This window comes from Pseudoalteromonas sp. bablab_jr011 (genome assembly GCF_016464045.1).
Classification (GTDB): Bacteria; Pseudomonadota; Gammaproteobacteria; order Enterobacterales; family Alteromonadaceae; genus Pseudoalteromonas; species Pseudoalteromonas lipolytica.
The window spans coordinates 1-166,120 of record NZ_JACDWU010000097.1; the positions used below are offsets into that span (position 1 = coordinate 1).

At 42.7% G+C, this 166,120-nt stretch carries 149 protein-coding genes, 1 tRNA gene, 1 pseudogene and 1 riboswitch; of the genes and pseudogenes, 54 read left to right on the plus strand and 97 right to left on the minus strand.

From position 1 onward, the window contains the following. Positions 1-527: 527 nt before the first annotated feature. Together pyrE and rph are read right to left on the minus strand one after the other, a co-directional pair. Positions 528-1,172 carry an orotate phosphoribosyltransferase gene (pyrE, locus tag JIG41_RS03625; RefSeq protein WP_036973002.1) on the minus strand — a complete coding sequence of 215 codons (645 nt, stop codon included), beginning with the start codon at positions 1,170-1,172 and terminating at the stop codon, positions 528-530. Positions 1,173-1,195: 23 nt separating this feature from the next. After that, complete coding sequence (gene rph, locus JIG41_RS03630; RefSeq protein WP_036973003.1) at positions 1,196-1,909, minus strand: ribonuclease PH; 714 nt, start codon at positions 1,907-1,909, stop codon at positions 1,196-1,198. Between the two features lie 180 nt (positions 1,910-2,089). Here rph and JIG41_RS03635 point away from each other — a divergent pair, with 180 nt between their 5' ends. Next, positions 2,090-2,950, plus strand: a complete 861-nt coding sequence (locus tag JIG41_RS03635) for a YicC/YloC family endoribonuclease (RefSeq protein WP_036973004.1) — start codon at positions 2,090-2,092, stop codon at positions 2,948-2,950. A 106-nt stretch (positions 2,951-3,056) separates the two neighbouring features. Here the strand turns inward: JIG41_RS03635 and JIG41_RS03640 are convergent, their stop codons facing one another. The 7 genes from JIG41_RS03640 to JIG41_RS03670 all read right to left on the minus strand — a co-directional run bounded on the left by JIG41_RS03640 (position 3,057) and on the right by JIG41_RS03670 (position 14,710). Continuing rightward, entirely contained in the window at positions 3,057-5,522 is a 2,466-nt protein-coding gene (locus JIG41_RS03640) for a S8 family serine peptidase (RefSeq protein WP_199524269.1), read from the minus strand. A 99-nt stretch (positions 5,523-5,621) separates the two neighbouring features. Continuing rightward, positions 5,622-6,260, minus strand: a complete 639-nt coding sequence (locus JIG41_RS03645; RefSeq protein WP_036973006.1) for a response regulator transcription factor — start codon at positions 6,258-6,260, stop codon at positions 5,622-5,624. A gap of 1 nt (position 6,261) precedes the next feature. Next, the gene (locus tag JIG41_RS03650) at positions 6,262-6,978 is read right to left on the minus strand and encodes a sensor histidine kinase (RefSeq protein ID WP_036973007.1); all 717 of its coding nucleotides are present in this window, start codon (positions 6,976-6,978) and stop codon (positions 6,262-6,264) included. Beyond that, positions 6,971-10,297, minus strand: coding sequence for a serine/threonine-protein kinase (locus JIG41_RS03655; protein ID WP_199524270.1), 3,327 nt, complete (start codon positions 10,295-10,297; stop codon positions 6,971-6,973). The genes JIG41_RS03650 and JIG41_RS03655 overlap by 8 nt, the downstream gene beginning before the upstream one ends. Before the next feature lie 19 nt (positions 10,298-10,316). Beyond that, a complete protein-coding gene (locus JIG41_RS03660; protein ID WP_051501919.1) occupies positions 10,317-11,213 on the minus strand; it encodes an FHA domain-containing protein in 897 nt (298 codons plus the stop codon). A 29-nt stretch (positions 11,214-11,242) separates the two neighbouring features. Continuing rightward, on the minus strand, positions 11,243-12,079 hold the full coding sequence (locus tag JIG41_RS03665) for a DUF6689 family protein (RefSeq protein WP_199524271.1): 837 nt from the start codon (positions 12,077-12,079) through the stop codon (positions 11,243-11,245). A gap of 165 nt (positions 12,080-12,244) precedes the next feature. Further along, positions 12,245-14,710 carry a S8 family serine peptidase gene (locus JIG41_RS03670; protein ID WP_199524272.1) on the minus strand — a complete coding sequence of 822 codons (2,466 nt, stop codon included), beginning with the start codon at positions 14,708-14,710 and terminating at the stop codon, positions 12,245-12,247. A 269-nt stretch (positions 14,711-14,979) separates the two neighbouring features. Here JIG41_RS03670 and JIG41_RS03675 point away from each other — a divergent pair, with 269 nt between their 5' ends. After that, positions 14,980-15,561, plus strand: coding sequence for a hemerythrin domain-containing protein (locus JIG41_RS03675; RefSeq protein WP_199524273.1), 582 nt, complete (start codon positions 14,980-14,982; stop codon positions 15,559-15,561). Positions 15,562-15,594: 33 nt separating this feature from the next. Here the strand turns inward: JIG41_RS03675 and nrdD are convergent, their stop codons facing one another. Next, positions 15,595-17,394, minus strand: coding sequence for an anaerobic ribonucleoside-triphosphate reductase (gene nrdD / locus JIG41_RS03680; RefSeq protein ID WP_065978359.1), 1,800 nt, complete (start codon positions 17,392-17,394; stop codon positions 15,595-15,597). Positions 17,395-17,399: 5 nt separating this feature from the next. Continuing rightward, complete coding sequence (nrdG, locus tag JIG41_RS03685; protein ID WP_065978358.1) at positions 17,400-17,852, minus strand: anaerobic ribonucleoside-triphosphate reductase activating protein; 453 nt, start codon at positions 17,850-17,852, stop codon at positions 17,400-17,402. A 255-nt stretch (positions 17,853-18,107) separates the two neighbouring features. Here nrdG and mog point away from each other — a divergent pair, with 255 nt between their 5' ends. After that, entirely contained in the window at positions 18,108-18,635 is a 528-nt protein-coding gene (gene mog / locus JIG41_RS03690; protein ID WP_036973017.1) for a molybdopterin adenylyltransferase, read from the plus strand. 84 nt (positions 18,636-18,719) lie between these two features. Here mog and JIG41_RS03695 read toward each other — a convergent pair whose 3' ends face one another. Next, complete coding sequence (locus tag JIG41_RS03695) at positions 18,720-20,192, minus strand: NarK family nitrate/nitrite MFS transporter (protein ID WP_065978357.1); 1,473 nt, start codon at positions 20,190-20,192, stop codon at positions 18,720-18,722. A gap of 331 nt (positions 20,193-20,523) precedes the next feature. Beyond that, entirely contained in the window at positions 20,524-21,714 is a 1,191-nt protein-coding gene (locus JIG41_RS03700) for an alginate export family protein (protein WP_199524274.1), read from the minus strand. 183 nt (positions 21,715-21,897) lie between these two features. Between JIG41_RS03700 and JIG41_RS03705 the strand changes: the two genes are divergently transcribed. Next, positions 21,898-22,641, plus strand: a complete 744-nt coding sequence (locus JIG41_RS03705) for a molybdopterin-synthase adenylyltransferase MoeB (RefSeq protein ID WP_036973025.1) — start codon at positions 21,898-21,900, stop codon at positions 22,639-22,641. Positions 22,642-22,657: 16 nt separating this feature from the next. On the opposite strand, the gene JIG41_RS03710 is transcribed toward JIG41_RS03705, so the two are convergent. The 3 genes from JIG41_RS03710 to JIG41_RS03720 form a co-directional block, all read right to left on the minus strand. Next, a complete protein-coding gene (locus tag JIG41_RS03710) occupies positions 22,658-23,101 on the minus strand; it encodes a putative zinc-binding protein (RefSeq protein ID WP_199524275.1) in 444 nt (147 codons plus the stop codon). 147 nt (positions 23,102-23,248) lie between these two features. Then, a complete protein-coding gene (locus JIG41_RS03715; RefSeq protein WP_196857407.1) occupies positions 23,249-24,451 on the minus strand; it encodes an NnrS family protein in 1,203 nt (400 codons plus the stop codon). Continuing rightward, complete coding sequence (locus JIG41_RS03720; protein ID WP_065978355.1) at positions 24,448-25,716, minus strand: nitrate/nitrite transporter; 1,269 nt, start codon at positions 25,714-25,716, stop codon at positions 24,448-24,450. The genes JIG41_RS03715 and JIG41_RS03720 overlap by 4 nt, the downstream gene beginning before the upstream one ends. Positions 25,717-26,037: 321 nt before the next feature. Here JIG41_RS03720 and JIG41_RS03725 point away from each other — a divergent pair, with 321 nt between their 5' ends. Further along, positions 26,038-27,756 carry a bifunctional protein-serine/threonine kinase/phosphatase gene (locus JIG41_RS03725; protein WP_036973029.1) on the plus strand — a complete coding sequence of 573 codons (1,719 nt, stop codon included), beginning with the start codon at positions 26,038-26,040 and terminating at the stop codon, positions 27,754-27,756. Here the strand turns inward: JIG41_RS03725 and JIG41_RS03730 are convergent. Beyond that, positions 27,753-28,622, minus strand: a complete 870-nt coding sequence (locus tag JIG41_RS03730; RefSeq protein ID WP_036973032.1) for a U32 family peptidase — start codon at positions 28,620-28,622, stop codon at positions 27,753-27,755. The two genes, JIG41_RS03725 and JIG41_RS03730, sit on opposite strands and share 4 nt — an antisense overlap. Positions 28,623-28,630: 8 nt before the next feature. Beyond that, a complete protein-coding gene (locus JIG41_RS03735; RefSeq protein WP_199524276.1) occupies positions 28,631-29,623 on the minus strand; it encodes a peptidase U32 family protein in 993 nt (330 codons plus the stop codon). 80 nt (positions 29,624-29,703) lie between these two features. On the opposite strand from JIG41_RS03735, the gene JIG41_RS03740 reads away from it, so the two are divergent. After that, positions 29,704-30,222, plus strand: coding sequence for an SCP2 domain-containing protein (locus tag JIG41_RS03740; protein ID WP_036973036.1), 519 nt, complete (start codon positions 29,704-29,706; stop codon positions 30,220-30,222). A 134-nt stretch (positions 30,223-30,356) separates the two neighbouring features. On the opposite strand, the gene JIG41_RS03745 is transcribed toward JIG41_RS03740, so the two are convergent. Together JIG41_RS03745 and JIG41_RS03750 are read right to left on the minus strand one after the other, a co-directional pair. Continuing rightward, positions 30,357-30,728, minus strand: coding sequence for a hypothetical protein (locus tag JIG41_RS03745; RefSeq protein WP_036973038.1), 372 nt, complete (start codon positions 30,726-30,728; stop codon positions 30,357-30,359). 69 nt (positions 30,729-30,797) lie between these two features. After that, the gene (locus tag JIG41_RS03750; protein ID WP_065978353.1) at positions 30,798-32,411 is read right to left on the minus strand and encodes an MFS transporter; all 1,614 of its coding nucleotides are present in this window, start codon (positions 32,409-32,411) and stop codon (positions 30,798-30,800) included. Between the two features lie 278 nt (positions 32,412-32,689). Here JIG41_RS03750 and narL point away from each other — a divergent pair, with 278 nt between their 5' ends. From narL to JIG41_RS03765, 3 genes are read left to right on the plus strand one after another with little or no spacing between them, the layout of a single operon-like run. Continuing rightward, positions 32,690-33,343 carry a two-component system response regulator NarL gene (narL, locus tag JIG41_RS03755; protein ID WP_036973040.1) on the plus strand — a complete coding sequence of 218 codons (654 nt, stop codon included), beginning with the start codon at positions 32,690-32,692 and terminating at the stop codon, positions 33,341-33,343. A 2-nt stretch (positions 33,344-33,345) separates the two neighbouring features. Next, positions 33,346-34,602, plus strand: coding sequence for a gephyrin-like molybdotransferase Glp (glp, locus tag JIG41_RS03760; protein WP_199524277.1), 1,257 nt, complete (start codon positions 33,346-33,348; stop codon positions 34,600-34,602). Positions 34,603-34,617: 15 nt separating this feature from the next. Beyond that, on the plus strand, positions 34,618-34,902 hold the full coding sequence (locus JIG41_RS03765; protein ID WP_036973042.1) for a hypothetical protein: 285 nt from the start codon (positions 34,618-34,620) through the stop codon (positions 34,900-34,902). Here the strand turns inward: JIG41_RS03765 and JIG41_RS03770 are convergent. From JIG41_RS03770 to JIG41_RS03815, 10 genes are all read right to left on the minus strand, one after another. Next, complete coding sequence (locus tag JIG41_RS03770) at positions 34,899-36,074, minus strand: ATP-binding cassette domain-containing protein (RefSeq protein ID WP_199524278.1); 1,176 nt, start codon at positions 36,072-36,074, stop codon at positions 34,899-34,901. The two genes, JIG41_RS03765 and JIG41_RS03770, sit on opposite strands and share 4 nt — an antisense overlap. A 14-nt stretch (positions 36,075-36,088) precedes the next feature. Next, positions 36,089-36,781 carry a molybdate ABC transporter permease subunit gene (modB, locus tag JIG41_RS03775; RefSeq protein ID WP_036973043.1) on the minus strand — a complete coding sequence of 231 codons (693 nt, stop codon included), beginning with the start codon at positions 36,779-36,781 and terminating at the stop codon, positions 36,089-36,091. Positions 36,782-36,785: 4 nt separating this feature from the next. Further along, positions 36,786-37,538: a molybdate ABC transporter substrate-binding protein gene (gene modA, locus JIG41_RS03780; protein WP_075593990.1), complete on the minus strand. Its 753-nt coding sequence runs from the start codon at positions 37,536-37,538 to the stop codon at positions 36,786-36,788. Positions 37,539-37,548: 10 nt separating this feature from the next. Continuing rightward, the gene (locus JIG41_RS03785; protein ID WP_065978350.1) at positions 37,549-37,998 is read right to left on the minus strand and encodes a molybdenum cofactor biosynthesis protein MoaE; all 450 of its coding nucleotides are present in this window, start codon (positions 37,996-37,998) and stop codon (positions 37,549-37,551) included. Between the two features lie 2 nt (positions 37,999-38,000). Further along, entirely contained in the window at positions 38,001-38,246 is a 246-nt protein-coding gene (moaD, locus tag JIG41_RS03790; RefSeq protein WP_065978349.1) for a molybdopterin converting factor subunit 1, read from the minus strand. A 15-nt stretch (positions 38,247-38,261) separates the two neighbouring features. After that, positions 38,262-38,732 (minus strand): cyclic pyranopterin monophosphate synthase MoaC, encoded by a 471-nt coding sequence (moaC, locus tag JIG41_RS03795; RefSeq protein WP_065978348.1) that lies wholly within the window; start codon positions 38,730-38,732, stop codon positions 38,262-38,264. After that, positions 38,732-39,283: a molybdenum cofactor biosynthesis protein B gene (gene moaB, locus JIG41_RS03800; RefSeq protein ID WP_036973048.1), complete on the minus strand. Its 552-nt coding sequence runs from the start codon at positions 39,281-39,283 to the stop codon at positions 38,732-38,734. Before moaB ends, moaC begins: the two co-directional genes overlap by 1 nt. Then, positions 39,271-39,843: a molybdenum cofactor guanylyltransferase gene (locus tag JIG41_RS03805; protein WP_199524279.1), complete on the minus strand. Its 573-nt coding sequence runs from the start codon at positions 39,841-39,843 to the stop codon at positions 39,271-39,273. Before JIG41_RS03805 ends, moaB begins: the two co-directional genes overlap by 13 nt. A 1-nt stretch (position 39,844) precedes the next feature. Beyond that, positions 39,845-40,816: a GTP 3',8-cyclase MoaA gene (gene moaA / locus JIG41_RS03810; RefSeq protein WP_036973049.1), complete on the minus strand. Its 972-nt coding sequence runs from the start codon at positions 40,814-40,816 to the stop codon at positions 39,845-39,847. Beyond that, a riboswitch (molybdenum cofactor riboswitch) is annotated at positions 40,804-40,935 on the minus strand. Its footprint overlaps the gene before it by 13 nt. A gap of 123 nt (positions 40,936-41,058) precedes the next feature. After that, the gene (locus JIG41_RS03815; protein WP_083422916.1) at positions 41,059-42,882 is read right to left on the minus strand and encodes a histidine kinase; all 1,824 of its coding nucleotides are present in this window, start codon (positions 42,880-42,882) and stop codon (positions 41,059-41,061) included. A 267-nt stretch (positions 42,883-43,149) separates the two neighbouring features. Here JIG41_RS03815 and JIG41_RS03820 point away from each other — a divergent pair, with 267 nt between their 5' ends. From JIG41_RS03820 to JIG41_RS03870, 11 genes are all read left to right on the plus strand, one after another. Then, a complete protein-coding gene (locus JIG41_RS03820) occupies positions 43,150-46,875 on the plus strand; it encodes a nitrate reductase subunit alpha (RefSeq protein ID WP_199524280.1) in 3,726 nt (1,241 codons plus the stop codon). A gap of 14 nt (positions 46,876-46,889) precedes the next feature. After that, positions 46,890-48,425: a nitrate reductase subunit beta gene (narH, locus tag JIG41_RS03825; RefSeq protein WP_036973051.1), complete on the plus strand. Its 1,536-nt coding sequence runs from the start codon at positions 46,890-46,892 to the stop codon at positions 48,423-48,425. Between the two features lie 3 nt (positions 48,426-48,428). Continuing rightward, positions 48,429-49,142: a nitrate reductase molybdenum cofactor assembly chaperone gene (narJ, locus tag JIG41_RS03830; RefSeq protein ID WP_036973052.1), complete on the plus strand. Its 714-nt coding sequence runs from the start codon at positions 48,429-48,431 to the stop codon at positions 49,140-49,142. Positions 49,143-49,152: 10 nt separating this feature from the next. Then, positions 49,153-49,836 (plus strand): respiratory nitrate reductase subunit gamma, encoded by a 684-nt coding sequence (gene narI / locus JIG41_RS03835; protein WP_036973053.1) that lies wholly within the window; start codon positions 49,153-49,155, stop codon positions 49,834-49,836. Between the two features lie 45 nt (positions 49,837-49,881). Further along, on the plus strand, positions 49,882-50,658 hold the full coding sequence (locus tag JIG41_RS03840) for a peptidylprolyl isomerase (protein ID WP_199524281.1): 777 nt from the start codon (positions 49,882-49,884) through the stop codon (positions 50,656-50,658). Positions 50,659-50,673: 15 nt separating this feature from the next. Further along, a complete protein-coding gene (locus tag JIG41_RS03845) occupies positions 50,674-50,814 on the plus strand; it encodes a hypothetical protein (protein ID WP_155950865.1) in 141 nt (46 codons plus the stop codon). 112 nt (positions 50,815-50,926) lie between these two features. Next, positions 50,927-51,547: a guanylate kinase gene (gene gmk / locus JIG41_RS03850; RefSeq protein ID WP_036973055.1), complete on the plus strand. Its 621-nt coding sequence runs from the start codon at positions 50,927-50,929 to the stop codon at positions 51,545-51,547. A gap of 110 nt (positions 51,548-51,657) precedes the next feature. Then, complete coding sequence (rpoZ, locus tag JIG41_RS03855; protein WP_036973056.1) at positions 51,658-51,933, plus strand: DNA-directed RNA polymerase subunit omega; 276 nt, start codon at positions 51,658-51,660, stop codon at positions 51,931-51,933. Between the two features lie 130 nt (positions 51,934-52,063). Beyond that, a complete protein-coding gene (spoT, locus tag JIG41_RS03860) occupies positions 52,064-54,169 on the plus strand; it encodes a bifunctional GTP diphosphokinase/guanosine-3',5'-bis pyrophosphate 3'-pyrophosphohydrolase (RefSeq protein ID WP_199524282.1) in 2,106 nt (701 codons plus the stop codon). 11 nt (positions 54,170-54,180) lie between these two features. Beyond that, on the plus strand, positions 54,181-54,573 hold the full coding sequence (locus JIG41_RS03865; protein ID WP_036973059.1) for a RidA family protein: 393 nt from the start codon (positions 54,181-54,183) through the stop codon (positions 54,571-54,573). A 157-nt stretch (positions 54,574-54,730) separates the two neighbouring features. Then, positions 54,731-56,335, plus strand: a complete 1,605-nt coding sequence (locus tag JIG41_RS03870; protein WP_074989360.1) for a DUF342 domain-containing protein — start codon at positions 54,731-54,733, stop codon at positions 56,333-56,335. Positions 56,336-56,383: 48 nt separating this feature from the next. Here JIG41_RS03870 and asnA read toward each other — a convergent pair whose 3' ends face one another. After that, a complete protein-coding gene (gene asnA, locus JIG41_RS03875; protein WP_074989359.1) occupies positions 56,384-57,379 on the minus strand; it encodes an aspartate--ammonia ligase in 996 nt (331 codons plus the stop codon). A 187-nt stretch (positions 57,380-57,566) separates the two neighbouring features. Here asnA and asnC point away from each other — a divergent pair, with 187 nt between their 5' ends. From asnC to recG, 3 genes are read left to right on the plus strand one after another with little or no spacing between them, the layout of a single operon-like run. Further along, on the plus strand, positions 57,567-58,025 hold the full coding sequence (asnC, locus tag JIG41_RS03880; protein WP_074989358.1) for a transcriptional regulator AsnC: 459 nt from the start codon (positions 57,567-57,569) through the stop codon (positions 58,023-58,025). 54 nt (positions 58,026-58,079) lie between these two features. Further along, entirely contained in the window at positions 58,080-58,796 is a 717-nt protein-coding gene (trmH, locus tag JIG41_RS03885) for a tRNA (guanosine(18)-2'-O)-methyltransferase TrmH (protein ID WP_074989357.1), read from the plus strand. A gap of 38 nt (positions 58,797-58,834) precedes the next feature. Beyond that, positions 58,835-60,916, plus strand: coding sequence for an ATP-dependent DNA helicase RecG (recG, locus tag JIG41_RS03890; protein WP_074989356.1), 2,082 nt, complete (start codon positions 58,835-58,837; stop codon positions 60,914-60,916). A gap of 54 nt (positions 60,917-60,970) precedes the next feature. Here recG and JIG41_RS03895 read toward each other — a convergent pair whose 3' ends face one another. Together JIG41_RS03895 and JIG41_RS03900 are read right to left on the minus strand one after the other, a co-directional pair. Then, positions 60,971-61,903 carry a porin gene (locus JIG41_RS03895; protein WP_074989355.1) on the minus strand — a complete coding sequence of 311 codons (933 nt, stop codon included), beginning with the start codon at positions 61,901-61,903 and terminating at the stop codon, positions 60,971-60,973. Between the two features lie 196 nt (positions 61,904-62,099). Then, on the minus strand, positions 62,100-62,954 hold the full coding sequence (locus JIG41_RS03900; RefSeq protein WP_036973070.1) for a LysR family transcriptional regulator: 855 nt from the start codon (positions 62,952-62,954) through the stop codon (positions 62,100-62,102). Positions 62,955-63,044: 90 nt separating this feature from the next. Between JIG41_RS03900 and JIG41_RS03905 the strand changes: the two genes are divergently transcribed. Beyond that, positions 63,045-63,419 carry a DUF413 domain-containing protein gene (locus tag JIG41_RS03905; RefSeq protein WP_036973071.1) on the plus strand — a complete coding sequence of 125 codons (375 nt, stop codon included), beginning with the start codon at positions 63,045-63,047 and terminating at the stop codon, positions 63,417-63,419. A 79-nt stretch (positions 63,420-63,498) separates the two neighbouring features. Continuing rightward, positions 63,499-64,734, plus strand: a complete 1,236-nt coding sequence (locus JIG41_RS03910) for a diguanylate cyclase (RefSeq protein WP_036973072.1) — start codon at positions 63,499-63,501, stop codon at positions 64,732-64,734. A gap of 2 nt (positions 64,735-64,736) precedes the next feature. On the opposite strand, the gene rarD is transcribed toward JIG41_RS03910, so the two are convergent. Further along, complete coding sequence (gene rarD, locus JIG41_RS03915) at positions 64,737-65,660, minus strand: EamA family transporter RarD (protein WP_036973073.1); 924 nt, start codon at positions 65,658-65,660, stop codon at positions 64,737-64,739. A gap of 389 nt (positions 65,661-66,049) precedes the next feature. Here rarD and recQ point away from each other — a divergent pair, with 389 nt between their 5' ends. The 4 genes and pseudogenes from recQ to JIG41_RS03935 all read left to right on the plus strand — a co-directional run bounded on the left by recQ (position 66,050) and on the right by JIG41_RS03935 (position 70,585). After that, entirely contained in the window at positions 66,050-67,873 is a 1,824-nt protein-coding gene (recQ, locus tag JIG41_RS03920) for a DNA helicase RecQ (RefSeq protein WP_036973074.1), read from the plus strand. A gap of 7 nt (positions 67,874-67,880) precedes the next feature. Then, the gene (locus tag JIG41_RS03925) at positions 67,881-68,177 is read left to right on the plus strand and encodes a DUF3630 family protein (RefSeq protein ID WP_036973075.1); all 297 of its coding nucleotides are present in this window, start codon (positions 67,881-67,883) and stop codon (positions 68,175-68,177) included. Between the two features lie 109 nt (positions 68,178-68,286). Then, a pseudogene (locus JIG41_RS03930) lies at positions 68,287-69,960 on the plus strand (BamA/TamA family outer membrane protein). A gap of 64 nt (positions 69,961-70,024) precedes the next feature. Beyond that, positions 70,025-70,585 (plus strand): mechanosensitive ion channel domain-containing protein, encoded by a 561-nt coding sequence (locus tag JIG41_RS03935; RefSeq protein ID WP_036973077.1) that lies wholly within the window; start codon positions 70,025-70,027, stop codon positions 70,583-70,585. A 45-nt stretch (positions 70,586-70,630) separates the two neighbouring features. Here the strand turns inward: JIG41_RS03935 and JIG41_RS03940 are convergent, their stop codons facing one another. The 3 genes from JIG41_RS03940 to JIG41_RS03950 are packed head-to-tail and all read right to left on the minus strand — an operon-like array spanning position 70,631 to position 73,103. Then, positions 70,631-71,689 carry a succinylglutamate desuccinylase/aspartoacylase family protein gene (locus JIG41_RS03940; protein WP_036973078.1) on the minus strand — a complete coding sequence of 353 codons (1,059 nt, stop codon included), beginning with the start codon at positions 71,687-71,689 and terminating at the stop codon, positions 70,631-70,633. Between the two features lie 33 nt (positions 71,690-71,722). Then, positions 71,723-72,628, minus strand: a complete 906-nt coding sequence (gene rimK, locus JIG41_RS03945; protein ID WP_036973079.1) for a 30S ribosomal protein S6--L-glutamate ligase — start codon at positions 72,626-72,628, stop codon at positions 71,723-71,725. A 52-nt stretch (positions 72,629-72,680) separates the two neighbouring features. Next, positions 72,681-73,103, minus strand: a complete 423-nt coding sequence (locus JIG41_RS03950; protein WP_036973081.1) for an ATP-dependent zinc protease — start codon at positions 73,101-73,103, stop codon at positions 72,681-72,683. A 160-nt stretch (positions 73,104-73,263) separates the two neighbouring features. Here JIG41_RS03950 and zntB point away from each other — a divergent pair, with 160 nt between their 5' ends. After that, positions 73,264-74,235: a zinc transporter ZntB gene (zntB, locus tag JIG41_RS03955; protein ID WP_036973083.1), complete on the plus strand. Its 972-nt coding sequence runs from the start codon at positions 73,264-73,266 to the stop codon at positions 74,233-74,235. Positions 74,236-74,242: 7 nt separating this feature from the next. Here the strand turns inward: zntB and JIG41_RS03960 are convergent, their stop codons facing one another. Beyond that, the gene (locus JIG41_RS03960) at positions 74,243-74,464 is read right to left on the minus strand and encodes a Rho-binding antiterminator (RefSeq protein WP_199524283.1); all 222 of its coding nucleotides are present in this window, start codon (positions 74,462-74,464) and stop codon (positions 74,243-74,245) included. Positions 74,465-74,528: 64 nt separating this feature from the next. Next, positions 74,529-74,603, minus strand: a tRNA-Arg gene (locus JIG41_RS03965). Between the two features lie 199 nt (positions 74,604-74,802). Between JIG41_RS03965 and JIG41_RS03970 the strand changes: the two genes are divergently transcribed. Then, on the plus strand, positions 74,803-74,985 hold the full coding sequence (locus JIG41_RS03970) for a hypothetical protein (protein ID WP_036973088.1): 183 nt from the start codon (positions 74,803-74,805) through the stop codon (positions 74,983-74,985). Here JIG41_RS03970 and JIG41_RS03975 read toward each other — a convergent pair. The 3 genes from JIG41_RS03975 to JIG41_RS03985 are packed head-to-tail and all read right to left on the minus strand — an operon-like array spanning position 74,982 to position 76,693. Next, entirely contained in the window at positions 74,982-75,788 is an 807-nt protein-coding gene (locus tag JIG41_RS03975) for a phosphotransferase family protein (RefSeq protein WP_065978322.1), read from the minus strand. The two genes, JIG41_RS03970 and JIG41_RS03975, sit on opposite strands and share 4 nt — an antisense overlap. Continuing rightward, positions 75,789-76,412, minus strand: coding sequence for a nicotinamide riboside transporter PnuC (gene pnuC / locus JIG41_RS03980; protein WP_036973092.1), 624 nt, complete (start codon positions 76,410-76,412; stop codon positions 75,789-75,791). Positions 76,413-76,435: 23 nt separating this feature from the next. Beyond that, positions 76,436-76,693, minus strand: a complete 258-nt coding sequence (locus JIG41_RS03985) for a YkoF family thiamine/hydroxymethylpyrimidine-binding protein (RefSeq protein ID WP_036973093.1) — start codon at positions 76,691-76,693, stop codon at positions 76,436-76,438. 114 nt (positions 76,694-76,807) lie between these two features. Here JIG41_RS03985 and JIG41_RS03990 point away from each other — a divergent pair, with 114 nt between their 5' ends. Continuing rightward, positions 76,808-77,047 carry a DUF2960 domain-containing protein gene (locus JIG41_RS03990; RefSeq protein ID WP_036973096.1) on the plus strand — a complete coding sequence of 80 codons (240 nt, stop codon included), beginning with the start codon at positions 76,808-76,810 and terminating at the stop codon, positions 77,045-77,047. A gap of 9 nt (positions 77,048-77,056) precedes the next feature. Here the strand turns inward: JIG41_RS03990 and alr are convergent, their stop codons facing one another. From alr to radC, 17 genes are all read right to left on the minus strand, one after another. After that, complete coding sequence (alr, locus tag JIG41_RS03995) at positions 77,057-78,136, minus strand: alanine racemase (protein WP_199524284.1); 1,080 nt, start codon at positions 78,134-78,136, stop codon at positions 77,057-77,059. After that, positions 78,136-79,515 (minus strand): replicative DNA helicase, encoded by a 1,380-nt coding sequence (gene dnaB / locus JIG41_RS04000; protein ID WP_036973100.1) that lies wholly within the window; start codon positions 79,513-79,515, stop codon positions 78,136-78,138. Before dnaB ends, alr begins: the two co-directional genes overlap by 1 nt. Before the next feature lie 159 nt (positions 79,516-79,674). After that, positions 79,675-80,616, minus strand: a complete 942-nt coding sequence (locus tag JIG41_RS04005) for a DUF4097 family beta strand repeat-containing protein (protein WP_199524285.1) — start codon at positions 80,614-80,616, stop codon at positions 79,675-79,677. Between the two features lie 11 nt (positions 80,617-80,627). Beyond that, positions 80,628-81,116, minus strand: coding sequence for a hypothetical protein (locus JIG41_RS04010; RefSeq protein WP_083202712.1), 489 nt, complete (start codon positions 81,114-81,116; stop codon positions 80,628-80,630). Continuing rightward, a complete protein-coding gene (locus JIG41_RS04015; protein WP_036973104.1) occupies positions 81,103-81,654 on the minus strand; it encodes an RNA polymerase sigma factor in 552 nt (183 codons plus the stop codon). The genes JIG41_RS04010 and JIG41_RS04015 overlap by 14 nt, the downstream gene beginning before the upstream one ends. A 125-nt stretch (positions 81,655-81,779) precedes the next feature. Beyond that, positions 81,780-83,525: a pilus assembly PilX N-terminal domain-containing protein gene (locus JIG41_RS04020; RefSeq protein WP_199524286.1), complete on the minus strand. Its 1,746-nt coding sequence runs from the start codon at positions 83,523-83,525 to the stop codon at positions 81,780-81,782. Beyond that, positions 83,509-84,033, minus strand: coding sequence for a prepilin-type N-terminal cleavage/methylation domain-containing protein (locus JIG41_RS04025; protein ID WP_199524287.1), 525 nt, complete (start codon positions 84,031-84,033; stop codon positions 83,509-83,511). The genes JIG41_RS04020 and JIG41_RS04025 overlap by 17 nt, the downstream gene beginning before the upstream one ends. Further along, a complete protein-coding gene (locus tag JIG41_RS04030; RefSeq protein WP_036973106.1) occupies positions 84,033-84,431 on the minus strand; it encodes a prepilin-type N-terminal cleavage/methylation domain-containing protein in 399 nt (132 codons plus the stop codon). The genes JIG41_RS04025 and JIG41_RS04030 overlap by 1 nt, the downstream gene beginning before the upstream one ends. After that, on the minus strand, positions 84,428-84,880 hold the full coding sequence (locus JIG41_RS04035) for a GspH/FimT family pseudopilin (RefSeq protein ID WP_036973108.1): 453 nt from the start codon (positions 84,878-84,880) through the stop codon (positions 84,428-84,430). Before JIG41_RS04035 ends, JIG41_RS04030 begins: the two co-directional genes overlap by 4 nt. A 5-nt stretch (positions 84,881-84,885) precedes the next feature. After that, positions 84,886-85,308, minus strand: coding sequence for a type IV pilin protein (locus tag JIG41_RS04040; RefSeq protein WP_075593964.1), 423 nt, complete (start codon positions 85,306-85,308; stop codon positions 84,886-84,888). Positions 85,309-85,625: 317 nt separating this feature from the next. Then, positions 85,626-86,078, minus strand: a complete 453-nt coding sequence (gene rplI, locus JIG41_RS04045) for a 50S ribosomal protein L9 (RefSeq protein ID WP_036973111.1) — start codon at positions 86,076-86,078, stop codon at positions 85,626-85,628. A gap of 35 nt (positions 86,079-86,113) precedes the next feature. After that, positions 86,114-86,341: a 30S ribosomal protein S18 gene (rpsR, locus tag JIG41_RS04050; protein WP_002962753.1), complete on the minus strand. Its 228-nt coding sequence runs from the start codon at positions 86,339-86,341 to the stop codon at positions 86,114-86,116. Between the two features lie 12 nt (positions 86,342-86,353). Then, positions 86,354-86,656 (minus strand): primosomal replication protein N, encoded by a 303-nt coding sequence (priB, locus tag JIG41_RS04055; protein WP_036973732.1) that lies wholly within the window; start codon positions 86,654-86,656, stop codon positions 86,354-86,356. Between the two features lie 67 nt (positions 86,657-86,723). Continuing rightward, complete coding sequence (gene rpsF / locus JIG41_RS04060; protein WP_036973113.1) at positions 86,724-87,065, minus strand: 30S ribosomal protein S6; 342 nt, start codon at positions 87,063-87,065, stop codon at positions 86,724-86,726. A gap of 244 nt (positions 87,066-87,309) precedes the next feature. Beyond that, entirely contained in the window at positions 87,310-87,465 is a 156-nt protein-coding gene (gene rpmG / locus JIG41_RS04065) for a 50S ribosomal protein L33 (protein WP_022946036.1), read from the minus strand. 11 nt (positions 87,466-87,476) lie between these two features. After that, positions 87,477-87,713: a 50S ribosomal protein L28 gene (gene rpmB / locus JIG41_RS04070; protein WP_036973115.1), complete on the minus strand. Its 237-nt coding sequence runs from the start codon at positions 87,711-87,713 to the stop codon at positions 87,477-87,479. 274 nt (positions 87,714-87,987) lie between these two features. Continuing rightward, the gene (gene radC, locus JIG41_RS04075) at positions 87,988-88,662 is read right to left on the minus strand and encodes a RadC family protein (RefSeq protein WP_036973117.1); all 675 of its coding nucleotides are present in this window, start codon (positions 88,660-88,662) and stop codon (positions 87,988-87,990) included. 143 nt (positions 88,663-88,805) lie between these two features. On the opposite strand from radC, the gene coaBC reads away from it, so the two are divergent. The 5 genes from coaBC to JIG41_RS04100 all read left to right on the plus strand — a co-directional run bounded on the left by coaBC (position 88,806) and on the right by JIG41_RS04100 (position 97,957). Further along, a complete protein-coding gene (gene coaBC, locus JIG41_RS04080; protein WP_036973118.1) occupies positions 88,806-89,999 on the plus strand; it encodes a bifunctional phosphopantothenoylcysteine decarboxylase/phosphopantothenate--cysteine ligase CoaBC in 1,194 nt (397 codons plus the stop codon). Positions 90,000-90,111: 112 nt separating this feature from the next. Further along, on the plus strand, positions 90,112-90,699 hold the full coding sequence (gene slmA, locus JIG41_RS04085; RefSeq protein WP_036973120.1) for a nucleoid occlusion factor SlmA: 588 nt from the start codon (positions 90,112-90,114) through the stop codon (positions 90,697-90,699). 216 nt (positions 90,700-90,915) lie between these two features. Continuing rightward, positions 90,916-93,678 carry a S9 family peptidase gene (locus tag JIG41_RS04090; RefSeq protein ID WP_199524288.1) on the plus strand — a complete coding sequence of 921 codons (2,763 nt, stop codon included), beginning with the start codon at positions 90,916-90,918 and terminating at the stop codon, positions 93,676-93,678. Between the two features lie 187 nt (positions 93,679-93,865). Beyond that, positions 93,866-96,079 (plus strand): catalase/peroxidase HPI, encoded by a 2,214-nt coding sequence (gene katG / locus JIG41_RS04095; RefSeq protein WP_036973125.1) that lies wholly within the window; start codon positions 93,866-93,868, stop codon positions 96,077-96,079. A 177-nt stretch (positions 96,080-96,256) separates the two neighbouring features. Further along, positions 96,257-97,957, plus strand: coding sequence for a diguanylate cyclase (locus JIG41_RS04100; protein ID WP_199524289.1), 1,701 nt, complete (start codon positions 96,257-96,259; stop codon positions 97,955-97,957). 143 nt (positions 97,958-98,100) lie between these two features. Here the strand turns inward: JIG41_RS04100 and JIG41_RS04105 are convergent, their stop codons facing one another. Beyond that, a complete protein-coding gene (locus JIG41_RS04105) occupies positions 98,101-99,285 on the minus strand; it encodes an NAD(P)/FAD-dependent oxidoreductase (RefSeq protein ID WP_036973136.1) in 1,185 nt (394 codons plus the stop codon). A 322-nt stretch (positions 99,286-99,607) separates the two neighbouring features. Between JIG41_RS04105 and JIG41_RS04110 the strand changes: the two genes are divergently transcribed. Then, the gene (locus tag JIG41_RS04110; protein ID WP_065978316.1) at positions 99,608-101,734 is read left to right on the plus strand and encodes a S8 family peptidase; all 2,127 of its coding nucleotides are present in this window, start codon (positions 99,608-99,610) and stop codon (positions 101,732-101,734) included. A gap of 61 nt (positions 101,735-101,795) precedes the next feature. Here the strand turns inward: JIG41_RS04110 and JIG41_RS04115 are convergent, their stop codons facing one another. From JIG41_RS04115 to prlC, 5 genes are all read right to left on the minus strand, one after another. After that, on the minus strand, positions 101,796-102,269 hold the full coding sequence (locus tag JIG41_RS04115; protein WP_036973141.1) for a peroxiredoxin: 474 nt from the start codon (positions 102,267-102,269) through the stop codon (positions 101,796-101,798). 120 nt (positions 102,270-102,389) lie between these two features. Continuing rightward, positions 102,390-104,315, minus strand: a complete 1,926-nt coding sequence (locus JIG41_RS04120) for a methyl-accepting chemotaxis protein (protein WP_036973142.1) — start codon at positions 104,313-104,315, stop codon at positions 102,390-102,392. Positions 104,316-104,431: 116 nt separating this feature from the next. Next, positions 104,432-105,187 carry a class I SAM-dependent methyltransferase gene (locus JIG41_RS04125; RefSeq protein WP_036973144.1) on the minus strand — a complete coding sequence of 252 codons (756 nt, stop codon included), beginning with the start codon at positions 105,185-105,187 and terminating at the stop codon, positions 104,432-104,434. Between the two features lie 104 nt (positions 105,188-105,291). Further along, positions 105,292-106,470: a two-component system response regulator gene (locus JIG41_RS04130; RefSeq protein ID WP_036973146.1), complete on the minus strand. Its 1,179-nt coding sequence runs from the start codon at positions 106,468-106,470 to the stop codon at positions 105,292-105,294. Between the two features lie 107 nt (positions 106,471-106,577). Continuing rightward, entirely contained in the window at positions 106,578-108,629 is a 2,052-nt protein-coding gene (gene prlC / locus JIG41_RS04135; RefSeq protein ID WP_036973149.1) for an oligopeptidase A, read from the minus strand. A gap of 151 nt (positions 108,630-108,780) precedes the next feature. On the opposite strand from prlC, the gene gorA reads away from it, so the two are divergent. Next, positions 108,781-110,142 (plus strand): glutathione-disulfide reductase, encoded by a 1,362-nt coding sequence (gene gorA, locus JIG41_RS04140; RefSeq protein ID WP_036973152.1) that lies wholly within the window; start codon positions 108,781-108,783, stop codon positions 110,140-110,142. Between the two features lie 178 nt (positions 110,143-110,320). Continuing rightward, complete coding sequence (locus JIG41_RS04145) at positions 110,321-111,055, plus strand: glutaredoxin family protein (RefSeq protein WP_036973154.1); 735 nt, start codon at positions 110,321-110,323, stop codon at positions 111,053-111,055. 72 nt (positions 111,056-111,127) lie between these two features. Here JIG41_RS04145 and JIG41_RS04150 read toward each other — a convergent pair whose 3' ends face one another. The 10 genes from JIG41_RS04150 to JIG41_RS04195 all read right to left on the minus strand — a co-directional run bounded on the left by JIG41_RS04150 (position 111,128) and on the right by JIG41_RS04195 (position 124,209). Then, complete coding sequence (locus JIG41_RS04150; protein WP_051501928.1) at positions 111,128-111,376, minus strand: hypothetical protein; 249 nt, start codon at positions 111,374-111,376, stop codon at positions 111,128-111,130. Positions 111,377-111,535: 159 nt separating this feature from the next. Next, entirely contained in the window at positions 111,536-112,975 is a 1,440-nt protein-coding gene (gene tldD, locus JIG41_RS04155; protein ID WP_199524290.1) for a metalloprotease TldD, read from the minus strand. Then, positions 112,972-113,802 carry a carbon-nitrogen hydrolase family protein gene (locus tag JIG41_RS04160; protein WP_199524291.1) on the minus strand — a complete coding sequence of 277 codons (831 nt, stop codon included), beginning with the start codon at positions 113,800-113,802 and terminating at the stop codon, positions 112,972-112,974. The genes tldD and JIG41_RS04160 overlap by 4 nt, the downstream gene beginning before the upstream one ends. Then, entirely contained in the window at positions 113,792-117,652 is a 3,861-nt protein-coding gene (locus JIG41_RS04165; RefSeq protein WP_199524292.1) for a YhdP family protein, read from the minus strand. Before JIG41_RS04165 ends, JIG41_RS04160 begins: the two co-directional genes overlap by 11 nt. Then, positions 117,652-119,124 carry a ribonuclease G gene (gene rng / locus JIG41_RS04170; RefSeq protein ID WP_036973165.1) on the minus strand — a complete coding sequence of 491 codons (1,473 nt, stop codon included), beginning with the start codon at positions 119,122-119,124 and terminating at the stop codon, positions 117,652-117,654. Before rng ends, JIG41_RS04165 begins: the two co-directional genes overlap by 1 nt. A gap of 1 nt (position 119,125) precedes the next feature. Beyond that, positions 119,126-119,695, minus strand: a complete 570-nt coding sequence (locus JIG41_RS04175; RefSeq protein ID WP_199524293.1) for a nucleoside triphosphate pyrophosphatase — start codon at positions 119,693-119,695, stop codon at positions 119,126-119,128. Beyond that, positions 119,695-120,174: a rod shape-determining protein MreD gene (mreD, locus tag JIG41_RS04180; RefSeq protein WP_036973169.1), complete on the minus strand. Its 480-nt coding sequence runs from the start codon at positions 120,172-120,174 to the stop codon at positions 119,695-119,697. The genes JIG41_RS04175 and mreD overlap by 1 nt, the downstream gene beginning before the upstream one ends. Next, the gene (gene mreC / locus JIG41_RS04185) at positions 120,167-121,009 is read right to left on the minus strand and encodes a rod shape-determining protein MreC (protein WP_174403892.1); all 843 of its coding nucleotides are present in this window, start codon (positions 121,007-121,009) and stop codon (positions 120,167-120,169) included. Before mreC ends, mreD begins: the two co-directional genes overlap by 8 nt. Beyond that, positions 121,009-122,052 carry a rod shape-determining protein gene (locus JIG41_RS04190; RefSeq protein ID WP_036973172.1) on the minus strand — a complete coding sequence of 348 codons (1,044 nt, stop codon included), beginning with the start codon at positions 122,050-122,052 and terminating at the stop codon, positions 121,009-121,011. The genes mreC and JIG41_RS04190 overlap by 1 nt, the downstream gene beginning before the upstream one ends. A 132-nt stretch (positions 122,053-122,184) precedes the next feature. Continuing rightward, the gene (locus JIG41_RS04195) at positions 122,185-124,209 is read right to left on the minus strand and encodes a formylglycine-generating enzyme family protein (protein WP_199524294.1); all 2,025 of its coding nucleotides are present in this window, start codon (positions 124,207-124,209) and stop codon (positions 122,185-122,187) included. Between the two features lie 236 nt (positions 124,210-124,445). Here JIG41_RS04195 and JIG41_RS04200 point away from each other — a divergent pair, with 236 nt between their 5' ends. After that, positions 124,446-125,342: a 1-aminocyclopropane-1-carboxylate deaminase/D-cysteine desulfhydrase gene (locus JIG41_RS04200; protein WP_199524295.1), complete on the plus strand. Its 897-nt coding sequence runs from the start codon at positions 124,446-124,448 to the stop codon at positions 125,340-125,342. Here the strand turns inward: JIG41_RS04200 and JIG41_RS04205 are convergent, their stop codons facing one another. From JIG41_RS04205 to JIG41_RS04215, 3 genes are all read right to left on the minus strand, one after another. Beyond that, on the minus strand, positions 125,343-127,040 hold the full coding sequence (locus tag JIG41_RS04205; RefSeq protein ID WP_083202710.1) for an EAL domain-containing protein: 1,698 nt from the start codon (positions 127,038-127,040) through the stop codon (positions 125,343-125,345). It lies immediately after the preceding gene. A gap of 323 nt (positions 127,041-127,363) precedes the next feature. Then, positions 127,364-128,056, minus strand: coding sequence for a single-stranded DNA-binding protein (gene ssb, locus JIG41_RS04210; protein ID WP_065978307.1), 693 nt, complete (start codon positions 128,054-128,056; stop codon positions 127,364-127,366). A 19-nt stretch (positions 128,057-128,075) separates the two neighbouring features. Continuing rightward, entirely contained in the window at positions 128,076-129,443 is a 1,368-nt protein-coding gene (locus tag JIG41_RS04215) for an MFS transporter (protein ID WP_199524296.1), read from the minus strand. 163 nt (positions 129,444-129,606) lie between these two features. Between JIG41_RS04215 and uvrA the strand changes: the two genes are divergently transcribed. Together uvrA and JIG41_RS04225 are read left to right on the plus strand one after the other, a co-directional pair. Further along, positions 129,607-132,426 carry an excinuclease ABC subunit UvrA gene (gene uvrA / locus JIG41_RS04220; RefSeq protein ID WP_074989346.1) on the plus strand — a complete coding sequence of 940 codons (2,820 nt, stop codon included), beginning with the start codon at positions 129,607-129,609 and terminating at the stop codon, positions 132,424-132,426. Between the two features lie 12 nt (positions 132,427-132,438). Next, on the plus strand, positions 132,439-133,515 hold the full coding sequence (locus JIG41_RS04225) for a hypothetical protein (RefSeq protein ID WP_065978304.1): 1,077 nt from the start codon (positions 132,439-132,441) through the stop codon (positions 133,513-133,515). A 483-nt stretch (positions 133,516-133,998) separates the two neighbouring features. Here JIG41_RS04225 and trpS read toward each other — a convergent pair whose 3' ends face one another. The 3 genes from trpS to rpe are packed head-to-tail and all read right to left on the minus strand — an operon-like array spanning position 133,999 to position 136,400. Beyond that, positions 133,999-135,003 (minus strand): tryptophan--tRNA ligase, encoded by a 1,005-nt coding sequence (gene trpS, locus JIG41_RS04230; protein WP_036973183.1) that lies wholly within the window; start codon positions 135,001-135,003, stop codon positions 133,999-134,001. A gap of 48 nt (positions 135,004-135,051) precedes the next feature. Next, on the minus strand, positions 135,052-135,717 hold the full coding sequence (locus JIG41_RS04235) for an HAD-IA family hydrolase (RefSeq protein ID WP_065978303.1): 666 nt from the start codon (positions 135,715-135,717) through the stop codon (positions 135,052-135,054). Next, a complete protein-coding gene (gene rpe, locus JIG41_RS04240) occupies positions 135,714-136,400 on the minus strand; it encodes a ribulose-phosphate 3-epimerase (protein ID WP_199524297.1) in 687 nt (228 codons plus the stop codon). The genes JIG41_RS04235 and rpe overlap by 4 nt, the downstream gene beginning before the upstream one ends. Before the next feature lie 327 nt (positions 136,401-136,727). Here rpe and JIG41_RS04245 point away from each other — a divergent pair, with 327 nt between their 5' ends. After that, complete coding sequence (locus JIG41_RS04245) at positions 136,728-137,024, plus strand: hypothetical protein (RefSeq protein ID WP_199524298.1); 297 nt, start codon at positions 136,728-136,730, stop codon at positions 137,022-137,024. A 5-nt stretch (positions 137,025-137,029) separates the two neighbouring features. Next, positions 137,030-137,215, plus strand: coding sequence for a DUF2970 domain-containing protein (locus JIG41_RS04250; RefSeq protein ID WP_074989343.1), 186 nt, complete (start codon positions 137,030-137,032; stop codon positions 137,213-137,215). Here the strand turns inward: JIG41_RS04250 and JIG41_RS04255 are convergent. The 9 genes from JIG41_RS04255 to JIG41_RS04295 form a co-directional block, all read right to left on the minus strand. Then, a complete protein-coding gene (locus tag JIG41_RS04255; RefSeq protein ID WP_036973188.1) occupies positions 137,187-138,029 on the minus strand; it encodes a Dam family site-specific DNA-(adenine-N6)-methyltransferase in 843 nt (280 codons plus the stop codon). The two genes, JIG41_RS04250 and JIG41_RS04255, sit on opposite strands and share 29 nt — an antisense overlap. Positions 138,030-138,082: 53 nt before the next feature. After that, complete coding sequence (locus JIG41_RS04260) at positions 138,083-139,477, minus strand: AAA family ATPase (protein WP_036973190.1); 1,395 nt, start codon at positions 139,475-139,477, stop codon at positions 138,083-138,085. Next, a complete protein-coding gene (gene aroB, locus JIG41_RS04265; RefSeq protein WP_036973191.1) occupies positions 139,477-140,547 on the minus strand; it encodes a 3-dehydroquinate synthase in 1,071 nt (356 codons plus the stop codon). The genes JIG41_RS04260 and aroB overlap by 1 nt, the downstream gene beginning before the upstream one ends. A gap of 27 nt (positions 140,548-140,574) precedes the next feature. Beyond that, a complete protein-coding gene (gene aroK, locus JIG41_RS04270) occupies positions 140,575-141,093 on the minus strand; it encodes a shikimate kinase AroK (protein ID WP_036973192.1) in 519 nt (172 codons plus the stop codon). Positions 141,094-141,272: 179 nt separating this feature from the next. Continuing rightward, positions 141,273-143,354, minus strand: a complete 2,082-nt coding sequence (locus JIG41_RS04275; RefSeq protein ID WP_036973193.1) for a type IV pilus secretin PilQ — start codon at positions 143,352-143,354, stop codon at positions 141,273-141,275. Continuing rightward, positions 143,341-143,877: a pilus assembly protein PilP gene (locus tag JIG41_RS04280; RefSeq protein WP_036973194.1), complete on the minus strand. Its 537-nt coding sequence runs from the start codon at positions 143,875-143,877 to the stop codon at positions 143,341-143,343. Before JIG41_RS04280 ends, JIG41_RS04275 begins: the two co-directional genes overlap by 14 nt. After that, a complete protein-coding gene (locus tag JIG41_RS04285) occupies positions 143,874-144,479 on the minus strand; it encodes a type 4a pilus biogenesis protein PilO (protein WP_036973195.1) in 606 nt (201 codons plus the stop codon). Before JIG41_RS04285 ends, JIG41_RS04280 begins: the two co-directional genes overlap by 4 nt. Then, entirely contained in the window at positions 144,469-145,041 is a 573-nt protein-coding gene (locus tag JIG41_RS04290; protein ID WP_036973196.1) for a PilN domain-containing protein, read from the minus strand. Before JIG41_RS04290 ends, JIG41_RS04285 begins: the two co-directional genes overlap by 11 nt. Beyond that, positions 145,029-146,108 carry a pilus assembly protein PilM gene (locus JIG41_RS04295; protein WP_036973197.1) on the minus strand — a complete coding sequence of 360 codons (1,080 nt, stop codon included), beginning with the start codon at positions 146,106-146,108 and terminating at the stop codon, positions 145,029-145,031. The genes JIG41_RS04290 and JIG41_RS04295 overlap by 13 nt, the downstream gene beginning before the upstream one ends. Before the next feature lie 132 nt (positions 146,109-146,240). Here JIG41_RS04295 and JIG41_RS04300 point away from each other — a divergent pair, with 132 nt between their 5' ends. Further along, a complete protein-coding gene (locus JIG41_RS04300; protein ID WP_199524299.1) occupies positions 146,241-148,751 on the plus strand; it encodes a penicillin-binding protein 1A in 2,511 nt (836 codons plus the stop codon). An 87-nt stretch (positions 148,752-148,838) separates the two neighbouring features. Here JIG41_RS04300 and metL read toward each other — a convergent pair whose 3' ends face one another. Both metL and metB read right to left on the minus strand, forming a co-directional pair. Next, complete coding sequence (gene metL, locus JIG41_RS04305) at positions 148,839-151,184, minus strand: bifunctional aspartate kinase/homoserine dehydrogenase II (protein ID WP_199524300.1); 2,346 nt, start codon at positions 151,182-151,184, stop codon at positions 148,839-148,841. Positions 151,185-151,188: 4 nt separating this feature from the next. Then, entirely contained in the window at positions 151,189-152,454 is a 1,266-nt protein-coding gene (gene metB, locus JIG41_RS04310; protein ID WP_199524301.1) for a cystathionine gamma-synthase, read from the minus strand. 223 nt (positions 152,455-152,677) lie between these two features. On the opposite strand from metB, the gene metJ reads away from it, so the two are divergent. Then, positions 152,678-152,998, plus strand: coding sequence for a met regulon transcriptional regulator MetJ (metJ, locus tag JIG41_RS04315; RefSeq protein ID WP_036973203.1), 321 nt, complete (start codon positions 152,678-152,680; stop codon positions 152,996-152,998). 122 nt (positions 152,999-153,120) lie between these two features. Here metJ and JIG41_RS04320 read toward each other — a convergent pair whose 3' ends face one another. Both JIG41_RS04320 and rpmE read right to left on the minus strand, forming a co-directional pair. Next, positions 153,121-154,362 carry a malic enzyme-like NAD(P)-binding protein gene (locus JIG41_RS04320; protein WP_065978294.1) on the minus strand — a complete coding sequence of 414 codons (1,242 nt, stop codon included), beginning with the start codon at positions 154,360-154,362 and terminating at the stop codon, positions 153,121-153,123. A gap of 524 nt (positions 154,363-154,886) precedes the next feature. Beyond that, entirely contained in the window at positions 154,887-155,102 is a 216-nt protein-coding gene (rpmE, locus tag JIG41_RS04325) for a 50S ribosomal protein L31 (protein ID WP_036973208.1), read from the minus strand. 245 nt (positions 155,103-155,347) lie between these two features. Here rpmE and priA point away from each other — a divergent pair, with 245 nt between their 5' ends. The 5 genes from priA to JIG41_RS04350 all read left to right on the plus strand — a co-directional run bounded on the left by priA (position 155,348) and on the right by JIG41_RS04350 (position 160,469). Then, positions 155,348-157,528, plus strand: coding sequence for a primosomal protein N' (priA, locus tag JIG41_RS04330; protein WP_199524302.1), 2,181 nt, complete (start codon positions 155,348-155,350; stop codon positions 157,526-157,528). Between the two features lie 17 nt (positions 157,529-157,545). Continuing rightward, positions 157,546-158,076: an SPOR domain-containing protein gene (locus JIG41_RS04335; protein ID WP_065978292.1), complete on the plus strand. Its 531-nt coding sequence runs from the start codon at positions 157,546-157,548 to the stop codon at positions 158,074-158,076. An 80-nt stretch (positions 158,077-158,156) separates the two neighbouring features. Next, a complete protein-coding gene (gene hslV, locus JIG41_RS04340) occupies positions 158,157-158,675 on the plus strand; it encodes an ATP-dependent protease subunit HslV (protein WP_008115012.1) in 519 nt (172 codons plus the stop codon). A gap of 11 nt (positions 158,676-158,686) precedes the next feature. Next, on the plus strand, positions 158,687-160,015 hold the full coding sequence (gene hslU / locus JIG41_RS04345) for an HslU--HslV peptidase ATPase subunit (RefSeq protein ID WP_065978291.1): 1,329 nt from the start codon (positions 158,687-158,689) through the stop codon (positions 160,013-160,015). A gap of 79 nt (positions 160,016-160,094) precedes the next feature. Continuing rightward, a complete protein-coding gene (locus JIG41_RS04350) occupies positions 160,095-160,469 on the plus strand; it encodes a gamma-butyrobetaine hydroxylase-like domain-containing protein (RefSeq protein ID WP_036973216.1) in 375 nt (124 codons plus the stop codon). Between the two features lie 68 nt (positions 160,470-160,537). On the opposite strand, the gene JIG41_RS04355 is transcribed toward JIG41_RS04350, so the two are convergent. The 3 genes from JIG41_RS04355 to JIG41_RS04365 all read right to left on the minus strand — a co-directional run bounded on the left by JIG41_RS04355 (position 160,538) and on the right by JIG41_RS04365 (position 164,106). Further along, complete coding sequence (locus JIG41_RS04355) at positions 160,538-162,418, minus strand: methyl-accepting chemotaxis protein (RefSeq protein WP_199524303.1); 1,881 nt, start codon at positions 162,416-162,418, stop codon at positions 160,538-160,540. A gap of 105 nt (positions 162,419-162,523) precedes the next feature. Further along, the gene (locus tag JIG41_RS04360) at positions 162,524-163,573 is read right to left on the minus strand and encodes an MJ1255/VC2487 family glycosyltransferase (RefSeq protein ID WP_036973219.1); all 1,050 of its coding nucleotides are present in this window, start codon (positions 163,571-163,573) and stop codon (positions 162,524-162,526) included. After that, entirely contained in the window at positions 163,570-164,106 is a 537-nt protein-coding gene (locus tag JIG41_RS04365; RefSeq protein ID WP_065978289.1) for a phosphatase PAP2 family protein, read from the minus strand. Before JIG41_RS04365 ends, JIG41_RS04360 begins: the two co-directional genes overlap by 4 nt. 241 nt (positions 164,107-164,347) lie before the next feature. On the opposite strand from JIG41_RS04365, the gene rraA reads away from it, so the two are divergent. After that, positions 164,348-164,848 carry a ribonuclease E activity regulator RraA gene (gene rraA / locus JIG41_RS04370; protein ID WP_036973221.1) on the plus strand — a complete coding sequence of 167 codons (501 nt, stop codon included), beginning with the start codon at positions 164,348-164,350 and terminating at the stop codon, positions 164,846-164,848. Between the two features lie 5 nt (positions 164,849-164,853). Next, complete coding sequence (locus tag JIG41_RS04375) at positions 164,854-165,903, plus strand: formimidoylglutamase (RefSeq protein WP_199524304.1); 1,050 nt, start codon at positions 164,854-164,856, stop codon at positions 165,901-165,903. Positions 165,904-166,120: the final 217 nt, after the last annotated feature.

Below are 166,120 nucleotides of genomic sequence, written 5' to 3' on the forward strand. Positions count from 1 at the left end.
CCGTTGGTCACTCACTTTCCATTAAAGGAAAAAACATTGAGACTCTAAATTTGTTTGCGTTACTACCTAAGTAGCTTCGCTGTTAGAACTCAATCTGTACGAGTGCCCACACAGATGATTGCTTTATATTGTTAAAGAACGTTGTGATTAAAGCGTTTCACTTTAACTCGCTAGGGCTGCGTATATTACGCTTCCCTATTTTTTTTGTCAACACTTAATTTTGAGAAAATTTAATTTTTCGAAACTAAGTTTTACTTAACACTCCGAGTTGCTCTTGCCTCGCTAAGCGTTGCAGTCTGCCGTCTCAGTGGGGTCGCATTATAGGGAGATGGAATTTTTTCGCAAGCACTTTTTTCTAAAAACTTTAAAAAAAAGGGCTTTTTCACCAATTCTTATCTAAACAGCACAAAAGTGAAACTTTATTAACGCTTAAATAACCTTTTTCCTTGTTTAAGGCCCACTAAATCAAAACAAAAAGCCCAGCTAATGTAGCTGGGCTTTTTAAAATTGATTAATCAATTAACTAATTATGCAATGCCGTATTGGTCACGATACGCTTTAACCGCGGCTAAATGCTCATCCATTGTGCCTTTTGCTTCTAGGTAACTAATTAAGTCTGCTAGTTTCACAATAGAGATAACTTTTGTTCCAAAGTCACGTTCAACTTCTTGAATCGCAGAAAGCTCAGCTTTGCCTTTTTCTTGACGGTCTAGAGCAATAAGCACACCACTTAAATCTGCACCATTATCTGCAATGATTTCCATTGATTCACGAATGGCTGTGCCAGCGGTGATCACGTCATCAACTAACATGATTTTACCTTTAAGCTCAGAACCGACTAATGTGCCCCCTTCACCGTGTGCTTTTTTCTCTTTACGATTAAAGCAATAAGGTACATCTTTATCGTGGTGATCCGCTAATGCAACCGCGGTAGTTGTTGCAATTGGAATACCTTTATAGGCTGGACCAAATAAAACATCGTATTCGATGCCTGCATCTTCCAGTGCCGCAGCATAAAAACGTCCCAAGCGAGCAAGATCACGACCGGTATTAAACAAACCTGCATTAAAGAAGTAAGGGCTAGTACGGCCTGACTTTAAAGTAAACTCACCAAATTTAAGCACCTGCTTTTCAAGTGCGAATTCAATAAACTCTTTTTGATAATCTTTCATTACTAAATTAACCTACTTCTAAATTATGCTAAAGCTTGCTTTTGAGCATCGATAATTTCACGGATAGAATGCTTAGCCAGTGAAAGTAGCTCATCTAATTCATCAAACGAGAAAGGTTCACCCTCGGCAGTCCCTTGGATTTCGATGATTTTGCCGGTTTCAGTCAAAATAACATTCATATCGGTTTCTGCTTCAGAGTCTTCTAGGTATTCAAGGTCTGTAATTGGTTGACCTTTATATACACCCACAGAAATAGCTGCAATCATATGTTTAAGTGGATTAGAGTTGATCATGCCTTTGCTGCGCATGTACGTCAGCGCATCAACAAGCGCAACACATGCGCCGCTGATTGATGCAGTACGAGTTCCGCCATCAGCTTGAATTACGTCACAATCAATTGTAATGGTGTTTTCGCCTAACGCTTTTAAATCAACCGCAGCACGTAATGCGCGTGCGATTAAGCGTTGAATTTCCATTGTACGACCGCCTTGCTTCCCGCGAGCTGCTTCGCGACCATTACGGGTATGTGTTGAACGTGGCAACATACCGTATTCAGCCGTAACCCAACCTTTACCTTGGCCTTTCATAAAGCGTGGTACACCTGCTTCAACAGTTGCAGTACACAATACTTTCGTATTTCCGAACTCTACTAATACTGAACCTTCAGCATGCATAGTGTAATTACGTGTAAATGTAACCGGTCTAATTTGGTTAGGTGTTCTTTCGCTTGGACGCATTAACGATCCCCTTAAATCTGAATTTGCCACATTATAAGTATATATACGTGTAGATGCCATGTTGATTTACATAATTAAATGAATGTGAAATATGCAACTGAAAAAATTTCCGCTAGAGGTTAAAGGCTGATACGGTATAATCAACCAAATTTGTAAATAAATAACACTAGGAAATCATCCATGATCCACAGCATGACAGCTTATGCGCGTCGCGAAATTAAAGGCGAATGGGGCACTGGCACTTGGGAAATTCGTTCAGTTAACCAACGTTACCTTGAAACTTTTATCCGCGCACCAGAGCAATTTCGTGGGATGGAACCTGTTATCCGTGAACGTTTACGCAAACACCTACAGCGCGGAAAAGTAGAAGTTTTCCTAAAATTTGCAGCAAACCCAGCACATGTTGGTGAGCTGACAATTAATGAATCTCTGGCTGAGCAGCTTATTAAAAGCGCGCAATGGGTGCAGCAACAAAGCAATGGCGACATCAACCCTGTTGATATTTTACGTTGGCCAGGTGTGATGGAAGCTGAAGAGTTAGACATGGATAGTGTGAATACTGCACTGATCGCAGGCTTTGATGAAGTAATCGAAGACTTTAAACAAGCACGAGGCGATGAAGGCGCTAACCTTCACGAAATGATTGCAACCCGTTTAGATGCAATTTTAGAGCAAGTAGTCATTGTTGAGAGCCACTTACCAGAAATAGCTAAATGGCAACGCGACAAACTAAATCAAAAACTAGAAGAGTTAAAAACGGATATCGACGAATCACGTCTTGAGCAAGAACTTATTTACCTTGCTCAAAAACAAGATGTGGCCGAAGAACTAGACCGCTTAAAATCGCATGTTAAAGAAACTAAAAAAATCTTAACGAAAGGTGGCGCTTGCGGTCGTCGTTTAGACTTTATGATGCAAGAGTTTAACCGCGAAGCGAATACGCTTGCGTCTAAGTCAATTAACAGCGACATCACAAACGCAGCTGTCGAACTTAAAGTGTTAATTGAACAAATGCGCGAACAGATCCAGAATATTGAATAACTCTGTTGTTATTTTAAAACAAAAAAGACCCAGCTGTTGCTGGGTCTTTTGTTTTAAAAACCACTCTACAGGGGGATAAAGTGGTATTAGCATCGGTGAAGGGAGGCTAATTATTGTAAAAACGTGTTGCAGCTACAGCGTAGTCAGCACGCGTTACCGATTCATCACCATTGAAGTGTACGGTTACTTTTGGCTCTAAGTCGAAGCGGCCTTGGTGTACATCAAAATACGCATTCAAAATGCCAAGGTCTAGCGCCAGCTGTACATACCCTTTTAGGTGGTCAGGAATGGTATGTTGATCTTCCAGTGTATATCGCTCATCGTTGTAAACCACTGTAATATCACCGCTAAATGTAGCTGCTGTTTCTTGCAGTGCTAATGATTGCACGAGCGAGTAAGCAAGTTCACTTCGGCTCACCTGCTCTGTTGGTAAAAACATCGTTGTATCAGTCAACATTACAGGCGCTTGATCTTGTGCTGTATTACGAAGCGCAGCCCCTTTTTGTGTTACTGCATTAATTGCTGCGCTATACGAGGCATCAACATCGGTATAGCTTACTTGTGTCGCTTTGTTTGATTGTCTCACTCCTGCGCCGAGTGTTAAAAAGTCGGCTAATTCTTGGCGAAGTAAAAAGTCATCGGGTTTAAATCCATTCTCTGTTGCATCGACTAACTGCTCACTCACTGCCATTTCAATAAACGCTTTTGCAGGGTGATCAGCGGCTACATCATCAAGTCCAGTGTAACCATCTGTTTTAACTATTTTTACTTTAACAGGAATCGAGCCTGGCACAGCATAACCATTGGTTACACCGAGGGGGTCAACATCTACCCCAGACAAACCGCCAATACCACTGGCTTTTAGCACCCATTCGCCGGCTTCTGCAGGGGCTGTTACAGCAATATTTTGGCCCAGTACTGGCAACGCAATACTCGAGCCATAACGTTTACCCGAAGGACTGGTGAGTGACAACCCTACGGTGTTGTCAGAAACATTGGCACTCACCATCAACATTGACGCATCTGGGCTAACATTAATAAGGGTGCCTGAATTATCACCCACGGGGCTAAAATCAACGGTGTCATTGTACTCAGCCTGCACTGATGTTTGCGCTTGAGCATTAAAGTTACGGTTAAGTTTAGTCGTGGTACCAAACGTGCGTTGTTGATCAACGACTGACTGTACTGCGGCATAAGCATTTGCATAACCTGCCCCAACTTCCCAATCTTCAAGTCCGGGCATATTTGTCGCGGTTTCTTGCAAAATGGTTTTCACTTCACGCCATGTCAGGTTTGGGTTCGCCTCTAACATCAGCGCGACAATACCTGAAATATGTGGTGCAGCCATTGAGGTGCCGCTCATTGATGTGTAATACGGCACATGATTAATATCCATAATTTCACTGTCATCAGCTAGACTCAAGGTGCTCAAGCTTGAAAGTGAAGCTCTTGCTGAAATAACATCAACACCTGGCGCCGTAATTGTTGGTCTATCTTGCCATTCGAGCTGTTCACCATTAATGCTAACAACCCCACCTTTACCTTTCACACCGCGAGAACTAAAGCTGGCCAAATTACCGGTTTTATCACCGGCTGCCACAGTAATAACCCAAGGTGCTTTTTTGAAGTTGCCTGTAATAGTACCTTCACCGCTTCCTGAGTTACCCGCTGAGAAAACAACAATTACCCCATTGTCTGCCAACTTTTTGGTTGCGATATTTGTTGGATCATCTGGGTTAAAATCTGTGCCTGTGTCGCTTGTATTACCAAACGAGTTTGAAATAACACGAATGTTATAATCGAATTGATGCGTTAAAGCGTAATCAAAACCACCCAGTGTATCTAGAATAAATAAGCCCGCACCCGACCCATAACCGATAATTTTTGCACCCGGCGCGACCCCTTGATACTTACCACTCGACATTGCACCATTACCACCAATAATACCCGCTACATGTGAACCATGACCGCCCGCAATATCAGTGTTATCAACGTCTTCTTGGTAAGTAATGGGTAATACACTCGACAACGAGTTTAAGTTTGTTTGCGCAAGCACGTTTTGTACTACGTGGTTAGGGTATTTGATGTCGCCATGCGTTCCATCCACCCCTGAATCATTAACGACAACACCAATGCCGCGACCAGAATACGGCATGCCTTTATGTCGTAAAGAGCTATCGGCACGTAATCGGTCAACACCAGTAATTTGAGTTGAACCATCATTTTCTAGTGATAGTGGCGCGTTGTACCAAATTGAACGAACTTTGTCTGATGCGTAGATAGCCTCGATTTGAGCTTTAGTTGCCGTAATACCGACCATAGGCAGGCTTTTTAAACTCACACCGCCTAACACACCTGCCGACTGAATGATGCTCATCAGTTCAGAGTCGACCGCTTTATTACCTTCAAACGTAACAATAACTTCGAACACATCTTGTTCTGTTGCTTGGGTCAGTAACTGACTAATTTCTGGCCCCAAAGATTTAGCTGATAAATTCAGTGACATTAAGCTTAGTCCTGCGCCAACAAGACCCGCGAGTAGTTTTTGTGATTTTAATTGAGTGTTAAGCATGAGAGTAAACCTTAATTTGTTTTGACTCTCTCAGCATGGCAAACACGCAGGCTTTTAAAAATGGGGGAAAACCCCTAGAGCAAGAAGGTTAAAACACCTTTATATGAGTAAATTATATTTTGCAGCGTAACGGACCAGTTCAGCCGCATTGGCGACTTGTAACTTATCAAGCACTTTACCACGATGATTTTCAGCCGTTTTTACACTGATATCTAATGAGCGAGCAATGTCTTTGGTGGTTTTACCTTCGATAATAAGATGAAAAACTTCACGCTCACGACTGGTTAAATTACGATAAGGGTCATCCCAGGTTTCAGCCGGTTTTAATGACATGGTTGCTAATACACTGGCAGCGTATTGGCTAAAATAGGTTTTCCCTTGAGCAAGTGCTTTTACGGCATCAATAAGCTCATCACTGGCGCTGTCTTTTAACAAGTAACCAGATGCACCAGCCCGCACCATATGTATTACGTATTCTTGCTCTTCATGCATGGTTAACACCAGTACTTTAGCTTCTGGTAACTGCTCATGAAGTCGTTTAACCGCTTCCATGCCGTTTAATTCTGGCATGCTAATATCAATAACAATCACCATTGGCTTTAATTCAAGTGCTTTTTGTACGGCAGATAAACCATCTGCCGCTTCAGCAAGTACTCGAATATCAGGGTCATTGCTCAGTAAACTCACCAGACCTTGGCGCAAAATAGTGTGGTCATCAGCAATCAGTACGCTAATCATATTAATTATTTCCTGTTACTAGCACTTTAATTTCGCAGCCCTGCTGTGGCGCAGTCGTGACCGTTAGCTGACCACCGTATGCCATAACTCGGTCTCGCATTGCCCCTAAGCCAAAGCCTGTCGTTAGATCATCAGGTTGTAGTTCCATACCTTGACCATTATCTTTTACTTTGACCATTAACATGCTTTTTGTTGCTATCACATTAATGGTAATTAGGCTTGCCTTTGCATGTTTAATGGCGTTGGTCAGCGCTTCTTGTACCACTCTAAATACCAAGGTTTGTATATCACTGGCTAGGTTATTATCAACTTGGTGATGTAAGTTAATAGTAAACGCCTGCTGTTCAGACATCACTCTTACCAACCACTCAAGTGCAGGCACAAGGCCTAAATCGTCTAATATGCGCGGTCGCATAAGCCGTGATATAACCCGAGTATCTGATAATGCTTGGCGAGCTAATTCAATACTCTCATTGAGAGCATGGCTGGGAGCTTCATTTTTTGCTTGCTGTAATTGATTTATTAAAGCGGTGAGTAGCTGCCCAACCCCATCATGCAGCTCTTGTGCTATTTGCTTTCGCTCATTCTCTTGCACCTGCCAAACACGCTTTGCTAAACCACGCATTTGCTCATTAGAGTTTGAAAGTTGCTGCGAAATTTGCTGCTGCTTTTGGTTAAGCTCTGCCACCAGCGAGGTGATATCCTTATCATTATTCATAACCAGCCAAGTCCTGTAACGAATCATCAAGTTGAAAATAACTTTGATAGTTTAAAAATTCAGCCTTTCTGTCTTTAGGAAGATTGGCCAATAAAGTGTTTAACTCTGAATTAAGCTTTGCTTTTAAGCTACTGGGTGCTTGCTCATTGTGATAAGCAAACTGCACTCTTAATCGATCAAATTGAAAACTCCGCCAGTACCCTCCCATCTTACGAAGCAGAATATCAGCCTGTTTTAGCGTTGCCTGAAAATCAGGCCATTGCTGTTGCATAAACTGCTGTACAGCAAGCAGCTCTAAATACTCAAGATAGGCGTATTGATATAAGGTAAAATCAACATTACCCAGCGCCGCTAAATGAGCACTAATATCTTGCTGTTGACGCAGTGCTTCACGAGCCGCATAAATGAGCTTGGCAATATAAATAGCGCCCTGGCTATAATCTTTGCTCATGGGCTCACTCATTTGTTGTTGAGTGATCATCTCACCCGTTATGAGCTCACTGTAAAATGCAAGTCGGCTAACATACTCACGGTTGCCCTTATCGGCGATATCTTGTTTTAAGCTCGCGATTGTTGACGCTGCGCCGGTGATATCACCTAATTGATACGACCAATCAACAAGCCACAAGCCAAATTCACTCATCGCGCGAATATCTTGCAATGACTTTGCTTGCTCATAAATGGCGCTTAACTCAGTGATGCTATTTGCAAAATTTCCTTGTAAAAAGGTCAATTTAGATAAGTAACTACGCGATACCCATTGCTCAAAGGTGCTATTGAGTTGTTTAGCATCTGCCAGTGTATTATTGAAAAGATGGTACGCGTTTCGCCAATTTCCCTGTGCTAATTCAATTTGCCCTAAATTCTGCCTTACATGGATGATACCCAAGGGGTATTGAATACCTTGATACAGTTGCTCAGCCTGACGCCAATAAACCAACGCATGCTTTTTATTTAACAGCATAAAATACATAAAACCGATGTTATTCATACTCTCGGCTTGCAGCATTTGGTTGCCAAGCGTCATGCGTATGTCGAGGCCTTGCTGATAATATTCAAGTGCTTTTTGATACAAAGCCTGCTCTTCTTCAAGCACCCCTAACTCGTTAAAGGTATGCGATAGTCCTTCTTGATCGCCTAGTTGCTCGTACAATGAAATGCTCTGTTGTAAATAGCGTTCTGCTTCTGTGTACTGTGCTTTAGCAAGGTGCAATGAAGACAGGTTACCCATGGTGGTTGCCATTCCAGCAATGTCGTCAATGTTTTCGCGGATAGCGAGTGCTTGACGGTAGTAATCAAAGGCTAAATCAATCTCCCCGAGTTGATTGTAAACAACACCAAACGCATTCAGCGCTTCGCCTTCTTGATACACATTTTTCGATTTTTTGGCAGTTACTAAGGCTTTAACAAAATACTCATCAACCGCTTTTTGATACTGCCCTTGTAAAAATGCAGCTCGGCCAAGCATAAACCATGCATCGGGATGGTAAGGGTCAAGGTTAACGACCTCAAGCAACAGCGCTTCCATTTTTTGATGTTGCTCTGTCAGAAAATAAAACTCTGCAAGGGCTATTTTTAATTCCACATCATAAGGAAATGCCTTTACAAGGGCTGCATAGTCAGCTTGAGCTTGCTCTGCTTTACCGGCGAGATCATTAAGCCTCGCACTGGCAAATTTTGCTGTGTAGGTTTTATCTTCAGCAAACTTAAGGGCCTGATTGTAAGCATTCTCAGCATCGAAAAATTGCTGGGTGGCAAGCAATAATTCACCTTGCAGTAACCACCCTAGCCCTGAATTTGGGTGCTTGGTTAAAAACTGCGATAACGATGTTTGCGCTTTTTCAAACTCACCTTTTTGCAGGAACGACTTCACAATAAACAACTCACCTGCTGGTTGAGGGTCAACTTGTAATGCCTTCACTTCAGTTGATAATTGCAATTGCTGTGAAAAACGCTCGGTAAAACTCGACACGCTTTGTTGCCAATTAGCTTGATTAAAATCGCTCGTTAAGAGTGTATTTTGCTGTAATGTGTGTCCTTCAAGCTGATAAACATTAAATTTAATATCGCGTTGCTCTGAGCCACTTGGGTATAGTTGCGGAGCAATCAGGTAGCTTACATTTAATAAGTCAGCCACCAGCGCTAGCTTTTGCTCATCTAACGGCATTGTAATTCCAAGTTGAGAGAGCAACTGACTTAGCCTGCCTTGCTCTACTACTCGTAAATGACCTAATTCATGCAGTTGATAGTTAATATATTCAGCAAGCCCTTGTGCAACGCTATCGTCACTACTTTGTAAAGGTAAAACAGCCACTGCATAGTATTCTTTCTCAGGCTGTTGGGGAGTATCGGGTGGCATGCTTAAAAACACCGCAGCCATAATAAATAAGCCTATAACCACCACGACAGCCATCAACATAGAGTGTTTTTTAATGTTGTGCGGTTTTTCTTTAATTTGTTTTAAAAATGCCGTTTGTGCCTCAGTGGCATTTTTAAAACGTGCGTTAACTTGAGAATGAATAAGTTTGTTGATAAATGGCGCAATAAAAGCCAGTTGTTTATGCTTTACGCGACATTTTGCTTTATTAAGCTGCTTTGCCGTTAATACCTCATCAAGGCTTTGTCCAGCAAAGGGAAGTTCACCACAACACAGCTGATACAACACCACGCCAACCGCATATAAATCAGTAGTCGAATTTACAGCCCCAAACTGCAAATACTCTGGAGGGGCATAATGAACCGTCCCCACAATATCGCCCACATCTGCGCTGCCTTCTAACACCGATAAACCAAAGTCTGAAATATACAGTCGTCCCTTTTTATCGAGCATAATATTGGCGGGTTTAATATCTCGGTGAACAACATTGGCTTGCTCCACAAAAACCAATGCCTCTAATAACTGGCTTACAAATGTAATAAGCTCTTCACGACTCTGAAAAGTCAGGCTAGCCTCTTCTAGCGATTGGCCATCAATCCAATCCATCGTTATAAAATGTAGATTTTGCCAATGATAATATTCATGAACGCGTAAAATAGTCGGGTGGCTTAATTGACGTAAATGCAGTAATTCTTGTTTGAACTTTGCAATCGCATCTGATTGCTGACTAATTGATTGATTAAGTACTTTAATGGCAATGTGTGTATCAAGCTGTTTGTCGTAGGCGCGGTAAACACACCCATACTGACCTTGACCACACATGGCTTCAATCTCAAAACGGCCAAGTAAACATTCGCCAGGCTTAAGATAAGTCGGTGAGCTAATTACCTGAGTTTCATGCAATTCATCACTGCTATTTTTAGAAACGTCGTTATTGCTCATATCACCTATTTAACAGGGGTTAATGACATAAATTAAATAAAGTATAGCCAGTATTTTCGTTAACGTGCTTATCTGTAACCACTTTTTGTAAGTTATCAATAGATTGTTGCAACAGTAAGGCTTGCACTGCGGCCTCAATTTGAAGTCCCATGCTGTGGAAAATTTCGATGTCTAAATCAGTCAGTACTTTTCCCGCTAATTGGCTGTCGGTATACACAACCCCAACAACTCGACCGTCAAATAGTAACGGGATACACGCGAGCGAGGATATTTTTTTCAACTGAATACTGTCGCGGTGTTTGAGTAAGTCATGTACCGACACATCCATAGCCACCACGGGTTCTGCTTTTTCAAAGCAACGAGAGATTGCACCAACACTGCCTTCAAAGCGTTTCAATTTAAAATCACCCGTTTTGAAACCTTGTGCGATACATACTTGTAATGAATCTAATTGTTCGCCTAATAGCAACACACCACGCTGCGTGCCTGTTAACGTAATTAGGTTATGTAATTGGGCAATTAAGCTTTCTTTTAAATAGTCTGTATTAGAAGACGGTGAGGCTAACTTACTTTGTGTTAATCGCCAGGTGTTATGCTCATTAATAGCCGCTATTTGCGACATTGACTTGGCTTCAAACAAGCAATCTAAATCACCAATCGAAATGATTGCATCATCAGCAAGGGTTGAGTGAGTGACAACGGCACCGTTTACTTTCGTGCCGTTTAAACTTCGTTGATCATTAAGTTGCCATGCATCATTACTGTGCGACACACGAGCATGCTGACGTGACACCGTTGGGTGTTCCAAAATTAACTGACACTCTTTCGCACGTCCTATGAGGTATCCACTCTGTTCGTATAAATAGCTTTCCATCGCAGGCTGATCAGTATAACAAACCGTAATTCTAGCGGGCATACACAACTACTCTACAAACCTTATTATTCTTAATTGGCAAGTCTCAAACTAAAGCGTAACGTATTTGCATAAGCTATCAGCTCACCCATCACGTTATCGACATCTCGGCTTGAGCGCCACACATCTGGAATTGCTTGGCCTCGATTAGCTTTCACATTATTAATAAACTGGCTAACTTTGCTACTCGCTGAGCTGTAATCAAGTGTCATGATTGCTTGATTAATATCGGCGACGTCTTGCAATAGTGTTGAATAAACAACACTGTCAATCTGGCTAGAAAAAGCATTTAACGCCGTTTGTAAGTCGTTAAACTTTGTATTGATCACAACGGTTGCAGGGCGTAAATCAGCGACAATTATAAACTGTGAAAAGCGGCCTGTTGAACCGCGAGCACGGTAACTCCCCGCCCCCATTGTTGTGGTAATATCTTTAAACTCACCACCCAAAGGTGCTTTAAAAAAGCGTAGCGGCGTACCCGCTGTGTACTCTAAATTGTGCGTATGAATGTCAACACTCGCGACTCCCGAAAACGAAAAACCGCCACTGGCATCAGGCTCAATAGTAATCATCATTGGAAAAAGCGCTTGCAAAGAAATATTGCTACTGTTTGGTAGTCGCTGCAAAAGATTAAGCGACGTGATATCAATAATTTCGGCTGTAATACCTATATTATCAGCGGTAAGGCCTACTGCATTTTCAAATTCAAGGGTGATATCTGCTGAAATATTTGCAGGGAGGTTAATCACGGCCTCAACAGTATTACCTTGAACATTGACACTGACTAATTCTGTGCTGTGTGATACGGGGCTTGAAAGCATCATTATTAAAGCAAATGCAATGATGTAAAACGTCTTGAACTGGCTCATATTCTCAACTCTCTCGTGACGACGGCAAGCCGAAGTGACACGTTTATTTAACAAACCACAACATTAAACTTACTTTCGACTGGGGTATTTCGCAAGTTTTTAATGAAAAATAACGAATAAAAACCAACCATTTTTCAGGTTGGTTTTTATTCATCAAGGACTTAACTATCTTAAATATTGATTGAACACTCGACCAATAATCACCGCGTAATCACCCCGGCTTACTACGGTGTTTGGTTCAAAGTAAGCAACAAGCGTCGGTGTTAAATCATAGCGACCCTGTTCAAGCTCAAAACGGACACCTAACAGCGACATATCAACAGCCAATTGCACATACCCTTTTAATTCGCTAGGTATCGCATTGCTATCACGAAGCGGGATTTGTTCGCCGTTGTAAGCAACCGTGATATCGCCCGTGTGATTGCCAGCCTGCGATTGTAAGCCAAGTGCTTGCACTAATGAGTACGCTAAATCGGTTTTGCTAACTGTGCCCGTCGGATTAAATGACTGACCCGATACTGACATTACTGGATTTTGCCCTTGTTTACGGTCTTTTAACGCTGAGCCTACTGACGTAACGGCATCGACAAACGCTTCGCTACCAGACATAACATCCACAAAGGCCGGTTTTTGTGTCGCCAGAATGTCACGTTGTTGTCTGATTGCCATTCCCATCACAAGATACTGAGCAAGCTCTGCACGTGATAGGTTTACATCAGGTCGGTAGTAGCCATCATCGTGACCATCAACGAGTCGTTCACTAACCGCAAACTCAATCGCTTTTCGAGCTGGGTGAACAAAAATATCATTAAGCCCTTGGTATCCACCTGACTTCAAAATACTAATTTCACCACTAATAAACTCAGGTAAGCCAGGGCCATTTGTGACACCTGTAGGATCGGCTTCTACACCTGATAACGAGGTCAAACCAAACGCAGATAACTTCCACTCTCCGGCTTGTGCTGGCGCTGAAACACGCATTGAAGTATCAAGTACTGGCAGAGTTAAGTTGCCAAAATAAACCGTGCCATCGGGTGCTTCAAGTTTGAGTTTAGTGGTGTTCGCCAGCACATCTGCAGCCACATTGATAAACGCAGCATCACTGCCAACAGTAAAGGTAAATTCTTCTGGTTCACCCACTGGTGAATAGAACACTTCAAATGGGGTGGGTGAGCTGTCATCCAGAATAATGGCATTCGCATTAAAGTCGTTTAAGTTATTTACTGTGACACTATTTTCAGCGTTATATCCCAATGCGCCTGCTACAGCGGCATACGCATTGACATAACCAGCGCCCACTTCCCATGCTTGATAGCCCGGCATGTTTGTCGCTGTTTCTTGCATAATTTGTTTAATTTGCAGCGGTGTTAAGTCGGGGTTTGCTTCCAGCATCAGCGCAGCCACACCCGCAACATGGGGGGTGGCCATTGACGTGCCTGAAATCATTGTGTAATAAGGTAAGTATTCAGCTTCCATTGCGTCAATGTCATCTGCACCGCCGTTCGATACGATGTTCGTTTTTGCGCGTGTCGAAATAATATCCACTCCCGGTGCGACTATTGTTATTTCATTTTTATACTGCCACTCACTGCCGTCTGGCATAGTAAAGGTGCCTTGTTCACCACTTTTACCCCGTGATGAAAAATCAATTAAATCACCTTGCTTGGTGCCTGCCCCCACCGACATTCCCCATGGAATTTGTGCATATGGGTTGTGAGTATCTTCGCCTGAACCTGAATTACCCGCAGCAAACACTGATAACATACCCAACTTGTAAGCTTTGTAAGATGCCAATGAAATAGGATCATGGCTTTCGAACTTACCACTGCTTCCCCATGAGTTACTCATGATACGAATCGGCGAGTTAAAATCCCAAATATGGGTAATGGCATAGTCATAACCGCCGAGTGCATCCAAAATAGAGATACCTGCGCCAGAACCATAACCAATTAAATCAGCACCCGGTGCTGCACCTTGGTACTTACCATCAGAATGACTTCCCCAACCAGCCACAGTGCCCGCACAGTGTGTGCCATGACCTACATTTAAATCGGTGTTAAGTTGGCCTTCAATCCACACACCACTTGCACCAGTAATTGAAATAGCACTGGCATGAGTAATCCCTTGCACGTTTTCAATGACTTTAGCGCCATACTCTAAATCAGCGAGTGACGCATCAATACCAGAATCATTAACAAGAACGGTGACGCCTTTACCTGTGAACGTCATCCCATTATTAGCCGTGAATTCGTCTGATTGAAGCTTTTCGACCCCCGTAATTTCTCGCGCTTCTAGGTTGTAATAAGTTAAAGGTCTATTTGCAAAAATAGAGCGAACCCCTTCCATTGCTGCTAACTTTTTAATTTGTGTAGGTGATGCAACAACACCAATCATTGGTAATGACTTAAATTGCACACTTTGTGTGATACCTAGATTAATTAACTTACTTATTTGTGTGGCTTTAAGTGCTTCCATTTGCTCGTAACTTACAACCACCATCGCTTTGTCTGTGAGCGACATAGTTTTAAGCTGTTGCTCTAATTGAGAGCCTATCACTGCGGCTGCCGCTGCGTTTAAACTGAATCCTGCAAGCGTTAAACCAACCGCCATATTTTTCATTAATAGTTTCATCTGACACCTACCTTGCGTGAATTGACGCCTAAAATGGTTAATGTTTTATTTACATTTCTAATTAAATAGCCGAATGAAGTTGGCAGCTATCAGGATCAATCCCTACATGGCATGAGGGAAATCACCTATTAGGTAAGGTATTAAATGAATTTTTACGGGCACTACCTAGTAAAGGTTAAGCGTTTTCTATCCCCTTTGAGGAATATCTTTCGTCCTATGTTTCAACTAGATTGATTAAACCATTCGTCATTTAAAAGTAAGGATTGAGAATGTCTGCTCGTACAGAAACATCAAATGATATAGCGAGCGAAAGCGCTAATGCTATTGACCTTGTCAATGAAGATAACTCAACCACCAAGCAACACACTCATATTGGACAAGCTATTTCAGGCAATAACATAAACTGGGAGGCGCAATTGCCCATTAAGCTCATTGCGCATATCATCGATAATTTTCATGAAAAGCACAGAATGCAATTTCAACAATTGATCCAATTAACCAAAGCAGTGAAATTAAAAAATACTGATCATGCTGACTACCCTCATCATCTGGAATCTCATTTATCGCAAATGAAATATGAACTTGAAGAACATATGATGAAAGAAGAGGCCATTTTATTCCCAATGATCATGAAAGGTTATTATCCATCGGGTCCTATTAGTGTGATGGAAGCAGAGCACTTAGAGCACGAGAAGGCACTCGAAAAATTAACCACACTCACCAATAAGTTTACTCCTCCGCACGATGCCGATGAAGACTGGCAGCGTCTTTATGCCAAAATACATGAGCTCTACAACGATTTAAACGAGCACATTCATTTAGAAAATAATATTCTTTTTATGCAAGGTTAAGGCAAAAGGGGCAATAGACGCCCCTTTACATTGTTAGGCTAACGCTGATTGTTGTACTTTTGTGCATTGGTAATGTCGCAATTTGTGCTCTTTGCGTCGGCCATGACTAAATGACGACACTCTTTTTAAGTAGCCAATCACGCGTGTGCCATAATCAATATCTGTTGAACCACACTGTGAGCATGATTGCCTTGAGCGCTTATCGATATACTCACAGTGATTACAAATGGTGATCCTCACATTAATGCAAAAATAATTGCACCCCGTTCGCGCTGCCACATTAAATAACTGCATATATTGCTCAGTGTCTAAATGCTCTTCTAAATTCAAATGCAGTGCTGAGCCACCATCTAAAAACTCTGTCATCGATTTACCATGCAATATAAACTTATCAAGGTGATTTAGTGTTGTGTCTTCTACTAAATAGAAATAACTGTTGTAGCATTCTCTTGGCGTGAAGTAGCCATCTTCGCTATCCCATTTGGCATTTTTTATCCCTAAATTTTCAGCAGGAACAAACTCAGTGTTAAATAAAAAGCCGGTCTCTTTTGTTGCTAAGCGATTCTCTTTATAAATCACTTCTAACTGACTTTTCACCCATTCTTTATACGCATCATTAACCCCCACTTGAATACCTAAATACTCTGCGGCTTCAACCATGCCATTAATACCAATGGTTAAAAATTGCTTGTTAAAGGAAATAAACCCTGCGTCGTACACCGGTAGCATGCCCGCTTGCTGGTACTCTTCCATTAAGGTGCGATACGCGATTTGATAAGCATGTATTTTTCTTATTTCTGTTGCTAGGTCTCTGCCATCTTGCACCAATCGATTCATATTGAGTGTAATAACATTGATAGAGCCCGTCGAAACGCCCCCCGCGCCTAAACTATACGAAAAACTATGATCGCTAATTTCATTACGAAGTCGACAGCATGAGGCTAATGAATCAGCATCGGTTGATTGATAAACAAAAAATGAGCCGCCTTGACTTAAGTTTTCGGCACACATCAATGCAAATTCTTTATCTTTAGGTTCATTGTCTTCTACTAGCATGGCAGCGGTGACAACAGGGAATGTTAAAACAGCTTTGTTTCGCTCTTGGTTAAACCAATTTAAAAACATGCTTTGCAGTGCCTTTAAAGACGACCAATCGGGAGCCGTCATATCAGGAAACACAAAATGACCAAACATAGCCTCAAAGTATGCACTATCGTACAACGAGATATTCCAAAATACGCTTTGATAACCTCGTGCAGCAGCGGGTTGATTTAAAGCGTACACGACGTGCTGTAAGTGATTTTCTATCTGTTTATAGTGAGTAACTAAATAATCATCGCCGTAATCCTTACGCGCAAAGTAATCAAAATACATTAAAAATTCGACCGTCGCGACAGCCCCTGCAAACTGCGCGCTAATTGCAAAAACAAGATTCACAAAACTGCCGCAGAACGATTCTAAATGCTTAGGTGCCTTAGACTCTCCCCCTAATTTGGTTAGCCCATCCAATAAAAATGGATACATGGTGATAGAAGTACAGTAAGGCTTTAAGCTCGTTTCATCATGCACATAAATTTCATGGTTCTCAATTTGTCGAAGGTACTCTTTGCCCAATGACTCGCCGAAAAGCGCGGTTATTTTATTGCTCACCTGAGTGCGATTAACGTGAATGAAAAAGTCTTTCATTATTTCTGATTCTAGCGTCGCTATATTTTTTAATGTCACATTTGCATTCGCATCCACTTTAGAACCATCGGCCGCATTCTTGGCCTGTGTATAGTTTTCGATGAAACGCATTTTTTCTTTTAATTGTTCACAATTCAGCATAGACATTTTTATTATCCTTTTAAAAATAATGAGTTAAGTACCTTACCCGAAGCAATTTCAATAAATCGTTGATTAGTTAAATGGCTCGCCAGGCCACCTAATTCAGCGACATAACGGCCCGTTTTTACATAAGTCAGCTGTGCTTTTAATTGCTCCGACACATCCTCAAGCCCGGTATACAAACACGTTGCTAAGCCTTGCTGCGTTGCTAACTTTAAAAAATAAACTAAATCACCTTCCTGCCATTCTCCGCCAAAAAACACCACACAAGTTATCAAGTGCTTATAGCGCTCAAGTAACCCTAGAAAGCGTTGCGATGTTAACCGCTCACCATGCTTTGGATCCCATGTATCAACGCTATGACACCCAGGACAGCGCAAGGGGCACCCCGTGCACACAAAGCCTAACGCAATGTGTCCAGGGACTTCTTGAAAGCACACTTGGGGTTCTAATACATTAAACATAAACCACTACATATTGTGTTTTAAATTTCAATATGATCAATATATAGTATCAACACCGTTTTAAGCCAGTTTGAAACTTGATCTAGATCAAAGCAGCTTAGTTCTGCCAAAAGAACAAAATGGGTAGCCAATCAAAACCCCCTCCTGTCAAAAATAAAACGGAGCGCCACCCAGACACCTCTACCTACTTTGGAGGAGTTACCTTTACCCATCACTTTGCTAGAGTGCGAATAAATGAATTGTAAAGAGATGAAAATGACTGCGAAAATTGGAATTTTGACTGTTAGTGATCGCGCAAGCCGAGGCCAGTACGATGACTTATCGGGACCCGCTATCACCGATACATTAAATGACTATTTAAGTTCGCCATGGCAGGCATGCTATCGATTAGTCGAAGACGAGCAACATTTAATTGAAGCGGCATTATGCGAGCTTGCCGATCAAGAACAATGCGCTTTAATCATTACCACAGGTGGAACGGGTCCCGCCAAACGAGACATAACCCCCGAAGCCACAGAAGCGGTGTGTGACAAAATGATGCCAGGATTTGGTGAGTTAATGCGTACTGAAAGCTTAAAATACGTGCCAACGGCTATACTCTCTCGACAAACAGCGGGGATAAGAGACCGCTCATTAATAATTAACTTACCGGGCAAACCCAAAGCGATTCGTCAATGTCTTGATGCCGTATTTCCTGCGGTGCCTTATTGTATTGATTTACTTGAAGGGCCTTACTTAGAATGTGATGAATCTGTGGTTCAAGTATTTAGACCTAAGTCATAAATAGGTTTGTCATAACGTTAAAACATCCCCTTAGTTAATAACGAAAAAAGCCAGCTTAAGCTGGCTTTTCTATCGTATTAAGATTTATTTGTGTGATACATCAATCAGTTCAACAGTCCCGTCTTCGCGTACTTCAGCAATTTGACCTCGCGGTTCATCCATAAAGAACAAAGTAACAAAGCCAATCATTGCCGTACCGGCGATAACATAAAAGAAAGTTGCATAATCGACGAACGATAACACAGTTAAAAATGTAACAGCCCCAACGTTACCATATGCCCCTGTCATCCCTGCAATTTGCCCTGTTAAGCGACGTTTAATTAATGGCACGACGGCAAACACAGCACCTTCACCTGATTGAACAAAGAAAGAACACGCCATGGCTGTTGCAACTGCTAACCATAATGGCCACTGCGAATTAACCATGCCCATTAACAGATAACCTGCGGCTAAACCGGCGGTTAAAATAAGTAACGTTGTACGGCGACCAAACTTATCTGAAATAAACCCACCTGCTGGGCGTGACATTAAGTTCATAAATGCATACGCACCGGCCACCATCCCTGCCATAACAGGGTCAAGCGAGAAGGTCTCAGCAAAAAACAGCGGCAGCATTGACACCACAGCAAGCTCAGAACCAAAATTTGTAAAATACAAAATATCCAGCACAGCTACTTGCTTAAAGCTATAGCGATGTAACTCAGGTACTTCTTGCTCAAATACCGTTTTATTTACGTTCCACACTTTTTTAACTTCAAACAAGTACAGCAGCACTAACCCACCATAAATAAGATGTACGACATTTGCTTCAATCATCCCAACACCATTGGGTGAGAGTTTCCAAGCCAGTAATGCCATTGCTGCATACATAGGGATTTTCATGATTAGGAGTAAGAAAAAATCGCCTTTAGAAGTGACTTCCATCGCCCCTAAATTTTTAGGACGAAAGTACGTCGAGCCTTTAGGTGTATTGGTTACATTAAAATAATAAATAAAACCATAAACAAAGCTCATTACACCCGTAATACCAATTGCATAACGCCAACCATCATCGCCGCCAAAAATTAATGCCAACGTAGGCAGTGAAAAAGCCGCAGCAGCGGAACCAAAGTTACCCCAGCCACCATACACACCTTCTGCGGTGCCTAATTCGTGATGAGGGAACCACTCAGACACCATGCGGATACCAATAACAAAGCCTGCGCCGATAAACCCAAGTAAAAAACGAGCAATGGCAGCTTGCAAAAAACTATCAGCAAAAGCAAACATTAAACAAGGTACTGCGCTGACAATCAGCAAACATGAATAGACTAACCTTGGCCCATATTTATCGGTTAGCATGCCAATAATAACGCGGGCAGGAATGGTCAAAGCCACGTTCAAGATCAGTAGTGTTTTTACTTGCTCTGTACTTAATCCCAAGGTGGTTTTTACAGCCTGTAGTAACGGTGCAAAATTAAACCACACAAAAAAGGTGATAAAGAATGCAAGCCAACTAAGATGTAAGATTTTCATTTTTCCTTGAAAGGAAAAAAGGTTAAATTTTTCACTCGCCATTGTCGTCTCCAAACGGTTTTATTAATTTGATTCTGAGCCGACTTACTAAAAAAGAATTGATGTAAATCAAGGAATAAAGGTAACCGCCGTGCAGTCAAAAACACCTCTACCCCCTATGAATAGGCGCACTGTAAAGCAATGCCTTTATTAACTGCGCTTACTACCTACTAAGGTGTATTAACACTCCCTATCACTCTATGAGGGAGATAAAAGGAGATATTGGAGGAATAACAATGAGGTTTTGGGATATCACACAGAAAAAAGCCTCCGAAGAGGCTCATAATTGCAGGGAACTGAAACTAATCTAGCTGCTAAAAAGCATGCTAAGCGGTTAAAACTTATGAGTGAGCATCAACCATACCTTATCGGTATCCGTGGCATAATCATCAGCGTTGTACATGGCATATTTAAACAGCACATTACAGTTGCTTGAAAGTGCATATGCAGCCGTTAAATCAAGCTCTTGGCCATAATCGATGCTGTGTGCATCACTATCAAAAAAGTGATAAGTCGCGCTCAGCTTTATATCTGCCAACTGCCCATTAACGCCAAAGTATAAATCAGCAAGTCCATTACCTGGGGTCGCTAAAAACTTATCTGCAAAACCTTGGAACTTATGCCCTGTTGCCAGTGGTGTACTAAAACCTATGTTGTTATCTGAGCCTAACAGCTCATAGCCAACTTTCCAGCCAAGCTTACTCACTTTGCCCTTTAGCTCCGCTAATATATAGTCAGCATCAAACGAATTGGGGTTATCGGCATAATCTTGCTGAGTTGCATAACTAACCGTATAACTCAATGAATCGGATAATTGGCCTGTTGCGCGTACACCCATTGTTTGTGTTGAGCTGGCTAAAGCAGCATCAAAGTCATAAAGATAGGCAAACACACTGACATTAAATTGCTTATTAACTTGGTATGCAGCATTGGCAAAGTGTAATTTACCGTGCAAATCGCTTTTATTGCTGTCTTCACCAAAAATACGATTCACATTAAACACATAGCTGTAGTCGAACTTTAATGACTCTGATGGTTTATAAACGACTCTGTAACCATCAAAAGTTTGTTCATTCTGGCGCCATGCAACACCCCCGACAAATCGTTGGTCATCAAGGTTGATACGTTGTCTACCCGCAACAACGTGCAACTCTTTATTTTTGAATTGTAAGCTTGCTTGATTAAGCTCAGTACCTTTAGGGTCAGCAACAACGGGGTGATCCGTATGACCATTAACCGTACTGTTATAATTGTCATTACCAATCTCGGTAACATTATCAAACTCGAGAAGTGCTGAAACGCCTTTGAGTGTCGCCGTTGTATAATTAATACGCGTGAGTAATGTTGATGCATGTGCTTGTTCAGCGATCCCCGATTGATCGACATTTTCATATCGATAACGCAACATGCCATGCACTTCACCATTCGCCAACATGTTATGAATGCCATTATCTTCAGTTGCACTCACTTGCGTACTCAAAGCAAATGTAACTAACGCTGTTAGAACTGAGAGCTGTGTTTTCATATCACTACCTTGCTATGTTTTTAAGTTATGCACAGATTACGGCTATGCATAACTATGAAAATTGATTTAAATCAATTTTTTCATAGCGTTACCTAATATGACTCACTGCACCTCCAAAGAGGTATAACAACACTGCCCTATTTAATGTAGGCTTATAGACGCGTTCTAAAGAAGGAAAATTGCATGTTATTAGAGAGTGCCAACACCCTGCGTTATTGCCGTCATATTCTGCTTCCTCAGGTTCAAGAAGAAGGGCAAGAAGCCATTATGGCAAGCCACGTACTCGTTGTCGGAGCTGGAGGACTGGGTAGTGCAGTACTCCCTTACCTTGTTGCGGCAGGTGTCGGAAAAATTACTTTATTTGATCATGACACAGTGGATATAACTAACCTACAACGACAAATATTACACACCGAAAACAGTGTGGGTCAGTTAAAAGTTGAATCAGCTAAACAGCAATTAACAGCACTCAATAGCCAAGTAGAGATGACAACCTATGCTTCTGAGTTTACGACACACCATGAGCCAGAGTTAATCAGCGCTGATGTTGTCGTTGACTGCAGTGATAATCTCGCAACACGCTTACTGCTTAATCGCCTGTGTTGGACACATAAAACGCCCCTAATTTCAGGTTCTGCAATTCGTATGGAAGGGCAACTCATTCACTTTCCAATGCGTGACGGCGATCCCTGTTATGCCTGCGTTGCTCGGCTATTTAAAGAACCCTCATTAAGCTGTATGGAAGCTGGGGTCCTTGCCCCAGTAGTTGGCACTTTAGGTTCATTGCAAGCCACAGAGGCGCTTAAAAGCCTGCTATCTATGCCCCCTAAAACAGTGTCAATGCTGTTATATGATGCAGAGCACCTGACATTTAAAGAGTTTATTATTCCAAAACAACCCCACTGCGAGGTGTGTGCAGAGCGTTAAAGTTACATTGCTAACCTTAACGCTCTGCACACGGAAACATCGCGATCACTTTGCTTCCTGCGGCTTCCTTTTGATTCACTCTATGTTGCTTTGGTAGGACAGACGCGAGTTGATACTGCACCGTTTTTGTCACTTGCAAACAGGCCGCTAGCGAAGGTTTGCCCACGCCATTGTTTATTTTCTGAAGCTGCTTGGTCATATCAAAATGATAAAATGTATTAATAGATAACTTTTCGAGACTTAACTTCGCACAGTTAAGCCCACAGCCATCAAAAACAATAATAGCAGGAGAAGATGCTAACTTTTGCCAATGCATAGCAGAACCTGCTGATAATGCCGTAATGGAGACTTTTTCAACTTTCCCCTGCATAATTAAACTTTGTGATAAGTCTTCAGCCAGCTCTGCACCATAACTACAGCCAGAGCACGTTAACAATATTGGTAAAGATTGCTCCTTCATGCTTTCCACTCTTTTTACTGATACGTAAATATCAGCTTAGTAAGCGTACAAAAATTCAGCTTGATCTACATCAAGAGGAATGAAGTCCACACTAATTCAAAAGAGGTAGCTACTTTACCTAAACAACCATATTGACGTATAGAAACGTTAGCCTGCGCGGCCATCTGCTCTTGGTTGTGTTAACACCGGAAAATACACTAAGCAGAATAAACCATAAGCCATACACCATGTAATCACAGATAAAGAAATAAAATACAGGCTCAATTGTGAATTTATCAACACACCAAATACGCGTAATAAGGCCGCAATTAATACCGCACCAAATGCAAAAATAATGGCGTGCTTAACCACTAATTTTCTTCCAGTGTGGCCTAAGCTAACACGCGCCATCATGCTTAAAATCATATTGCCCATAGCCCCCACAGTCAGTGCATGGAAAGCGGTCGAAATTGACAATAAATCAGTGAAATAAGACATCCCCATTAATATAATTCCCACAGGAATAAACCAATAAGCCAAATGCAAACTCCACAGCAGTGGAACCGCTAAGGTTTTAAAGAACGGCCATCGCGCCGCACGAAGACAATGAAATACAGCACATATAATTAGCATGCCGCCAATGAGCTCATTGCTCAGGTAATAAACTGCACCAGTAAAAAACAACACAAAAATAAACCAGGTACTGCCAAGCGCTGCAATCTCTAACCAAGGTTTACCGTCGACCTTCTTTGTCGCAGTTGCATTTGCAGTGAAAAAGGGAATTACACGCCCGCCTAATACACTCATTAATAACGTAATTAGCCAAATAGCAGACATATAACCATGCTGATACAACTCAGGCATCCCCAGTGTCACGCCTAAGTGCATTAATAAATTGGCAGCACTGAGTAATAAAATAATCGGCACAAAAAAGAGGTTTCGCATTTGCCCTTTAACAATGATTGGTTTTGCTAACCAATAACCCGCTAAGGGCAAAAACACCATATCAATACCAAATACTAACCAGTGCGGCAAAGCGGGCACCACCATGGCAACTCGCGCGATTAACCATGCAAGAGTTAACAGCAGCAGCTTTCGACCATGAATAGAGCGTAAACCTGTCCAGTTTTGTACCGCGGTTAATAAAAAGCCGATAACAATAGCGCACACAAAACCAAACAGCATTTCATGGCTATGCCAAAACAAAGCCCCTCCATAAGGAGAAAAAGACCAGTGACCATTGAGTACTAATCCCCACACAACCAAAGCAATACAGCTAAATAGGCCCCCACACAAAAACAGCGGACGAAATGCGAGCTGAAATAAGGCAACGTCACTTTTGGTTTGTTGTTCATCGGATATTTGCATCATAAACTATCATCTTCTAAAAAATTATAACTCGCAGCTTCATTCAATCTTCGTTGATAGCGCTCAGCACGCACCGCGAAATACATCAGCATCATACAGACAGCTAACACCGCGTAAAGCAACATAAAAGAGGCACTGTAAAAGCCAAATAAATCAACCACCGCACCAAACATTATCGGCAATGTGAATCCTCCCAAGGCCCCAATGGCAGCAATAAAACCGCCTACCTTGCCCATTTCTAACGGGTAGTTTTCATGGATAACTTTAAACACACTGGCACGCCCAAAACCTTGCGCTAAGCCAATCACAAATAATAAGCCGGTAAACACCCACACATTCACCGACACAGATAAATTCACATCTTGCTTAATACCATGAATGGTCATTGTTGTGGGCGGGTAGCTTAAGAAAAACAAACACACTAAACACACCCAAAACACGCTCCAGTTAACACTACGACCGCCATACTTATCGGCAAACCACCCACCAAGAGCCCGTATCACCGACGACGTTGCAACAAAAAACAATGTAAAGGCCATCGCTTGTTTAATTGATAATTGGTAGGCCTGCATATAGTAATATGGCAGCCAAAGCAGTAAGGCCAAAAAAGAACCAAACACAAAATAATAATAGAGTCCTAATCGCCAAACTTGCGTATTTTTCAGTAACAGTGTCCAGGTTTGCGGTTTACTATTAATAACATGAGCGTTATCTGGCTGGCTGGGGGCAAACACACCATACAGCACCGCAACAAATAACAAACCAAACGCATACACAGGCCCAACCCACTGCCAACCATAGCGCTCCATTAACCAAGGCGCTAACACGAGTGTAATAGCGGCACCGGCATTACCCACGCCAAAAATCCCCATCGCGGTTCCTTGTTGACTGCGTTGATAAAAATCACACACATAACGGATACCGAGGGTAAATGAGCTACCACTGAGACCAATCCATAAACCGAGAAAAAGTAGTTGAGAATAGCTTGTCGTTATATACAAGCATGCAAGGGCGGGCACACACACTAACATTTGCACAACAAAGAGCACTTTTGCCGAATAGCGGTCAGCCAATTCGCCAGCGGGGATCCGAGACAATGCACCTGTGAACATCGGGGCTGCAAGTAAGCCACCTAACTCAGTGACCGTTAATTGCCATTGCGATGATAAAGGCAATACTATCGCCGCATACAATGTCCATACGGAAAAGTTAGCCGCAAAAGCTAAGGTAGCAAATAATAACGCACGTTTAGCGCGAGACTCTGACATGCGATGCTCCAATTAAAAACGGTCGATGAACACGTCATCTATAAATCATTAACCCATTCTACCTAAAGCACGCGCTTTTTATGAGGCTCTACCCACAATGCCACAACTTAAAAATATCAACAGACAAAAACGACGAATAAAATAAAAAGCACATAAAAATCAAAACATTAAAAACAACAACAATTACCCCAAAAGAGGTAGTTAAGCTTATTTGATAATAAACAGACCCGAAAAACTGACCGTTTATTGATCTGTACAGGTTGAATACTCCCCCCGTTTTCTTGCACTATTTTGATATTATTTCAAAGCTAACTACACATTATGCAAAGCACTCAGGTTGATGCAGGATTTCATACCTCACGCGGAATAAAAGAAATCAACGAAGATTGCGCAGGTCTTTTTATTCCAAAAGATGAGTACCTCAGCAATATTAAAGGTGCCGCATTTTGTGTTGCCGACGGTGTCAGCTCAGCAGAAGCAGGTAAAGAAGCGAGCGAAACAGCCGTTGAACGCTTTCTTAGTGAATACTTTAAAACCCCCGATACATGGTCTGTTAGTCGCAGTGGCGAACAAGTATTATCGGCAATCAATTTACGTCTTTTTCGCAAAAGCCATGCATTTTCACAAGAAAATAAAGGCTACTTATCAACCTTAAGCTGCCTGATTTTAAAAGGAAATCATGGTCATATTTTTCATGTGGGTGATAGTCGAATTTATCGCTTTAGAAATGGAAACTTAAAGCAACTCACAGCCGATCACACCACCAATTTAGGGCAAGGAAAATCGTTTTTATCGCGTGCCATTGGCATGGATAACAACTTACACATTGATTACAGCAGCAATGAATTACAACAAGGTGACATTTACTTATTAAGCTCTGACGGGGTGCATGATTTTCTCCCGACCGATATCTTAATAGATAACTTATTGAGTTATCAGCCAGCCTCTAAAATAGCAGAGCAACTGTGTATAGAAGCCAAAAAGCATGGCAGTGATGACAACATCAGTTGTGTCGTTTTAAAAATAAAAGAACTGGCATATCAAAATGAAGCTGAATATAGCGCTGAGCTCACAAAATTGCCTTTTCCACCGCCGCTTAAAGCAGGTATGAAATTAGATGGTTATCTTGTCATTGAAGAGCTGTTTGCCTCATCACGTAGTCAACTTTATTTAGTGGAAGATGAGCTTACAAAAAAGCGTTACGCAATGAAAACGCCTTCAGCCAACTTTGACGACGACACACATTACATCGACCGCTTTATTAAAGAGCAATGGATTGGCAGCCGAATTGACTCCCCTTATGTCGTAAAAATTTATCAACATTCACGGCCAAGAAGTGCCCTGTATTATTTAATGGAATGGCTCGATGGCACCAGCCTCGACAACTGGTTAGCTGAGCATCAGCCCCTAAAACCTAAACGAGCAATCGCCATCGTTAAACACATTGCAGCGGCCTTAAATGCTTTTCATAGTAATGATGCGATTCACCAAGATCTCAAACCTGGCAATGTGATGGTATTAGAAAATGATGAAATCAAACTGGTTGATTTTGGTTCCGTGTTTGTTGCTGGAGTTGCGGAGCTTTATCAGCCAATAGAACATCAAGGGGCCCTTGGCACGGCCAGCTATTCAGACCCTAATTATTTGCTGGGCAAAAATGCTGCCGTGCAAGGTGATGTGTATAGCCTCGCGACTATTTGCTATGAATTATTTACTCACCATTTACCCTATGGCGAAAAAGTTGAGCAATGCACAAGCATGGCAGACTACGACAAACTGCGTTATCACAGTGCCATTAAACATAACCCCGTTATTCCAATTTGGTTTGATAAAGCACTGCAAAAAGGGGTTAGTTTTGATTTAACAGAGCGCTATCAAACCGTGGATGCACTCATGCATGACTTAACCGTCCCTAATCCTGAATTTTTAAAACCGGATCCTGAACCGAAGGAAGCCAGCAGTTTATTATTTTGGAAAATGGTAAGTGGTTTTTGGTTTATCACACTGGCTCTCATATTGTATTTATTTAGCCAGCACTAAGACTGGCAATGCATACCCGCAATGTGATGCCAAAAGCCATTAATATGTTCATCCGGTCGCTTAGAGTCGGTGCCCAAAGCAAACGACTCAATCCATTGTAAGTCGTCCATATCGTGCATACTTAGCCGCGCGATATCCGCACTGCTATTAAGTGCATGGCGGTCTTCACACAAGTTATACACTTGCCCAGACATTGTTTGAATGCCATTTAAGGTAAACACCTTTTTACCGTCTTGGCTGTGGGTCATTAATCCCGAAGGGTGCTTTTGACAAATGAGCTCACATTGATCTTTAGCTAAGTCATAATGGCGAGCCGTGAAGCATCGCGCACTGTAAGCCAAAGGCAACAAGCCATAACTAAACACTTCAAATTGCATCGGTAAATCTGTCAAACCCGCGTATTCGTGTTTTAAAGCCACCAGCCAATCTCTCGACAATTCAACAGGCATAACCCAGCGCACAGCTCCCATTTGAGCAAACTTTGCTAGCGTATAACCGTTATAAACATTAATTGCGGGGCCAATCACAAATGGTAATCCCAAGCTATGTAATTGCTGCACGGCGGCAAGATCATTCGCCTCTATTAAATACGCGCTTTGACGACACACACGTTTTAACTCTTGAAGTTGAGCCCCCGACTCCAACAAGGCTAAGCTAGACAGCACCACTTCTTTTCCTGCTTGCTCTAGCATTTTAGCCCACTCAAGGTAATCATTTAGGCGACTTAAACGCCGCTTTCCACAGACGGTTTCGCCTAAATAAACAATATCGGCTGTCGACTGCGCTACCCGCTCATAAAATTGTTCGAGCAACTCCTTTTGCCACAAAAACAACATGGGCCCTACCGCAACTTTTAACTGTGTCATTGTTACTCCTATTTCCACTTGCGATGATACGCACCTAAGGTGGTTTGCTGCCCCTCAGATAAACTGTCCAGCGTCGTTTGCCAATGCGTTTCAACACTGAAGTCAGTCACATTTTGCTTTGCATGGTCAATAGCCTGTCGCCAAACGCGTGTAACTTGCTCAACATAGGCAGGGCTGCGCTGTCGGCCTTCAATTTTAACGGCCGCAATATTCATGGCTAATAACTCAGGTAACAGAGAAAGTGTATTTAAGCTCGTTGGCTCTTCTAAGGCATGGTAGGTTTCGTTATTAACAACAAAACGCCCTTTACATAACGTTGGATAACCGGCTTGCTCATCGTCAGTGAACTGATCAATCAATACATCATTCAAGCGTGATTGCATTAGAGCGCCCTGTTGTTGCCAACGAACAAACTTGGCCGGCGAACAGGCACCTGTTGTATTAGGTGATTCGCCTGTTAAATATGAAGATAAATAACAACGCCCTTCGGCCATAATACATAAACTACCAAAGGCAAAAAGCTCAAGTTCGATGTCGGTGGTGGTTGCCAATTGCCTGACCTGTTGCAAACTTAATACCCTAGGCAATACCACTCGCTTCACACCAAACTGCTTATAAAAATCAATTGCGAGTGCATTTGTCACCGATGCCTGCACACTGACATGCATTTCTTGGTGCGGATAATTATTCGCAATAAAATCAAGCGCAGCAATATCAGCAACAATCAGGGCATCTACCCCCACTGCAATCGCTTCATCAATGGCATGCTTCCATCTTGTAAAATGATTGGGGTGAGCAAAGGTGTTAATAGCAACATGCAATTTTCTTTTATGCTGCTGACAATAGTCTGCCGCTTCAACGAGTTGCCGCTCATTCAAGTTAAGGCCCGCAAAGTGACGCGCATTGGTATCATTGTTTAAGCCAACGTAAACCGCATCAGCGCCTTGCGCAATTGCCCTTTTTAACGAGGGTAAGTTTCCTGCTGGGCAAAGTAACTCCATACCCACTCCTGATTATTTAAACTAAGAAATAAATTATCAATAATGGTAAGCCAGCAAACCTAATAAGGTAATCTACTAATATGATTAGTCTCACTGATATTATGAAGCATAAAACTCCGCCATTTTTTACCCCGAAATGGCTAACTGCTATTACTCATCTCACGCCAACCGCAGGCATAAGTTGGCTGATAGAACAGCGAATAAACCTCATTTTTAAAACACAGATCAACGACGGTGAGCTCGACTTTTTAATTGATAAACAGTTATGCATTGACGTCGATAACCTGCCACTCAGCTTGCTTATTTCGCTCAATGCGACCTCTAAACGGTTAACTATTTTCTCTATAAAACCGTGGTTACTCCCTAAAGAACACCTCAAATACGACGGAAAGTTAACAGGGAGTAGTGATACATTTTTAAGTTTGATGAGTGGAAAATACGACCCTGATACACTTTTTTTCTCACGTAAATTAGCAATCCAAGGCGACACAGAACTGTGCCTAACTGTTAAAAACTGGCTCGATACGCAAGACCCACAAGCAAGCTTGCCAGACTGGTTATTTAATCAGTTAACAGAGTACGTAGAGTCATTACAATAAAAAGAAGGCAGCGAGTAGCTGCCTTCTTTTTACATTTAGGAGAGTTGTGCACAGAGCACACTAACGGCCATTAATCAGTTTAATATCGACCACTTACTTTGTGCCATTATTGCCGTGCAATTTTTTATACTGACTTAACTACCGACCATTTCTACAAGGTTATCTTCTCTGTCGAGGACAACATACAACGCCGTGTTTTTACCACTTTGTACGTCTTTAATCATCGCCTTCATGCTACTTTCAATCAGGCTGACCTCTGTATTAGCACCAATACTGGTGACAAATAATAAATCCCATGCTTGGTTTATGTTATCTGCTTCGTGACAAAGCGCCGTATAGTCAGTTAACTCACTGGGCAGTTTATCAACACACATAACAGGCTCAATCACGCCTTTATTGACATCGTTAACTGAACTCTCAACATTTGCTTTTGTAAATAACAACAATAGCTTAACGGGTTCAGCTTGATGGCGAGCCATGGATAATAATTCTTGAAACTTACTCATATTCTTTTCCTGCAACAATAGAAAAAGAGCCAAAAACCGAAGTTGATGGCTCTGGACAAGTGGAGATCGTTATGGATTATAAAATTCGCCGTCTTTTCTTAAGTAGAACCACCAATTAATAATCAAACATAGCGCATAAAATACCGCAAAACCAATCAGTGCTACCTCAGGTGTTGTCGCTTTAATTTGCTGACCAAATACCATTGGAATATAAAATGCACCGTATGCAGCCACTGCCGAAGTCCAACCTAATACAGGGCCTGCTTGTTCTTTAGGAAACACCATCGCAATCGTTCTAAAGGTTGAGCCATTACCAATCCCTGTTGCTCCAAATAGCACTAAGAATAAGATGAAAAATGGCATAAAGAACTCTTCAGGTGTAGGCGACTGATAAGCCTCTTTCATGTAATAGGCCGCACCTAATGACGAGCCAATCATTACCACAGAACACACTTGTGTTACTAACGCACCACCCCATTTATCAGCAATCCACCCACCTAGTGGACGAATTAATGCCCCAATAAATGGTGCCATCCACGCATACATGAGCGCACTTGGGCCATTTGGGTTTAAGGTACTATGGGTCATCACACCATCAACCATAATGTGTTGAAAACCAAAAATAACTTTGATTGCTAACGGAAATGCTGCCGCAAAACCAATAAATGAACCAAACGTCATGGTGTAAATCGTGCTCATTACCCAGGTATGTTTATTATTAAAGATTTGATATTGCTTAGTGAGGCTTTTACCAATCGCCCCCGGTATCATCTTCAGTAAAAATACGGTAATAGCAACAACCAGCACCAGTACCAACTCTTTCGGTACCCCAAAGCCAGAACCATTTGCTGATTCAGGAAGCATCAGCCACAGACCAGCCGCCGCAGTGGCAAGACCAATCGTTAGCATCACAGAAATCATTGCAAATGCACTCAGAGGGCTGCCTAAGTTTGGTGACACTTCTGGCGTGCGAATGTTATTCATACCAAACCATGTTGCAAAGAACAGCGGTATTAAGAACAGTAGCCATAAAAAACCACCGTTTTGCAGCCAAGTTTCAGAACCGGCTGGAATTTTACCAATCAAACTTCCCGACGTGCTCACCAACGTAATTGGATCGCCGCCCAATGCACCAAACACCCCATATGTCATAAACAATGGAATCAAAATCTGCATCGTTGTCACACCAAAGTTACCTAACCCTGCATTGAGACCCAGCGCTAAACCTTGTTGTTTTTTTGGAAAGAAAAAGCTGATATTTGACATTGAAGAAGCAAAGTTACCCCCACCAATACCCGACAACAAAGCAAGTAACTGATATTGCCACAATGGTGTCGTTGGGTCTTGTAATGCCAAGCCGGTAAATAGAGCCGGAATTATGAGTAGCGATGTAGTGAAGAACAGCGTGTTTCTGCCACCACAAAAGCGAATGAAGAAACTACTGGGAATACGTAATGTAGCACCAGAAAGTCCAGCTATCGCCGTCAGCGTAAATAGCTCATCTGCGCTAAAACTAAACCCTGCATTCATCATCTGAACGGTCAAGATTCCCCAGTAAAGCCAAACAGCGAAGCCACAAAGTAAACTTGGGATCGAAATCCATAAATTCCTTTGCGCAATTTTTTTACCTTGGGAATTCCAGAAAGCTTCATTTTCCGGTTCCCACTTGTCTAGTTCAGCCATATGCTGCTCCATTTCGTTCTAATTGAACTTACTATGCGCACATAAAATCAACTCAACAATTCACATTGATGGGTAAGCCACACACAGCATAAACAGCAAACAACTACCACTTAGTGGGTATATTTAAGCGTAAGCAATTGTTTATCATTAAATAATATAAGAAAGCTTAAGGTTATTAGGAGTAATAGGGAGGCTTTTTGGTGAATACTTTATTGATCCACGTTAAGATATTTTTAAACCGCCAGTCTTTCAGGCTAAAGCCAACAAAGAGTTAAAGTATGAATGCACTAACCAGCTCAATTTTATTAGTTGATGATCACCCATTGCTACGCAAAGGCCTACAACAGTTAATCGATTTAGAAGACGAACTCGTCGTCATCGGTGAGGCAGCAACAGGCAAAGAAGGGCTACAGTTAGCTATAGAGCACGATCCCGATCTCATTATTCTTGACCTTAATATGCAAGGAATGGATGGCTTAGAAACCCTTAAAGCCATGCGTGCCAGTGATGTTACATCGCGTATTATTATGCTAACGGTTTCTGATAACGATGAAGACGTGCTCACTGCAATCAGCTATGGCGCAGATGGTTACTTACTAAAAGACATGGATCCTGAAGAAATTCTCGAAAAAATAAAACAAGCGGCACTGGGTAAAATGGTGCTGAGTGAAAAGCTCACAGGGGTACTCGCCCAAGCTATCCGCAAACCTGATGTATCGCAAAAAGCGAACATCCTCAATTCACTCACTAGCCGTGAATTTGAAATCCTCAAGTTAATTGCGAAAGGGTTATCAAACAAGTTAATCGCACGAGAATTAGATATTTCTGATGGCACCGTTAAAGTGCACGTAAAACACCTGCTGAAAAAGCTAAACCTGCGCTCACGTGTTGAAGCTGCCGTGTGGATAATCAATCAGCAAAAAGGGGCTTAATAATGAATCAGTTTTCGAGTGAGCAGCCCCTGCTCTCTTTTCAACACGCTAGCGAAGCACTTTTATCAGACACGCCGTTATTAGTTAAAACAGAGACACTGCCTTTATCGGCTGCTCATCGTCGTATTCTTGCTGCACCGATTATCGCCGACATTAATGTGCCTAACGCAGATAACTCAGGAATGGATGGTTTTGCATTTCGTTTTAGTGACTTAAATGAACACACACATTTAAATATTATTGGCACTGCTTATGCCGGGCATCCATTCAACGGCGAATGGCAATCAGGTTGCTGCATACGCATCATGACAGGCGCACATATTCCGGCTGGTTTTGATACGGTGATTATGCAAGAACATGTCACGGTCTCCACTGAACAAACAATCACTTTAAACACTAAGCCTTGCTTTGCACAAAATGTACGTAAACAAGGTGAAGATATCAGTATCGGCAGCCAATTATTTGCATCAGGGCAACGCTTAACAGCCACAGATATCGGTATGCTTGCCTCGCTTGGTATTGCCTCTGTGAGCGTTTATAAGCCACTTAAAGTGGGGGTTATTTCTACGGGCGATGAACTTTTTGAACCCGGCACGCCACTTTCACAAGGTGGAATTTACGATACTAACCGTTACACGATTCAGGCTATTTTAACTAATTTAGGCTTTGCGGTGCAGGATTTTGGCATCATTGCTGACGACCCTGACGCGCTAAAGTTGGCTTTTGAAGAAGCACTTTCAAATACCGATGTCATTATTACCTCGGGTGGTGTGTCGGTTGGTGATGCTGATCACACAAAAACAGTGCTCACAGAGCTTGGCCAAATGCAGTTTTGGAAAGTAGCAATAAAGCCAGGTAAACCATTCGCATACGGTCATTTTAAGCATTTAACACAAGACGGCCACAACAAGCGATTTATGGGATTACCGGGCAACCCGGTTTCAAGTGTTGTGACATTGCATCAACTCGCGATACCTGCGCTTCGTAAAATGGCTGGTGAAACAGTGCGTACACAGCCTCCCCTTAAGTTACCTTTAGCGTGTGATATTAGTAAAAAACAAGGTCGCGCTGAATTTATTCGTGCATCATTAGTTGTCGATAACACAGGAACCTATGTTGAGCCTTTAAAAGGACAAGGTTCTGGCATGCTCAGTACTTTTGCAAAAAGCCAAGGTTATTTATTGCTTGATGCTGAAAAAACTCAGTGGCAAAGTGGCGACTTAGTGCCCTTTATTCCTTTTGATTGTGCATTAAATTAGAAGCAAAGCAGTCAAATGCAAACACGTAAACCTGACCGCGTCACCGCCATGCAGCAATTAATCGAGCAGGTAAAAGTAGAACTTCCCTTATACGAACCTGATACCTTTTTTTGTGGCACCGATAACTCGTGTATCGGCTGCCCTAAAAAGCTAATGGAGTTGGTTGATACCGAACTATGCTACTGGGAACACCAGCTGCAAATAGGCACAATCCCTAATTTTGACGATATTTCTCGATTCGCGAAGCTCTGCAAAAATGTAAAACGCGGTTTAGTAAGAAATAACTTAGTCGATAGTTAACCGTGTAATGCGTCCGCTTTACCTATTAAAAACCACGTTTCATCTAATTTAGGCTGTAATTGATTAAATGATAAGCGCGTGATCCACACATGCAATGATGCGGGTTTATGCACACCGTCTTGTTCGCTGTTAGCGAGCTTTACTTTCACCAACATACCTTGCTCTTTTCCCATATTAACGGGGTAAAACGCCGTGATACGCACTTTTAATTGGTTCACAAAACTACTCTCTGGTAGTGCTATTTTTGATAAACCCAGACGATTTGCTTTCAGTATTAATGGCTGCAAACGCCCTATTTGATGCTCTGAATTATACGCAGCAAAGCAGCGCTGCCCGCCAACGTGATACTCCGTTAAGCCCAGCGCAGGAAAGTGAGCATGAACCTGTCCGTAAAACATAGAGGTAAATTGACTTCCCTGTATGTTCTCACTCGATTGGCTCTCTAGTAACTGCTGCTGATAACGCTCAACACCTTCATCCACAGGGAACATTTGCCACTGTGTACTATTGTTTATCGTATGCTGCAATAAGCAGCTATCAGCTAAAGCTAATACATCATCCAGTTGGTGGCATGCTAACAAAGCAGCACCTTGCACTTTACAAAGATAGTCTTTTATAACCCCTATACAGGCTTGCTTATTAAGTTGATCGAGACCGGTAAGCACTTCATCTAATAATAATAAAGGCGCTCCTTTTATCATCGCAAGCAAAAGCGCAACGCGCTGGCGCTGTCCACCACTTAATTGGTGAGCCCGATACACTAGTTTGTCGGTCAGCCCTAAGGGGTCTATTGCCCAACTTATATCAAATGGCTGCGCTTGTTGCTTAGCAACCAACTTTAATAAAGCGGCAATGCTTAGGTGGTCAAATAACAAAGGAGACTGTGTTACGTAAGCGATGCGGCGCTTATGTGCTGGCATACCTAACTGCTGCTGCCCTGTTACTTTTAACCCGCCAGAAGCAGGAGCAACACCCGCAATTGCATTAAACAAACTGCTTTTACCTGTACCACTTGGGGCTAATAACACCGTTATTTGCAAGGTCTTAAGCTGACAATCAAGTTGCTGAGTAACAGGCTCTGAACAATTAAGTTCAATATGCGCAACCACAGGCTTAGACGTACACTGTGGGTCTGAAATACCCATGCTGCTGTCGCTATTTAATGCCATCATCTGTTTAAACCTATTCAAAGCAAGCTGGTTGGTGTACTTACACGCTGCGTTTGTCTTTGCCACCATTGACATGCAAACACAACGGCAAATGAGAACACGAGCATCAGCCCTGCAAGCATATTTGCAGCCTGAAGATTAAAACTCTCAACATGATCAAATAACGCCAGTGACACAACTTGAGTTTCTCCTGGAATATTACCGCCAATCATTAAAATAACACCAAACTCACCCACCGTATGGGCAAAGCTTAAAGTCGCAGCGGTATAAATAGCCGGTTTAATCATGGGGAGTACTAACCATAAAAACTGCTTCCATGGCTTAAAGCCCAATAAGGCAGCACTGCTGTATAAGTTATCAGGCAATTGTTCAAATGCACTTTGTAAGGGCCGAAAAGTAAAAGGTAAGCTGTAGATCATCGACGCCACTAAAATCCCCGAGAAGCTAAAGACTAACTGTATACCCAAGGTATTTTGCAGCCATAAACCGATACCTTGTTGCGGCGAAAATAACACTAAAAAGTAATACCCTAATACCGTAGGAGGCAAAACTAAAGGCAAGGTAATTAAGGTTTCGAGGAAGGGTTTTATGGCCCGTTTACTTCGCGCAAGCCAATATGCGCAGGGAATCGTTATTACTAACAACGCCAGCGTACTTAACGCAGCAAGTTTTAACGTAATAAAGATGGCTTGCAAGTCTCCCTCGCTCATAGTATTACCTATAGCCCATTGATTTTATTAACTGTTGTGCCTGTTCAGTTTGAACAAAATGATAAAACTGACGCGCAAACACTGAGTCTTTTACTAATAAAACATGCTGCTCAATTGGCTGATACCACTCACTGGGAATGGCGATAGCCGTGCCATTATGTGGTTGTTGCAGTAGGCTTTTTGCAATTAAGCCTAACTCTGCATTTTGGCTTTCAACATATTGAAAAGCATGCAAAATAGATCCTCCCGTTACTGTTTTTTTCGGCTTGGTTTGTAAATGGGCCAATACCTCAACCGCAGCCTGTCCATAAGGTGCATAACGTGGATTCGCAATAGCTAAAGTAATATGGGGCAAACGTGTCATAACGCCTTCCAAACTGTCATAGCCCTCAGACGAATAAAACACCAATTCGCCAAGCGCATACACTGTGCTTTCAATGCCAAAACCATCGGTTTTTAGTTGTGTAGGCAATATTGCATCGGCTGAAAAAAATACGTCATAAGGGGCTCCATAACGAAGCTGTGTTGCGAGTGTGCCTGATGAGCCAGTCACCACTTTAACCTGTATATCGGTTTTAACCTGTGCTTTGAATACTGGCAGCAACTGATCCATTACAGCGACAAAGTTAGCCGAGCAAGCAATCGTTAGCGAAGAGGATGTGTCTTTATCATTAGCGCTTGCAGGCGAAACACAGCACAATAAAACCAGCACAGTCGCTATCGTGTATGTGGTTAGTTTATTTGTTAGCCACTGCATTGTTTCAACCCTACAGCCACTGGGCAGCCGCTATTTGATCTTTATGATTGGCACTCACCCAACGAGTCTGCTCTCCTTCAACGTGCTCTTTTTTCCAAAATGGCGCACGCGCTTTAAGTAAATCAATTAAATACTGTGCCGCTTCAAATGCAGCTTCGCGGTGGACACTCGACACTGCCACCAGCACAATTTGATCTGTTAAGCTTAATTTACCAACGCGGTGAATTAAGGTTACCTTTTCCAAAGGCCATAATGACAACGCTTGCTGCTCTAACTGGGTAAGGTATTTCTCTGTCATCGCCGGATAATGCTCTAGATATAAACTATCAACTTGGTGGCCTTGATTAATGTCGCGAACACGGCCTACAAACATAACCACGGCGCCCGACACCGAGTCGTCAGCTAACATGGATTGATACTCTTCGTTCATATCGAAATCATGTTCTTGTACACGGATCATCACTAACCTCCAGTGACAGGTGGAAACATAGCAACCTCATCGCCAGTGCCGACCGCAGCATTATCATCAACCAAAATTTGGTTTACGGCCACTAACACATCTTTATCGAGTAACCAGGTGTGCCAACGCTCATCTCGTTCAGCCAATGTTTGGCGTAACTGCCTAACCGACATACCTTGTGCATCTAGTTGCACCGAGTCACAGCCTAAACGTTCACGTAACTGTGCAAAAAAAAGTACCTTATTCATTCATACTCCCCTTAATTAGCCAATATAGGTGCCGCGTCTGCCACCACTTTTATAGGTAACTCGCATGTTCTGTACTGTCATACCTTGGTCAACCGCTTTACACATATCGATAATAGTGAGTGCTGCAATCGATACCGCAGCTAACGCTTCCATTTCAACCCCGGTTTGCCCAACTAACTTGCAATAACTGTGAATATCAACCGCACTGCCTTGGTTGTTAATAGAAAACTCAACCGCCACCTTACTTAACGCCAACGGATGGCAAAGGGGGATCAAATCAGCTGTTTTTTTTGCTGCTTGAATTCCTGCAATACGTGCGACAGCTAATACATCGCCTTTGTCTAACTGATTTTGCTCAATAAGAGCGAGCGTTTCTGGCTGCATCACGACCGTTGCGCATGCACGCGCTTCTCGCACTGTTGCTGATTTATCTGCAACATCAACCATGCTTGCTTGACCACTTTTATCTATGTGGGTTAACTGCATTAATTCATCTCCCGAGAGTGGCATTGTTCAACACGATGTGATTTAAGCTCTGCTACAAAATTACATGGCCCACACCGCGAATCGAGTTGCTGACATAAAATCTCATCCCAGGCGGTAGCACACGCATTTGGGCTACCCGGCATAGCAACAACAAGGGTTCTATTCGAAAGCCCTGCTAACGCTCTGGATTGCAGTGATGAGGTGCCAATTTGCGAACAAGACAAATGCCTGAATAACTCACCAAAACCGCTCACAGACACATCAAATAACACATCGATTGCCGAAGGCGTAATATCATCTGGTGTCAGTCCAGTGCCACCAGAAATCAGTACCACGTCAATATCGTCACTGGCTATCCATGTAGCGACTTCCGCGCGTACTTTATAAATATTGGCTTTATGTAATTGTCGATTAAGCACATGATGCCCACTGTCTATGACTTTTTGCTGCAACAAATCACCCGCAGTATCTTGCTCAGGGCCTCGACTATTACTCACTGTTAAAATCGCTATGTTTAATGGTACAAAGCGGTTGCTTTTTACTCGCGCCATGCGTAATCCTTTTGATCAACCAAACAACGAGCCTGTGCCCATTGTTGTGGTGTATTAACGTTATATAGTTCACGACCCTCGCCATTTGACTCAAACAATTCAATGACGGCCGCTCCAAGCTCTTCAAGTAAACCACTGACAGAGCGCTGCCCATGCTCTAAACGTTGCTGAGCAATTAAACTCACGCGTTCAAGCCGATTGAGGTAACAAGGCAATACACTGTGTGCAAAGTAACAGGCACAATCTCGTCTGCGCCCTTGGTTGATAAGGGTGCGTAAACTTGTTTTAGATAGCAGCGGCATATCAATAGGAATAACAAGCGCATCATCATACTCAGCGTGATTCAAACAGGCATGAATACCTGCAACAGGTCCTTGCTGTACAAATTTATCAACGATAAAACCGCTGCTATTTCGACTCACAATGACCTCATCGCAGCCCGCGTCTTTAAGGCAAGCAATCGCGCGTGTTAATTGCGTTTGACCATTAATTTCAAGTAAAGCCTTATCTTGCCCCATGCGGCGAGAAAGCCCTCCAGCCAGAACAATACCCACTAACATACTAACCCCCTAACATAGCCAGTTGTTTGGTCAGCCCTGTTCGTCCCATTTGTAATTGATGGCCTTGCCATTTATGTTGAACACTGCTTAAAAGGTGAGTGGCTAAGCCTCTAACATCTTGATTATCTAACCAAGGCGTTAAGTCATCATTTGCTTCACCAAATAAACACAAATGCAATTTGCCTTCAGCAGAGACGCGTAAGCGGTTGCAGCTTGCACAAAATGCCTTGCTGTAAGGCATGATCAAGCCAATTTGACCCGCATAGTGAGGGTGAAAAAACTCTTCGGCTGGGCCCGCATCCACCGCTTTGGGAGCTGCTCGCCAACCCGACTGTAAAAGCTGCTGTTTAAGTTGCTGACCTTGTACATGTTGGGCATTGAAATAAGCCCGGTTATCACCGGTTTGCATCAGTTCAATGAAACGAAATGTGACAGGCTTATCTTTAATATAATCAAGAAATTGCTGTAATTGGTTGGCATTGTATTGCTTGAGTAAGACCGCGTTTAATTTAACTTTTTTAACACCCAGCTCTAAGGCTTTATCAACACAGCTAAGTACTTCATGTAATGAGTCACTGCCGGTGATTTGCGAAAATGTATAAGGATTCAAGCTATCGGCGCTCAGGTTTAGGTTTGTTAAACCACTGGCCACTAAACGAGGAAGTTTTTCAAGTAAGCGATAGCCATTGGTTGTCATTGCAACGGTATCAATACCTTGGGTTTCACTGCATGCTGCGACGATATCGGCAAGATCTTTGCGCAAAGTGGGTTCGCCGCCGGTTAAGCGTATTTTTTTAGTTCCCGCCATCGCAAAGGCGTTTACCAAGGTGCTAATTTTATCAACACTGAGGGTTTTCGGACGAGCATCACACACGTAGCCATCCGGTAAGCAGTAATTACATTTAAAATTACAGACTTCCGTTACTGACAAGCGTAAGTAATTATATTTTCTATCAAAATTATCTTGCAACATCACAGCCTTTCCAAGTCGGGAGGCAAACAAATTTCTTTATTTACCCGGTGGTCACCCACGGTACATTAACCATGCTAAAAACTAGTTTAGGTCGATGTACTTCAGCATCTTGGATACAGCTTAGAGAGTTTGCATTTGCATCACCATACAAAAGAATGGGCAGACAAACTACCCACAAATAAGTAATTTACAGCAACAAGCCCATTATCAATCATGCGCTTATACATTATAAAATCTTTAAATCACTGATACAGATCTTTACCGCCGACAGGCAAAAACGTTAGTTTTACTTGTGTCCCCTGCTCTTCTCGAGGTAATACCACTAACTCACCATTAAGGTGTTTGGCTCGCTCTTGCATAATAGCCATGCCGTAATGGTTTAATTTCTCCGCATTGTGGCTAATCCCTACACCATCATCACTAATAGCAAGCTCTAATTGACCATCATCAAGTTGCTTTAAGGTGATCCACGCATTGTTCGCCTGTGAATGGTGCACGGTGTTTTGGCTTGCCTCTCGTGCAATTTGTAAGATATGAATTTCTTCCATTGGTGATAAAGGCACTTGCTTAACGGCAAACTCTAAATGAAACGAAATGCTGCTTTGCGAGGCTAACTGATCAATGGTTTTATTCAGCGATGCCTCTAACCCCTCTTCCACCATTTTTAAACGAAAAGTGGTTAATAGTTCACGTAATTGCCGATATGCAGAATCTAACCCCATTTTAAGCTCATCAATAATCGGCTGCTGCATATCATATTGCTGCTTATTCTGCGTTTTCGACAAGCGCGTCACTTGAATCTTCAAATACGATAATGCTTGTGCTAAAGAGTCATGTAACTCACGCGCAATCACCGTACGCTCATGGAGTAACGCAATACGACGGTCTTGATTATGCTGCTCGTCAAGGTTAAGCGACAAGGCAACCTGGTCGGTCACCGACTGAACAAGCTGTAACTGCCAAGAATCTTCGGCAAAGCATTTGCCCCCACGTACAACAATCACACCGTAATGGTTATCCCCATACACTAATGGAAAGCGTGTTACGGTGCTGTCATCAATTGATACAAATGCAGCGCTCCCAATACAGTTATCACAACTTTGAGCGCGGCATGCTCCCTTGTCATCGTGTGTCGGTTTTATTTGTACATACGGCTGGTCGCCACCCGATGTCATTAAGCATAACTCAATGTCATTAACGCCAATGAGTTGCGACAACTCATCAAACGTTTGCTGTAAGTCATGCTTTTTTTCTCTGGTTTCCAGTAGCAAACGGGCTGTTTTAAACAAAAACGCAAGGGTCTGATTATTTAACTCAAGCTTTTCAGTTTGCTGCTTTACGCGTAATTCAAGTTGGCCATACATTGATGCTATCGCCTCGCAGGTATGATTCAATGTGGCTCCCATTAACGCCAGTTCATCATCGCCCTGTAAATCAACATGATGCGTAAAATTTCCTTTCCCGATAGCGTAGGCAGCGTGAGTCAGTTCAGCCAAAGGCTTTTCAACCCTTAAACTGATTAAATGCAAGGTAAACATGCCCACCAATAAGGTAATAAACAACGCGCCAACTTGAATAGTGCGCAGTAATCTAATTTTGCTTTCAGCATCTATTTGCACCGCATAAACAAATGCATCAGCATTTTGAGCGAGTGTTTTTACATAGAGATTAAATTGAGCCTTATCTTCTATCGGTAGGTTAAGCAGTGCGGGCTTTAGGAATGATTGCCAATGAACAATGGTTTGCTGCCACAACACATTTAACTGTTCATCATTTTGTAGCTTCTGAAAAATGGGGTTTCTTAGTTTTTCTTCAAATATTGCAATGCGTTTATCTATTTCCTGTTTGTTTCCTTCAAGGCCGTACATTCCCAGCTGATACGACTCCATTCTTAGCGAGCCACTCAAATTAATTGCGCGAGCATCTAAGTCGGCTAATTCTGTGATCCAATACGATGCAAACAAGGTCGTAATGGCCAGACTAATAATCCCGACCAATGACCCTTTGATATACACCATGACCGAGCCATTAAATCGATTTTTTAGTTCATTTAACCGAATACCCACAATAATTACCCACCTTTTCTATGTTACGAAACCATAACGCTTGTATGTTATCAACACCAGTATTTTCACCCTAACAGCCCCACATTTACACTACCTCTTTGTAGGTATTCTCATAATATTCATGACCTTACCCCCCATTGAGATATTGATCCTCATCAAGTTACTGTAGCGGTGAAACACTATATTTGATTTGCAATGTAGCTTTCTGCCGCTTCAAGGTGCCTAGTGATTGAGCGCTAAAGTTGAGCAGGATAGGAGAATAAGTAAATGAGCCATTTGTTGAATAAAATGCGCTTTTTCAAGACTAACAAGCAAAGCTTTGCGGGTAGTCACGGTGTAACAACTGATGAAAATCGCGATTGGGAAGACGGCTATCGTCGTCGCTGGCAGCATGACAAAATTGTACGCTCTACACATGGTGTAAACTGTACAGGTTCATGCAGTTGGAAAATTTATGTAAAAGATGGGCTAGTTACCTGGGAAACTCAGCAAACAGACTACCCTCGTACACGTCCTGACTTACCAAATCATGAACCTCGTGGTTGTCCTCGTGGAGCAAGCTACTCGTGGTATATTTACAGTGCCAACCGCTTAAAATACCCTAAAGTTCGTCAAGCATTATTAAAACTGTGGCGCGAAGCTAAGCAAGTACATAGTGATCCAGTTAAAGCATGGGAATCGATTGTTACTGACCCTGCTAAAACGAAAAGCTACAAGTCAAAACGTGGTTTAGGTGGCTTGATCCGTGCTAAATGGGATGAAGTGAACGAGATCATCGCGGCTTCTAATGTTTACACCGCAAAAACGTACGGCCCCGACCGTATCATGGGATTCTCACCTATTCCTGCAATGAGCATGGTTAGCTACGCGGCTGGTTCGCGTTATTTATCACTGATTGGTGGTAACTGCTTAAGCTTCTATGACTGGTATTGTGATTTACCACCTGCATCGCCACAAATTTGGGGGGAACAAACAGACGTTCCAGAATCAGCTGATTGGTATAACTCAAATTATATCATTGCTTGGGGCTCAAATGTTCCACAAACACGTACTCCTGATGCTCACTTCTTTACTGAAGTACGCTACAAAGGCACCAAAACGGTTGTTATTACTTCTGACTACTCTGAGTGCTCTAAATTATCAGATATTTGGTTGTCGCCAAAACAAGGTACCGATGCCGCTCTGGCAATGGCCTTTGGACATGTAATTCTAAAAGAATTCCACATTGAAAAACCAAGTAGTTATTTTACCGACTACGTTCGCCGCTACACCGATATGCCTATGCTTGTCGTGCTGGATAAGACCGACCAAGGCTACACACAAGGTGCCTTCTTACGTGCAGCAGACTTGGCTGATAACTTAGGCCAAGACAACAACCCGAAATGGAAAACCATTGGCCTTGATGAAACAAGCAATGAACTTGTTTCACCAACAGGGGCTATTGGCTATCGTTGGGGTGAAAAAGGCAAGTGGAATATTGAGCAACGTGAAGGAACAAACGGCAGCGATATCAAGTTAGCGCTCAGCTTAAAAGATCACTCAGATAAAGTTGAATCAGTATTATTCCCTTACTTTGGTGGCCAAACACATGAACTTGGTTACTTCCAACATACTGAACATGACGATATTCAAGTTCGTAAAGTCCCTGTTAAAACAATTACACTCAAAGATGGTAGCGAAGCACTCGTTGCCACCGTATTTGACTTAATGGTTGCGCATTATGGCGTTGACAACGGCTTGGACGACCCTGCGGTTGCAAAATCATATGAAGACAATGTGCCGTATACACCGGCATGGCAAGAAAAAATCACCGGTGTTAACGCGGCTCACGTAATCCAAGTAGCGCGTGAGTTTGCCGATAACGCAGACAAAACTCGTGGCCGCAGCATGGTCATCGTGGGTGCTGGACTTAACCACTGGTATAACATGGATATGAACTACCGTGGCTTAATCAACATGCTGATGATGTGTGGCTGTGTGGGTCAATCAGGTGGTGGCTGGGCTCACTATGTAGGCCAAGAAAAGTTACGTCCACAATGTGGCTGGTTACCGCTTGCGTTTGGTTTGGATTGGCAACGTCCACCGCGTCAAATGAACGGGACGTCTTTCTTCTATAACCATTCTGATCAATGGCGTTATGAAAAACTTGAAATGACCGAAGTGCTGTCTCCTTTAGCAAATAAAGAGAACTGGACGGGCTCAATCATTGACTACAATACACGTGCAGAACGCATGGGCTGGTTACCTTCTGCCCCTCAACTAGGCATGAACCCACTGCAACTGTGTAAAGATGCAGAAAAAGCAGGACTATCAGCTAAAGATTATGCAGTGCAACAACTTAAATCAGGTGATTTAGACTTTGCATGTGAAGACCCTGATAACCCTAAAAACTTCCCGCGTAACATGTTTATTTGGCGCTCTAATTTACTGGGTTCATCGGGTAAAGGTCACGAATACATGCTGCGTCATTTCCTCGGTACTAAGCATGGCTTGCAAGGTAAAGATCTTGGCGAAAGCGGAGATAAAAAACCTGAAGACGTTGTCTGGCATGATGATGCACCTGAGGGCAAAGTTGATTTATGGGTCACACTTGATTTCCGTATGTCAACGACCTGTTTGTATTCCGATATCGTGTTACCAACCGCAACTTGGTACGAAAAAGATGATATGAATACATCCGACATGCACCCATTCATTCACCCACTTTCAAAAGCGGTTGATCCAGTGTGGGAATCACGTTCGGATTGGGATATTTTCAAAGGCATTGCGAAAAAATTCTCTGACTTATGTGAAGGTCACTTAGGCGTTGAGAAAGATTTAGTAACATCGCCACTCATGCACGACACGCCAAGCGAGTTAGCCCAACCAGACGGCATTAGTATGTGGTGGAAAGGCGAATGCGATCTGATCCCTGGTGTCACAGCACCCAATATGATTGAAGTTGAGCGTGACTACCCTAATACCTACAACCGCTTTACCTCTCTTGGGCCACTGCTCGAGAAACTCGGTAATGGGGGTAAAGGTATTAATTGGAATACAGACCAAGAAGTGAAGTTTTTAGGTGAGTTGAATTACACGCACACCAGCGAAGGCCCACAAAAAGGTCGTCCAAAAATAGACACCGCTATTGATGCAGCTGAAGTCATTTTAAGTCTTGCTCCTGAAACCAATGGTCATGTTGCTGTTAAAGCGTGGCAAGCATTGGGTGAGTTCACGGGTCGCGACCATACACACTTAGCAACCCCTAAAGAAGATGAAAAAATTCGCTTCAGAGATATTCAAGCACAACCACGTAAAATCATCAGCTCGCCAACATGGTCAGGGCTTGAAGATGAGCATGTGTCTTACAACGCAGGCTATACCAATGTGCATGAACTGATCCCTTGGCGTACCGTTACCGGCCGTCAACAATTTTACCAAGATCACCAATGGATGCGTGATTTCGGTGAAACCATGGTGTCGTACAAACCACCTGTAAACTTAAAAACAACTCAACCATTATTAGATAAAAAACCTAATGGTAACAAAGAGTTAGTTTTAAACTGGATTACACCACACCAAAAATGGGGTATTCACTCAACCTACTCAGACAACCTACTTATGCTGACATTAAGCCGTGGTGGTCCGATTGTTTGGATCAGTGAAACGGATGCCACAGAAGGGGGTATTAAAGATAACGATTGGATCGAAATCTTCAATGTTAATGGTGCCATTGCAGCACGTGCCGTCGTATCACAGCGTGTACCACAAGGTATGAGCATGATGTACCACGCACAAGAGCGCATTGTAAACACACCAGGCTCTGAGATATCAGGAACTCGAGGCGGTATTCATAACTCAGTTACCCGCGCCATCATGAAACCAACCCATATGATTGGGGGTTATGCACAGCAATCATACGGCTTTAACTACTACGGTACTGTGGGCTGTAATCGTGATGAGTTTGTAATTGTCCGTAAGATGGACAAGGTTGATTGGCTAGATAACGAGTAACCGAGGATAAAATTATGAAAGTACGTGCACAAATTGGCATGGTCCTAAATTTAGATAAATGCATCGGTTGCCATACCTGTTCAATCACTTGTAAGAATGTATGGACTAGCCGAGAAGGTGTTGAATACGCTTGGTTTAACAACGTAGAGACCAAACCGGGTATTGGTTATCCGAAAGAATGGGAAAACCAGAGCAAATGGAATGGTGGCTGGAAACGCAACAGTAAAGGCGTATTAGAGCCCAAACAAGGTAATAAACGCCGTTTATTAGCTAATATTTTTGCTAATCCAGATTTGCCCGAAATTGATGATTACTACGAGCCGTTTGATTTTGATTATCAACATCTGCATAACGCACCTGATAGCAAGCACCAACCGGTTGCTCGCCCTCGCTCGTTAATTACGGGTCAGCGTATGGAGAAAATCAACTGGGGACCTAACTGGGAAGAGATTCTCGGGACTGAATTCTCAGAGCGTAAAAAAGATAAAAACTTTGACGACGTAGTACAAAAAGACATTTACGGGCAATTTGAAAAAACCTTCATGATGTATTTGCCACGCCTGTGTGAGCACTGCATCAATCCAGCCTGTGTTGCTAGCTGCCCTTCTGGTGCGATTTATAAACGTGAAGAAGATGGCATTGTCTTAATTGACCAAGACAAATGCCGTGGCTGGCGGATGTGTGTATCAGGTTGTCCGTATAAGAAAATTTACTACAACTGGAAATCGGGTAAATCAGAGAAATGTATTTTCTGTTTCCCTCGAATCGAAGCAGGTCAACCCACCGTGTGTGCTGAAACCTGTGTAGGTCGAATTCGTTACTTAGGCGTCTTACTTTATGATGCAGACCGCATAGAAGAAGTTGCAAGTGTACCGAATGAGCAAGACTTATACCCTGCACAGCTTAGTATGTTCTTAGATCCGAACGATCCTGAGGTCATTGAAGCAGCACGCAAAGAAGGGATCCCTGAAAATTGGTTAGAGTCAGCACGCCAATCTCCTGTCTATAAAATGGCAATGGACTGGAAAGTAGCACTGCCTCTGCACCCTGAATACAGAACCTTGCCAATGGTTTGGTATATTCCACCCTTGTCGCCGATTCAATCAGCGACAGAGGCTGGTCATGTTGGCATGAATGGCGTTATTCCTGACTTGAAGTCATTACGTATCCCCATGCGCTACCTTGCTAACTTACTTACCGCAGGTGATGAGAAGCCCGTTGTACGAGCACTTGAACGCATGATTGCTATGCGCGCTTTCAAACGTTCGCAACAAGTCGATGGCGTTGAAGATCTCGAAGTACTTCAGCAAGTTGGACTAAGCGCTGACCAAGTTGAGCAAATGTATCGTTATATGGCGATTGCCAATTACGAAGACCGCTTTGTGATACCCACCAGTCATAAATCGTATGCTGAAGATGCCTACGATATGAAAAATGGCTGTGGTTTCAGCTTTGGTAATGGCTGTAGTGATGGTAACAACGGCGTAAATTTATTTGGTGCCAAAAAAGCCACCGTGAAACAAATTATCCCCGTTGAGATCAAGGAGTAAGTTATGCAAGTTTTAAGTGTATTTTCTCATTTACTTGATTACCCGACTGCTGAGCTTGTAGAAGCGAAAGATGAGCTAATTAGCACACTTAAGCAAAGTTCACTAACAGAGCAAAATCAACGTGCTGTCTGTGATTTTATCACCACACAATGCGAAAAAGACATACTCGACTGGCAAGCCGAGTATGACGGATTGTTTGAACGTGGACGCGCGCTTGGTCTGTGGCTTTTTGAACATGTTCACGGCGAAAGCCGTGACCGTGGTCAAGCTATGGTCGACTTAGTAGAGCAATATAAACAGGCAGGTTTAGAGTTAAGTCAAAATGAACTACCTGACTACATTCCCCTGTTTTTAGAGTTCTTAGCAACCCAAGGTGAGGAGAATGCTCAGTCTTGGTTAGTTGAAGTTGATCATATTTTTGGTCTGCTATTGTGCCGACTCGAAAAACGAGAGAGTAACTACTCATTACTGTTTTTAAGCTTGCTAGAGCTTGCACAGAGTGACCTAGACCTCGAGGTATTACGCAAGCAAATCAACGGTGAAAAGCGCGACGATACGAAACAAGCAATTGACAAAGAATGGGAAGAAGAAGCCATTACTTTTGGTGCACAAGATGCAACTAACTGCCCAAGTTCAGTCAATCGCCCTGACGAAACTCAGCGCAAAGATCAATATGTTCCAGTTAGCTGGACTGACTTTAATCAAGAAGCCAGTTAAGGAGTTCATCATGAGTTATTTAAACACCTTTTTCTTTGGGATTTACCCCTATATCGCCTTAGCCGTGTTTGTTATTGGCTCGGTAATACGTTACGACCGAGAGCAGTACACATGGAAAACAGGCTCAAGCCAACTACTTGAAAGCAAAAAACTCAAGCAAGGCAGCCGCGCATTTCATATTGGTATCATTATGGTATTGCTCGGCCACTTTGTAGGCTTACTCACACCAGCAGAAGTATGGCATGTGTTTGGTATTGAAGCGGGTCACAAGCAACTGATTGCCATGACGTTAGGCGGTGTGTTTGGTTTGATTTGTTTTTACGGTCTAACCATTTTAATCAAACGCCGCTTATATGAACCGCGCATTAGAGCCACCAGCAGTAATATGGATATTGCAATTTTACTGCTGTTATACGTGCAGTTAATTTTAGGTTTATTGTCAATTTTTGTCTCAGCAGGTCATTTAGATGGTGCAGAAATGCTACTCCTAATGAGCTGGGCACAAAACATTGTGACCTTTGATTTAACCGAAGCAACCGCAGCAATTGCACAAGTACATTGGATTTATAAGCTACATGTTGCACTAGGTATGACGTTATTTGTGGTATTCCCATTTAGTCGCTTAGTTCATATTGCCAGCGTACCGGTACAATATTTAGGCCGAAACTACCAAGTGGTTCGTAGCAAATCTTAACCTATCATGCCCTGTTTCGACAGGGCATTCCCCCTCGAGGTCGATATGATTAACGTTAATCAACACACTATTAGCGAAACACAAATTCTTAATGAAATGCAGTATCACCCAGCCGACGATCATCGCGCTGCGATGGTAGAGGCGGCACAGAGTTTGATCATTGGCGAATTGTTACAACAACGCGCACAAGCGCTAAATATCAATCTAGATACGCACGCTTCAGACACCGACGAGCAACGCCAAAATAAATTGCTCGAAAAACTTATCGCTGCAGAAGTGCAACTGCCCCGTGCCAGCGCGACTGAGTGCGAACATTATTATCAACAAAACAAACCCAAGTTCACCACACCTCCGCTTATTGCAGCAAAACATATTTTACTTGCAGCACCGAGTAGTGATGAAAAAGCGCGTAGTCATGCGCTGAACCAAGCCGAAAACCTGCTTAACGCACTCTCGCAAGGCGCTTCTTTTAGTGAGCTTGCACAGCAATATTCAAAATGTGATTCGGCTCAGTTAGGAGGCCAACTTGGTCAAATAACAAAAGGGCAAACTGTCAGCGAGTTTGAACGTCAAGTATTCAGTGCTGATGTTGGCTTAATTGCTCACCCTATTGAAACCCGTTTTGGTTATCACCTTGTTTATGTTGATCATAAAGAGCCTGCGCTGCAACTGCCTTTTGAAGCCGTGGAGTCACGTATTGAGGACTACCTGAATAAAAAAGTAGAGCGCAAAGCCATCGCGCAATATATCCAATTATTAATTGCTGACGCCGATATTGAAGGCTTCGACTTTAATGTCAGCAGCAGTCCGCTTGTACAATAAAATAAAGGAAAACACATGAGTTGTTGTGGAGCCTGTGGTGGGCAAGAGAATACAAAACCAACCGATCAAGACAATACGCCGAGTGAGCAAGCTTTGGCGGATACCGCAAAGCACAAAGATGAGGGGCAAGCAGTCCCTGACAATGAAGACGAGTAATCTCACTGAAACTTGAGCACAACACGTCAAATAAAGTACACTGTAGAATACAGTAAAGGCTTGTTGGAGTATTCGCTCCTACAAGCCTATTTATTTTCAATAGAGACAGATCATGGCGCAAACTCGCGGAAATTTATTTATCTTATCGGCCCCTTCAGGCGCAGGTAAATCAAGCTTAATTAGTGCATTACTAAACAAACACAGCGATATGAAAGTATCGGTTTCACACACAACTCGTTCACCTCGCCCAGGCGAAGAAAACGGTGTGCATTATCATTTTGTGTCGGTTGAGGAATTTAAAGCACTGATTGAAAAGAATGATTTCTTTGAATGGGCGCAAGTGTTCGATAATTACTACGGCACTTCAAAGCAAGCAATTGAGACTCAGCTTGCAGCAGGCATTGATGTATTTTTAGATATTGACTGGCAAGGTGCACAGCAAATTCGTAAATTAGTCGAAGATGTTGAAACCATTTTTATTTTGCCCCCCTCAAAAGAAGAGCTTGAGTCACGCTTAACGAACCGCGGCCAAGATTCGAGTGAGGTTATTGCAGGAAGAATGGCCAAAGCCCAGTCTGAAACCTCTCATTACAATGAATATGATTACGTTGTAGTAAATGACGACTTTGATACCGCCTTGGCTGAAATCGAAACAATTGTTATGGCAAAACGTTTATCACTCAAGAGCCAAGCACAGCGCCATCAAACGCTTTTAGATAATTTATTAAAGTAAGACACGCGTTAATTAACGAATAGAGATAAAAATTAACCACTAGCTATTGGCGAATCTGACTTGGTGCAGTAAACTACGCCTTTGCTTAAGAATTTATTTGGAGTGCTAAGATGGCTCGCGTAACTGTTGAAGATGCAGTAGATGCAATTGGTAATCGTTTTGACTTAATTTTAGTTGCGGCTCGTCGTGCCCGCCAAATCGCGGTAGGTGGAAAAGATCCACTTGTTGACGCAGAAAATGACAAGCCGACAGTCATTGCTTTACGTGAAATTGAGAAAGGGTTAGTAAATAGCTCATCAATGGACTTAATTGATCGTGAAGAACAACAACACCAAGAAGCAGCAGAAATGGCTGCAGTGGCTGCTATCGTAGGTGGCAACCAATAATCAAGCTCCCCGCTTTGATTTCGCTAAACGGCTAGTATTTCAGCACTAGCCGTTGGCAAGCCCTTCTTTTCATCGTATATTCTATTCATACCGTTACCGATTTACTTCATTTGCGCATTGGAGTGTGACTTTGTATCTTTTTGAAGGTCTAAAAAAGAAAATATCCGAATATTTGTCTCCCGCCGATATCGAGCTGGTGCAAAAAGCTTACGTGGTTGCTCGTGAAGCCCACGAGGGTCAAACACGTTCAAGTGGCGAGCCCTACATTACTCACCCTGTCGAAGTGACACAAATTCTTGCTGGCATGCATCTCGATCACGAAACTTTAATGGCAGCATTAATGCATGACGTGATTGAAGACACCGACTTTAGCCAACAAGATTTAGCTGAGATTTTTGGCGACACAGTTGCCGAATTAGTTGAAGGCGTTAGTAAACTCGATAAGCTGAGCTTTAAAGACAAAAAAGAATTCCAAGCGGAAAACTACCGTAAAATGATCATGGCAATGACACAAGACATTCGCGTGATCTTAATTAAGCTGGCAGACAGAACGCACAATATGCGCACACTCGGCGCACTTCGTCCCGACAAGCGTCGTCGTATTGCCCGCGAAACACTCGAAATTTATGCGCCAATTGCAAATCGTTTAGGTATTCACGACATTAAAAATGAGCTGGAAGATTTAGGCTTTCAGGCACTCTATCCTATGCGTCATCGTGCTTTGAAATCTGAAGTGATCAAAGCCCGCGGTAATCGAAAAGAAGTCATCAGTAACATTAAAAGTGAAATCGAAGCACGCCTTGAAGAGGCTGGTATCGACGCCACGATTTCTGGGCGTGAGAAACACCTCTACAGCATCTATAAAAAAATGCTGAACAAAGAGCTCTCTTTTAACGAAGTCATGGATATTTACGCGTTTCGCATCAATGTAGATAACATGGATACCTGTTATCGCGTTTTAGGTGTTGCGCACAACTTGTATAAGCCAATTGAAACGCGCTTTAAAGATTACATTGCGGTGCCAAAAACCAATGGTTATCAATCATTGCATACATCATTGGTGGGCCCACATGGCATTCCGGTCGAAATTCAAATTCGTACCCACGATATGGATCATATGGCCGACAAAGGGGTTGCCGCTCATTGGATGTATAAAAAAGCCGGTGATAGCGCAGGTCACACCGCACAACAGCGTGCACGCCAATGGATGCAAAGCTTACTTGAGCTACAACAAAGTGCTGGGTCATCGTTTGAGTTCGTTGAAAACGTTAAAACCGAGCTATTCCCTGAAGAGATTTATGTTTTCACGCCAGATGGTCGTATTGTTGAACTGCCCATGGGGGCAACCGCCGTTGACTTTGCCTATGCAGTGCATACCGATGTAGGTAATACCTGCGTGGGGGCGCGTGTAAACCGCAAACCGCATCCACTGAGTAAAGCGCTTGATACAGGTCAAACCGTCGAAGTTATTACCAGTTCTGGCGCACACCCTAATGCCACGTGGCTCAACTTTGTGGTAACAGGTAAAGCCCGCTTAGGGATTCGTAACTGCCTTAAAAGCCAACAGCACGAAGAAGCCTTGTTACTAGGGCGTCGCTTACTCGACTCAGCCCTTGGTGAGCAAAAACTGGATGACATTCCAGATGAAAATATTCGCCGCGTGCTTCAAGAACATGAACTGAATACCGTATTAGAGCTGTTGGTCGAAATAGGCTCTGGTAACTTAATGAGCGTCTTAATTGCCAAGCGCCTAATGCAAGTAGAAGCCGACGACCTTAATGCGCTTGCCAGAAAAGCCAAAGCGACCATTATCGGCACCGAAGGTATGCTCGTTAATTACTCTAAGTGCTGCCGTCCCGTTCCTGGAGATGCCATCACCGCTCATATCAGCCAAGGTAAAGGCTTAACGGTTCACCGCCAAGAATGTAAGAATATTCGCGGCTGGGAGAATGAACGTTCGAAATACTTGGTTGTAAAATGGGACGATAATCCCGAGAAAGAATACATTGCCGCCCTTCGTATTGAAATTATCAATCATCAAGGGGCACTTGCTAAGCTCACCAATGTCATCGCCTCAACCCAAGCAAACATTGTCGAGATAGCCACCGACGAAAAAGAAAGTAATCTATACATGATAGACTTAGGCATTACCGTGAAGAACCGTGTTCACGTTGCCAATATTATGCGTCGCATTCGTGTGATGCCAGATGTACAAAAAGTCTACCGTAAAAAGTAACAAGGATAATCATGAACAAATCTTTTATTTCTACTGACAATGCACCCGCAGCAATCGGCACATACAGCCAGGCTGTTAAAGTAGGTACCGCTGTTTACTTATCAGGTCAAATTCCTCTTGTACCAGAAACAATGGACGTTATTTCTGAAGACTTTACAGAGCAAACACATCAAGTATTTAAAAACCTAACGGCTGTTTGCCAAGCCGCGGGTGGTCAAATTCAAGACATGGTTAAAGTCAATATTTTCCTGACTGACCTATCAAACTTTGCAATTGTTAATGAAGTGATGAGCCAGTACTTTAAACAACCTTATCCAGCTCGCGCTGCAATTGGCGTGCGTGCACTACCTAAAGGCGTGCAAGTTGAAATTGACGGTATTATGGAATTACCTTCAACGAACTAATACACACAGTGCCAGCAACCCCCTTGTTGGCACTTTTTTAGACAAAGTTACTATTTTCCTCAGCCGAAGTTCTTGACTCACAAACCATTCTCTAGCAATCTGTGTAGTAATAATAATTAGAAACCTTTAACTATTGTAGTACAAAAGGATCCCCCACGTGTTTAAGCTGGCTCACAATGGAAACGTCTTATTAGATGTTCACGAACACTCACCACCCAGTGCTGCGTTTATTATCGAAGCATTAGAAAAGTCATCCTTCTGTGAATGCAGAGTGGATCATGATGCGATCAATAACTTTTTTAAAAATAAATCTACTGAACGTATGCTCGTTGTAGCTTCAAAGCATGATGCAAGCCTTGAGGTATCGTTAAGTGATGACAAAATGCTGGCCACTGGTGAGTTGACTATCGCTGAAGGCGGCAAAGCCCTAACCCTTGAAAACGCGAAAAAAGAACTCATTAAAGCCGGCGTAGCACGGGGTTATAAACAAGCATTTTTAGAACAGTTATTGCAAAAACAGTTTGAGCTACCCGCAGGCACTAAAACCAAAGGCGTATTAGCAAAAGGCCGCTTGCCCATTGATGGCCAGCCCTCAAAACTAGTGCCGCAAGTAGAAACGTTAAAAGACCGTTTAAAACAGCCCAAACTACGTGAAGATGGCACCGCCGACATGCGTGACTTTGGTAAGTTAGCCAGCGTAGAGCCGGGTGTACTGCTTATAAAACAAGTGCCTGCCACTCCCGGTAAAGAAGGGTTTACTGTCACCGGTGATGTGCTACCAGCTAAAGCTGGTGAGAGCCATGCCTTAGTTGCAGGTGAAGGCACTGAGATTTCAAAAAACAATCCGCTGGAGCTGATTTCAGTGATCGCAGGGGTGCCTGTTGATATTGCCAATGGCATGCGTGTAGATGACATTTTTACGATTGCTGATGTTAACGTTAAAAGTGGCCATGTTGATTTTGAAGGCAGTGTCATCGTAACCCATAACGTTGAACCCGGCATGCGCATAAATGCGAAAGGCGACATTACCGTCATGGGAACCGTTGAGTCAGGTCACTTAACTGCGGCAGGCGATATCACCATAAAACAAGGTGTAATAGGCCACCAGCTCGATGATAAAAGCTTATCTTGTCATATTGTTTGCCAAGGCGACATTCATCTATCTCATGGTCAATACAGCTACCTTGAAGGGAATAACATTATCATTGACCGCCAATCAAGCCATTGTGTGATGAAAGCCGCTAAGTTGCTGCAGTTAGGCAAAGAAGACAACCCTCAAGGTAAGTTATTTGGGGGCACTATTTTAGATGCACAAATGGTGATAGCAGGTGAAATTGGCAATGAATCAGGTGCCAAAATGGTTATTAACCTCGCGGCCTCTGGCGCCCAAGTCACCGCACAAACCGATCAGTGTTTAAAAGACCTAGCACAAACCGACTCACAGCTAGATAACTTGCAAAAAGCCATTGAAAAAGCCGACCAAGTCAAAGACGCTGAAAAGAAAAAGCTGTTATTGGCTAAGATAGGCGCTACACAAATGCATTACTGTGAACAAGCAGAGCAACTCGAGAAAAAGCTCTCAAACTTAGAGCTTCATTTACATGAACTGCTTGAAGGCGCACAACTCGTCGTTAATAAAACATTGCACTCGGGAGTTGAGATCCATATTTTCGATAAAGTGTTACTCACTAACCGCCAATACCCACCTTGTAAAGTCAAACTCGAAGAAAGCAAAATTGAAGTAGAGTTTAAAACAAGTTAAAAAAAAGAGGCTTAAAGCCTCTTTTTACTAGGGTCATTAATCTTTAAACTAAAGAATTCCTTCAACTTGCTGCTTTAACTGCTCAGGCCACACGCCGACCTGCACTTGCCCGATATGGTGCTTTTGTAATAGCAGCATCGCTAAACGAGACTGACCAATACCACCACCAATCGTTTGCGGGAACTTTTTCGCTAATAACGCTTTATGCCAATCAAATTCAAGACGCACTTGGTCGCCCGTAATCGCCAGTTGTGTAGCCAATGCATCAGGACTTACACGAATTCCCATCGACGAAATTTCAAACGCATCTTCAAGTACTGGGTTCCACACTAGAATATCGCCATTTAAACCAGCAAACTTGCTGCAGGTTTGCGTCGACCAATCGTCGTAATCTGGCGCACGCACATCATGAATTTTACCATCTGCAAGCGCTCCCCCAATACCAATTAAAAATACCGCGCCGTATTCCTGCGCAATCGCTTTTTCACGCTGTTTCGCAGTGAAATCAGGGTACATTTGGCGTAATTGTTCACTGTGAACAAAGGTAATTTTTTCAGGTAAAAATGGGGGGATATCAAACTCACTGGCAACATAACGTTCAGTCGCTTTTATCGCTTGATAAAGTAACGTCACTGTTTCTTTAAGTTTATCTAAGGTACGTTCAGTGCTTTCGCAAATCACTTTTTCCCAGTCCCATTGGTCAACATACACTGAATGAATCGGGCTTAATGACTCTTCGTCTGGGCGTAATGCTTTCATGTGAGTATAAAGCCCTTCACCGACAGAGAAATCATACTCGGCGAGCGTTTTACGCTTCCATTTAGCGAGTGAATGCACCACTTCAAACTGGCTACCAGGAATCGTTTTCACCGCCACCGATACAGCATTTTCAGTTCCACTCAAGTTATCTTGAATGCCATCACCTACTTTTGCCAAGATAGGGGCTTGCACCTCAACTAAGCCAAGTTGTTGCTCTAATTGACTCGAAAAAAACTGTTTTACTTTACTAATTTGCTGCTGTTGCTGCAGGTAGTGTGAACTCATAATAATTGGCCTCATTCCCAGTTATTGTTACTTGCTTATAGAGAACTAAAATCTCTTCGTTAAAACAATCCTCAACCAAATGAAGATTATTTTCAATAACCCGCAACAAAAAGAACTTAACATTGCAATTATCGTAAAAATAATGCTATAAATTTTAGATAATCAATAATTACAACTCGGTTAATTCATGGAAAATTATCAAATCGATAATCTCGATAAAAACATCCTCAACGCATTAATGGAAAATGCACGCACCCCATACGCAGAATTAGCCAAACGCTTTGCCGTCAGTGCCGGCACTATTCATGTTCGCGTCGAAAAAATGAAACAAGCCGGTATTATCACCGGCACCCAAGTGAGAATTAATGCAAAGCAACTCGGTTACGATGTCTGCTGTTTTATTGGTATTAATCTCAATAATGCCCGTGATTACCCAGACACCTTGCTGCACCTAAAAGAGCTAGAAGAAGTGGTTGAGGCCTACTACACCACGGGTAACTACAGTATATTTATCAAAGTAATGGCGCGCTCTATTGACCACTTACAGGATGTGTTGATCAATAAAATTCAAGCCATAGAGGCCATTCAATCAACTGAAACGCTTATTTCGTTACAAAACCCAATAAGTAGAGCGGTAGTGCCCTAGCCTTATACTGGGTATAATCAGCGCCAATTAGAATCCGTCAACGAGCACACAACTATGGATACAACTCGCTTTGAGCGTGTAAAACAGGTGTTAGAACGCCGCCAAACGGACCTAACGGTTTGTTTAGAAGAAGTACACAAGCATCATAATTTATCAGCCATTGCCCGTACCGCTGACGCAACAGGCTGTCATCATGTGCACGCAGTGTGGCCTGACAATCAAAAATGGCTAACCAATAACACCTCTGGTGGCAGCAAAAATTGGTTAGAAACGCACTTGCATCGCACCATAGACGACGCCGTAGCGATGATGCGAGCCCATAATCCAGAAGTGCAAATTTTAGCAACTAACCTCAGTGACGATGCGGTCGACTTTCGCGAAATTGATTACACCAAACCAACGGCTGTGATTGTAGGCCAAGAGCGTGATGGAATTTCGCCTCGCGCACTTGAGCATGCTGATAAACACATCATTATTCCAATGCAAGGGATGGTGCAATCGCTCAATGTATCCGTTGCAGCCGCATTAATTTTGTTTGAAGCACAGCGCCAACGCGAAGAAGCCGGTCTGTATGAACGTAATATGTTAGATGACAGCATAAAACACCGTATTTTATTTGAGGGATGCCACCCTATTATTGCAAAGCAATGCCGCGAAAAAGAACTGCCTTACCCCGCGCTTGATGAAAGTGGAGAAATAGTCGCTGATGATGACTTTTGGCAGATTTTAAAACATACGCAATCGCTTGAAGCCACTAACGACTCACAGTAAACTGAAAAAAGTTTACTAATTAATAATTTGAGTCTCCATTGAGTCATTGTAGCTTAGCGTTATACCCGATAACTGAATTAAAAGGCGTTGGCCCCAAAATGGCCGAGCGCCTTGCTAAGCTTGGGATTCATACAGTGCAAGATATGCTGTTTCATTTACCGCACCGCTATGAAGACCGTACTCGCATTCACCCCATTTGTGAATTACAGCCACACAGCCATGTGAGTGTCGAGGCCACAATTGAAACCAGCCAAATTACATTTGGCAAAAGACGCATGCTGGTTTGCCAAGTTAACGATGGCACAGGTCGTTTAACGCTGCGTTTTTTTAATTTTAGTGCGGCACAAAAAAATGCGCTCAGCGCTGGTAAAATTATTCGCTGTTTTGGTGAAATACGCCGTGGTCGGGTTGGGTTTGAAATGACCCACCCTGAATACAGTTTGTCAGACACACCATCAGAACAACCGACGAACACCACCCTAACACCCGTTTACCCTGTTACTGAAGGCCTTAAGCAGCTATCTATCCGCGCTTTAAGCGACCAAGCCTTAGCTTTACTTGCTAAATATCCCGTTGAAGAATTACTGCCAGAACAATTTCAACCCACTGGCATGCGCTTAAGTGAAGCACTTTTGACCTTGCATCGCCCGCAAAACGATGTCGATTTAACGGCGCTTGAGCAAGGCTTTCACCCTGCTCAGCAACGATTAGTATTTGAAGAGCTGCTCGCACAAAATTTAAGCTTGTTGAAGCTACGCCAAAAAGGCCAAAGTGTAAAAGCTATTGCATTAAAGCCTCATAACCCGCTAGAGACAGAGTTTTTGTCGACACTGGCATTTAGTCCTACCACGGCACAAAGCCGAGTTGTGGCTGAGATCAAGGGCGATCTTCAACACCCTTTCCCAATGATGCGCCTTGTTCAAGGTGATGTAGGCTCAGGAAAAACCCTTGTTGCCGCACTCAGTGCGCTAACAGCAATTAGCGAAGGCTACCAAGTTGCCTTAATGGCTCCGACCGAAATTCTTTCTGAGCAGCATGGTATCAACTTTAGCCAATGGTTTAACAACTTGGGCATTGAAGTCGCATGGCTTGGAGGCAAAAGTAAAGGAAAAGAGCGCACCGCCACACTTGAAAAAATAGCCTCGGGTGAGGCGCAAATGATTGTTGGCACTCATGCGCTGTTCCAAGAGCAGGTCGAATTTAATAACCTTGTCTTAATCATTATTGATGAGCAACATCGCTTTGGTGTGCACCAACGATTATCACTGCGTGAAAAAGGGCGTTTTGGCGACTGTTATCCCCACCAACTGGTTATGACAGCCACACCTATCCCACGCACGTTGGCTATGACCGCGTATGCAGACTTAGAAACCTCTGTAATTGATGAATTACCGCCAGGTCGAACGCCTATCACAACCGTTGCCATTCCAGATACTCGCCGTGAGGAAATCATTCAACGAGTCAGAACAGCCTGCACAGCACAAGGCCGTCAAGTGTATTGGGTTTGTACGCTTATTGACGAGTCTGAGGTATTGCAGTGCCAAGCAGCAGAGGACAGCGCAGCACAATTAAAAGAAGCCCTGCCCGAGCTAAATGTCGGCTTAGTACATGGCCGAATGAAAGCCGCTGAAAAGCAAGCGATTATGAGTGAGTTTAAAGCGGGTAATATTCATGTTTTAGTCGCGACAACGGTGATTGAAGTGGGTGTTGATGTGCCGAATGCCAGCCTGATTATCATTGAAAACCCCGAACGCTTAGGACTTGCGCAATTACATCAATTAAGAGGCCGTGTTGGTCGAGGGGCGATAGCATCGCACTGTGTTCTTCTTTATCACGCGCCTTTATCTGCAACAGCACAAAAACGCTTAGGTGTATTACGCGAAAGTAATGACGGCTTTGTTATTGCCGAAAGAGACCTTGAAATCCGTGGTCCAGGTGAAGTGCTCGGCACCAAGCAAACCGGTTTAGCCGAATTTAAAATCGCCGACCTTAATCGCGACAAACAGACGCTGGCCCATGTCAGACCTATTGCCTTTAAAATGTTAACCGACTACCCAGAGCAATCAAACAAGCTAATTACACGTTGGTTAGCAGGCAAATCAGATTACGCGCTCGCATAAAAAAGCCCCGCATCAATGCAGGGCTTAAAATAAGGGAGTTATCCGTGTGAACGGTTAGAATTTGTATTCAATACCAACGCCTAGGTAATCTTGATCCACTTGGTTGTCCATATCAAATGTTGAGTAGAAACCAAATACTTTGGTGTTTTTGCTAAGCGTGTGATCAACACCAGCAGAGATAGCCGTTTTCTTATCGCCTTCATCAAAATCAATCACTTGGTATTGAACTTTGAACGTGTTGCTATTCATTTTATACGCCGCATTCACCAAGTAACCATCCGCTTCTGCGCTGCCATCCACTTTCTCTTGTGTTTGGTACATAGCACCTAGTTTAAAGTTGCCGACTTTACCTTGTACGGTTGCACGTACAATATCGTAGCCTTTCACTTCACTATCTGCTGCAACAGAGGCATACAGTTTGCTGTCTTTTAATTGAGCGTCACCGTAAGTAACTGCAAGTGAATAACCGTTATCTGCATCAACATCATCTTCTGCAATATAGGTTGCAAGCACTTTAAAGCCACTGAAATCGTTAGATGCGTAAGAAATCGTATTACCTAAACGGTTTTCACCTTTAAATACATTTTTAATATCGCCTTCAAGGTCATTGAATAAATCAATTTTGCCTTGAGATAGCTTCATTGCTGTGTCGTTACGACCAATCACAACCTGACCAAAGCCACCTTTAACACCTACGTATTGGTTACGTGCAGTGATGTTGTCATCATTGTCGCCTTTTGAATCAGCGTCAGATACGTCAACACCAAACTCTAGTTTATAAACAGCTTCTAAGCCTTCAGTTATTTTTTCAGAGCCTTTCAGGCCAAAACGTGAGTTATTGCTTTTGATTTCAGTGAAAGACCCTTCACCATCGTCAGATGATTGAACAGTCACGTTTGCTTTACCATACACATCAACATCCGCTAATGCTGAAAAAGATAAACCACCAAATAAAGCTAAGAATAAGCTAGACTTTGCAAATTTCATGTCGTTTCCTCAATAATCGCAACAAAAACACGTGCTCGTGTTTCAATGCGGGCAGTTTGCCAGCGAAAAATGACAGAAAAATGACAATTGAAATAAAATCGTAAATTTACCTTCATGAAATGTAATTATTTCTGAAATAAAAACGTAACTTACTACTGCAAAATAAAATTTTATTTAAAGCATCGTTTAAAATTTTTTAAGCTTTAATTTTTAATTCAGTCAATAAAGTCACCAATTTCTCTAATAGTGGCGTTTGTTCATTATCTCTGTGGTAGGCAACAAACACATCTCGCGAGGTATGCGCCACATCTTCAACATGATATAGCTCACCCGCTTTAAGCTGCTCCTCGACTAATAACTGAGGAATAAAGGCACTACCGCCACACTTCAAAATTAAGTCTAAGGCAATACGCCCGGTGCTGGTTCTAAAATAAGGAGGAGCGTGACCATTAAACTCACGAGCATGCCATAACGAAAACGAGGTGCCCCAGTCTACATACACATACTGGTTATCAAAAAAGTTCTCACTGTTTGCTGTTTCGTATGCACTCACCGGAATGATCGGCAATTCACAAATACGCTCAACAATTAACTCATCTACTTTAGGGGGATCGAACAGCACGGCTAAATCGAGTGTGCGCTCAAGTAATAAACGCGTGCTCTCTTGCTGCGCCTTCACTTCAGCAACCAATGAAACTCCCGGCATTGCCGAGACAATATTCGTGATCCCAAACTGTAAAAAAGCATCCCAAATATTCGGAGTGCCTGCTAAACTAATTTGCTTATGCATATTATCAGCAAGTGCCACATCGACTTTAGCCCTTTGCATGCCGGTGATAATCATTTGTGCGTGAGGTAAGAGTCGTTCACCCGGCGCTGTTAGCTGTATATTATTACGCTGACGAATAAATAAATTAACGCCTAAACCTTGCTCTAATTGACGGATCCGAAAACTCACAGCAGACTGGGTAATGTACAGGTTTTCAGCTGCCTTACCAAAGTGACGTGTGCGCACCACTTCAACAAAGGTCTTTAATAAATCGATATCCATTTTTTACCCTTACGATAAAAATAACTTGTTTAATAAAATCGACAACTTGATCCATACTCCTGCAAGAAAATAGGGTATGAGGATACAGCCATGAGCAATGACATTTCATCACTTCGTCAGGCATTCGTAAGCCAACGTCAATTTTATGATGATCAAAACTTCCCACGCGGTTTTGGTCGTAGTGGTCACTTCACTTTGCTAGAAGCCGACATTCTCGAACAGCATGGTGTTGTACTAAAGGGTTTATACAACAAAACCCTAGAACCACAAAATGAATTTCAAACTCAATTTGTGCAAGTAGTCACAGGTAACCTAGAAGCAACCAACCCAATTGAGCGCGCTTGGATAAAATACCTAAAACAAACTACCTGCAAAACTAAGTTTCATACTTTGTTCGGTCGTTCTCGTATCGCGAGCCCGACACCACAAAGCGTTGATTATTATTCTGAGTCGGATAGTTTGTAAGCAAGTTGCTTTTTTAACTTTTTAGAGTTACAACATGTAATAACTTACGCTACGCGATAAAGTTATTACAAGGTAAAACGTGACCAGAAAAATATTAATCATTGAAGATGCACCTACTATTGCGCGAGTGCAAAAGCATATCGCGCATAAAGTAGGGTTTGAAGCAGACATCGCAACATCGTTAGCTGAAGCTAAACAACTTATTGCTGAAAATAACTATTTTTGCGCCGTTGTTGATTTTATCCTTCCAGATGCACCCAACGGTGAAGCCATCCCCTGCAGCGTCGATGCCGACATTCCTACCATCGTTATGACCGGCAATTTAGACGAAAAAACCCGAAACACGGTCGAAAAGCATCCTATCATTGATTACATCACCAAAGAAAATAAACAAGCCTATCAATACTTAGAAAAACAACTGACTCGCCTACCGCGTAATGAACAAATATTGGTTTTAGTGGTTGATGACTCCCCCGCAACTCGCCGTCACATTTGTAATCTACTCGCACGACATAAGTACCAAGTTATTGAAGCGGTAGATGGCGTAGATGCACTGCGAGTCTTAGCAGAAAACCCCTCAATCTCTGTGATCATTACTGATAACGAAATGCCTAATATGAATGGCGATCAGCTCTGTGTCGAAATTCGTCGCCTGTATAACAATGACGAAAAAGCCATAATTGGTATTTCAGCACAAGATACCTTGCATTTATCAACGCGTTTTTTAAAGTCTGGCGCTGACGATTATTTAAGTAAGCCCTTTAATAACGAAGAGTTTTATTGTCGCTTAAGCCAAAACGTCGACATGTTAGAAAATATTAAAACGATTCGCTTACAAGCGAATACCGACTACCTAACATCATTGCCTAACCGCCGCTATTTCTTTGGCGAGGCGAGTCAGCATTTAAAAGCGGCACACGCGGCAAAAAAATCGGTCTCACTCGGCATGATTGATATCGATTACTTTAAATCAATTAACGACAAGTACGGTCATGACTCAGGTGATGATGTACTCAAATGCCTGTCACGGTGCCTACTTAAGTACTTTAAAGATAATTTAGTCGGACGCTTAGGCGGAGAAGAGTTTGCTGTCTTTTTTGCTGATAATGATCCGCAACAAGCACAGCAACGATTAGAAAAATTTCGCCATTTCATCGAAAAACACAGCGCGGAATTTAGTCGTGACAACATTACATTTACGCTATCTATCGGATTTCATAATGGGCCTGTTTACAGCATTGATGAACTGATAAAACAGGCCGATTTAAAACTCTATCAAGCCAAAGAGACTGGCCGTAACAAGTTAGTGAGCTGATATTAAATAGGTTTAGTCACTGCTTTTAATGATGCTTTACGCTGCTTACGGCTTTGACGGTACGAATCCCAACTGAACAAAGCCAGCGCGCTCCATATACACGCAAACGTTATCACCCTTTCAGCATCAAATACTTCGCCATAAAATGCCACTGCAAGCACAAACATTAAACTTGGACCAATATACTGAAAAAAGCCCAATGTACTGTACTGCAAACGTTTAGCAGCGCCTGTAAAACACAGCAAAGGCAACGTGGTCACCACACCTGCACTAATAAGTAACAGATTGATATGCCAATCATTGGCAGTAAAATCAGAACTGGCTGTGGGCACCATTAACCACCAGTAAACCAGAGCAACAGGCAGTAAAATTAACGCTTCAAGTAATAACCCTGGCAGCGATTCGATAGGCAGCTTTTTACGCAGTAAGCCATAGATAGCGAACGAGCCTGCCAAAGAAAAAGCCACGATTGGAAAAGAGCCAAAGCTGAGCAATTGTAATAATACACCGCATAATGCAAGGCCAACGGCTACGCCTTGCCATTTACGCAGTCGCTCACCTAAAAACAGCATACCTAACAACACATTTAAAAGTGGGTTTATGTAATAACCCAAACTCGCATCGAGCATGTGGTTATTGTTTACCGCCCAAATAAACAAGCCCCAGTTAAAGCCAAGCAAACTGGCCGTTACCACCAGCATTAGGAGCAACTTAGGCTGACCTAATACAACGCGAATGCGCTGCCATTGATGGCGTGCAGCAATAATGATCAACAAAAATAACACCGACCAAATAACACGGTGCATCAAGATTTCAAAGGCAGATATATTCTGTAAAAGTTTAAAATAAATGGGTGCTAAGCCCCACATAAAAAACGCTAAACATGCGAAAATTACCCCTTTTCGCTGTTCAAGATTGGTAGGCATAAGTCAGGCTTTATAGATTAAAAACACTATTTTACGCCGCCTATTTACTGGCGCAACTAAAACGCGGCAAATAAACCCATGTATACCCAAACCACCTCAAGATGCGAGTTTCAGTTGGAATTAAAAGCGATTTAGGCAAGACATTGATTGCAAGTAATAGTGGTTCTATTGTTAAAATCAATAACGCAGTATAAATCGCTTTTAAACCAACCCTTTGGGCGCTCTACAGGCACTTACTCTCATCGTTGTTACTTCTTAAAAGGGACTGCCATTGTTGCAAAGTAACGCCTTGATATTAAGCACCTGTGAAACGCTGAATTCTGCATATTGAGGTCGTTTAGGTATATTGCTACAGACATCATCCAAAAAAAACACTAAAATGCTCGGCGATGAATACCAATACCGCAATGACTAACACCCCCGTTCGATCACCACAAGCCGTACTCAAACAAGTGTTTGGTTACAAGGATTTTCGTGATGGTCAAGAAGCGATTATAGCCGCAGCGCTTGACGGACAAGACTCGCTCGTCTTGTTACCAACAGGTGGGGGAAAATCACTTTGCTATCAAGTACCCGCCTTGATCCTTGATGGTGTCACTGTCGTCATTTCGCCGCTTATTTCATTAATGCAAGACCAAGTTGCACAACTCAAAGCACTGGGCGTTCAGGCCGCTTATATTAACAACAGTCTGCCATTCGAAGAGCAGCAAGCGGTGTACCAGCAACTGCATTACGGGCAAATAAAACTGTTGTACGTTGCACCTGAAAAAGTCTTACAACACGAATTTTTAGAGCGCCTTAGTCACCTAAAACTCGCTCTGTTTGCTATTGATGAAGCACACTGTGTCTCGCATTGGGGCCATGATTTTAGGCCTCACTATTGTCGGCTTAATGAGCTAAAACAGCGCTTTATGCATGTTCCGATGATGGCATTAACTGCCACAGCCGATAAAGCGACACGTTACGATATTATTGAGCAGCTACAGCTTAATCAGCCTTACGTACACACAGGCAGCTTTGATAGGCCCAATATTCGTTACACCATCGAAGAAAAATTCAAACCCATGGTGCAGCTGCTGCGTTATTTAAAAGAGCAGCAAAACCAAAGTGGAATAATTTACTGCACCAGCCGTAAACGTGTTGATGATGTTGCCGAAAAACTCGCTGATGCAGGCTTTAATGCCGCGGCTTATCATGCGGGGATGAGTAACGAACAACGACAATTTGTGCAGTCAGGTTTTGCCCGTGACGATATTCAAATTGTAGTAGCAACGGTTGCCTTTGGTATGGGAATTAATAAACCTAATGTACGCTTTGTTGTGCATTACGATATTCCTAAAAGTGTTGAAGCTTACTACCAAGAAACAGGCCGTGCTGGTCGTGATGGCTTAGCCGCTGAAGCGATAATGTATTTTGATCCGGCCGACATAGGACGCGTTCGTCGCTTTTTTGAAGATATCGAAGATGAGCAACGCCGCCGAGTAGAAGAGCAACGCTTTAATGCGATGGCCAGCTTTGCTGAAGCCCAAACATGTCGCAGACAAATCCTGCTCAACTATTTTAGCGAGTACAAACGTGAAACCTGTGGCAACTGCGATATTTGCTTAAATCCACCGACAAGCTTTGACGGCACGTTGGTCGCGCAACAAGCACTCTCGTGCGTATATCGTGCAGAGCAGCGTTTTGGTATTGGTTATATTGTTGAATTGCTGCGCGGGGCAAATACCAGCCGTATCCGCGATAATAATCACCACCAGCTGAGCACTTACGGTATAGGCAAAGATCACAGTGTGGAGTTTTGGCTAAGCATTTTAAGGCAGCTTATTCACCAAGGCTTATTAAGCCAAGATATAACTCAGGGCTCTTCACTGCGCTTAACCGAAGCAGCTCGTGCAGTACTTAAAAGTGAATACGCCCTGCAATTAGCCGAGCCACGCTTACAAGCCAAACACGTTTATCAAGATAAACTCGCGCAATTTAATTACGACAAAAAGCTGTTTGCTAGATTACGAGCTCTGCGTAAGGAGTTGGCTGATGCGGATGACGTTCCTCCGTATGTCGTTTTCAATGATAAAACGCTGGCTGAAATGGCACAGCTCATGCCGACCAATGATAGCGAATTTTTAAAAGTATCAGGCGTGGGGTTTACGAAGCTAAACAAGTACGGTTCTCCTTTTTTAAACACCATTCGCGACTACCTCGCCGCCCACTAGGATTACAATGACTAACCTTATTTATGACGCCGAGTATGAAATAATTGTCATTAACTCACGCGACCTGCCTAACGATGAAGATTTTGAACTGTGGGCTACCCTCTTTTTGCACGCCCCCGCAATTAAAATTGCAGACTTTGATGCCGGTGCCGATCGTCATCAGTTAAGGTTTCACTTTACAGATCATAGTTTTAATCTAAACTTTGAACATTATAGCGAAAGTGTTTGGATAAACGCTGAAGGCGTTGAAGCGGCGAGTGTTTTGCCAAAACTTCATCAGTATTTAGTCATGCAGTTACAATAATAAGCTAGACTTTTTCTCACGCTTAGTATGTAGTAGTTGCATAGCAAATAAACAACTAAGGGTGTAAATGGGATTTAAGCAGTCGCACTTTGTTGCTCAGATTTTACCAATGGTGTTACTTAGCGTAACATCGCATGCCTATGCAGAGCAGGTACTCGCTGACAATAATAACTACTGTCACAACCAACGCACTCTTAAAACGCAAGACAACAACTTACGTCGCCAGCTCGATACTGACAATCCCCTCCCCGAAGCCGGCGATAACCGCAAAATCACTTCCATTAAGCTTGAACAGCTCAATGTGTTCAATACCGCACTTGAAGAAGAAAACAACGCGTTATTTCGCTTTGCGAATCGTGCTCATATGACAACCGAACCCGAAGTGATTCACAGTGTACTGCTGTTTTCAGAAGGGGATATTTATCAACCTCGTAAGTTACTAGAATCAGAACGACTCTTGCGTAAACAAGGTTATTTATACGATGCACGCATTCATGCTGAACTTGATTGCGACGGCAACGTGAATGTTAAAGTCGTTACGCGTGACTTGTGGACTTTGCTGCCCGAAATTAGCTTTAGTCGCAGCGGCGGTGAAAACGAATCAAGTATAGGCTTTCGTGAATCAAACTTTTTAGGCTGGGGTAAACGGGTGTCTTTCTCGCGTACGCACGATGCAGACCGCACCGGGTATTTATTTGTATACGATGACCCTAATATCTTTTCGAGTCGCTACCGTGGTCGACTCGAATATTCAGATAACGATGATGGTAAACGCCATTACATCGATGTTAGTTACCCATTCTACTCAATTGATACTCCTTACAGTTACGGTGCAACTAGTTACTCAGACCAGCGCCGTGAGCCACTCTATTATCGCGGCGAAGTTGTCAGTGAGTTCGAGCAAAAAACCACCCTCAATCGCGCTTACTTTGGACATTCAAGTCAACTTGCCCGAAGCTGGACACAACGAATCAGTTTAGGAATAGAAAACCGTGAAGACACCTTTAAAGCCATTGCTGCCACCCAGTTACCTATCGCAGATGATCGCAGCCTAAGTTACCCGTTCATCAGTGCGCAATGGTTCGAAGACCATTATGTAAAAGTAAGAAATTTCGACAGTATTTATCGTACTGAAGACCTAAATCTTGGCTGGAATATTCAAGCATTACTGGGTTATTCAAGTAAAGATTTTAGCGATGATGCCAGCCGGACTATTTATTCTTTGTCTCTGTCAAAAGCCCATTACAGCGGAGATAATCAGCTATGGCGCTTTAAAGCTGATATAGATGGTTATTGGAACGAAGAATAAGACGATGTCGAAAATCTCATAACCAGTAGCCAAGTACAATACTATTTGAATACCAGTTTACAACAAAGCTGGTATGCCAAAGTGCGCCTGCAATATGCCAAAAACCTAACAGCCGATAAACAACTCACCCTTGGCGGCGAAAATGGTTTACGTGGCTACCCGCTTGATTATCAAATTGGCGATCGTAGCTTTTTAGTAAGTCTCGAAAAACGCTATTATTGGGAATATGACTTACTGCAACTATTTAAAGTCGGTGGCGCGGCTTTTTACGACATCGGCCGCGCTTGGTATAACGACAAAGATAACGGCACGAATGGTAATGTACTGCAAAATATCGGTGTTGGCTTACGGTTAGCACCCAGTCGAGCAAATGCCGGAACAGTCATTCACCTCGATATTGCTGCGCCTATCAACAAAAAGGACAGCGACATTGATTCTGTGCAATGGCTTGTCACCGTTAAAAATACTTTCTAAGATAGTGTTATTCGGTTAGTAAAGAGCTAAAATCTCGACGCTTAACATTAATGTAGGATCCCCCTTGGACTTCGAAACACTCTTTAACGAGCAATACCATTTAATCGTGACGATTATCGCGATTTTACTTTACCCATTACTAAGAAAAACCACAAAGAAACTGCTGTTAAAAGCCATCAAAGGTAAAGCAGACCCTCATCGTGTTTATCGTGCAGAACTGCTACTAAACATTATTCTCGCCATTGTAATGCTGTGCCTAGTGTTAGTATTTTGGGGCATTGAGCTGCGCGGTTTATTAGTTTTAGGTTCATCACTATTTGCTATGTTAGGTGTCGCCCTATTCGCAGCGTGGTCGTTATTGAGTAATTTAACCGCCTTTTTATTAATGTTCATTCAAAACGACTGTCGTGTGGGCTATTGGATACGTGTCATCGATGGCGCAAACTTTTTAGAGGGACGTATCATTGAAATGGGTTTGATGAACGTGGTGCTTGAGCATGTCGATGGTCACAAGGTTATTTACCCCAATAATATTTTTGTTACTCGCCCAGTAATGGTACTCAATAAAGCCCCTACTCCGAGTAAAACGCAATCAACAAAGCGTATTCTGGGACCCAAAAAATAAAGCCGCAAATGCGGCTTTTATTTTATGTATTGACGATGTCAGCAACTAATTATTGAGTTCAGCCGTTTTAAGCTCGTCTTCAATATCGCTTATTTCGTCAATAAAGGTTTCTAGCTGTTGCTCTACCAAGCTATTCGCATGCGCAAAGTAAGCAAGATGGAATACCGCATCGCCCTCATTTACAAGCGGCATGGTTTGCTGGCCAATTACAATGCCACTTCGTGGCGCTAATAGCTCAAGCTCAGCATCACCAAGTGGACTGCTGATATAAGCGAGCACTTGCCCTTTCATGACGCGCTCACCAAGGGATACTTGCGCACGGACAATACCATCAACCTCTGCACGCACCCAACTTGTTGAACTTGCAATCACTGGCTCTGGGAGTTTTTTCGCCCGCTTACCACGCACCATTTTTAAATGACGCATAACATAATCAACGCCTTGCACACCGGCTGCAATCGCAATGGGGTCGAATCGCAGCGCTTCACCCGCTTCGTAGGTTATCACTGGAATACCTAAATTAGCCGCTTCACTGCGTAAAGAGCCATTGCGTAATGAGGCGTCTATCACCGCTGGTGTACCAAATGCTTTTGCCATAGCCGCGGTATCAGGATCACTTAAGTTAGCCCTAATTTGCGGTAAGTTAGTACGATGAATCGCACCAGTGTGCAAATCAATAATGTGCGTACAGTGCATTGCCACCTGCGAGAAAAAGGCATTCGCCATTCGCCCAGCTAATGACCCCCGTGTTGAACCAGGAAAACTGCGATTCATATCACGACGGTCAGGTAAATAACGCGACTTATGGATAAAGCCAAATACATTCACTATTGGCACCGCTATAATTGTGCCGCGTAATTGTTCAGGCTCAATTTTTGCGAGCAATTGCCTTACAACCTCAACACCATTGAGCTCATCACCATGAATTGCCGCGCATACCATTAACACAGGCCCTTGCTGGACCCCATTAACGACTTCAATTGGAATATTAAGTGGTGAGTGGGTATAAAGCTTTGCTGCTTCAATCGAAAACGTTTTACGTTCACCCACACCAACCGTATCACCTAAAATTGAAAACGGAGTATTTTTCTTAACCTTTGCCACGCACTTTTCCTTTTACTAGAGCGCTTGTAAATCTTAGCCTTTACCACGTGTTGCAGTTCTTTTCGTTGCTGCATTTTTTTCAATAAAATCAACAATCATGCCTGCAATATCTTTACCCGTAGCGACTTCGATACCTTCAAGACCCGGCGATGAGTTAACTTCCATCACTAATGGTCCTCGTGCTGAGCGAAGTAAATCAACGCCCGCTACGTTTAAGCCCATTGCTTTTGCTGCAGCAACGGCTGTTTTTCTTTCTTCAGGGGTAATGCGAACCAATGTCGCACTGCCGCCACGGTGTAAGTTAGAGCGGAACTCACCTTCTTGTGCTTGACGCTTCATCGCTGCGATTACTTTATCGCCCAAAACGAAACAGCGAATATCTGCACCGCCCGCTTCCTTGATGTACTCTTGCACCATGATGTTCGCTTTTAAGCCCATGAAAGCTTCGATTACACTTTCTGCAGCTTTGCGCGTTTCGGCTAACACAACACCAATGCCTTGTGTACCCTCTAGTAACTTAATAACCACCGGTGTACCGCCAACCATACTTAGTAAGTCTTTAACATCATCAGGCTTGCTTGCAAACCCTGTGACAGGCATGCCTACACCTTTACGCGATAATAGCTGTAATGAACGTAATTTATCGCGAGAGCGTGAAATAGCCACTGATTCATTTACAGGGAACACGCCCATCATTTCAAATTGACGTAATACTGCACACCCATAGAAAGTCACTGACGAGCCAATACGCGGAACAATAGCATCAAAATCTTTTAAATTTTCGCCGCGGTAATGAATTTCTGGTTGATCAGAATTAATGTTCATATAACAACGCAATGCATCAATCACTTTTACTTCATGACCACGTTGCTCAGCTGCTTCAATTAAGCGACGTGTTGAATATAAGTTTTGGTTGCGAGATAAAATACCAAGTTTCATAGTTAAAACCTTTACTGACAAACTCACACACTGAGCGTGCTATGAGCGCCTTTTATAATAAATGAGATAAAGCCGGATCGACGACTATGCGATTTTCCATTGCTGTACGCCCTAACAACATTCTAAACTTCATTGTTGAACGGTTACTTAAAGTCACTCTAACGGGCCAGCTTTGGCTTCCTGCGACTAACGTTGTTTCTATAAAGTAACGAAGCTCTCTTTGACCACTTGAACTGGTCACATACTTACGCTCCATCACTTTTGCACGACAGTGGACCACAGTATCCACATCATCCTGCAGAGGCTGGGTTGTGAATTTCACCCAGTTTTCGCCATTTTCTGAAAACTCTTCAATATCAAAAGCATGAATACACGATGTACGCGCCCCCGTGTCCACTTTTGCTTTGATTTTATCAATTCCTAAATCAGGAAGGCTTAGCCATTCGCGCCAGCCAACGATAATTTTTGCACTCATTAATGTGCCCTCTATAAAAAAGTGTCTTATACGCTACAGAGCTAGAAACACCAACAAAATATATTCATCTCATCGATAAATCGATTTCATTAATATAGTCTTGACTATACTAATGTATATACTCAACTATATCGCACTATTTGTAAAATGAGAGTTCAATATGATCAATGGGTTACTTCATGTCTTAATTTTAGACGAGCAAGGCGGTGCACGTGCTATTGACAATAGTACCGAGCTGGAGAATTGGCAACCCGAACATGGAAAACTTTGGGTTCATATGGATTACAGCCAAGCTGACGCTGTAAAGTGGCTTGCTGACAGTAATTTCCTGACTGACTATGAATTAGCATCCCTGATTGCGGATGAGACGCGTCCACGCCTAACAAAAGTAACCAACGGTTCGATGCTCTTTTTACGTGGCGTTAATTTAAATCCCGCACAAAGCCCAGAAGACATGGTGTCTTTGCGCTTATTTATAAACGAAAACGTTATTATCACAACCCGCAAACGCCGTTTACTCTCAGTGCAAGATGTTGTTGCAACATTTGATGACGGTAACGGTCCATGTTCAATTTCAGAGCTTGTGTGTCAATTAGCGCAAAATCTTACATCGCGTATGCAAGGGGTCATTGATAGCCTTGATGACACGTTGGATATATTTGAAGACGAAATTGATGAGCCAAGCAAAGGTTTTGATAACCAAGCTTTAGCACAAATGCGCCGTCAGACCATCGCCCTAAAACGCTATTTAAGGCCACAAAAAGAGGCCCTTATTACGTTGTTAAACAACAAATACAAGTGGTTAGATGAAGACGACAAAGCCCGTTTAAACGAAACAACCAATATGTTGATTCGCTTTTTAGAAGAGCTAGACAGCTCAATTGAACGTGCACAAATTATTCAACAGACTATTGCTAACCAAGTGTCTGAACAACTTAATCAGCGTATGTATGTGATGTCGGTCGTTGCAGCATTGTTTTTACCATTAGGCTTCTTAACGGGCTTACTTGGTGTCAATGTGGGCGGCATTCCGGGCACGGAAAGTCCGTATGCATTTAGCCTATTTTTAATCTTCTTAGTGGTCCTTACCGTTGGTATTGGTATCTACTTTAAGAATAAAAAGTGGTTATAAGCCTACCTTAGCGTGGCTCAACAGATTTGATTAAATCAAGGCGAACGCCGTGTTCGCCTTTTTTTGTGCTCAAAATTAAGTGCTCACCTTCAGGACTTATAATCTGTAAGTTAATCGCTTTGCCATTTACTTGCTCGCCTGAGTGCAATGTAATCTGTAAGTCTATTGAGTGCATACACCACAATTCGAATTGGTCGTAATCACCACATGCAATGGGTTGATAAGTCATGTTTTAAAATCATGAAGATAAAAAGGATATAAACAGTGTAGAAAATAACAAAAGAAGGAGCAAATGGCGCTCTCGGCAGGGATCGAACCTGCAACTCAGCCTCCGGAGGGCCACGTGATATCCATTTCACCACGAGAGCACATTTGTCGTTGTCAGTACCAACTCGCGATATCAGCATGACAACCCGGCAATGATAATGGCATCTTGCTATAAATGCTAGCATTGAACACTTTACATGCTTATAAATTCAGCAATTTTCATTAAAACACTTCACATTAAGGCAGAACCACGGTATTAACGTATACTTATAAAATTAATAACAAGGTGGGAATTTGATCATGAGTTTAATGTCAACAGAGCAAGTTGCAGAATTTTTAGGTGTAAAAGTAGAACGCGTGAAACGACTTGCTCGCGAACATTTACTGATCTCGAAATCACAAGATGACAAAGGTGAGCCTTTGTTCGAACACGATGATGTAAAAAAATACAAAGAGCTTGCCGAGCGAATTGGTGGCCTTTAGCGTTTTTGCTGTTTAATGAAGTGGTGAAGCTGCACAAGCAGTGGCGCCACTTTATCCATTGCCCCTCTTTGCTCGTACCAACAAATACACAATAATAAAAATAGCCCCTGAAATGCCGCCAGCTTGTTGAGCGAAAGGGTAAATTCGTGGTGGGCTGATACAAGTGTTCGGTATTGTTCAAGCAAAGCTTGCTGTTGTTCAGTATTCAGCTGAAAACTGACTACTAAGGCTGCCAAATCAAAATAAACATCATTACTTTTGGCATATTCGAAGTCAATTAAAAACATACCGCTATTATTCACAATGATATTTTCTTTAACCAAATCATTATGGCAAAAGCCCATATCTTTTGGTGCATTAGCAATATAAGCGAGTGACTCTTCTATTAATGTAAGATGCTGTTGGTAGCGAGTGGTGTGTTGATAACAATTAATTTCATAAGCGATGTCCATTGGCTCTGTGAGCAAGGGATACAGGTGCAGATTGACTAAATCTGGCAGTAAACTGTCACAAAAATCGCCGCTGGCAATACGACCTTCAACATAATCGAAAATAGCCGTGTCTGTGGCTTGTTCTAGCCAAAGAGGCGCTGGGCAGCAACTTTGTTTAGCAAAATGTGTTTGAGCAGCCAAGCCTAGTGCAGGCCAATGGTCGCGATAATGTTTTACCAAATAGCTATTGGTCGCTGTTTTTACTAAGTAATTATCGTTACTTAACCCTTCAACCAATGGACTGATTGACGTAATCGTTAACGCGGGATCAAAACGCGAAAATAGCGCGTTTATTTGTTGTTCTGTTTTCATTTAAAGTTGAGCTAATGGCTTAGCTTGATGTTGCTCATACTCTTCATACCAGGTTTTAAACCCCCACGCTGCCATAATGGTATAAAACACAAACAGCACCAAGGTCGGGTAATACCCTTTTTCAAAGTACAAATACATGGAAGCCGCATCTATAACAATCCAGTATAGCCAATTTTCAAGAACTTTTTTGGCGACAAGGTAGGTTGTAACCACAGCAAAACAGGTGGTAAAGCTGTCTAAATATGCAAAATCTGCATGCGTGTAATTGGTCATGATGAAACCAATCACCACCGAGGCTAATGAGGTAGTAAATAAGATCACGACATGCTTTTTTAATGACCACGAAACAATCGGCAACCGGTCTTTATGGTTTAAACCTCGTCGCCAAATTACCCACCCATACACAGCCATGTACATGTAGTATAAGTTAAGCAGCGACTCCATCAATAGTGCGCCATTCCAGTACATTACGGTGTAAATAAAGGTGCTTGCAAACGCGGCAGGCCAACACCATAAGCTCTCTTTAATCGCGAGCAACAAGTACGCCATCGACAACGCCACTGCAATATATTCCCAGTGCGACATTGCCGTAAAGCCAGAGAAAGTTTCGGTTAAAAATTCCATATCACGCCGTCGTTATCGATTACTTAATCATCGCTTGGCGACAAATCACCGTGTAAAAATTTACAAACAAAAATTGCTTTACCAAACTCTTCATAAGAGCGCTTAATTTCAGTGTTAAGTACAGACATGACTAAGTCGTAATCACCAAAAATCTGTGTAGATAGCGTATTAGTAATCACTTTAAGGCCATCATAGCTGTTTACGCGGTCAATAAAGCCTTTAATAAATGGAATGTAATCTTGATGAAGTGGGTATTTACTAATCTCTACAGAAAGTTTCATTTTAAGCTACCGAGTTTTTTAACAGTGTCGCATTGTAACCCGCTTATAGCGACAAGTCATGGCTAAGGCTCGTATTTAGTGTAAAATCAGCCCTATAAATTAAGAGGAGTCATTATGGCACGCCGCATTACATACACATTTAAAAACCAACCTCGCGAAATCAACTTTTCTAAAGACAAGTACCGCGACATGTACCACGCCATTGCGGCAGCTGAGGGAATTGACTTAAGCAATTATTTAAAGATGGAACAACAAATAGAAATGACCTCAAAAGGCTCTGCGGCAGTGCGTAATTTTCGTGATCAAGAGTTTGCAAAAATGGGCTTTAGCGACATCTATTTTATTAAAGAGTAACGTGCTTCGTTACTCTTGATACTCATAGCTGACTCGCGGAGTAATATTACACAGTAGCTCGTAAGGTATGGTACTAGCACACTGCGCTATTTCTTCGACAGGCAGCTCTGGGCCCCACATGATTACTTCGTCACCCACTTGAATATTGTCGCCATTATCGCCAATATCAACTGTTATCATATCCATCGCGACGGTGCCGACAATACCATAGCGTTGTGATTTAATGATCACCGGTGTGCCTTGTCGTGCATGGCGAGGATAGCCATCACCATATCCCATCGCGACAACCGCAAGCTTGGTTGGCTTATCACTGCACCAACGGCCTCCGTAACCAACACACTGCTGCGCATCAACATCGCGAATCGCAATAACGCGTGTTGTTAAACGCATCACTGGCGCTAAACCGTGTTCTTTACCCACGCCATTTAGCATCGGCGAGACACCATAAAGCATTAACCCTGGGCGAACCCAATCACCATGCCCATGCGGCCATGCTAAAATACCCGCTGAGTTTGCTAAACAGTGCTGCTGAGCTTTGCCATCCGTTAATGAATCAAATAACGCTATTTGCTGGGTGGTTTTCTCATCGTTTACATCATCAGCACACGAAAAATGCGTCATTAATTTAATATCATCACGTGCATTGTCACTTGCTTTTAAACGATGATAAAACGATTCAAATTGTGATGGTGCAATCCCTAAACGGTGCATCCCTGTATTAATTTTTAACCAACACGCTATCGGTGCATCCAACGTGGCACTTTCAAGTGCAGCCAATTGATTTTCATCATGAATAATGGTCTGAAAGTTATTCGCTAGCAAAATAGGTAAATCGTCTTGATGAAAAAAGCCTTCAAGTAAAACGATTGGTTTTGTTAAACCTCCCGCCCGCAGCGCTAATGCTTCATCAATACGTGCCACTGCAAATGCATCAGCGGCACTTAGGTGCTGGGCAATTTTAACCAAACCGTGGCCATATGCATTGGCCTTTAACACCGCCATCACCTTGCAATCGGGCGCAAAGTGCTTCACTTGCGCTAAGTTATTAGCCAGTGCTTTTAGATTAATTTCGGCGATGGCTAAGCGCATTAATATTCGTCATCCATAGCTGGGCCCGCGTAGTTATCAAAACGTGAGAATTGACCTTGGAACGTAAGACGCACTTTACCGATAGGCCCATTACGTTGCTTACCGATTATGATTTCAGCGACCCCTTTCTCGGCACTGTCTTCGTTATACACTTCATCACGATAAATAAACATGATTAAGTCGGCATCCTGCTCGATTGAGCCTGATTCACGTAAGTCAGAGTTGATTGGCCGTTTATCAGCACGTTGCTCTAGCGTACGGTTAAGCTGCGACAGGGCAATTACAGGGCATTGTAGCTCTTTGGCAAGGGCTTTTAATGAACGCGAGATTTCGGCAATCTCTAAGGTACGGTTATCAGATAAGCTCGGAACGCGCATTAGCTGCAAGTAGTCGACCATGATCATACTAATACCGCCATGATCACGTGCGATACGACGTGCACGCGAACGTACATCGGTCGGTGTAAGGCCCGATGCATCGTCAACATACATCTTCCCTTTTTCCATCAATAAGCCCATGGTTGAAGAGAGGCGAGCCCAATCATCATCATCTAATTGGCCTGTACGTACTTTAGTTTGGTTAATACGACCGAGTGAGGCAAGCATCCTCATCATAATTTGTTCTGACGGCATCTCTAGTGAGTAGATAAGCACGGGTTTGTCTTGCGTCATTGCCGCATGTTCAGCTAAGTTCATCGCAAACGTGGTTTTACCCATTGATGGACGTGCAGCAACAATAATCAGATCTGAAGGCTGCATACCCGCGGTCATTTTATCTAGATCGGCATACCCTGTACTTACACCCGTTACACCATCTTGTGGCGATTGATATAATTCTTCAATCTTATCAACCGTTTTTTCTAGAATGCTGTGTAAGCTTTGTGGACCTTCGGTACTTTTAGTACGTTGCTCTGCAATTTTGAATACTTTACTTTCTGCAAAATCGAGCAAATCATGGCTTGTGCGTCCTTCTGGACTAAAGCCCGCTTCGGCGATTTCGTTTGCAACACCAATCATTTCACGAATAACGGCACGTTCACGAACGATATTTGCGTATGCGTCGATGTTGGCAGCACTGGGAGTATTTTTTGCGATTTCAGCAAGGTAAGCAAAGCCACCCACATTGCTCAGCTGATTATTTTTTTCTAAGCTTTCAGAAATGGTGATCAAATCAATCGGGTCGCCTGCTTCTGCAAGACTCACCATCGCTTCAAAAATCAACTTATGTGTGCGGGTATAAAAATCCTGCGAGACAACCAACTCAGCAACACGGTCAAACGCTTGATTATCAAGCATTAAACCACCTAAAACAGATTGCTCAGCTTCAATTGAATGGGGAGGAACTTTTAACGTATCGACTTGCTTATCTGGTTTAGCCATATCTTCACAAAACTTAAATTGAATGGCTCTATTCTATCGACTTGCAAAGGCTGTGCAAATAGAAAAGCGGGAAATCTTCCCGCTTTATTGTAATTAAGCTAAACCTTGGTAACTAGACATATTACTCAGTGCTTAGATTAATGACGCTCACCTTAGTGATTATTTTTGTTTGCGCAGTTCTATGCGACCACTAATGGTATCCATTTCAATATCAGCGTTCCCGCCATTGACACTAAACTCAAGATCACTCGATGGCCCATACTTCGCTTTTATTGCTTTATCATCACTTAGCTCATTAACAATTTTGCCGTTTGCATGTGCTTCTATTTCAAACTGGGCTGATACGTCAGCTGGGAAGTAAAACTCTGCATCTCCACTAACAGATTCAAAGCGCACATTTGCACCGGTGAGTAATTTATTAATATGCACTTCGGCTTCGCCGTTCACCGTATTGATACGTAGTTTTTTAATTGCATCAAATGCAAAGTCGATATTACCGTTTACATTTTCAAGGCGCACATCTTCGGCTTTGGTTTTTGACTTGATATCGCCATTTACTGCTGTAAAACGCAGCGTACCTTGTGAGTTTTTATCATTAATTTCACCATTCACCGTTTCAAAACGAATATCACCGTTTAGGTCAATCGCATTGACATCACCATTTACCGTTTCAAAACTCATGTTACCGCTAATATCCTGCACCGTTATATCACCGTTCACAGTATCAATGTCGGCGCCTGCTGCCAGCTCTTTGGCACTGACGGTCACATTCACCCCAGCAAATTCGAGCTCACTGCTTTTTGGCATATAAATCGTTAAACGTGAACCGTCGCCTTTGTTCCAGCCACTTATGTTACGTGGCATTTTGACAATAAACTCGACGCGGCTTCCTTCCACATCTAAACGATAACCGTCGGCTTTATTATCTAATTCACCTTCGATTTTTAACACCGGTTTATCCCACCCTTCAATACGCACATCACCACGTTGGTTTTCAATAAAAATGCGCTTATTCGCAGGTATATCAACCTGTTCATTGATTGTTTGTCCTGCCATTGCCATCAGTGGCAGTAATCCTAATGTTAATGCGAGTAGTTTCATGGTTATCACTCCTAAATCGTTTGCCACTTAGGTGCATGCACCTTATTAATTAAATCAAGTTGTTGCTGATAAACCTGCGACAGCATTTGTAATAACGCAGGATTTTCAGGTTCATTTTCCAGTGCTTGCTTAATGGCACTCTCTGCTTCTTCTAATTCTTTAAGCTGCTGCTGCCAATTGTCGGTAAGTGCAGGTTGATTCTGATATTGCACCAACAAGCCCTGTTTTTGCTTCGTAAAATAATCACTCATGGCTATCATCGTATTCGGCTCGGTCTGAGCAACAAACAATTGCACGCTAAGCAGTGCCGCAACACAGCATGCAGCAACGGCTGCAAGCTTATTCCACGTAAAACGTGACTGTTCAGCTTGTTGCTCTGTAGGGTGAGCAATTGCACGCTCAATACCCGGCCATAAGTTTTTATCTGGGCCGATATCTTGCTTAGGTTGATTAAGCGAGTCATTTAAAAACTGTTCAAAATCTGGCTTACTCATTTTCATACCACTCTTTTAATAACTGCCTTGCACGGTGAAACTGCGATTTACTTGAACCAACGGCCATATCAAGCATGCTGGCTATTTCTTCATGGCGATAGCCTTCAATTGCATGGAGTACAAACACCATACGCGCTCGTTCGGGCAATCTGAGTACTAATTTATCAAGGCCATTTAAACCCTGACAGTCCGCTGCACTTTGTTCATCCATGCCACTTTGCTCAAAGCTCACGACTTTCTGTAACCAGTTTTTATGTTTACGAATATAGCTAATCGCAATATTACTCGTCACGCTGTGTAACCAGGTCGTAAACTGTGAGCGCCCATCAAAATTGGCGATTTTGTGCCACAACTGTACAAACACTTCTTGTGTTGCATCTTCGGCGTGCTCTTTATCTGCAATAAGTCGTAAACAAAGGCTGTAAACACGTTTCACATGCAACTCATAAAGTGCTGCATAGGCAACTTGATCGCCGCTTTTTACGCGCTCAATCAAGGTGTGCTCACTTTGCTGTGCAAACGCTTGCTCTGCATCTATCAACATCCTGGATGTTGTCCTTTATGATTATTGTTGTGAATTTAGTGTATTAGACGTAAGGAGGGATTCAAAAGGTTTAAATGAAACTAAATATTTTTTTGAGCAAGTATCACCTTGCTCGAATTAGGTCATTATTGTGCGGGGCTCGGTTCACTCTGTGGCGGTGTTTTGTAGCTCCAGCCTAAAAACACAATCCGTGCAGGGGTTGACGGTTTCCCCCCATTTTGTACTTTAAGTAGACCCGCATCATAGTGCGCCCCACTGCCGCCTGTTGAAGTGATCACCGCACCACGAACACTGCCAAATAGCTCGCCACTTCCCGACAATTTTACCGTGGTAAGCGGCGCATAAATTGCGGCATACAAGTTTGCAGCGCCACTAAATTGCACACCATTCACACCGTTAAATGACGAGTAAAACGACAGCGATGGATGCCCACTGGTCGTTAATCCTTCTTGTTCAGTGATCACTTTAGCACCGGCACCAATATTAACTTTTCCCGTTATTAATACGGTAAGACTGCTGTCTTTTTTGATCGTCAGGGTGGTATCACCCCCCATTGAAAAATCACCATCTATCAATAAGATGACATCGCCCCCTGAGACCTCCATTTTGCCATCACTGGTCATTTTCAAACCATCTAAAGCAAATACATACTCTTTAGAATGGCTCCCATGAGATTGATTTTGAATCTTCTTATCAAACAAAAATACATCAGCTAAGGTCGGCACAATAATTTGGCTGCCACCATTGCTGTGAAACCCTTGTTCAGTATTAAACTTAAATAGTTGAGTTGGCCCAACCGAAATAGAATCATACCCAGTGATACCAGCCATTATGTCAGTCATTTTTTCGGGCAAAATTAAAGGGTCACAGTTGGTATCAGGGTTACTCGGATCGTAATCAGGTGCCGTAGGGTCGGCTACAGTGACGGGTTCAACATTCGGGTTTATATTAAATTTACTATTACTGTAATGTACGCCGTCTTGCTGGTTATTGTAGGTGTCTTTAAAGTCACCTGTACCGCCATACATGATATCGAGGGTCTCACCTTGAGTATTATCAATGTAAGTAGACCATTGCATTGTGGCATCACCATTTGCTCTTACTACACCTGAAATGCGGCCTCCTCGGTGTTTATAGTAGCCCCGGGTATACACATTTCCATCGACTCGCAGACCACTACCTGGAGAAATATACACCCCCGTATTAGAGTGAATATTACCTATAATGGGCGATGACCCGTTTAAGTAAATTACACCACTGGCTTTTACATCACCTCTAATTGGCGAGTGTCCTGAAAGCACTACATCAGAGTCACCGGCAATAGTTGATACATCACCGTCGTTCGATTTAGTTTCTTCGTAAGTACCTTGGCTTGAATCATAGCTGTCGATACTTCCACTGCCCGACAAATTAACCCCTTTACAGCCAACCATCGCATTGGTAAATACCGAGCTGCCTTTGGCACCTTGAATGCCAAAGCGTGCGACTAAATTACTCTGTGCATCGCCTTCAAAGCGCTGCCCTAGGCTGGCAATTTCAAGCTCGCCATCAGGGTTTTTAGCAAGGGTTGCACTAAAGGTAGCATCACTCGCAATAATGCCAGTACCAGACGCTAAATTCGTTTTATTAATTAAATCATCAACCGCTAATACGCCTTCACGATTCAGTGTTTGTTGTAATAGTTTAGCTTGCTCAAACACCCCTTTTTCGGCTAGCAAACGGCTGTTTAACTTTTTCTGAAAATTACCGCTCAAACGTTCTTGCACAATATTTTCACGCAGTGAGCTCAGCACCACAAGACTGGCCATGCTCGTTAAAATCAGCACTGTAATTAAGGTAAAACCATGTTGCTTATTAAACACTGCCACCATCATATGCCTTCAGTAAGATTGTGTTTGTGAGCGCAATATCGATATTTATACCATTGCCGAATTGCCCAGGTAATTGCTCTGGTTTCACACTCACCGTCACTAATTCACCCGCGATATCAAACGATAAGCTCTCGACCCCTGTTAACAAACGCTCCGCAGCCGCGCCATTCAGTGAGCACATTAAGTTATTATCGTTTAAGCTATAAACTTCAGTAACTTGCACTGCGGTAACTTGACCATCACAGGCAATGACACCAGCAGGCTGAGTGATGGTTATCATGCTTTTATCAGCACTAATAACCGGGGTTATTTGAGTTTGCTTAATGCTGCGATTAAACACTTTACTCGTGTAACGAAGCACCTCTTGTGCATTTTCGAGCTCTTTGCTCACCTGAATCGTGCCTTTAATCGCCGAGTAAGACAAACTAATCCCAGCAAGTAAAAATGCTCCCGCAGCCAGCGCCACCATTAACTCGACTAAGCTAAACCCTTTTGTATGTTTTATCATTAACACACCGCCGACAAATCAGGGAAACTCGCATTCAAACTGATCTGGTTCTCAGCATTATCAGTCATGCGTTTATCGACCCAACTAACATTAATTTGCATGTCATTATTGTATACAGCAGGCAGAGTTAGTTCGTAGTCACTAACCTGTGGAGAAAGACTCGCTCTAAAGGTCGCATCTTGAAATAAGCCGGGGTTGGTTTTTTGAATATCACAAATATGCGGCCAAAGTCGCTCTATGCTGTTTTGACCTTGAATAAGCGACACCGTGTAATGAAAACTGTTAGTAGCATACTGAAGCGATTTAAGTTGAGCAGCAGCCAACCCTAATAAAGCGATTCCGGCGATTACCACAGATATCATGACTTCTAGTAATGAAAAACCTTGCTGCTTAATCATGCACATCCTCGCTCTGAACTTTCAACTAACCAGTTTTGGCCACTTTTTAGTACACACATTACATAGTCAGTGGTGTTGCTGTGATTGTCTTTAATATCTATTTGCGCTTGCTGGTTAACCTCGCCACTGGCACTCACGGTCAAGGCTGCTAAATCAACCGTTATGCCAGATTTGGTTACACTAAATTCTTTAAGAACCGTGGCCACGCCCGCTTCATTTAGCGTTACCTGCCAGCGGTTGTTATTAACGACTAAGTTAATTTGCCGCTCACGCTTTACTGCTTCACTGCGCGCATATTTATAGACACTATTTAGTTGATTTGCGGTCGTTACAACGCGATCTTGCAAGATTTGCTGGCTAAATGACGGGAAAGCAAGACTAGCCATAATACCAATAATAACCAGTACGACCATTAATTCTATCAGTGTAAATCCGGCCTTTCGTCGCACTTCAACTACTCCCAACAATCATTCTCTGAGGCGGTGTAACTGCCATTATGTTTCACAGTGAGATCACCACAACGATCACTTGCTTGCGCCGAACCAGACTTTGGTGATGCTTTTAAACTATAACCACGGTTTTTAAAGTCACTGATTGCACCGGCGACTTTATCTGTAGGGGTGTAAGTGAAAGTATAAAAATCAGTATTTTGTGCCGTAAATGCGTTAGGGTAACCACCATTTCTTGAATAAATACGCTCAAGACTCGCGCTATATTGCAATAACTCTTGTTGTATGTCGGCACGGCGACTGCGTTGCATTTGTTCGGTATAAACAGGTAACGCTACGCTATATAAAATACCTAAAATAGCGATAACGATCAGTATTTCAACAAGTGTAAAACCACGGTGTTTTCCCGATGATGATGTCTCCTTCAACTTTCATTCCTTACAACTTTGTTATGAAACCACTATAAATGACAGCGCTGTCACTGTCAATTTAACCAATTCTAACTAACTAACCTGATTATACTAACTAAAAATAAAAAATTAAGACAAAAGACTGTTTGTGTTTAAAATAGGTAAACAAAACCCCATTTCATTAAACATTAATGCAAATAGCACAACTATTGACAGGAAAGCAAAGCAAAAAGAGTAGTTAGTTAGTAAGTAAGTAAGTAAGTAAGTAAGTAAAATTTAGATACAAAAAAGCCGCGCTTAATAAAGCACGGCTTTTTTTCTACTTAATATTGCTATTAAGCTTCAGCGATAACGATTACTTTGATAGTAGCCGTAACGTCTGAGTGTACTGCGATTGCAACGTCAAATTCGCCAGTCTCACGGATAGTACCTAGAGGTAAACGAACTTCTGATTTTGCAACTTCAACGCCAACAGCTGAAATAGCTTCAGCGATGTCGCGAGTACCGATAGAACCGAATAACTTGCCTTCGTCACCAGCTTTAGAAACTAGTGTAACTTCAGCTAATGCTTCTAACTTGTCAGCGCGAGCTTGAGCAGCAGCTAGATCTTCAGCGATCTTAGCTTCTAACTCAGCACGACGTGCTTCGAAAGTTTCGATGTTAGCTTTAGTTGCAGGAACTGCCTTACCTTGTGGGAAAAGGAAGTTACGTGCGAAGCCAGATTTAACTACAACCTGGTCACCTAGGCCACCTAGGTTTGCGATCTTGTCTAGTAGAATAACTTGCATGTCTCTACACCTTTTAAAAACTGTTAATCCGCTGCTTACTTATGTAAGTCAGTGTATGGAAGAAGGGCTAAGTAGCGAGCACGCTTGATAGCAGTTGCTAGCTGACGCTGATATTTAGCGCTAGTACCTGTGATACGGCTAGGTACGATTTTGCCACTTTCTGTAACATAGTTTCTAAGAGTAGCTAGATCTTTATAATCGATTTGTTGTACGCCTTCCGCTTTAAAGCGGCAGAACTTACGACGTCTGAAATAACGTGCCATGAGTTTAATTCCTCAAAAAATTCTTTCTATATGCTGAGCATGCAAGACCAATTGGCTTAAACCATTTCGGCCTTCGTGTCGGTTTAAAAAACCCGTCACTTGCACTTGTTGCCCAACGTGCAATTGTTGAGTCTGTTGTTGCATTGGCGTGCCACTGGCAACAACTTGAAGCCTGACATAACTATTACGGTTAAGGTCTGCTTCAACTTGCATCGATTTATGTTCAAGAACAAAAATACAATGCGGTATACCAGCAGGGCTTTGACTATATTTTGGGGTTTTACATACAACCCCAGATAACGTCAGCTGATTCATAAAAGGATTAACCGGTTGGCTCATCTTAGTGTCTCAACTGCAAGCGCCATGCTTGGACTCAAAACGATTAAGCAGCTGGTGCTTCTTTCTTCTCTTCTTTCGCAAGAGGAGATGCTTCAGTTACAGCGTCTTTAGTACGCATAACTAAGTTACGAAGCACTGCATCGTTGTAGCGGAAAGTAGTTTCTAGCTCGCTGATTACTTCAGTAGGTGCTTCAACGTTCATAAGAACATAATGAGCTTTGTGAAGCTTGTCGATTGGGTAAGCCAATTGACGACGGCCCCAGTCTTCAAGACGGTGGATAGTACCACCAGCTTCAGTGATAGAACCAGTATAACGTTCGATCATACCAGGTACTTGCTCACTCTGATCAGGGTGAACCATGAATACGATTTCGTAATGACGCATGGATATTCCTTACGGTTAATAGAGCCTTCTACCGTTTCGGCCAGTCGGTTTAAGGCAAGGAATTAAATTTAATAAGCCGAAATGAGCGCGCATTTTACGCTTAGATTGATAATTAAGCAAGATAAAACAGCAAGCCAAGTTGCAATCTTATAAATATTTGCAATAGCTTAATTTTCTAAGGTAGTTAAGCATAAAACAAAAAACCCAGCCGAGGCTGGGTTTTTGAGATTCTGAAAAACTAAAATTACTTGATTTTAGCTTCTTTGAAAATCACGTGTTTACGAGCTTTAGGATCGTATTTTTTGATTTCCATTTTTTCAGGCATGTTACGCTTGTTCTTGTCGGTAGTGTAGAAAAAACCAGTACCAGCAGTTGAAACTAAACGGATCTTATCGCGCATGATTCAGTTCCTTAAACTTTTTCGCCACGAGCACGGATTTCTGTAAGAACCGCGTCGATGCCTTTTTTATCGATAATACGCATACCTTTAGTCGTAGTGCGTAATGTTACAAAACGTTTTTCACTTTCAACCCAAAAACGGTGAGTTTGTAGGTTAGGTAGGAAACGACGTTTAGTCGCGTTTCTCGCGTGTGAACGGTGGTTACCAACCGCTGGACGCTTACCTGTAACTTGACATACTTTAGACATGTCTATATATCTCCAATAACTTCGCTCGAGCTTAATTTTCCCTTAGGCCATGTATTTGTGCCCCGGGATAAATCGAAGGGCGCTCTTTATACAGCTTATACAGGCAAAGATCAAGTAACAGATCTTATCCAATCAGCTCATGTGTAAATTTGATAGCGGCTAATTATAATGATCGAAAGCCCTTAGGGAAAGTAAAAACTGCATTTAAATTAAACTAATTTCTAAAAACAGCCTAAACTGCTCATTTTTAACACACTCTCTCGGGCATACAGCCTTATATAAGCCCTCGCTCGGCAAAAGAAACACAATTTTTACCGCCCACAATGATGTGATCCAGCACATTTATGTCAACCAACGACAGCGCTTGCTGTAATTTTTGCGTTATGAACTTATCGGCTTGACTGGGTTCTGCCACACCACTTGGGTGGTTATGAGCCAAAATAAGTGCCGCTGCATTATTTCTTAATGCGGCTTTAACCACTTCGCGAGGATAAACAGATGCGGCATTAATTGTGCCATAAAATAGCACTTCATCTTTAATCAACTGGTTTTGGCTGTCTAAGTACAGCACCATAAACACTTCTTGCTGTAACCCCCGTAGTTTAATTGTTAGGTAGTCGTACACCGACTGAGGCGAATTAAATACAGCCTCTCTATGGCATTGCTCGAGCATGTATCGCCGGCTCAGCTCTAATACGGCTTGTAATTGTACGTACTTTGCAGCACCTAGGCCCCTTTGTGCACAAAACTCATGTTCTGTGGCATTAAACAAGTTGTGCAATGTACTATTTATACGCAATAGATGCTCAGCCAACTCAACCGCGTTCATGCCTGGCACGCCAGTACGTAAAAATATCGCTAATAACTCAGCATCTGAAAGCGCTTTAGCTCCCTGTAAAAGCAGCTTCTCACGTGGTCTCTCTGCCAATGGTAAATCCGTTAATGGCATCATTTGTCCCTAAAAACATTACTTTGGTCATTAAACTGTAATATAAAATCCAGTTTTTTCCTGTCTTTAAAAAAGAAAACTTCATGCAATCGGCAAAGATTTGCTATCGTTAGCCCATATCGACAAAGGTAAAATTTCACGTAATGACAAAATCAGTTAATAAAAAAATCCTGTTAGGTATGAGTGGTGGCATTGCAGCCTATAAATGTGCAGAACTTGTTCGTCGTTTAAAAGACGCGGGCTGCGACGTTAAAGTGGTCATGACCGACTCAGCCAAACATTTTATAACACCACTGACAATGCAAGCTGTGAGTGGAGAAATTGTCTCTGATTCATTACTTGACCCTGCAGCCGAAGCAGCAATGGGACACATTGAATTTGCCAAATGGGCTGACCTGATTTTAGTCGCCCCCGCAACCAGCAATATCTTAGCGAAAATGGCGATGGGCATTGCCGATGATTTACTGACTACGTTATTGTTAGCCACACCTGCTAAAGTAGCGGTTGCTCCTGCAATGAACCAACAAATGTATGCTCACCCAGCGACTCAAGCAAACCTTAGAACTCTCAAAGATCGCGGCGTCGCAATTTGGGGACCCGGTAAAGGTGAGCAAGCCTGTGGTGATGTAGGTGCCGGAAGAATGTTAGAGCCTCATGAACTAGTGGCGCTGTGTACGCAACCAGACATTGAGCCATTATTGGCAGGTAAAACAATCACAATTACCGCTGGCCCCACGCGTGAAGCTCTCGACCCTGTGCGTTATATTTCGAATCATAGTTCAGGCAAAATGGGTTATGCCCTTGCAGAAGCAGCGCTTGCTTTAGGTGCTAAGGTCAACCTTATTTCAGGGCCCGTCGCAATTACAGCACCCGCGAATGCAAAGCTCACCAATATTGAAAGCGCTGAGCAACTTTTAACTGCGTCGATGGAACTTGCGGTGCAGTCTGATGCTTTTATTGGGTGTGCTGCTGTCGCCGATTACCGCGCAGCCGCAATTCAAGATCAAAAAATGAAAAAACAAGGTGACGAACTCACGCTCACTTTAGTCAAAAACCCTGATGTGATCGCAAACGTAGCTGGGCTTAGTAAAAACCGCCCTTACACTGTTGGCTTTGCAGCAGAAACGCAAGATGTGGCTAGCTACGCCCAAGGTAAATTAAAAAACAAAAACCTCGACATGATCTGCGCGAATGATGTGTCAAAAGAAGGTCTTGGCTTTAATTCTGATCATAATGCTTTAACACTGTTCTGGCATAATGAGCAGCTAGATTTAGCCATGGGGAGTAAAAAGGATCTCGCGATGAGCGTAATGACTGAGCTTGCCAAGCGTTTGTAAAAATGCTGGAAAGAAGCTGAATAAAACATTAACATAAGCGCCTCATTTGCACAAAAAATGGCTTGTCTGACTCTACTGAGCACAAGTAATAAATTATAAGAAAGGAATGGTCATGCCTGCGACAAAAAGAAGTAATCGCAAAGAGCAGATTCTGCAAGCACTCGCACAAATGTTAGAAACCAGCCCAGGTCAACGTATCACCACCGCAAAATTAGCGGCTGAAGTGGGCGTGTCTGAAGCTGCGTTATATCGTCATTTTCCGAGTAAAGCACGGATGTTTGAAGGCCTAATAGAATTTATTGAAGATACGCTGTTATCACGCATTAACCTCATATTAGAAAATGAGAAAGAAAGCCAAACCCGTGTTTATAATATCTTGCTGTTATTATTAGCCTTTGCTGAGAAAAACCCAGGAATTACTCGCATATTAACCGGCGATGCCCTGCAAGGTGAGCAAGAGCGTTTACGCGAACGAGTGCAAGGCTTATTCGAAAAGCTTGAAACACAATTTAAGCAAGTATTGCGTGAGCGAAAACTACGTGAAGGCAAAGCATTTCAATCAGACGAAACCACGTTAGCCAACTTCTTACTTGCCTATGTCGAAGGTAAGATGAATCAATTCGTGCGTAGCGACTTTAAAGCAAAGCCAAGCTCACAATTTGAAAAGCAATGGCCAGAATTACAAAAAATCTGGTTGTAAAACAAGCTTTATAAGCGCGATGTCATATCGCGCTTAATCCCCCACCTTTTGATTGTCCCCCATAAGCGAGTCCTCGTAGCTCATTTCTCGTAGCGCGTTTCACGTAAGTAATAACTTTAACCCACCTTAGGAAACTGGCAACTTATCGTATCTACTCGAATTGTTTATTAAAAACGCTACACTGGGGCATAAACTTAAAAACAATGAGAAAGGTAAATGAAAGCGCAATTATCACTTTTGAGCTTAGCCTTGGTGACTAGCCTAGGCAGCACACAAGTCAGTGCTAAGGAAGCCCTGCAATTTAAAGACGTATTTGATTTTAAATACGCAAAAGGCACACAACTGTCTGAAGATGGCCGTATTTTAACCTTGAGCGCAGACCCTTATCGCGGCAATGCACAAGGCCAAGTATACACGCTTAATAACAATGCCTTACTAAGCACCGTTGAACGCGGTACGCGCCCTACTATTAATAAAGCAGCAAACTGGGTCGCGTTTACACAAGTACCAACCCTACTTGAAAAAGAAACCACCAAGAAAAAAGATGAGCTAAAAAACAACCTAGTTTTAGTGAATACTAAAGGCGGTGAACAACAAACGTTTAACGATGTAAAAGATTATGCGTTATCAGATGATGGCGTATGGCTTGCTTACCGTCTTGATCAAAAAGCAGATAAAACTGAGACCAAAGACGACCAAGAAAAAGACGAAAACAGCAGCGAAATCAAGCCAGACAAAAAAGATAAACGCTTTGATTTAGTGCTTGTTAACCTTCAAGACAAAACCACTCACACTATAAATAATGTATTTAGCTATGCGATTAGCAGCACTGGCGAGCAATTATTAGTAAGCCAAAGCTTTAGTGATGGTGCCGACAACCAAATCGTATTAGTCGACTTAACAAATAGTTTTAATACCAGTGTATTAATTGATGAGCCAGGTGTGGTTGCAAACAAAATTGCATGGCAACCTAACAGCAATACCGCAGCGCTTTTAGTGGGTAATTATGTAAACGATGATACAAGACGTCGCGACCACAGCTTACAGCTTTTAGAAAACGGGGCTCTATCAACCATTAACTCTGCAGATAGCAGCTGGACTATCGGTAAAACAGCCTCACTCACATGGTCTGAAGACGGTAAGCGTCTATATTTCGAGAATCACCCAAAACTGGCTGATAAAGTAAAAGCCAAAGAGTATACAGACGAAGCCTCTTTATATGATTTCGATACAATTCGCGACCATAAAGGCTTAAATGTTTGGCACAATAAAGACGTTGAAATTAAACCTCGTGAAGAACAACAGTGGAATGAGGCTAACAAACTTCGTCACTACCAAGCGGTTTACCACGTAAACGGTAAACAGGTTGTACAATTAAGTACACCCAATATGCCCGAGGTATCACTTAACACTAATCGTGACGCGCTTTTAGGCTACTCAGACCTGCCGTATTTAGAGCGTGTTATGTATGGTGGTTTCTTTGCTGATTACTTCAGTGTTGACGTTAAAACAGGTAAACAAACACCTATCGTCAGTGACTACCCCTTTAGACCCAGCCTTGCGCCAAATGGTCAATACGCGGCATTTTTTAAAGACAGCCACGTTCAGCTAAAAGACCTAGGTAACAACAAAGTTTCGACGTTATCTAAGGCAATTAACGCTATTTTTGCCGATGATAAGCATGACTACCCATCACCTCAACCGGGTTATGGTTTTGCAGGCTGGTTAAACGACAGCAGCCAAGTACTGGTTTACAGCAAATTTGATATTTGGGCTTTTGATGTCGCAACACAAAAGGCAACGCGCTTAACACAAGGTAAAGAAACAAATACCCAATATCGTGTTATTAAACTTGATAAAGACCACGTTGGCTTTGCTAAAGACGACACATTATTACTAAGCGCAACTAACTTACAAGATAAGCAAACCGAAATCGCTAAGCTTGACTTAACAAGCAATAAAGTAAGCAAAGTACTGTCGGGTAAAAAGCGCTATGATGTGGTGAAAAAAGCTAAAAATGCCGACAAATACCTCTTTACTGCGCAAACGTACCAACAATTCCCTGATTACTACCAAGCAGATTTTAGCTTCAAAAACCCACAGCGTGTGACGAACCTAAACCCGCAAATTAGCAACTTTGCTTGGGGCGAAAAACCTGAACTTATTAGCTATAAAGGCTTTGATGGTGAAGACTTACAAGGTGTTCTAATCAAGCCGGCAGGCTACAAAAAAGGCGACAAAGTGCCCGTCGTTGTGTACTTCTATCGCTATATGAGCCAGCGCATGTATGACTTCCCGAAAATGGAGTTAAATCATCGCCCTAACTTCCCTATGTTTACTTCGAATGGTTACGCCATTTTCTTACCGGATATCCGCTTTGAAATTGGTCACCCAGGTAAATCATCGACTCAAACCATGATCAACGCGACTCAAAAGCTGATTGATTTAGGCATTGCCGATCCTAATAAAATTGGTTTACAAGGTCACTCATGGGCAGGCTACCAAAGCGCCTTTATGATCACCCAAACAGATATGTTTAAGGCGGTTGTATCGGGTGCACCTGTATCTAACATGACCAGTGCTTACAGCGGTATTCGCTTAAAATCAGGTCTTGCGCGTCAGTTCCAATACGAAACGGGGCAAAGCCGCATTGGTAAAACATTATTTGAAGCACCTGAACTTTACATCGAGAACTCACCGGTATTCTTTGCAGATAAAGTAAACACACCTATTTTAATTATGTTTGGTGACAAAGATGACGCCGTGCCCTGGCACGAAGGCGTACAGTACTATTTGGCACTGCGTCGTGCAGGTAAAGATGCTACGTTCTTACAGTATGAAGGCGAGCCACATCACTTGAAGAAATTCCCTAATCAGGTGGATTTTTCAATTCGCATGATGGAATACTTTGACCATTATCTAAAAGGTAAACCCGCCGCTGAGTGGATCAAAAACGGCGTACCCTTTATTGAAGAATAAACAATAAGCTGAATATCAGCTTATCTTCCCCCTTCCAGAGCCAGCATTGTTGCTGGCTTTGTTCTATAAAATCAATCATTCCATCTATTTTTTCGATTTTATCAATCGATTTAAACCCCAGTTTGTAAGTGGAAAGTTAACCAGAACAGCTCTATATTTCACGCAACTTCCAACTGGAGACAACACAATGTTAAAAAAATCAACCTCAGCATTTTCAAAAGTCGCTGTTGCTGTTTCATTACTCATCGCAACAAATGTACACGCCACTAACGACATCAAATCAAATCAATTTTGGTGGCCAGAGCAACTCGACTTAAGTCAACTGCGCGCACACGGCGCTGAATCAAACCCAATGGGTCCTTACTTTGACTACAAAAAAGAATTTTTAAAGTTAGACCTTAATGCAGTGAAAGCCGATATTGAAAAAGTGCTGACTGACTCTCAAGACTGGTGGCCTGCCGACTACGGTCACTATGGTCCATTCTTCATTCGTATGGCGTGGCACGCATCAGGTACTTACCGTACATTCGATGGCCGTGGTGGCGCTGGCGGTGGTCAACAACGTTTCGACCCACTAAACAGCTGGCCAGATAACGCCAACTTAGACAAAGCGCGTCGCTTACTTTGGCCTATTAAACAAAAATACGGTCGCAGCATCTCATGGGCAGATTTAATGGCGCTAACAGGTAACGTGGCACTTGAATCAATGGGTTTCAAAACCTTCGGCTATGCCGGTGGTCGTGAAGACGATTGGGAGCCAGATTACGTTTACTGGGGCCCTGAAGGCAAAATGTTAACTGACGAGCGCCGTGACAAAAAAGGCAAACTAAAAGGCCCATTAGCGGCGGTTGAAATGGGTTTAATCTATGTGAATCCAGAAGGTCCACATGGCAACCCAGACCCACTTCTTGCAGCTGATGATATTCGCTTATCGTTTGGTCGTATGGCAATGAACGATGAAGAAATCGTTGCACTTATCGCAGGTGGTCACAGTTTTGGTAAAGCACACGGTGCGAAAAAAGCGACTTGTTTAGACAAAGAACCCGCCGCAGCCGCTATCGAAGAGCAAGGTTTAGGTTGGAAAAACAAGTGCGGTAAAGGTCACTCAGAAGATACTGTTACTTCAGGTCTTGAAGGCGCATGGACCGTGACGCCAACGCAATGGTCAATCAACTACTTACAAAACTTATTTGCATTTGAGTGGGTTAAAACAAAAAGCCCAGCAGGCGCAACACAATGGATCCCAGAAAATGGTCAAGCGTCTAACCTAGTGCCAGATGCGCACATTAAAGGTAAGCGTCATGCGCCTATCATGTTCACAACTGATATCGCGTTAAAGGCAGATCCCGCGTTTCGTAAAATTTCAGAGCGTTTCTTAAACGACCCGAAAGAGTTCGAACTAGCGTTCGCTAAAGCATGGTTCAAGCTAAACCACCGTGACATGGGCCCACGCGCTCGTTACTTAGGTGACTTAGTGCCAGAAGAAGTGCTAATTTGGCAAGATTACATTCCTGAAGTTGACCACAAGCTAGTTGATAGCAAAGACATCGCGTCACTTAAAGCAAGCATTTTAGATTCGGGTTTATCTGTATCTGAACTGGTACGTGTGGCGTGGGCATCAGCAGCAAGCTACCGCGATACTGACATGCGTGGTGGTGCAAATGGGGCACGTATTCGTTTTGCTCCACAAAAAGATTGGCCAGTAAACAACCCGAAAGAAGTGGCAAATGTGCTGAGCAAGCTTGAGAAAATCCAAACTAAGTTCAATAAAAATGCAGCAGGTGGAAAAGAAATTTCACTGGCAGATATGATTGTTCTGGGTGGCGCGGCTGCTATCGAAAAAGCAGCAAGTGATGCAGGTTTTTCTATTGCAGTACCATTCAAGCCAGGTCGTATGGACGCATCGCTCGAAATGACTGACGTTGAATCGTTTGAAGTACTTGAGCCTACGGCAGACGCGTTCCGTAACTACTACAGCTCAGCATGGAAATCACCTGCTGAAATGTTAGTTGAGCGTGCTGATTTACTAAGCTTATCGGTGCCAGAAATGACAGCACTACTAGGTGGTATGCGTGCCCTTAACGCTAATACTAACCAAACACAACACGGTGTATTCACGAAAAAACCTGGCACATTAAGCAACGATTTCTTCGTTAACCTACTCGATATGTCAACGAAGTGGTCTAAGTCATCTGAAGAAGGTGTTTACGAAGGCCGTGACCGTCAGTCAGGCAAGCTTAAGTGGACAGCAACACCGGTAGACTTAATCTTTGGGTCTAACTCAGAGCTGCGCTCTATTGCTGAAGTGTATGCATCTGACGATGCTAAACAAAAGTTTGTTGACGACTTCGTTGCAGCATGGACTAAAGTAATGACGCTAGACAGATTCGACCTACGTTAATACCAATACCAACTCGCTTAATTCAGTATTATTGCGCGTTGGTATTCATTTTTCGCAACCCATTAAGCCGCTTTTACAGCGGCTTTTTTTATTTTGGATAAAATTCGCTCGACAATGCAGCTGATTACGTTAAAAATAACACTTTATTACTAAACAATTTAGCCATAGGCACCAAGGATGATCGCACGTTTATTATTACTATTTTTTATCAGTCACTCCTTCTTTGCCTTTGCACAAAATAGCCCTACCACATCCGTTGACTCTGTTATATCACTCAACAATGAACAGGTTAACTTAACACGTTTCGATATGAGTTATTTTATTGATAAAACAGGAAAAATGACACTGTCGCAAATACAAAATCAAACATTCACAGCCAGTAAAAATGAGCTCACTCTGGGCACCAATGCCAAAACAACGTGGTCAAAAATAACCGTCAAAAACAACGACAGCGATACCTTACGTTTATTTATTCACAACCCCGATGCTTACCATCTAGAAGAGGTAGGATTTTACGAAACCCACAATGGGCAACTCATTAATCAATCTGAAATTCAACTAGATACATCGGGTCCAAAAGCCAATATGTTCGGCGGCAGTGCTGTGTTTTCGTTCTATATTGCCCCACAGCAGCAAAAAACCATTTATGTAAAAAGCGTTACTTTTTCGCATCAATGGTTTGCTCTAAATATTTATAATGAAGAGCATTCAAAACGCGCCCTAGTTGGCAACGGCAACTACATTGCATTACTGGTTGGCATGATGCTAGCGCTGATGATCTATAACTTTTTCTTGTACTTATCGGCACGTAAAATAGAAAATATTGTTTACGCCCTGTATTTAATATCGGGCACGGTATGGGTGGCGCTTTCGTATGGCGTAGCTGCTAACTTTTTTGGCATTTTTAGTGCTGAAGTACTGCAACTTAATTCTAGTTTGCTCAGTATGCCCAGCTTTTTAGTAATTTTTGTGATGCTAATTTTCGAGACTAAAAAGCATTACCCAAAAGAGCATATAGCCCTGTCGCTCATTCTCGTATTACTGGTTGGCGACTTTATTTACAGTTTATTCGATGTCGTTGGCGCACTAAAACCAGCCAGCACCCTTGCCGCAATGATGATGACCGTCACCTTTGGTGTCTCTATATCACTGTGGCGAAAAGGGGATTCACTGGCCAAATATTTTTTACTTGGCCATTCACTGTTCGTTATATTCAATATGCTGGCCGTGCTTTATTACAAAGGTATCACCGACGCGAACGTGATAAACAGTCATGGCGTCGGCATAGGTATTTTACTCGAAGCATTAATGATGGCGTTTATATTGTCTTACCGTATAAAAACGCTCGAAAAAATCAAAGCACAGCAAAAAGAATTAACGCGCCTTGTCGATACCGACCCAATGACAGGCCTGTATAATCGACGCTACTTTGATAGAAAAAGTGAAGAGCTCATTGCTGCAATGGCAAGCAATCATCAAGAGTTAACGCTGATCATCGCCGATCTCGACCATTTTAAAGCCATTAACGACACTTATGGCCATGATATTGGCGATAAAGTCATTATTGAGTTTGCAAACATACTCACTACACAACAACGAAAAGACGATATAGCCTGCCGCTACGGCGGTGAAGAATTTGTACTTTTACTGCATTGCAGCCTACACGACGCCAAAGCCGTGGCCGAGCGCATCCGCGAAAAAGCAGCAAACACCCGCATCAAAAGCAATGATGCTCAAGCCGTAAAGTTTACCGTAAGCCTAGGCGTTCACAGCGTTGCCCATGCCTCAACCACAATAAAAGAAACCCTATCAATTGCCGACAAAGCCCTTTATAAAGCAAAAAACAATGGCCGAAACTGTGTTGAAGTAGCGGTGTAAGCGAGTTCACATAACGGCAATGAACAAGTTATTCACCGTAGGTCGTTTTATACAACTGCACATTTAAAGCACTTCGCACACACTAAGCCCAACTCATAAGCAAAAGCGGAATTGGCGCAAAGCAGAGCGACTAGAGTCTATCATCAACAATACTGCCCTGCTGCAAAGCCACAGCTCCAAGCGTATTGGAAGTTGTAGCCGCCTAACCAGCCTGTCACGTCGGTAACTTCGCCGATAAAGTAAAGGCCGGGTGCTTTTTTGGCTTCGAAGGTTTTTGAGCTTAACTCATCGGTGTCTACACCGCCTAGCGTGACCTCTGCAGTGCGATACCCTTCGGTGCCGTTAGGTTTTATTTGCCAGTTGTGGATGTAGTCGTGCAGCGCATCTATTTGCGTGTGGGTTAGCTGATTAACATTACAATCAGGAATAGCTTTGGTGTCGTGCAGCATCTCTACAAAACGCTTTGGCAATATCGTCGCGAGGGTATTTTTTAGCGACTTTTGGCCTTGGCTTTGACGCCACTCTTCAAGCTGCTGTTTTAAATCGATCGCTGGTAATAAATTAATATACACACTCTGCCCTGCGCGCCAAAATGAGCTAATTTGTAAAATAGCAGGTCCCGACAAACCACGGTGAGTAAAGAGTATGTTTTCTTTAAATTGTGTACCGTCTTCACTTGTTACCACACACGGAATACTGATCCCCGACAGTCCATCAAAACGATCTTTATCGTGCTGGTGCAAAGTGAATGGCACAAGCGCTGCCATTGTGGGTAAAACCGTTAAGCCAAATTGCTCAGCAATTTTGTAGCCAATGGGCGATGCACCCAGTTTTGGCATTGTTAAGCCACCCGATGCAACCACCAGCGATTCACATTGATAAGTATCTTGCTCGGTTATTACCTCGTACCCTGCATCAGTTTTTGTGACGCTAAGCACTTCGTTGCGCAAGGCTATGTTCACGCCCGCCCACTCACATTCAGTCAATAAAATATCAACAATATCTTGAGCGCTGTTGTCACAAAATAATTGACCCAGTGTTTTATGGTGATACGCCAAACCATGGCGGTCTACCAACTCAATAAAGTCGTGTTGGGTATAGCGACTTAAACACGACTTTACGAAATGAGGGTTTGTACATAAGTAATTATCTGGACTGGCATTTTCATTGGTGAAGTTACACCGTCCACCACCGCTGATTAAAATTTTACGGCCCGGCTTTTTACCCATATCAAGCACTGTAACCGCTCGGCCTCGGTAACCTGCTTGTGCTGCACACATTAAACCTGCGGCACCGGCGCCAATCACAATTACATCTACTTGGGTCATTACGCATACTCATTAAAAAATTTAGCTGATTATAACAAGTTATTTTATACGCGGTGTTAACAGAAAGGTGTTTTTACAAAAAAGATAAACCTAAAAAACGAAATAAAGCAAAAACTCTAAATAGAAAAATTAAAACTTTAGAATGAGAAAACCACCTTAAAACCCAGTTAAAAGTCAGATTTAGCCATCTATACACTTGTTTATAACTAAAATAGAGACAAACATAACAAAACGATATTTTAACTTAATTTACATTTATTTTACCTTTGTCCCCCTTCGCGAAAAACATTGCGAAGAAACTTATAACAATCTAGGGATCATTATGACAACTAACAATAACTTAAAAAAGTGCGCAATCGCACTGAGCCTCACTGCGTTGTTTGGGACGACGGCAGCGATGGCAACGCCAAACCAAATGATGTCACCGTCTATGGCGGAAACAGCCGCTAAGCTACAAGGCCAAGACGGTTTTGGTACACAATTCATCATTAAATACAAAAATAACAATGATGAAATGATGACTATGTCGGCTGCAGAACAAACGCCGATGCTAATGAATAAAAAAGCGCAGGGCTTTGTTAAAAACTTCACAAGTAAAAAAGGCCAAGTGAAAGCACAATACGTGCGTGCAATGGCAATGAGCAATCACCACGTTATGCGTGCTGATAAAAAGCTATCAGCTGAAGAAGCTCAAGAGTTTATGCAAGAAATGGTTGCAACGGGTAACGTTGAATACATCGAAATTGACCAAATGTTAAAGCCATTTGCAACGCCTAACGATCCACGTTATTCAGATCAGTGGCATTATTATGAGCAAGCTGGTGGTTTAAACCTGCCTACAGCATGGGATACAGCAACAGGGAGTGGCGTTGTGGTTGCGGTACTTGATACGGGTTACCGCCCACACATTGATTTAAATGCCAACATTTTGCCGGGTTACGACATGATCTCTAACCTATCGGTAGCAAATGACGGTGGCGGTCGCGATAGCGATGCACGTGACCCAGGTGACGCAATTAGTGCTAATGAGTGTGGTTATACACACGGCGCACAAAGCTCAAGCTGGCATGGTACGCACGTTGCGGGTACTGTCGCTGCTGTGACTAACAACGGTGAAGGTGTTGCGGGTGTTGCGTATGACGCCAAAGTTGTGCCTGTACGTGTACTTGGTAAATGTGGTGGTTTAACATCAGACATCGCCGACGGTATCATCTGGGCATCAGGTGGTTCTGTATCTGGCGTTCCTGCGAATGCAAACCCTGCTGATGTTATCAATATGAGTTTAGGTGGCAGCGGTTCATGTAGCTCTACAACACAAAGTGCTATCAACCAAGCTCGTAATAACGGCACTGTGATTGTAATTGCAGCAGGTAACGATAACGACAACTCAGCTAACTATAATCCTGGTAACTGTAATGGCGTAGTAAACGTTGCGTCAGTTGGCCGTAACGGTGGCCGTGCTTATTACTCTAACTACGGTAGTAATATTGATGTTGCTGCACCGGGCGGCGCGCAAAGCTTTGCTAACGATTCAGAAGGTGTGTTATCAACTCACAACTCAGGCTCAACTAGCCCTTCAAGCGACAGCTATCACTATTCACAAGGTACGTCGATGGCTGCCCCACACGTTGCCGGTGTCGCTGCGCTTATTAAGCAAGCGAAACCTTCTGCAACACCTGATGAAATAGAAAGCATTTTAAAATCAACAACTCGTGCTTTCCCAGCAACATGTACTAGCTGTGGTACTGGTATTGTAGATGCGGCAGCAGCGGTTGCTGCGGCGTCGGGTACTACACCTCCACCGCCAACAGGTAACGTGTTAGAAGATGGTCAAGCTCTTACGGGTCTTAGTGGTGCGGCTAGCAGCCAAACTTTCTACACAATGGAAGTTCCAGCAGGTGCTACAAACGTAACATTCACGATGAGTGGTGGTACAGGTGATGCCGACCTTTACGTTCGTGCAGGTAGCGCACCAACAACATCAACATACGATTGTCGCCCATACAAAGGGGGTAATGAAGAAGTATGTTCGATTGATAACCCAACTGCAGGCACTTATCACGTTATGCTTAACGGCTACTCTGCTTATTCAGGTGTGAGCCTAGTGGGCGATTTAACAACATCTGGTGGTACAGGTGCACCTCAAGCAGGTGGCGGCACGGTTACTGATATTTCTGCAAGTGCGGGTCAGTGGAAACACTACACACTAGAAGTACCAGCAGGCATGGCAAGCTTCACTGTCACGACATCTGGTGGCACTGGTGATGCTGACTTGTTTGTTAAATTTGGCAGCCAGCCTACAACATCAAGTTATGACTGTCGCCCGTACAAAAATGGCAATGCTGAAACATGTACATTCAGTAACCCACAAGCAGGTACGTGGCACTTAAGCTTAAATGCGTATCGCACCTTTTCAGGTGTAACACTTGATGCACAATATCAGCCTTAATGGTTGAATACTCCCGTTTCCCCTGGGACTTTTAGCCGGACTCTCGTCCGGCTTTTTGTACTTATAGCTTTTCTAAAATAGCCTCAGCACGACTTACTGCAAACTCTTTATCTTGTTCAACAAATAAGCCTGCTACCGTTTGGTTTTCTACGATCATTGCATAACGCGTCGAACGAATACCACCAAAACTCGCGGTGTCTTTATCTAAACCAAGCGCTTTAGTAAAACTGGCATCACCATCAGCTAACATACGAATGTGTTCAGCGTTGTGCGCCTCACCCCATGCCTTCATTACAAACGCGTCGTTTACCGATACGCAGTAAATAGCATCAACACCTTTCGCCATAATTTTATCGGCAAGTGCCACAAATTCAGGTAAGTGTGCATTTGAGCACGTTGGTGTGAAAGCACCTGGCACTGCAAATAAAACCACTTTTTTGCCTGCAAACAAAGACTCTGTTGAATGCGTTTGCATTCCTTCGCTCGTTAGTTCTGTTAGGCTTGCTGTTGGTAAAGTTTGGCCTTGTTCAATCATCATAATTCCTTGAAATTTTAGTATGAGTTCAGAGTATATACCCAAACGATACATTGCAGCACATGCTTCATTTTACGATACACAAAAGTGCGTGATATCTGCGAAGCCATTTTCGGCTAATTACAATCCTAAGCTACGTTTAATGGTATTCATTTGCTGTTGTAGGCGCTGTTGAATATCGCTCACAAGAACATTTGATTCGCTTACTTGGCCTTTCATGCTGAGCATTGACTGACTAAAGTTTTCGAGCAAAGCATTTTGCTGCTTTGCAAGCTCCATGGCATCAAACGCGACTTTATTGGCGTCTTGTGCATTTTCGGCAACCCCTTCTGAGTTGCGCTTTAACTCTTGGGCATTTTGCGTTTGTAACTCGGCATCACTCGCAAGCGCACTAATTTGTGTTGATACCATGGTTGAGTTTTCACTTAAGCGATTAAGCTGGCTGTTAATATCATCCAGTGAGCCTTGGGTTTGTCTTGCTAATTTACGCACTTCGTCAGCGACAACGGCAAAGCCGCGACCATGCTCTCTTGCCCGCGCCGATTCAATGGCGGCATTAAGTGCCAGTAAGTTAGTTTGTTCGGCAATATTTTTAATGACTTCGATCACGTGGCCAACATCATTTACGCCACTTAATAGTGCTTTTAAACTTGTTAAACCTTGCTCTACACGTTGCTCAGTGTGTGAGCTGGCTATGAGCATGTTGTCAGCAAACCCTAAGCTTTGCTCCATGGCATCAAATGTGTGCTTGGCATTGTCGGCCACTTGGCTATTTATACTGTTAACTTGCTCGCCGATATGCTGAATATCATTGAGTAAAGCTTGATTTTGCTCGACCTGTGTTCGGCTCGCATCAGTTTGCTGACCAATCGTGTGGAGGTGTTCGCTCATTTCTAGCATAAAGTCATTAATGACTTTAAGCATTTGCGCCCGTTCTTCGGCTTCACCGCGTTGACGCTCAATTAGCTGGTTAAAGTAATGTGCTATTTCGCCCACTTCTGTCTTGGGGTTATTACTTTGAATATTTTTTAGTTCGTTGCTTTCAATTAAAAATGCAAACCCATCACGTAATTGACGCAGTGGATTTAGCACTTGATTACGCTGTACAAAGTACACGCCAGCCGCTAACACCACTAACATGCCAATAGCAAAGCAAAACACAATAAAAACCTGTTGCTTAAGTTGCCCTTGTTGCTCTTTTAATTTTTGCTCGGCACCGAGTACCGTACTAGACAGCGCGTTTATTTGCGCACGTAATGCTTGCATGCCTGTTTGGCGTTGCTCTGCTTGCGCGATGGTCGACGCTAAGTCGCGCGGAAAGCGCTTAGGCCAGCTGCTTAGCTCTGCTTTTATGTCGCCTGCTAAGTCTTCAGCCTCTTCGCCAAAAAATAAGGCGTCTTCGTCAACCTCGCTCATGACCCCTAAATTATCAAGTTGCGCTATTTTATTGGCAAGGGTGTTAAGGTTCGCCACACTTTGATTAAGGCTGGTTTTGGTGTCTTGATCAAAACTAACAATGAGTTTGTAAGTATATAAGGCAAGGGTCGTTACTTCGCTGTAGTAATCACTTGCAAGTTGATAATACTCAAGCGCTAATGCAGTTTGTGGCTTGGCTTGTGTTGCATAACCCACTAACGATGATGCCGACCCTGCCATTTGCCTGAGTGAATTATCAAGCAGCGCCATTTCGTTACCTGAAAGTTTCCCCAGTGCTCGGTATTTACCGTTAATGTCTTTATCTAATTCGCTGAGTTGTGCCGTTAGTTGGCTTGCGAGCTCGTTTGGTAAGCTTGCTAAATGCTGTTTTTTAACATCGCTGATCAGGGTAGAGGCTTGATTTAAATGTTGGCTATCACCTTGCTCTAAATAATCATCAAGGTGGCTTTTTAAATCAATAATAATGGTGTTTTTTAGCTTGTTGTAAGCGTTATCTTGTTGCTCTAAGCCGAGTAAGGTTTGGCTTGCCCAAAACAAGGTGGCCGCCAGTAAGATACTGGCAAGAGTGAGTAAAACGGCTAATAACCGAGTAAATGATGACACGCGCATGAACTACATTCCCAAAAGTCGTTACGCGCGTAGAATATTAACCTTTTATGACAATTTGATGTAAACTATCCAAATTAACGTCAAATGTAATCACAAATTAATACTTAATAACTGCACTACACCATGGCAGCTTTTACATACACATCAAAGCGGTTTTTCTTGGTTTTGATTTGCATGCTGGGGGTTTTGTCATTTAAAAAAGGCGCGTAATCAGGTCGCTTAACAACAACCCGCTTAGTAGCTAATGGATACGCAAATTCGAGTAAATCGTCTGCATCGTTGTCCGCACCCACCAGCTCTTGGAATACACGCATTTCTTTTTTAACCAGTGCCGACTTTTCTCGATGTGGAAACATAGGATCTAAATAAACAACATCTGGTACGTTGTTACACTGAGCCAGTAATGTGTGGCTTGAGCCAAACACTAAGCTCATTTTTTCTTTCATCCATGGACCAATATCAGCATCGTTATAGGCTCGCTCTAGGCCATCGTATAATAACGCAGCAACCACAGGATGGCGCTCATGCAAAATTACATGACAACCTAACGACGCAAGCACAAAGCCATCTCGGCCAAGGCCTGCTGTTGCATCAAGCACAACGGGAGTGGCTCCTTTATTTAAGCCCACCGCTTTGGCTATCGCTTGACCTTTACCGCCACCAAACTTGCGACGATGCGCCGCCGCACCACTCACAAAATCAACATGAATAGCGCCCAGCTTCGGCTCATCCTTTTTTTTAAGGCTTAGGCCCTGATCGTCATAGTGCAATGAAAAGCCATCATTATTTTTAGCCCATTCGGCTAAACCGAAACGTTGCTCTATGGCGTCTAAATAAGGACGCATTTCTTTAAAAGGACAATGAATTACCACAATTTACTCCGTGAACCGAATGCAACGCAAGTATATACCCAAACGTATTTAAGATACATGGTTCACAGGTGTGCAAAGTAAAAGTTACGTCACTATTTAAATCGCTAAAATAGCTCGATATCTGTTTGCGAGGTGACATCTTCAGTATGGCGTGGCTCTGCAATTTTTTGCAGGTTTTCTAGTAACTCATTACGCGATTCAATAATGTGTTTAAGCTGATATTTAATAAATGCTAAATCATCATTAAGCGATGCAAATAACAACTGGGTTTGCTGTAACTGCTGAAGGTGAAAGACCACTTCATCACTGCTTGATACGTTACTTTGTTCCACTGACTTAGTTAGCTCAACTAATTGTGCGGCAAACTTTTCGACAGCCCGCTCTCGTGAGTCACTATTTTGATACATCTGTTCCGACAGCTCATTAAAAGCATTACCAATTTGCTGTGCTTGGGCTAACGCGCGCTCGTTCACTTCCATATCTTGTACTTTGGCGTTAGTCACTTCGAGAATATGCGGAAACAAATCTTTGTAACGCCCATAAAGCTGCGCATCGTCTAATGGCATGTTTTTTACTAACATCGATATTTTTGGGTAATTAACAATGGTGCGATGCCCAAAATCAACAAAGCGGTTTGCGTCACGGTGTTTTTCAAGTAGCTCTTGCTCAAGCGGACATACTCCACCTTCTGCACTGCAAAATACGCCGATATCTTGATACCAGAATGCAAGAACCACATCGAGATCCATCGGATTAAAAAACTCAAACATGTGTTCAGACAACGCTTTAATATCATGCGCATGATAACTTTGCCCTACGTAACGCATTATACGCCCCATATCGCCCGAGTCTGTCATGGCTATTTCGGCGGTGATCTGCGCACGTTCAACATCACTTTTTAACTTTTTAGAGTGCTGACGATATTGGTATAACACGCGAATACGCGCCATAAGTTCTTCAGCGTTGAACGGCTTAACAATGTAATCGGCTGCACCGGCATTGTAGCCCTTAACCCGGTCGGGCAATTCGGTTTTACCCGATAAAAACATCACCGGTGTATCTTTCGTTTGTGGGTGTGCTTTAAGTTCAGTGCATACTTCAAAACCCGTTTTGCCGGGCATTTCAATATCCAGCAAAATAATATCTGGATTATATTTAAGTGCCTGTCTTAATCCTTCTTCGCCATTTTTAGCATGGATCAATGTGCAAAAGCCCGAGAGCGACTCTTCGATGACATGATGTACGTATTTATCATCATCAATGGCTAACACCAGTTTTGACATGCTTTATTCCTGTAAATGCTTTTCTAAAAAGCATAGTACGCAAGATTGATTTTGCTAAGATTTATTAATAAAAAAAGCGCCTTACGGCGCTTTCATACAATAATAACTTAGGCTGCAATACCACTGTGTCTGAGGAGTGCATCGACTTGAGGTTCACGACCTCGGAACTTTTTAAATAATTCCATCGGCTCTTCACTGCCCCCTTTTTCTAAAATGTTCTTTAAGAAAGCGTGACCCGTTTCTTTATTAAAAATACCTTCTTCTTCAAATTTAGAGAAAGCATCTGCCGACAAAACTTCAGCCCATTTATATGAGTAATAACCGGCACTGTAACCACCGGCAAAAATATGGCTGAAACCATGCTGAAAACGGTTAAAGGCGGGGGCTTTAACAACCGCAGTTTTACTGCGAACTTCATCAAGCGTGGCTTGAATATTACAAGGTTCACCCGCTTTGTAATCATGGTGAATGGTAAAATCAAACAGCGAAAACTCTAACTGACGTAGCATTTGCATGCCCGATTGAAAGTTCTTCGCGGCCAATAGTTTATCAAGCAGTTCTTTTGGCAGCGGCTCACCCGTTTCATAGTGACCCGAGATAAAGTTAAGGGCCTCTTCTTCATAACACCAGTTTTCTAAGAACTGGCTTGGCAGCTCTACAGCATCCCATGCCACACCATTAATGCCCGCCACTGGCGCAGCATCAACTTGGGTCAACATATGATGAATACCGTGTCCAAACTCATGGAATAAAGTTGTCACTTCGTTATGAGTAAACAGCGCAGGTTTATCACCCACAGCTTTATTAAAGTTACAGACTAAGTAAGCGACAGGCGTTTGTAATTCGCCATTGGCGCGCACTTTACGCCCCATGCAATCGTCCATCCAAGCGCCACCACGTTTACGGTCACGTGCATATAAATCAAGATAAAAACGGCCGCGTAGCGTGTTACTGCTATCGTAAATCTCGAAGAAGCGCACATCAGGATGATAGCTATCAAACTCATGCACTTCTTTCACGCTAATATCAAACAAGCGGTTTACGGTGGTAAATAACCCGTTTAAGACCTTATCGGCAGGAAAGTATGGACGCAGTACTTCATCAGAAATTGCGTACTTTTCTTGCTTTAATTTTTCTGCGTAATACGCGTAATCCCATGCTGCAAGCTCGCTTACACCATGTTTTTCTTGTGCGTAGGCTGTTAATTCAGCAAGCTCTTGCTCAGCTTGAGGCTTTGACTTAGCCGCTAAATCTTCTAAAAACGAGAACACTTGCGACTCAGATTCGGCCATTTTAGTTGCTAATGACATTTCTGCGTAGCTGCTAAAACCGAGTAACTCGGCCAGTTCATGACGAAGTGCAAGCTCTTCGCTCATGATATCTGAGTTATCAAACTCACCTGCATTAGGGCCTTGGTCAGACGCACGAGTTACAAACGCAGTGTACGTTTCTTCACGTAATTTACGATTATCGGCATAGGTCATAATAGGCAAATAAGAAGGGAAATCTAAGGTGAACACCCAACCATCAAGCTCTTTGCTTTTTGCTGTATCGGCACCGAGTGCCAGTGCTGACTCAGGTAAGCCTGCTAATTCACTTTCATCTGTAATGTGTTTTTGCCAAGCGAGTGTCGCATCCATCACATTATTGCCAAACTTAGAGGCAAGCTCTGATAAGCGCGCACTAATTTCACCGTATCGTTTTTGTTGCTCAGGCTTTAAGGCAATGCCCGATAATTCAAAATCACGCAACGCATTAGTAATGGTTTTTTGCTGTGCAGTGGTGAGTGTTTTAAATTCTTCGCTGCTATGTAAAGCATTATAGGCATCGTATAAACCTTGATGCTGACCAACAAAGGTTGAGTACTCAGATAACAACGGCAAACATTGCTCATAAGCTTCGCGTAGCTCGTCGCTATTTACCACCGAATTCATGTGCGATACTGGCGAAAATAGTCGTGATAACTTGTCATCAGCCTCTTCAAGTGGAAGAACTAGGTCATTCCAAGTGTATGACTTACTTGCCAATACCTCATCAATTTTGGCACGACAGTGTGCAATCGCTTCTTTTAATGCCGGCACAACATGGGCTGGTTTAATCTTAGAAAACGGCGGAAGCCCTTCTAATCCAATAAGTGGGTTATTTTCTGCAATTGTCATTTTCGTTCTCAATTTTTATGCGAATATGGTGTTGAAGTTGGGGCGAATTGATGAAATACAAGGGGCTTAACCTCGGTCTTTATTATGCTATTATCAACTTATTAATAAATCGATTAATTAATAAAAAACTATCTGTTTTTGAGGACAAACTATGGCTCAGCATTTTGATTACATTGCAATTGGTGGTGGCAGTGGCGGTATTGCCTCTGCAAACCGTGCAGCAATGCGTGGCGCAAAAGTCGCACTTATTGAAGCAAAACACATGGGTGGCACCTGTGTGAATGTAGGTTGTGTTCCAAAGAAAGTAATGTGGCATGGCGCACAAATTGCTGAAGCAATTAATGCATACGCACCCGATTACGGCTTTGATGTCGAATTAAAAAGTTTTAGTTGGGCTAAATTAGTAGAAAGCCGCGAAGCTTACATTGGCCGTATCCACCAAGGGTATAACAAATACTTATCAAGCAATGGCGTAACGGTAATCAACGGTTTCGCGACCTTTGTTGATAACAAAACCGTTGAAGTTAACGGTGAGCTATACACCGCTGACCATATTCTGATTGCCGTGGGAGGTCGTCCAACGATTCCTAACATCCCAGGTGCTGAACTAGGTATTGATTCAAATGGCTTTTTTGAGCTAGATGCCCAACCTAAGCGTGTTGCTGTTGTGGGTGCTGGTTACATTGCTGTCGAAATCGCAGGTGTACTTCACAGCCTTGGCACTGAAACGCATTTATTTGTTCGTAAAAATAAACCATTACGTACTTTTGACCCTTACATTGTTGATACGCTTGTCGACATTATGGCGAAAGAAGGCCCGACACTTCACACTGACTGCACACCAAAAGAAGTGATTAAAGAAAGCGATGGCAGTTTAACAATTCACTTTGAAAATGGTCACAGCCAAAATGTCGATGAAGTTATTTGGGCTATTGGTCGTACACCAACAACCGATAAACTGAATATCACAGCAACCGACGTTGAGCTTAACGAAAGTGGCTACGTAAAAGTTGATGAGTATCAAAATACAACCGCTAAAAACATTTATGCCGTTGGCGACATCATCGAACACGGAATAGAGCTCACACCCGTGGCTGTAAAAGCGGGTCGTATTTTATCAGAGCGTTTATTCAATAAAGAATTGCCTGATGATTTAAAAATGGACTACGAGCTAGTACCTACAGTTGTATTCAGTCACCCACCAATCGGCACGATTGGTTTAACAGAGCAAGAAGCAATTTCGCAATATGGTGCTGAAAACGTAAAGGTTTATAAATCAAGCTTTGCAGCTATGTACACAGCAGTTACTCAACACCGCCAAGCATGTAACATGATGCTTGTGTGTGCAGGTGATAACGAAAAAGTTGTTGGCTTACACGGCATTGGCTTTACTGTTGATGAAATGATCCAAGGCTTTGCAGTCGCAATGAAGATGGGCGCAACCAAAGCAGATTTTGATGCCGTAGTGGCGATTCACCCTACCGGCTCAGAAGAGTTCGTGACGATGAGATAAACTCGCGTTGCGAGAAAATATTAAAAACCTTGCGGTGCTGCCGCAAGGTTTTTTTATGCCTTGTAGAAAGTCGGCACAAACCTTGTAGCTACGACGTTATACCAACATTTTGCCATTGTTTACTGTGTTATCGAGTAAAGATTACGCAATAAGCTTGGCATTTTTACAAGGAGGCACTGTGTCTAAGTCTGCAATTTTATATCGCATGGTGACCGATGAGCATATATGCCCATTTGGTTTAAAATCTAAAGATTTGTTAGAGCGCAATGGTTACGAGGTTGATGACCGCCACCTCACTAACCGCGAAGAAACAGATGCATTTAAAGAGCAGCATCAAGTAAAAACCACGCCACAAACCTTTATCGATAATAAGCGTATTGGGGGGTATGATGATTTACGCGACTTTTTCAATCTGCCCGAAGCGGGTCAACAAGGCACAACTTATACCCCTGTTTTAGCGATTTTTGCGGTAACCCTACTCTTAAGCTGCGGGTTTAGCTACGCCAGCGGCACAGCTTTACTGTCGATGCAAAACTTAATGCTGTTTGTTGCACTGACAATGGCGGTGCTCGCTATTCAAAAACTACAAGACCTGTACAGCTTTTCAAACTCATTCATTACTTATGATTTACTGGCAATGCGTGTTGTGCCTTATGCCTATGTTTACCCGTTTATTGAAGCCTACGTTGCCATAGGTATGGTGGCTAAGCTGCCAGCTTTAGCTGTCGCGCCATTTTCGTTGTTTATTGGTGGCATAGGTGCGGTATCGGTGTTTAAGGCCGTTTATATCGATAAGCGAGAGCTAAAATGTGCCTGTGTGGGTGGCGACAGCAATGTCCCGCTGGGCTTTATTTCTCTCAGCGAAAACTTATTTATGATAGCGGCAGGTATCTGGATGCTGAGTACACTTTAGCCGTTTATGCTAAAGCTTAAGGTGATAATTTTCAGTGGCTTAATAAGACGTTAAGCCACTGTAATGGGCGTGCTACCCGCCATTGCGTAAGTCACGCTCAAACTCAGTTTCTGTTTTAACCGGATGACAAGTCGACGTCACTGAACCTTTGCTGCTGTCATCTTCGTCTGTACTAAAAATGGTATAGCTGTAATCGGTTTCTAGTTCACCGCCTAAACACTCGTGCTCGGCATACACTTCATTTGCAGACCCCTCTCTTACTTCCTGTGATGCACAGCCGGTAAGCATGAGTAGTATTAATAAAATTGGCGTTACTTTCATATTTTCACCTTAAAATTATTATATTTACTGCGAACAGTAACGAATATAGTGGTATTGATGGTACCTATATTGATACATTTTTACTGCAAAGTGAAGTGTTATGAAATGAGGCAGGTTAAAAATTTAACCTGCCTTACTGAAGCGGGAAAAAGAGGGCGACTAAGCCGTACCACCGACCGTTAAGTTGTCAATTTTAAGGCTTGGTTGACCAACCCCTACCGGCACGCTTTGACCGTCTTTACCACATACCCCTACGCCTTTATCAAGCGCAAGGTCGTTACCTACCATCGAAATTTGCTGCATCACTTCTGGGCCGTTACCAATCAGTGTTGCGCCTTTGATAGGCTGCGTAATTTTACCGTTTTCAATTAAATACGCTTCAGAGGCGCTAAATACAAACTTCCCTGAGGTGATATCAACTTGACCACCCCCAAAGTTTGGCGCAAAGATGCCTTTTTTCACAGAGCTAATAATATCAGCTTGGCTGTGCTCGCCCCCCAGCATGTAGGTATTAGTCATACGCGGCATAGGTAAGTGAGCATACGACTCACGACGCGCATTACCTGTTGGGTTTACACCCATTAGGCGTGCATTAAGCTTATCTTGCATGTAGCCTTTTAGAATACCGTTTTCAATAAGCACGTTATACGCAGCAGGTGTGCCTTCGTCATCTACATTCAGTGAACCACGACGGTCGGCTATGGTGCCATCATCCACCACGGTACACAGCTCGGAAGCCACCTTTTGACCGACTTTACCGCTAAACGCAGAGGCACCTTTACGGTTAAAGTCACCTTCAAGACCATGACCCACGGCTTCATGCAGTAACACACCCGGCCAACCTGCCCCCAGTACCACTTCCATGCTACCTGCTGGCGCATCAATGGCTTCTAAGTTCACTTTAGCTTGGCGTACAGCTTCTTCTGCGTATTCCATCCAGCGCGGCTTACCATCAACTAACTCTTTAAAGTAGCCGTAATCTAAACGCGCACCGCCGCCTGCACCACCGCGCTCACGGCGACCATTCTTCTCAAGTAATACGGAACAATTTAAACGAATAAGCGGGCGAATATCAGTGGCAAAGGTGCCGTCGCTTGCTGCAATGAGTACCTCTTCGTACACTGCTGACATAGAGCTAATCACTTGCTCTGCGTCGGGGGCTAACTCGCGAATGTAGTTTTCAAGTTCGCGCAATAGGCTCACTTTGTCGTTATCGCTCATACTTTGAATTGGCTGATGCGGTGCATACTGCTGTTTTGCTGCTACATCGCTAAATACTTGAATCGTTTTGCTTTCGCCTGCATTAGCAATGCTTCGTGCTGCTGTTGCGGCTTTATTCAGCGCTTCAAGATTGATTGCATCTGAGTACGAAAACCCTGTCTTTTCAGCGCTTACAGCGCGCACACCCACACCACGCTCAACGTTGTATGAGCCTTCTTTTACGAGACCATCTTCTAACACCCATGATTCATGGTGGCTAGATTGAAAATACAGATCGGCATAATCCACTTGATGCTGATGAATAAAAGCGAGCGTTTTTTCTAATTCTTCTCTATTTAGCTGGCTGTCATGTAATAAATGCTGTTCAACCGTGTTCATAATAAATGCTCTCTAAATCGTTGCTGAGACTGCACAGGCATGTCTTGGCGAATTGTATTCAGTCGGTTTAAATCAAGCTCATGGCTGATAAAACCAGTGCCTGAGGCAAGCTCACTGAGCGTGTTTCCCCATGGCGAAATAATAATGCTGTGACCATATGTTTGTCGGCCATTTTCGTGCTCACCCCACTGTGCAGCGGCTACCACATAACATTGCGTTTCAATCGCTCTGGCAGCCAACAAGGTATGCCAATGAGCGGCTCCTGTTACAGTAGTAAAGGCACTGGGTACTAAGATGAGCTCAGCCCCTTGGCGCTGCATCGCAGTGAATAAACCACTAAAGCGTAGATCATAACATACTGCTAAGCCGATTTTACCAAAGGGTGAATCAACCACCACAATATCTTTGCCCGCTTCGGTGGCATCAGACTCCCGATAATTACGCGTGCCATCGGCAACATCGACATCAAATAAGTGGATCTTATTGTACTGCGCAACCACCTCACCTTGGTTATTAAATAAAAACGAGGCGGCTAAATATTTACCGTTAGGTTGTGATACCGGCACTGTCCCAGCAGCCAGCCAAATATTATGTTGTTTACATAGCGCAGCCAGTGCAGCTGTGTACTGTTCAATGTGTAATCCGAGCTGATAACTTGCTTGAGTGTGCTTGCTAAAAATTAAAAAGCTTTCGGGTAGGCATGCAAGCAGCGGACGTGTCGTGGGCAATTGCGCCAGCGTGTCTGCTAAAAAAGCCAAATTTTGCTCCGCATTCATTCCCGAGCACATTTGCACTGCTACAACCTGCGGCTGAGTATTAACTGTCATTGTTGTCGAAGCTCGCTGAGGTGGCTGCATCTTTTAATTTAAGCCTTGTTGATGACTGCGGCTGGCTTTGTGCCGCTTGCGGTAAGGTTACTTCACGGCTCTTACGATCAATTTCTTCAACAACCGGATCATTCATACTGCCTGTCACCTTAAAGTTGATTTCTGAGATCACTCTCGCAGAGTGAATTACTTTATCGATTGCAAGCGCCGCAAGGCCACTTACCGGGTTGACCATCCATGCTACGATCACTGGGATACTTGAGGTAACCTGCGGGGCAACAGCTAGATCGTAGTCTATTTCAAAGGTATTTAAGTTAGTGTGGCCTTTAATCGTTAAGTCGGCAGGCACACCATCAAGCTTGGTATCTTGAGTGTAAGCAATCCCTTTCTCTAACTGCATCGTGCCTTGCATCTTGTTATAAAAGAAGCCTTTTGAAAATACATCTCTAAAATCAAGTTTGAGCTTACGTACCAGTGAGTCGAGACTAAGCAATGAAAACACCCTAGCACCACCGTCACTCACTTCCGCTAAATGCCCTTCACCTAAACGCCAATCTAACTCGCCTGCTAGCGTAGGCACATCAAAATTATACGGCGCACCTTGCCAAGCGAGGGCAAATTTTATGTCGGCATCGGAGTCTTTTACTGTAGTAGTAATATCAAACTCATCAAATAAGTCGCCAATATCATCACTTTGTAGGTGACCGTTAAAACGCGTTGAGCCATCAGCAAATTGCCCTTTCGCTCTCAGTATATGGTCGCCTTTATCTATCACGAGCTCAGTAAATATCAAGCTATTATTATCACCACCAAACGTGGCTTTTACTTTATCAAGTTGGTACTCGGCTAGTTTGCAATCTTCACAGTTAAATTCGATGGCTGGAATACGTGTTAACCAGCTTAAGTCTTCAGGTTGTTCAACTTCGTGTGCAGACTCCGTCGCGGTGTCATTAAAGTTAACCCGTAAATAATCAGTAAATATTTGAATAGGTCTACGTGTATCGCCTGTCGGAATGAGTGCATCAGCTCTAAGCTCTTTGGCATTTAGTTTAAGCTCTAAATCGGCTTGCTTTGGTGCTAGCCTAAACTCAACATCATTAAAATCGATATTTTGAACCGCTAACTTATTAAATTGACCCGTTACATTGTTAAATGCAGGCATTACGCCAGGACCGTCTGATTTAGTCTTGGTCAAATCGATAATTTGCTCAATCAACCCAAACCATGGCACAAGCTTAGTTTCTGGTAGGTCAATCGATACCGCAAAACCATCTCGATTAAGGCCTAAATCTTTTGAACCTAAAATAAGGTGTGCGTTATTAAACTGCTTTTTGCCATTATCTAAAATAGCATTGAAAAATAGCTGTTCATTGATATTTGCAGTGATCAAATTAGAAATATGATCGCCCTGCACTACCGCTTTGATAGGCCAAGCATTGTCAGCACTTTTTGTGTAAGGTGCGGGTAATTGACTGGTTATACCCACTAAGTTACCGCTGATATCAGCGCGATAGTTGAAGTCGTTGGGTAAAAAGTTAAGGGAGACATTAATAGCAACGTCACTTTGCCCCGTTAAATAACCTTCGAGCAGACCCTGCCCTTGCTCAATTAATGGTTCTGCATCTAAGGCCAATTTAATCGCAATTTCTGCGCGGTAGTTATCAGCCACATTTTCGCTATTAAAGCTGGCTGTTAACGGCATACCTAACCAATCAGCTTTGGCATTTTTTAAATCAATTTTGTCGTTATTAAATTTAACAATGCCTGTCATATGATTAAGTGTGATGCCAGGCTGAGCAAGATAAACAGGTAAATTAGCAAGCTCAACTTCGCCGAGGGTATCAACATGGCCTGAATGTAAATCGACAAGCAAATTAATATTTGCTGTGGCTTCACCTTGCGCTTGTACTACTTCAAAAACACTTGCTAACGGTTTAGCGAGCGGTGTGGCTGCAAAAAATGACTGTAATTTATTGCCGTGGGCACGTTTATTTATCGCTACATTGAGTGTATCGGCATGCATTAAATCAGCAATACTTACGTGTACACTGTCGCCAAGTGATAAGTTTACAAGTGTGCCTGACTTGCTGTAAATATCCATGCGTTCATTTTCAAAATGCAAAATCACATTGGCATTTTCAACGCTGGGCCAACTGGGTGTGAACTGGTATTTGGCATTGTTCACATTTGCCAATACTTCGAACTGCCCTTGTTGCTCTTTAAACGGAAAACCGCTAAACGGCCCCGAAAACAACACCTGTGCTTTATCAACTTCGCCGCCTTTAATGGCGCCGTTTAGGTAGTTAACTAAGTTTTCGCTCATTACCGGTAATGGAAAATAATGCCCCGCCACGTTGGCATCAGGTGCGTACGCTTCGGCATATAAATCAAGGCGCGGCTCTGCAGTTAGGCTAAGCATCATTTCTGCTGCAACGGTTACTTCGTCATTATCAAGCCAAATGTTGTCACTGCTAATACGCCAGCCATCGTCGTAATGACGTAAATCAAGTTCAACATTTAACTGATTATAAGGAATGTCTTGGCTAAAACTGCCATTGGTTAACAAACGGTTATTTTCGCCAAATAACGTTATTCGCCCCGCTGCTTGGTTAATATTTCCCTCAACCCGAATAGCTTGCCCACCAGGGATCCCTTGTAAGGATAACCAATTGAGCTGTTCACCCTTAAACCACAACTGCCAGTTATCTTGCGCACCAAATTCAACATACGCTTCGCTTAATTGGCCATTAGGCTGTCGTTCTAAAAATGGCGCTAATACTTCAAAGTTACTCAATTGAGATAATTTTGATAACAATGCAAAGTCAAACTGCTTGAGCCAAATCTTATTTGTATCTCCAAGCTGGGCTTCAAACTGCAATGTTGGCCATTGTTTTAAATCACTTTCAAAAGCAAGTCCGGTACTTTTTAAACGCCAACCATTCTGCCAAGGGAATAAGTGAAAGCCCCCTTCATTTAAACTAATTTGATGCGCTTCTTGGTTTTGTTGCCAATTTATGTAGCTGGGTAACCATTGCACTTTTACGTCACTGATCAGTCCTTTTTCAAGGCTAAACCAGGTTTGCAAGTTCATATCGGAGTGCAATTGTTGTTTGTCTGTATTGATGTATTGTGCCAACCATTTTGAGACATCGACATTCGCAGCTTGCACATAAATATCGCCAGCCATGGTCTCAAGCGTTGAACCATTAAGTGCCATGCGGGCATCAAAGTTGCCGACAGAAATCCCCGGTAAGGCTAGGCTTCCTGAACCTTGGTGCTGTTCTGGGGTATTTTGCCACACAATATTTTCAAGAATTAACGTACGCTCTTTGCCATCATTAAGCATAAAATTAATGCTACTGTCTTGAATCGCAAAGTGGCCCGTTTCACCCAAAAACAAGCTTTCTATTAACTCTTTTTGCTCAAAACTGTCTGCTTGCTTGTTGTTGCCAAACTTAAGCATGGTTGGCAAATCAACATCGGCATGAAAACCATTGATCACAAAGTAACTTGATTTAAGTTGACGAGTTTTAATCGACTCCCACAGATTTACCTCTAGGCTGGCTTTATCTATGGTTAGTGCAATCGGTGAAGTCTGGTTGTCCTCAAAAGAAATATCTTCAAGGACTAAGGAAGGGCCTTTACCTTGCCAACTGGCTGAGATAGCACCTATTGAAAGATTTACATCGAACTGTTCATACAAAAACGCTTCAATGTCGCCTTTATAGTCATTGGCATATGGCAGGGTATACTTTAAAACAGAGACAATAACGGCCAGCAGTACGATAGTAATAGCAAAAACTTGCCATAACTTACGTAAACAAAAAAAGCAGACCGTTTTTGCCTTCATTACATCATTACCACATCAAACTGTTCTTGATTGTATAAACTCTCTGTTTGAATACTGACCTGTTTACCTATAAATAGTTCAAGCTCGGCGAGGTTATGATACTCATCGTTGATCAACGCTTCGCTTACCGAAGGCGCTGCATACACCATAAACTTATCGGCTGCGTAGGCACGGTTAACCCTGACAATTTCACGCAGAATTTCGTAGCATACCGTTTCAACGGTTTTTTGCGACCCTCGGCCTGAACACGCAGGGCACACGTCACATAAAATATGTTCTAAACTTTCGCGGGTACGCTTACGAGTCATCTCGACTAAACCTAGAGCAGATAAGCCATTGATATTGGCTTTTGCGCGGTCTTTTGCCAGTGCCGACTCAAGTGAGTGTAAAACGCGACGTTTATGCTCGTCACTTACCATATCGATAAAGTCGATAATGATAATACCACCTAAATTACGTAATCGCAGTTGTCGTGCGATTGCCGATGTTGCCTCGATGTTGGTGTTAAAAATGGTTTCTTCTAAATTGCGATGCCCAACAAATGCACCGGTATTTACATCAACGGTGGTCATTGCTTCGGTTTGGTCAATGATTAAATAACCACCTGATTTAAGCTCAACTTTACGGTGAAGGGCTTTTTGAATTTCGGTTTCGACATCAAACAAATCGAAAATAGGTCGCTCACCTGGGTAGTATTCAAGCGCCCCAGATAAGATGGGCACAAACTCTTCAGTAAATTCTTTTAACTCTTGGTATGTCAGCTTTGAGTCAACACGAATGCGCTCCATGTCTTCGCCAACATAATCACGTAGGGTACGAAACGCCAGCGTTAAGTCTTCGTGTAAGATGCTCTCTTTACTGATTTTTTTGCGTTTATTGACAATTTTTTGCCACAGTTTTTTTAAAAACTCTGCATCGTGACGCAGCTCAGCTTCTGAAGCGCCTTCAGCAGCGGTACGCACAATAAAGCTGCCATCTTCATCGCCATATTCAGCGACTATTTTTTTCAGTCTGGTACGTTCTTCTTCGGTTTCAATACGCTGACTTACGCCAACATGGGTCGCGTCAGGCATGAACACTAAATAGCGTGATGGAATTGTGATATCAGTCGTTAAGCGCGCCCCTTTGGTGCCCAAAGGATCTTTCACTACTTGCACCATAATGTATTGACCTTGGCGCACTAGTTCACGGATATCTTGCACCTTTTTAATGGGCTGCTCATCGACTCCTTCAACAATTGAAGCACTATTTACAATGTCAGATGCGTGCAAGAACGCTGCTTTCTCTAAGCCTATATCAACAAATGCGGCTTGCATTCCCGGTAATACTCGGCTGATTTTGCCTAAGTAAATATTGCCAACAATGCCTAGGTTGCCAATTCTTTCTAGCTGGATCTCTTGTAGTACGCCGTTTTCAATAAGCGCAACACGACTTTCACTCGGTGTAACGTTGATCAGTAATTCAGTGCTCATGTTACCCTCTTAAAAATTCATTTAATAACTGCTCAGTCTCATATAAAGGTAAGCCTACTACTGCAAAATAGCTACCAGAAATATGACTTACAAACCGTCCACCTTGGCCTTGAATGCCATAACCACCCGCTTTATCGTGCGGTTCACCAGAGTGCCAATAAGCGTCGATTTCATCATCGCTAAGCTGTTTAAAAGTGACATCGGTAATAACAAGGCAGCTTTTTACGTGCTGTGTATCAGCAATTGCAACGGCGGTCATAACTTGGTGAGTTCGGCCCGACAAACGTTGCATCGTTGCAACAAAGTCGGCTATATCAAGCGGTTTGCCAAGGGCTGTGTCATCAATAACCACAACCGTATCACTGCCTAACACGGGCCTGTCGGTATAGCCCATTGCAACGCCTGATTGTGCTTTGAGTTTGGCTAAACGTTCAACGTAATGACGTGGCGATTCGTTCGGAAATTGGCTTTCATCTGCATCAACGCTAAATTGAGAAAACTCAACGCCGAGTTGGCTGAGCAACTCTTTTCGGCGCGGTGATGCAGACGCCAAATAAATTGCGGTTTGCATTATCTAATCCTGAAATGACGGCGGTATTTACGCAAAATTAAGAAAATCCACCACCAACACAGCATGCCAGTCAGCACGGGCCACATATAATGAGGGCTGAAGTAAACTCCCATCAAAAAGTGATTAAGCCAAAATTGCATTAGGTGGTAAAGCGTTAAAAACAAAGCAATTAATATACTTTGCTGCCATAAAGAAAAGTTTCTAATTTTTTGAAAGTTACTGGCGGTAATAAAAATACACACCGAATAGGTCAGCGAGTTCACGCCCAGTGGTGAGCCCGATGCTAAGTCCATTAATAAACCCACAACCCACGCTGTGCCAATGTTTAAACGGTGCGGCACCGCTAACGACCAGTACATAAGCACCAGTAACACCCAGTCTGGGCGGTATGGCTCAAATGAGATAGGTAACGGCATTAATGCCATGACCAGTGCAAAAAAGATACTAATTGCAATCAGCAAAGAGTGACGGCTATTCATTGCTTATGCTCTCCTGCTGATTACGCCACAGCACAACCAATAAACGAATTCGGTCAAGTTGGGCAATTGGCTCAGCATACACTTGTGCGAATGGGTGACCTTCATCACGATTAATTTCGGTTACCACGGCCACAGGATACCCCTCAGGGAAAGTCCCCCCTAGACCTGAAGTCACTAAAATATCACCAATACGTACATCAAGGCTATGCGGCACATGCGACAGCTTCACGACATTTATTTTGCCAATCCCTTCAACCACAGTGCGAACATCATTGCGTAAAATACGTACCGGTGTCGCATGGGTTGTGTCGGTCATAAGCAAAACGCGAGAAGTGGTTGAACCCACTTGTGTAATTTGCCCGACAACCCCCATTTCATCAATCACAGCTTGGCCTTCGCTTAAGCCATCTGTAGTGCCACGATTGATCACAACCTGATGGCTGTATGGATTTGAATGAACAGAGAGCACTTGGGCAATTATTTTACGATTTGATTGCTTTGCAGACGAGCCGAGTAACGCACGCAACTTGTCGTTTTCACGCGATAAAAATTGCAGCTGTTGTAGTTGTTCGCTTTGTAAAAGCTGTTTTTTCTTCAGTGCTTCGTTTTCAGTAAGAAGCTGATCGCGAGTATGAAGATTCTTCGCACCAATACTAAATAGCTCATACGGCAAATTGGCAAGATAGATGAGTGGGCTAACCAGTGTATTTAAACTGGTGCGGATTGTTGTACCACCTTGTGTATATCGATCGCCCACAATCAATACGACACTCAAAAGCACTGCGACAAAGAGTCGCAGTTGCAAAGAGATGGTACGACCAAACATTAACTTCATTAGTCGTAACTAAATACGTCACCACCGTGCATATCAATCATTTCTAATGCTTTACCGCCACCACGAGCAACACAAGTTAGTGGGTCGTCAGCAACAACAACAGGAATACCTGTTTCTTCCATTAATAAACGATCTAAATCTTTTAACAATGCACCACCGCCTGTTAATACCATGCCGTGTGCAGAGATATCAGAGGCAAGCTCAGGAGGTGATTGCTCAAGTGCAACCATAACCGCACTTACAATCCCCATTAGAGGCTCTTGTAATGCTTCTAGGATTTCATGTGAGTTAAGTGTAAATGAGCGCGGCACGCCTTCAGCAAGGTTACGACCACGTACTTCAATCTCAACAGGCTCATCAGTTTTGAATGCCGAACCGATCTGATGCTTGATATTTTCAGCGGTTGCTTCACCAATTAGGCTACCAAAGTTACGACGGACGTAGTTGATAATAGCTTCATCAAATTTATCACCACCAATACGCACAGATGATGAGTAAACCACGCCATTAAGCGAGATAATGGCCACTTCTGTCGTACCACCACCGATATCTACAACCATTGAACCGGTTGCTTCTGATACTGGTAAGCCTGCACCGATTGCCGCAGCCATTGGCTCTTCAATCAAATACACTTCACGTGCACCTGCACCCATTGCTGATTCGCGAATAGCGCGTTTTTCAACTTGTGTTGCCCCACACGGCACACAAATTAAGACACGTGGGCTAGGACGCATAAAATTGTTGTTATGTACTTGCTTGATAAAGTGCTGGAGCATTTTTTCGGTGACATAAAAGTCGGCAATAACACCGTCTTTCATTGGACGAATCGCTTTAATGTTACCCGGTGTACGGCCTAACATTTGTTTTGCTTCCGTACCTACAGACGCAACACTTTTAGGACCACCAGCTCGCTCTTGACGAATAGCAACTACTGAAGGTTCATTTAATACGATACCTTCTTCTTTTACATAAATAAGGGTATTGGCTGTACCCAAGTCGATCGATAGATCGTTTGAAAAAATACCACGAAGTTTTTTAAACATGAGGCTGGATGACCTTTGATAATACGTTCTTATACTAGCTGCTCTCACTCTACCATGCTAAGCACAATAAAGCGCAACTGCCTTTATTAAATTGCTAAAAAAGGAAGCCTGCTTTGCTTCCTTTAAAAATTTTTATCGCTCGCGTACTAAACGAAACCCGATATAGTTTGCACGAAAATCTGGCGCTAAAATTAAGCGTGTTGATACACGTGCTAGGCTCGGAGCGAAATTCCATGCCCCACCACGAACAGTCACATCAGACTGCCCCGGTTTTTTGTTTGTCCATTCCCATACATTACCTACTGTGTCATACAGACCAAATGCATTAGGAGAAAACGACCCGGTTGGTGCAGCGCTTTTGTTTGACCATTCACTACCACACCAGCCACAGTTCGCTAAATTTTTACCTATCTCGTTACCCCAAGGGTATTCAGTTTCTTTACCTGCGCGTGCAGCGTACTCCCACTCAACCTCATTCGGTAAACGAAACAACTGCCCTGTTTGCCCTGATAACCAATCAGCATATGCTTTGGCATCATTATACGTTAAGCAAACAGCCGGAAAATCACTGTCTTGCTCAAAACCTGGGTTGCGCCAGTTTAAGGTCGCTTCCCATACTGGCTCACCATTTAAGTAATAAGCACAGCCACGATTCTTTTCGGCTTCTGTTTTATAACCTGTATTAGCAACGAATTGCTCATATTCACCCACACTGACTTCTTTGCTTTGCATGGCAAATGAGTTAGCAATGGTTTTTTCAACAACAGGGCGCTCATTAGCTAAGCCATTACCGTTAATATCACCCATCTTAAATGTACCCGCTGGGATAACCACAATACTCGCTGTATTGGTTTTATTAACAATACTTGCCACTGGCGCTGCTGTAGGTTGCTCTGTTGCGACAACGGCAGCGACAATTGGTTCAGGCTCTTTCACTAATTTTGCATTAATAGTTTGAGCTTTACGCAAGTCTAAACGCGCTTTATAGCTTTTATAACCACGCTTGCGTATCTCAATATCATGAAAACCTCCTGGTAATGATGTCGTTAGCTTGGTTGACCCAAAGCTCACACCATCAATAAACACTTCATCATCATAAACATTTGAACGAAGCGTTAATTCAACCATTTTAGATTTTTTTAGATCAGGTAATGGTTCAACCCTTACTGGCTTTTTTACTGAGTAATCACTTACAGGTTGTTCGCTCATACGCGAAACCGATACCACCTGACTATTATCCTGAGAGTCACTGAATGTTAACTGACTATCGGAGTAAGTGGTGGTGTAATTGGGTTGATAGTTTCCAGCAAGCGGTGAACCATAATCTGCGCAAAAACGGTTGTCTAAGTTAAGCAGACTACATAAACGGCTGCTGTTCACATCACCGCGCATCGTTACGCTTAAGTTCACGTTATAGTTACCTTGTCCGCTAAAGGCACTATTTACAACATGACTACTTAAAATTTTAACTTGTGCACCCGCTAAATTGCGTTTCGGCTCAACTAAACGTTCTTCTGTTAAGTTAGCAAAAATTTGATCTACAAAGCGCTTGGTGGCTTTTTGTAATCCCATTTGCTGACCACGTTGCTCACACGCTGCTAATGTTTCAGTGCGCTTACAATTAATCGTATGATTAACTTCAAGTGTGCCTTCACGCGTAAACTCATTGCGCAAACGTTCAACACGTGCTGTTGCGAGTTGCTCTTTTAAGCTCTCTAAGGTGTTTAGTTGGGTATGCTTAGCAACACGAATTTGCTCAATATCTTTTCTATGCGATGCAATTGCCGCCAATTGCATCGAAATGTCATCTTTGTTCTGTTTGTGATCCACCACTGCTTTTTGATAGCGCGTTTGTGCATTGCTAATATCTAAAGTGGGGTCATCAATTAATCGACGATACATCTCGTTCATTGCATCAAGCGCTTGGTTTTTTTCTTTGTCTAGCTCAGCTGAGCGGGCGCGCAATAATTCGAGTTGTTTTTGTAACTGACTTTCTTCTTTTAGGTGTTTTTCGAGTATTAAGGTCGAGTTATCGTATTCGGCTTGTTTTTTACTGATCTCTGATTCAATGCCAGTTACCGTAGCAGTATCTTGTGCAAATGCACTCGATGCTAGCAAACTAACTGAAATTAACAGAGATAAAGGAGCAATTCGCATATATTCCATTCCCAAAAAGCGGCAATTATTTGGTCATTATTATTTTTTATAATTAAACTCTTATGCTATGTACTTGCAAGGCAAAACACAAGCTTTGTTCAATTATTATCTGAGTTTACAACTATTACCTTAGTTGATGCCAGTAAATAACAAAATCATTTTAGTTTAATTGACTAATTTCTATCTCTATGACGACTTTGCTACAATTAAGCGTCTTTTTTAGCGTAAATTAAACCGTGACTATTATTTCTGAATCGCCTGTTCAAACCATCAACCACGAACTGTTATCAGCACAAAAGCTGACATTACAGATTAAACGTGATGATCTTATTCACCCACAAATTAGTGGTAACAAATGGCGTAAATTAAAATTTAATTTACAGACTATGCAACAACAGGGAAAAACTGAGCTACTCACTTTTGGCGGCGCATTTTCAAACCATATTCATGCCACAGCAGCTGCGGGTCAGTTATTTGGGTTTAAAACGCACGGTATTATTCGCGGACCTGAGCTTGATGAACACAACCCCACATTGCAGTACGCCAAACGCTGTGGGATGACATTGCACCCCGTTAACCGTATTACTTACCGTTTAAGAGGCGAAAGCCGCTATTTGGCAGAATTACAAAAGCAGTTCCCGCATGCTTATATTCTACCCGAGGGAGGCACTAACCCTGCGGCGCTGCTGGGGTGCCAAGAATTAGCGCAAAGCTTACCGACGAGCGATGTCATTATGTGCCCAACAGGCAGTGGTGGCACGCTGGCAGGCTTAATTGAAGGCAGCCCACACTCCACAACCGTGCTCGGTATTGCAGTATTAAAACAGGCCGAATATTTAATTGATGACATTAAGCAACTGAGCCGTAAAGCAAGACAACAACAAAATTGGCAGCTATTACTTGAACATCATGATGGCGGTTATGGCAAATTCAGTCATGAACTGTGGGAGTTTTGTCAGACATTTACGCAACAACACGCCATCCCACTTGAGCCTATTTATAGCGGTAAAATGATGTATGCGCTGTGGCAATTGATAGAACAAGGTTTCTTTGCAGAAGGCACGCGGATCATGGCTATCCATACTGGTGGCTTGCAAGGGTTAGACGGCTTAAAGTACCGTCGTTTAATCTAACTAACTAAAAGGCGTAATATCGGCAAGCTTTTGTAGGGGTTCAGCAAAGTAAAAACCTTGCGCTGCGATGACGCCTAAGTTTTTTAATGTTGCAAGCTCGTTGCGTGTCTCAACGCCTACAGCATAAACAGGAAAATTAAGCTCATTGCCTTTCGCTATAATCTGTCTAACCACTTTTTGTTGCTGCGTATTAGTATCAATATTATGAATAAGCTCGTATGCCAATTTAATACTACACACATTATTAAGTTGCTTGTATTCAACAAGGTTTTCGGCACTGCGAACATTGTCAATCACAATACCTGCGGATAATTTTTCTAAACAAGCAAACTGCGAGCTCAATTGTTTATGCTGTTTTAAATAATCGTCTTCACTGAGCTCAAATTGTAATTTATTAGCTGCATCAAAGCCTTGCATTTGCGCTTTAAACCAATGCCAAAACTCATCATTAAACCAGTTCATCGCATGTAAGTTTATACTTACCATCATCGCACCTGATTCGTTATCAAGCATTTTTTGTACTTGTGTCACTACGGTTTGATCTAACAATAAAACATCTTTCTTGCTGGTCATCTGTGGAATGAAATGACGAGCAGCAAGTAATCCTAAACTTTTATGACGAATTCTAATAAGCGCTTCATGCTGTAAAATTTCCCCTGTTTCTAAGTCAAACAACGGTTGAAAGAACAGCATAAAATGCTTTTTCTTAATGTACTCAAACAGGTGCTCATTACTATCAGTGAGCATGCTAGATTGCGTATGCCCAAACGGTAAGCGGTGAATGTGTTGCCATGCACTTTGCTTAGCTAAAGTCAGTGCCGATTTAGTAAGCTGATACACCACAGCCTGATCAGCCCCAGTACGGTAATTACAGACACCAATTTTTATATCACCACGCGATAAATCGCTGCGATAATTAAGGCACGCTTGATATACAACGTGATGCAAACGCTTGGTGTACTTATCAACTTCGGTGGCAGGCACACTGTTTAGTGTTACAGCTATACCGCCCGAGGGAAGTAGTTTTACCGAGCGATTAACAAGTTCCCCAAACCCTTTGGCAATCACTACTTTAAAGTAATTATCGACATCAAGATTCGCCGGAAACGGGGTTTTCCAAAAAAACAGAGCAAATAAATGATTGTAGTTTGTTGGTACCCCATACAAAATATTTAAATCTTGATGAGGCAGCGGCTTTGGCAGCTCTCCTTTTTTAAGTACCGGCTTGACCTGTTTTTCAATAGGCTTCACTGGCGGTGCTGCGGCTACCAATACTTTTTTAGACAGTACTCGCCACCAGCGGAATCCCCAATACCCAGCCCCAATTAGAATTAAGTTCAAAAAGATAAATAAATGACTTTCAACGACCCATGAAGGCCAGTGAAAAAGGCGCAAACTCACAGTGTGATAACTAAATACCTCCTGCTCTAAATCAATAAAGTTGGCAAAATTATGTGGCACATCTGTCACGTTCATAGCAAAACCTTTACTTTCAACTAAGGTTGCAATGATATCTTTTGACGCAATGGGGTCTAAGTTTAAATCGTATACTTGCCTTGCAAGCTCAGTACCTGTGCGATGCACTTTCTCGTGTAATACGTCACTTAAAAAAATATTAAAAACAACTAATAACAAAAAAGCGGCCGTCACATAAATGACTTCCGGTTGCTTTATTTGTGATGTTAGGTCTTTTTTCATTTCACAAGTTAGTTGCCCAAATATACACAAAGTGTTGTTCAAGAACCCTATAAATACAAGGCTGCAGCGCGATTTAAAGAAATTTCTGATTCATCCCCTGACCAACGCTGTCAAAAGTTACGTAAATTTAAACACCTAGCAAAATGCCTTAATGAGAATTATTTTGTAACCGAAACATATTCGAAGCCATCCCCATTCGTTTATACCATTGTGCTTAATTAAGTGGTCTATTTTGAGCAATAAAAAACCCAGCACCAAGGCTGGGTTCTTAATACAATCTTTATATAAAGTATCTTGCTTAATACTTTAACTTTTCCCCGGTGCTAGAACGGGATATCGTCGTCAAAATCGATTGGTGGTTCCATTGGGTTTGATGCGCCACCTTGTGGTGCATTTTGTGGCTTAGGAGCAAAACCACCTTGCTGTGGTGCGCTGCTTTGCTGTTGGCCATAACCACCGTATTGGTTGTTATTTTGCTGCGGTGCAGGTGCAGGCTGTTGTTGTGGGCGCTGTTGTTGTGCTGGCGCCGGTGCTGACTGCTGCTGAGGTGCATAGCTGTTGCTTTGCGCTTGCTGCGAACCGCCACCATAGCCGCCACCTTGTTGTTGACCACCTTGGTAACCGCCTTGTGATTGGCCACCTTGATAACCACCACCCTGTTGGTCGCCACCACGGCCACCTAACATTTGCATTTGACCGCCCATGTCTACCACGATTTCAGTGGTAAATTTTTCTTGGCCAGATTGATCAGTCCACTTACGTGTTTGTAAACGACCCTCAATATAAACTTGTGAACCTTTACGAAGGTACTCACCCGCTACTTCAGCTAGCTTGCCAAATAAAACAACACGGTGCCATTCTGTACGCTCTTGCATTTGCCCTGTGTTTTTATCTTTCCAGCTGTCAGTCGTAGCAATGCTGATATTCGCTACACCATTGCCATTAGGCATATAACGTACTTCTGGATCTTGGCCTAAATTACCAACCAAGATTACTTTGTTCACACCGCGTGCCATGGAACTTCTCCTTTAAACGTTAGATTAAACCAGCCGCTTTTCGTGCTTGGTCTAGGTCAAATTCTTTATCATTAATCTTTAAATAGCTGCGATTTTCATCGCAAACAACCGTTGCTTCTATTACGCCCGGTAAAGCAACTAGACGAGAAGCAAGCGCTTGTGCCTGCTGCTCGGAACTTAATTCTGTCATTAAGCTAATAATTTTACTTCTTGGTGGGACTTGCATATTCCAAGCAAGGATAAGCCATATTACCCCAACAAGTGCCGCCGCCGCAAACACTGCTTGCGCACTTAGCGCTTGTGCAACATAGCCCCCCAATAAACCACCTAAAAAGGCACCAAAAAACTGCGTAGACGAAAACACGCCCATGGCAGAGCCTTTCTGGTTTGCAGGGGCAATACGAGACACTAATGCAGGCATAGTGGCTTCTAAAAAATTAAATGCGACAAAGTAAACTAACATACACACACCGATGCCAACCACAGAATCAACCCAGAATGACATCGCCAACATGCTTAATACTAATAAGGCGATTGAACCAATAAACGCCTGTTTTTCTTTTTCTTTGCGGATAGCCACTATCATCATTGGCGCCATTAAGAAAAACGCTAAAAATAAGACTGGAATATATAAATACCAATGATGATCAGCAATTAATCCATCTTTAATTAATTGACCCGGTAAGGCTACAAACACCGTGGTTAACGTAAGATGAAGTAACATAACACCAAAATCTAAACGTGCTAATTGCGGGTGTTTAATTAATTGTTTTATGTCATCTAAGGTGGCAAGCGTGTCGCCTTTGGGTGCCTTGCTTACTGCATTTGGAACCAAAAACAAGACAATAAAAATACCTAAAATGGCCAACCCAGCTGTTAGCCAAAAAACGCCAGCAACACCCCAAGATGCCGCAACTATTGGCCCTAGTAGCATCGCAACAGCAAAGCTCATACCAATACACATACCAATAACAGCCATCACCTTTGGACGCTGCTCATCTCGGCTTAAATCTGAAGCCAAAGCTAGTAACGCACTGGCAATCGCGCCCATACCTTGTAATGCACGGCCAAACGTCACCATTTGTACCGACTCGGCGGTGGCAGCAATAACGGAACCAAGCGCAAACACGCACAGGCCTCCAATAATCACTTTTTTACGGCCTATTTTATCCGACAACCACCCCATTGGAATTTGTAACACGGCTTGCGTTAAACCATACGCACCGATTGCAAAACCAATCCATAGCGGCGAAAAACCTTCCAATTGCTGACCATAAATAGCCAGAACTGGCATCAACATAAATAGGCCAAGCATACGGAACGCAAACACGCTCGCTAACGAAACGGCAGCGCGTTTTTCTCGGGAGTTGAGTGAAGATGCTGTCATGAATTACTGAATCTTGCTGTCTATTAAAATGTAAGCGTGGATTCTACCACAAGCGAAAAATAAATAATCACCTGTAAGTGAGGATTTTTTCTTTGATCAAGGATTAATCTTGTCGCGTATTGTGAGATACTGAAATAATCACTTGGTAATAAAACGAGATAGCATGGAAAACATTGAAGTCCGAGGCGCCCGTACGCACAATTTAAAAGACATCAGCCTAACCATTCCCCGTGATAAGCTGATAGTTATCACTGGCCTATCTGGTTCAGGGAAATCGTCTTTAGCGTTTGATACATTGTATGCAGAAGGGCAACGTCGTTATGTAGAATCACTCTCAGCCTATGCAAGACAATTTTTATCGTTAATGGAAAAGCCTGATGTTGATCATATCGAAGGTCTTTCACCGGCTATCTCTATTGAACAAAAATCAACCTCGCACAATCCACGTTCTACGGTTGGCACAATCACCGAGATATACGATTACCTGCGTTTACTCTTTGCCCGTGTTGGTGAGCCTCGTTGCCCTACCCACGACCTACCACTGGCAGCACAAACAATTAGCCAAATGGTCGACACGGTTTTAGCTCTGCCAGAGGGCAGCAAACTTATGCTACTCGCCCCCGTGGTTAAAGACCGTAAAGGTGAGCATGTAAAGCTACTTGAGCAACTAGCAAGTCAAGGTTTTATTCGTGCCCGTATAGATGGTGAGGTATGTGACTTATCAGATCCTCCCACGCTAGAGCTGCATAAAAAGCACACGATAGAAGTGGTTGTCGATCGTTTTAAAGTGAAAGATGGTCAGCAGCAGCGCTTAGCCGAGTCATTCGAAACAGCCCTTGATCTTTCAAGTGGTGTTGCGCACGTCGCTGCAATGGATGACTCACTTAGCGAAGACATGCTTTTTTCAGCAAACTTTGCCTGTCCAACATGTGGCTACGCTATGAGCGAGCTTGAGCCTCGCCTTTTCTCGTTTAATAATCCTGCTGGTGCATGTCAAAGCTGTGATGGTTTAGGGGTTCGCCAGTACTTTGATCCCAATCGTGTGGTGCAAAACCCAGAGCTAAGTTTATCGGGCGGTGCGATTAAGGGCTGGGACAAACGCAGCTTTTATTATTTTCAGATGCTGCAAGCAGTGGCTGAACACTATGGCTTTGACCTAGAAGCCCCGTTTCAAGAATTAAGTAAAGATGCCCAAAAAGTCATTCTTGAAGGATCGGGTAAAACCAAAATCGCCTTTAATTATCGAAATGACCGCGGCGACCTTATTACTCGTAATCACGAGTTTGAAGGTGTATTAAATAATATGAACCGCCGCTACCGCGAAACCGAGTCAAACTCAGTTCGCGAAGAGCTGGCAAAATATCAAACCAGCCAAGCATGTCCAAGCTGTCATGGTTCTCGTTTACGCCAAGAGGCTCGTCACGTATTCATAGGTCAAACTAATTTGCCAGCTATCACCACCATGAGTATTGGTGAAAGTATGGCATTTTTTGAAGGCCTAGCGCTTACAGGTCAGCGTGCTCAGATTGCCGATAAAATCTTAAAAGAGATCCGTGATCGCTTATCATTTTTAATAAATGTTGGCTTAAACTACTTATCACTTGAACGCAGTGCAGACACGCTATCGGGCGGTGAAGCGCAGCGTATTCGCTTGGCAAGCCAAATTGGTGCTGGGCTTGTTGGTGTTATGTATGTACTGGATGAACCGTCAATTGGTTTACACCAACGCGACAACGACCGCTTGCTAAAAACCCTTATTCACCTTCGCGATTTAGGGAATACCGTGATAGTGGTTGAACACGATGAAGATGCAATTCGCGCTGCAGATCACATTATCGATATTGGTCCAGGTGCCGGTGTTCATGGTGGTCATGTTATCGCACAAGGTACGCATGACGATATTTTAGCGAGCAAAGACTCTATCACCGGGCAATACTTATCGGGTGTGAAAAAAATTGAAGTACCAACCACTCGCCATCCAACGAACGACAAATGGCTTGAGCTATTCGGCGCAACGGGTAATAACCTAAAGAATGTTGATTTAAAAATTCCATTCGGTTTGATGACCTGTATCACAGGTGTTTCAGGTTCTGGTAAGTCAACGCTTATCAACGACACCTTATTTAAACTTGCTCACACTGAACTTAATGGTGCAACGACCGCAGAGGCCGCACCGTATAAATCGATTAGTGGTCTTGAACACTTTGATAAAGTAATTGATATTGACCAAAGCCCGATTGGCCGTACGCCACGTTCAAACCCTGCCACATACACCGGTATTTTTACTGGTATTCGTGAACTGTTTGCTGGCACCCAAGAAGCCCGCTCACGAGGTTATAAAGTCGGTCGCTTTAGCTTTAACGTGAAAGGCGGTCGTTGTGAAGCGTGTCAAGGTGATGGCGTAATCAAAGTAGAAATGCACTTTTTACCAGACGTGTATGTGCCGTGTGATGTATGTAAAGGTCAGCGCTACAACCGTGAAACACTTGAAGTACAGTACAAAGGTAAAAATATTCACCAAGTATTAGAAATGACCGTGGAAGATGCGCGCGAGTATTTTGATAAAATTCCCGCGATTGCCCGCAAGCTACAAACCCTAATGGATGTTGGCTTGTCTTATATCCGTTTAGGGCAAGCAGCGACAACCTTATCGGGTGGTGAAGCACAGCGTGTAAAACTGGCACGAGAGCTATCAAAACGCGACACGGGTAAAACACTCTATATACTTGATGAACCTACAACAGGTTTACACTTTGCTGATATTCAGCAATTATTAGTGGTGCTTCACCGTTTACGCGACCATGGCAATACCATTGTAGTGATTGAACACAATCTTGATGTGATCAAAACTGCTGACTGGATTGTCGATTTAGGCCCTGAAGGGGGCTCTGGCGGCGGTGAAATTTTAATTTCGGGTACCCCTGAAGAAGTGGCCGATTGCGAACGTTCACACACAGGCAGATACTTAAAACCACTACTATAAAAAGGACGTTGGGTGCGTAGGTATTTAAAAATAGCGAAGTGGCGCGCTAATAAACAGTTTCAACAACAGCAGCGCAGCTGGCAACCTCATAAAACAAGGTTGGTTGAACGTATACAAGCCATTTGGTTTAACTTAAGTACCGCACAAAAGCTCTACCTTTTAGCATTAAGCAGCCTGATTGTTCTGCAATCAGGCTGGCTCAGTGCCACCATCACTATCATTGCCCTCGTTATTGAATTTTGGCCTAAGTTTAATCAGCTGTGGCACTCTTTAGCGGGCAAAGCACTCATCTTAATTTTCTATGCCAGTATCGCGAACTTTGTATTAGCTGGGGCCAGTGGCATTGTTAATGACGTTACCCATGTGTCGGCCAACCACTTTAACTATACTCATAACTTTGCCACCTTACTGTATTTACCCCCTTGGGCAATGGGGATCACATTAGGTACCCTGCTGTTGTTTCAACTTTTTTTACCCTTCTATATTTTCATTTTATTATTAATAAAACCGTTTGGCTCAGAGCGAATAAAATTTATTAGTCAAAGTTATTCACCATTATTAACGGCTATAGTGCGCTTTATATTAGCGTCAGTGGTCTTTATTAATCTGACTTCGTTCATTAATGACAAACCACCCGAAGAGGTGCTTGATAATATTCTTACAAGCTTTGTTGATGGCCAAGCGATAGCAAAAGAGTCACCCTCTGAGCAACAAAAAGCCGTTGAAGAACTCAGTGAAAAAATAGAACAACACCTTCCAAAGAGCAGCGCAGAAACGCCCCCATCTAAGCGCAATGTTGAGATAGACAGTGAGGGTGAGAGTGATGGTGAGAGTGAAACCGTTGAAAACTTACGTCAATTTTTAAATACCAAGGGCTACTTTGAGCGCAGCAAACGTCTCATTGCCATGTTTGCTTTTAGCTTTGAGGCTGATAGTTACTCTCGTTGCTTAAAAGATGAGACGAGTAAAGCTGTGGAATTGAATGATTATGAGATTGTTCAAATTACCCCCGATCACAATGCGCCGTATGGCTATCGCTTTTCGGTGATCGCTTGTGATTCGCCTGGCGTTACGCCCGTTAAAAAATAGCGGCTCAAACACGCTACTCACTTAGCTTACTGCGCTTTTTTAAACCAATGAAAGAAAGCGCAGTAAAAGCAAAGCCTACTAAGCAATAAAAAACACTAAAAAGTACTGATTAAAAGCTTATTTCCTTTCATAAGATTTAAATATAACCAACTGATAAATAAAAGATATCAATTAAAAAAACCTTATCAAACAAATTGCTCATATCTTGATAAGCGACATTCCCCCTCTAAGGCCGTTATTGTAGCGCTATCAACAGGTCACCAACCTTTATACCTGAAGATATACCCAACCAGCTTTGATGAAAATTGAGTCATATTTTAAATGTGATGAGGAACGTAGAATGGAAAAAAACAGATAAATATGCTGTGTCACTCATTTGCCTATTTAGCGCCTTAATGGCATTGAGTTTCTGTTAGACGCTTAGATATAAAAATACCGCTTATAAGCGGTATTTTTATATCTTTAAACGCCCTTGTTATATGACTACGGGCGAGGAATAAAACCCACCGCGTCGTACACTGCTTTTAATGTTTTTTCAGCACGAATACTCGCTTTCTCAGCGCCAGACTTCATGATGCTATTAAGTAACGCTTGATCATCACGAATTTCATGAAAACGCGCTTGGATAGGCTCAATCATGCTAACCACGGCTGCTGCTGTATCTTTTTTCAGGTGACCATACATTTTATCTTCGTACTCAGGCACTAAGTCTTCGATTGAGCGTTTAGTGGCAACTGATAACAAGGTAAGTAAATTAGATACGCCTGGTTTTTCTTCACGGTCGAAGTAAATACGTGCTTGCTCGTCTGAATCAGTAACGGCTTTTTTCAGTTTCTTTTCAATCTTCTTCGGTTCATCTAACAACATGATGTAGCCGTTTGGATTTTCATCTGACTTAGACATTTTCTTTAGTGGGTCTTGCAAGCTCATTACACGTGCACCAAATTCAGGAATGTATGGCTCAGGAAGCTTAAATACATCTCCGTACAGGTTATTAAAACGCGTCGCAATATCACGAGTAAGCTCTAAATGCTGCTTTTGGTCTTCGCCTACTGGTACTTGATCAGCTTGATACAACAAAATATCAGCGGCTTGTAATACAGGGTATGAAAATAAGCCCACGTTTACGTTATTAGCATGCTTTGATGACTTGTCTTTAAACTGCGTCATACGGTTAAGCTCACCCATTTGCGCATAACAGTTTAACACCCAACTAAGCTGAGCATGCTCTGGCACTTGAGATTGAACAAATAACGCAGATTTTTCAGGGTCGATACCACACGCCGCATACAATGCAATACCATCTAAAACACGTGAACGCAGCTGCTCAGGATCTTGACGTACAGTAATGGCATGTAAATCAACCAGCATAAAGAAACTTTCGTGGTCTTCCTGTAGCTTAAGCCACTGGTTAATAGCGCCAACATAGTTGCCTATTGTCATACCACCGGTTGGCTGAATGCCACTTAACACTACTGGTTTACTCATGATGTTCCTTTATTTTACTAAACTAATAAGACTAAATTTAAAATGCACTTACCTTTGCGTAAGAACAGGTATTATATCTAAGAAATTATCACAGAGGTACTCTGGATTGAAATCAGCAAGGTTTTCACCTTGGTTATAACCATAACCGAGCGCGATAACATCAACATTAGCAGCTTTAGCTGCTAATACATCGCTTTTAGAGTCACCGATCATAATGGCTTTTTCTGGGCTTACATTAAGTTGTCTGCAAGCAAATTGTAACGGTTCAGCTGATGGTTTTTTTGTCATATCATCGCCGCAAACAATAAACTGAAAATGATGAGTAAGTGCCAACTTATCAAGTAGTTTTTCAGTAAAGCGGCGTGCTTTGTTGGTTATGATGACTTTGGGTATGCTTGCCAGCGCTGCAAGACCTGTCTCAACGTGCTGATAAAGCGCGCTATAATCACCAACAACCTCATCATAATGCTGATAAAAAAGAGTGATAGCTTGCTGTGCCAACGCATCATCTAAATGCTCGCTTATTTGCATATCACCGCTCAAGCCTCGCTTAACAAGCGTTTCTATGCCATTACCAACCCAACCTTCCACTAATTTTTGTGTGACCACTGGGAACGCTAAATCTGTTAGCGTTAAATTCATGGCAATATACAAATCATAAACACTGTCGACTAACGTGCCGTCGAGGTCAAAAAAGGCAGCATCGTATCTCATGAATTAACGTTTCCTAGCTCTGCACGCATTTTATCGATCACCTCTTTGTAATCAGGTTGGTTGAAAATAGCAGAACCGGCAACAAACATATCGGCTCCTGCCTCAGCGATTTCTGCAATGTTATCCACATTAACACCGCCATCCACTTCAAGGCGAATATTTCGACCTGATTGTTCAATAATTTTACGCGCTTGACGTAACTTGTCTAAGGTATGTGGAATAAAGCTTTGACCACCAAAACCGGGGTTTACCGACATCAATAAGATCACATCAACTTTGTCGAGTACATGCTCAAGGTAGCTCAGGCTGGTTGCAGGATTAAACACCAATCCCGCTTGGCAACCACAATTTTTAATTAGCTGTAAGGTGCGGTCAATATGTTCACTGGCTTCTGGGTGAAAACTAATAATTGATGCCCCAGCTTCAGCAAAATCAGGAATTAAGCGGTCAACCGGCTTCACCATTAAATGCACATCTATCGGTGCGGTAACACCGTAGTCACGTAATGCTTTGCAAATCATGGGGCCAAAGGTCAGGTTTGGCACATAGTGGTTATCCATTACATCAAAATGTACAACATCAGCACCACTGGTTAAGACGCGATCGACATCTTCGCCTAAACGCGCAAAGTCGGCCGATAAAATAGACGGGGCAATTAAATACTTTTGTAATGTTTCCAGCATGAGAGATCCCTTAAAATTTGCTACAGCAATGAAAGTGCGCTTAATGTAACCTAATAGTTAGCTGATTTAAACACCGGCACGAAAGCGCAGCGCCCGACAAAATAATAGAGTCAGTCTTTTAGACTATTGAATCTAGGTAAAAAGAACGAACCCATGGCGTATAACCTCTTTTTTAACAACAACTAAAAACAAACAAAAATTAAACATTTCATTTACTTCAAGCTGCTAATTTTACTAAAAAATCATCTAATTCAGCATTAATTAAGTTTGTTATTTGAACAACTTTTATGTATGCTTGTTTAAATAACACAAACAAAGGTTATTACAATGCGTGCTTTTAAAACTGGGATCTTAATCGCGTCCGCACTTTCAGTTACTGCTTTTGTATCACTTTCTTCAAATGATGAAGATACATTTCTAGCAGCCACATCAGACTGTCAATGCAATACGATTACTGTATCGTCTTCGACTAATCAATGTATTCAAACTAATAAAGAAACGGGTTGGTTTTCGTGGTTAACGGGCGATAGCCGTAGTGCTCAATTTCATTACTTAGATTTACTTGAACTGTTAACTAGCAGCGAAGAATCAAAGAAAGTTAGCGGTTTAGGCTCAACGTTCTAAATCGCATGAAAAAATTCTTTAGTGCATTACAAAGTGTCGTTGCGGCATTTTTTGGTGTTCAATCAGAAGACAAACGTCAAGCTGATTTCAAAGAGCATTCACTCAGCTCCCTCGCTGTGATTGCCCTCATCTTATTTATTCTTTTCGTCGCTGCTATCTATTTCACCGTGTCTTTGGTGCTAAATACATAGCCATTAACTCATTGACTTTATTGCGTGAACCGCCTTTAGGGCTGATTGTTCGCTTAACTTGAATCTCGTCTAATGATGCTTGGCTGTAAATTTTACGCGTCCAGACCGTATCATGATTCGAGATAAGCACTGGGGTATTGTTTTCAAAAGCAGCTTGCTCGGCTAAATTTGCTAGGTTTGCTTGATCATCTAAGTTAAACCCCCCTTTAGCATATGACGTAAAAGACGCAGTTTTACTAAGCGGCACATACGGTGGGTCACAGTACACAACAGCGTTTTCAGGAATAAGCTTAAAGACTTCGTCATAGCCTAGGCAGGTAAACGTAGCTTGCTGTGCTTTCTCAGCAAAAAAGCTCATTTCTTTTTCAGGGAAATAGGGACGTTTATATTTTCCAAAGGGGACGTTAAAAATCCCCTTCAAGTTATAACGGCATAGACCATTATAACCATGACGATTCATGTATAAGAATAAAATAGCACGCTCATACACATCGCTACTTTGATTAAACTGCACACGATATTCATAGTAAGCTTCTGGGTGGTTGTTTAATTCAACAAACAACTTTTTAGCGTCGCTAATAAACTCATCTGGCGAGCGCTTTAACTCAGTGTATAAATTGATGAGATCTGCATTGATATCATTCAAAATATAATGCTTAAAATCAGTATTTAAAAACACTGAACCCGCACCAACAAAAGGCTCAACTAAGGTGTCTGCATTCATACTCGCTTGTTTTAAACGGGCGTGAATGTCCTCAACTAGGCTGTATTTTCCGCCTGCCCATTTAAGGAAGGCCCTGGTCTTTTGCTGCATCTGCTCTTAACTTCAATTCAGTGTTGCGCGATTTTACACTAATCAGTTTTAATTTACTGATCTAGTGAAGCGATTTCTTGTTTAATTTTACTTATTTTTTTATAAAAAGGCTGATTTTTACGCACATTTTCAGAAAGTGATAAGGCTGCTTTCTTAGCATCACTTAAGGTCGAAAAACTGCCATAAGTGACAATCCACCATGGCTTGCCACTGCGCATGCTTTTATAAGTATTCACTTGCCCTTGTAAGGTATTTTCAGCGATAAATTTCTCGCTGATCTGTGGGTTCGTGACAGCCAATAGCTGAATAACAAAATTATTGTCTGGCTGTGCTAAATACCAAGCATTACCGCTAAGTCGTGGCGGTTTGTCATTCACAGGCTCTTCTATGAATGAATCAATGTTATCAGTATTTTTCGCATCAGATGTAAGCGCAGCGGCAATTTCATCACTGCTTGGCTTTTCTATTGGTTGTGATGGTTGCTCAATCGTTTTATCTGGCGCGAGGCTATCAACAATTGCAGCAACATTATTTTCATGCTTTTCAGCGGGTTGCTTAATAACCTCTGCGGTTTCAACTGTTGGCGATGGCAGCTCAGGTGCTCGTTCTGGTTCTGGCTGCTTACCGGCGTTAAGTTCGGTATCTCTTTGCGAGTTAACAACAGCGTCAGTAGAAAGTGCCGTTTCCACAGGTAAGGCGGTATCTTGTTGATAATGCGCTTTCCACCACTGCGTCATATCAGCTTTGTATAAAAAGCCAATAATCAACAGCATGGTCGTTAACAACATTAAAATGATATACAGCAGCTTATAACTTTTTTCTGGCGCACGAATATCAGCGGTTTGTAGCTCAGGTTGCCATGCAAGTAGCAACGCAGGATTGCCCTGTGCTTCTTGTAAAAAAGTACGGAATACAGGGTCTTCCTCAACAGGTAAGTTATCAAAGAACCAGCGCATTAGCTGCTTACTTTCACTTATGTTCAATGCTTCAAGATGAATTTCAACCGCTTGCGTAAACTGCCCCGATGATTGTGAGGCAAGCAAAATATATAAGGTTGTTGGGCTTTGTTTTGCTAACGTTTCTAACTGTTGGATCATTTCATCTGATAAATGACGGCCGCCATCAATCACCCACAAACAATTACCGCAGGGTTGTTGTTTATAAAGCTGATAAAAGTTTTCAGATAAACTGAGGGTGTGATCAATCAGTGGGTTACGAAAGTTTTGTTCGAGTAGTTCAGTGATGAACTGTTGATCAGTCATCTTGCCAGAAAGTTGTACAAATGCTTTGTTGAACTCAAGATATTTGTCGGTAATAAACGTTTCCAACAAATAACTTTTTCCTAATCCTGATGCGCCTAATAAGCATATTAGGTTCTGCCCATATTCGAATTGGAGGGCAATACGATCAACTAGCGCTGCACGGCTAGGCAATATTTGTGATTGCATTAGCGCGCTATTAAATCACAGACCTGCTGATCGGTTACATCACTGACCAGCGCACATTGACCAAATTGTGTAGGAAGAATAAAGCGAATGGTGCCTTTTTTATTTTTCTTATCTTTGCGCATATGAATCAGAAACTGCTCACTGGTCATCTCGCTTGGAATATCCACAGGTAAATCATACTGTGATATTAACTGCACAATACGCTCAACCTCAGATGCTGATAAGTCGCCTCGCGTGTGTGCCAGTCGGGCTGCAAGCACCATACCTGCCGCCACGGCTTCTCCATGCAACCAATTACCGTAACCCATTTGTGCTTCAATAGCATGACCAAAAGTATGGCCCAGGTTTAGGAGTGCACGTAAACCGGCTTCTTTTTCATCTTCTGCAACAATAAGTGCTTTGATTTCGCAGCAACGATAAATCACATGCTGAAGCGTTTGCTCGTCAAGTGACTTTAACTTTGCGATATTTTGCTCAAGATAAGCAAATAGCTCTGTATCGTAGATTAAGCCGTACTTGATTACTTCTGCCATACCGGCTGCAAACTCGCGCTCTGGCAGAGTATGCAATGATTTGGTATCAATAAACACAGCTTGCGGTTGGTAAAAAGCACCAATCATGTTTTTACCCAGCGGATGGTTAACCGCTGTTTTACCGCCCACAGATGAATCTACTTGCGACAACAATGTCGTCGGTATTTGAATAAACGGCACACCACGCTGATAACACGCAGCTACAAAGCCCGTTAAATCACCTACAACACCCCCGCCTAATGCAATTAAGCAGGTGTCACGACCACAGTTATGCTCAAGTAAAAACGCTGAAATCTTTTCAAACCAATCCAGTGATTTAAATTGCTCACCATCAGGAATAACAAAAGATAACGGATTAAGATCAGCCAACGACGTCATTACATCATCTAAATACAAAGGTGCAATGGTGTCGTTGGTGATAATGATAGGTCGACAATCGCCAATGTGCTCGCGGAGTCGACCTGTCTGTTGAAGTGCAGATTGACCAATATAAATAGGATAACTTCGCTCGTCCAAATTAACAGTTAATTCAAGCATCGCTAATTTCCTTTTTATTATTGGTTTTTAAAAATCTAATTTCTCAATGATTTGATTAGCAACAACTTTAGCGCTTTGCTCATCAGTGCGGACAACAAAATCAGCCACTTCTTTGTATAACGGTTCGCGTTCTTCAGCTAAGCGCTCTAATACATCGCGCGGTGCTTCTTCTGTTTGCAATAATGGGCGACGCTTGTCGCGCTGTGTGCGTGCAACCTGCTTTTCGATCGGTGTCTCTAGGTATACAACAATACCTCGAGCAGAAAGCTTATTACGAACTTCTTTACTGATCACAGAACCACCACCAGTAGCAAGGACAATGCCTTGCATCTCAGTTAAGTCTGAAATAACAGTTTCTTCACGAAGTCGGAAGCCCTCTTCACCCTCAAGATCGAATACCCAAGCAATATCTGCTCCTGTACGACGCTCGATCTCTTGATCTGAATCGAAAAATTCAAGGTGTAATTGGTCAGCAATGTGACGACCAATTGTGCTTTTGCCAGCCCCCATAGGGCCCACTAGAAATATATTACGTTTCTCAGCCATATCTTTTTAGTACAAACGAACTCTAAAATTTGAAATAAAACCCCGCCTAACGACCTGGCCCCAAAATTAAGGAGGGGATTATCTCAGTAATTGATTGGTCATTTCAAGTCAATTAGCGTAAAAAGCCTCATAACGAGCAATTAAACCTGCGAATTGCTCGTTGCTTAAGAAAAAAACACTTAATCTATCTGAATTTTTGGTGTTACGAAGATTAGCAACTCTCTTTTTTCATTAAATTCACTCGTACTTCTAAACAGCACACCTAAATATGGAATGTCACCTAGTAGAGGTACTTTCTTTGTTGAGTTCACAATTTGTTGTTGAAAAATACCACCGAGTACGACGGTTTGGCCATTTTCAACCAACACTTGTGTTTGGATCTGTTGCGTATCAATAGCGACTGCAGGGCCTGTTGGAGTCTGTACCGTATCGCCTCGTGTATCTTGAGTGATAATAAGGTCAAGAATCACCTTATTGTCTGGCGTGATATGCGGTGTCACTTCAAGGCTTAATACCGCCTTTTTGAAACTCACCGTTGTTGCACCACTTGAAGCAGCCTCTACATAGGGAATTTCAGTACCTTGCTCAATACGGGCTTTTTGCTGGTTTGCTGTGGTAATACGAGGGCTGGCAATGATTTCACCTTTATTTTCTTCTTCAAGCGCAGTCAGCTCGAGATCAATTAAAGTGCCATTGGCAAGTTTCGCAACATGCATACCAATGCTCCCTGCTGGGTTTGAGATTGGTAAGTTAACATTTAGACGATCAGCGACGTTCGGGATCAAACCATTTGAAATCGTTTCAGCACCTTCAAGTGTTCCCGCTAAGCCATCAGTGCCTTGCTGGTCACTAAAGCCCCAACGCACACCTAAGTCTTCTTGTACGTTATCACGAACCGTCACCATACGAGACTCAATAACAACTTGTCGCACCGCAATATCAAGCGTATCAACCATACGGCGAACACTCTCTATGCTCTTAGCGGTGTCTTTAATTAATAGTGTATTGGTGCGCTTATCAACCGACACGCTGCCACGCGCAGAAATGATGCTGTTAGTGTCGGTTTTTAATAAATCGGCGAACTCTTCCGCTTTCGCGTAGTTCAGACGAATATATTCACTGTATAAAGGCTCTAGATCTTCAACTTGCTGTTTTGCTTTTAACTCTTTCGCTTCGCGAGCAGCCAACTCTTCAGACGGTGCCACCATTAAAATGGTGCCATCCATGCGTTTGTCTAGGCCTTTCACTTTTAACACCACGTCGAGTGCTTGATCCCATGGCACTCCTTCTAGGCGTAATGTGATGTTACCTGACACTGAGTCGCTGGTGACAAGGTTGAACTCGTTATAGCCTGCGATAATTTGCAGCACAGCACGGACCGGAATATCTTGAAAGTTTAAGGTCATTGGGCGACCTTGGTATTCAATACCGCCATCAAGGTATGCGCGTTGTGAGTCATCTTTTTCGACGGTCAAAGTAAAGATATTTTCGATCTGCTGATGCGTAAATTTAAATGCGGCATTAGGTTCAACTACAATGCGCGTCAAATTATCTTCTTTAAACGTTTCTATCGTGCTAACAACAGTGCCAAAATCAAGAACATCTAATTGATATAATAAATCGTCTAAAATGTCTGTATGGTGAAATTCTGCAACAATTTTACCACCGCTTTCATGTACATCGATTGCCGCTTGCGTATCTTGTAAAAACACAAGTAAGCGCGCTTCGCCTTTATCACCGCGACGAAAATCAATTGATTGCACCGTATTAATGTAATTATTTTTTGCTGATAGCGGATCAGCCGACTCATCGGTGGTGATTGGGTTGTCTGATACGTGTAAAGTGACGATGTTATCTTTCGCAGTCGTTTTATAAATTTTTAAACGCTCTAAAGAAACGGTTACTTTCAAGCCTTGTGATGTCATTGTGCTGCTGACATGTTTAATACCCGCCTGATTTATTTCAACATCGCGGACATTGTTATCTACACCGACATCGCTAAATAACATCTCAATGCGTGCAGGCGAATTGTACACTTGCACTTTTGGCTCAAAGGTAAGGGCCTCATCAAACACTAACTGTAATTGCGTTTCGCCTTTCATCAAGGGGTTATAACGCACATCATAGAGAAGAGGAGCAGCAATCGCTGTCTGCGTCATTAAGAGTGCCAATGCCGCCAACATAAATTTGTGCATGTGTACTAACCAAGCCATTCCTTTATGCATCTTATTTTTACCTTTCATACGATTAACTTGCACCATTTGTATCTGCCTCTAACATTTCTAGTTTTGTCAGACGCTCTTTCCAACAACCAGACCCATCAGGAATTAATTCTAATAATTGTATATAATTGTCGTGCACTTCTTTTATTTCACCATGATACAAACCTAGATAATTACCCTCTGTGACACGATATAGCGTGTCGTCAGCGGCTTTGATCAATGCCCAGGTTCTCCCTTTACTACCGATAGTGCCTTTCATTGACAAGTTATCGAGCGGGTATTTTTCAAGTGGTTGACGAACACGGTCAGGATCTGGGTGTAAACAGTTTTTAACTTGAACCAAGTTATTTTGAATTATTTCTGGTTTGGGAGCGACAAACGGACTACGTAACTCACCTGCACTGTATTCAAAATATTCAAACTTTGCCATTTGAGGAATAGGCTCAACCTCAGGGGTCGTGCTCGCTTTTACCTGATCAATAAACTCTTTTTGTTCTGAAGTATCATCATTACAGGCGCTGAGAAGCAAGCTCATAACAATAATTAACGGGAGCTTTCTCATTTCTTAGGCCCCCCTTCATAACGGTAGGTTTTTGCCACAACGCTAAAGGTTAATTCATTCTCGTTCGACGTTTGAATGGTAAAATCATGCAAACTCACAATACGTGGTAACTGTGCCACTTTGCCAACAAAGTCACCAAACTCATGATAGGTTCCTATTACCTCAATTTTAATGGGTAATTCGGTGTAAAACTCTTTTTTAATTTCCGGCAACCAGCCAATCTTCAAAAAGGTTAAGCCGCTTGTTGTCCCCACATACGATAAGTCGTCAAGGAGCCCCGGTGTTTCATTCGACGTTGGTAAGCGTTTTAAAAGCTGTGAAAACTTTTCTTCCATGTCGACCATTTGTTGACGATATAACTCTAGTTTGCTGGCTAATGCGTATTTTTGTTTGTACGTATTGCGCAGTTCGGTTTCTTTTGCAACCGCGGCGTGATAGCTGGTTATTTCGTCTGACACTAACAAGCTATAGCTGAAATACAACACGATTGCCGCAACAAACGCACAACACAGTGCTTTTACAGCAATGGGCCAATCGCCCATGTTTTCGAGTTCTATTTCATTCCAATCTATTTCAGTTAACGATTTGATATCAAGGCTCATTAGGTGCTTCTCCTATTTTATCAAACGGTTTAACGTAAAAATCCATATTAAAATCACTCAATAGCCTAGATGTTTGTTCACCTGCAACAATGCCTTGCATTACGGGTCGTTCTAACAAATAAGAGCTTTGCACTTGTCGTAACATCGTCGATAAGCGATTGTTAGATTCACTGCGACCAATCACATGAATACGGTCATTTTGGCGCTCAAGCTTGGTAAGATAGACACCCGCTGGCACTATTTTCGCCACTTCATCCATAATCTGCGTACCAAGGTTACGACTACTTTGCAGCTCTTCTATTAAACGCATACGTTGTTGAAGGCTTTCTTTTTTCTTATCAAGATCATTAATCTCGCGGATACGCTGATTAAGCAAGGCAATTTCTGTATTTAAGAAATCATTTTTTATATTTTGCCCTTCGCGTAAACCGCTATAAAAAGAGCTTAATATATACATACTTATGAAACTGATAACCACAACTGCAAAAAGTACTGTCACAAATTTATTCTGTGATTCTTTACGTTGTTGTTCGCGCCAAGGCAGTAGGTTTATATGTGGCATGATGAAAAGCTCCTTAACGCCAACCCAGTAGCTATCGCAAACTGCGTTCGGTGACGCTGCAGTACATTGCGATCAACTCTTGGAGAAATCTCAATGTTTGCGAAAGGATCAGCAACCACAGTATGAATTCCTAATTCTTCAATGAGTAAGCGATCTAACCCTTCAATCATCGCCGTGCCACCGGTTAAAACGATATAGTCAACATGATCTTTGCCACTTGTGGTTAAGAACATTTGCACCGCACGTCTTACTTGCTGTAGCAACGATGTTTGGAAAGGTGCCAATACTTCAAAGGTGTAATTAGGCGGCAAATCACCGGTTGTTTTGCCGATTTCAGCTTCATCAAAACTTTTGTTGTAATAAGCAACAATGCTATTTGTATATTGATCACCACCGAACACTTGGTCACGGGTATAAATAGTTTCACCCGCTTGTACCACGCTCACTAACATCAGCACGGCACCAATATCAACCACAGCAACACACTTATTGTACGCATCGCTTGGCAACTGCTGGTAGTACACATCCATCGTTCGACTAAGTGCATAACTTTCTACATCGACCACTTTAGCTTTTAAATTAGCCGTTTCTAAAGCACCAACGCGTGCCTCAACACTTTCTGTACGGGCAGCTGAGAGCAATACATTAACCTTGCTCGGATCGGCCTCATTAATGGCGAGTTTTTCAAAGTCTATATTTACTTCATCAAGTGGGTACGGTATGAGGCTATCTGCCTCAATTGCAATTTGCGACTCTAATTCAGCATCAGTTAATGATACATCCATGAAAATCACTTTGGTGATCACGGTTTGACCAGACACGGCTACTGCCGCAGCCTGAACAGATTTAGGTATTTTCCTTTTTAATTTAGCGATAACATTGCCAATCGCTTCAATGTCTTGAATTGTACGCTCAGACATTGCTCCCTTTGGCATTGGCTCTATAGCTAACGCCTCAAGTCGCAAACCTGTGTCTGTCTCCTGCAACAACACTGCTTTAATGCAGTGCGATCCAATGTCGATCCCTACCATCATAGATGAAGGCTTTTTAAATAGCTGACTTAGCATGTTTGCAACTTGGCCTTTGTTTTAATAATAAACAAGTTATAATTTTTATCTGAAAAAATATTATTCATTTTTTAATCAATATATACTAGCAGTCTCCGATTCTAATTGGGAGTCCATTTAGGGAAAATATAAGTGATTTTATTAAAACGAACTTTACAATTTATTATCATCTGCTCATTTTTAGGACTAATCACTTTAGTCGGTCTATACTATTACGTTAAACCTGATATTCCTAGCGTTCAGGTACTGAAAGACGTTCAATTACAGACACCTATGCAAGTATTTTCTAGAGATGGTTTATTGATTAACCAATTCGGTGAAAAACGCCGCATTCCGGTCACAATCGATGAAATTCCCCAGCCTTTAATCGATGCTATTTTAGCAACTGAAGATAATCGATTTTATGAACATATTGGTATCGACCCTATCGGTATCATCCGCTCAGCCATTGTACTCATATCTACAGGAGAAAAGAAACAAGGCGCAAGTACTATAACAATGCAACTTGCCCGTAACTTCTTCTTAACTCGTGAAAAAGCATACATCCGTAAAGTGAAAGAGATCTTCATTGCTTTGCACATAGAAAGCATATTAAGCAAAGATGAAATTCTCGAATTATATTTAAATAAAATTGAATTAGGTAACCGCGCATTCGGTATAGGTGCTGCTGCACAAGTGTATTACGGTAAAGAACTGAATGAGCTTACACTGCCTCAAATGGCAATGATTGCAGGTCTCCCCAAAGCGCCTTCGGCTTTAAACCCCATTCGTAACCCTGCACGCGCAAAAAGTCGACGAAATGTTGTTCTTGGCCGTATGTTAACCGAAAAATATATTACCCAGAGTGAATACAAAGAAGCCATTAACGCACCAATTACCGCTAAATTTCATGGGGCAGAAATTGAAGTTTATGCACCGTATATCTCTGAAATGGTGCGTGCAGAAATGGTGGCCCGTTATGGCCACGAACGTGCATACAACACAGGTTTTAAAGTGTACACCAGTGTTGAGTCTAATATTCAACAAGCAGCCCAAGATGCGCTCGTCGACAATCTACATGCCTACGATATGCGCCATGGATACCGAGGCGCCACCGCGCAGCTTTGGGATAGCAATACGGATAGTCCGCTTAGCGAAGACGCTATTTTAGATAAACTAAAAGACGTGAAAGAGTTTGGCCCTTTACGTGCGGGTGTGGTTACTCATGTTGCTGAGCAATCTGCGCAGGTATTACTAAAAAATGGCGAGCATATAACCCTTGAGTGGGATGGCCTAAAATGGGCACGTAAATACATTACCCGTTATCGCCAAGGTTTTGCACCGAAAACGGCCACCGAAATTCTCAATGCTGGCGAACAAATTTGGCTACGTAAGAATCCAGATGACAGTTATATTTTAAGCCAAGTACCCGAAGCATCAAGCGCCTTAGTATCACTTGACCCTCAAGATGGTCGCATAAAAGCCATTGTGGGAGGGTATAGTTTTGAGCAAAGCCAATATAATCGTGCAGTACAAGCTAAGCGCCAAGTAGGTTCGAATATTAAACCATTTATTTACTCAGCGGCGTTAGAAAATGGCTATACCTTAGCCTCAATCTTAAATGATGCCCCCATTAACCAATGGGACAAAAGCCAAGGTGTTGCATGGCGTCCTAAAAATAGCCCAGCAGTCTACAATGGCCCTATTCGTATTCGTCGTGCTTTAGCACAATCTAAAAACGTTATTTCAGTTCGGTTATTACGCGGTGTTGGTTTAGAGCGCACAGCAGATCATTTATTAAAGTTTGGCTTTTTGAATAGCGACATTAACCGCAGTGAGTCGCTGGCATTAGGGAGTGCCTCTATTACGCCTCTTGAGCTTGCACGCGGCATGAGTGCCTTTGCAAATGGAGGGCACTTAATTACGCCTTATTACATCTCTGAAATTCAAGATTCTGCTGGAACAACTTTATATAAAGCCACACCAGAGCTTGCCTGTGATACCCCAGAGCAAAAGGTCACGCCCGATTTTGCAACACTTGATGATAGCCAACTGATGGCCACAGAGTTAGAACACAACGCTCAGCCTCGCTGCGCGCCTCGTATCATCTCAAAACAAAATGCTTTCTTAATTTCGCAAGCAATGCACAGCGCAATTTGGGGTGGCGGAAGCTGGGCACATAAAACAGGTTGGAGTGGTACTGGCTGGCGTGCACAAGCGCTTGATCGCCGTGATCTAGCAGGTAAAACCGGAACCACGAATGACTCTGTTGATACATGGTTTAGTGGTTTTAATCGCAATGTACTGACCTCTGTGTGGGTTGGCTTTGATAACCCAGGCAACCCATTGGGTCGTTCAACCTACAACAGTAACCTTGATAAGTCACAAATATCAGGGGCTGAATCAGGCGCAAAAACGGCCCAACCAGCTTGGGTTGATTTTATGCGAGTTGCTTTAGATGGTATGCCTGAGGCACCGATTGAGTTTCCAGAAGGCTTAGTGTCTGTGCGCATTGATTTAGCAACAGGGTTACTGAGCCATAAAAATGATTACACCAGTCGCTTTGAGTACTTTATTAAAGGCACCGCTCCGACGAAGTATGTCCTTGAGCAACCGACTAATGTGTTTGAAGAGTCACTTTCTACAGAGGAAGAGCTGTTCTAAACAGTCACTTTAACACCTTTATTCGACTAATAAAAAAGCGCCCATTGGGCGCTTTTTGCTTAGCTATTTAAACTAAGATCAGCAAAATTATTTTAAGTTATTCACTAACCAGTAAAGGTCTGAATGAACTCCCGCAGCAGTCACTTCTTTTCCTGCACCAGGGCCTTGAATGACGAGCGCGTTGTCTGTGTACCACTGCGAATTAATCACAAAAATATTATCACCCGGCTTTAAGCTGGCTAATACATCATCGTGTGCAACATTCACTAAGCCAACGGCTGCTTTCGCTTTACCATCAACGAGCGTAATTGCACCGGTGTAGCGAACAACTTTATTTTCGGCCTGTGCAATGGCAGCCTTTTCTTCGATGAATGCATCAAGCAAATGCCTGTTCGCAAGGAAGTCTTGCCAACTTCCTGTTGCCAGTTCTTCAGGCATCAATGGCGTTAATGCAATGTCATCAAGCTCTAAATCTAACCCTAAATCGCGGGCTAAAATAAGTAACTTGCGCTGCATATCTCGGCCAGATAAATCTTCACGCGGGTCAGGTTCGGTGTAGCCCATTTGCTGCGCTTGTAGCACAAGTTCAGAAAACGGAACACTACCATCATAGCAACTGCACAACCACGACAGCGTCCCCGAAAAAACCCCTTCTATACGATGAATGCTATCACCACTATTTTGTAAGTCTGCCAACGCAAAGTTAATTGGTAAGCCCGCCCCTACACTGGTGTTATAACGCCACAACAAATTACGCTCAGCTAAATTAGAGCGCAATGTTTGATACCAATCATTTGCCGCTGTGCCTGCATATTTATTGGCACTAATTAAATGACAATTAAGCTCAACGAGTGCTGGGTATAATTGGCTAAACGCTTCACTGGCGGTGATATCAATCACCACTTTGTGTTCGTAATCAAGTTCGCTAATACGTGTTAGCAGTGTTTCTTTATCGTAGTGTTGGGCTTCACTTTGCCACTGCGCTTGCCACGTTTCTGTGTTCAAGCCACTGGCACTAAATAGCATTTGCTTTGAGCGTAATAATGCCACGACTTTAATCTGATAATGAGCTGATAACCTAACAAACTGAGCCTGTAACTGTGATAGAAAGACTTCACCAACATTACCCAGCCCCGCCACGATAATAGCCAGTTCTTGACCCTTGTTGACCAATTTATCATGCAACAGGGTCAGTACATCGCTGTCTATAGCTTGATCGTTTAGTAGCAGCACATACTGTTGATCTTGTTGTACAAAACGCGGATGAATACTTTGCTCTTTAAGGAGCGAAATTGCTTGTTCAGCTAACTGGCTCACATCGCTACTTGGTGCCACAACCGCGCAGCCGCTTAAATTAGATTCAACAATATTAGCCCGCCCAGCAAGGTGACTCACCACTTGATGAGTACTGTGCCCTGGTACCAGCAAATAGGTATCACCTTCTTTCACAAAATGATGCAAACTGTGCTGAATTAGCTGACTCAGCTCCCCCACTTCACCTGTGCTTAGCGTATCAACACGCAGTAAATCGATATTATCTAAGGTCGTAATAAAACGCTTCGCCTTGCTATACCCTTCTTTTACAACCTCAGTTGGACTGGCATCACAATCAAAGCTACTTCTTACAACAAGTTTAATGTCGCTGTCTTTAAGCGGTGATAAGGTTTTTGCATGTAAAACAGGGTTACCTAAGCGAGCTAATAAATTAGCTTGCTCTCGGCACACTTTTGCGTATTTAACGGCGTTTTTCACCTTACGAGGGTCTGTACTGAATACACCTTGGGTATCAGTCCAAATAGACACTTGCTTGGCAAAGGTATAGCTTGCTAACAAGGTCGCACTGTAGTCACTGCCATTACGACCCAGTGTTACCGTCTTACCCTGACAATCTGCAGCGATAAAGCCTGTCACCACATTGATCTTTGCTTTACTGATCGCATCGGTGCATTGCTGTTGATTCTTTTGATGCAATAGTTGGCCATCATTTAATGTAAATAACTGCCGTGCATCCACATCCTGTGCTGCCACACCCAGCTGATTTAGATAGCCCGCTAATAAACGCGCAGACCATACTTCTCCATGTGCTAGCAACACGGCTTCTTGTAGTTGCTGTTTTGCAATAAGTGTATTTAATAGCGCCAGCTCATCTTTTAATTGTGCCAATGCCTGCTGCTTGTTTTTTGCTACTAACAGCTGCTCTATTAAGGCGCGCTGATTATTATCAATCAGCAATAAAATATCACTAACCGCTTGGCTATCTTGCTGTTGATAACTTTGCCAAAGTTTTACCAAGGTGTCGGTTGTTTTGCCCGATGCAGACACCACCACACAATCACCTTGCTGCGTATTTGCTAAAACAATATTTGCCACAGCATGATAACGCTCCGCAGAGCTTAAGCTTGAGCCACCAAATTTATGAACAATATTTACCATTTTTCTACCACAATGCCGTATGTGCTGGCGTTAACTTAAAAGTGCTGCTTTGTTGCGTATTGGCTTGCGTGTGCGTTTGCGTCGCGTTGCTCTGAACGGCTTGCTGCCCCTGACCTGGTTTAACTAAATTGAAAACACGGTCTAAATCGGCAATTAAATCTTTTACATCCTCAATGCCAACAGAGATACGAATTAACGTATCACCCACCCCTGCTTCTAAGCGAGCTTTTGCCTCCATTCCAGCATGAGTCATGGTCGCAGGGTGACAAATTAAACTCTCAACGCCCCCCAATGATTCGGCTAAGCTAAACTCTTTAAGGCCTGTTAGAAAAGCCGCAGCGTCATTAATGTCGCCTTTAATATCAAAACTCACCATGCCACCAAAACCGCGTTGCTGTGCTTTAGCGAGCGCATGCTGAGGATGAGAAGCGAGACCGGGATAATATACTTGGCTCACAAACGGTGAATCTTCTAAATATTCTGCGATTGCAAACGCATTCTCTTGGTGCTGTTTTAAACGCACATTTAAAGTGCGTAAACCACGCAGAGTAAGATAACTATCAAACGGTGCACCCGTAATACCAATATTATTTGCCCACCAAGCCAGTTCATCACCCAACTCTTGCGTTGCTGCAATAACAGCACCGCTAACCACATCAGAGTGACCGTTAATGTATTTAGTCGTTGAGTGCACGACTATATCAACACCAAACTCAATCGGGTTTTGCAAGGCCGGCGATAAAAACGTGTTATCAGCCGCAACAAATGCACCGCATTGTTTAGCAATGGCGGTAATCGCTTTAATATCTGTTAGGCGTAAAATGGGGTTACTGGGTGTTTCAATCCAGATTAGTTTAGGTTTTATCGCTAAGATTTCTTGGTGGTTTTCAGCTTTTGTTAAATCAAGTACTTTTAGTTTCAGTAAACCGCGCTTCTCTAATGAGGTAAATAAACGATAGCTACCGCCGTAACAGTCATGTGGAATAACCAAGGTATCATCGCTATTCAAAAGCTGTGTCGTTAAGTGAACAGCCGCCATGCCTGTCGCAGTAATAATGCCTTTAGCTCCGCCCTCTAGTTCAGCGAGTGTTTCGGCTAAAATATCACGGTTAGGGTTACCACTGCGGCCATAGTCATATTGGCGCTTAGTATCAAAATCAGCGAACGAATAGGTGGTTGATAAGTAAATTGGTGGAACGACTGCACCATGGTGTTTATCGGCTTCAATGCCATGACGAACAGCAATCGTCGCTTTATTTTTTTCACTCATTTCATCACCTACTCAGAATTGGATGTTTAGACGTCTAAAAGGTTAGATGATCAAATATGAGAAGTCAAAGCATTTATCGCCATTACATAGAAGTTTATACATTTACACGACTAGATGGCTAAATAACTAGTATTTGACTATCTTTTTTAAAGCGATAGAATTTCCGCATCTTGCGCTGTGGATAAGGCGTAAACAACTGACAACCGAGGCAACGAAACAACTTATGGCTAAATGGAACGGTGAATACATTCACCCATATGCAGAACACGGTAAAAAATCAGAGCAAGTAAAAAAAATTACCGTATCAATTCCGCTGAACGTATTAAAAGTATTAACTGATGAGCGCACGCGTCGTCAGATTAATAATCTTCGTCATGCCACTAACAGTGAGCTACTGTGCGAAGCCTTTTTACACGCTTTTACAGGTCAACCATTACCGAATGACGACGACCTTCGTAAAGATAACCCTGAAAAAGTACCTGAAGAAGTAAAAAGAATTATGCAAGAAATGGGGTTAGATATCCCCGTACTTGATTCAGAGTAAATATTTCGGCCACCGGATCGTAGCCGATTTCTCAGACATAAAAAAACTCAGCCTTGGCTGAGTTTTTTATTTGCAGTTAGTAATACCCACCCGATTAATCAAACGAATAGGTACCTAATTATTTAACGCATGTAGTTTTCTGGCATGTCAATTTGCGCCACACCAGACTCAACAGCTGCTTCTGCAACAGCACGTGCAATACGTGGTAATAAGCGTGGGTCCATTGGTTTTGGAATAATGTACTCAGCACCAAACTCAAGTGAATCAACACCCGACGCCTTAAGCACTTCGTTAGGCACGGGCTCTTTCGCAATACTACGAATAGCATGCACCGCTGCAATTTTCATTTCATCGTTAATTGATGTCGCACGCACATCAAGCGCACCGCGGAAAATGAATGGGAAACACAATACATTATTAACCTGATTAGGGTAATCAGAACGCCCTGTTGCCATAATTAAATCATTACGTGCACCGTGTGCAACAGCTGGCGCGATTTCTGGATCAGGGTTTGAACATGCAAAAACCACCGGCTTATCTGCCATCAGTTTTAAATCTTCAGCGGTTAATAAGTTAGGGCCAGATACACCAACAAATACATCAGCATCGGCTATTACATCTTGCAAAGTGCGCTTATCGGTATTGTTAGCAAATAGCAATTTATACTCGTTTAAGTCATCACGACGTGTATGGATCACGCCTTTGCGGTCAAGCATATAAATGTGCTCACGCAATGCACCACATTTAATAAGTAGTTCCATACATGCAACCGCTGCTGCACCGGCACCTAAACACACGATAATCGCGTCTTCGATATCTTTACCCTGTACTTCAAGCGCATTTAGCATGCCTGCTGCTGTTACGATTGCAGTACCATGTTGGTCATCGTGGAAAACAGGGATGCTACAACGCTCAATAAGCGCTTTTTCAATTTCGAAACACTCTGGCGCTTTAATATCTTCTAGGTTGATACCACCAAACGTATCGGCAATATTTGCAACAGTATTAATGAAGTCTTCTGTCGTGCGGTGTTTTACTTCGATATCTATCGAGTCTAAACCTGCAAAGCGTTTAAATAAAAGTGCTTTACCTTCCATCACAGGTTTTGATGCAAGCGGACCTAAATTGCCTAAGCCTAAAATTGCGGTACCGTTTGAAATAACCGCAACCATATTACCTTTGCCGGTGTATTTATAGGCATTTGCTGGATCGGCTGCTATCTCACGGACGGGCTCTGCGACACCTGGACTATATGCTAGAGCGAGATCATTAACCGTTTCTGCTGGTTTAGTTAGTTCTACACTAATTTTACCTGGAACGGGGTGAGCGTGGTAATGTAATGCTTGTTCACGAAAATCTGACATAACGCGATAGTATCCTGCAATAAGTTAAAAAGTGAGAGGGCTTGCATCTGTACGATACCTGTAATATATAAAAATTCCAAGTATTATCAGGTCTATCCTGTTATATGCTATATCGCTTAATTTTAAAGGATTTCCCAACAATTTCTGCACATAGTTTTAATTCACAACAGATAAAAATTCATCTATTTGTGGCCATTTAAGCACCTGTTTTTGTATTTTATAGGCACGAACACAGCAAATAACCGAAACTTAGCAAAATGAGCAACTTTAACGAACTTAACAGCATTTATAGGTGAAGTTCATATAAATTGTTACTTTTTACAACTTTTGGAATCATTTATATCATTCAAAATATAGCGAAGGGATCACTATTTGTCTGCATTATTAGCGATATATTGGGCATAACAAACAGAAATAGTTATGCACATAAAGCGTGTAGGCATGGGATATAAAAAAGAATGGTTCTGAATTACAGGCATAAAAAAAGCACCCAAAGGGTGCTTCTTTCAACTAAACAGCAAATATTACTTCTTGCTGCTAAGTGCACCGAAGCGCTTGTTGAAACGATCAACACGGCCGCCAGTGTCTAAAATCTTTTGCTTACCAGTGTAAAACGGGTGACACTCAGAACATACGTCTAAGTGGATGTCTTTACATAAAGTAGAGCTAGTTTCGAATTTGTTACCACATGAACAAGTTGCAGTGATAGCTTCGTACTTAGGGTGAATACCTTCTTTCATAGGAACCTCTAGTTAAGGCCGCATCGCTCTCCAAACCCGAAGTCTGGCACCATACGTCGTTAATACAATTAATAGGTCGCGTATTTTATAGCTCAAGCAGCCTCTCGACAAGCTTTAAATTCATCTTTAGCTAAAAAAATAAACAAGTCATCAAACGTTCAGTATTTGTTGGTAGGTTTTTAGCACTAATTTTAGTACATTAGCAACACACGCTATTTTTCTATTCTTAATTCAGTTGAGTTGTTATGCACTTTGTAGAAGTTGCCATAAAAGTCCCTTTACAGCGTACCTTCGATTATAAAGTTGAGCAGCTGCTACATAGCCCTGAGCTGCGAGTAGGCATGCGTGTGCGTGTGCCTTTTGGCTCTCAAAAAAAGATAGCCGTCGTACTGGCAATCAAAACCAGTACCGATGTACCCGAAGATAAAATTAAAGCCATTATTGATATTATAGACGATGCCCCTATTTTATCTGAGCAACACTTAGCACTGCTAAAATTTACTGCTCGCTATTACTGCTACCCACTTGGTGAAACAATTCATACAGCGCTTCCAGCGGCACTGCGCCAAGGTGAATGCCCAGACAAAACCAGTATAAATATGGTTGAACTGACCGACAAAGGTGCAAAATTACCTTCACTCAAAGCAAAAACACAACTTAATTTGCTGAAGCAGCTAGCGCAGTCAGGCAAGTCATCCTTAACCGAATTAAAAGCACTCGGCTTTAATAAAAAAACCATTGATAGCTTGCTCGAAAAAGAACTCATTAAACAGTTTATCGAACATGATAACCAATGGCAGCAACGCGCCCCAACAATTGGCAGTAAACCAACCCTAAATAAAGAACAAGCCGTTGCATGCACAACGATTAATCAAGCCAGTGGGTTCACCTGTTTTTTACTTGAAGGCGTTACCGGCAGTGGTAAAACAGAAGTGTATTTACAATGCCTTGAAGAGGTTCTAAAAAAAGGCCAGCAAGCACTGGTGTTAGTGCCCGAAATTGGCCTAACACCACAAACCGTTAATCGTTTTCGCCGTCGCTTTCCCGATACCCCTATTATGCTTTGGCATTCAGCATTAACCGACAACGAGCGCTTGCAAACATGGCGTTTCTGCGAAAAAGGCAGCTGCGCCATTGTTATCGGCACCCGTTCGAGTATTTTCTTACCTTTTTTATCACTTGGTATGATCATTGTTGATGAAGAGCACGACAGCTCGTTTAAGCAACAAGATACGCTGCGTTATCATGCTCGCGATTTAGCAGCCTACAGAGCTTATCAACAGCAAATACCCTTGATACTAGGTAGCGCAACTCCCGCTCTCGAAACCTTACATAAAGCAATAAATAACAAGTACCAACTATTGAGCTTAACAGAGCGTGCGCAAACCAGCACTGATAACCAATTTCACTTAATGGATATGAAAGGCCAACCTGAACAAGCCGGTATTGCCCATGCGAGTTTGGCCTATATGCGTCAACATCTTGAGCGCGGCAAGCAAGTCATGGTGTTTTTAAATCGACGCGGCTTTTCTCCCACACTCATATGTCATGAGTGTGGCTGGTTAAGTGAGTGCTCACGTTGCAGTACCAGTGCCACATTCCACAAAGCAATTGGACAAATGATCTGCCATCATTGCTCCGAGCAGCATGCGGTGCCCCATCAATGCCCCGATTGTGGCAGCACACAGATTTTTCCTAATGGTAAAGGCACGGAACAAATTGAAGAGTTTTTAGCAGAAACTTTCCCTGATATACCCATTAGCCGCATTGACCGAGATTCAACTCGTCGTAAAGGCAGCTTAGAAAAAGCCCTCGACGACATAAATCAAGGGGGGGCGCGTATTTTGGTGGGCACGCAAATGCTTGCGAAAGGCCATCATTTTGCCGATGTCAGTTTAGTGCTTATTTTAGATGTTGATAGTGGTTTGTACTCGTGTGATTTTCGCGCTACAGAACATTTAGCACAGCTTGTCACTCAGGTTGCAGGCCGTGCAGGACGCAGTGGTGAACCAGGACAAGTACTGTTACAAACTCACTTTCCTGAGCACCCACTATTGCAAGATTTAGTGAATAATGGCTATCAAGATTTTGCGCGCTATGCCCTTGCAGAACGAGAAGATGCTCAGCTCCCCCCCATAACAAACATGGCAATTGTGCGTGCCGAAGGACATAACATAAATCAAGTCATGGATTTTTTAACTGATTTGGTTCCTGTCCAGAACATATCTGGTATACAATTGCTCGGACCGATCCCTGCGCCATTGGAGCGTGTAGCAGGTAAATATCGGTTTCAGTTACATATTCAAGCGCTGGAGCGCTCCCACTTACACCAATATTTAGCGCAAATGGTTGACTATATAAGCACCAGTAAATTAGCGCAAAAGGTGCGTTGGAGCTTAGACGTTGATCCAATAGATATGATTTAAAGGCCAATAAAAAAATCATGGCACAACACGATTACATAAATAAAAAACCATCAAATCGAAATAATAAAAAACAAGCCCCGGCAAAAAAGCCGTTCCCTATTGTTCTTGTCTTTGTCGCCCTTATTTTGCTGGGTGGGTTTGGGTATGGTTTATGGTATATCAAACATAATGCCGATCCTGAACTTGTTGAGCAGCAAGCTAATCCAACAAAATCAGAAGAAGAAAAGGTTATTCCAAAACCGAAACCACCCGAGTTTATTAAAGAAATAAAAGAACACGAAATTCAGGTTGAAGTAAAAGAGATTGAGCAAAAAGGCCCTTATGTAATGCAATGCGGCTCTTTTAGAACGCTTGAACAAGCTCAAACCTTAAAAGCGAAGATTGCATTTGCAGGCTTAGTGTCTGAAGTTAAACGCGTAGAAGGCAGCAATGGCATTTGGTATAAAGTGCGTTTAGGCCCTTACGAAACCAAACGTCTGGCAGAAAGCGACAAAAACAAACTCAAGCGCATTAAAATAATGGGCTGTGGAATTTGGCTTTGGACTTGATTTTAGCTCATTCACCCATATAAACACCTCATCAATCGCTTTTTACGAGCGGCTTCGCCGCTCGATGATGAGGAATAATCATGACTACTATTGTAAGTGTTCGCCGCGACGACAAGGTCGTTATTGGTGGCGATGGCCAGGTTTCACTTGGTAACACCGTAATGAAGGGCAACGCCCGCAAAGTTCGACGTCTTTATAATGGCAAAGTAATCGCTGGTTTTGCTGGCGGTACTGCTGATGCCTTCACCCTTTTCGAACGCTTTGAAAGCAAACTAGAAATGCACCAAGGTAACCTCACCAAGGCCGCAGTAGAAATGGCCAAAGATTGGCGAAGTGACCGCGCACTCAGAAAGCTTGAAGCGCTACTGGCCGTTGCTGACGAAACCGCCTCGTTGATCATCACCGGTAATGGTGACGTAGTACAACCAGAGAACGACCTTATCGCCATTGGCAGTGGTGGTAACTTTGCACAATCTGCTGCGACAGCCCTGCTTGAAAATACCGACCTAAGTGCCCGTGAAATTGTAGAGAAAAGCCTAACAATTGCAGGCAACATCTGTGTATTCACGAATAATTTCCAAACTATTGAAGAATTGTAATAGGAACTGCCATGTCTGAGATGACTCCAAGAGAAATCGTTCACGAGCTTGATCAACACATTATTGGCCAAGCAAAAGCTAAAAAAGCAGTTTCAATCGCACTGCGTAATCGCTGGCGTCGTATGCAGCTTAGCGACGAATTACGCGCTGAGGTTACGCCAAAAAATATCTTAATGATTGGCCCTACCGGTGTCGGTAAAACCGAAATTGCACGTCGCCTTGCTAAACTAGCTAATGCGCCTTTCATTAAAGTCGAAGCAACAAAATTCACTGAAGTGGGTTATGTTGGTAAAGAAGTTGAGACGATCATTCGTGATCTAGTTGATATCTCAATCAAAATGACCCGTGAACAACAAACCAAAAAATTCAAGCACCGAGCTGAAGAAGCGGCAGAAGAGCGTATTCTCGACGCCCTACTACCACCAGCACGTGATACGTTTGGTGAATCACGTTCAGATGAAAACTCTTCGACACGTCAGTCGTTCCGTAAAAAATTACGTGAAGGCCAATTAGACGATAAAGAAATCGATATTGATGTTGCACAAGCCCAGCCTAACGTTGAGATCATGGCTCCGCCTGGTATGGAAGAAATGACCAACCAGTTACAAAGCATGTTCCAAAACATGGGCGGTGATAAGCGCAGTAAGCGCAAGCTGAAAATCAAAGAAGCTTTCAAGCTATTAGTTGAAGAAGAAGCCGCTAAACTTGTTAACCCTGAAGAGTTAAAAGAGCAAGCTATCTTTGCTGTAGAGCAAAACGGCATCGTATTTATCGACGAAATCGATAAAATCTGTAAGCGTGGCGAAGCGTCAGGCCCAGATGTAAGCCGCGAAGGTGTTCAACGCGATTTACTACCATTAATCGAAGGCTCAACAGTGAGCACTAAACACGGTATGGTTAAGACTGACCACATGTTATTTATTGCATCTGGTGCATTCCAAATGGCAAAACCGTCAGACATGATCCCAGAGCTACAAGGTCGTTTACCGATTCGCGTAGAGCTAGAAGCGTTAACCGCCGACGACTTTAAACGTATCCTTACAGAGCCACATGCATCGCTTACAGAGCAGCAACGCGAACTGTTGAAAACAGAGCAGGTTAACGTTGATTTCACTGACGACGCTATTGAGCGTATTGCTAAAGCCGCATGGCAAGTAAACGAAAAAACCGAAAACATCGGTGCACGTCGCTTACACACTGTGATGGAAAAGCTGATGGAAGAAATTTCATTCGATGCTTCTGAAAAAGCGGGTTCAACGCTCACAATTGATGCTAATTACGTCGAGCAGCACCTAGGCGCATTGGTTGAAGACGAAGATTTAAGTCGCTTTATTCTTTAATCACTAAATTATCGTTATAATTAAAAGCCTCCTGTTGGAGGCTTTTTTGTTAGCTTAAAAATCAATGATAGGGTTTACTATGAAAGAAGTGACGAAAGTGCATTATCACAGCGTAAGCAAAGTACTAGACGTTTACTTTGACGATGAGTCGAGTGCTTGCTTTAGTGCAGAGTTCTTACGTGTTCACTCACCCTCAGCCGAAGTACAAGGCCATGGTAATGAGCCCATGAAGCTGGTACTAAATAAGCACCATGTAAGCATTAGCAAAATTGAGCCAGTTGGTCATTATGCGCTTCGTTTAGTATTTAGCGATAATCACAACAGCGGCTTATACAGCTGGCATTATTTAGCCGATTTACAGGCTAATAAAGACTCACTTTGGCAACAATACCAAACCCGTGTCCATGAGCACGAAGCGAATAAAGACAGCGTACCAATAAAATTTGTACCTTAGTTTTATTAGCCACCTAAAAAAAAGCGCGACAAAATTGCGCGCTTTTAAATTTATCTGTTACTGAATCCCTACACTTTAAACTTATCAATTGCTTGATACAGCACGCGAGCCTGCTCAGAGACTTCCTCGCTGGTTTGTGCATTAGTGACGGCATGCCCAGAAGCTTGTTGAGCAATATCTCGAATACGTACCACGTTTTTGTTAACCTCAGAAGCCACCTGACTTTGCTCGTCAATCGCCGTCGCAATGTGCGTACTCATATCCATAATCGTTTGCACGTCTTCAGTGATAGAGCGTAGTAACTCACCTGCTTTCGTTGCCTGAGCGGCACTTTCGCCACCTTGATTACGGCACTGCTGCATAATACTGACAACTTCTCGGGTACGCCCTTGCAAGGTCGTAATAATGCTTTCAATTTCTTGAGTTGAGTCTTGTGTACGTTGTGCAAGCGAGCGAACTTCGTCAGCAACCACAGCAAAACCGCGTCCCTGTTCACCGGCCCTCGCCGCTTCGATTGCAGCATTCAGTGCGAGTAAATTCGTTTGTTCAGCAATGCCACGGATCACATCAAGCACTGAGCCAATCGTTTCGGCATCTTTTTCTAATTGCGACACAACACTCGAAGCATTTCCAAGCGATTCAGATAAATGATTAATCTGTACGACCGTTGACTCAACTTCTGAGCGACCTTGTTGGGCACTTAAATTGGTTGACTCTGCTTTTTTAGCCGCGGCTTCGGTATTATGCGAAATGTCTTGAATGGTTGCCTGCATTTCAGTTGCAGCAGTTGCAACCATATCGGCTTCATGCAGTTGCTCTTGCATACCCGAACTGGTTGCTGATGTGGTTTCTGATAAATGTTCAGTCGCGATATTAAGCGTACTCAGTGCCGTGTTAACTTCGTAAATCAGCTTTTTAAAATCACCAATTAAGCTGTTAAAATCAACCGTCATAATCGTCACTTCGTCTTTGCCCGACTGCTCAATCGAAATACTTAAATCGTTACTACGACGAATCTCATTAATTGTATGGTATACACGCTCAATAGGCTGAATAATTGAACGGCTGGTAAAGTAAACCAAAATCATCACAACAGCACTTGCAATAATAAACACCATTAAAGCAATTAACTGTGCTTGCGACGCGCTTGATTCAACAAATGTTTTTGTCTCATCGGTCAGCTCTGAAACAATGGCATCACTCATCTCAACGCTTTGTTTCATTTTACCCAAGGCACCCGAATCTAAGTCTAGACCGAGTAAGACTTGTGCATCGACGAGTGCTTTAAATTTAGTTTGATAGGTCGACAAAAGAGCCAGTAATTGACTTTCGTAGTTACCATCAAGCTCAGATACTTTAATGGCGGACTCAAAATCAGCGACTAATTCATCAAACTTGGTCAGATATTTTGTGTCAAATCGCAGCATAAAATCTTTTTCGGCGCGGCGTAACTGCAACATGTAAGTGAGTAGGCGGTAATCTTCGCGCTCACTTAATAGTGTTTCGACTTGATGCACAGCGTTACGCAAATCACCATAAAGCGCATCTTTTGGGTGTAAACCTATTTGTTTTTGTAACTCTACAACGCTGTTAAAATCATCGTAATACACTTTAGCTAGGCGTCTAAACTCGCCTAACTTATCTGTTTTCATCGATAAATCGTTTAGCAATTCATCTAATCGCGCCATTTTTGTTTTAAGTTGTGTGTACTCTTTTTCAAATAAGCTAAGGCTGTTTACATCTTTGTAAAACAGAAAGTTTTTCTCATGCTTACGCATAGAAAGCTCATGAATATCAAGCTCCTCCGCGTTTTGAATTGTCTCATTGAGTTTTAGCATCGTGCGAGACTCAAAGATAATGACACATAGCATCACAATCATTGCAAGACCAACAACTAACGCGTTTAATTGTAAACGACGTTTTATAGTTAAGTTTTGTAATACATTCATTCAGAGCGCCCTATAGATACATGCATATAAGAGTATAGCTAAACTATTTAAAGCAGCTAATAAAAGTAGCTAATGTTGCCGGGCATTGTCGTTGATACGAATGGTTTAAACAATAACTTTTTTTTCAATATCAACCTGTTGCCACAAGTGGTAGTGCAATTTATCTAGTTGTTGCCATTGTCTTTTTTGTAACCAGTCAACCAAAGGAGCCGGATCGCTAGGAAAATTCAGTTTTCTGTTTTGTGCTGATTGCAGCCAGTCATCCATGGCATAGGGATTTAAATAGCTCATGACATGCGCCGCCCCCATTGACAATAAAGTCTGTGCATTTATGCCTTGCTCAAATTGCTTACCAAGCGGCTTTAACAGCAGCTTTTTACCCAATTGCAAGGCCTCGCTGGCCAGTTCAAATCCAGCATTTCCTATCACTCCCCCCGCATTGGCAAGATCATTTAAAAAACCGACGCGTGATGGTGATCTTAAGTGAATATTTCCAATTGATGAGTTTTCTGCATCAGGGTGGTAGCAATAGAATTCGCGCTCGGGAAAGTCTTTTAGGTAGTCGACTACACTGTCTAAGTTTTCGAATGGTAAATAAACTAACACCTTATTTTCAACCATGACAGGATTATTATGCTGATGAGCCGCAATAAACGGAGGAATAATATTTTTTGCATAAGGTTGCCAATGCACACCTAAATAAACATTAGCGGGCGCATAATGACGAATTAACGCTCTTCTGAAAAATGAGCGACCAAACATCGGCACTTTATCTGACAAAAATGCCGCCTGATGACTCATACCAATAACCGGCACCCCCTGCTGTTTAGCCGCCCATGCTGTGATCGGCTCAAAATCATTAAACACCAAATCATAGTGACGTAAATCAAGGCTTTTTATATCTTTGATTAACTGCAATGGCCGAGCATTTTTGAGTGTTTTTAAGCTATCAACTTGCCCCGATTTACTGGTAAACGATAAACCACGAAACGCTCGGTAGTTAGCAAATTCATCCATATCGAAGTAATCGTGCTCACGGCGGCCCGAAAACACATAATCAACATCGACACCTAATGCATTGAATGTTGTTGCCATAACCCGAGCACGTGTTATGTGACCATTCCCTGTACCTTGAATACCGTACAAAATTCTCATATATATTCCACCACCATCACAGCAAGTACAGCACAACTCGACCCTATCACTGCACCAACAATCACATCGGCTGGATAATGCACGCCCACGACAACCCGTGAAGCCGCAACGCCTGCCGCCCAGATAAACCACACAGCCATAAAAGCAGGGAAGTACATCGTTAAAATAGTCGCAACAACAAACGCACCAGCACTGTGCCCCGAGGGCAAACTAAACTTATCACTGGGCACCAGGTAAGCCCCTTGCACTAAACAATCACAAGGCCTGACTCGAGCAATGCGTTTTTTAGCCAAAAAATAAATGGGTCGCTCTATAGCAAAGCCAACCAACAGGCTCAAGGCAAACTGCTGGAAATGTAATTGTTCGCTGAACCACCAAAACCCCACAAATAACATCAGGTATAGCCCACCATCGCCGGTTTTTGATAGACCGATTGCTGAGCGTCTAAGCCAATTAGGCGATGCATCGTTAAATACGCTTAAAAACAACTGTTCATCCACTTTTGCTAACTTCGTCAGTATGTTATTTGCCATGGCCAAGCTCCTTGTCATACTTTGTGTCTGTTTTTAATACAAACATGACCTCTTTATAAGAGGGCTACTCATCTCAGCTTAGGTGTTAAAAATAACAATTAGGTGACGCTTTTGAGACACTAATGTTGCGGTGACTTGATTCCTTTGATTTAAAGTAATAAACACGTATTAAGTCGTTGTTATTGAGTTGTATCAGGGTATACTGAGTACTAAACAGACAGTCTCTTTAGAGGATGAAAAAATGGATTACAGCACTTCTGATTTATGCGACCACTTTGCCGATGTGGTTGATGTGCTCGAACCTATGTTTATCAATTTTGGTGGACGCCCAAGTTTCAGTGGTCGAGTTAGAACCGTAAAATGTTTTGAGAACAATGAGCTGATCCGCGAAATATTATCAACAGATGGTACCGACAGTGTACTGTTAATTGATGGTGGTGGTTCAACCCGCCGCGCACTAATTGATATTGAGCTGGCTGAAATCGCATTAGAAAATAACTGGCAAGGTATCATTGTATATGGTGCTATTCGCCATGTTGATGACCTTGAAGAATTAGATTTAGGCATTCAAGCAATTGCGTCTATTCCTGTTGCTGCCGACAGTGAAGGAGCCGGTGAAGACGGTATTGGCGTTAACTTTGCGGGTGTCTCATTCTTTGATGGTGACTTTGTTTACGCTGATAGCACCGGCATTATATTATCTGCTGATGAATTAGAGTTCGACGTAATAGAAGAAGACTAAACTCGGTGACTGACTACCTTAAAATTTATGATGAAGCGGCGGTTAAACATTTATGTGTCCGCCGCGCCAACGAACAGAAAGCGTGGCAAGCCCTCGCCCTCCTCGATACACACACAAACGCACCTCAAGCCCTTATCGATGCAAAACAATTCGGCATTCGCTATGTACTCGTTGGCGTGTGTGAAGATATTGGTCCCCGTGCTAATTTAGGCAATGGCGGTTCGCATCAAGCATGGCAAGCTTTTTTAAAGCGCTTTCTTAATCAAACTCATAATCAATTTCTAAATCATGAACGCGTGTTATTACTCGGCGAAGTGGAACTTGATGATATAAACCAGCAAGCCGCTCACCTCGATAACAAAAACGACGCTGACTTAGCTCAGCTGCGCCAACTTTGCGTAGATATCGACACCCGCGTTGAGCGCGTACTGGCGATGATCTTTGCCGCAGGTTTAGAACCAATTGTCATTGGTGGGGGCCATAATAACTGCTTAGGAATTTTACGTGCGTTAAGTAAACAGCACGCTAAGCCTGTTAATGCCATTAATTTAGACCCACATGCAGATTTTAGAGAGTGTGAAGGTCGCCACAGTGGTAACGGCTTCAGGTACGCCTATTCCGAAAGTCACCTTGCGCAATATCATGTAATCGGTTTGCACGAGTTTAAAAATAACCAAGCAATTCTGAATGCTCTCAAAGATGCGAACTTCTTGTTTGATAGCTACCAAGATATTCAAGTGCGTCGCACTATCGACCTTTCAACGGCCTGCAAACAGGCGCTTGCTCGCTTTGACAGCGCCCCCCTTGGCGTGGAAGTAGACCTTGATAGTATTTCACTCATGCCGGTAAGCGCCTACACAAACTGTGGTTTTAGTGTCAGTGATGCTGAGCATTTTGTGCATTTAGCTGCTAGGCATGTTCATGCCAGCTACCTGCATTTATGTGAAGGTGCACCATCGCAACACCCCGTAGGGTTAGAGGCAGGAATAAACGATGCTGGGCAAATCATTACCGCATTAGTTAATGCTTACTTGCAAGCAAGAGAAAGCCTGTAATAAAACGCGCCAAGAGCCGGGTGAGTAACCTCGTTTTTAGGCGCCATGCATGGCGCGTTTGCGCGAAATAAATTTAACGCCTACATTAAACCGTAGGCGTTATGCTTGCATGGCGCGTTTGCGCAGCAACATCTTTTATAAGATTCACGGCTAAAGCCCTTCCTACAAGTGATACACATCACACACGTGGGAGGTGTTTTAACGCCGAAAAAGCAAA

Bases quoted from the DNA above. Each gene is read 5' to 3' on its own strand.
- pyrE (WP_036973002.1), bottom strand. From the start codon at position 1,172: ATGAAAGATTATCAAAAAGAGTTTATTGAATTCGCACTTGAAAAGCAG.
- rph (WP_036973003.1), bottom strand. From the start codon at position 1,909: ATGCGTCCAAGCGAAAGAACACCTAACCAAATTAGACCGGTTACATTT.
- JIG41_RS03635 (WP_036973004.1), top strand. From the start codon at position 2,090: ATGATCCACAGCATGACAGCTTATGCGCGTCGCGAAATTAAAGGCGAA.
- JIG41_RS03640 (WP_199524269.1), bottom strand. From the start codon at position 5,522: ATGCTTAACACTCAATTAAAATCACAAAAACTACTCGCGGGTCTTGTT.
- JIG41_RS03645 (WP_036973006.1), bottom strand. From the start codon at position 6,260: ATGATTAGCGTACTGATTGCTGATGACCACACTATTTTGCGCCAAGGT.
- JIG41_RS03650 (WP_036973007.1), bottom strand. From the start codon at position 6,978: ATGAATAATGATAAGGATATCACCTCGCTGGTGGCAGAGCTTAACCAA.
- JIG41_RS03655 (WP_199524270.1), bottom strand. From the start codon at position 10,297: ATGAGCAATAACGACGTTTCTAAAAATAGCAGTGATGAATTGCATGAA.
- JIG41_RS03660 (WP_051501919.1), bottom strand. From the start codon at position 11,213: ATGCCCGCTAGAATTACGGTTTGTTATACTGATCAGCCTGCGATGGAA.
- JIG41_RS03665 (WP_199524271.1), bottom strand. From the start codon at position 12,079: ATGAGCCAGTTCAAGACGTTTTACATCATTGCATTTGCTTTAATAATG.
- JIG41_RS03670 (WP_199524272.1), bottom strand. From the start codon at position 14,710: ATGAAACTATTAATGAAAAATATGGCGGTTGGTTTAACGCTTGCAGGA.
- JIG41_RS03675 (WP_199524273.1), top strand. From the start codon at position 14,980: ATGTCTGCTCGTACAGAAACATCAAATGATATAGCGAGCGAAAGCGCT.
- nrdD (WP_065978359.1), bottom strand. From the start codon at position 17,394: ATGTCTATGCTGAATTGTGAACAATTAAAAGAAAAAATGCGTTTCATC.
- nrdG (WP_065978358.1), bottom strand. From the start codon at position 17,852: ATGTTTAATGTATTAGAACCCCAAGTGTGCTTTCAAGAAGTCCCTGGA.
- mog (WP_036973017.1), top strand. From the start codon at position 18,108: ATGACTGCGAAAATTGGAATTTTGACTGTTAGTGATCGCGCAAGCCGA.
- JIG41_RS03695 (WP_065978357.1), bottom strand. From the start codon at position 20,192: ATGGCGAGTGAAAAATTTAACCTTTTTTCCTTTCAAGGAAAAATGAAA.
- JIG41_RS03700 (WP_199524274.1), bottom strand. From the start codon at position 21,714: ATGAAAACACAGCTCTCAGTTCTAACAGCGTTAGTTACATTTGCTTTG.
- JIG41_RS03705 (WP_036973025.1), top strand. From the start codon at position 21,898: ATGTTATTAGAGAGTGCCAACACCCTGCGTTATTGCCGTCATATTCTG.
- JIG41_RS03710 (WP_199524275.1), bottom strand. From the start codon at position 23,101: ATGAAGGAGCAATCTTTACCAATATTGTTAACGTGCTCTGGCTGTAGT.
- JIG41_RS03715 (WP_196857407.1), bottom strand. From the start codon at position 24,451: ATGATGCAAATATCCGATGAACAACAAACCAAAAGTGACGTTGCCTTA.
- JIG41_RS03720 (WP_065978355.1), bottom strand. From the start codon at position 25,716: ATGTCAGAGTCTCGCGCTAAACGTGCGTTATTATTTGCTACCTTAGCT.
- JIG41_RS03725 (WP_036973029.1), top strand. From the start codon at position 26,038: ATGCAAAGCACTCAGGTTGATGCAGGATTTCATACCTCACGCGGAATA.
- JIG41_RS03730 (WP_036973032.1), bottom strand. From the start codon at position 28,622: ATGACACAGTTAAAAGTTGCGGTAGGGCCCATGTTGTTTTTGTGGCAA.
- JIG41_RS03735 (WP_199524276.1), bottom strand. From the start codon at position 29,623: ATGGAGTTACTTTGCCCAGCAGGAAACTTACCCTCGTTAAAAAGGGCA.
- JIG41_RS03740 (WP_036973036.1), top strand. From the start codon at position 29,704: ATGATTAGTCTCACTGATATTATGAAGCATAAAACTCCGCCATTTTTT.
- JIG41_RS03745 (WP_036973038.1), bottom strand. From the start codon at position 30,728: ATGAGTAAGTTTCAAGAATTATTATCCATGGCTCGCCATCAAGCTGAA.
- JIG41_RS03750 (WP_065978353.1), bottom strand. From the start codon at position 32,411: ATGGCTGAACTAGACAAGTGGGAACCGGAAAATGAAGCTTTCTGGAAT.
- narL (WP_036973040.1), top strand. From the start codon at position 32,690: ATGAATGCACTAACCAGCTCAATTTTATTAGTTGATGATCACCCATTG.
- glp (WP_199524277.1), top strand. From the start codon at position 33,346: ATGAATCAGTTTTCGAGTGAGCAGCCCCTGCTCTCTTTTCAACACGCT.
- JIG41_RS03765 (WP_036973042.1), top strand. From the start codon at position 34,618: ATGCAAACACGTAAACCTGACCGCGTCACCGCCATGCAGCAATTAATC.
- JIG41_RS03770 (WP_199524278.1), bottom strand. From the start codon at position 36,074: ATGATGGCATTAAATAGCGACAGCAGCATGGGTATTTCAGACCCACAG.
- modB (WP_036973043.1), bottom strand. From the start codon at position 36,781: ATGAGCGAGGGAGACTTGCAAGCCATCTTTATTACGTTAAAACTTGCT.
- modA (WP_075593990.1), bottom strand. From the start codon at position 37,538: ATGCAGTGGCTAACAAATAAACTAACCACATACACGATAGCGACTGTG.
- JIG41_RS03785 (WP_065978350.1), bottom strand. From the start codon at position 37,998: ATGATCCGTGTACAAGAACATGATTTCGATATGAACGAAGAGTATCAA.
- moaD (WP_065978349.1), bottom strand. From the start codon at position 38,246: ATGAATAAGGTACTTTTTTTTGCACAGTTACGTGAACGTTTAGGCTGT.
- moaC (WP_065978348.1), bottom strand. From the start codon at position 38,732: ATGCAGTTAACCCACATAGATAAAAGTGGTCAAGCAAGCATGGTTGAT.
- moaB (WP_036973048.1), bottom strand. From the start codon at position 39,283: ATGGCGCGAGTAAAAAGCAACCGCTTTGTACCATTAAACATAGCGATT.
- JIG41_RS03805 (WP_199524279.1), bottom strand. From the start codon at position 39,843: ATGTTAGTGGGTATTGTTCTGGCTGGAGGGCTTTCTCGCCGCATGGGG.
- moaA (WP_036973049.1), bottom strand. From the start codon at position 40,816: ATGTTGCAAGATAATTTTGATAGAAAATATAATTACTTACGCTTGTCA.
- JIG41_RS03820 (WP_199524280.1), top strand. From the start codon at position 43,150: ATGAGCCATTTGTTGAATAAAATGCGCTTTTTCAAGACTAACAAGCAA.
- narH (WP_036973051.1), top strand. From the start codon at position 46,890: ATGAAAGTACGTGCACAAATTGGCATGGTCCTAAATTTAGATAAATGC.
- narJ (WP_036973052.1), top strand. From the start codon at position 48,429: ATGCAAGTTTTAAGTGTATTTTCTCATTTACTTGATTACCCGACTGCT.
- narI (WP_036973053.1), top strand. From the start codon at position 49,153: ATGAGTTATTTAAACACCTTTTTCTTTGGGATTTACCCCTATATCGCC.
- JIG41_RS03840 (WP_199524281.1), top strand. From the start codon at position 49,882: ATGATTAACGTTAATCAACACACTATTAGCGAAACACAAATTCTTAAT.
- JIG41_RS03845 (WP_155950865.1), top strand. From the start codon at position 50,674: ATGAGTTGTTGTGGAGCCTGTGGTGGGCAAGAGAATACAAAACCAACC.
- gmk (WP_036973055.1), top strand. From the start codon at position 50,927: ATGGCGCAAACTCGCGGAAATTTATTTATCTTATCGGCCCCTTCAGGC.
- rpoZ (WP_036973056.1), top strand. From the start codon at position 51,658: ATGGCTCGCGTAACTGTTGAAGATGCAGTAGATGCAATTGGTAATCGT.
- JIG41_RS03865 (WP_036973059.1), top strand. From the start codon at position 54,181: ATGAACAAATCTTTTATTTCTACTGACAATGCACCCGCAGCAATCGGC.
- asnA (WP_074989359.1), bottom strand. From the start codon at position 57,379: ATGAGTTCACACTACCTGCAGCAACAGCAGCAAATTAGTAAAGTAAAA.
- asnC (WP_074989358.1), top strand. From the start codon at position 57,567: ATGGAAAATTATCAAATCGATAATCTCGATAAAAACATCCTCAACGCA.
- trmH (WP_074989357.1), top strand. From the start codon at position 58,080: ATGGATACAACTCGCTTTGAGCGTGTAAAACAGGTGTTAGAACGCCGC.
- JIG41_RS03895 (WP_074989355.1), bottom strand. From the start codon at position 61,903: ATGAAATTTGCAAAGTCTAGCTTATTCTTAGCTTTATTTGGTGGTTTA.
- JIG41_RS03900 (WP_036973070.1), bottom strand. From the start codon at position 62,954: ATGGATATCGATTTATTAAAGACCTTTGTTGAAGTGGTGCGCACACGT.
- JIG41_RS03905 (WP_036973071.1), top strand. From the start codon at position 63,045: ATGAGCAATGACATTTCATCACTTCGTCAGGCATTCGTAAGCCAACGT.
- rarD (WP_036973073.1), bottom strand. From the start codon at position 65,660: ATGCCTACCAATCTTGAACAGCGAAAAGGGGTAATTTTCGCATGTTTA.
- recQ (WP_036973074.1), top strand. From the start codon at position 66,050: ATGAATACCAATACCGCAATGACTAACACCCCCGTTCGATCACCACAA.
- JIG41_RS03925 (WP_036973075.1), top strand. From the start codon at position 67,881: ATGACTAACCTTATTTATGACGCCGAGTATGAAATAATTGTCATTAAC.
- rimK (WP_036973079.1), bottom strand. From the start codon at position 72,628: ATGAAACTTGGTATTTTATCTCGCAACCAAAACTTATATTCAACACGT.
- JIG41_RS03950 (WP_036973081.1), bottom strand. From the start codon at position 73,103: ATGAGTGCAAAAATTATCGTTGGCTGGCGCGAATGGCTAAGCCTTCCT.
- zntB (WP_036973083.1), top strand. From the start codon at position 73,264: ATGATCAATGGGTTACTTCATGTCTTAATTTTAGACGAGCAAGGCGGT.
- JIG41_RS03960 (WP_199524283.1), bottom strand. From the start codon at position 74,464: ATGACTTATCAACCCATTGCATGTGGTGATTACGACCAATTCGAATTG.
- JIG41_RS03970 (WP_036973088.1), top strand. From the start codon at position 74,803: ATGAGTTTAATGTCAACAGAGCAAGTTGCAGAATTTTTAGGTGTAAAA.
- JIG41_RS03975 (WP_065978322.1), bottom strand. From the start codon at position 75,788: ATGAAAACAGAACAACAAATAAACGCGCTATTTTCGCGTTTTGATCCC.
- pnuC (WP_036973092.1), bottom strand. From the start codon at position 76,412: ATGGAATTTTTAACCGAAACTTTCTCTGGCTTTACGGCAATGTCGCAC.
- JIG41_RS03985 (WP_036973093.1), bottom strand. From the start codon at position 76,693: ATGAAACTTTCTGTAGAGATTAGTAAATACCCACTTCATCAAGATTAC.
- JIG41_RS03990 (WP_036973096.1), top strand. From the start codon at position 76,808: ATGGCACGCCGCATTACATACACATTTAAAAACCAACCTCGCGAAATC.
- alr (WP_199524284.1), bottom strand. From the start codon at position 78,136: ATGCGCTTAGCCATCGCCGAAATTAATCTAAAAGCACTGGCTAATAAC.
- dnaB (WP_036973100.1), bottom strand. From the start codon at position 79,515: ATGGCTAAACCAGATAAGCAAGTCGATACGTTAAAAGTTCCTCCCCAT.
- JIG41_RS04005 (WP_199524285.1), bottom strand. From the start codon at position 80,616: ATGAAACTACTCGCATTAACATTAGGATTACTGCCACTGATGGCAATG.
- JIG41_RS04010 (WP_083202712.1), bottom strand. From the start codon at position 81,116: ATGAAAATGAGTAAGCCAGATTTTGAACAGTTTTTAAATGACTCGCTT.
- JIG41_RS04015 (WP_036973104.1), bottom strand. From the start codon at position 81,654: ATGTTGATAGATGCAGAGCAAGCGTTTGCACAGCAAAGTGAGCACACC.
- JIG41_RS04020 (WP_199524286.1), bottom strand. From the start codon at position 83,525: ATGGTGGCAGTGTTTAATAAGCAACATGGTTTTACCTTAATTACAGTG.
- JIG41_RS04025 (WP_199524287.1), bottom strand. From the start codon at position 84,033: ATGATAAAACATACAAAAGGGTTTAGCTTAGTCGAGTTAATGGTGGCG.
- JIG41_RS04030 (WP_036973106.1), bottom strand. From the start codon at position 84,431: ATGATTAAGCAGCAAGGTTTTTCATTACTAGAAGTCATGATATCTGTG.
- rplI (WP_036973111.1), bottom strand. From the start codon at position 86,078: ATGCAAGTTATTCTACTAGACAAGATCGCAAACCTAGGTGGCCTAGGT.
- rpsR (WP_002962753.1), bottom strand. From the start codon at position 86,341: ATGGCACGTTATTTCAGACGTCGTAAGTTCTGCCGCTTTAAAGCGGAA.
- priB (WP_036973732.1), bottom strand. From the start codon at position 86,656: ATGAATCAGCTGACGTTATCTGGGGTTGTATGTAAAACCCCAAAATAT.
- rpsF (WP_036973113.1), bottom strand. From the start codon at position 87,065: ATGCGTCATTACGAAATCGTATTCATGGTTCACCCTGATCAGAGTGAG.
- rpmG (WP_022946036.1), bottom strand. From the start codon at position 87,465: ATGCGCGATAAGATCCGTTTAGTTTCAACTGCTGGTACTGGTTTTTTC.
- rpmB (WP_036973115.1), bottom strand. From the start codon at position 87,713: ATGTCTAAAGTATGTCAAGTTACAGGTAAGCGTCCAGCGGTTGGTAAC.
- radC (WP_036973117.1), bottom strand. From the start codon at position 88,662: ATGCCATTAACGGATTTACCATTGGCAGAGAGACCACGTGAGAAGCTG.
- coaBC (WP_036973118.1), top strand. From the start codon at position 88,806: ATGACAAAATCAGTTAATAAAAAAATCCTGTTAGGTATGAGTGGTGGC.
- slmA (WP_036973120.1), top strand. From the start codon at position 90,112: ATGCCTGCGACAAAAAGAAGTAATCGCAAAGAGCAGATTCTGCAAGCA.
- JIG41_RS04090 (WP_199524288.1), top strand. From the start codon at position 90,916: ATGAAAGCGCAATTATCACTTTTGAGCTTAGCCTTGGTGACTAGCCTA.
- katG (WP_036973125.1), top strand. From the start codon at position 93,866: ATGTTAAAAAAATCAACCTCAGCATTTTCAAAAGTCGCTGTTGCTGTT.
- JIG41_RS04100 (WP_199524289.1), top strand. From the start codon at position 96,257: ATGATCGCACGTTTATTATTACTATTTTTTATCAGTCACTCCTTCTTT.
- JIG41_RS04105 (WP_036973136.1), bottom strand. From the start codon at position 99,285: ATGACCCAAGTAGATGTAATTGTGATTGGCGCCGGTGCCGCAGGTTTA.
- JIG41_RS04110 (WP_065978316.1), top strand. From the start codon at position 99,608: ATGACAACTAACAATAACTTAAAAAAGTGCGCAATCGCACTGAGCCTC.
- JIG41_RS04115 (WP_036973141.1), bottom strand. From the start codon at position 102,269: ATGATTGAACAAGGCCAAACTTTACCAACAGCAAGCCTAACAGAACTA.
- JIG41_RS04120 (WP_036973142.1), bottom strand. From the start codon at position 104,315: ATGCGCGTGTCATCATTTACTCGGTTATTAGCCGTTTTACTCACTCTT.
- JIG41_RS04130 (WP_036973146.1), bottom strand. From the start codon at position 106,470: ATGTCAAAACTGGTGTTAGCCATTGATGATGATAAATACGTACATCAT.
- prlC (WP_036973149.1), bottom strand. From the start codon at position 108,629: ATGACAATTGCAGAAAATAACCCACTTATTGGATTAGAAGGGCTTCCG.
- gorA (WP_036973152.1), top strand. From the start codon at position 108,781: ATGGCTCAGCATTTTGATTACATTGCAATTGGTGGTGGCAGTGGCGGT.
- JIG41_RS04150 (WP_051501928.1), bottom strand. From the start codon at position 111,376: ATGAAAGTAACGCCAATTTTATTAATACTACTCATGCTTACCGGCTGT.
- tldD (WP_199524290.1), bottom strand. From the start codon at position 112,975: ATGAACACGGTTGAACAGCATTTATTACATGACAGCCAGCTAAATAGA.
- JIG41_RS04160 (WP_199524291.1), bottom strand. From the start codon at position 113,802: ATGACAGTTAATACTCAGCCGCAGGTTGTAGCAGTGCAAATGTGCTCG.
- JIG41_RS04165 (WP_199524292.1), bottom strand. From the start codon at position 117,652: ATGAAGGCAAAAACGGTCTGCTTTTTTTGTTTACGTAAGTTATGGCAA.
- rng (WP_036973165.1), bottom strand. From the start codon at position 119,124: ATGAGCACTGAATTACTGATCAACGTTACACCGAGTGAAAGTCGTGTT.
- JIG41_RS04175 (WP_199524293.1), bottom strand. From the start codon at position 119,695: ATGCAAACCGCAATTTATTTGGCGTCTGCATCACCGCGCCGAAAAGAG.
- mreD (WP_036973169.1), bottom strand. From the start codon at position 120,174: ATGAATAGCCGTCACTCTTTGCTGATTGCAATTAGTATCTTTTTTGCA.
- mreC (WP_174403892.1), bottom strand. From the start codon at position 121,009: ATGAAGTTAATGTTTGGTCGTACCATCTCTTTGCAACTGCGACTCTTT.
- JIG41_RS04190 (WP_036973172.1), bottom strand. From the start codon at position 122,052: ATGTTTAAAAAACTTCGTGGTATTTTTTCAAACGATCTATCGATCGAC.
- JIG41_RS04195 (WP_199524294.1), bottom strand. From the start codon at position 124,209: ATGCGAATTGCTCCTTTATCTCTGTTAATTTCAGTTAGTTTGCTAGCA.
- JIG41_RS04205 (WP_083202710.1), bottom strand. From the start codon at position 127,040: ATGAAAAAAGACCTAACATCACAAATAAAGCAACCGGAAGTCATTTAT.
- ssb (WP_065978307.1), bottom strand. From the start codon at position 128,056: ATGGCACGCGGTGTGAACAAAGTAATCTTGGTTGGTAATTTAGGCCAA.
- JIG41_RS04215 (WP_199524296.1), bottom strand. From the start codon at position 129,443: ATGACAGCATCTTCACTCAACTCCCGAGAAAAACGCGCTGCCGTTTCG.
- uvrA (WP_074989346.1), top strand. From the start codon at position 129,607: ATGGAAAACATTGAAGTCCGAGGCGCCCGTACGCACAATTTAAAAGAC.
- trpS (WP_036973183.1), bottom strand. From the start codon at position 135,003: ATGAGTAAACCAGTAGTGTTAAGTGGCATTCAGCCAACCGGTGGTATG.
- JIG41_RS04235 (WP_065978303.1), bottom strand. From the start codon at position 135,717: ATGAGATACGATGCTGCCTTTTTTGACCTCGACGGCACGTTAGTCGAC.
- rpe (WP_199524297.1), bottom strand. From the start codon at position 136,400: ATGCTGGAAACATTACAAAAGTATTTAATTGCCCCGTCTATTTTATCG.
- JIG41_RS04245 (WP_199524298.1), top strand. From the start codon at position 136,728: ATGCGTGCTTTTAAAACTGGGATCTTAATCGCGTCCGCACTTTCAGTT.
- JIG41_RS04250 (WP_074989343.1), top strand. From the start codon at position 137,030: ATGAAAAAATTCTTTAGTGCATTACAAAGTGTCGTTGCGGCATTTTTT.
- JIG41_RS04255 (WP_036973188.1), bottom strand. From the start codon at position 138,029: ATGCAGCAAAAGACCAGGGCCTTCCTTAAATGGGCAGGCGGAAAATAC.
- JIG41_RS04260 (WP_036973190.1), bottom strand. From the start codon at position 139,477: ATGCAATCACAAATATTGCCTAGCCGTGCAGCGCTAGTTGATCGTATT.
- aroB (WP_036973191.1), bottom strand. From the start codon at position 140,547: ATGCTTGAATTAACTGTTAATTTGGACGAGCGAAGTTATCCTATTTAT.
- aroK (WP_036973192.1), bottom strand. From the start codon at position 141,093: ATGGCTGAGAAACGTAATATATTTCTAGTGGGCCCTATGGGGGCTGGC.
- JIG41_RS04275 (WP_036973193.1), bottom strand. From the start codon at position 143,354: ATGGTGCAAGTTAATCGTATGAAAGGTAAAAATAAGATGCATAAAGGA.
- JIG41_RS04280 (WP_036973194.1), bottom strand. From the start codon at position 143,877: ATGAGAAAGCTCCCGTTAATTATTGTTATGAGCTTGCTTCTCAGCGCC.
- JIG41_RS04285 (WP_036973195.1), bottom strand. From the start codon at position 144,479: ATGAGCCTTGATATCAAATCGTTAACTGAAATAGATTGGAATGAAATA.
- JIG41_RS04290 (WP_036973196.1), bottom strand. From the start codon at position 145,041: ATGCCACATATAAACCTACTGCCTTGGCGCGAACAACAACGTAAAGAA.
- JIG41_RS04295 (WP_036973197.1), bottom strand. From the start codon at position 146,108: ATGCTAAGTCAGCTATTTAAAAAGCCTTCATCTATGATGGTAGGGATC.
- metL (WP_199524300.1), bottom strand. From the start codon at position 151,184: ATGGTAAATATTGTTCATAAATTTGGTGGCTCAAGCTTAAGCTCTGCG.
- metB (WP_199524301.1), bottom strand. From the start codon at position 152,454: ATGAGTGAAAAAAATAAAGCGACGATTGCTGTTCGTCATGGCATTGAA.
- metJ (WP_036973203.1), top strand. From the start codon at position 152,678: ATGGCTAAATGGAACGGTGAATACATTCACCCATATGCAGAACACGGT.
- JIG41_RS04320 (WP_065978294.1), bottom strand. From the start codon at position 154,362: ATGTCAGATTTTCGTGAACAAGCATTACATTACCACGCTCACCCCGTT.
- rpmE (WP_036973208.1), bottom strand. From the start codon at position 155,102: ATGAAAGAAGGTATTCACCCTAAGTACGAAGCTATCACTGCAACTTGT.
- priA (WP_199524302.1), top strand. From the start codon at position 155,348: ATGCACTTTGTAGAAGTTGCCATAAAAGTCCCTTTACAGCGTACCTTC.
- JIG41_RS04335 (WP_065978292.1), top strand. From the start codon at position 157,546: ATGGCACAACACGATTACATAAATAAAAAACCATCAAATCGAAATAAT.
- hslV (WP_008115012.1), top strand. From the start codon at position 158,157: ATGACTACTATTGTAAGTGTTCGCCGCGACGACAAGGTCGTTATTGGT.
- hslU (WP_065978291.1), top strand. From the start codon at position 158,687: ATGTCTGAGATGACTCCAAGAGAAATCGTTCACGAGCTTGATCAACAC.
- JIG41_RS04350 (WP_036973216.1), top strand. From the start codon at position 160,095: ATGAAAGAAGTGACGAAAGTGCATTATCACAGCGTAAGCAAAGTACTA.
- JIG41_RS04355 (WP_199524303.1), bottom strand. From the start codon at position 162,418: ATGAATGTATTACAAAACTTAACTATAAAACGTCGTTTACAATTAAAC.
- JIG41_RS04360 (WP_036973219.1), bottom strand. From the start codon at position 163,573: ATGAGAATTTTGTACGGTATTCAAGGTACAGGGAATGGTCACATAACA.
- JIG41_RS04365 (WP_065978289.1), bottom strand. From the start codon at position 164,106: ATGGCAAATAACATACTGACGAAGTTAGCAAAAGTGGATGAACAGTTG.
- rraA (WP_036973221.1), top strand. From the start codon at position 164,348: ATGGATTACAGCACTTCTGATTTATGCGACCACTTTGCCGATGTGGTT.